The sequence below is a fragment of the Salmonella sp. SAL00653 genome, from assembly GCF_046552515.1.
Classification (GTDB): domain Bacteria; phylum Pseudomonadota; class Gammaproteobacteria; order Enterobacterales; family Enterobacteriaceae; genus Salmonella; species Salmonella enterica.
In genome coordinates, this window is record NZ_JBGDTY010000001.1 from 1 (window position 1) to 230,686 (window position 230,686).

213 protein-coding genes, 2 tRNA genes, 1 other RNA gene and 17 pseudogenes (1 of these 233 cut by a window edge) are annotated in these 230,686 nt (G+C 51.1%); 113 read left to right on the plus strand and 120 right to left on the minus strand.

The genetic code is table 11. The features are described 5' to 3' along the window. Positions 1-79 precede the first annotated feature (79 nt). Together rprA and ydiK are read right to left on the minus strand one after the other, a co-directional pair. An RNA gene (gene rprA, locus ACLJRU_RS00005) (antisense sRNA RprA) lies at positions 80-187 on the minus strand. A 182-nt stretch (positions 188-369) separates the two neighbouring features. Beyond that, entirely contained in the window at positions 370-1,488 is a 1,119-nt protein-coding gene (gene ydiK / locus ACLJRU_RS00010; protein WP_001539893.1) for an AI-2E family transporter YdiK, read from the minus strand. A gap of 264 nt (positions 1,489-1,752) precedes the next feature. On the opposite strand from ydiK, the gene ACLJRU_RS00015 reads away from it, so the two are divergent. The 3 genes from ACLJRU_RS00015 to ACLJRU_RS00025 all read left to right on the plus strand — a co-directional run bounded on the left by ACLJRU_RS00015 (position 1,753) and on the right by ACLJRU_RS00025 (position 5,503). After that, positions 1,753-4,809, plus strand: a complete 3,057-nt coding sequence (locus tag ACLJRU_RS00015; RefSeq protein ID WP_023234915.1) for an FAD-binding and (Fe-S)-binding domain-containing protein — start codon at positions 1,753-1,755, stop codon at positions 4,807-4,809. Continuing rightward, positions 4,806-5,216, plus strand: coding sequence for a 1,4-dihydroxy-2-naphthoyl-CoA hydrolase (menI, locus tag ACLJRU_RS00020; protein ID WP_001539895.1), 411 nt, complete (start codon positions 4,806-4,808; stop codon positions 5,214-5,216). The genes ACLJRU_RS00015 and menI overlap by 4 nt, the downstream gene beginning before the upstream one ends. A 98-nt stretch (positions 5,217-5,314) precedes the next feature. Next, positions 5,315-5,503: a YdiH family protein gene (locus ACLJRU_RS00025; protein WP_001537749.1), complete on the plus strand. Its 189-nt coding sequence runs from the start codon at positions 5,315-5,317 to the stop codon at positions 5,501-5,503. A 287-nt stretch (positions 5,504-5,790) separates the two neighbouring features. On the opposite strand, the gene ACLJRU_RS00030 is transcribed toward ACLJRU_RS00025, so the two are convergent. Then, on the minus strand, positions 5,791-7,137 hold the full coding sequence (locus tag ACLJRU_RS00030; RefSeq protein WP_001539896.1) for an L-cystine transporter: 1,347 nt from the start codon (positions 7,135-7,137) through the stop codon (positions 5,791-5,793). 425 nt (positions 7,138-7,562) lie between these two features. On the opposite strand from ACLJRU_RS00030, the gene sufA reads away from it, so the two are divergent. From sufA to ACLJRU_RS00065, 7 genes are all read left to right on the plus strand, one after another. Then, complete coding sequence (sufA, locus tag ACLJRU_RS00035) at positions 7,563-7,931, plus strand: Fe-S cluster assembly scaffold SufA (RefSeq protein ID WP_000418969.1); 369 nt, start codon at positions 7,563-7,565, stop codon at positions 7,929-7,931. 8 nt (positions 7,932-7,939) lie between these two features. Then, positions 7,940-9,427, plus strand: a complete 1,488-nt coding sequence (sufB, locus tag ACLJRU_RS00040; RefSeq protein ID WP_000089386.1) for a Fe-S cluster assembly protein SufB — start codon at positions 7,940-7,942, stop codon at positions 9,425-9,427. A gap of 16 nt (positions 9,428-9,443) precedes the next feature. Continuing rightward, positions 9,444-10,190, plus strand: a complete 747-nt coding sequence (gene sufC, locus ACLJRU_RS00045) for a Fe-S cluster assembly ATPase SufC (protein ID WP_000948902.1) — start codon at positions 9,444-9,446, stop codon at positions 10,188-10,190. Then, positions 10,165-11,436: a Fe-S cluster assembly protein SufD gene (gene sufD / locus ACLJRU_RS00050; protein WP_011264278.1), complete on the plus strand. Its 1,272-nt coding sequence runs from the start codon at positions 10,165-10,167 to the stop codon at positions 11,434-11,436. The genes sufC and sufD overlap by 26 nt, the downstream gene beginning before the upstream one ends. Then, positions 11,433-12,653, plus strand: coding sequence for a cysteine desulfurase SufS (sufS, locus tag ACLJRU_RS00055; protein ID WP_001539898.1), 1,221 nt, complete (start codon positions 11,433-11,435; stop codon positions 12,651-12,653). Before sufD ends, sufS begins: the two co-directional genes overlap by 4 nt. 12 nt (positions 12,654-12,665) lie before the next feature. Then, positions 12,666-13,082 (plus strand): cysteine desulfuration protein SufE, encoded by a 417-nt coding sequence (gene sufE / locus ACLJRU_RS00060; RefSeq protein ID WP_000279744.1) that lies wholly within the window; start codon positions 12,666-12,668, stop codon positions 13,080-13,082. A gap of 154 nt (positions 13,083-13,236) precedes the next feature. Further along, positions 13,237-14,238, plus strand: a complete 1,002-nt coding sequence (locus tag ACLJRU_RS00065; protein WP_001539899.1) for a L,D-transpeptidase family protein — start codon at positions 13,237-13,239, stop codon at positions 14,236-14,238. 65 nt (positions 14,239-14,303) lie between these two features. Here the strand turns inward: ACLJRU_RS00065 and ACLJRU_RS00070 are convergent, their stop codons facing one another. From ACLJRU_RS00070 to ttrB, 11 genes are all read right to left on the minus strand, one after another. Next, positions 14,304-14,543, minus strand: a complete 240-nt coding sequence (locus ACLJRU_RS00070; protein ID WP_000198781.1) for a major outer membrane lipoprotein — start codon at positions 14,541-14,543, stop codon at positions 14,304-14,306. 80 nt (positions 14,544-14,623) lie between these two features. Continuing rightward, positions 14,624-14,866, minus strand: coding sequence for a major outer membrane lipoprotein (locus ACLJRU_RS00075; protein ID WP_001521603.1), 243 nt, complete (start codon positions 14,864-14,866; stop codon positions 14,624-14,626). An 82-nt stretch (positions 14,867-14,948) separates the two neighbouring features. After that, complete coding sequence (gene lpp / locus ACLJRU_RS00080; RefSeq protein WP_001082307.1) at positions 14,949-15,185, minus strand: murein lipoprotein Lpp; 237 nt, start codon at positions 15,183-15,185, stop codon at positions 14,949-14,951. 310 nt (positions 15,186-15,495) lie between these two features. Continuing rightward, positions 15,496-16,908: a pyruvate kinase PykF gene (gene pykF / locus ACLJRU_RS00085; protein WP_000751447.1), complete on the minus strand. Its 1,413-nt coding sequence runs from the start codon at positions 16,906-16,908 to the stop codon at positions 15,496-15,498. Between the two features lie 401 nt (positions 16,909-17,309). Continuing rightward, the gene (locus ACLJRU_RS00090) at positions 17,310-18,653 is read right to left on the minus strand and encodes an APC family permease (RefSeq protein ID WP_023234916.1); all 1,344 of its coding nucleotides are present in this window, start codon (positions 18,651-18,653) and stop codon (positions 17,310-17,312) included. Positions 18,654-18,674: 21 nt separating this feature from the next. After that, the gene (locus ACLJRU_RS00095) at positions 18,675-19,568 is read right to left on the minus strand and encodes a proline iminopeptidase-family hydrolase (RefSeq protein WP_001539901.1); all 894 of its coding nucleotides are present in this window, start codon (positions 19,566-19,568) and stop codon (positions 18,675-18,677) included. Between the two features lie 58 nt (positions 19,569-19,626). Next, positions 19,627-20,364: a glutamine amidotransferase gene (locus ACLJRU_RS00100; RefSeq protein WP_000697187.1), complete on the minus strand. Its 738-nt coding sequence runs from the start codon at positions 20,362-20,364 to the stop codon at positions 19,627-19,629. A gap of 11 nt (positions 20,365-20,375) precedes the next feature. Next, positions 20,376-21,602 carry a PfkB family carbohydrate kinase gene (locus ACLJRU_RS00105; protein ID WP_000471815.1) on the minus strand — a complete coding sequence of 409 codons (1,227 nt, stop codon included), beginning with the start codon at positions 21,600-21,602 and terminating at the stop codon, positions 20,376-20,378. A gap of 322 nt (positions 21,603-21,924) precedes the next feature. Next, positions 21,925-24,987, minus strand: coding sequence for a tetrathionate reductase subunit TtrA (gene ttrA / locus ACLJRU_RS00110; protein ID WP_001539902.1), 3,063 nt, complete (start codon positions 24,985-24,987; stop codon positions 21,925-21,927). Then, the gene (gene ttrC, locus ACLJRU_RS00115; protein WP_000149757.1) at positions 24,980-26,002 is read right to left on the minus strand and encodes a tetrathionate reductase subunit TtrC; all 1,023 of its coding nucleotides are present in this window, start codon (positions 26,000-26,002) and stop codon (positions 24,980-24,982) included. The genes ttrA and ttrC overlap by 8 nt, the downstream gene beginning before the upstream one ends. After that, on the minus strand, positions 26,003-26,737 hold the full coding sequence (gene ttrB / locus ACLJRU_RS00120; protein WP_001523928.1) for a tetrathionate reductase subunit TtrB: 735 nt from the start codon (positions 26,735-26,737) through the stop codon (positions 26,003-26,005). A gap of 181 nt (positions 26,738-26,918) precedes the next feature. Here ttrB and ttrS point away from each other — a divergent pair, with 181 nt between their 5' ends. The 3 genes from ttrS to fumD all read left to right on the plus strand — a co-directional run bounded on the left by ttrS (position 26,919) and on the right by fumD (position 29,602). Beyond that, positions 26,919-28,697, plus strand: a complete 1,779-nt coding sequence (gene ttrS, locus ACLJRU_RS00125) for a tetrathionate respiration histidine kinase TtrS (RefSeq protein WP_077916181.1) — start codon at positions 26,919-26,921, stop codon at positions 28,695-28,697. Beyond that, positions 28,672-29,292: a tetrathionate respiration response regulator TtrR gene (ttrR, locus tag ACLJRU_RS00130; protein WP_187790626.1), complete on the plus strand. Its 621-nt coding sequence runs from the start codon at positions 28,672-28,674 to the stop codon at positions 29,290-29,292. The genes ttrS and ttrR overlap by 26 nt, the downstream gene beginning before the upstream one ends. Before the next feature lie 97 nt (positions 29,293-29,389). Beyond that, the gene (fumD, locus tag ACLJRU_RS00135; RefSeq protein ID WP_000165779.1) at positions 29,390-29,602 is read left to right on the plus strand and encodes a fumarate hydratase FumD; all 213 of its coding nucleotides are present in this window, start codon (positions 29,390-29,392) and stop codon (positions 29,600-29,602) included. Positions 29,603-29,697: 95 nt separating this feature from the next. On the opposite strand, the gene mlrB is transcribed toward fumD, so the two are convergent. The 4 genes from mlrB to ACLJRU_RS00155 all read right to left on the minus strand — a co-directional run bounded on the left by mlrB (position 29,698) and on the right by ACLJRU_RS00155 (position 35,167). Beyond that, positions 29,698-30,657 carry a transcriptional regulator MlrB gene (gene mlrB / locus ACLJRU_RS00140; protein ID WP_001539905.1) on the minus strand — a complete coding sequence of 320 codons (960 nt, stop codon included), beginning with the start codon at positions 30,655-30,657 and terminating at the stop codon, positions 29,698-29,700. A 171-nt stretch (positions 30,658-30,828) separates the two neighbouring features. Continuing rightward, on the minus strand, positions 30,829-31,557 hold the full coding sequence (locus ACLJRU_RS00145; RefSeq protein ID WP_001539907.1) for a MerR family transcriptional regulator: 729 nt from the start codon (positions 31,555-31,557) through the stop codon (positions 30,829-30,831). 178 nt (positions 31,558-31,735) lie between these two features. After that, entirely contained in the window at positions 31,736-32,374 is a 639-nt protein-coding gene (locus ACLJRU_RS00150; RefSeq protein WP_000666334.1) for a two component system response regulator, read from the minus strand. Between the two features lie 30 nt (positions 32,375-32,404). Then, positions 32,405-35,167, minus strand: coding sequence for a two component system sensor kinase (locus ACLJRU_RS00155; protein ID WP_023234919.1), 2,763 nt, complete (start codon positions 35,165-35,167; stop codon positions 32,405-32,407). Between the two features lie 400 nt (positions 35,168-35,567). Between ACLJRU_RS00155 and spiC the strand changes: the two genes are divergently transcribed. The 30 genes from spiC (at position 35,568) to ssaU (ending at position 57,003) form a co-directional block, all read left to right on the plus strand. Beyond that, complete coding sequence (gene spiC, locus ACLJRU_RS00160; RefSeq protein ID WP_001539910.1) at positions 35,568-35,969, plus strand: SPI-2 type III secretion system protein SpiC; 402 nt, start codon at positions 35,568-35,570, stop codon at positions 35,967-35,969. A gap of 1 nt (position 35,970) precedes the next feature. Beyond that, positions 35,971-37,464 (plus strand): SPI-2 type III secretion system protein SpiA, encoded by a 1,494-nt coding sequence (gene spiA / locus ACLJRU_RS00165; protein ID WP_000261292.1) that lies wholly within the window; start codon positions 35,971-35,973, stop codon positions 37,462-37,464. After that, on the plus strand, positions 37,445-38,656 hold the full coding sequence (gene ssaD / locus ACLJRU_RS00170; protein ID WP_000323784.1) for a SctD family type III secretion system inner membrane ring subunit SsaD: 1,212 nt from the start codon (positions 37,445-37,447) through the stop codon (positions 38,654-38,656). Before spiA ends, ssaD begins: the two co-directional genes overlap by 20 nt. Positions 38,657-38,663: 7 nt before the next feature. Beyond that, positions 38,664-38,906 carry a YscE family type III secretion system co-chaperone SsaE gene (gene ssaE / locus ACLJRU_RS00175; RefSeq protein WP_000210203.1) on the plus strand — a complete coding sequence of 81 codons (243 nt, stop codon included), beginning with the start codon at positions 38,664-38,666 and terminating at the stop codon, positions 38,904-38,906. Positions 38,907-39,114: 208 nt separating this feature from the next. Continuing rightward, positions 39,115-39,441: an SPI-2 type III secretion system chaperone SseA gene (gene sseA / locus ACLJRU_RS00180; RefSeq protein WP_000972855.1), complete on the plus strand. Its 327-nt coding sequence runs from the start codon at positions 39,115-39,117 to the stop codon at positions 39,439-39,441. 6 nt (positions 39,442-39,447) lie between these two features. Next, positions 39,448-40,038 carry an SPI-2 type III secretion system translocon protein SseB gene (gene sseB / locus ACLJRU_RS00185; RefSeq protein WP_001539912.1) on the plus strand — a complete coding sequence of 197 codons (591 nt, stop codon included), beginning with the start codon at positions 39,448-39,450 and terminating at the stop codon, positions 40,036-40,038. Beyond that, the gene (gene sscA, locus ACLJRU_RS00190; RefSeq protein WP_000711028.1) at positions 40,035-40,508 is read left to right on the plus strand and encodes a SycD/LcrH family type III secretion system chaperone SscA; all 474 of its coding nucleotides are present in this window, start codon (positions 40,035-40,037) and stop codon (positions 40,506-40,508) included. Before sseB ends, sscA begins: the two co-directional genes overlap by 4 nt. 2 nt (positions 40,509-40,510) lie before the next feature. After that, entirely contained in the window at positions 40,511-41,965 is a 1,455-nt protein-coding gene (sseC, locus tag ACLJRU_RS00195) for an SPI-2 type III secretion system translocon protein SseC (protein ID WP_001539913.1), read from the plus strand. 15 nt (positions 41,966-41,980) lie between these two features. Beyond that, complete coding sequence (sseD, locus tag ACLJRU_RS00200; protein ID WP_187790627.1) at positions 41,981-42,568, plus strand: SPI-2 type III secretion system translocon protein SseD; 588 nt, start codon at positions 41,981-41,983, stop codon at positions 42,566-42,568. Positions 42,569-42,570: 2 nt separating this feature from the next. Next, positions 42,571-42,987 (plus strand): LcrR family type III secretion system chaperone SseE, encoded by a 417-nt coding sequence (gene sseE / locus ACLJRU_RS00205; RefSeq protein ID WP_000249606.1) that lies wholly within the window; start codon positions 42,571-42,573, stop codon positions 42,985-42,987. A 51-nt stretch (positions 42,988-43,038) separates the two neighbouring features. After that, positions 43,039-43,473, plus strand: coding sequence for a SycD/LcrH family type III secretion system chaperone SscB (sscB, locus tag ACLJRU_RS00210; protein WP_023234921.1), 435 nt, complete (start codon positions 43,039-43,041; stop codon positions 43,471-43,473). A 15-nt stretch (positions 43,474-43,488) separates the two neighbouring features. Next, positions 43,489-44,271, plus strand: coding sequence for a type III secretion systems effector SseF (sseF, locus tag ACLJRU_RS00215; RefSeq protein ID WP_000690707.1), 783 nt, complete (start codon positions 43,489-43,491; stop codon positions 44,269-44,271). Next, positions 44,268-44,957, plus strand: a complete 690-nt coding sequence (gene sseG / locus ACLJRU_RS00220) for a pathogenicity island 2 effector protein SseG (RefSeq protein ID WP_000805835.1) — start codon at positions 44,268-44,270, stop codon at positions 44,955-44,957. Before sseF ends, sseG begins: the two co-directional genes overlap by 4 nt. A 93-nt stretch (positions 44,958-45,050) precedes the next feature. Next, the gene (gene ssaG / locus ACLJRU_RS00225; protein ID WP_000350226.1) at positions 45,051-45,266 is read left to right on the plus strand and encodes a type III secretion system needle filament protein SsaG; all 216 of its coding nucleotides are present in this window, start codon (positions 45,051-45,053) and stop codon (positions 45,264-45,266) included. Beyond that, the gene (locus ACLJRU_RS00230) at positions 45,244-45,534 is read left to right on the plus strand and encodes an EscG/YscG/SsaH family type III secretion system needle protein co-chaperone (protein WP_000444713.1); all 291 of its coding nucleotides are present in this window, start codon (positions 45,244-45,246) and stop codon (positions 45,532-45,534) included. The genes ssaG and ACLJRU_RS00230 overlap by 23 nt, the downstream gene beginning before the upstream one ends. Before the next feature lie 11 nt (positions 45,535-45,545). After that, on the plus strand, positions 45,546-45,794 hold the full coding sequence (gene ssaI / locus ACLJRU_RS00235; RefSeq protein ID WP_001539915.1) for a SctI family type III secretion system inner rod subunit SsaI: 249 nt from the start codon (positions 45,546-45,548) through the stop codon (positions 45,792-45,794). Then, entirely contained in the window at positions 45,791-46,540 is a 750-nt protein-coding gene (gene ssaJ / locus ACLJRU_RS00240) for an SPI-2 type III secretion system apparatus lipoprotein SsaJ (protein WP_000862878.1), read from the plus strand. The genes ssaI and ssaJ overlap by 4 nt, the downstream gene beginning before the upstream one ends. Positions 46,541-46,557: 17 nt before the next feature. Then, entirely contained in the window at positions 46,558-47,106 is a 549-nt protein-coding gene (locus ACLJRU_RS00245) for a type III secretion system domain-containing protein (RefSeq protein ID WP_001531605.1), read from the plus strand. Continuing rightward, the gene (ssaK, locus tag ACLJRU_RS00250) at positions 47,103-47,777 is read left to right on the plus strand and encodes an SPI-2 type III secretion system apparatus protein SsaK (RefSeq protein WP_000011194.1); all 675 of its coding nucleotides are present in this window, start codon (positions 47,103-47,105) and stop codon (positions 47,775-47,777) included. Before ACLJRU_RS00245 ends, ssaK begins: the two co-directional genes overlap by 4 nt. Continuing rightward, positions 47,743-48,759, plus strand: coding sequence for an SPI-2 type III secretion system apparatus protein SsaL (gene ssaL, locus ACLJRU_RS00255; protein ID WP_001539916.1), 1,017 nt, complete (start codon positions 47,743-47,745; stop codon positions 48,757-48,759). Before ssaK ends, ssaL begins: the two co-directional genes overlap by 35 nt. 57 nt (positions 48,760-48,816) lie before the next feature. Beyond that, positions 48,817-49,185, plus strand: coding sequence for an SPI-2 type III secretion system apparatus protein SsaM (gene ssaM, locus ACLJRU_RS00260; RefSeq protein ID WP_000383699.1), 369 nt, complete (start codon positions 48,817-48,819; stop codon positions 49,183-49,185). Continuing rightward, positions 49,170-51,215, plus strand: coding sequence for an SPI-2 type III secretion system apparatus protein SsaV (gene ssaV / locus ACLJRU_RS00265; protein ID WP_001258221.1), 2,046 nt, complete (start codon positions 49,170-49,172; stop codon positions 51,213-51,215). The genes ssaM and ssaV overlap by 16 nt, the downstream gene beginning before the upstream one ends. Next, a complete protein-coding gene (gene ssaN, locus ACLJRU_RS00270; RefSeq protein WP_001539917.1) occupies positions 51,205-52,506 on the plus strand; it encodes a SctN family type III secretion system ATPase SsaN in 1,302 nt (433 codons plus the stop codon). Before ssaV ends, ssaN begins: the two co-directional genes overlap by 11 nt. Positions 52,507-52,508: 2 nt before the next feature. Then, positions 52,509-52,886: an SPI-2 type III secretion system apparatus protein SsaO gene (gene ssaO / locus ACLJRU_RS00275; RefSeq protein ID WP_000449089.1), complete on the plus strand. Its 378-nt coding sequence runs from the start codon at positions 52,509-52,511 to the stop codon at positions 52,884-52,886. Next, positions 52,867-53,241, plus strand: coding sequence for an SPI-2 type III secretion system apparatus protein SsaP (ssaP, locus tag ACLJRU_RS00280; protein WP_001223307.1), 375 nt, complete (start codon positions 52,867-52,869; stop codon positions 53,239-53,241). The genes ssaO and ssaP overlap by 20 nt, the downstream gene beginning before the upstream one ends. Further along, a complete protein-coding gene (gene ssaQ / locus ACLJRU_RS00285) occupies positions 53,222-54,190 on the plus strand; it encodes an SPI-2 type III secretion system cytoplasmic ring protein SsaQ (protein WP_001539920.1) in 969 nt (322 codons plus the stop codon). Before ssaP ends, ssaQ begins: the two co-directional genes overlap by 20 nt. A 67-nt stretch (positions 54,191-54,257) precedes the next feature. Beyond that, positions 54,258-54,905, plus strand: a complete 648-nt coding sequence (ssaR, locus tag ACLJRU_RS00290; protein WP_000056367.1) for an SPI-2 type III secretion system export apparatus protein SsaR — start codon at positions 54,258-54,260, stop codon at positions 54,903-54,905. Beyond that, positions 54,902-55,168: an SPI-2 type III secretion system apparatus protein SsaS gene (gene ssas / locus ACLJRU_RS00295; protein ID WP_000999982.1), complete on the plus strand. Its 267-nt coding sequence runs from the start codon at positions 54,902-54,904 to the stop codon at positions 55,166-55,168. The genes ssaR and ssas overlap by 4 nt, the downstream gene beginning before the upstream one ends. Further along, positions 55,169-55,948: an SPI-2 type III secretion system apparatus protein SsaT gene (gene ssaT / locus ACLJRU_RS00300; protein WP_000068760.1), complete on the plus strand. Its 780-nt coding sequence runs from the start codon at positions 55,169-55,171 to the stop codon at positions 55,946-55,948. Then, positions 55,945-57,003, plus strand: a complete 1,059-nt coding sequence (ssaU, locus tag ACLJRU_RS00305) for an SPI-2 type III secretion system apparatus protein SsaU (RefSeq protein WP_001291714.1) — start codon at positions 55,945-55,947, stop codon at positions 57,001-57,003. Before ssaT ends, ssaU begins: the two co-directional genes overlap by 4 nt. A gap of 157 nt (positions 57,004-57,160) precedes the next feature. On the opposite strand, the gene ACLJRU_RS00310 is transcribed toward ssaU, so the two are convergent. From ACLJRU_RS00310 to mdtK, 3 genes are all read right to left on the minus strand, one after another. Next, positions 57,161-57,237: transfer RNA gene (locus ACLJRU_RS00310), tRNA-Val, on the minus strand. Positions 57,238-57,247: 10 nt separating this feature from the next. Next, positions 57,248-57,324: transfer RNA gene (locus ACLJRU_RS00315), tRNA-Val, on the minus strand. Between the two features lie 151 nt (positions 57,325-57,475). Next, on the minus strand, positions 57,476-58,849 hold the full coding sequence (gene mdtK, locus ACLJRU_RS00320) for a multidrug efflux MATE transporter MdtK (protein WP_001175077.1): 1,374 nt from the start codon (positions 58,847-58,849) through the stop codon (positions 57,476-57,478). A 216-nt stretch (positions 58,850-59,065) separates the two neighbouring features. Here mdtK and ACLJRU_RS00325 point away from each other — a divergent pair, with 216 nt between their 5' ends. After that, positions 59,066-59,707: a riboflavin synthase gene (locus ACLJRU_RS00325; protein WP_000493972.1), complete on the plus strand. Its 642-nt coding sequence runs from the start codon at positions 59,066-59,068 to the stop codon at positions 59,705-59,707. Positions 59,708-59,748: 41 nt separating this feature from the next. Here ACLJRU_RS00325 and cfa read toward each other — a convergent pair whose 3' ends face one another. Further along, the gene (cfa, locus tag ACLJRU_RS00330; protein WP_023234923.1) at positions 59,749-60,897 is read right to left on the minus strand and encodes a cyclopropane fatty acyl phospholipid synthase; all 1,149 of its coding nucleotides are present in this window, start codon (positions 60,895-60,897) and stop codon (positions 59,749-59,751) included. 289 nt (positions 60,898-61,186) lie between these two features. After that, positions 61,187-62,392, minus strand: a complete 1,206-nt coding sequence (punC, locus tag ACLJRU_RS00335; RefSeq protein WP_001539928.1) for a purine nucleoside transporter PunC — start codon at positions 62,390-62,392, stop codon at positions 61,187-61,189. Between the two features lie 112 nt (positions 62,393-62,504). Between punC and punR the strand changes: the two genes are divergently transcribed. Beyond that, positions 62,505-63,437 (plus strand): DNA-binding transcriptional activator PunR, encoded by a 933-nt coding sequence (punR, locus tag ACLJRU_RS00340; RefSeq protein ID WP_001539929.1) that lies wholly within the window; start codon positions 62,505-62,507, stop codon positions 63,435-63,437. Here punR and purR read toward each other — a convergent pair. After that, the gene (purR, locus tag ACLJRU_RS00345; protein ID WP_000190993.1) at positions 63,434-64,459 is read right to left on the minus strand and encodes an HTH-type transcriptional repressor PurR; all 1,026 of its coding nucleotides are present in this window, start codon (positions 64,457-64,459) and stop codon (positions 63,434-63,436) included. The genes punR and purR overlap by 4 nt on opposite strands. Positions 64,460-64,754: 295 nt before the next feature. Between purR and ACLJRU_RS00350 the strand changes: the two genes are divergently transcribed. Then, positions 64,755-64,844 (plus strand): YnhF family membrane protein, encoded by a 90-nt coding sequence (locus ACLJRU_RS00350; RefSeq protein ID WP_000102277.1) that lies wholly within the window; start codon positions 64,755-64,757, stop codon positions 64,842-64,844. A gap of 82 nt (positions 64,845-64,926) precedes the next feature. Here the strand turns inward: ACLJRU_RS00350 and sodB are convergent, their stop codons facing one another. After that, on the minus strand, positions 64,927-65,508 hold the full coding sequence (sodB, locus tag ACLJRU_RS00355) for a superoxide dismutase [Fe] (protein ID WP_038393983.1): 582 nt from the start codon (positions 65,506-65,508) through the stop codon (positions 64,927-64,929). A 126-nt stretch (positions 65,509-65,634) separates the two neighbouring features. Next, positions 65,635-66,456, minus strand: a complete 822-nt coding sequence (locus ACLJRU_RS00360; protein ID WP_024131296.1) for a C40 family peptidase — start codon at positions 66,454-66,456, stop codon at positions 65,635-65,637. Positions 66,457-66,790: 334 nt separating this feature from the next. Here ACLJRU_RS00360 and grxD point away from each other — a divergent pair, with 334 nt between their 5' ends. After that, positions 66,791-67,138 carry a monothiol glutaredoxin 4 gene (gene grxD / locus ACLJRU_RS00365; RefSeq protein WP_000108176.1) on the plus strand — a complete coding sequence of 116 codons (348 nt, stop codon included), beginning with the start codon at positions 66,791-66,793 and terminating at the stop codon, positions 67,136-67,138. 77 nt (positions 67,139-67,215) lie between these two features. On the opposite strand, the gene rnt is transcribed toward grxD, so the two are convergent. The 4 genes from rnt to ACLJRU_RS00385 all read right to left on the minus strand — a co-directional run bounded on the left by rnt (position 67,216) and on the right by ACLJRU_RS00385 (position 70,195). Then, on the minus strand, positions 67,216-67,863 hold the full coding sequence (gene rnt / locus ACLJRU_RS00370; RefSeq protein WP_001282272.1) for a ribonuclease T: 648 nt from the start codon (positions 67,861-67,863) through the stop codon (positions 67,216-67,218). Positions 67,864-67,963: 100 nt separating this feature from the next. Then, entirely contained in the window at positions 67,964-68,371 is a 408-nt protein-coding gene (gene gloA, locus ACLJRU_RS00375; RefSeq protein WP_001237787.1) for a lactoylglutathione lyase, read from the minus strand. A gap of 68 nt (positions 68,372-68,439) precedes the next feature. Then, positions 68,440-69,537: an alkene reductase gene (locus tag ACLJRU_RS00380; protein ID WP_000092933.1), complete on the minus strand. Its 1,098-nt coding sequence runs from the start codon at positions 69,535-69,537 to the stop codon at positions 68,440-68,442. A gap of 58 nt (positions 69,538-69,595) precedes the next feature. After that, positions 69,596-70,195 (minus strand): TetR/AcrR family transcriptional regulator, encoded by a 600-nt coding sequence (locus ACLJRU_RS00385; protein WP_001041823.1) that lies wholly within the window; start codon positions 70,193-70,195, stop codon positions 69,596-69,598. Positions 70,196-70,297: 102 nt separating this feature from the next. On the opposite strand from ACLJRU_RS00385, the gene ACLJRU_RS00390 reads away from it, so the two are divergent. The 3 genes from ACLJRU_RS00390 to sodC2 all read left to right on the plus strand — a co-directional run bounded on the left by ACLJRU_RS00390 (position 70,298) and on the right by sodC2 (position 72,085). Then, complete coding sequence (locus ACLJRU_RS00390; protein WP_001538148.1) at positions 70,298-70,537, plus strand: DUF1289 domain-containing protein; 240 nt, start codon at positions 70,298-70,300, stop codon at positions 70,535-70,537. Between the two features lie 50 nt (positions 70,538-70,587). Beyond that, positions 70,588-71,484: an aldo/keto reductase family oxidoreductase gene (locus ACLJRU_RS00395; protein ID WP_000250724.1), complete on the plus strand. Its 897-nt coding sequence runs from the start codon at positions 70,588-70,590 to the stop codon at positions 71,482-71,484. Between the two features lie 79 nt (positions 71,485-71,563). Next, positions 71,564-72,085, plus strand: a complete 522-nt coding sequence (gene sodC2, locus ACLJRU_RS00400) for a superoxide dismutase [Cu-Zn] SodC2 (protein ID WP_000826825.1) — start codon at positions 71,564-71,566, stop codon at positions 72,083-72,085. Here the strand turns inward: sodC2 and ACLJRU_RS00405 are convergent. The 3 genes and pseudogenes from ACLJRU_RS00405 to ACLJRU_RS00415 form a co-directional block, all read right to left on the minus strand. Next, positions 72,061-73,775, minus strand: a pseudogene (locus ACLJRU_RS00405) (FUSC family protein). The gene sodC2 and the pseudogene ACLJRU_RS00405 overlap by 25 nt on opposite strands. Further along, complete coding sequence (locus tag ACLJRU_RS00410; protein WP_023234927.1) at positions 73,775-74,635, minus strand: HlyD family secretion protein; 861 nt, start codon at positions 74,633-74,635, stop codon at positions 73,775-73,777. Before ACLJRU_RS00410 ends, ACLJRU_RS00405 begins: the two are co-directional and overlap by 1 nt. A gap of 2 nt (positions 74,636-74,637) precedes the next feature. Further along, positions 74,638-74,874 carry a DUF1656 domain-containing protein gene (locus ACLJRU_RS00415; protein WP_001539942.1) on the minus strand — a complete coding sequence of 79 codons (237 nt, stop codon included), beginning with the start codon at positions 74,872-74,874 and terminating at the stop codon, positions 74,638-74,640. A 200-nt stretch (positions 74,875-75,074) separates the two neighbouring features. Here ACLJRU_RS00415 and slyA point away from each other — a divergent pair, with 200 nt between their 5' ends. Further along, positions 75,075-75,509 (plus strand): transcriptional regulator SlyA, encoded by a 435-nt coding sequence (gene slyA, locus ACLJRU_RS00420; protein ID WP_000445639.1) that lies wholly within the window; start codon positions 75,075-75,077, stop codon positions 75,507-75,509. Between the two features lie 47 nt (positions 75,510-75,556). On the opposite strand, the gene slyB is transcribed toward slyA, so the two are convergent. Beyond that, a complete protein-coding gene (gene slyB, locus ACLJRU_RS00425; protein ID WP_000621211.1) occupies positions 75,557-76,024 on the minus strand; it encodes an outer membrane lipoprotein SlyB in 468 nt (155 codons plus the stop codon). Positions 76,025-76,295: 271 nt separating this feature from the next. Between slyB and anmK the strand changes: the two genes are divergently transcribed. The 5 genes from anmK to pdxY all read left to right on the plus strand — a co-directional run bounded on the left by anmK (position 76,296) and on the right by pdxY (position 80,870). After that, a complete protein-coding gene (anmK, locus tag ACLJRU_RS00430; RefSeq protein ID WP_038393985.1) occupies positions 76,296-77,417 on the plus strand; it encodes an anhydro-N-acetylmuramic acid kinase in 1,122 nt (373 codons plus the stop codon). 87 nt (positions 77,418-77,504) lie between these two features. Then, entirely contained in the window at positions 77,505-77,834 is a 330-nt protein-coding gene (mliC, locus tag ACLJRU_RS00435) for a C-type lysozyme inhibitor (RefSeq protein ID WP_001132086.1), read from the plus strand. Positions 77,835-77,892: 58 nt separating this feature from the next. Next, a complete protein-coding gene (gene pdxH / locus ACLJRU_RS00440; protein WP_001282334.1) occupies positions 77,893-78,549 on the plus strand; it encodes a pyridoxamine 5'-phosphate oxidase in 657 nt (218 codons plus the stop codon). A 126-nt stretch (positions 78,550-78,675) separates the two neighbouring features. Further along, entirely contained in the window at positions 78,676-79,950 is a 1,275-nt protein-coding gene (gene tyrS, locus ACLJRU_RS00445; RefSeq protein WP_000168626.1) for a tyrosine--tRNA ligase, read from the plus strand. Between the two features lie 59 nt (positions 79,951-80,009). Next, a complete protein-coding gene (gene pdxY / locus ACLJRU_RS00450; protein ID WP_000789732.1) occupies positions 80,010-80,870 on the plus strand; it encodes a pyridoxal kinase PdxY in 861 nt (286 codons plus the stop codon). 58 nt (positions 80,871-80,928) lie between these two features. Here pdxY and gstA read toward each other — a convergent pair whose 3' ends face one another. The 12 genes from gstA to blr all read right to left on the minus strand — a co-directional run bounded on the left by gstA (position 80,929) and on the right by blr (position 91,361). After that, a complete protein-coding gene (gstA, locus tag ACLJRU_RS00455; RefSeq protein ID WP_038393986.1) occupies positions 80,929-81,534 on the minus strand; it encodes a glutathione transferase GstA in 606 nt (201 codons plus the stop codon). A gap of 104 nt (positions 81,535-81,638) precedes the next feature. Next, a complete protein-coding gene (gene dtpA / locus ACLJRU_RS00460; protein WP_000100911.1) occupies positions 81,639-83,144 on the minus strand; it encodes a dipeptide/tripeptide permease DtpA in 1,506 nt (501 codons plus the stop codon). Between the two features lie 600 nt (positions 83,145-83,744). Then, a complete protein-coding gene (nth, locus tag ACLJRU_RS00465) occupies positions 83,745-84,380 on the minus strand; it encodes an endonuclease III (protein WP_001539952.1) in 636 nt (211 codons plus the stop codon). Continuing rightward, a complete protein-coding gene (locus tag ACLJRU_RS00470) occupies positions 84,380-85,072 on the minus strand; it encodes an electron transport complex subunit E (protein WP_001289628.1) in 693 nt (230 codons plus the stop codon). The genes nth and ACLJRU_RS00470 overlap by 1 nt, the downstream gene beginning before the upstream one ends. Before the next feature lie 2 nt (positions 85,073-85,074). Next, on the minus strand, positions 85,075-85,695 hold the full coding sequence (gene rsxG / locus ACLJRU_RS00475; RefSeq protein WP_000920822.1) for an electron transport complex subunit RsxG: 621 nt from the start codon (positions 85,693-85,695) through the stop codon (positions 85,075-85,077). Between the two features lie 3 nt (positions 85,696-85,698). Continuing rightward, positions 85,699-86,757 carry an electron transport complex subunit RsxD gene (gene rsxD / locus ACLJRU_RS00480; protein ID WP_000231891.1) on the minus strand — a complete coding sequence of 353 codons (1,059 nt, stop codon included), beginning with the start codon at positions 86,755-86,757 and terminating at the stop codon, positions 85,699-85,701. Beyond that, a complete protein-coding gene (rsxC, locus tag ACLJRU_RS00485) occupies positions 86,758-88,965 on the minus strand; it encodes an electron transport complex subunit RsxC (protein ID WP_080165415.1) in 2,208 nt (735 codons plus the stop codon). Further along, a complete protein-coding gene (gene rsxB, locus ACLJRU_RS00490; protein WP_001092600.1) occupies positions 88,958-89,536 on the minus strand; it encodes an electron transport complex subunit RsxB in 579 nt (192 codons plus the stop codon). Before rsxB ends, rsxC begins: the two co-directional genes overlap by 8 nt. Continuing rightward, positions 89,536-90,117 carry an electron transport complex subunit RsxA gene (gene rsxA, locus ACLJRU_RS00495; RefSeq protein WP_000133179.1) on the minus strand — a complete coding sequence of 194 codons (582 nt, stop codon included), beginning with the start codon at positions 90,115-90,117 and terminating at the stop codon, positions 89,536-89,538. Before rsxA ends, rsxB begins: the two co-directional genes overlap by 1 nt. A 76-nt stretch (positions 90,118-90,193) precedes the next feature. Beyond that, on the minus strand, positions 90,194-90,634 hold the full coding sequence (locus ACLJRU_RS00500; RefSeq protein WP_000214061.1) for a DUF2569 domain-containing protein: 441 nt from the start codon (positions 90,632-90,634) through the stop codon (positions 90,194-90,196). Between the two features lie 88 nt (positions 90,635-90,722). Further along, complete coding sequence (gene ydgT / locus ACLJRU_RS00505; protein WP_000217946.1) at positions 90,723-90,938, minus strand: transcription modulator YdgT; 216 nt, start codon at positions 90,936-90,938, stop codon at positions 90,723-90,725. Positions 90,939-91,235: 297 nt separating this feature from the next. Next, the gene (blr, locus tag ACLJRU_RS00510; protein WP_001708800.1) at positions 91,236-91,361 is read right to left on the minus strand and encodes a division septum protein Blr; all 126 of its coding nucleotides are present in this window, start codon (positions 91,359-91,361) and stop codon (positions 91,236-91,238) included. Between the two features lie 207 nt (positions 91,362-91,568). Here blr and ACLJRU_RS00515 point away from each other — a divergent pair, with 207 nt between their 5' ends. After that, complete coding sequence (locus tag ACLJRU_RS00515; RefSeq protein WP_000998242.1) at positions 91,569-92,609, plus strand: oxidoreductase; 1,041 nt, start codon at positions 91,569-91,571, stop codon at positions 92,607-92,609. A 74-nt stretch (positions 92,610-92,683) separates the two neighbouring features. On the opposite strand, the gene add is transcribed toward ACLJRU_RS00515, so the two are convergent. Then, positions 92,684-93,685 carry an adenosine deaminase gene (add, locus tag ACLJRU_RS00520; protein WP_000565555.1) on the minus strand — a complete coding sequence of 334 codons (1,002 nt, stop codon included), beginning with the start codon at positions 93,683-93,685 and terminating at the stop codon, positions 92,684-92,686. A gap of 216 nt (positions 93,686-93,901) precedes the next feature. Then, positions 93,902-94,276, minus strand: a pseudogene (locus ACLJRU_RS00525) (aminotransferase class I/II-fold pyridoxal phosphate-dependent enzyme); the annotation flags it as partial. An 18-nt stretch (positions 94,277-94,294) separates the two neighbouring features. On the opposite strand from ACLJRU_RS00525, the pseudogene malI reads away from it, so the two are divergent. After that, positions 94,295-94,897: pseudogene (gene malI, locus ACLJRU_RS00530) on the plus strand (Mal regulon transcriptional regulator MalI); the annotation flags it as partial. A gap of 57 nt (positions 94,898-94,954) precedes the next feature. Here malI and ACLJRU_RS00535 read toward each other — a convergent pair. Then, on the minus strand, positions 94,955-96,463 hold the full coding sequence (locus tag ACLJRU_RS00535; RefSeq protein ID WP_001539972.1) for a YdgA family protein: 1,509 nt from the start codon (positions 96,461-96,463) through the stop codon (positions 94,955-94,957). Positions 96,464-96,565: 102 nt separating this feature from the next. Beyond that, positions 96,566-97,741, minus strand: a complete 1,176-nt coding sequence (gene manA, locus ACLJRU_RS00540) for a mannose-6-phosphate isomerase (RefSeq protein WP_001170625.1) — start codon at positions 97,739-97,741, stop codon at positions 96,566-96,568. A 199-nt stretch (positions 97,742-97,940) separates the two neighbouring features. Between manA and fumB the strand changes: the two genes are divergently transcribed. Both fumB and fumC read left to right on the plus strand, forming a co-directional pair. Continuing rightward, positions 97,941-99,587 (plus strand): class I fumarate hydratase, encoded by a 1,647-nt coding sequence (gene fumB / locus ACLJRU_RS00545; RefSeq protein ID WP_000066610.1) that lies wholly within the window; start codon positions 97,941-97,943, stop codon positions 99,585-99,587. A 167-nt stretch (positions 99,588-99,754) separates the two neighbouring features. Continuing rightward, the gene (gene fumC, locus ACLJRU_RS00550; protein ID WP_000259121.1) at positions 99,755-101,158 is read left to right on the plus strand and encodes a class II fumarate hydratase; all 1,404 of its coding nucleotides are present in this window, start codon (positions 99,755-99,757) and stop codon (positions 101,156-101,158) included. Here fumC and tus read toward each other — a convergent pair. The 5 genes from tus to rstA form a co-directional block, all read right to left on the minus strand. After that, positions 101,155-102,084: a DNA replication terminus site-binding protein gene (tus, locus tag ACLJRU_RS00555; protein ID WP_000092493.1), complete on the minus strand. Its 930-nt coding sequence runs from the start codon at positions 102,082-102,084 to the stop codon at positions 101,155-101,157. The genes fumC and tus overlap by 4 nt on opposite strands. A gap of 75 nt (positions 102,085-102,159) precedes the next feature. Continuing rightward, a complete protein-coding gene (gene rstB / locus ACLJRU_RS00560) occupies positions 102,160-103,461 on the minus strand; it encodes a two-component system sensor histidine kinase RstB (RefSeq protein ID WP_000732957.1) in 1,302 nt (433 codons plus the stop codon). A gap of 111 nt (positions 103,462-103,572) precedes the next feature. Continuing rightward, on the minus strand, positions 103,573-105,279 hold the full coding sequence (locus tag ACLJRU_RS00565; RefSeq protein WP_077905889.1) for an amidohydrolase: 1,707 nt from the start codon (positions 105,277-105,279) through the stop codon (positions 103,573-103,575). A gap of 152 nt (positions 105,280-105,431) precedes the next feature. After that, positions 105,432-106,565 carry a porin OmpC gene (gene ompC / locus ACLJRU_RS00570; protein ID WP_000824309.1) on the minus strand — a complete coding sequence of 378 codons (1,134 nt, stop codon included), beginning with the start codon at positions 106,563-106,565 and terminating at the stop codon, positions 105,432-105,434. Positions 106,566-107,044: 479 nt separating this feature from the next. Beyond that, positions 107,045-107,776, minus strand: coding sequence for a two-component system response regulator RstA (gene rstA / locus ACLJRU_RS00575; protein WP_001080049.1), 732 nt, complete (start codon positions 107,774-107,776; stop codon positions 107,045-107,047). Between the two features lie 126 nt (positions 107,777-107,902). Here rstA and ACLJRU_RS00580 point away from each other — a divergent pair, with 126 nt between their 5' ends. Further along, positions 107,903-108,238: a GlpM family protein gene (locus ACLJRU_RS00580; protein WP_001539982.1), complete on the plus strand. Its 336-nt coding sequence runs from the start codon at positions 107,903-107,905 to the stop codon at positions 108,236-108,238. Positions 108,239-108,299: 61 nt separating this feature from the next. Here the strand turns inward: ACLJRU_RS00580 and ACLJRU_RS00585 are convergent, their stop codons facing one another. Together ACLJRU_RS00585 and ydgH are read right to left on the minus strand one after the other, a co-directional pair. Next, a complete protein-coding gene (locus ACLJRU_RS00585) occupies positions 108,300-109,682 on the minus strand; it encodes an amino acid permease (RefSeq protein WP_001539984.1) in 1,383 nt (460 codons plus the stop codon). A gap of 298 nt (positions 109,683-109,980) precedes the next feature. Further along, positions 109,981-110,925 (minus strand): DUF1471 family protein YdgH, encoded by a 945-nt coding sequence (ydgH, locus tag ACLJRU_RS00590; protein ID WP_000769300.1) that lies wholly within the window; start codon positions 110,923-110,925, stop codon positions 109,981-109,983. A gap of 526 nt (positions 110,926-111,451) precedes the next feature. Here ydgH and pntA point away from each other — a divergent pair. Both pntA and pntB read left to right on the plus strand, forming a co-directional pair. After that, the gene (pntA, locus tag ACLJRU_RS00595; protein ID WP_001219354.1) at positions 111,452-112,981 is read left to right on the plus strand and encodes a Re/Si-specific NAD(P)(+) transhydrogenase subunit alpha; all 1,530 of its coding nucleotides are present in this window, start codon (positions 111,452-111,454) and stop codon (positions 112,979-112,981) included. Positions 112,982-112,991: 10 nt separating this feature from the next. Beyond that, the gene (gene pntB, locus ACLJRU_RS00600; protein WP_001539985.1) at positions 112,992-114,380 is read left to right on the plus strand and encodes a Re/Si-specific NAD(P)(+) transhydrogenase subunit beta; all 1,389 of its coding nucleotides are present in this window, start codon (positions 112,992-112,994) and stop codon (positions 114,378-114,380) included. 174 nt (positions 114,381-114,554) lie between these two features. Here the strand turns inward: pntB and ACLJRU_RS00605 are convergent. Then, a pseudogene (locus ACLJRU_RS00605) lies at positions 114,555-115,588 on the minus strand (AI-2E family transporter). A gap of 417 nt (positions 115,589-116,005) precedes the next feature. Between ACLJRU_RS00605 and mdtJ the strand changes: the two are divergent. Both mdtJ and mdtI read left to right on the plus strand, forming a co-directional pair. After that, a complete protein-coding gene (gene mdtJ, locus ACLJRU_RS00610; RefSeq protein ID WP_023234931.1) occupies positions 116,006-116,368 on the plus strand; it encodes a multidrug/spermidine efflux SMR transporter subunit MdtJ in 363 nt (120 codons plus the stop codon). A 4-nt stretch (positions 116,369-116,372) separates the two neighbouring features. Beyond that, positions 116,373-116,684, plus strand: a complete 312-nt coding sequence (gene mdtI / locus ACLJRU_RS00615) for a multidrug/spermidine efflux SMR transporter subunit MdtI (RefSeq protein WP_031606589.1) — start codon at positions 116,373-116,375, stop codon at positions 116,682-116,684. 39 nt (positions 116,685-116,723) lie between these two features. Here the strand turns inward: mdtI and ACLJRU_RS00620 are convergent, their stop codons facing one another. Both ACLJRU_RS00620 and asr read right to left on the minus strand, forming a co-directional pair. After that, complete coding sequence (locus tag ACLJRU_RS00620; protein ID WP_000549649.1) at positions 116,724-117,545, minus strand: trypsin-like serine peptidase; 822 nt, start codon at positions 117,543-117,545, stop codon at positions 116,724-116,726. Between the two features lie 268 nt (positions 117,546-117,813). Continuing rightward, positions 117,814-118,062: an acid resistance repetitive basic protein Asr gene (gene asr, locus ACLJRU_RS00625; RefSeq protein ID WP_187790628.1), complete on the minus strand. Its 249-nt coding sequence runs from the start codon at positions 118,060-118,062 to the stop codon at positions 117,814-117,816. A gap of 235 nt (positions 118,063-118,297) precedes the next feature. Between asr and ACLJRU_RS00630 the strand changes: the two genes are divergently transcribed. Continuing rightward, positions 118,298-118,390 (plus strand): KPN_01571 family protein, encoded by a 93-nt coding sequence (locus ACLJRU_RS00630; protein ID WP_001068154.1) that lies wholly within the window; start codon positions 118,298-118,300, stop codon positions 118,388-118,390. A 66-nt stretch (positions 118,391-118,456) separates the two neighbouring features. On the opposite strand, the gene ACLJRU_RS00635 is transcribed toward ACLJRU_RS00630, so the two are convergent. Continuing rightward, the gene (locus ACLJRU_RS00635; RefSeq protein ID WP_000091787.1) at positions 118,457-119,710 is read right to left on the minus strand and encodes an MFS transporter; all 1,254 of its coding nucleotides are present in this window, start codon (positions 119,708-119,710) and stop codon (positions 118,457-118,459) included. Between the two features lie 119 nt (positions 119,711-119,829). On the opposite strand from ACLJRU_RS00635, the gene ACLJRU_RS00640 reads away from it, so the two are divergent. The 3 genes from ACLJRU_RS00640 (at position 119,830) to bioD (ending at position 122,897) form a co-directional block, all read left to right on the plus strand. Beyond that, positions 119,830-120,729: a LysR family transcriptional regulator gene (locus ACLJRU_RS00640; protein WP_001019577.1), complete on the plus strand. Its 900-nt coding sequence runs from the start codon at positions 119,830-119,832 to the stop codon at positions 120,727-120,729. Positions 120,730-120,856: 127 nt separating this feature from the next. Beyond that, the gene (gene mlc, locus ACLJRU_RS00645) at positions 120,857-122,077 is read left to right on the plus strand and encodes a sugar metabolism global transcriptional regulator Mlc (protein ID WP_000225087.1); all 1,221 of its coding nucleotides are present in this window, start codon (positions 120,857-120,859) and stop codon (positions 122,075-122,077) included. 124 nt (positions 122,078-122,201) lie between these two features. Next, entirely contained in the window at positions 122,202-122,897 is a 696-nt protein-coding gene (gene bioD / locus ACLJRU_RS00650; RefSeq protein WP_000919210.1) for a dethiobiotin synthase, read from the plus strand. Here the strand turns inward: bioD and clcB are convergent. The 11 genes and pseudogenes from clcB to ACLJRU_RS00705 all read right to left on the minus strand — a co-directional run bounded on the left by clcB (position 122,853) and on the right by ACLJRU_RS00705 (position 135,610). Continuing rightward, positions 122,853-124,142, minus strand: a pseudogene (gene clcB, locus ACLJRU_RS00655) (voltage-gated ClC-type chloride channel ClcB). The gene bioD and the pseudogene clcB overlap by 45 nt on opposite strands. A 135-nt stretch (positions 124,143-124,277) precedes the next feature. Beyond that, a complete protein-coding gene (osmV, locus tag ACLJRU_RS00660; RefSeq protein ID WP_023234933.1) occupies positions 124,278-125,426 on the minus strand; it encodes an osmoprotectant ABC transporter ATP-binding protein OsmV in 1,149 nt (382 codons plus the stop codon). After that, positions 125,426-126,073, minus strand: a complete 648-nt coding sequence (osmW, locus tag ACLJRU_RS00665; RefSeq protein ID WP_000379677.1) for an osmoprotectant ABC transporter permease OsmW — start codon at positions 126,071-126,073, stop codon at positions 125,426-125,428. The genes osmV and osmW overlap by 1 nt, the downstream gene beginning before the upstream one ends. A gap of 9 nt (positions 126,074-126,082) precedes the next feature. Beyond that, positions 126,083-126,985, minus strand: coding sequence for an osmoprotectant ABC transporter substrate-binding protein OsmX (gene osmX / locus ACLJRU_RS00670; protein ID WP_001211193.1), 903 nt, complete (start codon positions 126,983-126,985; stop codon positions 126,083-126,085). A gap of 28 nt (positions 126,986-127,013) precedes the next feature. After that, a complete protein-coding gene (gene osmY / locus ACLJRU_RS00675; RefSeq protein WP_000557304.1) occupies positions 127,014-127,724 on the minus strand; it encodes an osmoprotectant ABC transporter permease OsmY in 711 nt (236 codons plus the stop codon). A 304-nt stretch (positions 127,725-128,028) separates the two neighbouring features. Further along, on the minus strand, positions 128,029-128,643 hold the full coding sequence (gene dmsD / locus ACLJRU_RS00680; RefSeq protein WP_000206565.1) for a Tat proofreading chaperone DmsD: 615 nt from the start codon (positions 128,641-128,643) through the stop codon (positions 128,029-128,031). 42 nt (positions 128,644-128,685) lie between these two features. Next, positions 128,686-129,543: a dimethyl sulfoxide reductase anchor subunit family protein gene (locus tag ACLJRU_RS00685; protein WP_000534695.1), complete on the minus strand. Its 858-nt coding sequence runs from the start codon at positions 129,541-129,543 to the stop codon at positions 128,686-128,688. A 1-nt stretch (position 129,544) separates the two neighbouring features. Further along, positions 129,545-130,162 (minus strand): dimethylsulfoxide reductase iron-sulfur subunit DmsB, encoded by a 618-nt coding sequence (dmsB, locus tag ACLJRU_RS00690; RefSeq protein WP_023234934.1) that lies wholly within the window; start codon positions 130,160-130,162, stop codon positions 129,545-129,547. 10 nt (positions 130,163-130,172) lie between these two features. Further along, positions 130,173-132,608 carry a selenate/tellurate reductase subunit YnfF gene (ynfF, locus tag ACLJRU_RS00695; protein WP_023234935.1) on the minus strand — a complete coding sequence of 812 codons (2,436 nt, stop codon included), beginning with the start codon at positions 132,606-132,608 and terminating at the stop codon, positions 130,173-130,175. A 98-nt stretch (positions 132,609-132,706) separates the two neighbouring features. Continuing rightward, positions 132,707-135,145 (minus strand): selenate/tellurate reductase subunit YnfE, encoded by a 2,439-nt coding sequence (gene ynfE, locus ACLJRU_RS00700; protein WP_001117604.1) that lies wholly within the window; start codon positions 135,143-135,145, stop codon positions 132,707-132,709. Between the two features lie 156 nt (positions 135,146-135,301). Continuing rightward, positions 135,302-135,610, minus strand: a complete 309-nt coding sequence (locus tag ACLJRU_RS00705; RefSeq protein WP_000975518.1) for a DUF1161 domain-containing protein — start codon at positions 135,608-135,610, stop codon at positions 135,302-135,304. Between the two features lie 103 nt (positions 135,611-135,713). On the opposite strand from ACLJRU_RS00705, the gene ACLJRU_RS00710 reads away from it, so the two are divergent. Further along, entirely contained in the window at positions 135,714-136,424 is a 711-nt protein-coding gene (locus tag ACLJRU_RS00710) for a YnfC family lipoprotein (RefSeq protein ID WP_011264284.1), read from the plus strand. Between the two features lie 40 nt (positions 136,425-136,464). Here the strand turns inward: ACLJRU_RS00710 and speG are convergent, their stop codons facing one another. Then, entirely contained in the window at positions 136,465-137,025 is a 561-nt protein-coding gene (gene speG, locus ACLJRU_RS00715; protein WP_000199997.1) for a spermidine N1-acetyltransferase, read from the minus strand. 35 nt (positions 137,026-137,060) lie between these two features. Beyond that, positions 137,061-137,402, minus strand: coding sequence for a DUF1283 family protein (locus ACLJRU_RS00720; RefSeq protein WP_001066440.1), 342 nt, complete (start codon positions 137,400-137,402; stop codon positions 137,061-137,063). Between the two features lie 151 nt (positions 137,403-137,553). On the opposite strand from ACLJRU_RS00720, the gene ACLJRU_RS00725 reads away from it, so the two are divergent. The 5 genes from ACLJRU_RS00725 to ACLJRU_RS00745 all read left to right on the plus strand — a co-directional run bounded on the left by ACLJRU_RS00725 (position 137,554) and on the right by ACLJRU_RS00745 (position 143,288). Further along, a complete protein-coding gene (locus ACLJRU_RS00725; protein WP_000921389.1) occupies positions 137,554-137,880 on the plus strand; it encodes a YnfA family protein in 327 nt (108 codons plus the stop codon). Positions 137,881-138,001: 121 nt separating this feature from the next. Next, positions 138,002-139,216: a starvation-sensing protein RspA gene (rspA, locus tag ACLJRU_RS00730; RefSeq protein WP_001539998.1), complete on the plus strand. Its 1,215-nt coding sequence runs from the start codon at positions 138,002-138,004 to the stop codon at positions 139,214-139,216. A 10-nt stretch (positions 139,217-139,226) separates the two neighbouring features. Continuing rightward, on the plus strand, positions 139,227-140,246 hold the full coding sequence (locus ACLJRU_RS00735) for a Zn-dependent oxidoreductase (RefSeq protein ID WP_001539999.1): 1,020 nt from the start codon (positions 139,227-139,229) through the stop codon (positions 140,244-140,246). Positions 140,247-140,299: 53 nt separating this feature from the next. Next, complete coding sequence (locus tag ACLJRU_RS00740; RefSeq protein WP_038393990.1) at positions 140,300-141,811, plus strand: MFS transporter; 1,512 nt, start codon at positions 140,300-140,302, stop codon at positions 141,809-141,811. Positions 141,812-141,821: 10 nt separating this feature from the next. Continuing rightward, positions 141,822-143,288: a mannitol dehydrogenase family protein gene (locus ACLJRU_RS00745; protein WP_023202401.1), complete on the plus strand. Its 1,467-nt coding sequence runs from the start codon at positions 141,822-141,824 to the stop codon at positions 143,286-143,288. Between the two features lie 66 nt (positions 143,289-143,354). Here ACLJRU_RS00745 and ydfZ read toward each other — a convergent pair whose 3' ends face one another. The 3 genes from ydfZ to ydfG all read right to left on the minus strand — a co-directional run bounded on the left by ydfZ (position 143,355) and on the right by ydfG (position 145,301). Beyond that, a complete protein-coding gene (ydfZ, locus tag ACLJRU_RS00750; RefSeq protein WP_000989267.1) occupies positions 143,355-143,558 on the minus strand; it encodes a putative selenium delivery protein YdfZ in 204 nt (67 codons plus the stop codon). 180 nt (positions 143,559-143,738) lie between these two features. Beyond that, the gene (locus ACLJRU_RS00755; RefSeq protein ID WP_000215562.1) at positions 143,739-144,425 is read right to left on the minus strand and encodes a GntR family transcriptional regulator; all 687 of its coding nucleotides are present in this window, start codon (positions 144,423-144,425) and stop codon (positions 143,739-143,741) included. 129 nt (positions 144,426-144,554) lie between these two features. Further along, a complete protein-coding gene (gene ydfG, locus ACLJRU_RS00760) occupies positions 144,555-145,301 on the minus strand; it encodes a bifunctional NADP-dependent 3-hydroxy acid dehydrogenase/3-hydroxypropionate dehydrogenase YdfG (RefSeq protein WP_023234938.1) in 747 nt (248 codons plus the stop codon). Between the two features lie 138 nt (positions 145,302-145,439). On the opposite strand from ydfG, the gene dcp reads away from it, so the two are divergent. Together dcp and ACLJRU_RS00770 are read left to right on the plus strand one after the other, a co-directional pair. Continuing rightward, a complete protein-coding gene (gene dcp / locus ACLJRU_RS00765; RefSeq protein ID WP_001540005.1) occupies positions 145,440-147,482 on the plus strand; it encodes a peptidyl-dipeptidase Dcp in 2,043 nt (680 codons plus the stop codon). 343 nt (positions 147,483-147,825) lie between these two features. Then, a complete protein-coding gene (locus ACLJRU_RS00770; protein ID WP_000807642.1) occupies positions 147,826-148,008 on the plus strand; it encodes a general stress protein in 183 nt (60 codons plus the stop codon). 119 nt (positions 148,009-148,127) lie between these two features. Here the strand turns inward: ACLJRU_RS00770 and ACLJRU_RS00775 are convergent, their stop codons facing one another. Next, positions 148,128-148,655: a 2-oxo-tetronate isomerase gene (locus ACLJRU_RS00775; RefSeq protein ID WP_001235356.1), complete on the minus strand. Its 528-nt coding sequence runs from the start codon at positions 148,653-148,655 to the stop codon at positions 148,128-148,130. Positions 148,656-149,081: 426 nt separating this feature from the next. Here ACLJRU_RS00775 and ACLJRU_RS00780 point away from each other — a divergent pair, with 426 nt between their 5' ends. Further along, positions 149,082-149,474 carry a YdeI family stress tolerance OB fold protein gene (locus ACLJRU_RS00780; protein WP_000776346.1) on the plus strand — a complete coding sequence of 131 codons (393 nt, stop codon included), beginning with the start codon at positions 149,082-149,084 and terminating at the stop codon, positions 149,472-149,474. A gap of 347 nt (positions 149,475-149,821) precedes the next feature. Here the strand turns inward: ACLJRU_RS00780 and mgtS are convergent, their stop codons facing one another. Together mgtS and ydeE are read right to left on the minus strand one after the other, a co-directional pair. Beyond that, positions 149,822-149,917 (minus strand): protein MgtS, encoded by a 96-nt coding sequence (gene mgtS / locus ACLJRU_RS00785; protein WP_000901531.1) that lies wholly within the window; start codon positions 149,915-149,917, stop codon positions 149,822-149,824. Between the two features lie 230 nt (positions 149,918-150,147). After that, positions 150,148-151,344 carry an efflux MFS transporter YdeE gene (ydeE, locus tag ACLJRU_RS00790; protein WP_001540012.1) on the minus strand — a complete coding sequence of 399 codons (1,197 nt, stop codon included), beginning with the start codon at positions 151,342-151,344 and terminating at the stop codon, positions 150,148-150,150. Between the two features lie 227 nt (positions 151,345-151,571). Between ydeE and eamA the strand changes: the two genes are divergently transcribed. Beyond that, positions 151,572-152,474, plus strand: coding sequence for an O-acetylserine/cysteine exporter (gene eamA / locus ACLJRU_RS00795; RefSeq protein ID WP_000987750.1), 903 nt, complete (start codon positions 151,572-151,574; stop codon positions 152,472-152,474). Between the two features lie 118 nt (positions 152,475-152,592). Here eamA and marB read toward each other — a convergent pair whose 3' ends face one another. The 3 genes from marB to marR are packed head-to-tail and all read right to left on the minus strand — an operon-like array spanning position 152,593 to position 153,674. Continuing rightward, on the minus strand, positions 152,593-152,808 hold the full coding sequence (gene marB / locus ACLJRU_RS00800) for a multiple antibiotic resistance protein MarB (protein ID WP_000783049.1): 216 nt from the start codon (positions 152,806-152,808) through the stop codon (positions 152,593-152,595). Positions 152,809-152,836: 28 nt separating this feature from the next. Next, positions 152,837-153,220 (minus strand): MDR efflux pump AcrAB transcriptional activator MarA, encoded by a 384-nt coding sequence (gene marA / locus ACLJRU_RS00805; RefSeq protein WP_000091194.1) that lies wholly within the window; start codon positions 153,218-153,220, stop codon positions 152,837-152,839. A 19-nt stretch (positions 153,221-153,239) separates the two neighbouring features. Beyond that, positions 153,240-153,674, minus strand: a complete 435-nt coding sequence (gene marR / locus ACLJRU_RS00810; RefSeq protein WP_000843434.1) for a multiple antibiotic resistance transcriptional regulator MarR — start codon at positions 153,672-153,674, stop codon at positions 153,240-153,242. A gap of 258 nt (positions 153,675-153,932) precedes the next feature. On the opposite strand from marR, the gene ACLJRU_RS00815 reads away from it, so the two are divergent. Then, on the plus strand, positions 153,933-154,598 hold the full coding sequence (locus ACLJRU_RS00815) for a MarC family NAAT transporter (RefSeq protein WP_000968968.1): 666 nt from the start codon (positions 153,933-153,935) through the stop codon (positions 154,596-154,598). A 46-nt stretch (positions 154,599-154,644) separates the two neighbouring features. Here the strand turns inward: ACLJRU_RS00815 and ACLJRU_RS00820 are convergent, their stop codons facing one another. Together ACLJRU_RS00820 and ptrR are read right to left on the minus strand one after the other, a co-directional pair. Next, positions 154,645-155,835 carry a sugar transporter gene (locus ACLJRU_RS00820; protein ID WP_000154619.1) on the minus strand — a complete coding sequence of 397 codons (1,191 nt, stop codon included), beginning with the start codon at positions 155,833-155,835 and terminating at the stop codon, positions 154,645-154,647. 115 nt (positions 155,836-155,950) lie between these two features. After that, complete coding sequence (gene ptrR / locus ACLJRU_RS00825) at positions 155,951-156,823, minus strand: putrescine utilization regulator PtrR (protein ID WP_000366539.1); 873 nt, start codon at positions 156,821-156,823, stop codon at positions 155,951-155,953. Positions 156,824-156,925: 102 nt separating this feature from the next. On the opposite strand from ptrR, the gene sad reads away from it, so the two are divergent. From sad to ACLJRU_RS00845, 4 genes are all read left to right on the plus strand, one after another. Then, positions 156,926-158,314: a succinate-semialdehyde dehydrogenase gene (gene sad / locus ACLJRU_RS00830; RefSeq protein WP_023234939.1), complete on the plus strand. Its 1,389-nt coding sequence runs from the start codon at positions 156,926-156,928 to the stop codon at positions 158,312-158,314. Positions 158,315-158,386: 72 nt separating this feature from the next. Continuing rightward, entirely contained in the window at positions 158,387-159,313 is a 927-nt protein-coding gene (glsB, locus tag ACLJRU_RS00835; protein ID WP_000312240.1) for a glutaminase B, read from the plus strand. Next, the gene (locus tag ACLJRU_RS00840; RefSeq protein ID WP_000992451.1) at positions 159,313-159,672 is read left to right on the plus strand and encodes a DUF4186 domain-containing protein; all 360 of its coding nucleotides are present in this window, start codon (positions 159,313-159,315) and stop codon (positions 159,670-159,672) included. Before glsB ends, ACLJRU_RS00840 begins: the two co-directional genes overlap by 1 nt. 256 nt (positions 159,673-159,928) lie before the next feature. Next, entirely contained in the window at positions 159,929-160,843 is a 915-nt protein-coding gene (locus ACLJRU_RS00845) for a bestrophin family protein (RefSeq protein WP_023236672.1), read from the plus strand. Positions 160,844-160,898: 55 nt separating this feature from the next. On the opposite strand, the gene ACLJRU_RS00850 is transcribed toward ACLJRU_RS00845, so the two are convergent. Further along, the gene (locus tag ACLJRU_RS00850; RefSeq protein ID WP_000513122.1) at positions 160,899-161,441 is read right to left on the minus strand and encodes a YybH family protein; all 543 of its coding nucleotides are present in this window, start codon (positions 161,439-161,441) and stop codon (positions 160,899-160,901) included. 716 nt (positions 161,442-162,157) lie between these two features. Between ACLJRU_RS00850 and ompC (ACLJRU_RS00855) the strand changes: the two genes are divergently transcribed. Then, positions 162,158-163,276: a porin OmpC gene (gene ompC / locus ACLJRU_RS00855; RefSeq protein ID WP_000758335.1), complete on the plus strand. Its 1,119-nt coding sequence runs from the start codon at positions 162,158-162,160 to the stop codon at positions 163,274-163,276. 140 nt (positions 163,277-163,416) lie between these two features. Here ompC (ACLJRU_RS00855) and hypA read toward each other — a convergent pair whose 3' ends face one another. Genes hypA through ACLJRU_RS00900 form a run of 9 tightly spaced genes read right to left on the minus strand, consistent with a single transcriptional unit; the run spans position 163,417 to position 170,647 of the window. Further along, on the minus strand, positions 163,417-163,758 hold the full coding sequence (gene hypA / locus ACLJRU_RS00860) for a hydrogenase maturation nickel metallochaperone HypA (protein ID WP_000544772.1): 342 nt from the start codon (positions 163,756-163,758) through the stop codon (positions 163,417-163,419). A 12-nt stretch (positions 163,759-163,770) separates the two neighbouring features. Beyond that, on the minus strand, positions 163,771-164,658 hold the full coding sequence (locus tag ACLJRU_RS00865) for an ATP/GTP-binding protein (protein WP_001189401.1): 888 nt from the start codon (positions 164,656-164,658) through the stop codon (positions 163,771-163,773). Then, on the minus strand, positions 164,646-165,707 hold the full coding sequence (locus ACLJRU_RS00870) for a hydrogenase expression/formation C-terminal domain-containing protein (protein ID WP_001109927.1): 1,062 nt from the start codon (positions 165,705-165,707) through the stop codon (positions 164,646-164,648). Before ACLJRU_RS00870 ends, ACLJRU_RS00865 begins: the two co-directional genes overlap by 13 nt. A gap of 17 nt (positions 165,708-165,724) precedes the next feature. Further along, complete coding sequence (locus ACLJRU_RS00875; protein ID WP_000155985.1) at positions 165,725-166,135, minus strand: hydrogenase; 411 nt, start codon at positions 166,133-166,135, stop codon at positions 165,725-165,727. Further along, positions 166,132-166,431 (minus strand): HypC/HybG/HupF family hydrogenase formation chaperone, encoded by a 300-nt coding sequence (gene hypC, locus ACLJRU_RS00880; RefSeq protein ID WP_038393991.1) that lies wholly within the window; start codon positions 166,429-166,431, stop codon positions 166,132-166,134. Before hypC ends, ACLJRU_RS00875 begins: the two co-directional genes overlap by 4 nt. Further along, positions 166,431-167,039, minus strand: a complete 609-nt coding sequence (gene hybD / locus ACLJRU_RS00885) for a HyaD/HybD family hydrogenase maturation endopeptidase (RefSeq protein WP_000852664.1) — start codon at positions 167,037-167,039, stop codon at positions 166,431-166,433. The genes hypC and hybD overlap by 1 nt, the downstream gene beginning before the upstream one ends. A gap of 5 nt (positions 167,040-167,044) precedes the next feature. Beyond that, entirely contained in the window at positions 167,045-167,788 is a 744-nt protein-coding gene (gene cybH, locus ACLJRU_RS00890; protein ID WP_000924456.1) for a Ni/Fe-hydrogenase, b-type cytochrome subunit, read from the minus strand. Beyond that, positions 167,739-169,541: a nickel-dependent hydrogenase large subunit gene (locus ACLJRU_RS00895; RefSeq protein WP_000331200.1), complete on the minus strand. Its 1,803-nt coding sequence runs from the start codon at positions 169,539-169,541 to the stop codon at positions 167,739-167,741. The genes cybH and ACLJRU_RS00895 overlap by 50 nt, the downstream gene beginning before the upstream one ends. A 2-nt stretch (positions 169,542-169,543) precedes the next feature. Beyond that, on the minus strand, positions 169,544-170,647 hold the full coding sequence (locus tag ACLJRU_RS00900) for a hydrogenase small subunit (RefSeq protein WP_001194448.1): 1,104 nt from the start codon (positions 170,645-170,647) through the stop codon (positions 169,544-169,546). Positions 170,648-171,075: 428 nt separating this feature from the next. On the opposite strand from ACLJRU_RS00900, the pseudogene ACLJRU_RS00905 reads away from it, so the two are divergent. Further along, a pseudogene (locus ACLJRU_RS00905) lies at positions 171,076-172,166 on the plus strand (choloylglycine hydrolase family protein). 45 nt (positions 172,167-172,211) lie between these two features. Then, positions 172,212-172,559, plus strand: a pseudogene (locus ACLJRU_RS00910) (GntR family transcriptional regulator); the annotation flags it as partial. Here ACLJRU_RS00910 and ACLJRU_RS00915 read toward each other — a convergent pair. The 5 pseudogenes from ACLJRU_RS00915 to ACLJRU_RS00935 form a co-directional block, all read right to left on the minus strand. After that, positions 172,464-173,186 (minus strand): annotated as a pseudogene (locus ACLJRU_RS00915) (alcohol dehydrogenase catalytic domain-containing protein); the annotation flags it as partial. The pseudogenes ACLJRU_RS00910 and ACLJRU_RS00915 sit on opposite strands and share 96 nt — an antisense overlap. Then, positions 173,161-173,637: pseudogene (locus tag ACLJRU_RS00920) on the minus strand (MFS transporter); the annotation flags it as partial. The pseudogenes ACLJRU_RS00920 and ACLJRU_RS00915, both read right to left, overlap by 26 nt. Beyond that, positions 173,638-173,844: pseudogene (locus tag ACLJRU_RS00925) on the minus strand (PhoPQ-activated protein PqaA family protein); the annotation flags it as partial. 63 nt (positions 173,845-173,907) lie between these two features. Continuing rightward, positions 173,908-174,036, minus strand: a pseudogene (locus tag ACLJRU_RS00930) (MFS transporter); the annotation flags it as partial. Continuing rightward, positions 174,030-174,461: pseudogene (locus tag ACLJRU_RS00935) on the minus strand (hypothetical protein); the annotation flags it as partial. The pseudogenes ACLJRU_RS00935 and ACLJRU_RS00930, both read right to left, overlap by 7 nt. A gap of 1 nt (position 174,462) precedes the next feature. Here ACLJRU_RS00935 and ACLJRU_RS00940 point away from each other — a divergent pair. Beyond that, a pseudogene (locus ACLJRU_RS00940) lies at positions 174,463-174,609 on the plus strand (DUF1493 family protein); the annotation flags it as partial. Positions 174,610-174,877: 268 nt separating this feature from the next. Here ACLJRU_RS00940 and ACLJRU_RS00945 read toward each other — a convergent pair. Further along, positions 174,878-175,636: pseudogene (locus tag ACLJRU_RS00945) on the minus strand (hypothetical protein); the annotation flags it as partial. Positions 175,637-175,893: 257 nt separating this feature from the next. Between ACLJRU_RS00945 and ACLJRU_RS00950 the strand changes: the two are divergent. From ACLJRU_RS00950 to ACLJRU_RS00960, 3 genes and pseudogenes are all read left to right on the plus strand, one after another. Beyond that, positions 175,894-176,876, plus strand: a pseudogene (locus ACLJRU_RS00950) (substrate-binding domain-containing protein). A gap of 143 nt (positions 176,877-177,019) precedes the next feature. Continuing rightward, positions 177,020-178,471, plus strand: a complete 1,452-nt coding sequence (gene nhaC / locus ACLJRU_RS00955; RefSeq protein ID WP_038393994.1) for a Na+/H+ antiporter NhaC — start codon at positions 177,020-177,022, stop codon at positions 178,469-178,471. Between the two features lie 12 nt (positions 178,472-178,483). Next, positions 178,484-179,686 (plus strand): MalY/PatB family protein, encoded by a 1,203-nt coding sequence (locus ACLJRU_RS00960; RefSeq protein ID WP_023138153.1) that lies wholly within the window; start codon positions 178,484-178,486, stop codon positions 179,684-179,686. A gap of 112 nt (positions 179,687-179,798) precedes the next feature. On the opposite strand, the gene glgX is transcribed toward ACLJRU_RS00960, so the two are convergent. The 6 genes and pseudogenes from glgX to ACLJRU_RS00990 all read right to left on the minus strand — a co-directional run bounded on the left by glgX (position 179,799) and on the right by ACLJRU_RS00990 (position 188,406). Then, positions 179,799-181,874 (minus strand): glycogen debranching protein GlgX, encoded by a 2,076-nt coding sequence (glgX, locus tag ACLJRU_RS00965; RefSeq protein ID WP_038393995.1) that lies wholly within the window; start codon positions 181,872-181,874, stop codon positions 179,799-179,801. Between the two features lie 56 nt (positions 181,875-181,930). Beyond that, positions 181,931-184,458: pseudogene (gene treY, locus ACLJRU_RS00970) on the minus strand (malto-oligosyltrehalose synthase). Beyond that, the gene (gene treZ, locus ACLJRU_RS00975; protein WP_001540034.1) at positions 184,455-186,239 is read right to left on the minus strand and encodes a malto-oligosyltrehalose trehalohydrolase; all 1,785 of its coding nucleotides are present in this window, start codon (positions 186,237-186,239) and stop codon (positions 184,455-184,457) included. Before treZ ends, treY begins: the two are co-directional and overlap by 4 nt. Before the next feature lie 128 nt (positions 186,240-186,367). Beyond that, positions 186,368-187,153: an OBAP family protein gene (locus ACLJRU_RS00980; protein WP_000698598.1), complete on the minus strand. Its 786-nt coding sequence runs from the start codon at positions 187,151-187,153 to the stop codon at positions 186,368-186,370. A gap of 142 nt (positions 187,154-187,295) precedes the next feature. Continuing rightward, positions 187,296-187,625 (minus strand): acid-activated periplasmic chaperone HdeB, encoded by a 330-nt coding sequence (gene hdeB, locus ACLJRU_RS00985; protein WP_001032161.1) that lies wholly within the window; start codon positions 187,623-187,625, stop codon positions 187,296-187,298. A gap of 349 nt (positions 187,626-187,974) precedes the next feature. Beyond that, positions 187,975-188,406, minus strand: coding sequence for an OsmC family protein (locus tag ACLJRU_RS00990; RefSeq protein WP_000152297.1), 432 nt, complete (start codon positions 188,404-188,406; stop codon positions 187,975-187,977). 511 nt (positions 188,407-188,917) lie between these two features. Here ACLJRU_RS00990 and bdm point away from each other — a divergent pair. The 4 genes from bdm (at position 188,918) to adhP (ending at position 192,541) form a co-directional block, all read left to right on the plus strand. Then, entirely contained in the window at positions 188,918-189,133 is a 216-nt protein-coding gene (bdm, locus tag ACLJRU_RS00995) for a biofilm-dependent modulation protein (protein ID WP_000495700.1), read from the plus strand. A gap of 94 nt (positions 189,134-189,227) precedes the next feature. Then, complete coding sequence (sra, locus tag ACLJRU_RS01000; protein ID WP_000841559.1) at positions 189,228-189,371, plus strand: stationary-phase-induced ribosome-associated protein; 144 nt, start codon at positions 189,228-189,230, stop codon at positions 189,369-189,371. Between the two features lie 176 nt (positions 189,372-189,547). Continuing rightward, positions 189,548-191,245, plus strand: a complete 1,698-nt coding sequence (locus ACLJRU_RS01005) for an NAD-dependent malic enzyme (RefSeq protein ID WP_000450512.1) — start codon at positions 189,548-189,550, stop codon at positions 191,243-191,245. Between the two features lie 285 nt (positions 191,246-191,530). Next, positions 191,531-192,541: an alcohol dehydrogenase AdhP gene (gene adhP, locus ACLJRU_RS01010; protein ID WP_023234945.1), complete on the plus strand. Its 1,011-nt coding sequence runs from the start codon at positions 191,531-191,533 to the stop codon at positions 192,539-192,541. Between the two features lie 90 nt (positions 192,542-192,631). Here the strand turns inward: adhP and fdnI are convergent, their stop codons facing one another. Genes fdnI through fdnG form a run of 3 tightly spaced genes read right to left on the minus strand, consistent with a single transcriptional unit; the run spans position 192,632 to position 197,226 of the window. Further along, on the minus strand, positions 192,632-193,288 hold the full coding sequence (gene fdnI / locus ACLJRU_RS01015) for a formate dehydrogenase-N subunit gamma (protein WP_001540037.1): 657 nt from the start codon (positions 193,286-193,288) through the stop codon (positions 192,632-192,634). Next, positions 193,281-194,165, minus strand: a complete 885-nt coding sequence (fdxH, locus tag ACLJRU_RS01020) for a formate dehydrogenase subunit beta (RefSeq protein WP_000061599.1) — start codon at positions 194,163-194,165, stop codon at positions 193,281-193,283. Before fdxH ends, fdnI begins: the two co-directional genes overlap by 8 nt. A 13-nt stretch (positions 194,166-194,178) precedes the next feature. Next, positions 194,179-197,226 carry a formate dehydrogenase-N subunit alpha gene (gene fdnG / locus ACLJRU_RS01025; protein WP_077916183.1) on the minus strand — a complete coding sequence of 1,016 codons (3,048 nt, stop codon included), beginning with the start codon at positions 197,224-197,226 and terminating at the stop codon, positions 194,179-194,181. 277 nt (positions 197,227-197,503) lie between these two features. Between fdnG and yddG the strand changes: the two genes are divergently transcribed. The 3 genes from yddG to ACLJRU_RS01040 all read left to right on the plus strand — a co-directional run bounded on the left by yddG (position 197,504) and on the right by ACLJRU_RS01040 (position 200,520). Then, positions 197,504-198,385 carry an aromatic amino acid efflux DMT transporter YddG gene (gene yddG / locus ACLJRU_RS01030; RefSeq protein WP_000203790.1) on the plus strand — a complete coding sequence of 294 codons (882 nt, stop codon included), beginning with the start codon at positions 197,504-197,506 and terminating at the stop codon, positions 198,383-198,385. Positions 198,386-198,907: 522 nt separating this feature from the next. Further along, positions 198,908-199,996: a porin OmpD gene (gene ompD, locus ACLJRU_RS01035; RefSeq protein ID WP_000769035.1), complete on the plus strand. Its 1,089-nt coding sequence runs from the start codon at positions 198,908-198,910 to the stop codon at positions 199,994-199,996. A gap of 143 nt (positions 199,997-200,139) precedes the next feature. Then, complete coding sequence (locus ACLJRU_RS01040; protein ID WP_014343841.1) at positions 200,140-200,520, plus strand: GFA family protein; 381 nt, start codon at positions 200,140-200,142, stop codon at positions 200,518-200,520. 24 nt (positions 200,521-200,544) lie between these two features. On the opposite strand, the gene smvA is transcribed toward ACLJRU_RS01040, so the two are convergent. Next, positions 200,545-202,032: a methyl viologen efflux MFS transporter SmvA gene (gene smvA / locus ACLJRU_RS01045; protein ID WP_023234947.1), complete on the minus strand. Its 1,488-nt coding sequence runs from the start codon at positions 202,030-202,032 to the stop codon at positions 200,545-200,547. A 117-nt stretch (positions 202,033-202,149) separates the two neighbouring features. Between smvA and ACLJRU_RS01050 the strand changes: the two genes are divergently transcribed. From ACLJRU_RS01050 to ACLJRU_RS01080, 7 genes are all read left to right on the plus strand, one after another. Then, positions 202,150-202,728, plus strand: a complete 579-nt coding sequence (locus tag ACLJRU_RS01050; RefSeq protein WP_000121047.1) for a TetR family transcriptional regulator — start codon at positions 202,150-202,152, stop codon at positions 202,726-202,728. Positions 202,729-202,941: 213 nt separating this feature from the next. After that, positions 202,942-204,330 (plus strand): NarK family nitrate/nitrite MFS transporter, encoded by a 1,389-nt coding sequence (locus ACLJRU_RS01055; RefSeq protein WP_001540046.1) that lies wholly within the window; start codon positions 202,942-202,944, stop codon positions 204,328-204,330. 91 nt (positions 204,331-204,421) lie between these two features. Beyond that, the gene (locus ACLJRU_RS01060) at positions 204,422-208,162 is read left to right on the plus strand and encodes a nitrate reductase subunit alpha (protein ID WP_023234948.1); all 3,741 of its coding nucleotides are present in this window, start codon (positions 204,422-204,424) and stop codon (positions 208,160-208,162) included. Next, positions 208,159-209,703, plus strand: a complete 1,545-nt coding sequence (gene narH, locus ACLJRU_RS01065) for a nitrate reductase subunit beta (RefSeq protein ID WP_000702595.1) — start codon at positions 208,159-208,161, stop codon at positions 209,701-209,703. Before ACLJRU_RS01060 ends, narH begins: the two co-directional genes overlap by 4 nt. Further along, the gene (gene narW / locus ACLJRU_RS01070) at positions 209,703-210,398 is read left to right on the plus strand and encodes a nitrate reductase molybdenum cofactor assembly chaperone (protein ID WP_023234949.1); all 696 of its coding nucleotides are present in this window, start codon (positions 209,703-209,705) and stop codon (positions 210,396-210,398) included. The genes narH and narW overlap by 1 nt, the downstream gene beginning before the upstream one ends. Then, positions 210,395-211,075 carry a respiratory nitrate reductase subunit gamma gene (narI, locus tag ACLJRU_RS01075; RefSeq protein WP_000617106.1) on the plus strand — a complete coding sequence of 227 codons (681 nt, stop codon included), beginning with the start codon at positions 210,395-210,397 and terminating at the stop codon, positions 211,073-211,075. The genes narW and narI overlap by 4 nt, the downstream gene beginning before the upstream one ends. 104 nt (positions 211,076-211,179) lie before the next feature. After that, positions 211,180-212,073 (plus strand): PhzF family isomerase, encoded by an 894-nt coding sequence (locus ACLJRU_RS01080; RefSeq protein ID WP_001540048.1) that lies wholly within the window; start codon positions 211,180-211,182, stop codon positions 212,071-212,073. Between the two features lie 35 nt (positions 212,074-212,108). Here the strand turns inward: ACLJRU_RS01080 and nhoA are convergent, their stop codons facing one another. Then, positions 212,109-212,954 carry an N-hydroxyarylamine O-acetyltransferase gene (gene nhoA, locus ACLJRU_RS01085; protein ID WP_000200325.1) on the minus strand — a complete coding sequence of 282 codons (846 nt, stop codon included), beginning with the start codon at positions 212,952-212,954 and terminating at the stop codon, positions 212,109-212,111. Between the two features lie 284 nt (positions 212,955-213,238). After that, positions 213,239-213,871: a type III secretion system effector SteA gene (steA, locus tag ACLJRU_RS01090; protein ID WP_001147141.1), complete on the minus strand. Its 633-nt coding sequence runs from the start codon at positions 213,869-213,871 to the stop codon at positions 213,239-213,241. Positions 213,872-214,383: 512 nt separating this feature from the next. Here steA and ansP point away from each other — a divergent pair. Next, positions 214,384-215,877, plus strand: a complete 1,494-nt coding sequence (ansP, locus tag ACLJRU_RS01095; RefSeq protein WP_000857112.1) for an L-asparagine permease — start codon at positions 214,384-214,386, stop codon at positions 215,875-215,877. Between the two features lie 76 nt (positions 215,878-215,953). Here the strand turns inward: ansP and ACLJRU_RS01100 are convergent, their stop codons facing one another. Further along, a complete protein-coding gene (locus ACLJRU_RS01100) occupies positions 215,954-216,175 on the minus strand; it encodes a YgdI/YgdR family lipoprotein (RefSeq protein WP_000732362.1) in 222 nt (73 codons plus the stop codon). A 144-nt stretch (positions 216,176-216,319) separates the two neighbouring features. After that, positions 216,320-217,381 (minus strand): YncE family protein, encoded by a 1,062-nt coding sequence (locus ACLJRU_RS01105; protein WP_000550641.1) that lies wholly within the window; start codon positions 217,379-217,381, stop codon positions 216,320-216,322. A gap of 263 nt (positions 217,382-217,644) precedes the next feature. Between ACLJRU_RS01105 and pqqU the strand changes: the two genes are divergently transcribed. Then, complete coding sequence (gene pqqU / locus ACLJRU_RS01110) at positions 217,645-219,765, plus strand: TonB-dependent receptor PqqU (RefSeq protein ID WP_001540056.1); 2,121 nt, start codon at positions 217,645-217,647, stop codon at positions 219,763-219,765. Positions 219,766-219,820: 55 nt separating this feature from the next. Here the strand turns inward: pqqU and mcbR are convergent. Next, positions 219,821-220,486: pseudogene (gene mcbR / locus ACLJRU_RS01115) on the minus strand (colanic acid/biofilm transcriptional regulator McbR). 333 nt (positions 220,487-220,819) lie between these two features. Beyond that, a complete protein-coding gene (locus tag ACLJRU_RS01120) occupies positions 220,820-221,857 on the minus strand; it encodes an NADP-dependent oxidoreductase (RefSeq protein WP_001522633.1) in 1,038 nt (345 codons plus the stop codon). Positions 221,858-222,068: 211 nt separating this feature from the next. Between ACLJRU_RS01120 and mddA the strand changes: the two genes are divergently transcribed. Then, positions 222,069-222,584 carry an L-methionine sulfoximine/L-methionine sulfone acetyltransferase gene (gene mddA / locus ACLJRU_RS01125; protein ID WP_000155370.1) on the plus strand — a complete coding sequence of 172 codons (516 nt, stop codon included), beginning with the start codon at positions 222,069-222,071 and terminating at the stop codon, positions 222,582-222,584. Further along, positions 222,584-223,033, plus strand: a complete 450-nt coding sequence (locus ACLJRU_RS01130) for a DMT family transporter (RefSeq protein ID WP_001076571.1) — start codon at positions 222,584-222,586, stop codon at positions 223,031-223,033. Before mddA ends, ACLJRU_RS01130 begins: the two co-directional genes overlap by 1 nt. Positions 223,034-223,037: 4 nt before the next feature. Here the strand turns inward: ACLJRU_RS01130 and ACLJRU_RS01135 are convergent, their stop codons facing one another. Further along, on the minus strand, positions 223,038-223,271 hold the full coding sequence (locus ACLJRU_RS01135; RefSeq protein WP_000018720.1) for a YdcY family protein: 234 nt from the start codon (positions 223,269-223,271) through the stop codon (positions 223,038-223,040). 223 nt (positions 223,272-223,494) lie between these two features. On the opposite strand from ACLJRU_RS01135, the gene srfA reads away from it, so the two are divergent. Genes srfA through srfC form a run of 3 tightly spaced genes read left to right on the plus strand, consistent with a single transcriptional unit; the run spans position 223,495 to position 229,947 of the window. Continuing rightward, entirely contained in the window at positions 223,495-224,820 is a 1,326-nt protein-coding gene (gene srfA / locus ACLJRU_RS01140) for a virulence-associated effector SrfA (RefSeq protein WP_001129954.1), read from the plus strand. 4 nt (positions 224,821-224,824) lie between these two features. Continuing rightward, a complete protein-coding gene (locus tag ACLJRU_RS01145; RefSeq protein WP_187790629.1) occupies positions 224,825-227,806 on the plus strand; it encodes a virulence factor SrfB in 2,982 nt (993 codons plus the stop codon). Next, complete coding sequence (srfC, locus tag ACLJRU_RS01150; protein WP_023234952.1) at positions 227,803-229,947, plus strand: virulence-associated effector SrfC; 2,145 nt, start codon at positions 227,803-227,805, stop codon at positions 229,945-229,947. Before ACLJRU_RS01145 ends, srfC begins: the two co-directional genes overlap by 4 nt. A 44-nt stretch (positions 229,948-229,991) precedes the next feature. Here the strand turns inward: srfC and ACLJRU_RS01155 are convergent, their stop codons facing one another. Further along, the gene (locus tag ACLJRU_RS01155; protein ID WP_000171943.1) at positions 229,992-230,165 is read right to left on the minus strand and encodes a GhoT/OrtT family toxin; all 174 of its coding nucleotides are present in this window, start codon (positions 230,163-230,165) and stop codon (positions 229,992-229,994) included. A gap of 198 nt (positions 230,166-230,363) precedes the next feature. On the opposite strand from ACLJRU_RS01155, the gene yncL reads away from it, so the two are divergent. Continuing rightward, a complete protein-coding gene (yncL, locus tag ACLJRU_RS01160) occupies positions 230,364-230,459 on the plus strand; it encodes a stress response membrane protein YncL (protein WP_001103198.1) in 96 nt (31 codons plus the stop codon). 104 nt (positions 230,460-230,563) lie between these two features. On the opposite strand, the gene patD is transcribed toward yncL, so the two are convergent. Further along, positions 230,564-230,686 carry the 3' portion of an aminobutyraldehyde dehydrogenase gene (patD, locus tag ACLJRU_RS01165; protein ID WP_023234953.1) on the minus strand. The gene runs 1,323 nt beyond the window's last position, so the window shows 123 of its 1,446 coding nt (coding positions 1,324-1,446); its start codon lies beyond the right edge, outside the window; it ends in the stop codon at positions 230,564-230,566.

Consider the following 230,686-nt stretch of genomic DNA (forward strand, 5'->3'; position numbering starts at 1 on the left):
GGGCGTTTGAACTCAGTCATCATTACGTTCTCCGGATTTAAGTCTGGAACGTGTCAACGCTATTCAGGACGGGTCAAAGTTAAAAAAAAGCCCATCGTAGGAGACGGGCAAAGACTACACACAGCAATTCGTTGTTTCACTCAGGGGATTTCCATGCTTATAAATCAATGTGTTGATTTATAACCGTGTGCTAATAGTAGGCATGAGCACTTTTTGCGTCGATCAGATTCGTCTCAATAGTTTAAAAACTGTAACGGATTTGCGACAGAAATGAGATGCGGCGGGGAACAGACGGGCGAATCAAAATGGGGTGTGCGTTGAATTGATAAACGTCGCTAAAGCATCGGGCGGCAATGCCGCCCGACGGGATTATGACTGCTTGTTGGCTTCCTCGATATCATCCAGCTCTTCAAGGATCTCCTCTGGTTCATTCGTCGGCGCCGGAACTTCATGTACCCATGCGGAGAACAAACGCCAGGTCACGGCCAGAAGCACCGGTCCAATAAACAGACCAATCATACCGAATGCAATCAGGCCGCCGATTACCCCGGAAAGGATCAGAAGCAGCGGTAAATCGGCGCCCATGCGGATGAGTACCGGGCGAATCACGTTATCCAGAGTGCCGACGACGGCGCTCCAAACCAGCAGCACGGTGCCCCAGGTGGTGTCGCCTGTCCAGTAAAGCCAGATAATGGCTGGAATCAATACCGGCAACGGCCCCAACTGAACCAGACACGAAAGGATCATCACTACCGTCAACAGAGTAGCGTAAGGCACGCCGGAAATCGCCAGCCCGACGCCGCCAAGTACCGCCTGTACCAGCGCGGTGACCACCACGCCAAGCGCCACGGCGCGGATCGCCTGGGCAGCCAGCAGAACCGCCGCATCGCCGCGTTTAGCCGCGAGACGACAGGCAAAATGACGTATTCCCATCGCCACTTGTTCGCCGCGCCAGTAAAGCAGGGCGCTAAACAACAGCATCAGGGCGCAGTGCATCATAAAGCGTCCGATATGCGCCGCCTGACCGACAAACCAGGTCGTGGTTGTGCCGATATAAGGCCGCACTTTCGCCATAATAGCGCTACCGCCCATATCCAGCAGGCTATGCCATCCGGCATACAGTTTGGCGCCAACCAACGGAATATTATTTAACCATGCCAGATCGGGTAGCGTCATATCGCCGCCGGTCACTGCATGGATGAGCGGGCCGCTACCGTCGACAATGCTGTTCACCAGCAAGGCGACGGGAATAACGAAGAGCAGCACTAACAGCAGCGTCATGACCAGTACGGCAAGCGAGCGGCGGCCCCACAATATTTTTTGTAATTTCAGCAAAACGGGCCAGGTCGCGATAACAATCGTACCTGCCCATGCAAACCCCAAAATAAAAGGCTGTACTATCCACAAACAGGCCACAATTATGATGGCTAAAAACAGCACCGATAGCAGCACTTGCGCAATATCCCTGGGCTGACGAACATTTACCATAAATACTTTTCACCTTTGTCTTTGCGCCAGAACGTTGGCGCGACGTGAACATGCAAACCACACCCTATAATGATGAGCAATTTCAGCGGTTTTTAACAGGCCGATTCTGCATGTAATTCTGTTGGGCGCACAGGAAAAAAATGTGATACAACAAATAACGCAACACGCAAACGATTAAGCATCCCTTCCTGTGCGTAGACCGCTCGCGCTCGCCGGGTTGGGCGCCACCGTTCACAACATAGACCGCAGGAAAAGGTCAATATAATGATTCCACAAATTTCTCAGGCACCCGGCGTCGTTCAGCTGGTGCTCAATTTTTTGCAGGCGCTGGAGCAGCAAGGGTTTACGGGCGATACGGCAACCAGCTATGCCGACCGTCTGACAATGTCGACCGATAACAGTATCTACCAGCTTCTTCCCGATGCTGTTGTGTTTCCCCGTTCTACGGCGGATGTCGCGCTTCTTGCCCGTCTGGCGGCGGAGCCGCGCTTTATGTCGCTGATATTTACCCCGCGAGGCGGCGGTACTGGCACGAATGGCCAGGCGCTAAACCAGGGCATTATTGTTGATATGTCCCGCTATATGAACCGCATTATTGAAATTAATCCTGAAGAGGGATGGGTGCGGGTAGAGGCGGGGGTGATAAAAGATCAGCTTAATCAGGCGTTAAAGCCGTATGGCTATTTTTTTGCGCCGGAACTTTCCACCAGTAATCGCGCCACGCTTGGCGGTATGATTAATACCGATGCCTCCGGTCAGGGTTCGCTGGTCTATGGAAAAACGTCAGATCACGTCTTAGGCATACGGGCCGTATTGTTGGGGGGCGATATCCTTGACACGCAATCGATGCCCGTAGAGCTTGCCCGGACGCTGGGTGAAAACACGACGACGCCAGGCCGCATCTATCAGACCGTCTATCAGTCCTGCCTGGAAAACCGCCAACTTATCCTCGATAGCTTTCCAAAGCTCAATCGCTTCCTGACAGGCTACGATTTACGCCACGTCTTTAACGATGACATGACCCGCTTCGATCTTACCCGTATCTTAACGGGGTCGGAAGGGACGCTGGCGTTTATTACTGAAGCCCGGCTGGAGATTACCCCGATACCCAAAGTCCGCCGTCTGGTAAATGTAAAATACGACTCCTTTGATTCCGCGCTGCGTAACGCCCCTTTTATGGTTGATGCGCGCGCCTTATCCGTCGAGACGGTCGATTCCAAAGTCCTTAACCTCGCGCGGGAAGATATTGTCTGGCACTCCGTTAGCGAATTGATTACCGATGTGCCGGATAAAGAGATGCTTGGCCTGAATATCGTAGAATTCGCGGGTGACGATGAAGCGCTTATTGACGGACAGGTCGAGGCGCTGTGCCACCGGCTGGATGGCCTGATGGCACGTGCGGAAGCGGGCGTGATCGGCTGGCAACTTTGTACCGATTTGACGGGTATTGAGCGTATTTACGCGATGCGTAAAAAAGCGGTAGGGCTGCTGGGTAATGCGAAAGGCGCTGCCAAACCGATTCCTTTCGCGGAAGATACCTGCGTGCCGCCTGAACATCTGGCCGATTATATCGCCGAATTTCGCGCCCTGCTGGATGGTCATGGCTTAAGTTACGGCATGTTCGGCCACGTGGATGCCGGGGTGCTGCATGTGCGTCCGGCGCTGGATATGTGCGATCCGCAGCAGGAACTGTTGATGAAACAGATCTCCGATGAGGTCGTCGCGCTGACCGCCAGATACGGCGGGCTGTTGTGGGGCGAGCATGGAAAAGGTTTTCGTGCGGAATACAGCCCGGCCTTTTTCGGCGAAGTCCTGTATGGCGAGCTGCGCAAAATAAAAGCGGCTTTTGATCCGCATAATCGACTTAACCCGGGTAAAATCTGTCCGCCGCAGGGGATAGAGGCGCCGATGATGAAGGTGGATGCGGTAAAACGCGGCACCTGGGATCGGCAAATCCCGCTGGCGGTGCGGCAGACCTGGCGCGGCGCTATGGAGTGTAATGGTAACGGCCTGTGCTTTAATTTCGATGCGAAAAGCCCAATGTGCCCGTCGATGAAAATTAGCCTTAACCGGATCCACTCGCCGAAAGGGCGGGCGACGCTGGTGCGGGAATGGCTCCGTCTATTGGCCGATCGCGGCGTCGATCCGTTGAAGCTGGAAAAGGAGTTGCCAGAAAAACGCGCCAGCTTACGCACGCTGATTGCCCGCACCCGGAATAGTTGGCACAAACGCAAAGGCGAGTATGACTTTTCCCATGAAGTTAAAGAGGCCATGTCCGGCTGTCTGGCGTGTAAAGCCTGTACGACCCAGTGTCCGATTAAAATCGATGTTCCGGAGTTTCGTTCACGTTTCTTACAGCTTTACCATACGCGTTATCTGCGTCCGGTACGCGATCATCTGGTGGCGACGGTCGAGACCTACGCGCCGCTGATGGCGCGTGCGCCAAAGACCTTTAACTTTTTTATTAACCAACCGGTAGTTCGTAATCTGGCGAAAAAACATATCGGTATGGTGGATTTACCTCTGCTTTCTGCCCCTTCATTGCAACAGCAACTGGTGGGCCATCTGTCCGCTGATATGACGCTTGAGCAACTGGAGCGCATGAGCGCCGAGCAAAAAGCGAAAACGGTACTGGTGGTTCAGGATCCGTTTACCAGCTACTACGACGCCCGGGTCGTGGCGGACTTTATCCGCCTGGCGGAAAAACTGGGCAGGAGGCCGGTATTGTTACCGTTCTCGCCGAATGGTAAGGCGCAGCATATTAAAGGTTTTCTTAATCGCTTTGCGAAAACGGCGAAAAAAACCTCTGAGTTCCTTAATCGGATCGCCGCGTTGGGGATGCCGATGGTGGGCGTCGATCCGGCACTGGTGCTGTGTTATCGCGACGAATACAAACTGGCGCTGGGCGAACAGCGCGGCGATTTTCATGTGTTGCTGGTGAATGAATGGCTGGCGCAGGAAATAAATGCAAGACTGTCCGTCGAGGTGAGCGGCGAACCGTGGTACTTTTTTGGTCATTGTACGGAAGTCACGGCTTTACCCGGCGCGCCTGCGCAGTGGGCCGCCATCTTTGCCCATTTTGGCGCGAAGCTGGAAAATGTCAGCGTAGGCTGCTGCGGTATGGCGGGCACTTATGGACATGAACTCACCAATCATAAAAATTCGCTGGGAATTTATGAGCTATCCTGGCATCAGGCGATGCAACGTTTACCGCGAAACCGTTGCCTGGCAACCGGTTATTCCTGCCGAAGCCAGGTTAAACGCATTGAAGGTACGGGCGTGCGTCACCCGTTGCAGGCATTACTGGAGATTATAGGTTGATCTGGAAACGTGAAGTGACCCTCGATGCGCTTAATGCGATGGGGGAAGGGAATATGGTTGGCCTGCTTGATATCCGCTTTGAGCGTATTGGGGACGATACGCTGGAAGCGACAATGCCCGTCGATCATCGCACCAAACAGCCGTTCGGCTTGCTGCATGGCGGAGCGTCTGTGGTGCTGGCGGAAAGTATCGGCTCGGTCGCAGGTTATCTGTGTACGCAGGGGGAGCAAAAGGTGGTGGGGCTGGCGGTGAATGCCAACCATGTACGGTCGGCGCGTCAGGGGCGCGTACGAGGCGTCTGTAAAGCGTTGCATACCGGGGCTCGCCATCAGGTCTGGCAGATAGAGATCTTTGATGAACAGGGACGTCTGTGCTGTTCTTCGCGTCTTACTACAGCGATTGTGTGACGTTGTCACCATAAAAGTGTGATGCATATTGCTTTTGGTCAAAATGTGCGCAGAAAAAGGTGATATACTGTGCACGTTTACATATAAGCGAGGATGATATGTCTACTGATTTGGATCCAACCCAACTGGCGATTGAATTTTTACGCCGTGATAAAACCGAACTTTCTCCCGCGCAGTATTTGAAGCGTTTAAAACAGCTGGAGTTAGAGTTTGCCGATCTCCTCACCCTCTCTGCAACCGAACTGAAAGAAGAGATCTATTTCGCCTGGCGGTTGGGCGTGCATTAATAAAGTCTGTGTAGGCCGGATAAGGCGTTAGCCGCCATCCGGCTATGTTACCAGGCAATCTCACCAGACACTGTCCCCCGGTAATAGATAACCCCCTTGATTTTGTTTAAAAAAAATACAGATCGCCATTTGTGCTAAAAAGGCGCGCTCTCTTTATGAGATTATTCTTATGCCCCTTCAAGAGCTAAGCCATTAAGAGTGCCGGAGATAAGCGCCGGATGGGGCCGGAACCCTTAAGCCTGTATTGAACAGACTTAAGGGTTTTTCTTTTCCGGGCGCGTAAAAAACTAAGGTCTGTCAATAACCGCCGGCATGTCGTCAGCCGTATGATTATTCAAAATACGGTTAGCCAGCACACCTGACATCATCGATCCGTTAACGTTCAGTGCCGTGCGGGCCATATCAACGATAGGTTCGATGGCAATAAAAATACCGACCAGCGCAACGGGAAAATTCAACGTCGACAGGACAATCAGCGCCGCGAACGTACCACCGCCGCCGACGCCGGCTACGCCAATAGACCCTAGCGCAATGGCAGGCAACATCGCGGCCAGAAAATGCAGCGAGAGCGGATCGATGCCGATGGTGGGTGCAATCATCGCTACCATAATAGCCGGATAAATCCCGGCGCAGCCATTTTGCCCCATACTGGAGCCAAACGAGGCGGAAATATTGGCAATGGTGCTTTGTACGCCAAATTTTTCCTGGGCGGAAATGGCCAGCGGAATAGAGGCTGCGCTGCTGCGGGAAACAAACGCAAAGGTTAAGACGGGCCACACCATTCTGAAATAACGCGCTGGATTATTACCGCTGAGGATCAGCAAGATGGCGTGCACGATAAACATCATGAAAATCGCGATGTAACAGGCGCCGATAAAACCAAGTAAGCTGGCGAATTGTTCAAGGCGGTATGATGAAAATACGGTAGTCATTAATGCCATGACGCCATAGGGCGTTAATGCAATAACGATACGTACCATCTTCATGACCCAGATCTGAATAGCGTTAATGCCTGCGCTTAATTTCTGACCTTCTTCCGGCGCCTCTTTTTTGACCTTTAACAGAGCGATCCCCGCTATTAGCGTGAAGATAACGATGCCGATAACGGAAACACTTCTGGCTCCTGTAAGATCAAGAAAAATATTAGTCGGGATCAGCGATGTCACTAACTGGGGAATCGACACCGCGGCAGTCTTATTGACTTCTTCTGTAGTTAACATTGACGGCATGTGCACAAAAGCGCTGGCGTCAAGCCCCAGTATATGAGCGGTCAGTAATCCGATAAAACCGGCAACCATCACCAGACATAACATGCATCCGACGATCGTCAGCGACATTTTTCCGATGCCGGCGCTATTTTCCAGTTTATTGATGGCGGAAAGAATAGAAATAATAATTAGCGGTATAGCGACCAGTTTTAGCAGGTGGACGTAACCATTGCCGACGATGCTGTACCATTCGATAATAGTTTTAGTGTGATTTGCTGAAATAAAATGCAGGGATAAACCAATAACAGCCCCTAAAAAGATAGCGATAAAAACGCTTTTCGACAGGGAATCGCTTTTTTGATTAATTCTCAAGATGACCCACGAGAAAACCAAAAAAAGTGCGATATACGCGAGCGTAACAACCATATTTTAAGCCTCTTGCCTCATTCAGCACCTGAAATGCCGGAAAGAGTTTACATAAACCTATAGCTCAAACTGAGTTATAGAACCGCAGCGGATTATAAAGAGCGCAACGCCAGGTATCCATACAAAAATGGGGTTCTGACCTCGCCGCCCGGCAATGTCGACAGCCTATTAATTAAATAGTCATTTTCTATACATCTTTTCGTTTTTGACCGGCCAGAACGGTTAACATCTTATAAATTATTACTTATCAAAAGGTTAAGTGATTTTTTGTCTGTCGTATGACCTGGCGGACAGGGTCTATGCTTAATAAAAGGCGCTCAATATGACCATTTGTTGGAAAGCCCCTGCGGTTAAGGGGTTGAAGTGATAATCATTATCACTAACATGCTGTTATATCCTGGTGATTTAGAACGCGAGGTAACTCTATGGAATTGCATTCAGACACGTTTAACCCGGAGGACTTCCCCTGGCAAGGGCTGACGTTAACGCCTGCGGCGGCTGCGCACATACGTGAACTGGCAGCAAAGCAGCCGGGCATGTTGGGCGTGCGGTTAAGCGTAAAACAGACGGGATGTGCCGGATTTGGCTATGTTCTGGATACCGTTCGGGAGCCGGATAAAGACGATCTGGTTTTTGAAGCCGAAGGCGCAAAGCTTTTCGCACCGTTACAGGCGATGCCTTTTATTGACGGAACAGAAGTGGATTACGTACAGGAAGGGCTGAACCAGTTATTTAAATTTCATAACCCCAAAGCCCAGAATGAATGCGGCTGCGGCGAAAGTTTTGGGGTATAGGCGGTACTATGTCTCGTAATACTGAAGCAACGGAAGAGGTCGGCATCTGGACAGGCGGACGCCTTAATTACAAAGAAGGATTTTTCACGCAACTACCTACTGATGAACTGGCAAAAGGCATCAGCGAAGAGGTGGTGCGCGCGATTTCCGCAAAGCGTAACGAACCTGAGTGGATGCTGGAATTTCGTCTCAATGCCTATAGAGCCTGGCTGGACATGGATGAACCGCACTGGCTGAAGGCGCACTACGATAAACTGAACTATCAGGACTACAGCTATTACTCTGCGCCATCATGCGGAAACTGCGACGATAGCTGCGTTTCCCAGCCGGGAGCCGTACAGCAAACGGGCGCGAATACCTTTTTGAGTAAAGAGGTTGAAGACGCCTTCGAGCAACTTGGCGTTCCGGTTCGCGAAGGGAAAGAGGTCGCCGTCGATGCGATTTTTGACTCGGTCTCCGTAGCGACCACATACCGTGAAAAACTGGCGGAGCAGGGCATTATTTTCTGTTCTTTTGGCGAAGCGATACACGATCACCCTGACCTGGTCAGGAAATATCTTGGCACCGTCGTGCCGGGGAACGATAACTTTTTTGCCGCGCTGAATGCGGCAGTCGCTTCCGATGGGACATTTATCTATGTTCCCAAAGGCGTGCGTTGCCCGATGGAGTTATCCACCTATTTTCGCATTAACGCCGAGAAAACCGGTCAGTTTGAGCGCACGATTCTGGTGGCGGATGAAGGCAGCTATGTGAGTTATATCGAAGGCTGCTCCGCGCCCGTACGCGACAGTTATCAGCTCCACGCCGCGGTAGTGGAAGTCATCATCCATAAAGATGCTGAAGTAAAATATTCCACCGTACAAAACTGGTTCCCGGGCGACAACAACACGGGCGGCATTCTGAACTTTGTGACCAAGCGTGCGTTGTGCGAAGGGGAAAACAGCAAGATGTCGTGGACCCAGTCGGAAACCGGTTCGGCGATTACCTGGAAATACCCGAGCTGCATTCTGCGCGGTGATAATTCTATCGGCGAGTTCTATTCCGTTGCGCTGACCAGTGGACATCAGCAGGCTGACACCGGCACCAAAATGATCCATATCGGTAAAAACACGCGCTCAACCATTATCTCAAAAGGCATTTCTGCCGGCCACAGCCAGAACAGCTACCGTGGGCTGGTAAAAATTATGCCGACGGCAACCAACGCCCGAAATTTCACCCAATGCGACTCCATGTTGATTGGCGCGGACTGCAGCGCGCATACGTTCCCGTATGTTGAATGCCGCAATAACAGCGCGCAGCTGGAGCACGAGGCGACAACATCACGCATCGGTGAAGATCAGCTTTTCTATTGTCTGCAACGCGGCATCAGCGAAGAAGACGCTATTTCGATGATCGTCAACGGTTTCTGCAAAGACGTTTTCTCGGAACTACCGCTGGAGTTCGCCGTTGAAGCGCAAAAACTGCTGGCGATTAGCCTTGAGCACAGCGTCGGTTAATGATGAAGGAAAAACCATGTTAAGCATTAAAGATTTACAGGTCAGTGTGGAAGAAAAAGCGATTTTGCGTGGCCTGAATCTGGAGATTCGCCCCGGCGAAGTTCATGCCATTATGGGGCCGAACGGTTCCGGGAAAAGCACGCTCTCCGCCACTCTGGCGGGACGTGAAGATTATGAGGTCACCGGCGGCTCGGTTACGTTCAAAGGTAAAGATCTGCTTGAACTGTCGCCGGAGGAACGGGCGGGCGAAGGGATTTTTATGGCCTTCCAGTACCCGGTAGAAATCCCCGGCGTCAGTAACCAGTTTTTCCTGCAAACCGCGCTGAATGCCGTGCGCGCCTACCGCGGGCAGGCGTCGTTGGATCGCTTTGATTTTCAGGATCTGATGGAAGAGAAGATCGCATTGCTGAAAATGCCGGAAGATTTGCTGACCCGTTCGGTAAACGTCGGTTTTTCCGGCGGGGAGAAAAAGCGCAATGATATTTTGCAAATGGCGGTGCTGGAGCCGGAACTGTGCATCCTTGATGAGTCGGACTCCGGACTGGATATCGATGCGTTGAAAATTGTGGCGGAAGGCGTCAACGCGTTACGCGACGATAAACGCGCTTTTATTATCGTGACCCACTATCAGCGCATACTGGACTACATCAAGCCCGATTACGTCCACGTCCTCTATCAGGGGCGAATTGTCCGTTCCGGCGATTTTACTCTGGTCAAACAACTGGAGGAGCAGGGTTATGGCTGGCTTACCGAACAGCAGTAAAGCGCTACAGCAATGGCAACATCTCTTTGAAGAAAAAGGAAAAAGTCGAACTGAGCAGGCAAGACAACATTTACAACAGATGTTACGTCTGGGATTGCCGACGCGTAAACATGAAGACTGGAAATACACGCCGCTGGAGGGCTTAACCCATAGCCAGTTTATCCAGCAGTGTGCGACTATCAGCGCCGCACAGCGTGATGCGTTGGCGCTGCAAATCGATGCCGTGCGGCTGGTGTTTGTCGATGGTCGGTTTATGCCAGAGCTCAGTGATAGCACGCAAAACAGCGGATTTGACGTTAGCGTCAGGGATGAGCGCCAGACGCTTGCCGCGCCGGTACATCCCGAGGTTTTTCTGCATCTGACGGAAAGCCTGGCGCAATGTGTCACGTATATACAGGTACGGCGAAATCAGCGTCCGACCAGGCCGCTACTGTTAATGCATATCACGCAGGGCGTGGATGGCGACGAGCTGAACACCGCGCATTATCGCCACCATCTGGCGCTGGCGGAAGGCGCGGAAGCGACGGTTATTGAGCATTATGTCAGCCTTACAGCGGCAAAACATTTTACCGGCGCGCGTCTGACGATGAACGTTGCAGACAATGCGCAACTGCGTCATATCAAACTGGCGTTTGAAAATGCGTCCAGCTATCACTTTGCGCATAACGATCTTCTGCTGGCGACAGACGCCTCGGCGTTTAGCCACAGTTTTCTGCTGGGCGCCGCAGTACTACGTCACCACAGCAGCTCACAACTGAATGGTGAAAACGCGACGCTTCGACTGAATAGTCTGGCGATGCCGGTGAAAAATGAAGTCTGCGATACGCGGACATGGCTGGAACATAACAAAGGCTACTGTAACAGCCGCCAGTTGCACAAGACCATCGTCAGCGACAAAGGACGCGCGGTCTTTAATGGCCTGATTAACGTGGCGCAACACGCCATTAAAACCGACGGCCAGATGACCAATAATAACCTGTTGTTGGGGAAACTGGCCGAAGTCGATACCAAACCGCAATTAGAGATCTATGCCGATGACGTGAAGTGCAGCCACGGCGCGACGATCGGGCGTATTGACGATGAGCAGATGTTTTATCTGCAATCACGCGGCATCAGGCAGCAGGAGGCGCGGCACATGATTCTTTACGCGTTTGCCGCAGAGTTAACGGAAGCTATCTATGATAGCGCCCTTAAACAGCAGGTGCTGGCGCGAATCGGCCAGCGACTGCCCGGAGGCCTGGTATGACATTTCCTGTAGAAAAAGTACGGGCGGATTTTCCCATACTGCAGCGTGAAGTTAACGGCCTGCCGCTGGCTTACCTGGATAGCGCAGCCAGCGCTCAAAAACCTAATCAGGTGATTGATGCTGAATCTGCCTTCTACCGTCACGGCTATGCTGCGGTACATCGAGGTATCCATACGTTAAGCGCGCAGGCGACCGAAAGCATGGAGAATGTGCGTAAGCAGGCGTCGCGGTTTATTAACGCCCGTTCCGCAGAAGAACTGGTTTTCGTGCGCGGTACGACGGAGGGCATTAACCTTGTCGCCAACAGTTGGGGAACGGAAAATATTCGCGCCGGGGATAACATTATCATCAGCGAGATGGAGCATCACGCCAACATCGTTCCCTGGCAGATGCTGTGCGAGCGCAAAGGCGCTGAACTGCGCGTGATCCCATTGCATCCTGACGGTACGCTGCGGCTGGAGACCTTAGCTGCGCTGTTCGATGACCGGACCCGACTGCTGGCCATTACCCATGTTTCCAATGTGCTGGGGACGGAAAACCCACTGCCGGACATGATTGCGCTGGCGCGCCAGCATGGGGCGAAAGTGCTGGTGGATGGCGCCCAGGCCGTGATGCACCATGTTGTTGACGTCCAGGCGCTGGACTGCGATTTTTACGTTTTCTCCGGCCATAAACTTTACGGGCCGACCGGCATCGGCATTCTGTATGTTAAAGAGGCGTTGCTGCAAGAAATGCCGCCGTGGGAAGGGGGCGGGTCGATGATCTCGACCGTCAGCCTGACGCAGGGAACGACATGGGCGAAAGCGCCCTGGCGTTTTGAGGCGGGAACGCCGAATACTGGCGGCATCATCGGTCTCGGCGCGGCGATTGACTATGTGACGTCGCTGGGACTGGATAAGATTGGCGATTATGAGCAGATGCTGATGCGCTATGCGCTGGAGCAACTGGCGCAGGTGCCTGATATCACGCTGTATGGTCCGGCGCAGCGATTGGGCGTCATCGCGTTTAATCTGGGTAAACACCATGCTTACGACGTCGGCAGCTTTCTTGATAATTACGGTATCGCGGTACGAACGGGACATCACTGCGCAATGCCGCTCATGGCCTGGTATGGCGTGCCGGCAATGTGCCGGGCTTCGCTGGCGATGTATAACACCCATGAAGAAGTGGACCGACTGGTGGCAGGATTAACGCGTATCCACCGCTTATTGGGATAACAGTGAGGTTTTATGGCTGTGCTACCGGATAAAGAAAAACTGCTGCGTAACTTTACGCGTTGCGCTAATTGGGAAGAGAAATATTTATATATTATTGAGTTGGGGCAGCGCCTGGCGGAGTTAAATCCGCAGGATCGTAATCCGCAAAATACGATTCATGGCTGTCAGAGCCAGGTGTGGATCGTGATGCGGCGAAACGCCAACGGCATTATCGAATTGCAGGGCGACAGCGACGCGGCGATCGTTAAGGGCCTTATGGCGGTGGTATTTATTTTGTACCACCAAATGACGGCGCAGGATATTGTGCATTTTGATGTCCGGCCATGGTTCGAAAAAATGGCGCTTGCGCAGCACCTCACACCTTCTCGTTCTCAGGGGCTGGAAGCAATGATTCGCGCAATTCGCGCTAAGGCCGCCACTCTTAGCTAAACTGTACAGACAGCGTTCTACCTGATGTCAAATCCTTTGTCGGACGGCGACGTCGCTTTATCCAGAGTAGACAGAGCGTATATTTTGTTGTTCTGATAAGCGAAGCGCTACCAGTCGTCGCAGAGGGCATCACCAGGAATACAGGAGGTTTGGTATGAAACGTGCGTCTTTCATTACGCTAACTATTATCGGCGCGTATAGCGCGTTACAGGCAGCCTGGGCGGTTGATTATCCATTACCGCCCGAAGGCAGTCGTCTTATTGGTCAGAATCAAACCTATACCGTACAGGAAGGTGATAAAAACCTGCAGGCTATCGCCCGGCGTTTTGATACGGCGGCGATGCTCATTCTTGAAGCGAACAATACGATTGCGCTGGTGCCTAAGCCCGGTACGCTAATTACCATTCCCTCGCAGATGCTATTGCCGGATGCGCCCAGGGAAGGCGTTATCGTCAACCTCGCGGAGCTACGGTTGTATTATTACCCGCCGGGAGAAAACCGCGTTCAGGTGTATCCCATCGGCATCGGTTTGCAGGGGCTGGAAACTCCCGTCATGGACACCCGGATAGGGCAAAAGATCCCCAACCCGACGTGGACGCCGACGGCGGGCATACGCCAACGTTCGCTTGAGCGGGGGATCACGCTGCCACCGGTGATCCCTGCCGGGCCAAATAACCCGCTGGGACGCTATGCGCTGCGTCTGGCGCACGGTAATGGGGAATATCTCATTCATGGCACCAGCGCGCCGGATAGCGTGGGTCTGCGCGTGAGTTCCGGTTGCATTCGCATGAACGCGCCGGACATCAAGGCGTTATTTGCGCAGGTCAGAACGGGGACGCCGGTAAAAGTGATTAACCAGCCGGTGAAATTCTCTGTCGAGCCGAATGGCATTCGTTATGTAGAGGTACACAGGCCGCTATCGCCGGAAGAAGAGCAAAACGTGCAGACAATGCCCTATGTGTTGCCTGCGGAATTTACCGCGTTCAGAAACGCACAAGGGGTGGATAGTCGCCTGGTCGATAAGGCGCTATACCGGCGAGCCGGGTATCCAGTCAGCGTGAGCGCCGGGCAGACGCCAGCGGTAAATACGACCGCAGTCGAATCCGCTCAGAACGGTTTTGTCGGGGAAGAGGGGCAAACGCGCGCGACGCAGTAGCCTTCGCGCAAACGACGGACAAAAAAATGGCGCACGATGTGCGCCATTTTATATCGTGCGTCAAATTATTTACAGATGCGGAATACTTTGTTGTCCAGACGTTGGTTCGCGCGAGCAGCATCGTCTTTAGCAGCCTGAACGTCGGAACGCATTGCATTTACGTCATTACTCAGTTGCTCAACTTTAGCGCTCAGCGTCTGTACATCGGAAGACAACTGATCGATTTTAGCGTTGCTGGAACAACCTGTCAGTAACGTGGAACCCAGAACTGCTGCACCTAAGATCAGCTTGTTAGTACGGGTCATAATAATATCCTTATATTGTGCATGGTTATTCGGGTAAAGAAATGGCGCACGATGTGCGCCATTTTATATCGTGCGTCAAATTACTTACGGACGTGGGATACTACTTTGTTGTCCAGACGCTGGTTCGCGCGAGCTGCGTCGTCTTTAGCAGCCTGAACGTCGGAACGCATTGCATTTACGTCATTACTCAGTTGCTCAACTTTAGCGCTCAGCGTCTGTACATCGGAAGACAACTGATCGATTTTAGCGTTGCTTGAACAACCTGCCAGTAACGTGGAACCCAGAACTACTGCACCTAAGATCAGCTGGTTAGTACGGTTCATAACAATAACATTATACTTTGTGTGGTTATGTGGGTAAAAAAAATGGCGCACGATGTGCGCCATTTTTATTACGCAGGTACTATTACTTACGGTATTTAGTAGCCTGGTTGTCCAGACGCTGGTTAGCGCGAGCTGCGTCGTCTTTAGCAGCCTGAACGTCGGAACGCATTGCGTTCACGTCGTTGCTCAGCTGGTCAACTTTAGCGTTCAGAGTCTGAACGTCAGAAGACAGCTGATCGATTTTAGCGTTGCTGGAGCAACCAGCCAGCAGAGTAGAACCCAGGATTACCGCGCCCAGTACCAGTTTAGTACGATTCATTATTAATACCCTCTAGATTGAGTTAATCTCCATGTAGCGTTACAAGTATTACACAAACTTTTTTATGTTGAGAATATTTTTTTGATGGGAATGCACTTATTTTTGATCGTTCGCTCAAAGAAGCATCGAAATGCATGAAAGTCCCTAAAAAACCGAAAGAAAACAGGGGGCTTCCATCGGATTCTTCTTAGATAATCCGCAATTAGATAGTAAAATCCGATTTGATTTTTTTATTAATAGTGGCTATCGATTAAATAAAAAAAGCGCCGGAAGGGCGCTTTTTTAAACAAATTAATTCACACAACAATTATTACAGTACGTGAACAGAGGCGGTGTTAGTGGTGCCGCTTGGAACCAGCGCGCCGGAGACCATCACTACGACGTCGCCTTTCTGGGCGAGGCCGCTTTGCAGGGCGACATCTTTGCCCAGACGGTAGAAATCATCAGTAGAATTGATTTCTTTCACCAGCTGCGATACCACGCCTTTGCTCAGTACTAACTGACGGGCGGTCACTTCATTGGTGGTCAATGCCAGGATGGTGGCGTCCGGGAAGTATTTGCGCACGGCGCGAGCGGATTTACCGCCCTGGGTCGCTACTACGATCAGCGGCGCTTCCAGTTTTTCGGCGGTTTCTACCGCGCCGCGGCATACTGCTTCCGTAATGCGCAGTTTACGGCTGTCGTTGTTGTAGTCCAGACGGCTGTTCATGACGCGGTCGGTACGTTCGCAGATGGTCGCCATGATAGAAACGGCTTCCAGCGGGTATTTCCCTTTTGCGGATTCGCCGGACAGCATAACCGCATCCGTACCGTCGAGGATGGCGTTCGCAACGTCGCCTGCTTCTGCGCGGGTCGGACGCGGGTTTTTGATCATAGAATCCAGCATCTGAGTCGCGGTGATCACGACTTTACGTGCGCGGATACATTTTTCGATCATCATTTTCTGCGCAAAAATCACTTCTTCAACCGGGATTTCTACGCCCAGGTCGCCACGCGCAACCATGATGCCGTCGGAAGCTTCGAGAATTTCATCGAAGTTGTTCAGGCCTTCCTGGTTTTCGATCTTAGAGATAATCTGGATATTTTCACCGCCGTGAGCTTTCAGATGCTCGCGAATTTCGACAACGTCAGAACGTTTACGGATAAAGGACGCCGCAACAAAGTCAACGCCCTGTTCACAACCGAAGATCAGGTCCTGTTTGTCTTTTTCAGCCAGCGCCGGCAGAGCAATAGAAACGCCCGGCAGGTTAACGCCTTTGTTCTCGCCCAGATCGCCGTTGTTCAGCACCTTACAAATGACTTTATTGCCTTCGATGGCGGTCACTTCCATACCGATCAGACCATCGTCAACCAGGACTGTGTTGCCAACGCTCAGGTCGCTGGTGAAGCCTTCATAGGTGACGGCAACGATTTCATTATTACCGACCACGGATTTGTCGGTGGTAAAAGTGAAGGTTTGACCCGCTTTCAGCGAAACGTCGTTACCGCCTTCCAGTTTAATGGTGCGGATTTCTGGTCCTTTAGTATCAAGCAGAATAGCGGCTTTTTTACCGGTTTTGCTCATCACGTTGCGCAAGTTCTGGATACGCTGACCGTGTTCTGCATAATCGCCATGAGAGAAGTTCAGACGCATCACGTTCATGCCCGCGTCCAGCATTTTGCTTAACATCTCTTCGGATTCGGTTTTCGGACCGATAGTACAAACAATTTTCGTCTTTTTCATGACAGTCTTAGTCTTTAAGTTGAGGAGGATATGGAAATCTGGCTTCGGGCGCGCACGGCCCGGAAGCTAAGCCTGTGTTGCTAAAGTGATGATGCCTCGCTCTAAGGATAGGTGACATCGAAAGAGCGTGCAGAGGAATGTGTGCTCGCGTTTCAGCCCAACGGGAAGGGGATAATTTTAGTCGTTGAGTTTTACAGTCCAATGCGCTGAAACCATTCAAGAGACAATTGGCGCGCATTATACGCTGAAATTTACAAAAAAGGAAAATGAAAACCCTGTTTCAAAAGACATCTGTGCAGATCCACAACGGTTTGTTATTACGCTGTTTACGATGTCGCTGGCGATGACGCCGCCCGAACAGGGGCGGCGTTGCGCAACAGCGGGTGTTGTTGCGCATAATGTCAATCGAGCAACTTTTTGCCTTCCAGGTCGATGGCGATGTTTTGGTTGTGTGCTTTTCGATAGCACAGTATCGCTATCCCGATCGCCGCCCAGCTAATTCCGAGTATCAGAGCGTGAATGTTCATGTTTAAACAGACGTAGCCGATGACGATCATCCCCATGATCGGCGAAATGACATGGGCGAAAATGCGCCGCTGGGCTTTCATCCGGAAATTGAACAGGATAAACACACACAGGTTCACGACAAAAAAAGCGAAAAGCGCGCCAAAGTTCACCAGCGTGGAGATAGATTCAATCTTGCCGGAAAACAGGTAGCTGAGCAGCAGGGTGACGCCGCCGGTAAACAGAATGGCATAATCCGGCGTTTTACGCGTGGTATGGACGTGAGCGAGGAAGGCGGGCAACATTCGGTCGCGCCCCATTGAAAATAGCACTCTGGACACCGCCGTTTGCGCGGTAATAATGTTGCCGACGGCGCACACAAACGCCACAATGATGGAAAACGCCACTTTGAGCCAGATACCGCCAACGTTGCCGGCAATGGTGAAAAATGCTTCATTCGTCGCATTACCTTCCGCGAAGCGGTCGACGTTACCGGTGGCGAACGCCGCAAACGCCACAACGATAATAAACAGTACCGTCGCCAAAACTAACGCCAACAGCGTTTCTTTACTGACGGCGCGTCCCCCGCCTTCGCTTTCTTCACTTAATGTACTGATAGCGTCAAAGCCGAGAAAGTTCAGCGCAGCCACCGAAATCGCCGTCGCGATGAGCCCTGGGGTGAACCAATGTGAATCGAAAAAAGGCCGGAAGGAAAGCGTTATCTGACTACTGTCCAGCAGCATCAGACGGACAATGAGTAGCACGAAAATCGCCAGAATACCGAGTTGAATAAAGACCAGTAACTTATCGAATTTCGCCGTTTGCTGTATCCCGAGATAGTTGACTCCGGTGCCAATAGCCACATAAATCAACGGCCAGACCCAGACCGGGATTTGCGGTAAAATAGCGTGGACCGCGACGCCGCCCAGCACTGCCACGAGCGTAGGGAACAAAAGATAATCCAGCAGTAATATCCATCCGGTCAGAAACCCTACGGCGGGATTAATGCATACGCCAGCATACGCATAGGCCGAACCCGACGAGGAGATATGTTGCGATAAGGTAGAGTAGCTGTACGCGGTAAAAAACATCGCGATCGCGCCAATAATATAAACCAGCGCAACCATACCGTGCGAAAGATTATAAACGACGCCATAAAGAGAGACTGGCGCGATAGGCACCATAAACACCAGACCATAAAGCACTAAATCGGTAAGAGACAATTTTTTGACTTTTTTCATGATAAATACCTTAATGGCTTTTTATGCCAGATCGCGTAAAAACGCGCTTACCGCTGCGAGGCAGGGCGCGATATTTTCTTCATGCGGGTTATGGCTGCTGCCGGGAATAGTGACCGCGCGGCAGTCTGAAATGTGAGAGAGAAGCGGAGAGACGACGCGCTCGGTTGCCTGATCGTTTTCGCCGCGTAGTACCAGAACAGGACAGCGTATCTGGCACAAATGGGGCGTAATATCCCAGTCGGCAAGTTTGCCATTTGCCGCCAGTTCATTGGTTCCCCATAAAATGTGATAACCCGTAGGGTCGGCGGCGAACTGCGCATTAGAGCGCTGAACATGAACGGCTTCTTCCGCGAGGGTATAAACGTGTCTGGCATAATAAGCGACCAGCTGTTCCGGTGGGTTTTGATAAATGACGGCGGGCATAATGACGTTTTTGATATCGTCATCGGACATTGGCGTCAGAGCGTTAAAGAGCCGTATGGCTTCCTGTTGCCACAGGGCGATACTGGCCGGCGAACTGGCCAGTATCGTCCCGCGAAGCCCGGCAGGCTGTAAGCAGGCGTGCTCTGCGGCAAGCATTCCGCCCCAGGAATGTCCCAGTATCGAATACCCGTGTCCAATACCCAGGTGATGAATTAATTGGGTTAATTGACGGAGATAACGCGCAATAGTCCAGAAAGACGCGTCAGCATGAGGAAAATGCGTTGAACGACCGCAGCCATATTGATCGTAAAATATTACCATGCGCCCGTCATCAGCCAGACGGCGATAATTTAATAAATAATCAAAGCCGCCAGAAGGGCCGCCATGAAGGATAATGAGCGGCGTGAGTAATGATTTTCTGTCTCCATAAATCCGATAGCTTGTCAATATGTTTTCAGAAAACATTTTGCCATAGAGATAAGTATCATTCATATTCTTAATGACTCAGTGTGTGGCAGGGCAGGCGAAATTTATATTCGCCTGGGTAATATTATTTTTTTATTGTGTGTAAAACATTACACCAGAAGGTGGCGTAATGTTCCCATTGCAGAAACTGCGGGCTTCCCCAGTGCGGCGAACAATCACTGGCAAAGCAACATACTTTCCCTTTATGGTAAGTACCCATAACTAACAGTGGATCGCCATTAATTTCAGCAAGGACTTGACTATTTTCTTTGGCGATAAGCTTGTTATAGCCCAACAGCGGCGGCCATTCGCTAAATGGCTGGGTAATAACATGCTCTACCGCAGTATTTACTGCTTTACATCCTTGCGGTAGTTCTACGCGGTCATCTACATCCAGCATATCAACCGGCAATACCTCCGCCAGAACCGTATTTTTATAATTGGCTTTTGCTTCTATTCCCGTAAAGGATAAATACCCGCCGATCATCAACAGACCGCCGCCCTCAGCAACATAATCGGCGATAAGTTGTAATGCATCAGGAATAATGTCCATATTATAAAACGTTCTGTTTTGTAGCAGGAACGTATTGCTACCGATATCACTGATGACGATCGCATCATAGCAGGCTAATGCTTCGGCGGTTTGTGGAAAACGAGTTTGCACAATATGGGCAGGCATGTAGTCTACATCGATATTACCCTGGCGTAAGCAGGATAATAAATAGTCTGCGCCTTCTTCGTATTTGCTCGATGTAAAGCTATCAAAACCTTTAGAGTGAATCATATGAATGTGCCAGGATTCGCCAATAAATAAAATTTTCATTATGTCACCTGTTAATTAATGTGAATGACTTTATTAGATTGGGTACGCATTCGATGTAAAACCTGCAAGTGCTGAGGCATACTCGACGCACCGACTTGTTCCACCGCCAGAGAAGCGAAAGCGGAGGCATATTGAATGGCTGCGACCATGTCTGCTTGTCGCGCCAGCGCGGCGGCTAAGGCGCCATTAAAAGCGTCACCGGCCCCGGCGGCATCTTTTACCACGGCGCTCCACGCAGGAATATACAACGTGCGGGCGTGCTCACAGAGCAGAGATCCACGGGCGCCAAGGGTAATGATGACTTTTTTCACCCCGGATTGCAGAATAATATTTCCGGCTTTCTTCGCATCATTAATATCAGTAATGGTTACACCGGATAAAAAAGAGGCTTCAGTTTCATTCGGCGTGATGATGTCAATATCAGATAATAAATGCGTCACCTGTTTCGTATAGGGGGCAGGATTTAGCATGATCATTTTATTTTCTTGTTTTCCCAGGCGAATAAATTCAGTCAACGCTTCAATGTTCGTTTCGAGCTGCATTAACATAACGTCAGACTCGGCGATATAACGGTGTTGCTCGTTAATCTCTTGCGTGGTGAGCATCATATTGGCGCCAGGGTAGATGGCGATAATATTATCGCCATCCACGGCGGAGACATAGATCAATGCGCTACCGGTGGGCGCTTTATCTGTTTGATACGCGCTGTATGAGGCGATACCTGATTGAATAATATGATTCATAGCAAATGCGCTGAACTGATCTTTGCCCACTTTAAAAATAAAATGTGCCGCAGCGCCGGCATTGTTCGCCGCTAAAGCCTGGTTGGCTCCTTTACCGCCAGGATAGAATCCAAATTGACTGGCCAGAATGGATTCTCCGCTTTGTGGAAACCACGGCACGGTTGCTGAAACATCAATATTGAATGAGCCTAAAACACACACCTTGCCTGCTTTTTTTGTGTTTTCCCGGCGCAGTTTTGCATCCTGATGGATTGGCGTGGCGATAGTGCTGGAGATATCAATCTTATTTTCAGTGATAAGCTTACTCAGCGCGTCACGGTTTAAAATCCCTCCGCCATAGCAACGCTGAAGCATACCTGATTTCTGGAAATAGCGTAGATCGGAACGAATGGTCTCCTGGCTAACCTTATAAAGGTCTGAAAGTTTACTGACGCTAACACTATTATCCTTTATCAGTAAATTAATGATGGCATGACGTCTTTCTTCTTTAAACATATTGCCTCCGGGTAGTGAGTTGAATTGTATTTATGGCAATGTTGTCATGCGGTGAATTCAATCACAGATTATGCGGTCAACCGGAAGTACCCCCAAATGAATGTCAATAATCAGAAGCGCAGCCAATGTGTTAAATATTAATTGCTTACAGAAGGGGAAAATAGTTTTATGAGTGTTGTCATATATTTTCTATGTAATATGACAGGGTGAACGTAAAATAGTTGGGCTTGCACGATTCAGTGAGTATATGCAGCCGGACAGCGTTCGCTTATCAGTCGCTACCCTCGACGAAATGAGACGATATCGCTCTCCGGCCCTGGGGTTATATACGCTCGATTTTTGCCGGCAGCCCCTGACGTACTGCCGCACCGGAAACCCAGTCGAGCCAGGTGTTGGTAATGGTTCTTGTCGGATCGGCAAAGCCCAGATCGTTAAGATTTATGCCTGCCCTGATTTGTGGATCATACGGCATAGGCACGCCATCCAGAGAGTGCTGCGTTGCACCCATCTCGCGGTGACCATATCCGTGTTCGATGGCGATGACGCCAGGCATCACGCCATTTAACAAACTGATTTGCGCCACGACCTGACCGCCCGGCGTAATGATCCGTACCCGATCGCCATGTTGCAGTCCATAACGCTCGCCGTCTTGCGGATTCAGCGCCACCAGGTTTGCTGGCTTCACATGGTGTAAGCGCGGGATGACGGCTGTTGAGCTGGACATGGTATTTGATTTAAATGAAATCAGTTTCAGCGGCCATTGCCCAATGGGAAACTGGTCGTCAATCGCACGACCATCTGACAAACGCGCCGGATACCAGACCGGGCAACCGCTGAAACGCTCCCCGGTGATGGCGTGACGGTGGGCGGCGACATCTGCATTCCAGATCTGTAAGGGTTTTTTCCACGCGTTACCTAACCGTTGCTCCGTATAGCCGCTATCCTCGGGCGCAAACCGGCCGCCACGCGAGTAGATAAACGCCACGCGACCGACCTCATCAGCTTTAAGCGTGTGCTGAATTGCTGGCAGAATGCGGCTGACGCCGGTAAGCGAAATATCTTCCTGATTTGCCAGCGCGACCGGCGTCTTGCCCATAAAGGCGATATTAGCGGCTACGCGCAGATAGAAGTCTTCCGCCCGGTTCAGTGGAAAAGTATTGCCCTGCGGATCGGTTATCGCCCGGTCGCCGAAGCCGGGCAGATGGAGCCGTTTTGCTACCGCAATACAAAATGCTTCCATTGAGACAGGTTGCCCGTCCACCGTTCGGCGAGTGGCGGGGGCGACAACCGGCCAGCGGGCGGTAGTGGCTTTACTGGCTACGCCGCCCCAGGGCGCCGTAAAGCCCCAGCTCTCAAAATTGTGCGTATCCGGCACAATGTAATCCGCCAGCGCCGTCGTTTCATTCATAAAGGCGTCAATCGCGATAAAGAGCGGCAGTCGGCGAGGGTCTTTTAGCTTTTCTTCTGCCACGGCGCGTAGACCGGGAACACCGTAAAACGGGTTGCTCATATTGGAAATCCAGACTTTAAGCGGATAAGGATAGCCTTCGAGCGCGGAGGTCAACAGTTCGGTAAGCTGGCCTGCCACAAAGGGATACCACGGCGCTTTGGCTGGATAAGGGGATTGCCCGCCGGCAATTTTGTCGCGGTATTCTTCCGATGCTTCATAAGCGGTTTTGCTACGGGCAATACTTAACCCGGACGGTTTCACTTTTCCGGCAAAACTGTTCATGTTGTAGCGGGGGCCGTCGCTAACGCCGTTGAATTTGCCGCCGCCGACAAAGACGCCGCCGGACAAGCTGAGGTTGCCGATCAGCGCGTTAAGCATCATGACCGACCAGGCGTTATAAAACCCATTGCCGGCCATCATGCCGCCGTGACTGATGACCGCGGCTTTACGTCCGTGACTGGTAAAGGTTTCCGCCAGCGCGATAATTTGCGCTTCCGGTACGCCGCACTGTTCGCTGTATTGCGCCAACGAGAGCTTTTCTGCCGCCTCTTTCAGGCGTTGCAACCCGCTCTTCACCGTGACCCGTTGGCCGTCGGCGAGCGTAACGTACTGCGTCACGAAAAGCCGTGCCTGTCGGCAAGTGGACGCATCGACCAACTCGCCGTCGGTATTAAGTACGACGGGGGGCTCTTCGCCATCGGGCGTAAGATGGCGCAGCGTCAGGTGTTGTCCGGCAAGCGTCGGCAGTTCATCCGCAATGACTAGGTGCGTGGCGTTGGTCCAACTTTGCTCGCCGGCCTGCTGCATAGCCTGTACGCCGGGAATCGCCAGATAATCAGCATTATAACGTTCATTATCCATGATCCAGCGGATCATCCCCATTGCCAGCGCCGAATCGCTGCCGGGCATGACCGGTTGCCAGCGACCGCGAGGATCGGCGAGCACTGTTGATAAGGGGAGGGCGGGGGCGACCACGACGTATTGAAAATTCTCACGCAGTCGGGCGCTCGCCAACTGACGTGCCTGGCGTTTAAACGGATTGCCGGACTGTGCCGGGGAGGTGCCCATAAAGAGCGCAAACTCCACGTTTTCCCAGTCGGGTTTGACATGCGGGTTTTTATCCAGATCGCCCATCAATGCCCCGGAGCCGGCCCGGTAAGCCAGTCCACAGTAGGCGCCATGCGCGCCGAAATTCTTGCTGCCGAAGCTATTTAGCGCAAAACGACGCAGAAACGCATCGCGGCCTTCGTCGCTGGTATTCGTGACCAGTAACTGATTGGTTTTGGGCCCGAAACTGGGGTGCTTTGCGTCAATTGGCGTATCCGGCGCATGAATCGCGCGCAGTCCGTCCACATGACCTTCGCCAAACAGATCGCCGCCTTCCACGACTTCTTCAATAAGCTGCTCAAAGCTGATGCGCTGCCATTTCCCTTCGCCGCGTTTACCCACGCGTTTCATCGGTTCAAGCAGTCGCAGCGGACTGTACAGGCTTTCCAGCAGCGTGGCGCCGCGCGCGCAGGCGGTTGAGCGGGCGTCAAGGCCGCTTTCTCCCGCCAGTTGCTCCATGGCTTCGCTAAAAGGGACGGACGAGTCAATCGGGTGTTCCTGCGACAAGGGGTGATAGGGATTGCCGGCGATGCGTATCACTTTGCCATCGGCATTAACCCGGGCGCGGATACCGCACTGTGTCCAACAGCCGAAGCATTGCGTCATGGCGATGGTTTGTTGTGGATTTTGCTGCCAGTGTGTTTGCGCCTGCGCCTCCGGAATTAACGCGTTGCCAAAGATGCGGTCGCGCGTTACCTTGCCGGACGTCCCGTTTAACAGGCCATCAATTGCGCGTTTCGCCACATCACGGTAGCTCAGACCAAAAGTGACCATCCCACCGACGGCGAGACCGACTTTTAGCCACTGACGACGGGTTAAATTAGCCATGTTGTAATCTCCTGGTGAGTCCGTTCAGCGTTTCACGAATAATAATCAGTAGCGCTATCCACAGGCCGAAGGTGCCGAGAATAGCCAGCCAGCCATCCGTTCCGCCTGGTAACGAGTAAGGGTTAAATTGCGCGTTGAACTTGGGTACGGTTTGTACCTGAATCAACAATGTCCAGCGCATCAGCCAACATAGCGCCAGCGCGCTCAGAACCAGCAGGACGCGTCTTAGCTGCGATAACGGATGACGTAGCGCCAGGCTACAGAACAGCAGCGTGAATACCCACAGAGCTAGCCAGCCGACAGCGTAATATTTGGCTGACAGGGCGACGGTAATCCACTGACGGATTGCCGTGCCGGAAAGCGTATCGCCGCTAACCCACATAGCCACCACCAGACCCAGCGCCGCCAGCGTCCAGATTTGTCCCCACAATATTTTTGGCAGCCTTACCGAGTCGCGTCGGGCGGCGACAATCATCAGCGCGAAGAACGCCTGTAAGGCGCTAAGAAACATCGCCACGGGGAAGGCGTAGCTAAACCAGATTGGGCGCGCCAGCACAACGGAGACTTCGCGGCCGGTATAAATCAACAGGCCCACCGCGCAAAGCGCGCTGGCTAACGCCAACCATTTAGTTACGTTGTAACTTTTATTGAATAATCGTTTAATCTGCTGCGCCAGGAACCACAGAGCGAGAAATCCGGTAAACAGCGGCAGGAATAACGCTCCCCAGGGCATCCACGACCAGGGCGTCGGCCAGGCATAGAAATGCCAGACGCGGGCGGTCTGGTGCAGATCCGCCGTCAGCGCCAGCGGTGCGGTAATCGCACAGGTAATGGCAATCAGTAATGCCCGATTTTCTTCTGTTGCGGCGTCTTTTTTCCGCCAGTGAAGATAACAGGCAAACAGTGCGGCGCAGGCGGCAATGCCAATAAAAAAGAAATATTGTACCGCCCACGGCAGCCAGCTAATGTCCTGCGGGTGAGCCAGCACTTCTTCAATGATGAGTGAATGCGTCATTCAGACCTCCTGCCAAAGCGCGGGCTGCGCACGGCCCATTAATGGGGTGACAAAGGCGTCGTCCAGACCCAGGTAGAAAACATGGGGCGACGTGCCGTTTTCCGGCTTTAATACCTTGATAGCGTCGCGATGCTGATGAAGCATGGTGGCGATGCGGCTATGGGGATCTTTGATATCGCCAATAATACGCGCGCCGCCGACGCAGGACTCTACGCAAGCGGGTAACAGCCCGGCTTCCAGACGATGGACGCAAAACGTGCATTTATCGGCAGTTTGCGTTTCATGATTGATAAATCGGGCGTCGTAAGGACACGCCTGTACACAATAGGCGCAGCCGACGCAGCGTTTGTTATCCACCACCACAATGCCATCTTCCCGCTGAAAGGTGGCTTGTACCGGGCAGACCGGCACACAGGGGGGGTTATCGCAATGGTTGCACAGACGCGGCAACAGCACATTCGTGACTTCCTGACTACCTTCACGCTGGACCTGGTATTGGTTCACCGTCGTACGAAACGCGCCTTGCGGCGTTTGGTTTTCAATAGTGCAACTTACGGTACAGGACTGACAGCCGATACAACGCCGCAGGTCAATAAGCATGGCGTAACGGTGTCGGGGAGAGCCTTCATGCCGCTCCGGCGAAAAAGGAAATTTCGCTTCAGCCAGCGGAACCAGCGAGGCGCCAGCGGTCAGGACGCCAAGCTGCTGGAGAAATTGCCGTTTACTGCTGTCCATATTGACTCCCGTCCACATTGCCAACAATGAAACATTTGTCACGATGTTGGTTCATGTGTAATGAATAAAAAATGTCGATGATTTACAGTGTAAAAATCGAGGCGGGGTGCGCTCTATTGTGGTTAACCACATACCCGGCTTGTTGTTGATCTAAAACAACATAATTGACAGGGATATTAGGGTGAGAGGTAAAACCGTAAGGCGCCTGGCAGTGTTGGCGGCAGTAGGGCTACTTTGTCATGGCGCGTGGGCAGGGACGTGGAATATCGGTATTTTGGCCATGCGCGGCGAGGCGTCTACGCGTAGCCACTGGCAACCGTTGGCAAAGACATTAAGCCAACAGCTTCCAGGCGAAACCTTTCACATCCAGCCGCTGGATCTGCATCAAATGCAGGAGGCTGTTAACCAGGGAACCGTGCAGTTTGTGATAACCAACCCGGCGCAATTTGTCCAACTGAGCAGCCATGCGCCGCTGCGCTGGTTAGCCTCCCTGCGCTCCACGCGCGATGGGAAAGCAGTGAGTAATGTTATTGGCAGCGTGATTTTGACCCGACGCGATAGCGGCATCACCACGGCGCATGATCTCATCGGTAAGACCGTCGGCGCGATTGATGCTCAGGCGTTTGGCGGCTATTTATTAGGCTATAAAGCGCTCAGCGACGCGGGCTTACGCCCGGAGCGCGATTTTCATCTCCGTTTTACCGGATTTCCTGGCGATGCCTTAGTCTATATGCTGCGCGAAAAAGCGGTGCAGGCGGCAATTGTGCCAGTGTGCCTGTTAGAAAATATGGATCAGGAAGGATTGATTAATAAAAAGGACTTTATCGCGCTGCTTTCCCGACCGACGCCCCTGCCTTGCTTAACCAGTACGCCGTTATATCCTGACTGGTCGTTCGCGGCGCTACCTGCGGTAAGCGATGCGCTGGCGGATCGCGTAACGCGAGCGCTATTCAATGCGCCCGCCGCCGCGTCATTTCACTGGGGCGCGCCAGCGTCGACCAGTCAGGTGGAAGCGTTGCTGCGTGATGTTCGTCAGCACCCTCAGCAGCGTCGACTGTGGCTGGATGTCAAAAGTTGGTTAATCCAGCACCAGCTAATGGTCGGCGGCGTGATTTTGGCGTTCCTGTTGCTCACGCTCAATTATATTTGGGTCATGCTGCTGGTGCGTCGACGTGGAAAGCAACTGGAACGTAATAGCGTAGTCCTTCATCAGCATGAGCGGGCGCTGGAAACCGCCCGGCAAATGAGCGTGTTGGGTGAAATGACCTCCGGGTTTGCCCATGAGCTTAATCAGCCGCTTTCCGCGATTCGACATTACGCTCAGGGGTGCCTGATTCGACTGCGCGCTGCAGATGAACAGCATCCCTTGCTGCCGGCGCTGGAGCAGATTGACCAGCAGGCGCAGCGCGGTGCGGATACTCTGCGTAACCTGCGTCACTGGGTCAGCCAGGCGCAGGGCAACCCGGTGCTAACCGAAGCGTGGAAGGCCATAGCCATTCGCGAGGCGATTGATCATGTCTGGCAATTGTTGCGTATGGAGCAACAGTTTCCGACAGTGACTCTGCATACCGAGGTTAGCGCTGCGCTGCGCGTAACGCTGCCGTCAGTGCTGCTGGAACAGGTGCTGGCGAATATCATTCTTAATGCGGCTCAGGCGGGCGCCACCCATTTATGGATCGTTGCTGAACGCACTGAAAACGGCATCAGCATCGTTTTACAGGATAACGCCGGGGGAATCGACGAGGCGCTATTACGTCAGGCGTTTCAGCCGTTTATGACCACCCGCAAAGAGGGGATGGGCTTAGGGCTGGCGATTTGCCAGCGGCTGGTGCGGTATGGGCGGGGCGATATCAGTATCAGGAACCAGACCGCGCCGGACGGTCTGTCGGGAACGGTGGTCACGATACATTTCTTACATGAAAATGGGGGCAGGGATGGCGACAATTCATCTACTGGATGATGATACGGCGGTCACTAACGCGTGCGCGTTTTTACTGGAAAGTCTGGGATATGACGTAAAATGCTGGACGCAGGGGGCGGATTTTTTGGCGCAGGCTAGTCTGTATCAGGCCGGGGTCGTATTACTGGATATGCGAATGCCGGTACTGGATGGGCAGGGCGTTCATGATGCGTTGCGCCAGTGCGGAAGTACCCTGGCGGTTGTTTTTCTTACCGGGCATGGCGATGTACCGATGGCCGTGGAGCAGATGAAACGCGGCGCCGTCGATTTTCTGCAAAAACCGGTATCGGTAAAACCGCTACAGGCGGCGCTGGAGCGTGCGCTGACGGTTTCATCGGCAGCGGTGGCGCGCCGTGAGATTATACTGTGTTACCAGCAGTTGACGCCGAAAGAGCGTGAGCTGGCCAGCCTGGTGGCAAAAGGGTTTATGAACCGTGAAATTGCGGAAGCGATGAATATCGCGGTGCGTACCGTAGAGTTGCACCGCGCCAGAGTCATGGAAAAAATGCAGGCCGGTAGCCTGGCGGAACTGATTAGGCGTTTCGAAAAAATGGCCTCGCCAGAGACCAGAATACGAACAACGTATGAGCCATGAATAATAAACTGCGTTATTTCTTTGATTTGCATCAAATTTTGTTTAATTGAGAAGACTGTTATATTCTGTTGGTTTGAGCTGGCGACGAGTAAAACGTATGACAAAACCGACAAAAGATGACGAACTGTACCGCGAGATGTGCCGGGTGGTGGGCAAGGTCGTGCTGGAAATGCGCGATCTGGGGCAGGAGCCTAAATATATTGTTATTGCGGGCGTGTTAAGAACCGCGCTGGCGAATCAACGCATCCAACGTAGCGCGTTAGAAAAACAGGCTATGGAAACCGTGATTAACGCTCTGGCGCGGTCATAGCCGCTATCAGGGTGGCAATAACGAAATCGCCTTTGAATTGTCGCGATTGTCACCATGGCGGGCTGGTTACCCGCCGTTAGCGATGCGCAGGGTTATCAGGTGATAGCTAAGCGCAGCCCTAATGTATCAGGGTACGGCTCAAAATAATTCTGGCTGCGTAGATAGTCATCCGGATGTTCCGCCAGATAGTGCTTCAGCAGCGTTAACGGTGCCAGGATAGGTAGTCGGCCCGCCCGGTAGCCGAGAATCACCTCGCGTAATTCCGCGCGTTGCCTGCTGTTCAACGCGCGGTGAAAATAGCCCTGGATATGCATCAGCACATTGGTGTGATTTTTACGTGAAGCGGGGTGGCGCAGGATAGCCATCAGTTTTTCTCTGTATCGGACAAAGAAGGCATCCAGATCGTCCCACTCATGCAGACGCGCGACGAAAGGGCCAATTTCGCGGTAGCCGGCCTGGTGGTGGGCGAGAAGCTGAAGTTTGTATCGGCTATGAAACGCGAGCAAACTGTGACGACTCAAGCCCTGCGCGCGTAGCGCATTTAATTCATGTAGCGCGAAGATACGTGCGATGAAATTCTCGCGTAGTATCGGATCGTGCAGGCGACCATCTTCCTCTATCGGCAGCCAGGGATATTTGTCCATCATCGCGGCGGTAAACAGCCCCGTGCCAGCTTTGCGGCCCCTGTTACCCTTTTCATCATACAGGCGAACGCGCTCCATTCCGCAACTGGGCGATTTTGCACACACAATAAACCCCGCCAGTTCGCCTATTGTTGGCAGAAACCGATCGGCAAAGGCATTCATTCGCTCGGTGACGTCATCGTGCGGGGCATGGCTATAGCGCATCCGAATGTCGCCACAGGTCGTCTGGATAAGACGCAGCGCAGGGCGAGGCACGGGCAGGCCGATCGCCACCTCCGGGCAGATCGGTTTGTAGTCCACCCACGGCGCCAGAGAGTTCATGACAAAATCCATACGCTTATGTCCGCCATCAAAGCGTACCGTGGCGCCAGTCAGACATCCGCTAATGCCGACTACGGGTTTGTTATTCATGATTCCCCCTTATTGAAAGTACGACGACTGACGCCAATGGCGCAAAATGTTATCTCACGCTTATTTAAAACTTACACAACTTTGTTTTTTTGTCTAAGTTTTCGCGGAGATTTTTTTGACGTAATTAAATATCAATAAGATAGAATGAGGGGAAGAAATCTATTTCAGCGCTTATAGTGTGATAACCTCCAGCGAAGCGACCACGTTGCGCCACTGGGCAAGCTGTTTTTTCTGCCCGGCAGTGAGCTTGCCGGTGGTCACCAGGAACCATTTTCTCTGGGCGAACAGCTCGGGCGCCAGCACGGCTGGTGGAGAGGGAAGCACATTGAGCCGCAGCTTTTGTCCGGTACGAGTCAACGCTTCCAGCCAGATTTCACACTGATCCGAGAGATGCCATCCGCTAATAAAGGCATTGTTGCTAGGCGCTTTTCTGTCGCCTTCAAGGCAAAAAGAGGTGTAAGCAATAATGATGCCATCCAGTATTTCGCGCAGCGTCATCACGGCGGGAAGATGCGCTGACACTTTGCTGCGCAACGGACGCAATAAATGGGTCACCAGTTCTGCGCGGGGATATTCCCGGCCACAGTCATAAATCAACTGCCGCAGCGCGTCAATTCGCCCTTCGTGGAGATGTTGAAGCATCGTCTCCTGGATCGTTATCCAGTTATCGCCCAGGCGAATGACCGGACGCGACAGTAGGGGTTTGACCTGGCTTATCGGTACGCCTTTTCTCACCCAGTCGAGAATGCTAAGCGCTTGTCGAATATCGTCATCGCTGTATAAGCGATGTCCGCCATCAGTACGCTGCGGTTTCAATAAACCATAGCGTCGCTGCCATGCCCTTAGCGTGGCGGCATTGATACCGCATAGTCTGGCAAATTCGCCGATAGAATACGACATGGTAAAGCCCGTTAAATAAGGGGATTCTACTATATCATGATCAAATGAAGACTAAGGTAGTGATAAATGGTGCGGCATACCAGGGCATCCGTATGGATTTTGTCGATGATGAGCAATACTGCGTGGCGTAAGGCTCATCAAAATATGACCAATGCTTAATACCATCGGACGCCCCTGGTTAATACTCTATTAACCTCATTCTTCGGGCACAGTTAAGTAACTCTGTCACTTTATGAACCTGTAGCTTTCTCATCATATTCATCCGATGTGTTTCGACGGTTTTTATACTGATATGTAGCTTTTCGCTGATCCCATGATTGGTATACCCCTCGTCAATAAGTTTAAGAACCTGACGCTCGCGCAAAGTAAGCAGTTGATGATTGGTCGTGTCAGCCTTTAATTCAGCCAGGATAGCTTCCCGATTCAACGTCGGGTCAATGTAACGCTTGTTTACTGCTACTGTTTGCAATGCCGCTAACAGAACTTGCTGACTACTGCTTTTTAAAACATAGCCATTAGCACCTGCGGCTAAAGTTTTAATGGTCATATACTCTTGTTGGTATGCTGTGTAAACCAGAATATTCATTGCTGGCCAACGCTGATGTAATTGAGGAATGATATCCAGGCCATTGATGCCAGGTAAGCTAAGATCAAGGATAAGTATGTCAGGCTCGTATGCGCAACAGGCATTATAAACCTCAAGACCATTTTTAACATGCTCTACAATTTTAAAATGAGGCCAGGGTAATAAGGCATTCATAATGCCGTTAATGATGATTTCATGATCGTCTACTAATAAGATCTTATATTCTTTCATTTTGCTGCCCTCGCGAAAATTAAGATAATATTAAGTAATGGTGTAGTTTTTGAAGATCATACGTATTCTCTGGCGTAAGTCGGTTAGTTCCTCCAGCGCGATGATTTTCCCCATTTTTACGCGATTCTCAATGTCTATGACATAGCATACCAATTCAGTCTGCCCTATTTGACCTAAACAGCCTTTTAATGTGTGAATTAACTGATCGATTTTTTGTCCAGCCGATACGGCATTTTCAATATCAGCCAGCAAGAGGTCCAGTGATTGGAAAATCTTGCTATTAATGACCATATCATCTGTCGCCAGTAGCGCTGAGCAGCGACTCGGATCCTGCTCCTGTAGCTCTATATTTCGTAAAAGTTGGTATTCTGCGGCAATACTGATATAGCGAGCTAAGGTAGCCAATGTCACTGGTTTGGTAATGTAATGATGAATCCCATTTTTTTTACAACGATGAATATCTTCTGTCGCTACGCTAGCGGATAGCGCCACAAACATGCAGTCAGGATCTAAATTATTCGGCTCATCATGCCATAATTGTACACATTCAATACCATCTATTTCTGGCATTCTAATGTCAATCAGTACTAAATCGAATCGCTGCTGTTGTGATAAAGTCAGAGCCTCGTTACTACTGGCGGCAATAGTGACGTGTTGTCCCAGGCTGACAAGCATTTTGCTGATGATATCCCGATTAATATCGGCATCATCAACCAAAAGAATCTGCAACTGCCAGGGAGGTAACAAATTATTTATTACTGGTATATTTGGTGTACACAATATTAACTGTTGCGCCAGGTCGTAGAGTTTTCCGGGGAAATACAAAAGCTCTGCGTTGAGAAGCGCATTTTGCTGGTGCGGTGGTTCGCCGCGTATTCCCCAGCAAGCCAGTTGCCGATGCAGGCAGAACGGCGCTGATAGTGTCCCTTTAATTGGTTGAGGCGGCTGGTATTCTTGTAAGGGTAATACTAGCGAGACACAGGTTCCAACCCCGGGGACACTTTTTAGTGTCAGATTACCGCCCATCATTTTAGCCAGGCTTGACGCAATAGTCAGTCCAATTCCTGTACCTTGCGAATTTGTGTCTGCTTGATAAAAAGCAGTAAAGATTTGAGACTGCTGCTGTATTTCAATCCCTTTACCGCTATCGCTAACCAGAAATATTAATTGTTCCTCATGACGCTTGACCGTCAGACGTATCCCTCCGGTTTCGGTAAATTTTACCGCATTCCCGAGTAAATTAACCAAAATTTGCCGTAAACGGATACTGTCGGTATGAAAATAGAGAGGGACATGTTGACCGACAAAAGTACGTAATGACAGTTTTTTGCTTTGCGCTGGCCCCTGGATGGTTTGCATTGCCTGGTCCAGTAACGGTAGTAACGCTGTTTCTTCCATATGTAATGTGAAATGACCAGACTCGATGCGTGAAAAATCCAGCAGATTATTAATAATAGCTAACAAAGACAGTGTACAATTTCTGGCGGTATCAGCTAATCCTTGCTGCTCTATGTTTAAAGGGGTGGTTTGTAATAATTCAATCGCACCGAGTACGCCATTCATCGGAGTACGTAACTCATGACTTATTACCGTAAGATGAATGCTTTTACGTTTGTTAGCTCGCTCAGCGCGTTTTTTTGCTTCATTTAGCGCCTGGGTGCGCTCTGCGACTTTGTTTTCCAGATTGTCGTATTGGACTTGTAGAGTATCAAGCAGTTGATTAAAAGCACCGGCAATACTATCTAATTCATCCAGTCGTTGTGCTGGTAAACGTGTGCTCAGCGGTGCAGTTGCGGTTTTATTAATGACATCGACAAAACGCCATAACGGTTTGGCCAGTGAGCGATGTAGTAACCAGCAAAAAGCCGACGTCATCAACACCAATGCTGTTAATGTAAAGGGGATTTGTTGAAGGATAATTTTTAAGATGCGATTATGTAGATTACCGTATGGGTACAGCGTAACCAGACTCCATCCGGGGCCATGCAAGGTTGTGCGTAATATCAGAAATCCGGGAATTTGCTGCCATCCATCATGCAGCGTTACATTTTCTAACTGTGTACGTATTTTTTGCGGGATGTATGAAAACGGCAATAAGTGGTTGTTTTGATCCAGCCATACTCGAATACTATCATCTAATGGTAGGTGGCTCTTAGTAATGAGATCGGGAAGTTTAACCGTCACCCCAAAAAATACGCCTTGCTGATCGGCAACCGCAACGGAGGCGTGCCATCCTTTGCCGTTTATGTATTCTGGTTCACTCCAGTAAAACCCGGCATGGGTTGGGTATAAAGGAAAGCTTTTTCGCGTTAAAGGCTGTAGAGTTGAATAATCTGAAGGGTTATCAGTAGATAATAACGAAATCTCATTTTTATGATTAAGAATAAAACTATCGCGACGAAAGCTTTTTTCATCGATATCAGAGGACTGCAGAAAGAGACGGTGCTTCTCTCCGTTTAGCGTCGGCGTGCAATTTGAAGGACCGACAGATAGATGCCGGCTCACCTCAGGGAAAATATCGTTATGATGAATCTCAGTCGCTAATGAGCATTGATACATTAAATTTTTAGCGTCACGTTCAGCTTCTTCAAACCGTTGATTGCTTAGTACAATATTCATCTCGGATAGAACGGATAAATCCTCTATTATATGCTGCCGTTTCTGAACCATTGATATATAAGCTGCGGTAAGCACAGATAGCAGCCAAATAATTATTGTTGTTAATAAAAATAAATAAGTTAGCCTGATTACTAAAGATGTTTGCAGCGTATTCTTGAGATTGAGCAAATTCATAATGCTTCCCTCCAGTTGCCTGTTGCAAAATCTTTGGCACTTGATCACTATCGCAGTACATATAGTTTCATCAGAAGATTAATCGATAGTGTTATCATTAGGAAGATAAATTTCTTCATATATAACCCAGTCGATGACTACAATTACTTTTTAATAAGATAGCGATGTAAAAACATCGTAACAGTTTATTTAATAAATAATTTTTCAAATTGTAATTTTTTATGTCAATACTGAAAGTGTAATTGTGAATTTATCGGAAAATCCGAATGATAGAATCGCCTGTGACAAGGTATATGTAGACAGCATCCTGATATTGTACAAGAAGAGTATAGTCGAAATAAATGTGAATCAGGCTTTTTACGGATGTGGTTGTGAGCGAATTTGATAGAAACTCCCATTTATGTCTGAGGAGGGATTCATGCTGGCAGTTTTAAAAGGCATTCCATTAATTCAGGATATCAGGGCCGAAGGTAATAGCCGATCCTGGATAATGACTATTGATGGGCATCCTGCCAGAGGAGAAATTTTCTCAGAAGCATTTTCTATTTCTTTGTTCTTAAATGACCTGGAAAGCTTACCTAAGCCTTGTCTTGCCTATGTGACACTACTGCTTGCAGCACACCCGGACGTCCATGATTATGCTATACAGCTCACAGCGGATGGGGGATGGTTAAACGGTTATTATACCACAAGTAGTAGCTCTGAGCTTATTGCTATTGAGATAGAAAAACACCTGGCTTTAGCTTGCATTTTAAAAAATGTAATACGCAATCACCATAAACTTTATTCGGGTGGGGTATAAAATGGTAGTAAATAAACGTTTAATCTTAATTTTACTATTTATACTCAATACAGTAAAGAGTGATGAGTTATCATGGAAAGGTAATGACTTCACCCTTTATGCCAGACAAATGCCATTAGCAGAGGTTTTACATCTGCTCTCAGAGAACTATGATACAGCTATTACTATTAGCCCATTGATAACAGCTACATTTAGTGGAAAAATTCCGCCTGGACCACCGGTCGATATTTTGAATAACCTGGCAGCACAATATGATTTGCTAACCTGGTTTGATGGCAGCATGTTATATGTATATCCTGCATCGTTATTAAAACATCAGGTTATCACTTTCAATATTTTATCTACTGGACGGTTCATTCATTACTTACGCAGCCAGAATATCCTTTCATCACCGGGATGCGAGGTTAAAGAAATTACCGGTACCAGAGCTGTGGAGGTGAGCGGTGTTCCCAGCTGTCTGACTCGTATTAGTCAATTAGCTTCAGTGCTGGATAATGCGTTAATCAAACGAAAAGACAGTGCGGTGAGTGTAAGTATATACACGCTTAAGTATGCCACTGCGATGGATACCCAATACCAATATCGCGATCAGTCCGTCGTGGTTCCAGGGGTCGTGAGTGTATTGCGTGAGATGAGTAAAACCAGCGTACCGGCGTCATCGACGACCAATGGTTCACCCGCTACACAGGCATTGCCCATGTTTGCTGCCGACCCACGCCAGAATGCAGTGATCGTTCGTGATTATGCGGCCAATATGGCCGGGTATCGGAAACTCATCACAGAATTAGATCAACGCCAGCAGATGATAGAGATTTCGGTGAAAATTATCGATGTTAATGCTGGAGATATTAACCAGTTAGGCATCGACTGGGGAACGGCAGTGTCGCTGGGTGGCAAGAAAATTGCGTTCAATACAGGTTTGAATGACGGTGGTGCTAGCGGTTTTTCAACGGTAATCAGCGATACCTCAAACTTTATGGTGCGTTTGAATGCCCTGGAAAAAAGCTCTCAGGCTTATGTACTTTCCCAACCATCTGTGGTGACTTTAAATAATATCCAGGCTGTGCTGGATAAAAATATTACTTTCTATACCAAACTGCAGGGAGAAAAAGTGGCTAAACTTGAATCCATCACTACGGGTTCTTTGTTGCGCGTTACACCTCGCTTGTTAAATGACAATGGCACGCAAAAAATAATGCTTAATCTTAATATTCAGGATGGACAACAAAGTGATACGCAAAGCGAAACAGATCCGCTACCCGAAGTGCAAAATTCTGAAATTGCTTCGCAAGCCACATTATTGGCCGGACAAAGTCTATTGCTGGGAGGGTTTAAACAAGGTAAACAAATCCACTCGCAAAACAAAATCCCTTTATTGGGCGATATCCCTGTCGTAGGTCATTTGTTTCGCAATGATACGACTCAAGTACATAGTGTAATCAGGCTTTTTTTGATTAAAGCCTCAGTAGTAAATAATGGCATATCTCATGGTTAATCCAAAGAGTTCCTGGAAAATACGTTTTTTAGGTCACGTTTTACAAGGCCGGGAAGTATGGCTGAATGAAGGTAACCTGTCACTGGGGGAGAAGGGATGCGATATTTGTATTCCGCTGGCTATAAATGAAAAAATTATTCTGAGAGAACAGGCAGATAGTTTATTTGTTGATGCCGGGAAAGCCAGAGTTAGAGTTAATGGCCGCAGATTTAATCCAAATAAGCCGCTACCATCCAGTGGGGTTTTGCAGGTTGCGGGAGTGGCTATCGCGTTTGGTAAACAGGATTGTGAACTTGCTGATTATCAAATACCCGTTTCCAGATCAGGGTACTGGTGGTTGGCTGGCGTATTCTTGATTTTCATCGGTGGAATGGGTGTCCTGTTAAGTATTAGTGGTCAGCCTGAAACGGTAAATGACTTACCTTTGCGGGTTAAGTTTTTATTAGACAAAAGCAATATTCATTATGTGCGGGCGCAATGGAAAGAAGATGGAAGCCTGCAGTTGTCCGGTTATTGCTCGTCAAGCGAACAGATGCAAAAGGTGAGAGCGACTCTCGAATCATGGGGGGTCATGTATCGGGATGGTGTAATCTGTGATGACTTATTGATACGAGAAGTGCAGGATGTTTTGATAAAAATGGGTTACCCGCATGCTGAAGTATCCAGCGAAGGGCCGGGGAGCGTGTTAATTCATGATGATATACAAATGGATCAGCAATGGCGTAAGGTTCAACCATTACTTGCAGATATTCCCGGGTTATTGCACTGGCAGATTAGTCATTCTCATCAGTCTCAGGGGGATGATATTATTTCTGCGATAATAGAGAACGGTTTAGTGGGGCTTGTCAATGTTACGCCAATGCGGCGCTCTTTTGTTATCAGTGGTGTACTGGATGAATCTCATCAACGCATTTTGCAAGAAACGTTAGCAGCATTAAAGAAAAAGGACCCCGCTCTTTCTTTAATTTATCAGGATATTGCGCCTTCTCATGATGAAAGCAAGTATCTGCCTGCGCCAGTGGCTGGCTTTGTACAGAGTCGCCATGGTAATTACTTATTACTGACGAATAAAGAGCGTTTACGTGTAGGGGCATTGTTACCCAATGGGGGAGAAATTGTCCATCTGAGTGCCGATGTGGTAACGATTAAACATAATGATACTTTGATTAACTATCCATTAGATTTTAAGTGAGTGGAAAATGACAACTCTGACCCGGTTAGAAGATTTGCTGCTTCATTCGCGTGAAGAGGCCAAAGGCATAATTTTACAATTAAGGGCTGCCCGGAAACAGTTAGAAGAGAACAACGGTAGGTTACAGGATCCGCAGCAATATCAGCAAAACACCTTATTGCTTGAAGCGATCGAGCAGGCCGAAAATATCATCAAAATTATTTATTATCGTTACCATAACAGCGCACTTGTAGTGAGTGAGCAAGAGTAAAGTAAAAATATCTTAGAGCCTATCCCACCAGGCGTTAATTGGCGCAGCCAGCCTGGACACGGATAGCGCGCAAAAACCGGAGCGTACACGTAGTACGTGAGGATTTTGAGCATTGCCCAGGTCCAAAATGGCAAGTAAAATAGCCCTAATGGGATAGGCTCTTAGTTAGCACGTTAATTATCTATCGTGTATATGGAGGGGAATGATGATGATGATAAAGAAAAAGGCTGCGTTTAGTGAATATCGTGATTTAGAGCAAAGTTACATGCAGCTAAATCACTGTCTTAAAAAATTTCACCAAATCCGGGCTAAGGTGAGTCAACAGCTTGCTGAAAGGGCAGAGAGCCCCAAAAAGAGCAGAGAGACAGAGAGTATTCTTCATAACCTATTTCCACAAGGCGTTGCCGGGGTTAACCAGGAGGCCGAGAAGGATTTAAAGAAAATAGTAAGTTTGTTTAAACAACTTGAAGTACGACTGAAACAACTTAATGCTCAAGCCCCGGTGGAGATACCGTCAGGAAAAACAAAAAGGTAAAGCATAATGTCTTCAGGAAACATCTTATGGGGAAGTCAAAACCCTATTGTGTTTAAAAATAGCTTCGGCGTTAGCAACACTGATACCGGGGGGCAGGATGACTTATCCCAGCAAAATCCGTTTGCCGAAGGGTATGGTGTTTTGCTTATTCTCCTTATGGTTATTCAGGCTATTGCAAACGATAAATTTATTGAAGTCCAGAAGAACGCTGAACGTGCCAGAAATACCCAGGAAAAGTCAAATGAGATGGATGAGGTGATTGCTAAAGCAGCCAAAGGGGATGCTAAAACCAAAGAGGAGGTGCCTGATGACGTAATTAAATACATGCGCGATAATGGTATTCTCATCGATGGTATGACCATTGATGAATATATGGCTAAATATGGCGATCATGGGAAGCTGGATAAAGGTGGTCTACAGGCGGTCAAAGCGGCTTTGGATAATGACGCCAACCGGAATACCGATCTTATGAGTCAGGGGCAGATAACAATTCAAAAAATGTCTCAGGAGCTTAACGCTGTCCTTACCCAACTGACAGGGCTTATCAGTAAGTGGGGGGAAATTTCCAGTATGATAGCGCAGAAAACGTACTCATGAAAAAAGACCCGACCCTACAACAGGCACATGACACGATGCGATTTTTCCGGCGTGGCGGCTCGCTGCGTATGTTGTTGGATGACGATGTTACACAGCCGCTTAATACTCTGTATCGCTATGCCACGCAGCTTATGGAGGTAAAAGAATTCGCCGGCGCAGCGCGACTTTTTCAATTGCTGACGATATATGATGCCTGGTCATTTGACTACTGGTTTCGGTTAGGGGAATGCTGCCAGGCTCAAAAACATTGGGGGGAAGCGATATACGCTTATGGACGCGCGGCACAAATTAAGATTGATGCACCGCAGGCGCCATGGGCCGCAGCGGAATGCTATCTCGCGTGTGATAACGTCTGTTATGCAATCAAAGCGTTAAAGGCCGTGGTGCGTATTTGCGGCGAGGTCAGTGAACATCAAATTCTCAGACTGCGTGCAGAAAAGATGTTACAGCAACTTTCTGACAGGAGCTAAAAATGAATCGAATTCACAGTAATAGCGACAGCGCCGCAGGAGTAACCGCCTTAACACATCATCACTTAAGCAATGTCAGTTGCGTTTCCTCGGGTTCGCTGGGAAAGCGCCAGCATCGTGTGAATTCTACTTTTGGCGATGGCAACGCCGCGTGCCTGTTATCAGGGAAAATTAGTCTTCAGGAGGCAAGCAATGCGTTGAAGCAACTGCTTGATGCCGTACCCGGAAATCATAAGCGTCCATCATTGCCTGACTTTTTGCAGACCAATCCCGCGGTTTTATCAATGTTGATGACGACATTAATACTCAGCGTCTTTGGTAATAACGCTCAATCGTTATGCCAACAGCTTGAGCGGGCAACTGAGGTGCAAAATGCATTACGTGATAAGCAGGTAAAGGAGTATCAGGAGCAGATCCAGAAAGCGATAGAGCAGGAGGATAAAGCGCGTAAAGCGGGCATTTTTGGCGCTATTTTTGACTGGATTACCGGCATATTTGAAACTGTGATTGGCGCCTTAAAAGTTGTGGAGGGTTTTCTGTCCGGTAATCCCGCAGAAATGGCTAGCGGCGTAGCTTATATAGCCGCAGGTTGTGCAGGAATGGTTAAAGCCGGAGCCGAAACGGCAATGATGTGCGGTGCTGACCACGATACCTGTCAGGCAATTATTGACGTGACAAGTAAGATTCAATTTGGTTGTGAAGCCGTCGCGCTGGCACTGGATGTTTTCCAGATTGGCCGTGCTTTTATGGCGACGAGAGGTTTATCTGGCGCAGCTGCAAAAGTGCTTGACTCCGGTTTTGGCGAGGAAGTGGTTGAGCGTATGGTAGGCGCAGGGGAAGCAGAAATAGAGGAGTTGGCTGAAAAGTTTGGCGAAGAAGTGAGTGAAAGTTTTCTCAAACAATTTGAGCCGCTTGAACGTGAAATGGTTATAGCGAATGAGATGGCAGAGGAGTCTGCCGAATTTTCTCGTGAGGTAGAAAATAATATGACGCGAAGCGCGGGAAAAAGCTTTACGAAAGAGGGGGTGAAAGCCATGGCAAAAGAAGCGGCAAAAGAAGCCCTGGAAAAATATGCGCAAGAAGGGGAAAAATTTCTGTTAAAAAATTTTCGTAAGAAAGTTCTCTGGAATATGTTCAAAAAAATCCTGTATGCCTTACTGAGGGATTGTTCATTTAAAGGCTTACAGGCTATCAGATGTGCAACCGAGGGCGCCAGTCAGATGAATACTGGCATGGTTAACACAGAAAAAGCGAAGCTCGAAAAGAAAATAGAGCAATTAATAACTCAGCAACGGTTTCTGGATTTCATAATGCAACAAACGGAAGACCAAAAAAAGATAGAACAAAAACGCTTAGAGGAGCTTTATAAGAGTAGCGGTGCCGCGCTTAGAGATGTATTAGATACCATTGATCACTATAGTAGCGTTCAGGCGAGAATAGCTGGCTGTCGCGCTTAATCTGAGGATAAAAATATGGAAGCGAGTAACGTAGCACTGGTATTACCAGCACCTTCCTTGTTAACGCCTTCTTCCAGTCAAGCTCCCTCCGGGGAGGGAATGGGTACTGAATCAATGCTTCTGTTATTTGATGATATCTGGACGAAGCTAATGGAGCTTGCCAAAAAGTTGCGCGATATCATGCGCAGCTATAACGTAGTAAAACAACGGCTGGGCTGGGAACTGCAAGTCAATGTTTTACAGACGCAAATGAAAACAATTGATGAAGCGTTTAGAGCATCAATGATTACTGCGGGTGGCGCAATGTTGTCGGGTGTACTGACGATAGGATTAGGGGCCGTAGGCGGGGAAACCGGTCTTATAGCGGGTCAAGCCTTAGGCCACACAGCTGGGGGCGTCATGGGCCTGGGGGCTGGTGTAGCGCAACGTCAAAGTGATCAAAATAAAGCGATTGTCGACCTGAAACAAAATGGGGCCCAATCTTATAATAAATCCCTGACGGAAATTATGGAGAAAGCAACTGAAATTATGCAGCAAATCATCGGCGTGGGGTCGTCACTGGTCACGGTTCTTGCTGAAATACTCCGGGCATTAACGAGGTAAACATGGTGCAAGAAATAGAGCAATGGTTGCGTCGGCATCAGGTGTTTACTGAGCCTGCATATTTAGGGGAGACCGCCATATTACTTGGGCAGCAGTTTATATTATCGCCTTACCTGGTGATCTATCGTATTGAGGCAAAAGAAATGATTATTTGTGAGTTCAGGCGCCTGACGCCCGGGCAACCTCGACCACAGCAATTGTTTCACTTACTGGGACTTTTACGCGGGATATTTGTGCATCACCCGCAGTTAACATGTTTAAAGATGTTGATAATCACCGACGTTCTGGATGAAAAAAAAGCCATGCTACGCAGGAAATTATTGCGCATCCTGACAGTAATGGGAGCGACCTTTACACAGCTTGATGGCGATAACTGGACAGTTTTATCCGCCGAGCATCTTATCCAGCGACGTTTTTAAATGACCTTCCTGACGTAAATCATTATCACATGAAAATAACAATCAATAGGTATGATGATGAAAGAAGATCAGAAAAATAAAATACCCGAAGACATTCTGAAACAGCTATTATCCGTTGATCCGGAAACCGTTTATGCCAGTGGTTACGCCTTATGGCAGGAGGGGGATTATTCGCGCGCCGTAATCGATTTTAGTTGGCTGGTGATGGCCCAGCCATGGAGTTGGCGTGCCCATATTGCATTGGCTGGCACCTGGATGATGCTTAAAGAATACACGACGGCCATTAATTTCTATGGACATGCCTTGATGCTGGATGCCAGCCATCCAGAACCGGTTTACCAAACGGGCGTCTGTCTCAAAATGATGGGGGAACCCGGGTTGGCGAGAGAGGCTTTTCAAACCGCAATCAAGATGAGTTATGCGGATGCCTCATGGAGTGAGATTCGCCAGAATGCGCAAATAATGGTTGATACTCTTATTGCTTAAATAACAGAACGAAATATGAAAATTCATATTCCGTCAGCGGCAAGTAATATAGTCGATGGTAATAGTCCTCCTTCCGATATACAAGCGAAGGAGGCATCGTTTCCTCCCCCTGAAATTCCAGCCCCTGGCACCCCCGCAGCCCCAGTGCTGCTTACGCCTGAACAAATAAGGCAGCAGAAGGATTATGCGATACATTTTATGCAATACACTATTCGTGCGCTGGGTGCGACAGTCGTGTTTGGATTATCGGTTGCTGCAGCGGTAATTTCTGGCGGGGCAGGATTACCCATTGCTATTCTTGCGGGGGCGGCGCTCGTGATTGCTATTGGGGATGCTTGCTGTGCGTATCATAATTATCAATTGATATGTCAGCAAAAGGAGCCGTTACAAACCGCCAGTGATAGCGTTGCTCTTGTGGTCAGTGCGCTGGCCTTAAAATGTGGGGCAAGTCTTAACTGCGCTAACACCCTTGCTAATTGTCTTTCTTCATTAATACGTTCAGGAATCGCTATTTCTTCGTTGGTTATACAACTACAGTTTCCACTGCCCGCCGCTGAAAATATAGCGGCCTCTTTGGACATGGGGAGTGTAATTACCTCCGTTAGCCTGACGGCGATAGGTGCGGTACTGGATTATTGCCTTGCCCGCCCCTCTGGCGACGATCAGGAAAATTCTGTTGATGAACTTTATGCCGATCCCAGTGCGTTATTGGCGGAACAAATGGCATCGCTCTGCCAATCTGCTACTACACCTGCATTAATGGACAGTTCTGGTCATACATCTCGGGGAGAACCATGAAACCTGTTAGCCCAAATGCTCAGGTAGCAGGGCAACGTCCTGTTAACGCGCCTGAGGAATCACCTCCATGTCCCTCATTGCCACATCCGGAAACCAATATGGAGAGTGGTAGAATAGGTCCTCAACAAGGAAAAGAGCGGTTATTGGCCGGACTTGCGAAACGAGTGATAGAGTGTTTTCCAAAAGAAATTTTTAGTTGGCAAACGGTCATTTTGGGCGGACAGATTTTATGCTGTTCCGCTGGAATAGCATTAACTGTGCTAAGTGGTGGAGGCGCGCCGCTCGTAGCCCTGGCAGGGATTGGCCTTGCTATTGCCATCGCGGATGTCGCCTGTCTTATCTACCATCATAAACATCATTTGCCTATGGCTCACGACAGTATAGGCAATGCCGTTTTTTATATTGCTAATTGTTTCGCCAATCAACGCAAAAGTATGGCGATTGCTAAAGCCGTCTCCCTGGGCGGTAGATTAGCCTTAACCGCGACGGTAATGACTCATTCATACTGGAGTGGTAGTTTGGGACTACAGCCTCATTTATTAGAGCGTCTTAATGATATTACCTATGGACTAATGAGTTTTACTCGCTTCGGTATGGATGGGATGGCAATGACCGGTATGCAGGTCAGCAGCCCATTATATCGTTTGCTGGCTCAGGTAACGCCAGAACAACGTGCGCCGGAGTAATCGTTTTCAGGTATATACCGGATGTTCATTGCTTTCTAAATTTTGCTATGTTGCCAGTATCCTTACGATGTATTTATTTTAAGGAAAAGCATTATGGATATTGCACAATTAGTGGATATGCTCTCCCACATGGCGCACCAGGCAGGCCAGGCCATTAATGACAAAATGAATGGTAATGATTTGCTCAACCCAGAATCGATGATTAAAGCGCAATTTGCCTTACAGCAGTATTCTACATTTATTAATTACGAAAGTTCACTGATCAAAATGATCAAGGATATGCTTAGTGGAATCATTGCTAAAATCTGAAGTTATTAGCGACGATGTTCGACGGTTGCTGCTGGAAATCATGTTTGCGGGCGTTAACCATAGCCTGATTTCCCAGGTACATGCGATGTTACCAGCGCTAACGGTTATTGTTCCGGATAAAAAATTACAGTTGGTATGTCTGGCATTATTGTTGGCGGGTTTAAATGAGCCGCTAAAAGCCGCGAAAATTTTATCGGATATAGATTTGCCAGAGGCTATGGCGCTGCGTCTGTTATTTCCTGCACCAAATGAGGGGTTTGAAAATTGAATATTTCTGATATGAGCGTAGTGCCTGTAAGCACTCAATCTTATGTAAAGTCCTCTGCAGAACCGAGCCAGGAGCAAATTAATTTTTTTGAACAATTGCTGAAAGATGAAGCATCCACCAGTAACTCCAGTGCTTTATTACCGCAGGTTATGTTGACCAGACAAATGGATTATATGCAGTTAACGGTAGACGTCGATTATCTTGCCAGAATATCAGGCGCAGTATCGCAAGCGCTTAATAAGCTGGATAACATGGCATGAAGGTTCATCGTATAGTATTTCTTACTGTCCTTACGTTCTTTCTTACGGCATGTGATGTGGATCTTTATCGCTCATTGCCAGAAGATGAGGCGAATCAAATGCTGGCATTACTTATGCAGCATCATATTGATGCGGAAAAAAAACAGGAAGAGGATGGTGTAACCTTACGTGTCGAGCAGTCGCAGTTTATTAATGCGGTTGAGCTACTTAGACTTAACGGTTATCCGCATAGGCAGTTTACAACGGCGGATAAGATGTTTCCGGCTAATCAGTTAGTGGTATCACCCCAGGAAGAACAGCAGAAGATTAATTTTTTAAAAGAACAAAGAATTGAAGGAATGCTGAGTCAGATGGAGGGCGTGATTAATGCAAAAGTGACCATTGCGCTACCGACTTATGATGAGGGAAGTAACGCTTCTCCGAGCTCAGTTGCCGTATTTATAAAATATTCACCTCAGGTCAATATGGAGGCCTTTCGGGTAAAAATTAAAGATTTAATAGAGATGTCAATCCCTGGGTTGCAATACAGTAAGATTAGTATCTTGATGCAGCCTGCTGAATTCAGAATGGTACCTGATGTACCCGCGAGACAAACATTCTGGATTATGGACGTGATCAACGCCAATAAAGGGAAGGTGGAGAAGTGGTTGATGAAATACCCTTATCAGTTGATGTTATCGTTGACAGGACTGTTATTAGGAGTGGGCATCCTGATCGGCTATTTTTGCCTGAGACGCCGTTTTTGAGCCGACCTGATCCCGAGGTGTTGCAACTTTATCGTTATTTCTGGCAACCTGCTCGTTACGCTGTACCGGAATGGCTGGATAAGCTGGGTTTTCATCCTTCAAACTGCTGGCGTTATGGCGATCGGCCCGAGTTGGATCGTCTTCTTGACAGAGCGTTAAATAGACTAAGAGGAAGCTCTGTTATTCCAGCCTGTTTAAATGACAGGCAAAAACGGCAGGTTCGTCTTGCGCCGCGTATATCGGCATTTGCCTTTGGGCTGGGATTATTCAAACTCAGGTGTAGTGACTATTTTATGCTACCAGAGTATCGGCAATTGCTTCTACAGTGGTTTAGCGAGGATGAGATCTGGCAGCTATATGGTTGGTTGGGGCAAAGAGATGGCAAATTACTTCCTCCGCAAGTGATGCAACAAACTGCATTGCAGATCGGTACCGCCATTCTTAATCGGGAAGCGCATGACGATGCGGTTTTACATGCGCTATTAGTATTATTACCCCCTCCGCAGCGTATACTTTGGCCGAAGACTTCTCTTACCGAGATTATCTTCATGGAGCATTTGCTATGAGTTTTACTTCACTTCCTCTGACGGAAATTAACCATAAGCTACCCGCTCGAAATATTATTGAGTCACCGTGGATAACATTACAATTAACTTTATTTGCACAAGAACAACAAGCTAAGAGCGTTTCACATGCTATTGTGAGCTCCGCTTACCGTAAGGCTGAAAAAATCATCCGAGACGCCTATCGTTATCAGCGTGAACAGAAAGTTGAGCAGCAACAAGAACTAGCGTGGTTGCGTAAAAATACGCTGGAAAAAATGGAAGTGGAATGGCTGGAACAGCATGTAAAACACTTACAAGACGATGAAAATCAATTTCGTTCATTGGTCGATCAAGCAGCGCATCATATTAAAAATAGTATAGAACAGGTTCTGTTGGCCTGGTTCGACCAACAGTCGGTAGACAGTGTTATGTGCCATCGTCTGGCACGCCAGGCCACGGCTATGGCGGAAGAGGGAGCGCTTTATTTGCGTATTCATCCTGAAAAAGAGGCATTGATGCGTGAAACTTTTGGCAAGCGGTTTACGTTGATTATCGAGCCTGGTTTCTCTCCCGATCAGGCTGAACTTTCCTCAACACGATATGCCGTTGAATTTTCACTTTCTCGTCATTTCAACGCGTTACTGAAATGGTTACGTAATGGTGAAGATAAAAGAGGTAGCGATGAATATTAAAATTAATGAGATAAAAATGACGCCCCCTACAGCATTTACCCCTGGTCAGGTTATAGAGGAACAAGAGGTTATTTCGCCTTCAATGTTAGCTCTCCAGGAGTTACAGGAAACGACGGGGGCAGCGCTCTATGAGACGATGGAAGAAATAGGAATGGCGCTGAGTGGTAAACTGCGCGAAAGTTATAAATTCACGGATGCTGAGAAACTGGAGCGCAGACAGCAGGCTTTGCTGCGTTTGATAAAACAAATACAGGAGGATAATGGGGCAACGTTGCGTCCGCTTACCGAAGAGAATAGTGATCCTGATTTACAGAATGCGTATCAAATTATCGCTCTTGCAATGGCGCTTACTGCCGGCGGGTTGTCAAAAAAGAAAAAACGCGATTTGCAATTGCAACTGGATACGCTTACAGCGGAGGAGGGATGGGAACTTGCCGTTTTTAGTTTACTGGAACTTGGCGAAGTGGATACCGCTACGCTGTCCTCGCTGAAGCGTTTTATGCAACAGGCGATAGACAACGATGAAATGCCCTTATCGCAGTGGTTCAGACGCGTGGCAGACTGGCCGGATCGCTGTGAACGGGTCCGTATTTTGCTAAGAGCAATAGCCTTTGAACTTAGCATATGCATCGAACCCTCGGAGCAAAGTCGTTTGGCCGCAGCATTAGTACGTTTGCGTCGTTTGTTGTTATTCCTTGGCCTTGAAAAAGAGTGCCAGCGTGAGGAGTGGATTTGCCAGTTGCCGCCTAATACATTACTGCCGCTACTACTCGATATCATTTGTGAGCGTTGGCTTTTCAGTGATTGGTTGCTTGATAGACTTACCGCTATAGTTTCTTCATCGAAGATGTTCAATCGGTTACTCCAACAACTTGATGCGCAGTTTATGCTGATACCCGATAACTGTTTTAACGACGAAGATCAACGTGAACAAATTCTCGAAACGCTTCGTGAAGTAAAGGTAAATCAGGTTTTATTCTGATACCTGGCTTTCAATATTTAGGTAAATTGGCGTTCTGGCTCATCATGAGGCGGCAGGATGGATTGGGATCTCATTACTGAACGTAATATTCAGCTTTTTATTCAATTAGCAGGATTAGCTGAACGGCCTTTAGCAACCAATATGTTCTGGCGGCAAGGACAATATGAAACCTATCTAAACTATCATAACGGTCGTATTCACTTATGTCAGATACTCAAGCAAACCTTCTTAGACGAAGATCTGCTTTTTAAAGCCTTAACTCACTGGAAACCTGCAGCGTTCCAGGGTATTCCTCAGCGATTATTTTTGTTGCGCGATGGGCTTGCAATGAGCTGTTCTCCTCCTCTTTCCAGCTCCGCCGAGATCTGGTTACGATTACATCATCGACAAATAAAATTTCTGGAGTCGCAATGCGTTCATGGTTAGGTGAGGGAATCAGGGCGCAACAGTGGCTCAGTGTATGCGCGGGTCGGCAGGATATGGTTCTGGCGACGGTGTTATTAATCGCTATTGTGATGATGCTGTTACCTTTACCGACCTGGATGGTTGATATCCTGATTACTATCAACCTTATGTTTTCAGTGATCCTGCTCTTAATTGCTATTTATCTTAGTGACCCTCTCGATTTATCGGTATTTCCGTCTTTATTACTTATTACTACATTATATCGTTTGTCACTCACAATCAGCACATCACGGCTGGTACTGTTACAACATAATGCCGGTAATATTGTGGATGCTTTCGGTAAGTTTGTCGTAGGAGGAAATCTCACCGTTGGGTTGGTCGTATTTACCATCATTACTATCGTGCAGTTTATTGTCATTACAAAAGGTATCGAGAGGGTGGCGGAAGTTAGCGCACGTTTCTCGCTTGATGGGATGCCAGGCAAACAAATGAGTATCGATGGCGATTTGCGTGCCGGAGTTATCGATGCAGACCATGCCCGTACATTAAGACAGCACGTCCAGCAGGAAAGCCGCTTTCTCGGTGCGATGGACGGTGCGATGAAATTTGTTAAAGGCGATACGATTGCCGGTATTATTGTTGTTCTGGTGAACATTATCGGCGGTATCATTATCGCTATCGTGCAATATGATATGTCGATGAGTGAGGCTGTTCACACTTATAGCGTACTGTCAATCGGAGATGGTTTATGTGGGCAAATTCCATCGCTGCTGATTTCCCTTAGCGCGGGAATTATTGTCACCCGTGTTCCGGGTGAGAAACGCCAGAACCTGGCGACAGAGTTGAGTTCTCAAATTGCCAGACAACCTCAGTCGCTCATATTAACCGCTGTGGTTTTAATGCTCCTCGCTTTAATTCCTGGCTTTCCTTTTATCACTCTCGCTTTCTTTTCAGCGTTGTTAGCATTGCCAATTATCCTCATTCGCCGCAAAAAGTCTGTGGTTTCCGCAAATGGCGTCGAAGCACCGGAAAAAGATAGTATGGTTCCCGGCGCATGTCCTCTAATCTTACGTCTTACCCCGACGTTACATTCTGCCGACCTGATTCGTGATATTGACGCCATGAGATGGTTTTTATTTGAGGATACCGGCGTTCCTCTCCCTGAGGTGAACATTGAGGTTTTGCCTGAACCCACCGAAAAATTGACGGTACTGCTATATCAGGAACCCGTATTTAGTTTATCTATTCCCGCCCAGGCGGATTATTTATTGATAGGCGCGGACGCTAGTGTGGTGGGTGACAGCCAGACGTTACCGAACGGGATGGGGCAGATCTGTTGGCTTACAAAAGACATGGCCCATAAGGCGCAAGGTTTTGGACTGGACGTTTTCGCGGGCAGCCAACGTATCTCTGCCTTATTAAAATGTGTCCTGCTTCGCCATATGGGAGAGTTTATTGGTGTTCAGGAAACGCGTTATCTAATGAATGCGATGGAAAAAAACTACTCTGAGCTGGTGAAAGAGCTTCAGCGCCAGTTACCCATTAATAAAATCGCTGAAACTTTGCAACGGCTTGTATCAGAGCGGGTTTCTATTAGAGATTTACGTCTTATTTTCGGCACCTTAATTGATTGGGCGCCACGTGAAAAAGATGTCCTGATGTTGACAGAATATGTCCGTATCGCGCTTCGCCGTCATATTCTGCGTCGTCTTAATCCGGAAGGAAAACCGCTGCCGATTTTGCGGATCGGCGAAGGTATTGAGAACCTCGTGCGTGAATCCATTCGCCAGACGGCAATGGGGACCTATACTGCGCTGTCGTCTCGTCATAAGACGCAGATCCTGCAACTTATCGAGCAGGCGCTGAAGCAGTCAGCCAAATTATTCATTGTCACTTCTGTCGACACCCGACGTTTCTTGCGAAAAATTACAGAAGCCACCTTGTTCGACGTACCGATTTTGTCATGGCAGGAATTAGGAGAGGAGAGCCTTATACAAGTGGTAGAAAGTATTGACCTTAGCGAAGAGGAGTTGGCGGACAATGAAGAATGAATTGATGCAACGTCTGAGGCTGAAATATCCGCCCCCCGATGGTTATTGTCGATGGGGGCGAATTCAGGATGTCAGCGCAACGTTGTTAAATGCGTGGTTGCCTGGGGTATTTATGGGTGAGTTGTGCTGTATAAAGCCTGGAGAAGAACTTGCTGAAGTCGTGGGGATTAATGGCAGCAAAGCTTTGCTATCTCCTTTTACGAGTACAGCCGGACTTCACTGCGGGCAGCAAGTGATGGCCTTAAGGCGACGCCATCAGGTTCCCGTGGGCGAAGCGTTATTAGGGCGAGTCATTGATGGTTTTGGTCGTCCCCTTGATGGCCGCGAACTGCCAGAAGTCTGCTGGAAAGACTATGATGCAATGCCTCCTCCCGCAATGGTTCGACAGCCTATCACTCAACCATTAATGACGGGGATTCGCGCTATTGATAGCGTTGCGACCTGTGGCGAAGGGCAACGAGTGGGTATTTTTTCTGCTCCTGGCGTGGGGAAAAGCACGCTTCTGGCGATGCTGTGTAATGCGCCAGACGCAGACAGCAATGTTCTGGTGTTAATTGGTGAACGTGGACGAGAAGTCCGCGAATTCATCGATTTTACACTGTCTGAAGAGACCCGAAAACGTTGTGTCATTGTTGTCGCAACCTCTGACAGACCCGCCTTAGAGCGCGTGAGGGCGCTGTTTGTGGCTACCACGATAGCAGAATTTTTTCGCGATAATGGAAAGCGAGTCGTCTTGCTTGCCGACTCACTGACGCGTTATGCCAGGGCCGCACGAGAAATCGCTCTGGCCGCCGGAGAGACCGCAGTTTCTGGAGAATATCCGCCAGGCGTATTTAGTGCATTGCCACGACTTTTAGAACGTACAGGAATGGGGGAAAAAGGCAGTATTACCGCATTTTATACGGTACTGGTGGAAGGCGATGATATGAATGAGCCGTTGGCGGATGAAGTCCGTTCACTACTTGATGGACATATTGTGCTATCCCGGCGGCTTGCAGAGAGGGGGCATTATCCTGCCATTGACGTGCTGGCAACGCTCAGCCGCGTTTTTCCAGTCGTTACCAGCCATGAGCATCGTCAACTGGCGGCGATATTGAGGCGGCGCCTGGCGCTTTACCAGGAGGTTGAACTGTTAATACGCATTGGGGAATACCAGCGAGGAGTTGATACTGATACTGACAAAGCCATTGATACCTATCCGGATATTTGCACATTTTTGCGACAAAGTAAGGATGAAGTATGCGGACCCGAGCTACTTATAGAAAAATTACACCAAATACTCACCGAGTGATCATGGAAACTTTGCTGGAGATAATCGCGCGGCGTGAAAAGCAATTACGCGGCAAGCTTACCGTACTTGATCAGCAGCAACAGGCGATTATTACGGAACAGCAGATTTGCCAGACGCGCGCTTTAGCAGTGTCTACCAGACTGAAAGAATTAATGGGCTGGCAAGGTACGTTATCTTGTCATTTATTGTTGGATAAGAAACAACAAATGGCCGGGTTATTCACTCAGGCGCAGAGCTTTTTGACGCAACGGCAGCAGTTAGAGAATCAGTATCAGCAGCTTGTCTCCCGGCGAAGCGAATTACAGAAGAATTTTAATGCGCTTATGAAAAAGAAAGAAAAAATTACTATGGTATTAAGCGATGCGTATTACCAAAGTTGAGGGAAGTCTTGGGTTGCCATGCCAGTCTTATCAGGATGATAACGAGGCGGAGGCGGAACGTATGGACTTTGAACAACTCATGCACCAGGCATTACCCATTGGTGAGAATAATTCTCCTGCAGCATTGAATAAGAACGTGGTTTTCACGCAGCGTTATCGTGTTAGTGGCGGTTATCTTGACGGTGTAGAGTGTGAAGTATGTGAATCAGGGGGGCTAATCCAGCTAAAAATCAATGTCCCTCATCATGAAATTTACCGTTCGATGAAAGCGCTAAAGCAGTGGCTGGAGTCTCAGTTGCTGCATATGGGGTATATAATTTCCCTGGAGATATTCTATGTTAAGAATAGCGAATGAAGAGCGTCCGTGGGTGGAGATACTTCCAACGCAAGGCGCTACCATTGGTGAGCTGACATTGAGTATGCAACAATATCCAGTACAGCAAGGGACATTATTTACCATAAATTATCATAATGAGCTGGGTAGGGTGTGGATTGCAGAACAATGCTGGCAGCGCTGGTGTGAAGGGCTAATTGGCACCGCTAATCGATCGGCTATCGATCCTGAATTGCTATATGGAATAGCTGAATGGGGGCTGGCGCCGTTATTGCAAGCCAGTGATGCCACCCTCTGTCAGAACGAACCGCCAACATCCTGCAGTAATCTACCACATCAGCTAGCGTTGCATATTAAATGGACAGTTGAAGAACATGAGTTCCATAGCATTATTTTTACATGGCCAACGGGTTTTTTGCGCAATATAGTCGGAGAGCTTTCTGCTGAGCGACAACAGATTTATCCTGCTCCTCCTGTAGTAGTCCCTGTATATTTAGGCTGGTGCCAGCTTACGTTAATTGAACTTGAGTCTATCGAAATCGGCATGGGCGTTCGGATTCATTGCTTTGGCGACATCAGACTCGGTTTTTTTGCTATTCAACTACCTGGGGGGATCTACTCGAGGGTGTTGCTGACAGAGGATAACACGATGAAATTTGATGAATTAGTCCAGGATATCGAAACGCTACTTGCGTCAGGGAGTCCAATGTCAAAGAGTGACGGAACATCTTCAGTAGAACTTGAGCAGATACCACAACAGGTGCTCTTTGAGATCGGACGTGCGAGTCTGGAAATTGGACAATTACGACAACTTAAAACGGGGGACGTTTTGCCTGTAGGTGGATGTTTTGCGCCAGAGGTGACGATAAGAGTAAATGACCGTATTATTGGGCAAGGTGAGTTGATTGCCTGTGGCAATGAATTTATGGTGCGTATTACACGTTGGTATCTTTGCAAAAATACAGCGTAAACCTGATAAGAAAAATAATATGCGAACAATATAATAGCGTTCCAGGTCGTGTCATGAGAGATACAGTATGTCTTTACCCGATTCGCCTTTGCAACTGATTGGTATATTGTTTCTGCTTTCAATACTGCCTCTCATTATCGTCATGGGAACCTCTTTCCTTAAACTGGCGGTGGTATTTTCGATTTTACGAAATGCTCTGGGTATTCAACAAGTTCCCCCCAATATCGCACTGTATGGCCTCGCGCTTGTACTTTCCTTATTCATTATGGGGCCGACGCTATTAGCTGTAAAAGAGCGCTGGCATCCGGTTCAGGTCGCTGGCGCTCCTTTCTGGACGTCTGAGTGGGACAGTAAAGCATTAGCGCCTTATCGACAGTTTTTGCAAAAAAACTCTGAAGAGAAGGAAGCCAATTATTTTCGGAATTTGATAAAACGAACCTGGCCTGAAGACATAAAAAGAAAGATAAAACCTGATTCTTTGCTCATATTAATTCCGGCATTTACGGTGAGTCAGTTAACGCAGGCATTTCGGATTGGATTACTTATTTACCTTCCCTTTCTGGCTATTGACCTGCTTATTTCAAATATACTGCTGGCTATGGGAATGATGATGGTGTCGCCAATGACCATTTCATTACCGTTTAAGCTGCTAATATTTTTACTGGCAGGCGGTTGGGATCTGACACTGGCGCAATTGGTACAGAGCTTTTCATGAATGATTCTGAATTGACGCAATTTGTAACGCAACTTTTATGGATCGTCCTTTTTACGTCTATGCCGGTGGTGTTGGTGGCATCGGTAGTTGGGGTCATCGTAAGCCTTGTTCAGGCCTTGACTCAAATACAGGACCAAACGCTACAGTTCATGATTAAATTATTGGCAATTGCAATAACCTTAATGGTCAGCTACCCATGGCTTAGCGGTATCCTGTTGAATTATACCCGGCAGATAATGTTACGAATTGGAGAGCATGGTTGAATGGCACAACAGGTAAATGAGTGGCTTATTGCATTGGCTGTGGCTTTTATTCGACCATTAAGCCTTTCTTTATTACTTCCCCTATTAAAAAGTGGCAGTTTAGGGGCCGCTCTTTTACGTAATGGCGTGCTTATGTCACTTACCTTTCCCATATTACCAATCATTTACCAGCAGAAGATTATGATGCATATTGGTAAAGATTACAGTTGGTTAGGGTTAGTCACCGGAGAGGTTATTATTGGTTTTTTAATTGGGTTTTGTGCGGCGGTTCCCTTTTGGGCCGTTGATATGGCGGGGTTTCTGCTTGATACTTTACGTGGCGCGACAATGGGTACGATATTCAATTCTACAATAGAAGCTGAAACCTCACTTTTTGGCTTGCTTTTCAGCCAGTTCTTGTGTGTTATTTTCTTTATAAGCGGCGGCATGGAGTTTATATTAAACATTCTGTATGAGTCATATCAATATTTACCACCAGGGCGTACTTTATTATTTGACCAGCAATTTTTAAAATATATCCAGGCAGAGTGGAGAACGCTTTATCAATTATGTATCAGCTTCTCTCTTCCTGCCATAATATGTATGGTATTAGCCGATCTGGCTTTAGGTCTTTTAAATCGGTCGGCACAACAATTGAATGTGTTTTTCTTCTCAATGCCGCTCAAAAGTATATTGGTTCTACTGACGCTCCTGATCTCATTCCCTTATGCTCTTCATCACTATTTGGTTGAAAGCGATAAATTTTATATTTATCTAAAAGACTGGTTTCCATCTGTATGAGCGAGAAAACAGAACAGCCTACAGAAAAGAAATTACGTGATGGCCGTAAGGAAGGGCAGGTTGTCAAAAGTATTGAAATAACATCATTATTTCAGCTGATTGCGCTTTATTTGTATTTTCATTTCTTTACTGAAAAGATGATTTTGATACTGATTGAGTCAATAACTTTCACATTACAATTAGTAAATAAACCATTTTCTTATGCATTAACGCAATTGAGTCATGCTTTAATAGAGTCACTGACTTCTGCACTGCTGTTTCTGGGCGCTGGGGTAATAGTTGCTACTGTGGGTAGCGTGTTTCTTCAGGTGGGGGTGGTTATTGCCAGCAAGGCCATAGGTTTTAAAAGCGAGCATATAAATCCGGTAAGTAATTTTAAGCAGATATTCTCTTTACATAGCGTAGTAGAATTATGTAAATCCAGCCTGAAAGTTATCATGCTATCTCTTATCTTTGCTTTTTTCTTTTATTATTATGCCAGTACTTTTCGGGCGCTACCGTACTGTGGGTTAGCCTGTGGCCTGCTTGTGGTTTCTTCTTTAATAAAATGGTTATGGGTTGGGGTGATGGCTTTTTATATCGTCGTTGGCATACTGGACTATTCTTTTCAATATTATAAGATTAGAAAAGATCTAAAAATGAGTAAAGATGACGTAAAACAGGAGCATAAAGATCTGGAGGGCGATCCTCAAATGAAGACACGGCGTCGGGAAATGCAGAGTGAAATACAAAGTGGGAGTTTAGCTCAATCTGTTAAACAATCTGTTGCGGTAGTGCGTAATCCAACGCATATTGCGGTTTGTCTTGGCTATCATCCCACCGATATGCCAATACCACGCGTCCTGGAAAAAGGCAGTGATGCTCAAGCTAACTATATTGTTAACATCGCTGAACGCAACTGCATCCCCGTTGTTGAAAATGTTGAGCTGGCCCGCTCATTATTTTTTGAAGTGGAACGCGGAGATAAAATTCCTGAAACGTTATTTGAACCCGTTGCAGCCTTGTTACGTATGGTGATGAAGATAGATTATGCGCATTCTACCGAAACACCATAAATGCTTTTGGTATGCTTCTTCAGGCCACTGCGAAGGTTAAGAGGGTAATAGCGTATAGAGCAGTGCTTGACGATAAAGGTGAGAGACTGAAAATAATCGCTTTTAGCCTGGCACAAGCACCAGATAGCGTATTTTAAAATTAAACAAGATAATGGATTGGTGCGTCTGAATGGACTCGAACCATCGACCCCCACCATGTCAAGGTGGTGCTCTAACCAACTGAGCTACAGACGCATTAAAATGATGGTGCGTTCAATTGGACTCGAACCAACGACCCCCACCATGTCAAGGTGGTGCTCTAACCAACTGAGCTATGAACGCAACGTTGTAGGTGATAACGGGGACGAATATTAGCGTCACAACCGCAATGAGGCAAGAGGGAAATCGCAATTTTCTTCCTGAAATCACCTGATTGCGGTGGAAATATGCAACATGTCGAGAAAATAGCCGCCATGCGACGGCTATCGTCGTATTATCGCGCAGCGCGCTGCAAAATGATGGCGGACGGCTGACGTTGTAGATAGCGCATCCGTAGCATCATTAACACCGCCGCCGAGGTCAGGCCGATGATGAACCCCATCCAGAAGCCCGCCGGTCCCATACGATCCACCACCAGATCCGTTAACGCCAGGATATAACCGCTGGGTAAACCTAACACCCAGTAGGCGGTAAAGGTGATAAAAAAGATGGAACGCGTATCTTTATAACCGCGCAGAATACCGCTGCCGATAACCTGTATAGAGTCGGAAATCTGGTAAACCGCAGCGAGCAGCATTAATTGTGCGGCAAGCGCCACGACCTCGGGGTTGTCATTGTAGAGCAAAGCAATATGCTTACGCAGAGTAACGGTAAAGATCGCGGTAACCACAGCCATACAAATGCCGACGCCTAAACCGGTACGCGCTGCGGTTTGCGCATCCAGCGTTGAGCCCTGGCCCAGACGATAACCCACTCGAATTGTTACCGCCGCAGCCAGCGACATCGGCAGTACGAACATCAGCGAGCTAAAGTTAAGTGCAATCTGATGACCGGCGACATCCACAATACCTAATGGCGAAACCAGCAGCGCAACGACCGCAAATAACGTCACTTCAAAGAACAGCGCCAGCGCAATCGGCAACCCCAGTTGAATCAGGCGCTTCATGACGACGCTATCAGGTTTGCCAAAGCCTTTTTCATTACGAATATCACGCATTGAACGCGCGTGTTTAATGTAAGAAAGCATGGCGATAAACATCACCCAATAGACCGCCGCAGTCGCAACGCCGCAGCCGATACCGCCGAGTTCCGGCATACCAAAATGACCATAGATAAAAATATAGTTCACCGGAATATTCACCAGCAGGCCCAAAAATCCCATCACCATACCCGGTTTGGTTTTGGCCAGACCTTCGCACTGGTTTCGCGCTACCTGAAAGAAAAGGTATCCTGGCGCGCCCCACAGCAGCGCGCGAAGATAACCCACGGCTTTATCGGCCAGCGCCGGATCAATATTATGCATAGAGCGGATAATGTATCCGGCATTCCACAGGACGATCATCACCAGCACGGAGACAAAGCCCGCCAGCCAGAACCCTTGTCGAACCTGATGCGCGATACGCTCACGACGGCCGGAGCCATTGAGTTGCGCAATCACCGGCGTCAAGGCCAGCAGTAAGCCGTGACCAAACAAAATGGCGGGAAGCCAGATAGAGGTGCCGATAGCGACGGCAGCCATGTCCGTAGCGCTATAGCCTCCTGCCATGACGGTATCGACGAATCCCATTGCGGTCTGTGCCACTTGCGCAAGGATCACCGGTATCGCTAACGCTAATAACTGACGCGCTTCACTGGTATACTTCTGCACGTATTCACCTTTTATTTTGTTGTTATATGAAAGACTAAAAAGCCGCCGTAGTGGCAGCCAAAAGAAATAGCAGGGGAAATTTCAGTCTATTGTAGCGGGGTATTACTATTTCTCCAGTGAAAAAACAGTTGTTAACGGCGCATTGCTGGCAAGCTGTTTTTCCACCTGCTATTGTGCTGAACAGTTCTGCTTTTATTTATTTCAGGAGTTGAAGATATGTTTACGGGGATCGTACAGGGTACCGCGAAACTGGTATCGATTGATGAAAAACCCAACTTTCGCACCCATGTGGTGACGTTACCGGACTACATGCTGGAGGGACTGGAGACGGGGGCGTCGGTAGCGCATAACGGATGCTGTTTGACGGTGACTGAAATAAACGGTAACCAGATAAGTTTTGATCTGATGAAAGAAACGTTGCGCATCACCAATCTGGGCGCGTTGAGGGTAGGTGATGAGGTCAACGTAGAGCGCGCCGCCAAATTCAGCGATGAAATCGGTGGTCATCTGATGTCGGGGCATATTATTACGACGGCGGAGATCGCGAAAATCCTGACCTCCGAAAATAACCATCAGGTGTGGTTTAAAGTGCAGGATGCGTCCCTGATGAAGTATATCCTGTACAAAGGCTTTATCGGCGTTGACGGTATCAGTTTGACCGTCGGCGAGGTAACGCCAACGCGCTTCTGCGTGCATCTCATTCCGGAAACGCTGGAACGTACTACGCTTGGCAGAAAAAAACTGGGTGAGCGTGTGAATATCGAGATCGATCCGCAAACGCAGGCGGTTGTCGATACCGTAGAACGCGTACTGGCTACGCGAGAAAATGCGGTCAGAAATCAGGCCGACATTGGCTAACGGAAAATAAGATTCCCCCGCATGAAATGCGGGGGAGATGATTAGCGAGGAACGCGCAGACCGTTTTCAACGCCGCGCGTAAATACCACCTGCCAAAGCTGAATATCACGCGCGCGAAACGCACCCGCGCAGGCGTTGAGATAATAGCTGAACATACGTTTAAAGCGCTCGTTATAATTGCCCGCAATCTCTGGCCAGGCATTGATAAAGCGCTCGTGCCACGCCATCAGAGTCGTGTCATAGTCGGCGCCAAAGTTATGCCAGTCTTCCATTACAAAGTGTGATTCGCTGGCCTCGGCGATTTGACGAACAGACGGTAAGCAACCGTTGGGGAAAATATACTTATTGATCCACGGATCGACATTATGATCGGTTTTTTTAGAACCAATAGTATGGAGCAGGAAAAGACCATCCGGTTTTAAATTCCTGTCAACAACTTCAAAATAGGTGTTGTAGTTTTTTGGCCCGACATGTTCGAACATGCCGACGGAGACGATTCGGTCAAACTGATCGTTAAAGTCGCGATAATCTTCCAGGAGAATGGAGACATCCAGACCTTCGCAACGCGTCTGCGCTATTTTTTGTTGTTCAGCGGAGATCGTTACGCCCACCACGCTAACGCCATAATGGGTCGCCATATATTGCGACAGACCGCCCCAGCCGCAGCCGATATCCAGCACACGCATCCCCGGTTGTAGCTGTAGCTTTTCGCAAATTAATTTCAGCTTGGCTTGCTGTGCCGCTTCCAGCGTATCGGCATCTTTCCAGTAGGCGCAAGAATATTGCATATAGGGATCGAGCATACGGGAAAAAAGGTCATTACCAAGATCGTAATGTTCCTTGCCGACAATCCAGGCGCGTTTTTTACTTTGTAGATTAATCAGACGCGCGCCGAGGATACGGAGCGTATCTTTAACATGGTGGGGGAGTTGATTTTCAAGACCGGCACGTAAGACTTTGCTGAAGAAAATATCCAGACGCTCGCATTCCCACCAGCCATCCATGTAACTCTCACCTAACCCCAACGATCCTTCCTGAAGGACGCGTTTAAAAAAATCGGGATTCTTAACACGAATGTCAGACGGGGCGGAACCATTAATTGTAATATCCGCGCGACTTAACAATTCGTTGGCGATTCGGTACCAGTTATCATCCGGTACGCTGACTTCTTCTATACACGATGAACTCATAGTTTCTCCATCACTGGACGGTGATCAGAACCTTAAAACAGCGTAGACGCTTTTTTGGCTTTGTGAGAAATCCCACGGACAATTCCGTGAGCCAGTTATCCGACGTAGAACAGAGGAAGGGAGGAGCCCTTGCCGAAAAGGCCATCCATGGTGAATCGGGAACGCTCCGGTTCCCGTTAATGCCTAATAATTATCGTAATATAAACAACCGGGAATCAGTATAGGCCGCAATTTTTGATGATTCAACCGAAAATTGTTATCGTGCTAATTATAAGCGGTTAACAAGTCTTTAGTGAGACTTGTCGTGGGCGACATTGGCATGGGGAAATCCGGTCTCAGCGCAATCTGCATGAGACTGCATTTTGTAACCTAACGCCGCCAGAACAACGGTAGAGAGCATTACGCTGGTGGTGGTCAGCAGCGGCGTGCTGATGAGCCATGAAACCACCAGGCTTGCCAGGAAACATAACCCCAGTTGCAGCGTATTTTGTAGCGCCGCAGCGCGCCCCGTGGCTTGAGGGAAAGGGCGTAACGCTTGCGCGACGACGATAGGGTAGATGGCGCCATTAGCAATCGCCATTACGCAGAAAGGAATCAGGATCTCCACCAGTGAGGCATTATTCAGAAGGCCCGCACCCCAGGTGGCGATAACGCTCAGCGCATACAGCCCTAACAGCCACGGAAGCAATTGGTAGCCCTGCCATTTTTGTAGCGCCGCGCGGCAACCATATCCGCCAATCAGAAAAGCGATGGTTTGCGGAACATAGCTCAGGCCAATCACTGCCGGGCTGTAACCCATCGCGCTGAGAATAAATGGGGACCCTGTTAGCCACGCAAAAAAGCTGGCGGAACAGGCGGCATAAATCAGCACATTACCGCGATAGGTTTTAGAGCGTAACAACGTCGCGAAAGTGAGTTTATCCTGTCCTTCGGTACGCGCTTTTCCCGATGGTTTTAAGCGCAGCGCCGGCAACATCAGCAACAACGTAATCACGAACAGAGTGGCGAAAATCGCCTGCCATGAGAAATGCGTCAGTATCCAGCTTCCCAGTAAGGGCGCAAGCGCCGGGGATAAGCCCACCAGTGGCATGATAGTGGCGAAGATACGATTAATTTTTTGCGAAGGATAATAATCGGTCACCAGCGCTTGCCAGATTACCGTTGCCGCGCAAACGCCGACGGCCTGCACGAAGCGCAGCGTCAGCAGTGCTGCCGCGCTTTCTACCCACAGCATCCCCAGACTTCCGAGCGCAAAGATAGATAACCCCAGCAGTAAAATCGGTTTACGGCCATAACGATCCGATAGCGGTCCCCAAAGTAGTTGCGCGACGGCAAAGCCAGCTAAAAACAGGCTGAGGCTGGCGCTGACCGCGGCGGCAGGCGTTTGTAAATCCGCCCGTATGGCGGCAAACGCGGGCAGGTACATGTCCGTAGCCAGAAATCCCAGCATGCTAAGGCCGGCTAACCAGACTAAAAAACCTTTTCCAGGTTGCATATTTGTTTCTCTTTCTTATCAGACAGACATTGTCGCAGAGTGTAGGGAGTGAAATTACGGTTGTGAAACGTTAATATTTGTCCAGTGAATTCAAAATTTTTGTAGGCAAATTATGTGGTCGGAATACTCGCTTGAAGTGGTTGACGCCGTGGCGCGCAATGGCAGTTTTAGCGCGGCGGCGCAAGAACTGCACCGAGTGCCTTCAGCAGTCAGTTACACCGTTCGTCAGCTAGAGGAGTGGCTGGCCGTACCGCTTTTTGTACGACGTCACCGTGATGTTGAACTGACGCCTGCTGGCGTCTGGTTTTTAAAAGAAGGGCGTTCTGTTATCAAAAAAATGCAGATCACTCGCCAGCAGTGTCAGCAAATTGCTAATGGTTGGCGCGGGCAGTTAGCTATTGCGGTGGACAATATCGTCAGACCAGAACGTACCCGGCAGATGATCGTCGATTTTTATCGTCATTTTGACGATGTGGAACTGCTGGTTTTTCAGGAGGTGTTTAACGGCGTCTGGGACGCGCTCTCCGACGGGCGTGTCGAACTGGCGATTGGGGCGACGCAGGCGATTCCGGTAGGGGGGCGTTACGCTTTTCGGGATATGGGGACCCTGAGCTGGAGCTGCGTAGTGGCAAGCGATCACCCGCTGGCGTCGATGCCTAGGCCGTTAAGCGATGATACCCTGCGCAACTGGCCGTCGCTGGTCAGGGAAGACACTTCGCGAACCTTACCGAAACGGATTACCTGGCTGCTGGATAACCAAAAAAGGGTCGTCGTACCGGACTGGGAGTCATCGGCAACCTGCCTGTCGGCAGGACTATGCGTGGGAATGGTGCCGACGCATTTTGCCCGACAGTGGATAGACAGCGGAAAATGGGTGGCGCTGACGTTAGAGAATCCGTTTCCCGATGCGGCCTGTTGCGTGACGTGGCAGCAAAACGAAGCCTCGCCCGCGCTGGCATGGCTGCTGGACTATTTGGGCGATAGCGAAACGTTGAATCGGGAGTGGCTGCGGGAGCCAGAAGAGGCTCCCGACAGCGGGGATTAACGCCGATAGTCGCGGAACGGGCCGTCAGCGACCGAGCGACGCTCAACCAGGCGTGGATGAACTTCAATAGACTGTGACTCTTCACGCTTATTGACGATGCGATCCAGTAGCATATTAAATGCGGTTTCGCCTAAAGAGTCTTTGGGCTGGTGAATCGTCGTCAGCGCCGGGGTAAAGTAACGGGCGTTACGCACATTGTCATAACCGATCACCGAAACGTCCTGCGGTACGCGAAGCCCCATTTCGTCAGCCGCGCAAAGCGCGCCCATCGCCATAATATCGCCGCCGCAGAAAACGGCGGTAGGGCGATGTGACTGCGATAAGATTTGCTGCATCGCGTGGTAACCGGATTCCGGCTCGAAGTCGCCCTGAACAATCCAGTTGTCCGGCACGTTGATCAGCGCCTCCTCCATGGCTTTCATAAAGCCTGCCAGCCGGCCCGCGCCGGTGTTGCGCTCCAGCGGGCCGGGAATAACGCCGATATCCCGGTGGCCGCGCTCAACCAGATAACGACCCGCCATATAGCCGCCTGCAAAGGCGTTATCAATCACCGTGTCGGTAAAATCGGCCTTCGCCTCACCCCAGTCCATCACCACCATCGGAATATGGCGATACTCTTCCAGCATGGAAAGCAGAGGTTCTGGATACTCAGAACACATCACCAGCAGGCCATCCACGCGCTTTTGCGCCATCATGGACAGGTAGGCGCGCTGTTTTTCCAGGTTATTCCAGGCGTTGCCTAAAATCAGCGTATAGCCTTTCTGGAAACAGTTTTTTTCAACCGCCTCGATAATTTCGGCAAAATAGGCCGCTTCGCTGCTGGTCGCCAGTAAGCCTATCGACTTGGTATGGTTAACCTTCAGGCTACGCGCGACGGCGCTGGGAGAGTAGTGCAGCTCTTTAATTGCCGCCCAGACCGCGTTACGCGTTTCTTCAGCGACAAAACGCGTTTTGTTGATTACGTGTGATACAGTTGTAGTGGAAACGTTTGCTCGTTTCGCTACATCTTTAATTGTTGCCATTACATTTCACTCCAGACCCTCGCTAAGCTCCTGAGAAACGCCAGGTAAACGTTTGCCTACACACACCCTAATCGCAACGTCAGGGTTGCGGCACGCCGGAAAAACGACACGGAACGTCAGGAAGGGGTCAATGGCCGTTACGCTAATTTAGTAAGCTTGGAATTTTGTCTGATCTTGAGGAAAAGGGGAAGCGTTAAAAACAGTTATCAATATAAAACATGAGAGATTTTTGTGCGGGAATGTGCAAAAATGCGCTATATCACTTTTTGTGTGGGAATAAAAAGGAGAAAACTTGATGAGTACCGACCTGAAATTTTCGTTGATTACTACGCTGATTGTTCTGGGCGTGATTGTCGCAGGTGGATTAACGGCCGCTCTGCACTGATTTCCTCTCTTCTGAGGGTGGGCGTCTCCTCTATTCTATCCCTCTCTAAAACGCAGAAGGCGTACCTTCTGCGTACTCAGACTTATGCGGCGAGATTTTTCGCAACAAATTCCCAGTTAACCAGCGCCCAGAAATGCTCCAGATAGTTTGGACGGGCGTTGTGGTAGTCGATGTAATACGCGTGTTCCCACACATCAACCGTCAGCAACGGCGTTGCATCCGTAGTCAGCGGCGTACCGGCATTTGAGGTAGAAACGATAGCCAGTTTGCCATCAGCGCTTTTTACCAGCCATGTCCATCCGGAACCAAAGTTTTTGATAGCGGCATCGGTGAACTGCGCTTTAAATTCCGCGAAGCTGCCAAAAGATGCCGCGATAGCATCAGCCAGTTTCCCGGTCGGTTCGCCACCGGCGTTTGGCGCCAGGCAGTTCCAGTAGAAGGTGTGGTTCCATACCTGAGCGGCGTTATTAAAGATACCGCCTTCGGAGGCGCGCACGATCTCTTCCAGCGATTTGCCTTCAAACGCCGTGCCTTTGATCAAATTGTTAAGATTGGTCACGTAAGTCTGATGATGTTTGCCATAGTGATATTCCAGCGTCTCAGCAGAAATATGCGGCGCCAGAGCATCTTTGGCATACGGTAATGCAGGTAATTCGAACGACATTGCTTCTCTCCTTATTATTAATATTGCGCACGCACAATACCCCTGGTGCGCGTAAGGATAGGGTAGCAAATTGAGAGGTGGCGCAAAAGAAGAAGTTATCCTGTCGTTAAACGACAGGATAAAATATTAGCGAATTGTTTTAGGCGTCATCACCCGGCGGGCGCCGACATAATGACGTTGCCAGTACTCTTCGTTCAGTGAGGTGATCTTAATTTCCTGGCCGCTGCGCGGAGACTGGATAAACTTACCGTTGCCGACATAGACGCCAACGTGATCGGCGGTGCCGCGTCCCTGCGTACGAAAGAACACCAGATCGCCGTTTTTCAACTCGCTACGCTCAATAGGCGCCGCGTCACGCAGGTGATACATCTCATTCGCCGTTCGGGGGATACGGATCTTCACTAAATCTTTATAGGCATAATAAACCAGACCGCTGCAATCAAAACCGGTGCGCGGCGACGCACCTCCCCAGTGATACGGTTTACCAATCTGACTCATGAGTTTGGACATCGCGGTTTTCGTCGCTTTTTGTACTTTTGCACGATGCGCATCGGCAATAGAGACCGGCAATGTTCCTTTCCCCTTCACGCAGTGCGGCTTACGGCCTTTACGCGTCGTGCATTTTTCCGTCACGTCGAGGGCGGCGATTGACGTGGGCGCGGTTCTGTTACGACGATGTGTGGTATGACGAGATTTCGTGGCGGCGGTGGTACGTTTTGGCGTAGAAGCGGAAGAAGAACGGCTGGTTTTTGAGGTTTTTTTTACGTTTTTTTTGCTGGTCTTACTGATCTTTTTCGTTGTGCTTTTCTTTTTATCTGCCGTTTTCGTGACATGAGAAACAGCAGGCGTCGCTTTGGCTTGCCTGGAAGCATGGGCCATTGGCGTAAAAGGGAGAGTAGTAAAAAGTAAAGCACAGAGCGTGATCGAGATTTTGTTTATCCGCGCCACTGAGCAATCCTCTGTTAAAGGCAGGCGATTCATGCCTGCGTATGATTTACAAAACCTGATAATTCTAATCTACAAAAGCACAGATTGGTAATTGCTTTTGGTTTCTGAAGCTGTGTTTCGTTAACAGATGTAAAAAAATAGCAATTAATGCTAAACACGAACGCGTTATCGACGAATCACTGCGCGGTAACCCGCTTAAAAGATATTTTGTATACAACTTATTCCCGCAGACGGTAAAATAATAAGGCATGATGAAAATGTTATTTTCCGTTGCCAGCCTGACCCGTTACAATGACAGGCTTCAGTCGTAAAAGTAGTTTAAGGAAGCGAGACAATGAGCACCACTATCGAAAAAATTCAGCGCCAGATCGCTGAAAACCCGATTCTCCTGTATATGAAAGGCTCACCGAAACTGCCAAGCTGTGGTTTCTCTGCGCAGGCCGTTCAGGCGCTTTCAGCCTGCGGGGAACGTTTTGCCTATGTTGATATCCTGCAAAACCCGGATATTCGCGCTGAATTACCGAAATACGCCAACTGGCCGACATTCCCACAACTGTGGGTGGACGGCGAGCTGGTCGGCGGGTGTGATATTGTGATTGAAATGTATCAGCGTGGCGAGCTGCAGCAGCTTATTAAAGAAACTGCGGCAAAATATAAAACTCAGGAGCCGGACGCAGAGTAATCTGTGCAAGGGGAAAGCGACCTGTAAAGGTCGCTTTTTTACCGTCATCGTGAGCAAAAGCGGTGTCGTTAGCCACGTTATTTGTCCGTCGGCAAAGGTAACGGCCAGCCGCCCAGGCGCTTCCAGCGATTGACGATTTCACAAAACAGCACCGCTGTCCGCTCGGTATCATACAAAGCGGAATGGGCCTTTTCACCATCAAACTCCATACCTGCCGCCAGGCACGCTTTTGATAACACCGTTTGCCCCAGCGCCAGTCCGCTCAATGCCGCGGTATCAAAGGTGACGAACGGATGAAACGGGTTACGTTTCAGCGAGGCGCGCTCTGCGGCGGCCATCATAAAACTGTGATCAAAAGTGGCGTTATGCGCGACCATAATGGCGCGGCTACAACCGCTGTCTTTGATACCTTTACGCACCATTTTGAAAATAGCGTGTAGCGCCTCATATTCACTCACCGCGCCGCGTAGCGGGTTAGAGGGATCGATACCGTTAAACGCAAGCGCTTCCGGCTGTAAGTTGGCTCCAGCGAACGGCTCCACATGGAAATGCAGCGTCGTGTCCGGCATCAGCCAGCCTTGTTCATCCATTTTCAGCGTGATGGCGGCGATTTCGAGCAGCGCATCGGTTTTAGCGTTAAATCCTGCAGTTTCAACATCGATGACGACAGGATAAAAACCACGAAAACGGTCGCACAGACCGGAAAGTTGAGCGTTATCGGACATCTGAGTCTCTTAATACGAAAAAATGCAGCGCGTATTATGGCAAATTTTACGCCGGGATGCAGTAAAACAACGGGCGCAGTGACCTGCGCCCGGCGGGGGATCAGTTACCCAGACCGCGGCCTGCGTCTTTAGCTTCAATCAATTCGATTTTATAGCCATCCGGATCTTCAACGAAGGCGATGATGGTCGAACCGCCTTTTACCGGCCCCGCTTCACGGGTCACGTTACCGCCGTTCTGACGAATGCGTTCACAGGCTTCAGCAGCATTGTCAACGCTCAGCGCGATATGCCCATACGCATTGCCCATGTCGTAGCTCTCAACGCCCCAGTTATAGGTTAGTTCGATGACCGCTTCTTCCGTTTCCGGACCATATCCCACAAAGGCCAGCGAGTATTTGTATTCCGGATTCTCACTGGTACGCAGCAATTTCATGCCCAGAACGTTGGTGTAAAAAGCGATGGAACGCTGCAAATCGCCGACGCGCAGCATAGTATGCAATAAACGCATTTTCGTTGTCCTTAAAATAGTCAAGATATTCAAAGTATAGCGGCGATGTGCGGCCGCTATCAATGAAATTACAGAGTAGGGTAGTCAGTGTAGCCTTCCGCGCCGCCGCCATAAAAACTTTCGGGACGCTGTGGATTAAGTTCCGCTTTACGTTGCAGACGCGCCACCAGATCCGGGTTAGCGATGTAATCGCGACCAAACGCCACGGCGTCAATCAGCCCTTTTTCGATCAGATCTTCCGCTTTTTCTGGCGTATAGGCGCCAGCGCCGATGATGGGGCCGTGGAAACACGCGCGCACTTTTTCACGGAATGCGTCGCTGTACGGTTCTCCGCCCGCCCAGTCTGGTTCAGACATATGCAGATAAGCAATGCCGCGTTTGCCTAACGCTTCAATCAGATAAAGGGCGTCAGCTTCTTCATTCGGGCCGTTATCGACATTCTGGAAAGTGCCGACAGGAGAAAGGCGAATGCCGATACGGTCGGCGCCCCATTCCTTAATGCCGGCATCAACCACCTCCAGCACCAGACGGGCGCGATTCTCTACGCTGCCGCCGTACCGATCGGTACGGTGATTAGAAGACGGAGAGAGGAACTGGTGCAGCAGATAACCGTGCGCGGAGTGCAGCTCCACCAGGTCGAAGCCTGCCTCTCGGGCATTGGCGATAGCCTGGCGGAAATCGTTGACGATCCCGGGGATCTCGTGAGTATCCAGCGCGCGCGGCGTGGAAGTTTCTACGCGGATGGCCTGGCCGTTTTCGTCACGCAAAGAAGTGCGAGTTCCCGCATTGATAGCGGATGGCGCAACGGGCGCTTGTCCGCCTGGTTGCAGGCTGGCGTGTGAAATACGGCCCGTATGCCACAGTTGCACCGCCATATGGCCGCCCTGAGCATGAACTCCCTGAGTGATTTTTTTCCAGGCGGCGATCTGCTCATCGCTGTGTAATCCCGGTGCGCCGGCATAGCCTTTCGCCTGTGCGGAGATTTGTGTGGCTTCGCTGATGATCAATCCGGCGCTGGCGCGTTGACGGTAATATTCCGCCATTAACGGCGTAGGAATGTCGCCCGGTTCAATACTCCGCAAACGCGTCAAAGGCGCCATAAATACGCGATTTGTCGCCGTGATGGCACCCACCTTGAGGGGGGTAAACAGTTTTGCTGATGACATAGTGGCTCCTGATATAAGTAGACCGGTCGTCTTGTAATAAAGGAAATAAAAACGCCTGTTACTGCTCAGGCGTTGCAATGATGGTCTTAACATGCGCCAACGCATTTTCCAGCGGCGCGGCGCTACGGGATATTTTGGCCTGCAAATTGGCGCCCAGCCACAGGGCATAAAGTACCTGCGCCTGTGGCAACGGCTGGCCGGTGAAATGTAAACAGTGGCTATTACGGCCATCTTCCAGCGCGCGTGCAAGCAGTGCCATGATCTCCTGCGCCCCTTTATCCATCGTAGAGCGCATATCCTCCGACAGATCGCAGACCTCCGCTGACAGTTTCACCGTCAGGCAACCGCTGATGGCGCCTTGCTGGCAAAACTGCTTTAACGTTTCCTGATACCAGGCGAGAAGGCGATCGCGATGATTACCGGGACCGGAGGTGAAGTGCGCCGTAAGACGCTGATGATAGCAGGCGTAATGTCGCTCAAGCATGGCGACGCCGAAGGCTTCTTTCGAGCGAAAGTAGTGATAAAACGACCCTTTAGGCACCTGGGCGGTTTTGAGCAATTCGCTAAGCCCCATGCCGGTAAAACCCCGTTGCATACAAAGCTGCTCGCCGGTGGCCAGCAGATGTTCGCGGGTATCATGTTCGGTTTGCTTATTCATAGCAGGCAGTATAGTAGACCAGTCGGTCTACTGCAAGCAGAGTTGCCATAATGTCAGTTAGCGTCTTCAATAGTCATAAGCGCCAAACGTTGAGGAGGGGATGTGGCCGAGCAGTTGGAGTTTTTTCCTGTAGCAAGCCCATGTCGCGGTATCTGCCAGTCTGATGAGCGTGGCTTTTGTCGGGGCTGTATGCGCAGCCGCGACGAACGGTTTAACTGGCAAAAAATGAGCGATGCCGAGAAACAAAATGTACTGCGGCTTTGTCGCCAGCGTTTCTTGCGTAAAATACGCGCAAACAAGCCTCTCCCATCGGAAGATCCTCAACAACCTTCACTCTTTTAAACGCGGAATTGCGTATACTCAACCTCATTATTCTCTATGAGGAATCTGTTATGGTTCAGCGTGTCACCATCGCTCCACAAGGCCCGGAGTTTTCGCGTTTTGTCATGGGTTACTGGCGTTTGATGGACTGGAATATGTCCGCGCGTCAGTTAGTGAGTTTTATCGAAGAACATCTGGATTTGGGCGTCACTACCGTTGACCATGCGGACATTTATGGCGGTTATCAGTGCGAAGCGGCATTTGGCGAGGCGCTAACGCTGGCGCCGCATTTGCGGGAAAGACTGCAAATCGTCACCAAATGCGGTATTGCCACCACTGCCAGAGCGGAAAATAAGCTCGGTCATTATATTACCGATCGCCGCCATATTATTCTGAGCGCCGAACAGTCATTAAAAAATCTGGCGACAGATTATCTGGATATGTTGTTAATTCACCGTCCCGATCCGTTAATGGATGCGGATGACGTCGCCGAGGCGTTTCAACATCTGCACCAAAGCGGCAAAGTGCGCCATTTTGGCGTTTCTAATTTTACGCCAGCGCAATTTACGTTGCTGCAATCGCGCCTGCCTTTCACCCTGGCGACCAACCAGGTGGAGATCTCGCCGGTTCACCAGCCTTTGTTGCTGGACGGCACATTAGATCAATTACAGCAACTGCGTATTCGTCCGATGGCCTGGTCATGTCTTGGCGGCGGTCGGCTGTTTAATGATGAGGCTTATCAGCCGTTGCGCCAGGAACTTTCCGTTATCGCGCAAGAACTCAACGCCAGTTCTATTGAACAGGTGGTCTATGCCTGGATTTTACGTTTGCCGTCGCAGCCGCTGCCGATTATTGGCTCGGGTAAAATCGAACGCGTACGTGCCGCACTAGAAGCGGAAACGCTGTCATTGTCGCGTCAACAGTGGTTCCGAATCCGCAAGGCGGCACTGGGTTATGACGTGCCGTAATCGCCAACTCGTTGACTTTCCGTACATGTTTTCGCCAGTGGTTTACACTTAACAGGCGACCACATGTAACGGAGGTTTTATGAAGCGATTAAGTTTAGCGATGGTGACGCTGCTGGCCTGTGCGGGTGCGCAGGCTGCCAGCGAGAAAGTAGAGATGAATCTGGTGACGGCGCAAGGCGTAGGACAGTCTATCGGCACCGTCGTCATCGATGAAACCGAAGGCGGCTTAAAATTTACCCCACACCTTAAAGCGTTGCCGCCGGGCGAGCATGGTTTTCACATTCATGCCAACGGTAGCTGCCAGCCAGCGATTAAAGACGGCCAAGCGGTTGCCGCAGAAGCCGCTGGTGGTCATCTGGACCCACAAAATACCGGCAAGCATGAAGGACCGGAAGGCCAGGGGCATCTGGGTGACCTCCCGGTGTTAGTCGTTAATAATGATGGTATCGCCACCGAACCGGTTACTGCGCCGCGTCTGAAGTCTCTTGATGAAGTGAAAGATAAAGCGCTCATGATCCATGTGGGCGGCGATAACATGTCCGATCAGCCGAAACCGCTCGGCGGCGGCGGAACGCGTTACGCCTGCGGCGTCATTAAATAACCCGGAGACAGTGTTCCCTGCGCGGAGCCTGTTCCAGCTGCGACAGCGAACAGTGTAAACGCCAGATAATCGCCGCCAGTTCATGCGCGGCGGGTTGATGATGATGTGCGAGCGTGTCGCAGATACGCTGTAGTTCCTGTAGCGTAACGGCAAGCGGGCGTTGCTGTACGCCGCGCTCGCTCATCACATCGCGCAGCAGGGATATACAAATATCCCGCACCCGGGAAAGCGGATCGGAACGCGACTCCCAGGCGCGCAGCTGCCACACCACATGCGAGCAGTTCAGCAGTACCACTCCCCAACGTAATAACCACCGGCGCGCCAGCGCATCCTGGCTATTGCTGAGCTGACTGACGTGATGATAGGTCAGCGATTCAAACTCGCTTTCGTTATGGGAAGGGTGACGGCTAAGCTGATCGACGAAATCGCGGCGTAGCGCGCGGATATGGCGGCGGCTTTTTACGGCATCGGAACCGGGGCGCAAAATCGCAAACGCCAGCCAGGAAATCGCGACGCCGACGATCTTGGCGGTATTATCGTTAAGGAAGTCGGCGAAGTCGTACACCGGTGGATTGGTCACGGCGATGAATGAGCCCATAAAAACGATAAGCTGCCCCCACAGTCCCGCCAGCTTAGGCATCTGCAGTTTAAGCAGTTGCATCGTGACGAACAGCGGAAAAAGGAAAAGCAAGAATTGCCACAGATCGGTGATTTGCACCATCAGGCCAAATTTCACCACGAAGCTGAATAAGGACAGCAGCACTAAAGTACGCATCAATAAGGAAAGCGACTTAAACGGCGTGGCGACGATGGAGTAGAGGACGCAACTGATCGCCGCCAGGGTTAATGCGCCGGGCCCGGATTCCCATTGCGCGCCAATACTCCAGGCGCCAATTACCGTGAGCGTGCAAAAGGTACGCACGCCGCTCCAGATGGCCTCTGCGTTATCCGTATGCCGCGCAAGGCCGGGAGTGCGGCGGATATGGATTTGATCTACCGGCGCGCCGCTTTCGATCAGATATAACTGACGGCTGCTGCGCAGATATAGCTGGCAAAAATAGCGTAATCGCTGCCAGAACGCGAGGTGACGATAATCCTGTTCATCCTGCGGGCGTAGCGGCGCAATAATCCGCGCCACGGTGTAGCTGTCCGCGCGGGCGGTACCATCCGATGTGCTGGGTAGGATCATCATCATCATGCCGCCACAGAGGATGCCGACGATAACTTCACATACACGTGCCTGGGCGATATCCCACAACTGCGTGATTTCTACAATATTAACCATCGGGAACGCGATGATCGCCGCCGTGTAGCCGGACAACTGGAAAGCATAAGCGGCATTATTGGTAAAATGCGCGCAGGCCCAGGTACAAAAACCGATCCAGGCGGCCATGCTAAATAAGAACAACCAGGGTTCATTCAGCGTATGGCCAGCAATAATTAACGCGGCGGTCGCGCCGAGTAAACTCCCGGCAATACGCCCCAGACTTTTACTGATTACGCCGCCTACGGTCGGAAAGCTCACCACTGCGGCCGAAGTCATCGCCCAGTAGGGCTCATCCAGATTGAGATAATAAGCGAATGTCAGCGCGAGACACATGGCAATGGTATTGCGCAACGCGTAACGCCACTGGCCGGAGGTCGCTTTAAACCAGGGCGTATTTCGCAGGGCCGGCAGGGAGAGTTTCATTACCGCTGTCCAATGGCTACGCTGCAGGTAGTGCCGGAGACGAGCGTGATATCCTGCGGTAAAGCGTCAAATTCGATACGTACCGGTACGCGTTGCGCCAGACGTACCCACGGTACGTTGGGTTTGATATCGGGCACTAAACCGGAGTCACTTTCCACGCTTTGGTCGTAAATAGCGCGCCCGATACTGCCAACGTGACCCTGTAACTTAACATTGCCACTATACAGTGTTATTAATGCAGGCTCACCTTCGCGGATGTGGCTTAGTTTGGTTTCTTCGAAATATCCCATTACATAAAATGAGTGGCTATCTACCAGGGCGAAAAGTGGCTTACCGGTGCTGGCATAATCACCGGTACGCGTGGAAAGGTTGGTCACCCAGCCGGATACCGGCGCTTTTACTTCCGTCTGGCTAAGCTGCCACTGCGCCTGTTTTAACGTTGCCAGTGCGACATCTACGTTGGCCTGCATCGCTTTAACATTCAGATTGGCGCTATCCAGATCTTCAGCAGAGATGTAGTTACGCGATAAATGTCGACGTCGATCGGCTTCATTATTCGCTTTTGCCAGATCGGACTGCGCTTTGGCCAACTGCGCCTGCGCGTTAAGTTCTGCAATATGGAAGGGCGTTTTATCAATGACAAAGAGAACGTCCCCGGCGTTGACGAACTGATTATCTTTGATATTGAGTTGGGTAATGCTGCCAGAAACCTGTGGCGTTACGCTGACCTGTTCCGCGCGGATTTTACCATCGCGCGTCCACGGTGACTGCATATAGTAATTCCATAACCACCACGCGGCCAGAACGGCGACGACGGCGACAATGAGAGTAGAAAAATATTTTATTGTTTTTAACGACATATTTACCACGCGATCAGTAAAACGAGGCCCAGACATACGCACAGCGTAAAGAGGGAGAGATCCATTAACAGGGGATGCCAGATTTCATCAGAGTATATCCGGTCACGCAGGAGTCGGTGAATAAACAACCAGATAACGAACCCAGGCGCAAAGGCTTTAAAGAATGGCGGAAAGTAAACAGATGCTCCCAACATGAGATCTTGTAAGGGCAATCCTGTGGCGTTGAGTATACACTTCACAAGCAATGTTCCTTTGCGTCAGACATCGATGCTTTAGTTTTAGCCAAAACTGAAGCTACAGGTGCCAGGTGCGCACTATGTCTGAAAAAATGTCTATTGGTAAGCAAATTTAGCAATACATTTGTTTTGAGAATACAAATACTGCACACTATTCTAAAATCAGCATAATAGCTTAGTAAGCTAATTATAAGGAGACGAAATTGGAATCGCCACTAGGTTCTGATCTGGCACGGTTGGTGCGCATTTGGCGTGCTCTGATTGACCATCGCCTCAAGCCTCTGGAATTGACGCAGACACATTGGGTCACGTTGCACAATATTCATCAATTGCCGCCTGACCAGTCGCAGATTCAATTGGCTAAAGCGATAGGCATTGAGCAGCCATCGCTGGTACGCACGTTGGATCAACTTGAAGATAAGGGGCTAATTTCGCGGCAAACCTGCGCCAGCGATCGTCGCGCTAAGCGGATTAAACTGACCGAAAAAGCGGAGCCGCTGATCGCTGAGATGGAAGAGGTCATTCATAAAACGCGCGGTGAAATTTTGGCTGGGATTTCTTCAGAGGAGATTGAGCTTCTGATTAAACTTGTCGCTAAACTTGAACACAACATTATGGAATTGCATTCTCACGATTGAGGTGCAGGGGCATACGTGTGGCCATGTGACCACACGTAAAGCCTGGTTTAGCGTGGAGAGACAGTAACCTGGCTGCCGTTGCTGGCCAGCACGACACGCTGACCTGCCGAGAAACGCGTATTTCCTTGTTTCTGCACAACCATAATGGTGTTGCCATCGTCTTTACGAATTTCCAGTTCCACACCCTGGGTTTTATTCATTGCGCTCTGGACGCCCTGGCCCGCTACGCCACCAGCCACCGCGCCTGCCGCGGTCGCCAGTGAACGACCCGTACCGCCGCCGATAGTGTTGCCGAGGAATCCGCCCAACACCGCGCCGCCGATAGCGCCAATCACGTTAGAATCATCACCGCCCTGAATTTGAACCGGACGAACGTTAACGATAGTACCGTACGTTACATTCTGAACTTGTTTAGCCTCGGATGCGGTATAAACATCACCCGAAAGGCTATCATTGTTAACACACCCCGCTAGGGATAACCCCATCAGTGAAACGGCCAGTACACGTCTAATCATTTACCCATCTCCTGTTCTTCACGAAACGCTATTTCAGCATCCCTATAGCTAAATTATATGGCATTTATGCAGTTAAGGTCATATCTTCTGCCGAAAAAATGTAAAAATCATAATCAGAAGTTAATTAACTAATCTTAAACGAAGTCGGAAGCAAGAAAAGATAGGTCATTGATATACGTGGACGACACGGCAAAAAACGTGACGTGGGCATAGCATTACAAAATACGTTATGCCGAGTGTTAAGGCTTAACCCAGCTTAAAAGGAAGAGGTATGAAATCGGGCCGTTTTATTGGCGTTATGTCCGGAACCAGCCTTGATGGCTTGGATGTTGTATTGGCGGCAATTGATGAAACCATGGTTGCGCAACAGGCAAGTCTCACCTGGCCCATTCCCGTTCATCTGAAAAAAGGCATTCTCGATATTTGCCAGGGACAGCCGCTTACGCTCTCGCAACTCGGCCAGCTTGATACCCAGTTAGGCCGGCTTTTTGCACAGGCGGTTAATGCGCTGTTAGCGCAACAACGTTTGCAGCCGCGGGATATCGTCGCCATTGGTTGTCATGGGCAAACGGTCTGGCATGAACCGACCGGCGAGGCCCCGCATACGCTGCAAATTGGCGATAATAATCACATCGTCGCCCATACGGGGATTACAGTGGTCGGCGATTTTCGGCGGCGGGATATTGCGCTGGGCGGACAAGGCGCGCCGTTGGTGCCTGCTTTCCATCACGCGCTGTTGGGACATCCGACGGAAAAACGTATGGTCCTGAATATCGGCGGCATCGCCAATTTATCTCTGCTTTTCCCCGGACAGGCGGTGCGCGGGTACGACACGGGGCCGGGTAATATGTTGATGGATGCGTGGATTTGGCGACAATGCGCGCAGCCCTACGACAAAGACGCGGCATGGGCGAAAGAAGGTCAGGTTATTCTTCCATTGCTGCAAAAGATGTTGCGCGATCCGTACTTTGCTGCGTCGGCACCCAAAAGTACAGGACGCGAATATTTCAACTATGGCTGGTTAGAGCGTCATCTTACGGCTTTCCCTGGCGCAGACGCGCGCGATGTACAGGCCACGTTGGCGGAGCTGACGGCGGTCTCCATCGCCCAACAGGTGCTGCTCAATGGCGGCTGCGAGCGGCTGATGGTCTGTGGCGGCGGAAGCCGGAATCCGTTAGTGATGGCCCGTCTGGCGGCGCTGTTGCCCGGTATCGAGGTTTCGACCACCGATAAGGCGGGGATCAGCGGCGATGATATGGAAGCGCTGGCCTTTGCATGGCTTGCCTGGCGAACGCTCGCGGGCCTGCCGGGAAATTTGCCTTCCGTGACGGGTGCTACAGAAGCCAGTGTTTTAGGCGCTATTTACCCGGCTAACCCAATAACTCAGAGTTAACTGAATTTTTCCCGGCCCCTATATCGGTAAACTGGCAAGGTCAGGAAGGGGCGTTTGCCCTTCCAGAAGCAGGAGAGCTTTCGGGATATGCCTATGAAAAAGATCGCAATAATGTGTTTACCTGTGCTGCTGACCGGCTGTAGCGTTTATCAACAATTTGTTGAACGTATGCAAACGGATACGCTGGAATATCAGTGTGATGAGAAGCCGCTTACCGTTAAAGTCAATAACCCGCGTGAAGAGGTCAGTTTTGTTTATGACAATAAGCTGCTGACCCTGAAGCAAGGAATCTCGGCCTCGGGCGCGCGTTATACCGACGGGATTTATGTTTTCTGGTCGCAAGGCGAGAGCGCCACGGTCTATAAACGAGACAGAATTGTGCTTAATAACTGTCAGTTACAAAATCCGAAGCGTTGAGATTTTCAGTATGGGGGCGCACAATAGCGCCACCCACTGATTATTTCTGATCAACGCCATGTCTGATAACGACCAATTGCAGCAGATCGCGCATCTGCGCCGTGAATACACGAAAGGCGGCTTGCGTCGCCGCGATTTACCCGCTGAACCGTTAACCTTATTTGAGCGCTGGCTTGGGCAAGCGTGCGACGCCAGACTGGCCGATCCAACGGCAATGGTCGTGGCGACCGTAGATGACAAGGGTCAACCGTACCAGCGTATTGTGTTGCTCAAGCATTATGATGAAAAAGGCCTAGTCTTTTATACCAACCTGGGAAGCCGCAAGGCGCATCAAATTGAGCACAATCCGCGTATCAGCCTGTTATTTCCCTGGCATATGCTTGAACGCCAGGTGATGGTGACAGGCAAAGCCGAGCGTCTCTCCACACTTGAGGTGGTGAGGTATTTCCACAGCCGTCCGCGCGACAGCCAGATCGGCGCATGGGTCTCTAAACAATCCAGCCGGATTTCCGCGCGCGGTATCCTCGAAAGCAAATTCCTGGAGCTCAAGCAGAAGTTTCAACAGGGCGAAGTGCCGCTACCCAGCTTCTGGGGCGGTTTTCGCGTGAGTATTGAACAGATGGAGTTCTGGCAGGGCGGCGAACATCGTCTGCACGATCGCTTTTTATACCAACGCGACGACGGCGCATGGAAAATCGACCGTCTTGCGCCCTAAAGATGCAAAAATCTTGTTTTAAGCACTGGTGCGGATGAATCCGCCGTTTTATGCTATGTCTCTTTCGCGTCTGGCGAAAAGTCGTGTACCGGCAAAGGTGCAGTCGTTTTATACATGGAGATTTTGATGGCAAGCAGTAACTTGATTAAACAATTGCAAGAGCGGGGGCTGGTAGCCCAGGTGACGGACGAAGACGCGTTGGCAGAGCGACTGGCGCAAGGCCCGATCGCGCTCTATTGCGGCTTCGATCCTACCGCTGACAGCTTGCATTTGGGGCATCTGGTTCCATTGTTATGCCTGAAACGCTTCCAGCAGGCAGGGCACAAACCTGTTGCGCTGGTAGGCGGCGCGACCGGTCTGATTGGCGACCCGAGCTTCAAAGCCGCCGAGCGTAAACTGAACACTGAAGAGACCGTTCAGGAGTGGGTGGCGAAAATTCGTAAACAGGTTGCCCCATTCCTGGACTTTGATTGCGGCGAAAACTCCGCCATCGCGGCCAATAACTATGACTGGTTCGGCAGCATGAATGTGCTGACTTTCCTGCGCGATATCGGTAAACATTTTTCCGTTAATCAGATGATCAACAAAGAAGCGGTGAAGCAGCGTCTGAACCGTGACGATCAGGGTATCTCTTTCACGGAGTTCTCTTATAACCTGCTACAGGGGTACGACTTCGCTTGTCTGAATAAACTGCACGGCGTTGCCTTACAGATTGGCGGTTCTGACCAGTGGGGGAACATCACTTCCGGTATCGACCTGACCCGTCGCCTGCACCAGAATCAGGTATTTGGTTTGACCGTTCCGCTGATCACCAAAGCTGACGGCACGAAATTCGGTAAAACCGAAGGCGGCGCTGTCTGGCTGGATCCGAAGAAAACCAGTCCGTACAAATTCTACCAGTTCTGGATTAACACCGCAGATGCCGATGTTTATCGCTTCCTGAAATTCTTCACTTTTATGGACATTGAAGAGATCAATGCCCTGGAAGAAGAAGATAAAAACAGCGGTAAAGCGCCGCGCGCGCAGTATGTGCTGGCCGAGCAGGTGACGCGCCTGGTTCATGGCGAGGAGGGGCTGGTCGCGGCGAAACGGATCACTGAATGCCTGTTCAGCGGTTCACTGAGCGCGCTGAGCGAAGCTGACTTTGAGCAGTTGGCGCAGGACGGCGTACCGATGGTTGAAATGGAAAAAGGCGCCGACCTGATGCAGGCGCTGGTAGACGCCGAACTCCAGCCGTCGCGTGGTCAGGCGCGTAAGACTATCGCCTCCAACGCTGTCACTATCAATGGTGAAAAACAATCCGATCCTGAATACATCTTTAACGATGAGGACCGTCTGTTTGGCCGCTATACCTTATTACGTCGCGGCAAAAAGAACTATTGTCTGATTTGCTGGAAATAAGGCATTAAGTAACAGGGAGTGAGAAATCACTCCCTTATTTTTGATGTTCAGGTAAAAAAATGAAGAATATCCTCGCTATCCAGTCCCATGTTGTTTTCGGACATGCGGGCAACAGCGCCGCCGAATTTCCCATGCGCCGTCTTGGCGCGAATGTTTGGCCTCTGAATACCGTTCAGTTTTCTAACCACACGCAATATGGTAAATGGACCGGCTGTGTCATGCCGCCCAGCCATCTGACTGAGATTGTCCAGGGGATTGCGGACATTGGCCAGTTAGCGCACTGCGACGCCGTACTTAGCGGTTACCTAGGATCTGCCGAGCAGGGAGAACACATTCTCGGTATTGTGCGCCAGGTTAAAGCGGCAAATCCGCAGGCAAAATATTTCTGCGATCCCGTGATGGGGCATCCGGAAAAGGGCTGTATCGTGGCGCCTGGCGTCGCAGAGTTCCATGTGCGTTATGCGCTACCCGCCAGCGATATTATCGCGCCTAACCTGATTGAACTGGAAATTCTCAGCAAACATAGCGTGAATAATGTGGATGACGCCGTGCAGGCGGCGCGTGAACTGATTGCTCAGGGGCCAGAAATTGTACTGGTAAAACATCTCGCCCGCGCCGGTTACAGTTCAGAACGCTTTGAAATGCTGCTGGTGACAGCGCAGGAAGCCTGGCATATTAGCCGTCCGCTGGTGGATTTCGGTTCACGTCAGCCGGTTGGCGTTGGCGATGTCACCAGTGGTTTATTGCTGGTCAAACTTTTGCAGGGCGCGACGTTGCAGCAGGCGCTGGAGCACGTTACGGCGGCAGTCTATGAGATTATGATCGCCACCAAAACGATGCAGGAGTACGAACTGCAGGTCGTGGCGGCCCAGGACAGGATCGCTAACCCTGAACATTACTTCAGCGCAACGCGGCTGTAATTATTGCTGCTAAAAAGAGGCCGGATGGCGGTACAGCGAGCTATCCGGCAACATGACATTAATTCAGTCCTTCCGCTTTAAGCGCTGCCGCAACGGTCGGTCTTTTTGCGACACGCTGCATATAACTTTCAATATGCGTTAACCCGTCCATATTCAGTTTTACGCCATAGGCCCAACGCAATACGGTAAACAGATAAGCGTCTGCAATGGTAAAACGCTGGCCGCAAATCCACTGGTCGTCTGAAAGCGACTCATCCACATACTGCAATTTCTTTTCCAGACCGGCGCGAACGGCGGGTTTGAGTGTTTCCGGCGTGTCAGGGCGGAACAGCGGGGTAAAGCCTTTATGCAGTTCCGTTGCAATATAGTTGAGCCATTCCAGCGTATGATAGCGAGCAAGTCTACTTACCGGCGCCAGAAGCTGGCGGTCGGGAACGCTGTCGGCGAGGTACTGCATAATGGCGACGCCTTCAGTCAACAGTGTACCGTCATCCAGCAGCAGAGCCGGAACCTGTCCTTTAGGGTTGACTGCCAGGTAATCATCACCGTTTTCCAGGCGTTTTTTTGCGAGATCGACGCCATCAAGCGTAAAGTCTTTGCCAATTTCGCGCAGGGTAATATGGGAAGCAAGAGAGCAGGCACCCGGTTTGTAGAACAGTTTCACCGGTAACTCCTTTTTGCTGAGGTTTAAAGTATGGTAGTGCGGGGACGAGCAAAAAAAAAGCCGCTAACGTACAGTTAGCGGCCTGAATGTTGTTTCCCGGAAAATTAAACTGTAGCGGCTTTAGAGCCTTTTTCAGCGGTATCATCGTCCTGGGTCATACGGTTCAGCTTAGGCGCTGTCAGCAGCATCAGGACGGCGATAACGGCGGTTGCTATGCCAATCTGCATAAATACGCGACCATAGACTTCCAGGGACATCAGTGGGTCAGTCACGTCGCTCGGCACAGCCATCAGGTTGGCGACATAGCCGCCGATGATGTTAGCGCCTGCCGTTGTCAGGAACCAGCTGCCCATGATGAAGCCCATCAGACGCTGCGGAACCAACTGTGCGACCATTGCCAGTCCCAGACCGGAGATCATCAGCTCACCGATACTTTGCAGGCCGTAGCTTGCGATCAGCCAGTTTACGGATACGATGCCGGCATCGTTCGCAAATTTGGCGCCCAGCGGCAGAATCAGGAACGCGCCGGAACACAGCACCATACCAATGGCGAATTTCATCGGCATCGGCAGCGTATCGCCCATCCTGTTATAGATAGCGGCCAGAATCGGGCTGCCGATAATGATCCAGAATGGGTTCAGCGCCTGATACTGTTCCGGTTCGAACGCGATACCGAGAATAGAGTGCTCGACGTTACGAATGGCAAAGAAGTTCAGCGACGTCGGCATCTGGCTGTACAGTACGAAGAAGATAATCGCCTGCAGCATCAAAATAAAGGCGACGATCATTTTACGGCGAGCCGCGCCGTGCATGGAAAACGCTTCTTTACCGAAGATAATGACGATGCCAAGAGCGATTACGCCCAGCACCATACGCGCGATATCCTGGTTGTGCAGCAGCCAGGTGGCGACCGCAATCAGAACGACAATACCCACGATTGTCAGCAGCAGATTACGGAAGTTGATCGGTTCAAAGTCGGGTTTGGAACCGTAGCTTTTCACCCAGCGCTGGCAGAAAGCAAAGTTAACGACGGTTATCAGCATACCGACGACGCTAAGCGCAAACGCGGTGCTCCAGCCATAACGCGCCGCCAGCCACGGCGTCGCCAGCATAGAGAAGAAGGAGCCGATGTTGACGGACATATAATACATCGTAAATGCGCCGTCGAGACGCGGATCGTCCTTCGCGTAACAGGTAGACAGCAGGGAAGACGGGTTAGCTTTAAACAGACCGTTACCCACAGCGATAGCCGCCATGCCCATATAGACGATGCCAGCGTCATGACCAGACCATGCGACCAGCGCATAACCGATAGCCAGCACCACGGCACCCAGCATAATAACGCGTTTGGTGCCCAGAATTTTATCACCTAACCAACCGCCAATGGCGACCAGGCCGTACACCAGCGCACTGAAGGAAGAGAAAAGGGTGATGGAATCCGCTTCTGACATACCCAGTTGTTTTACCAGGTAGACGGCCATAATGCCTTGCAGGCCGTAATAACCAAAACGCTCCCATAACTCTATCGAGAAGATGAGATAGAACGCCTTCGGTTGTTTGAAAGCGTTCAAACTGACGCTTTCAGTTGGTTTTTTGTTTGCAGTAGACACTTTTACCTCTTTTTTACGCCCCGTATTAACAGGGATTGTCTGGCGCGTGATGAGTCAGACTCATCCGTCCGATTGTTATATTGGAGGGGAAACGGCAGGTAATGTTCACTATCTTTCCTCTCCAGACAAGAGCTTTGTAATAATCTGTTACATATAACTCTTCTGGTTGAATCGTCCGATGTCAGAAATGTTATCCAGCGTTAAATTTCTTCATTTGAAGAATGGCAGATTTTTACACTGCAAAAAGGCCATTAGTTTGGGTGAAAGGCGATATCTTCTGCTATTTAAGGTGAAAGGCAGTGATATAGGCCATTATCTGAAAAAATGGCAGAGTAATGTTTTGTAGTGAAAACGGGGCGTCAGTCTATCCGGTTGTAAATGTAACCTTAGATGTCATTAAATTTCACATGAAGTTATCAAAGTGATCCTGATCACGGATAGATAGAATTTTTTGCGATTAAAAAATGATTAACCTGACGTGGAGTGAAAACGAAAGCACATTACATCAGAAAAAGGACAGAGACTGGAATGATTGATGGCTAAAATAGATCCAGGCCGAAGGTGGGAGCGCGCTGGCGTGACGGACGCACTCCGACCATATCAAATATCGACTTTTTCTTTGTATTCGCAAAGATCTTCAATGAGGCAGGAGCCGCAGCGGGGTTTTTGGGCGATACAGGTATAGCGGCCATGCAAAATTAACCAGTGATGGCAGTCCACTTTGAACTCATTCGGCACCACTTTCAGCAACTTCTCTTCTACCTGCTCGACATTTTTACCCGGCGCGAATTGTGTTCGGTTGCATACACGAAATATATGCGTATCAACGGCGATGGTCGGCCAGCCGAAGGCGGTATTTAGCACCACGTTAGCGGTTTTACGCCCCACGCCGGGAAGCGCTTCCAGCGCCGCCCGATCCTCCGGCACTTCGCCATTATGCTTGTCCAGTAAAATACGGCAGGTCTTAATCACGTTTTCCGCTTTACTGTTAAATAAACCGATGGTTTTGATATAGGATTTCACGCCTTCTACGCCCAGTTCCAGCATCGCGGCTGGTGTATTGGCGACCGGGTAAAGTTTGGCGGTAGCCTTGTTCACGCTGACGTCGGTTGCCTGCGCGGAAAGCAACACGGCAATCAGCAACTCAAATGGCGACGTGAAATTGAGTTCCGTTGTGGGGTGCGGGTTGCTGTCGCGCAGGCGCGTCAGAATTTCCAGCCTTTTTGCTTTGTTCATCAGACTTTCCCTGTTTCACCTGCCGGAACTGCGGAAGGCGCGGTTTCGGCGCGGCGTTTCTTCATTTTTTCATCAATAAGATATTTTACCGCCAGCATGAGTCCCAGACCGATAAACGCGCCTGGCGGCAGCATCGCCAGCAGGAAAGGCGAGTCGGTGTGAAATATCTCGACCCGTAATACTTTTGCCCAGCCTCCCAGCAGGCTATCCGCGCCATCGAAAAGCGTACCATTCCCGAGGATCTCGCGCAGTGAGCCCAGCACGAACATCGCGCCTGTCGCGCCCATGCCGATAGAAAAACCGTCCAACGCGGAAAGCCACGGTCCTTTTTTCGCGGCAAACGCTTCGGCGCGACCAACAACAATGCAGTTCGTTACAATCAGCGGAATAAAAATCCCTAAAGACTGATACAAACCGAACGCATACGCATTGATCAGCATCTGTACTGCGCTTACCACCGAGGCAATGATCATAACGTAAATCGGGATACGGATTTCTGCCGGCGTCCAGCGACGTAGTGCGGACACCGTAAGGTTGGTCAGCGTTAATACCAGCGTTGTGGCCAGACCCAGCCCCAGAGCGTTGGTTGCCGTAGACGTCACCGCCAGTAGAGGGCACAGGCCAAGTAGCTGCACCAGAGCAGAGTTATTTTTCCATAACCCCTGAACAACAATGTCTTTTATTTCGCTCATGGCTATTCTCCACAGGCGGTTAAATGGGGGAGCTGAGCGGGCAGTGATTCGGCGTACAGCCCGGCGCGTTTAACCGCATTCACTACGGCGCGCGGCGTTATTGTCGCCCCGGTAAATTGATCAAAATCACCGCCATCTTTTTTCACCGCCCAGTGCGTATCATTTTCACCACTGATGGTTTTACCGCTAAAGTGGGTAATCCAGTCAGACAAACGGCGCTCAATTTTATCACCTAACCCTGGCGTCTCATGATGTTCCGTCACACGCGTCCCCAGGACGGTACCGTTGAAATCTGCGCCAACAATAAGCTGGATAGCGCCGGAATAGCCATCTGGCGCGGTAGCCTCAATGATGGCCGCTACGGGTTTATCATCCTTGCGAGCGATAAAAACACGGTGTGTGCCTTTGCCGAGGGCGGGCGCATCGACCAGATAACAGCTCTCTTGCAGATTATTATTGTAACGATCTGGCGGCAATACCTGATCGAACAGGGCATGTTGTTGTTGCAGCGCTTGTTCGTGGATGGTTGATTTTGTCATCTGATTAATCACCGCGGTCAATCCCGTAGAGCCTGCGGCAAAAAGCGCCAGCGTAATACCGTGTTTACGAATCGTTTTCAGCATGGTTTATCCTTTGCGATGTCCATAGACGCGGGGGCGCGTGTAGTAGTCGATCAGAGGAACCGTGATATTCGCCAACAGGACAGCAAAAGCAACGCCGTCCGGATAGCCGCCGAAGCTACGAATCAGCCACACTAATACCCCAGCCAGCGCGCCGAAAATTAAACGTCCACGGTTGGTCGTGGAGGCGGTAACCGGATCCGTTAAGATAAAAAATGCGCCCAGCATGGTGGCGCCTGACAGCAGATGAAGCTGCGGCGAGGCCAGCGTAGCGGGCGAGAAAAGCCAACCTAACGCGGCGCATAGCGCCAGCGTGAGCAGAAAACTGACCGGGATATGCCAGCGGATAGCTTTTTGCCACAGCAGGAATACGCCGCCGACAAGCCAGGCGAGGTTAACCCACTGCCAGCCCACGCCAGCCAGCGCGCCGCTGTATATCGGGTACTGCATGATTTGCTCAACGGAGTGCCCGGCGCGCAAGGACGTTTTAAACGTATCCAGCGGCGTCGCCTGGCTGATACCGTCAATACCGATACGTAGCAGCGTCATATCGCCGCCGCTGGCGGTATGCCCGGTAAAAATCATCCGCAACGTGTCCAGCATATCGGGCGTTGTTGCGGCTATTTCATAAGGCGGCAACCAGCTTGTCATTTGCACCGGAAAGGAAATTAATAGCACTACGTAACCGATCATGGCCGGATTAAAGGGGTTTTGTCCCAGCCCGCCATATAACTGTTTAGCGATAATAATGGCGAATCCGGTTCCCAGCACGACCATCCACCAAGGCGCAAGCGGAGGGATGCTGACCGCCAGCAAAAGCCCCGTCAATAACGCGGAATAATCCTGCAGGTGACTGGCGACCGATTGTTTGCGCAGCCTGAGGACAATGGCTTCCGCGACGAGCGCTGTGATAGCAGCCAGAACGATCTGGAAAAGAGTTCCCCAACCAAAAAACCACGTCTGCGCGGCAATCCCCGGCAGAGCGGCGATTAATACCAGCAACATGATTCGCGATGTCTGGCGCTGGTTATGGGTATAAGGCGAGCTTGCGATTCTGAATACCATTTAATCCTCGTTAACAACCTGCTGCTGTGCTGCTTTTTTTGCCTGAACGCGGGCGATAGCCGCAGCAACCGCGGCTTTACGCGGGTCGGCCGGTTCGGCAGGTTCGCTTCCGGCCTGCTGCTCCTGCTTACGGGCTTTGGCGCGAGCGATGGCCGCTTCCACTGCGGCTTTGCGCGGATCGATCGGTTCGGCAGGTTCGCTTCCGGTCTGCTGCTCCTGCTTGCGGGCTTTGGCGCGGGCGATAGCCGCTTCCACCGCGGCTTTGCGCGGATCGATCGGTTCGGCAGGTTCGCTTCCGGTCTGCTGCTCCTGCTTACGGGCTTTGGCGCGGGCGATAGCCGCTTCCACCGCGGCTTTACGCGGATCGACCGCTTCGACCGGTTCGCTTCCGGCCTGCTGCTCCTGCTTACGGGCTTTGGCGCGGGCGATGGCTGCCTCCACCGCGGCTTTACGCGGATCGACCGGTTCGGCAGGTTCGCTTCCGGCCTGCTGCTCCTGCTTACGGGCTTTGGCGCGGGCGATGGCTGCCTCCACTGCAGCTTTACTCGGGTCGTCGCCGGGTATCGCGCTGTCAGCCATCGGATGAGCGGCTTGTTTAGCGCGCGCTTGCGCTTTACGCGCTTCACGGGCCGCGATGACGGCGCTATTGTCTGGCTGACTACCCGCCTGAATAACCACCGGTTGCGTGGCCTGCGCCTGTTTCTCTTTTACCCGCGCCAGCGCAGCGGCAATGGCATCCTGATCTTTTGCCGCTGGTTGTACCGCTGCGCTCTTATGACGTGCAAGGCGGGCGGCTTTTTCGCGCTCCAGTCTTGCCTGACGAGCCTCAAAACGCGCTTTGGCTTCGGCGGCGCGTTTTTCTTCAAGCCTGATCGCATTAATCTCCGCTTTTTCCTGACGGAAATATTGGACGAGCGGAATATTACTCGGGCAGACCCAGGCGCAGGCGCCGCATTCTATACAATCAGCAATATGGTGAGCGGTAGCCTTGTCATGCTGCTGCCCTTTGCTGAACCAATAAAGCTGCTGCGGTAAAAGGTCGGCAGGGCAGGCGTCAGCGCAAGCGCTGCAACGAATACAGCTTTTCTCTTCCTGAGGCGCCCCCATTTCAGCCACGGATGGCGCCAGCAGGCAGTTGGTGATTTTTACGACCGGTACGTCAAGCCAGGGAAGGGTGAATCCCATCAACGGGCCGCCCATGATGACCATCTGGTCAGCAGAAGGGCAGAACCCGGCATCGTTAAGCAAATGACGAACGGGAGTGCCGAGCCGTGCCCAGACGTTACCCGGTCGGCTTACCGCTTCACCCGTTAAGGTGACAACGCGTTCTGTGATCGGTTCGCCGTCAACCACGGCGCGTTTCACGGCATAAGCCGTACCGACGTTTTGCATCAGCACGCCAATATCAGAGGAGCGCCCGCCGTGGGGAACCTGTTTTTCCGTCAATATTTGGGTAAGCTGTTTTGCGCCGCCGGAAGGGTATTTGGTTGGGATAACACGTAACGAAATGTCGTGAGCGTCAGCCAGTACGGCGCGCAGCATGGAAATAGCCTGCGGTTTATTATCTTCAATGCCGATTAATACCTCACGCGGTTGCAGAATATGCGCCAGGATGCGAATACCTTCCACAATCTGCGCGGCGCAGTCCTGCATCAGACGATCGTCCGCCGTAATGTAAGGTTCGCACTCTGCGGCATTGATAATAAGCGTGGTGATTTTATCGCCGCCGCCCTGCAATTTAACGCCGGTGGGAAACCCTGCGCCGCCAAGCCCGGCAACGCCATACTGATGAATGCGTTCAATGAGCGCTTCACGGCTGTGGGCGCGGTAATCAGACCAGCCCTCGCGTTCAATCCAGCGGTCCTCGCCGTCGGCATCAATGATGACGCTTAACTCCGCCAGCGCCGAAGGATGTGCCGTCGAGTGGGGGGCAATAGCGATAACCGTCCCGGAGGTGGGCGCGTGTACCGGCAGCATTCTCCCACGTCCACGGGTAAGCGCCTGGCCGCGTAGCACGCGATCGCCGACGCTAACGCACAGCTCGCCCTCAGCGCCAATGTGCTGTTTTAAGGGGATAACGAAGCGCGGCGCTAAAGGCACCTGGCGCAGCGGCGTGCCGTTTGACTGGGTCTTCATTTCGGGCGGATGAATACCACCGTCGAAATCCCAGATTTTATCTTTTCTGAAAGCGGAAAATAGTTTAAGCATGTTGTTCCACGGGAATGATGCGAACGGGAATGGTGTTCAAATCCCATTTCCAACTGTCGGGCGTCTCATTCACCGGACGTAATTCGATGCAGTGCGTCGGACACGGATCGACGCACAGATTACAGCCAGTACAGAGATCGCTCATGACCGTGTGCATGGCGCGCGTTGCGCCAACGATGGCGTCAACCGGGCAGGCCTGAATACATTTTGTGCAGCCAATGCAGTTATTTTCATCAATAACTGCCAGCATACGTACTGGCGCGGCCTGCTGTTCTTCACCATCGCATGGCTGCGGCTCTACGTTTAGCAGCTCTGCCATTTTCAGCATGACGGCTTCGCCGCCGGGCGCGCAACGATTGATTTTCTCGCCCTGGAGACCCACGGCTTCAGCGTAGGGGCGACAGCCGGGATAGCCGCACTGACCACACTGGCTCTGCGGCAAAATCGCATCGATTTTTTCAACAACCGGATCATCTTCAACCGCGAATCGGCGGGAGGCATAACCCAGAATGGCGCCGAACACCAGGCCCAGAAGGGTCAGGGCGCCAACGGCAATCCAGATAGTATTCATTACAACTTCACCAAACCACTAAAGCCCATAAAGGCCAAAGACATTAATCCTGCGGTAATCAATGCTATCGCGTTACCACGAAAAGGGGCGGGCACATCCGCCACGGCAAGGCGTTCGCGGATGGCGGCGAACAGAACCATCACTAATGAAAAACCGACGGCGGCGGAAAATCCGTACAGCGCCGACTGAAGAAAGTGATGACCGAGATTAATATTCAGTAACGCTACGCCCAGAACCGCACAGTTAGTGGTAATCAGTGGTAAGAAGATGCCTAACAAGCGGTATAACGCCGGGCTGGTTTTCCGCACAACCATTTCGGTAAATTGCACGACCACAGCAATGACGAGGATAAAGGCCAGCGTCCGCAGATAAATCAGATCCAGCGGAATAAGTATCCAGGTGTCGATAAGCCAGGCGCATATCGACGCCAGCGTCATGACAAAGGTCGTCGCGAGACCCATCCCCATGGCGGTTTCCAGTTTTTTGGATACGCCCATAAAGGGACAAAGGCCCAGGAATTTGACCAGTACAAAGTTATTGACCAGTACAGTTCCGACAAAGAGCAGCAGGTAATCAGTCATGTTTCGGCCTGAAATAAAAAAGCCGCCTATTATCTGTCAAACTACCACAGGCGACAACAGGTTAACTGTAGGGTTATTACGGATTAACAAACGTTGTTTTGACGCGTGCTGAACGTTTGAGATAAGGCACAATGAGCGCCGTCGCCAACAGTGGGAAGAGTAACTGACGCACGGCAAAGGCATCTGAGACGGGCGAAAAGGCAAATGCTTTAACCGCCAGTAACACCGACACCAGCAGCCAGATAATGTAATGCTTCGGCACGCAGCGTCTGCGCTTGAAGAATGCGATCGTCAACCACAGGGTATAGTACCACATGGCGATAGCGGTAATAAATGAAATGCCCCATAGCAGTAAATTACCGGTTTCCTGTCCGCTAAGCGTCTTGAACGTTTGCGGTGTGGCAAGCGCCATAACGTAGAGTAATAACGCCAGCGAGGCGCTCAACAACGCGACTAACAGCCAGGCTAACGGGCCAAGAAGCCAGCCTCCAATTCGTTGTGGCGGTGTTGTAGTCATATCTTCTCCGGGGTTACGCGCATTAACGGTCATGCCGCTCATTTTGGGGCAAATATTATAAGGTTTTTGATGTTAAACGCTACTTTCTTTATTGCACATAGCGCCAGACGGATTGCGGAACCTGACCTACATCAAACAGGCGTCCTCCGGAAACCAGTTCGGCACGGCGGTGATCTGCAGCGCGATACATATTAACAATGTCCATGTCATCAGTAAGGGTATAGTTAAGGTGGTCGAACAGTTTTTCCAGACTTTCGAGCGAACTAATTTTGCGGAATTTTAATAGATAATCCTGAACAGTCATATAAAGTTGATCCATATTAAATATAATGCCAACGGAGTAGTCACTGATAAAAAATAAACAAAACCGCACCAGTGAGAGGTCAGGGGTGCAGGTAAAAAGGAAATATTCTTACCGGTAAAGAGTCAGGCGCCACATGGCGCCTAGGGCGAAAGGTTAACGCGCTTTCCTACAACAGGCAATAAACGTCAGACCAGATAGGACATATTTCGTTTTTTTTGCCGGTTTTTGACTTTTCTTTGCACCCCCCGGGGCGCCGCTTACCGTACCACGCGAAAATGCCTTTACATTATCTGACGCTTACTTCTTCTGGACGGAAGCCGTGGGCTCTGGTGGTTGGTAATTGTCAATATGGTTGGCAATACCTAAAAGAATGACTGAGATAACGAGAACTATCCACCCAGTTAATTCAATAAGACGATTCATTATTGACGACATTTGCTTTGATTTATCCATAAACACAGGGGGTAAATGTTACTTTCCTGGCGAACGGTCGGCAAGAGGGAGGGAAACGATTTCAGCCTCTGTTCTGTAACAAGTTAATCATTTGATGCTACGTTGATGGTCAGGACGCTATTGCGGCTAATCGCACGATGGTGTGGAATAGCGATATCTAAAACCGGAGGCAGTGAGATGAATGACAAAATCCGCGTTGGGTTAATCGGTTATGGCTACGCCAGTAAAACCTTTCATGCGCCCTTAATTATGGGAACGCCAGGGCTAGAGCTTGCGGCGGTATCCAGCAGCGATGAAACAAAAGTGAAAGCAGATTGGCCGGCGGTTTCCGTGGTCTCTGAGCCCCGACATTTATTTAACGATCCGCATATCGACCTTATCGTGATCCCGACGCCCAACGATACCCATTTCCCGCTGGCGAAAGCTGCGCTGGAAGCCGGTAAACATGTGGTGGTTGATAAACCCTTTACCGTGACACTGTCACAGGCGCGAGAATTGGATGCGCTTGCGCGGAGCACTGGCCGGGTACTTTCCGTCTTCCACAACCGACGCTGGGACAGCGATTTTTTGACGCTGAAAGCCTTGCTGGCGGATGGCGTGCTCGGCGAGGTGTCCTTGTTTGAATCCCACTTTGATCGCTTCCGTCCCCAGGTGCGCGACCGCTGGCGCGAGCAAGGCGGGCCGGGAAGTGGTATCTGGTACGATCTGGCGCCGCACTTGTTGGATCAGGCCATTCAGCTTTTTGGCCTGCCGGTCAGCATGACGGTGGATTTAGCGCAACTGCGTCCGGGCGCGCAATCTACAGATTATTTCCACGCGATTTTATCCTACCCCCAGCGCCGCGTGATTTTGCACGGTACGATGCTGGCCGCGGCGGAATCCGCGCGATACATCGTTCATGGTTCGCGCGGTAGCTATGTAAAATATGGCCTCGATCCCCAGGAAGAACGGTTAAAAAACGGCGAGCGTTTACCGCAGGAAGACTGGGGATATGACATGCGTGACGGTGTATTGACCCTGGTTGAGGGAGAGACGCGCAAAGAAGAGAACTGGCTTACGTTGCCGGGTAACTATCCGGCATATTATGCCGCCATCCGCGATGCGTTAAACGGTAACGGTGAAAATCCCGTGCCGGCAAGCCAGGCGATTCAAATTATGGAGTTGATTGAACTGGGCATGGAATCGGCAAAACATCGCGCGACGCTGTGTCTTGCCTGAGATGTCGCATTTCTCCGCCTGGGATAGCATTAAACCGCAGGCGGAGAGAGGGCGTTAGCATCAATAAAGCAATTTTACGCCGCGGCCACTTTTTCGCGCAGCGCACGTTTTTCGCCATCGCTCAGAAAGGCGATTTCCAGACCGTTAATCTGCGCCTGGCGAATCTGTTCGCGGCTCAATCCTGCCGCTGGCGCGGCGACGTGATATTCATGGATAATATCTACGCCCTGAACAGCCGGATCGTCCGTATTAAGACTGGCGAGAACGCCATGCTCAAGGAAGGTTTTGAGCGGATGATCTGCCAGCGATGCGACGGTACTGGTCTGAATATTCGAGGTCAGACAGGATTCAATACCGATACGCTGCTGTGCAAGAAAATCCATTAACGCGCGATCTTCGACAGCTTTTACGCCATGTCCGATACGTTCGGCCCCCAGTTCGCGAATCGCCTGCCAGATACTTTCCGGCCCTGCGGCTTCGCCTGCGTGAACGGTAATATGCCAGCCCGCATCGCGCGCCCGATTAAAGTGTGACAAAAACAGACTGCCGGGAAAGCCCAGCTCATCACCGGCTAAATCCAGCGCGGTGATTTTCTCTCTGTGCGCCAGCAGCGCATCAAGCTCCTGTAAACATGCCGCCTCGCCGAAGGTACGGCTCATAATGCCAATGAGTCGCGCCTCGACGCCAAACGTGTTACAGCCGTCGCGTACGCCGTCGATAACGGCTTCAACCACGCCTGCGATCGGTAACTGATGCGCCATCGCCATATAGCCGGGCGAAAAGCGAAGCTCGACGTAATGCAGGCCGTTACGTGCGGCATCTTCAATATTTTCAAAGGCCACACGGCGGCAGGCGTCAAGCGATGCCAGGACTTTTACCCCCCAATCGAGCTTAGTGAGAAAGCTCACTAAATCGGGTTCGGTTGAGGTGACTTGGACATGCGGAATCAGCGCTTCCAGCGTTTTGGCGGGAAGGGCGATGTTGAACTGCCGACCAAGATCCAGAATTGTTTGGGCGCGAATGTTGCCATCAAGGTGGCGGTGGATGTCAGTCAAAGGAAGCGTAATATCAATCATGGGCGCACTCAATTTTTAATAAAAGTGCGCACCATTATACTACAGATTGATAATGCTCTGGAAATTTTGCAAAAACGGAGTCATTACGTTGCAACTTCGCGAGAGCGCGGGAGAAATTTTGTATCATTCTCTTTAACGCGCCCCCGGTCAGCTCACGGGGGCGTCTCTGTTATCGCCTCTCAGGATAAAGGGTCAACCCCCCGCCTGTAGACAGTATCAGCGAACGGTGCGGATAGCGTTAATCAATCCGTTGACGCCTTTTTCAAGTTTCAGGCGAGGGCATCCGGCATTCAGACGCACAAATCCCCGGCCTTCGGCGCCATAGGTATCGCCGGGCATAATGGCGACTTTCTCCTGATGAATGAGCGTGTGCTGTAATTTTTGATCGTCAATGCCGAGTGGACGGAGATCAATCCATGCCAGATAGGTCGATGGCGGCGCTTGCCAGTTCAACGTCGGAAAGGCGCCATTCAGCGCCTGCTCAATATAGCGCATATTAGCCGCCAGCGAGGCGCGTAACGCATCCAGCCACGGCGCGCCGTGCTGATACGCGGCAATATGCGCCGTGAGTGAGAGCACCGCTGGCGAAGAAGAGCGCAGGCCGACGCACAAGGTATTCCGGTGGTGTTTGCGTCACGCGCCAGCTATCTTGATGATGCGGATACCGTTCGGCCTGACAACATGCAGGCGGCGCAGCTCCTGACGGAGTACCTTATTCGTCAGGGCCATCAGCGCATCGCCTGGCTGGGAGGACAAAGCGCATCTTTAACCCGCGCGGAGCGCGTGGGCGGCTATTGCGCGACGTTGTTAAAATACGGTCTACCGTTTCACAGCGAGTGGGTCGTGGAATGCGCTTCCAGTCAGAAACAGGCAGCAGAAAGCATTACCGCGCTGTTGCGATACAATCCGACCATTAGCGCTGTCGTTTGTTACAACGAAACCATTGCGATGGGGGCGTGGTTTGGACTGCTGAGAGCCGGACGACAGAGTGGCGAGAGCGGTGTCGATCGTTATTTCGAGCTGCAGGTGTCGCTGGCGGCGTTTGCTGATGTGGCGGAGAACGCCCTCGACGACCTGCCGATTATCTGGGCCAGTACGCCGGCGCGAGAAATAGGCTATACCCTGGCCGAACGAATATTGCAGCGTATTGCTCACGACGAGCACCATGTGCGGAGTCAAACGATAGCCGCTCGCCTGGTAACGCAAAAGTAGAGGCTGCGCGTCGTTCGGCGCAGACCGGGTGCAGCGTCGCGACACCCGGCAAGGCGATTATTGTTGAGGCAGCGCCGGAACGTCCGGTACGGAAAGCGCCGGCATTCCAAACAGGCCGACAAAGTCTTCCAACGGCATTTTTTGTCCGTTGAGCGTGATCTGGCCATTGGTGTACTGCAAACTGGAGGCGATAGTATTATCCTTCAGCGTTGTCAGTCGGAACATCTGACCCATTGCGGACAGCCCCTGCACCTGCTGTTTTGCCAGTTTTTCCGCATCATCCTGCTGATAGCCTTCCAGTTTTGCTATCTGCGTCATAAACTCGACCGCCATGTCCATTGGAATTGCCAGTTTCGCATCCAGCGATTTCACGGAGCGGTCGACTTCCTGCGCCAGCGTTTGCGGTTGTGCCGTTGTGGTTGCCGGATCTTTGAGGAACAGCGACAGATTCAGCGTGGTTTCCCCTTTGGCGTTTTTCCAGCTAAGCGGCGCTAGGGTCAGAACCGGATCGCCTTTTAACAGCACGGGGAGAGCGCTAAAGAACGCTTCAGTGACTTTTTGCTGATAAAGCTCAGGATTCTGCGCCACGTCCGGCTGATTCAGCAGCGCCTGCGTTTGCGCATGATATTGCTGACTAAACTGGTGCCAGGCTTCGCCGTCGATTTGACCGACTTTCAGCGTTAATTTACCGCTGCCTAAATCCTGATTCTGCACTTTCAGGCTGTTAAGCGAGTAATCCAACTGGCTGTTAATGGTTTTTCCGTCGTTGACGAGATCGGACTTGCCGGCAATTTCCATCCCTTCCAGCACCGCCATCTCTGTACCCTCAATGGCGATGGACAGTTTATCCAGCGTTAACTTTTGGTCGCCCACACGTTCGCCAAAGCTTGCCAGTTTACTGGTACCGTCGGTTTTCAAATTATTAAAGGTGAGTTGGACCTTCTGATTATATTCGTTAACGGCATCGACCAGGCCGCTCTGCGCTTCGCCCGACAGCGAAACCACATTACCGTCTTTATCGGCGTTAAGCTGGAACTCGCCGCCGCTAAAGGCGACCTTTTCACCGGCATTCTCGTAGTTTAACGGCTTGAGAGAGATATCGGAGCGGGTATCGCCGCCATAACCAATGCGGGTATTGATAACAAAGGGCGTGTCGCCTTTCGCGATATCAAAGAGGGGTTTTGCCGCATCGTTATTCACCAGCGTGGTTTTTACCGACGCCATAGAAGGGATCAGATTGAGCGTTTTGAGCTGGGCGAGCGGGAAGGGGCCATGTGAAACGGACTCGTCCAGCACAATGCTTTGCCCGGGCTTCAACCAGGTATTGTCTGCGCCTGCAACCGGTTTGACAACCAGTTGCAGATGGCTACTGAACACGCCACGCTGGTAGTTTTGATAACTTAATTCGACACCGGCCTCCGGCGCAGTACGCTTGAGCTGTTCATTGGCCTGAGTCACCATTTCTGCAAGATGGTTCTCCAGCTTTTTCCCCGTATACCAGGCGCCGCCTGTCCAGACGATGCCAAGTGCAATTACTATACCTGCAGCTACCAGTGTTTTTTTCATATCAATTGTCCATAAAAATGAAACCAGGCGGATTAAACCGCCTGGAGGAGTTTTACGTCTGTTATAAGCTTAGCAAGAGTTGTTAAAAAATTCAGTACGTTGCTACAGCTTGTTATAAACACGCGCTAAACGGCCCGTGCCGCTGGCGTTAACCGGAGACTCATCCGCGCCGATAAAGGCAGATTCACCCGGCTTCAGTACCAGACGCTGTTCATCTTTACGTAACACCGCCTCACCCTCAACGCAGAACAGAATCGCGGCGCTGTGTTGGCCGATGCTCGTCTCCTGAAGCGCCAGGTCGTGCAGTGAAAAAGCAAAATCGTCAACCGGAATTGGGAAGTCCAGCTCCGCGCCGCTTTTCACCGGGGCAGTCAGCAACTCGCTGGCAGGTTTAGGTTCGAACTTCACGTTCGCGACCAGCTCAGGAATGTCGATATATTTGGGTGTAAGGCCAGCGCGTAGAACGTTATCGGAGTTCGCCATGACTTCCAGCGCAACGCCCTGCAGATAAGCATGAGGCGTTTCGGCAAACAGGAACATCGCCTCGCCGGGATTCAGTTTGACCACATTCAGCAACAAAGGAGAGAAAAGCCCGCTGTCGTCAGGATAATACTCTGAAATCACGCGGATCGTTTGCCACGGTTCGCCTTGCTGGCTGTTAAGCGCCGCTTTGAGTACGGCTAACGCGCGGGATTTTTCTTCGCCTTGCATATTCAACAGGCTGGCGAAAAGCTGGCTCAGACGTTCAGCGTTCGGCGCCTGCAAAAAGTGGGCGATAGCGGAATGCGCGCCGGCGACAGGTTGCAGTAAAGAGACAATGTCAGAAAATTCGCGGAACGCGTTCATCGCCAGGAAAGGCGTCAGGGCAAAAACCAGCTCTGGTTTATGGTTAGGATCTTTATAGTTCCGCTCTGCGGCATCCATGGGGATACCCGCCGCATTTTCTTTCGCGAAACCGATTTCGGAGTTGCGTTTATTCGGGTGCACCTGAATAGAGAGCGGCTGCGCGGCGCACAGTACTTTAAACAGAAACGGCAGTTCGCCGAAACGGTTGGCTACCGCTTCGCCCAGCATGGCGGTTTTATTCTTTTCGATGGCGTCACGCAGGGAGACGGTTTCGCCGTTGGCGGTGGTGATTCGCGAGCTGCTTTTGGGATGCGCGCCCATCCAGAGTTCAGCCATTGGCTGCTGCTGCGGATTGGCGATGCCATAAAGTTCCGTTAACGCAGTTTTACTTCCCCAGGCATAGTTTTGCACTGAGTTAATGAGTTTTTGCATTATCAAGCCCTGTTTCAATGTGGAGATCAATGGGAGGTATTAAACCAAGAAACCCGCATGAAGTAACCTCCGGGCGTAAAAAGTCGTACTTGTCTCAGTTTTTGTTAAAAAATTGTGTAGGATAGTGTTACTCGCTTTGAGTCGGGCAATGGAACACCTGCCCAGAGAATAACCATACCGAGCGGTAAGTGAGAGCACAATGTCAAACAAACCCTTCTTTTATCAAGACCCTTTTCCCCTCAAAAAGGACGATACCGAGTACTACTTGTTGACCAGCGAACATGTTTCCGTCGCCGAATTTGAAGGACAAGAGATCCTGAAAGTCGCGCCGGAAGCGCTAACGCTGTTGGCGCGTCAGGCCTTCCACGATGCGTCTTTTATGCTACGTCCCGCGCATCAGCAGCAGGTGGCGGATATTCTGCGCGATCCGCAGGCCAGTGAAAACGACAAATATGTCGCGCTGCAATTCCTGCGAAACTCCGATATCGCGGCCAAGGGCGTGTTGCCCACCTGCCAGGATACCGGTACGGCCATTATTGTCGGCAAAAAAGGCCAACGCGTCTGGACTGGTGGAGGTGATGAAGCGGCGCTGGCTCGCGGCGTATATAACACCTATATCGAAGATAACCTGCGCTATTCGCAAAACGCGGCGCTGGATATGTACAAAGAGGTCAATACCGGTACTAACCTGCCGGCGCAGATCGATCTCTACAGCGTCGATGGCGATGAATATAAATTCCTCTGTATCGCTAAAGGCGGCGGATCGGCGAATAAAACCTACCTCTATCAGGAGACAAAAGCGCTTCTGACGCCGGGTAAGCTCAAAAATTATCTCGTCGATAAGATGCGTACGCTGGGCACCGCCGCCTGTCCGCCGTATCACATTGCGTTTGTCATTGGCGGCACCTCGGCGGAAGCGAACCTGAAGACCGTTAAGCTGGCCTCGGCAAAATACTATGATGCGCTACCAACCGAAGGCAATGAACACGGGCAGGCCTTCCGCGATATTGAGCTGGAAAAAGAATTGTTGCTTGAGGCGCAAAATCTTGGCTTAGGCGCGCAGTTCGGCGGCAAATATTTCGCTCACGATATTCGTGTCATCCGATTGCCGCGCCACGGGGCATCGTGTCCGGTAGGTATGGGCGTGTCCTGCTCCGCGGATCGAAACATTAAAGCGAAGATCAACCGGGAAGGGATCTGGATCGAGAAGCTGGAGCGCAATCCCGGTAAATATATTCCAGAGGCGCTGCGCCAGGCGGGAGAGGGCGAGGCGGTGCGCGTTGATCTTAACCGTCCCATGAGCGAGATACTGCAACAACTGTCGCAGTATCCGGTATCAACGCGCCTGTCGCTGAACGGCACGATTATTGTGGGCCGCGACATCGCGCACGCTAAACTGAAAGAACGGATGGACAGAGGCGAAGGTTTGCCGCAGTACATCAAAAATCATCCTATCTATTATGCGGGGCCGGCAAAAACGCCGGAAGGGTATGCCTCCGGGTCGCTTGGGCCGACTACCGCAGGACGAATGGACTCTTATGTTGATCAGCTCCAGTCGCAGGGCGGCAGTATGATCATGCTGGCGAAAGGCAACCGCAGCCAGCAGGTGACCGATGCCTGTAAGAAACATGGCGGCTTCTACCTGGGCAGTATCGGCGGCCCGGCAGCCGTTCTGGCGCAGGGTAGTATCAAGCGCCTGGAGTGCGTGGAATATCCTGAACTGGGTATGGAGGCTATCTGGAAAATTGAAGTGGAGGATTTTCCGGCCTTCATTCTGGTGGATGATAAAGGCAACGATTTCTTCCAGCAGATTCAGTCATCGCAGTGCGCACGCTGCGTTAAGTAATGTCGCCGCCCTGCGGGGCGGTAACATGATTCGCTATTTTGCCGGAGAACGGCGCAAGCGCCTTATCCGGTCTACACCGTTGTGTTGTTATCGTTAATACTCATAAGACCGCAAACATGTGAGCAATGTCGACACATGATCTCATCAACTTGAGTAAGGAGCAGGTAATGGTAACGGTACGCCGCGAGAAAGATTCAATGGGCGCGATTGAAGTCCCGGCAGATAAACTGTGGGGGGCGCAGACTCAACGTTCGCTGGAGCATTTTCGGATTTCCACGGAGAAAATGCCCGTCTCGCTCATTCACGCTCTGGCGTTGACCAAGCGCGCCGCTGCGAAGGTCAACCAGGACTTAGGGTTGTTGGCGGCGGAAAAAGCCAGCGCGATTATCCAGGCGGCTGATGAAGTGCTGGCGGGAAAACATGCTGATGAGTTTCCGCTGGCGATTTGGCAGACCGGGTCCGGTACGCAAAGCAACATGAATATGAATGAAGTGTTAGCGAACCGCGCCAGTGAAATTTTGGGCGGCGTTCGCGGTATGGAACGCAAGGTGCATCCCAATGATGACGTCAATAAGAGTCAAAGCTCAAACGATGTTTTCCCAACCGCCATGCACGTGGCGGCGTTACTGGCGTTACGCGAACACCTTATCCCGCAATTATCCGCATTAACGGATACGCTTCGCGATAAATCCCACGCTTTCGCCGATATTGTCAAAATTGGCCGTACTCACCTGCAGGACGCGACGCCGCTCACCTTAGGCCAGGAGATTTCCGGTTGGGTAGCCATGCTGGAACATAACCTCAGACACATTGAGCACAGTTTACCGCACGTCGCGGAACTGGCGCTCGGCGGAACCGCAGTAGGGACAGGGCTTAATACCCATCCGGAATATGCCCGGCGCGTGGCCGAGGAACTGGCGACGATTACCGCGGCGCCGTTTGTTACCGCCCCCAATAAATTCGAAGCGCTGGCGACCTGTGACGCGTTGGTACAGGCGCATGGCGCATTAAAAGGACTGGCGGCCTCGCTGATGAAAATCGCCAACGATGTTCGCTGGCTGGCGTCCGGCCCGCGCTGCGGCATTGGCGAGATTGCTATCCCGGAGAATGAGCCAGGCAGTTCCATTATGCCTGGTAAAGTGAATCCGACCCAGTGTGAAGCGGTAACGATGCTATGTTGCCAGGTGATGGGTAACGATGTGGCCATTAATATGGGGGGCGCATCGGGCAACTTTGAGCTCAACGTCTATCGTCCGATGGTTATTCATAATTTTCTGCAAACGGTGCGCCTGCTGGCCGATGGCATGGAGAGTTTTAATAAACACTGTGCGTCAGGAATCGAGCCAAACCGCGAGCGTATTACGCAGTTGCTGAATGAGTCGCTGATGCTGGTCACTGCGCTCAATACGCACATCGGTTACGATAAAGCGGCGGAGATTGCGAAGAAGGCGCATAAAGAAGGGCTGACGCTAAAAGCCTCAGCCGTGGCATTAGGATACCTTAGCGACGAGGAGTTCGACGCCTGGGTACGTCCGGAGTTGATGGTTGGCAGTATGACGCCGGGACGTTAATCCGCCACATACAGGTGCAGTCGCGGAATAATCAGTCGCAGCGGCTGCGCCTGTGGTTTAAAACGGTGCTGAATATTATCGGCGTCATAGTTTTCCAGCCCACCAATATCCGGCACGCCAGCGCCGTTGTCCGTGTTGATTAATGCGATAATCGGCGTGGGGCAGGCGTGTTGCACCTGTTTCTGCTGGCCTTTATACCAGATGCGGGCGATCGGCTGTACTTTAACCGGACGCTTAATCTTGAGTCGGGCCTGCTGCGGTAAGGCAGCGATATCCTGATATTCCCGTTCCAGCTTGAATTGCCATTGTTCGCGCGTCCACGGCGGGACGCTGCGCGGCGACGCGAGGCTTTTTTTCAACTGGCTCAGAACCTCATCCCGGCTTAAATTTTTAATAATATGTTTATTTGCCCAGCCGAAACGTATGGTGGCGGGGTTATTGATAAGCGTCAGCGTGCGGTAAGCGTTCAGCGTAATTAAGCCGGGTAGATGCCGATGCACCCACTCAAAACGTGCCGCTGAGGGAAGACCGGACTCTACCGTAACCATCTGCTCGAAGGTGGTTTTCAACTGGTTAATGCGCTGTATCTGATTTTCCAGATCTAACTGTATCGCATTATCCACTTGATAGCATAAGACGCCAGGCAGGCGGACGGCGGCTTTACTGCTGCGGTTTTCGGACTGCTGTTGAATAAACAAATGGCGATAGTGACGTAGCGCCAGCGTTTCGGCCTCTTTCCCCAGATGTTGCGTTACCTCGATAGTATCCAGCGGCGCATGTTCCGCCTCTTTGGTCACCTGCGGCAGTGAAAAGACACGGGCGATAAGTAGCGAATGCTGCTGTAGATTATCCGTCAGCGCCGCCAGGTGTTGTTCTATCTGGCGAAAAGTGCCATTCAGGCGTTCAACGAGATCGTAGCGGGACATGGTATCACTCACTTTAGTTACAACATACTATCTGTATAGCACAGTTCCCGCCGCTCAACCAGCGTGCAAAATACGTCAGGCAGCGGTCACGTTGGACATCGCGTGCCAGACCGGCCAGTGAAAGCTAAATTTTGCGCCGCCCAGTTCGCTCTCGTCACAGACGACGCTACCGCCCATCGCCAGGGCGATAGAGTGTACGATGGCGAGTCCAAGCCCGCAGCCGCCTGTCGCCCGGTCTCTACTGGGGTCGAGTCTGACAAAAGGTTCAAATACGCGCTCACGCGCATCCGCTTCAATGCCGGGGCCGTCATCTTCAACTATCAGCGTTGCCTGACTGCCGTCGAGTAACAGGCTGACTTGAACGGTGGTACGACTGTAGCGCAACGCATTATTCAGCAGGTTATCCAGCACTCGCGACATTAACCGCATATCAAGCGCGCCATAATCGCCGACTACACATGTGACAAGGTTTACGGCGCGTTCCGGGGTCACGCTTTGCACATCCTGCAAATGCGCGAGCAACCAGGCGGGGAGGTCGGGTTCGGTCAACATCAGTTCATTTTGCGGTCGGTCAAGGCGCGCATAGGTGAGCAGTTCTTCAATCAGCGCTTCCAGTTGACCAATATCGCGATTGAGCGCCTGTGATTCCGGCGGTGTCAGATTTTCACTCATTTCAAGCCGATAGCGTAAACGTACCAGCGGCGTGCGAAGCTCATGGGCGATACCGTCAATCAGCTGTTTTTTACTGGCGATCAGGGCATTAATGTTATCCGCCATCTGGTTGAACGCGACGCCCAGACGTTCGAAACTGGAACCATTATCGAAATGCAGGCGTTCAGTCAAATGACCCTCGCCAAAGCGCTGCGCGGCGGATTCGAGCCTGAGCATTTCTTGCCAGTGCGGGCGCATCCAGATAAACACAGGAAAGGCGAGAGAAAAGGCAATGAGCGCCATTAAGGCGATATCCAGCAGTCGCATTTGATGCAGGAAATAGAGATAGGGAACCGGGCCAACCGCCAGGACGTAATGGCTGCGCGGGATACGCTGAATAAAGGTGTATTGATCGTCAAGCGCGACGATATCGCCTTCACGCAGTCGCTGCGTGGTGGCGGCATCAAGCTTATAGTGATTTAACGGTTCAACGCGTAAATCGAAAGAGAGGTTCAGGTCCATCTCTTTTAACGTTTTTCCCCATTCACGCGGCGGAATTTCCCGCAGTTCGCTGCGCATCAGATAGAGCGAACTTTTCATCAGATCGTCGAGCGATTGCCTGCCCGCGCGTTCGGCAGTGAATTTGTACACCAGTCCGACCAATAAGGTCATGACCAGAAAACAGACGAACAGCAAAAGGTAAAACTGCACAAACAGCTTTTTCATCAACGCCCACCGGATCTCAATACATTAACTCTATCGCGGCGCTGACGGAAAAGATTTCCCGTCAGCGCCGCTGGTGGGTTATAAAAGCAGGCTTTGCGTCAACTGACAACCTCATTGTCCGGCGTTAAGGTCCGGACTTTCGTGAACAATGCGTCCATCGACAAGTGTCAAAACAGCGCGAATGGTATCAATTCTGTCTTCCGGCATCGTCATAAATGGCTGATTGAGTACCGCCAGATCGGCCTGTTTTCCGACGCTAAGCTGGCCCCGGTGTTGTTCGGCAAAGGCGAGCCAGGCGGCATGACGTGTATATAACGCTAGCGCTTCCAGACGCGTGAGCCGCTCGCTGGCGGGTTTACGCACGGAACCGCCTGACGCTATACCGGTGATATGATATTCGATAGCGTGCCAGACACCGGCAATGCCAATACGCGTCGAATCGGTGCCGCCAGCTACGACAAGCCCTTTATCCAGCGCCAGTCGAACCGGCGGCGAATTGTCCGCCGCGCCAGGTGGATTGGCGTCACGGATGGCAAGCCCCTCAAAGTAAGGCCCCATTTGCACAGTGTATGCCAGACCCAGCTTACGCATTCGCTCAAGCGTCTGTGGCGAACCGGTATTCAGATGCGCAATAGACCAGCGGAGAGGGCGCAGATCGTACTGCTGCGCTACCTGCTCAAAAATCGTCAATATCGCGTCGGCGCTGTCATCGGTATAGGCATGGATCTCAAGCGGTATTCCCCGTTTTGCCGCAAACGTCGCGACCTGGCGAAGCGCGGTTTTGTCCTGCTCTGAGGAAGAAAACCCTGGGGCCATCCGCACGCCGTCATTCATTCCGGCCACCAGGCTTTCCCCCAGGCCAAGAAAAGCCAGTTGCCCGTCATCGGCACGCGCCGGGCGAAAGGCCATCAGGTTGCTGAACCACTGCGCTTCATGACCTTTCGCTTCCGGCTGTACCGGAATGCGATACCCCACGCGCAGCGGTAAATCCCCCTGGTTTCGCATTGCAAATAAAGGCTCATAAGCGGCGGCAGGCCCGGCAGAGGGGTCAATGATGCCGGTCACGCCGCGAGCGTTCATATCAGCTAAAAATTGCCGCAGACCACCCTCGCGATCGGCGTTACGACTTATGCTGGCAAAAAGCTGGTTAAACGCGGCGATGTCACCAAATAATTTCCCCGTGGCGCTACCTTTTGCGTCGCGCTCTACGCGGATTCCCGCTAAATCAGGAGGAGGGGTGTCGTTAAGGCCAAGTACGTCTATACCGCGCTGATTCACTAACGCATAGTCGTAAAGATACTGAATATAAGCTGGATGATCGGGAGGGGCGTGGCTCAGTTCGGCTACCGTCGGCGCCCGGTTTTCTGCAAATTGCGCCGGTATCCACGATCCCACTACGGCTACCCATTGATCGTGGGGACGACGGTTAGCGTCGGCGCGTAATTTATCCAGCGCGTCTTTAAGCGAAGGGCTGTCGTACCAGTAGGTTTCGAATGTCCAGGTTTGTCCGCCGCGAATGGCATGAATGTGGGTATCGGTCAGGCCGGGTATCACGGTTTTACCCTGTAAATCGATGGTACGGGTATGGTTGCCGCGCCATTCATTTGTCGCCGTATCATCGCCAATCGCCACAATCCGCGAGCCGGAAATCGCCAGCGCGCTGGCCTGCGGCTGGGCATCATTCAGAGTGATGATATTACCGTTATGCAAAATAATATCCGCTGTCGGGCGGGCGGCGGTGGCTGCGCCTGTGGCCGTGAGCAGAAAGAAAAGCGCGGTTCTGGAAAGCAGAGACGGGACGAGACTGATCATTAGCATGTTCCTTTTGTCGGGCGATAAGCAAACCATAGAGAGCGAACAAGAATTGTTCAATCTGTGCCCAGGGAACAGTGCGTTCTGTTTTTAGAACGGTGGTGATGAAAAAAGAAAAGCCCGCCGAAACGGCGGGCTTGAGAAGAATTAATGAATAATTAGAACTGGTAAACCATACCCAGCGCGACGATATCATCAGTGCTGATACCGGCATCTTTATAGAACTGGTCGTCATCATCCAGCAGGTTGATTTTATAATCAACATAGGTGGAGAAGTTTTTGTTGAAATAGTAGGTAGCACCTACATCAGCATATTTAACCAGGTCTTTATCATCGCCATTAACGTTGTTATAGGTCAAATCTTTACCTTTAGACATCAGGAAAGAAACCGCCGGGCGCAGACCGAAATCAAATTGATATTGGGCTGTAACTTCGAAGTTTTGAGTTTTGTTTGCTACGCATGAGCGACAATCGTCATTGCCGTAAGGCGTCATATTACGGGTTTCTGAATACATTGTGGCCAGATAGATATTATTAGCATCATATTTAGCGCCAACAGTCCATGCATCCGCTTTATCACCGCCAGCGGTAGAGTAATTAACCTGACCATTAGTACGATCGGAAGTGGTATATGCCGCGCCGAAACTTACGCCCATACCCAGATCATAAGTTGATGAGATACCGAAGCCGTCACCGTTAGCGTTCTTCACGTTACGATCGCCGCCGTTATTAGTGCCTTCCTGCTCATGAGAAACCTGGTTTTCATTGGCACCCTGATATTGCAACGCGAAGTTCAGACCGTCTACCAGACCGAAGAAATCAGTGTTACGGTAGGTGGCCACGCCGTTAGCACGACCGGTCATGAAGTTGTCAGCGTAAGTGTAGGAGTCGCCGCCGAACTCAGGCAGCATATCGGTCCAGCCTTCTACGTCGTACAGGACGCCGTAGTTACGACCATAGTCGAATGAGCCGTAGTCGCCGAATTTCAGGCCGGCGAATGCCAGACGAGTCCAGGAGTTAGCACCTTCGCCTTCGGTAGTGTTAGCCTGAACGTTATATTCCCACTGGCCGTAACCGGTCAGTTGGTCGTTAATCTGCGTTTCGCCTTTAAAGCCGACACGCATATAGGTCTGATCGCCATCTTTAGAAGAGTCATCAGAGAAATAGTGCAGGCCGTCTACTTTCCCGTAAAGGTCCAGTTTGTTGCCGTCTTTGTTATAAATTTCAGCGGCGTGTGCTGCGCCAGCAGCCAGCAGAGCCGGGATGACAAGTGCCAATACTTTTCTTTTCATTTTTTTATCCTTAAAAACTTAACTTATTTGCAAAAGATTGAACTTCTACAGATTCGTTGAATCAAAGGCATCCTAATCTGAATAATATTATTTCAGCAAATGCTAACTTTTCTTATATGTTATTAATTAATACAAAAGTTACTATCGGAAACGCATATATTTATGGTGAATATATTTGTTATTATGTATTCATGGCTGTGATTTGTTTTATTTCACAATTTGCGAAAAAAGATGGCAATATAGCGGCGGGCAGACATTCTGTTATCAATTTTGTGAACTGGCTTCGAGTTTTTTTAATTTAACTTTCTTGAGCGAAAAAGACGTAATCATGAACCACAACGCAGAGAAAACGGTAATAAAGGGGCCGTTTCGACTAATAAAAATAGCATTCATGTATACAATGTCTGTTTTTTGAACAGTGGCGGTGATGAGCATCGCCACTATGACTTGATAAAGGCAGGTAAAATTTGTCGGCTAACTTATCCCGTCGTTTCGTCCCAGGCATGAGGGGCAAAAAGATAGCCTTTATTGCGAATGGTCTTTATACGATAGGGCTCAGCAGCGCTATCCAGCAGTTTCTTACGCAGGCGGGAAATCGCCACATCCACGCTGCGATCCAGACCATCATAATTGACGCCGCGCAGCGTTTTTAGCAACGCCTCGCGATCCATAATTTGTCCGGCGTGTGTCGCCAGTTCCCAGAGCAATTCAAAATCGGCGGTGGAGAGCGATATGAAATCGCCATTGAGCTGGACCGCCCGGTTAAGGGGATCGATGGTTAACGCGCCAAAACGCAGCGCTTTATGCGGCGTAAGCGCGCTCTCCTGAAGACTTTTTGCCTGTTGCGTTTGTTCGCTTTGCCGCAGGTGTAAGCGCAGACGCGCCAGCAAAACGGCCGGAGGCGTGGTTTTGAGGATGTAGTCGCAGGCGCCCATCTCCAGCGCCAGAATATGATTCATATCACTGTCCAGCGAGGTGAGCAGGACAATCGGGCCTTGCCAGCGGTGGCGTAAATCGCGACATATCGTCATGCCATCTTTACCTGGAAGCATAATATCCAGTAAAACCAGATCGGGCTGAGTGGTGAGGATAAGATCCTCCGCCCGGTCACCACGCGGCTCAACAATGACATCAATATCATGTTTCGCCAGATAAGCGGCAATGAGAGAACCCACTTCAGCGTCGTCTTCAACAAATACAATGCGGTTCATATTATAAATGGAGAATAGAAAACGCCAACATACACCGCCTCTGTTTTCCCTTCCATAAATCTTTTCTAAACGAGAGCGGTTCCGTTATGCTACATGCTGTTGTTATTAGCATGTTAAGGCAAGGTAATGGGACTCGTGATTAAAGCTGCCCTGGGGGCGCTGGTCGTCGTATTGATTGGTCTGCTGTCAAAAACAAAAAATTATTATATCGCCGGATTAATTCCTATGTTTCCAACGTTTGCGCTTATCGCGCACTATATCGTGGCCAGCGAGCGGGGCATCGACGCGATGCGTACCACCATCGTCTTTAGCATGTGGTCGATCATTCCTTATTTCATTTATCTTGCAACGCTATGGTATTTCAGCGGCGTGATGCGCCTGCCCGTCGCGCTTGGCGGTGCGGTGGTCTGCTGGGGGCTAAGCTCGTGGCTGCTGATTTTTTGCTGGATTAAATGGCATTAATATTGGCAAAGACCGTGGTTTCCCCATCGTAATACAGACGGATATTACGATGGGGAGGTTGTCAACCCACCAGCATCCACGTAGCCGGAACCGCCGCGACCAGCAATAAACCAATCAGCACGACTTCCTGACGATTTAATACATTGTCATGCTTGTGCGTCCGACGCGCATACAGGAAAACCAGTAATCCAGGCGCGTACAGTACGACGGACAGCAGCAGGTGCATAGGGCCCGACGCATATAATAACCATAAGCCATAAATACAGGCTCCGATACCGACCGCCCGATGGAGGGGACGCGTTGCAATCTTCAGCAGAAATGCGCCGACCAGAAAATAGGGCACCAGAATCATTTCTGACGCAATCGTCAATAGCGTGTTGTAGTCCGAACCGGTCAGCCAGATCAGCACCAGACAGATTTGTACACAGATATTGGTGAGCCATAACGATGCAGAAGGCGCGCCTTGCGCATTTTGTCGCGCGAAGATGCCCGGGAAGGATTTATAGGCTGCCGCCAGAAATGGCACCTCCGCCGCCATGATAGTCCAGCTTAGATAAGCCCCGCAGACAGACACAATCAGTCCCGCTGCAATAATAATTTCTCCCCACGGCCCCATCATTTTCACCATCAGACCGGCCATCGACGGGTTGCGCATCTCCGCCAGTTCCGGACGCGCAAGAACGCCAAGAGAAAGCAGCGTGACCAGGAGATATATTCCCAGCGCTGCGAGTACTGCCAGTAGCGTTGCGCGGCCTACATCGCGTTTATTTTTCGCTCGGGCCGAGACGACGACGGCGCCTTCAACGCCAATAAACACCCACAGCGTAATAAGCATGGTGTTCTTAACCTGTTCCCATACGGGAATACCGAGTTCAACACCAGTGAAGTCCAGTGTGAAGGTATCCAGTTTGAACATCATGATAGCCAGCACAATAAACGCGCCGAGCGGCAACAGTTTCGCCAGAGTCGCGACCAGATTGATGCTGGCTGCCGTTTGTACGCCGCGCAGGATGAGGAAATGGACAATCCAGAGCAAGACTGAAGCGCCGACAATAGCCTGCCAGGTATTACCGTCGCCAAACAGACGCAGGGCAGGCGTATCGGTAAAGAAACTCAGCGCTGAAAAAACGATAACCAAATAGGATACGTTGGCGATGACCGCGCACAGCCAATAGCCCCAGGCAGAACAAAAGCCAATCAGTTCGCCGAAGCCTTCGCGGGCGTAAGTAAAGATACCGCCGTCAAGCTCGGAGCGAATGCGCGTGAGGATTAACATGGCGAATGCCAGTAAGAGTATCCCCACGCCGGTAATGGCCCAGCCAATTAACAACGCAGCCGGACTGGCAACAACGGCCATATTCTGGGGCAGGCTGAAAACACCTGCGCCAAGCATTGAGCTTAAAACCAGCGCGGTCAGCGCGCTCAGTCCCAGTTTTTTTTCCATTGGTATCCAGCTATAAAAATGAAATTGGAAGAATAATTATTATGGCAAAACGCATAAAAATGGTGAAAGCCACTAAGGCGCGGGATTTTACGGAGAGAAGGGACCGCATGCAACGGCCTGGATAAGATTTATCGCCAAAAAAGCGAAAAGTGAGATTCATCGCGATATTTGACGGAACTGGCATCCCGCGAGAAAGTGCCGGATGGCGGCTTATCAGGCCTACCGTTGAACGATCGTGTAGGCCTGATAAGGCAGGTATGCCGCCATCCGGCGAGAAAGCCTGATGGCGACGCGCGCCTTATTTATAGAGGTCGGCGCTGATGGTGATGTTATTGCCGCGCTCCTGCCACTGACGCGTAATATGATAATACTTAGCGCCTTTCTTCGCCGCGCGTTTGGCGACCTGATAGGAGATTTCTGTCATATTGCCGTAGTTGCCGGTGAACTTAACGCTGTCGAAAGGCACCATCATCGCAGCCGTCGCTTTATTCAGCTCCTCAACTTTTGTGCCATCCGGAAGTGTGACAGTGTAACGTCCGCCTTTGGAGGATTGCGTTTCGAAGAAACGGCCTACTTCGGCGCTCGGCGAGGCTGACGTGGCGACGCCTGGAATTTCGACTTTCTTCGCAGCTTCGCCGCCCTGAGCCAGCGCGGCGCGGCCAGCTTCAGAGTCTGCCGGAATAGCGTCCGGGCTCTGGACGATGCGTTTTTTCGCATCTTGTTTATAGATAAATGCAGTGATGCGCTGGTTTCCGCCCTGATTCGCATCTATCTGACGAACAATATAGAAAGCGTATGCGCTTTTTTGTTTCGCCGCTTTCGTAATGGCATCGTTAACTTCCGGCTGGCTACGGTAGAAGCCCTGAACGGTGACGGTGTCATACGGTTCTAATTGTACGGCCTGGTCTTTCGGTAATTCCACGATGCCATTAATGACACGATTTTTGGGCGCGTCGGCTTTCGGCGCGTCGGCTTTATACACGTCCGCCACAACACGCCAGTTACCACTGTTGCCGAACTCCGAGGTGTCGACAACATAGAAGGAGGCTGCGCCTTCTTTATCTGCGCGGCGGGACACGGCGGAGACCGCATCGCCAATAGCATTAAAACGACCGGTAATAACGATGCGGTCATAAGGTTTTAGTGCAGCCGCTTGCTCCGGCGTCAGTTCTGTTGCTGCATGGACAGAAAAAGCAGCCGCAGAAAGCAGAGCCGACGCCAGGAGAGTGTTCTTAAGCTTCATAAAAATAATCCTTCGCCTTGCGCAAACCAGGTACTGGTATTGTTATTGACTAGAAACGTGGCTGATTATTGCATTTAAACCATATGGATGTCTGCGGGATTTTTCACGCATCGTGTCATGTATCCTATCTTTGATGATAACATTTGCCGATATGTCGAAAAAAACGGCGTCCGGGCGGCTAAGCTAATGAAGCGCATAAATTTAATAAGTTAATTTAATGTTAATTTCTTGATCCCGGCAGAGGTTTAATGATGTTTTGCTGTCAAATTTGAGCGAATTATCAGCCCTCGCAGGCCATTTTCAAGGCATTATGGCTGCTTAGCGGCTGAATCGTTCATGTTTTGCAAATTTGATAAAAAATTCTGTTTTTTGGCGCTAGATCACAGGCGTTATTTTCAGTAGGTTATAGAGAGTTTGTAACGGTTTTATTCTGCTGGGGTAACATTTACCTCAAACGCGGGCAGGCGTACGCTTCTCGCGCTTACTGACAAACCATCATCAAAAATACCGATGGAAGGGAACATTTATGCGAATTGGCATACCAAAAGAGCGGTTACCCAATGAAACCCGTGTCGCTGCGACGCCGAAAACGGTAGAGCAGCTACTGAAGCTGGGGTTTAGCGTCGCTATCGAAAGCGGGGCGGGTCAACTGGCAAGTTTTGACGACAAAGCGTTTGCGCAGGCTGGCGCGGATATTGTAGACGGCAATGCTATCTGGCAGTCGGAAATTATTCTCAAGGTTAATGCGCCTGAAGAAGATGAAATCGCTTTACTGAACCCCGGGACTACGCTGGTCAGTTTTATATGGCCTGCGCAAAATCCTGGGTTAATGGAGAAACTTGCCGAACGTAAGGTCACGGTGATGGCGATGGACTCCGTGCCGCGTATTTCCCGCGCGCAGTCGCTCGACGCGTTAAGCTCAATGGCGAATATCGCGGGTTATCGCGCCATTGTAGAGGCCGCGCATGAATTTGGGCGCTTCTTTACCGGCCAAATCACTGCCGCCGGGAAAGTGCCGCCGGCGAAGGTGATGGTGATTGGCGCGGGCGTAGCCGGTCTTGCGGCTATCGGCGCGGCAAACAGCCTGGGGGCGATTGTCCGCGCGTTTGACACTCGTCCTGAAGTCAAAGAGCAGGTCCAGAGTATGGGGGCTGAGTTCCTCGAACTGGATTTTAAAGAGGAAGCCGGTAGCGGCGATGGTTACGCCAAAGTGATGTCCGAGGCGTTTATCAAAGCGGAAATGGCGCTCTTTGCTGCCCAGGCCAAAGAGGTCGACATCATTGTGACCACTGCATTGATTCCGGGTAAACCAGCGCCGAAGCTGATTACCCGCGATATGGTCGATTCTATGAAGGCCGGCAGCGTGATTGTCGACCTGGCCGCGCAGAATGGCGGTAACTGCGAATATACCGTCGCCAATCAGGTTGTGACGACGGACAATGGCGTAAAAGTGATTGGCTACACCGATCTACCGGGGCGTTTGCCGACGCAGTCATCCCAGCTTTATGGCACCAACCTGGTTAACCTGCTGAAGCTGCTGTGCAAAGAGAAAGACGGCAATATTGACGTGGATTTTGACGATGTCGTGATCCGTGGCGTGACGGTGATTCGCGACGGCGACATTACCTGGCCTGCGCCGCCAATCCAGGTTTCCGCGCAGCCACAAGCCGCGCCTAAAGCAGCACCTGCGCCAAAAGAGCCGGAAAAGCCCGCTTCACCCTGGCGGAAGTATGCGTTAATGGCGCTGGCGATCATTCTTTTTGGTTGGCTGGCCGATGTCGCGCCAAAAGAGTTCCTCGGCCATTTTACCGTGTTTGCGCTCGCCTGCGTGGTTGGTTATTACGTGGTGTGGAACGTGTCTCATGCGCTTCATACGCCATTAATGTCGGTGACCAACGCAATTTCAGGGATTATTGTTGTCGGGGCATTATTGCAAATTGGTCAGGGCGGCTGGGTCAGCTTCCTGAGCTTTATCGCGGTGCTTATCGCCAGCATTAATATTTTCGGTGGCTTCACCGTGACTCAGCGTATGCTGAAAATGTTCCGGAAAAACTAAGGGGTAACACATGTCTGGAGGATTAGTTACAGCTGCATACATTGTTGCCGCGATCCTGTTTATTTTCAGTCTTGCCGGGCTTTCAAAGCATGAAACGTCCCGCCAGGGGAATAACTTCGGTATTGCCGGGATGGCGATCGCGTTGCTGGCGACCATTTTCGGGCCGGATACCGGCAACGTGGCATGGATTCTGGTCGCCATGATTATTGGCGGCGCGATTGGCATCCGCATGGCGAAAAAAGTTGAGATGACCGAGATGCCGGAGCTGGTCGCGATTCTGCACAGTTTCGTGGGCCTGGCGGCGGTACTGGTTGGCTTTAACAGCTATCTGTACCATGACGCCAGTCTGGTGCCGGTGCTGGTGAATATTCATCTGACCGAAGTCTTCCTCGGTATCTTTATTGGCGCAGTCACTTTCACTGGATCGATCGTAGCGTTTGGTAAACTGCGCGGCAAAATCTCTTCTAAGCCGTTGATGTTGCCTAACCGTCACAAAATGAACCTGGCGGCGCTGGTTGTTTCTTTCCTGTTGCTGCTGGTTTTTGTCCGCACCGAAAGCGTGGGTCTACAGGTTCTGGCGCTGCTGCTGATGACCATTATCGCGCTGGCGTTTGGTTGGCATCTGGTCGCCTCTATCGGCGGGGCGGACATGCCGGTGGTTGTTTCAATGCTGAACTCCTATTCCGGTTGGGCTGCCGCGGCGGCTGGCTTCATGTTGAGCAACGATTTGCTGATTGTGACCGGCGCGCTGGTCGGTTCGTCAGGCGCGATCCTGTCTTACATTATGTGTAAAGCGATGAACCGCTCTTTCATCAGCGTTATTGCTGGTGGGTTCGGTACTGACGGCTCCTCAACGGGCGACGATCAGGAAGCTGGCGAACATCGCGAAATCACGGCGGAAGAGACCGCTGAGATGCTGAAAAACTCCCACTCCGTCATTATTACGCCGGGGTACGGGATGGCGGTGGCGCAGGCGCAGTATCCGGTTGCGGAAATCACCGAAAAACTGCGTGCGCGCGGTATCAACGTGCGTTTCGGCATTCATCCGGTGGCGGGTCGCCTGCCGGGGCATATGAACGTGCTGTTGGCAGAGGCGAAAGTGCCTTATGACATCGTGCTGGAAATGGACGAAATCAATGATGATTTCGCCGATACCGATACCGTGCTGGTGATTGGCGCGAACGATACGGTGAACCCGGCGGCGCAAGACGATCCCCGCAGCCCGATCGCCGGTATGCCGGTTCTCGAAGTGTGGAAAGCACAGAATGTCGTGGTCTTTAAGCGTTCAATGAATACTGGTTATGCTGGTGTGCAGAACCCGCTGTTCTTTAAAGAGAATACGCAAATGCTGTTTGGCGATGCCAAAGCCAGCGTGGATGCAATTCTGAAAGCGCTTTAATCTTTTAAACGTGCGGCGGCCTCTTCGGAGGCCGTTTTTATAAACTTCATCCTTTAAGCTGCCTCTTTGTTGGCTGCGCTCAGAAACCCCGGTCACATCGTTATCTATGCTCCCGGGGATTTCTTCCCTTGCCGCCGCGAGGCATCTTGAATGATTTTGTGTATGTATTGCATTTTATCTTTTGTTTAAATCGCTAAGCAGAACGGCGATACTCTGCCCGCCGGTGGTCTGTTCGAGGGCGATTTTGACAATGATGGTTAACGGAACGGAGAGCAACATGCCCACCGGACCTAATAGCCAGCCCCAGAAAATTAACGACAAAAATACCACTAAGGTTGAAAGGCCTAAACCACGTCCCATGATTCGTGGCTCAAGGATATTGCCGAAGACCAGATTAATCAGCAGATAGCCTGCCAGCACCAGCAGCGCATCATAAAACCCGTTAAATACCAGCACCTGAATAATGGGTGGCAGGGCAGCGAGCACCGATCCAATATTAGGAATATAGTTCAGCGCGAAGGCCAGTAGACCCCAGACAAAGGCGAAGCGGACATCCAGCACGGCCAGCATTCCCCATGCGACCAGCCCCGTCACGATACTGATCGCTGTTTTTAGCACCAGATAATGGGAAACGCTATCAAGCGCGCGTTGAATTGCCGCCATGCCCTCCACCGGACGGCTCATCATCTGCTGCAGTTTTTCAGGCAGTTGTGGAACCTCCAGCAGCATAAATACCACGGTCAATAACAATAAAAAGATGGACGACATGGCATTGGACAGTTGGGTGAGCAGGTTGTTACCAGAGTCATGGCGGCGTTTGGATCGATATATTTCGCCAGCTCATCAACCGACACGCCAATGCCTGCTCGCTGTAACCACGGTTCAATACGTTGCAACGGTATCACCAATGAGGAGCGATACTGCGGTAGGGTACGAGCCAGTTCATTTAATGATGTTCCCAAATAGGCCAGTAGCAGTACCATTAACATAACAATAATCACAATGAGCAATGATACTGCGATAACGCGCGGAATTCGGCATCGGGTCATCCGTTGCACAACGGGATTGAGAACGACTGCAATAAATAACGCCAAAATAAAGGGAACAATGATATCTGCGGCGAAGCGGATACCGCTCAGAATAACTACCAGCATTCCCAGCATAATGACGATTTTTAGACCATTGAGCGTGATGATCGGTTTTGCCATATCAGTCCCTGTTTTCTGATGCCGACACGAATAATAATGTGATGTCGGTCGACCTGTTCTGGTTAAAATCAAACACTTCAGGTAAAGAAGTGAAAATATTTTGAGTTAATTCCTGGCTTATGATACAAATCAGGCGTGTTCAACTACCGAGGACAATTATCATCCACGATGACGAGAAGCAACACTGCGGATAATTGTAATATTATGGACAATATGTTCAGCGCTTTTTTCTCCACGCAAACGCATCTTCACTCTACCTCCTTTTTCCTGCTTATCGGCGAGCAGCACTGGCGTAACGCACTTTAGTCTCTCACTTCTGCCTGAGCTGGCGCAATGCGCTGTGCTAACTGATTTTATTTTTTAGTTTGCTGCGTGCAGCAGACTCGAAAGAGTATATTCTCATGCAGGAGAAGTGTCATGTTTTACTGGATTTTATTAGCTCTGGCTATCGCGACTGAAATTACCGGCACGCTCTCAATGAAATGGGCTAGCGTGGGTAATGGCAATGCGGGTTTTATTTTAATGCTGGTGATGATCACGCTGTCATATATATTTCTTTCTTTTGCGGTAAAAAAGATTGCCCTGGGTGTAGCGTATGCCTTATGGGAAGGGATCGGCATTTTATTTATTACCATTTTTAGCGTGCTGCTATTTGATGAAGCATTATCAACCATGAAGATTGCCGGCTTGCTGACGCTGGTCGCCGGCATAGTATTGATCAAATCAGGGACGCGTAAACCCGGCAAACCGGTGAAGGAGGCGACTCGTACAACAATTTGAATGGATACACGGCGCCTGGCTTGGGCTGGCAATAATGCTGGAAATCGCGGCTAACGTACTGTTGAAATTTTCGGACGGCTTTCGCCGTAAATGCTATGGCATCTTATCGCTTGCCGCTGTTCTGGCCGCCTTCAGCGCGCTTTCCCAGGCGGTAAAAGGGATAGACCTGTCGGTGGCGTATGCGTTATGGGGCGGTTTTGGTATTGCCGCCACGCTGGCGGCGGGCTGGGTGCTCTTCGGCCAGCGCTTAAACCCCAAAGGCTGGGTTGGCGTGATATTGCTGCTCGCCGGAATGGTCATGATCAAATTTGCCTGAGACGATCGCTGTCTGTCGGTTCAGGCAGCGATTCCCGCATTAATCCTGCGCCAGAGCTTTCAGCTTATCGCGAAAGCCGGTGACGGATATAGCGCGGTTATCGGCGCGCCAGCGATCTTTAGCCGCAGGGGCGGAGCTTTGTACGCCAATGAGCTGCCATCCGCTATCCGTGTGCAATAAGAGCGGCGAGCCGCTGTCGCCAGGTAACGTGTCGCACTGGTGTGAGAGTACGGCATTCTGCGCCCAGCCGGTCACGACGCAATCCTGATGGGAATAGAGCGCATTCAGATGATCTTCCGGATAACCGGACTGCGTGACTTTTCGGTCTGCGGCTTTCAACGCCGCAGTGAGCGCCGCTTTATCGCCGGTAAATAAAGGCACTGGCGTGATACCGGAAGGTGGGTAGCGCAATATTACCAGACCAAAATCCCAGCTTGCCGCGGCAGGCGGCACAATCCAGCCATCGCCATCCGCTTTCAGGCGTCGGCCCAGCGACGGTTCAACGCGGCCTTCAATGCCGTGGATTTCATAGCGCCATACTCCTTTTCGCGCCACAAAACGCAGCGCAACCGCCTTGTCTGGTTTTCCTTTCGGTGGCGTTAGCAGGCAGTGACCTGCTGTCAGGGCGATATGCGGGGAGATAAGCGTTGCCGTACACAAATTACCGCTGGCGGTCTCTAGTTGCCCGATGGCATCCCACGGCGATTGGGTAGGATCGGCGACGGGCACCCGATCATCATGGTTAAAAAAAAGCGTTTTGACGTCGCTGGCATCCGTGGCGTCTGTTTCAGCCCCCCTGGCTTTCGCCATAACCGGTAAAAAACACACTATGCCCAGTAATACAGCAATGGTTTTATGCATATCACACTCTGGTAGGTAATTATGATTATTAACAACAAACCCTCAGTACTACTATAGACGTGACGGTAAGAAAGTGGGAGTAAAATCAGATAACTACACTCAGGAAAGATAGAAATGCGTGGTAATAACGGCGCATAAAATAAGCACGATAAGAATGAGCTCAAAGCGGTAGCGAGACACTTTTTTGCCCTCCCGGAAGGCGGCGCTAAACCAGAACAATTTAGCGCCGTAAAAACGGGCGCGGGGGCGCGCCGCAGCATGTTACGATTTACGCAGCCGGTTGAGTAGTTGGTTTTGACGTGGTTTTGGCTGGCGCTTTACCACCTTTTTTCTGGTGCTTTTTAGCCGCCTGCGCTTTTTGCTCAACGGTTTTTTTATGCTGTTTTTTGTGGTGCTGGGTGGTCTGGGTTGTTTTGGCAGGCGCTGCGGTTTTCGCAGGCGTTGCAGTCTCAGCCGCGAATGCTGCGGAAGAGAGACCCATTGCAGCGGCAATAACCAGAGCTAATACTTTTTTCATTTTGATACCCTCGATTTGGTTTTCATTCAACCCCACTGCGGGGCCGGTGAAATGACTATATCGCTGTTATCAAAAGGCTTCCGTGAGTGATTGGTTTCGGCATGTAACGTTATGTACAATCCCCCGGTAACGCGATGTCAGCCCCCACCATAATAGGTAGCTTTACGTTACCGGCCGTTATTTTTGGCCGCAGAGTCGGTAATATCCGCCCTCCAGAATAACAAGCACACCGTATATGAATCCGATAATCTGGGTGGTATTTACGCTTCTGGCGCTGGATGCAATTAGAGAAGTTATGGGCGTATCAAGCCTGACAGGTCTATGGTGAACAGTGAGTCGTGGCGTGAAACCAGCCCGGCGATAGCGCATGTTGCTATCGCCGGATTATTTCTTTTCAGGCGTGAAGACGATGATGTAACCGCGTCCCGACCAGGATGGCCAGCACCAGCATTAGCGCGATAAAACCACCTACGCCGTTCCAGCCGTAACTATGCCAGAATACGCCGCCTAGCGTCCCGGCGATACTGGACCCCAGATAATAGCTGAAAAGATAAAGTGACGAGGCCTGTCCCTTCGCCCGGCGCGCACGCGGGCCAATCCAACTACTGGCCACGGAGTGCGCGGCGAAAAAGCCGGCGGAAAAAAGCAGCATCCCGGCAAAAATCAGCCAAAGCGAGGTAAAAAGCGTCAGTAAAAGCCCACCCAGCATTACTGCGGTAGAGAACAGCATCACTGGCCCCCGGCCATAGCGTGAGGTCATTGCGCCAGCTTTCGGCGAACTCCATGTGCCGGTGAGATAGGCTACGGATAACAGTCCGACCACGGCCTGGCTTAATTCCCAGGGGGAGAGCATCAGGCGATAGCCAATGTAGTTAAATAGGGTGACGAACGCGCCCATCAGTAAAAAACCTTCCGCAAACAGCAGAGGCAACCCCCGATCGCGCCAGTGGAGACGGAAATTAATAAATAGCGTTTTAGGCCGTAGTGACGTGGGACGAAAATGTTGCGAGGCGGGTAAAATCTTCCAGAACATCAGCGCGGACGCCAGCGCAAAGCATCCGATGGCCGCCAGCGCGATGCGCCAGTTAAAAAAGTCGGTCATGACGCCGCTTAATAAACGCCCGCTCATCCCGCCGATGGAATTACCGCTAATATAGAGCCCCATGGAGAAAGCGACAAAGCTGGGATGGATTTCTTCACTCAGGTAGGTCATTCCCACCGCGGCGACGCCGCTTAACGACAGACCGATCAGCGCACGCATAATCAGAATACCATGCCAGCTGGTCATCATGGTTGATAACAATGTGCAGCAGGAGGCTAATAACAAGGCGGTGACCATCACCGGTTTACGGCCTATCGCATCAGAAAGCGGGCCGGTAAAAAGTAAGCCGATAGCCAGCATGGCGGTAGAAATAGAAAGTGAAACGCTGCTGCTGGCGGGGGAGACGCCAAACTCCTGGGAAAGTACCGGTAGTATAGGCTGAACGCAATAAAGGAGCGCGAAAGTCGCCAGGCCCGCGGAAAAAAGGGCCAGCGTGACGCGCATGAAAGGCGCTGTACCGCGTTTAATAAATTGAACCGGCTGAGAATGGCATTGTTCATCGATATCGCTCGCCGTGGCGTCATCGAGAATAGTTGTACGACTCACGTTAAATCCTTGCTTTACATCTCCGTCAACAGGAGACGGGTATAACCGACATGTAAAGCATAGAAAAAGCAAAATATTCTGTCTAATATATTAATTGTCTCAAATAAGACGTTAAAAATATGAATATCGAATTACGTCATTTACGTTACTTTGTGGCGGTAGCAGAAGAGCTGCATTTTGGTCGCGCCGCCGCGCGCCTCAATATCTCGCAGCCGCCGCTCAGTCAGCAGATACAAATTCTGGAGCAGCAGGTCGGCGCGCGATTACTGGCGCGGACCAACCGCAGCGTAGCGTTAACGGCCGCCGGGCGACAGTTTCTGGTGGACAGCCGACACATCCTGAGTCTGGTAAACGACGCCGCCGCTCGCGCCGAGCGGCTGCATCAGGGCGAAGCGGGAGAAATCCGTATTGGCTTTACGTCTTCAGCGCCTTTTATTCGGGCGGTATCGCATACCTTTTCGCTGTTCCGCCAGTCCTATCCGGGGGTGCATATGCAAACGCGTGAAATGAATACGCGTGAGCAAATCGCGCCGCTCAACGAAGGCGTACTGGATATTGGCTTGCTGCGGAATACGCCGCTGCCCGACACACTTAATCGCGAGGTGATTTTGCATGAGCCGCTTATGGCCATGATCCCGCGCGAACATCGGCTGGCGCAAAAGCCGGTCGTCAGTCTGACAGAACTGGCGGAAGAACCTTTCGTCTTTTTCGATCCGCATGTCGGGACGGGCCTCTACGACGATATTCTCGGCTTGATGCGGCGCTATAACCTGTCGCCGACCATCACGCAGGAGGTTGGCGAGGCAATGACCATTATCGGTCTGGTGGCGGCGGGACTGGGTGTCTCGATTCTGCCGGCATCCTTTAAGCGTGTACAGATGAGCGAGATGCGCTGGGTTCCCCTGGCGGAAGAGGACGCCGTATCTGAAATGTGGCTGGTATGGCCAAAGCATCATGAACAGAGTCATGCCGTACAGCGGTTTTGCCAACTGCTATTACTGGCTGCCCGACGGGATTAATTACGCTTAAAAAGGGTGAAAATGTGCAGTTAATCACACGGCTAAGCAAAAAGTTGACGGCGAGTATTGAAGTGTTTCACCATAGCACACAGATTATTTCGGAGCGCGAAAATAAAGGGAGTGAGCGGTGGTTGCTGATAGTCAGCCTGGGCATATCGATCAAATTAAGCAGACCAATGCTGGCGCAGTGTATCGCCTGATTGATCAGCTCGGACCGGTATCGCGAATTGACCTGTCTCGTCTGGCGCAGTTGGCGCCTGCCAGTATTACGAAAATTGTTCGCGAAATGCTGGAAGCGCATTTGGTTCAGGAGCTTGAAATTAAAGAGGCGGGCAGTCGTGGACGTCCCGCCGTCGGGCTGATGGTGGAAACGGAAGCCTGGCACTATTTATCTATTCGTATTAGCCGTGGCGAAATTTTCCTTGCACTGCGCGATCTTAGCAGCAAACTGGTGGTAGAAGAGTGTCTGGCGCTGCCGTTAAACGAAGCTACGCCGTTGCTTGAGCGAATTATTACGCACGTTGATCGGTTTTTTACCCGCCATCAGCAGAAACTGGAGCGTCTGACCTCCATTGCCATTACGTTACCGGGCATTATCGATACCGAAAACGGCGTTGTGCACCGGATGCCGTATTACGAAGATGTCAAAGAGATGCCTTTGGGAGATGCGCTGGAGCGGCACACCGGCGTACCGGTTTACATTCAGCATGATATTAGCGCCTGGACGATGGCAGAGGCGCTTTTTGGCGCCTCACGCGGCGCGCGCGACGTTATCCAGGTGGTGATTGATCATAATGTGGGGGCGGGCGTTATCACCGACGGTCATTTGCTTCATGCGGGTAGTAGCAGTCTGGTAGAGATTGGGCATACCCAGGTCGATCCTTATGGTAAGCGCTGTTATTGCGGTAATCATGGCTGTCTGGAGACCATCGCCAGCGTCGATAGCGTGCTGGAACTTACGCAGCTTCGGCTTAATCAGTCAATGAGTTCAATGTTGCACGGCCAGCCGTTAACGGTAGATTCACTGTGTCAGGCGGCGATGCAGGGAGATCTATTAGCAAAAGATATTATTAGCGGCGTTGGCGCGCATGTCGGACGCATTCTGGCTATCATGGTGAATTTATTTAATCCGCAAAAAATTCTTATTGGTTCGCCGCTAAGTAAAGCGGCTGATATCCTTTTTCCGGCCATTGCTGACAGTATCCGTCAGCAGGCGCTGCCCGCCTACAGTAGGAATACGGTAGTGGAAAGCACGCAGTTTACCAACCAGGGCACGATGGCCGGGGCGGCGTTGGTAAAAGACGCGATGTATAACGGCTCTTTGTTGATTCGTCTATTACAGGGTTAACATTTTTAACTGTTGTACAAAAATTTGCGCTAACTCAAGCTGATTGCCCTTGCCATATCTTAGACTTTCTCCACTGTATTATTTTCCTGGCTTATATTTTCGAAGCATAACGGTGGAGTTAGTGATGCTGAAGCGTTTCTTTATTACAGGTACAGACACTTCTGTTGGGAAGACGGTGGTTTCCCGCGCATTACTACAAGCGTTAGCGTCGGGTGGTAAGAGCGTTGCAGGGTATAAACCTGTCGCTAAAGGGAGCAAAGAGACTCCAGAAGGGATGCGCAACAAAGACGCGCTGGTATTGCAAAGCGTCTCTTCGCTGGAGTTGCCGTATGAGGCGATTAATCCGATCGCGTTAAGCGAAGAAGAAAGCAGCGTCGCGCATAGCTGTCCTATAAATTACACCTTGCTGTCCAACGGTCTGGCGAGCCTGAGCGATAAAGTGGACCACGTGGTTGTGGAGGGTACTGGCGGCTGGCGTAGTTTGATGAATGATTTACGTCCATTGTCTGAATGGGTGGTACAGGAACAGTTACCGGTATTGATGGTGGTAGGGATTCAGGAGGGGTGCATTAATCATGCGCTACTGACTGCGCAAGCTGTCGCTAATGATGGACTGCCCTTAATTGGCTGGGTGGCGAATCGTATCAATCCTGGCCTGGCGCATTATGCTGAAATTATTGATGTGCTTGGGAAAAAACTGCCAGCGCCGCTGATTGGCGAGCTACCGTACCTGCCGCGCGCCGAGCAGCGTGAGCTGGGGCAGTATATTCGTTTGTCAATGCTCGGCAGCGTGCTGGCGGTAGATAGAATCATGGCGTAACGTTCGCGAGAGCACTGACGCGACTACACAGGCAATCAGCAGACCGGGGAGTAACTGATACTCGCCGGTCATTTCACAAATCATCAGGGTGGACATTATCGGCGCATGGGTTGTCGCCGCCAGTAGCGTCGCCATACCCGCCAGCCCCAATAAAATTGCTATTTCATCCGAGCCTGGCAGCCAGAATCCCCATATCCGACCCAGAGACATTCCAATGGATAATCCGACAAATAATGTTGGCGTAAAGACGCCGCCCGGCGCGCCAGACCCGCTGCTGGCGAGCACCGCCAGGATTTTGCACACAAAAATTCCGCCAATCAGCGAGAATAGCGGCGGGGAGAGCAAAAATGATTGTACGACGCTATAGCCGTTTCCCCATACCGTGGGCGTGAGTAACGACAGTAATCCGACAATAAGCCCGCCCAACGCCAGTTGCTAGGGCGGGGACAGTTTTAAACGTAAGAAACTATTATGGCTGGCCGTCATCAGCCACATCAGCAATGGGCCGCACAGACCGGCGACCAGGCCGGTACTGACTATCATGACGTACTCCCGCGCGTGGAGATCAACGGTCAGATGCACGGTATAGAGTAGTGAATCGCTACCGTTTAATACATGGGTGGTTAGCAGGGCGACGACGGCGGAAACGACAACCGGGCCGAGGGAAGCCAGCATTAAGGTACCGAACAGGATTTCCGCGATAAACAGGCTGCCCGCCAGCGGCGCATGGTAAGCGCCCGCCATGCCCGCAGCGGCGCCGCTGGCGATCCATAATTTCCATTCCTCACGCGGCGTGAAGCGTCGGGCAAAGCTGGATGCCGCCAGCGCGGCGAGGAGGATCATTGCGCCTTCGCGACCAATTGCGCTGCCGCTGACCACGACCAGCAGCGAGGCCAGCGATTTCACCAGACTGGCGCCAACGTCAAATTGCCCGTCGGTTTGCAATGCTTCCATATAGTCAGTGGGCGCATGGGGGCGCTGTTGGTTCATTTTTTGCCACCCCCATAGTAACAGACCAGCGGCCAGGCCGCCAAGCGCTGGCGTAATCAGCCGTCGCCAGGGCGAAAGCCCCTCAGCCGCATTCACCAGACTGCCGGTGTCATTACTCAGGAAAATCCACTCCAGCAATTGCATCGCATGACGGAAGGCGGCGACAGCCAGCGCCGCGAGAATACCGATGAGCGTAGCGATCAGCAGGCGACGAAACATCGCGCGCAGATCCGGGTAAGCGTGTAAACGATGCATGAGCGGGTAAACAGGGAGTTTCAGGATAGCCTATTCTGCGGGGAAATGGCGTCAGACGCAAAAGCACTATGTGCGATATAATATTGCGTACAATAATGATATTGCCGGATAGCGAGAGGCCATCCGGCGGCAGCGTTAGCTGTTTTCGTGAATATTTAGCGCCCGACGCGTGCGGCCTGAGCTGAGATAATCGGCGATGTAATCCTGAGAGATTTCACCGTTATAGCGTCCGTCTTCATCAACGATCGGCATCCAGCTAGTATTACTTTCGTACAATCTGGACAGCACAATACGCAGGTTATCTTCCGCTTTGCCCGTAATACGGAAAGGATGGGTGATATCGGCGCAGATTCCGCTGGCGTTCCGCGCTTCCCGGCGCTTCACAAATCCCAGTGGCTTACCGTCGTTGTCAATGACGGTAATGGCGCGAATATCGTGATCATCCATAATGCCGAACGCCTCGCTTAACGGCATGGAAGGCCGCGCGGTAATGGTTGGCTGTTGGTCGGTCACATCGCCTGCGGAGACCAGTAGCAAACGCTTTAACGTTCTGTCCTGACCGACAAACGACCCGACAAACTCGTTAGCCGGTTTGGCCAGCAGTTCATCAGGACTGGCGCACTGTACAATTCGCCCCTGACGGAACACGGCGATACGGTCGCCGAGTTTTAGCGCTTCGTCGATATCATGGCTGACCAGCATCACGGTCTTTTTTAGCTTACGCTGCATATCCAGAAACTGGTTCTGGATCACTTCGCGGTTAATGGGGTCCACCGCGCCGAAGGGCTCATCCATCAGCAGTACCGGCGGATCGGCGGCCAGAGCGCGGATCACGCCAATACGCTGTTGCTGTCCCCCGGACATCTCCTTTGGATAGCGATGCAGAAATTTTCTGGCATCCAGCGCCACTATGTCCATCAACTCTTCGGCGCGTTGCTTGCAGCGCGCTTTGTCCCAACCCAACATGCGCGGCACAACGGTAATATTTTCTTCAATCGTCATATTAGGAAACAGGCCGATTTGTTGGATAACATACCCAATATTGCGGCGTAGCGTTACCGTATCCATATCGTTGGTATTCTCGCCGTTGATAAGAATATTACCGCTGCTGGGCGCGATCAGCCGGTTGATCATCTTTAACGTGGTGGTTTTGCCGCAGCCGGAGGGACCGAGTAAGACGCACATTTCGCCTTCCGGCACGTTCAGGTTGACGTTGTCGACGGCTTTTAGCGGCTGACCCTTTTTCTGTACAAATTGTTTGGTGAGATTTTCCAGTTTTATCATTATCGTATCCCCTTAGGTGTCAGTACGACTTGCAGACGATGCAACAGCCAGTCAAGCACAATCGCCAGTAGACAGATCATCAGCGCGCCGGCAATTAACATGCGAATATCGCTGCCGCTAATGCCGTTTAACAGTAGCAGCCCCAGACCGCCAGCGCCGATAACCGCGGCAATCGCCATCACGCCGATATTCATCACTACCGCGGTGCGGATACCCCCGAAAATAACCGGTAGGGCCATTGGGATTTCGACCCAGCGCAGCCGTTGCCAGAAAGTCATACCGATGCCGCGTCCCGCTTCACGCAGACCGGGCGGCAAACTATCAAGCGCAGTATGGGTATTACGCACAATCGGCAGTAAAGAGTAGAGAAAAACGGCCGTCACGGCGGGCAGAACGCCAATACCATGCCCGATCAGCGAAAAGAGCGGGATCATTAATCCAAACAGCGCGATAGACGGAATGGTAAGAAGTAGCGTGGCGGCGCCCAGTACCGGCGTTGCCAGCCATTTGTGGCGTACAATCAAAACGCCTAACGGTACGCCGATGATAATCGCCAGACCGACGGCCAGCGCGACCAGCCAGAGATGCTGAAAGGTAAGGCTGGCGAGATAGCCTGCGTTATCCAGCATATAATGTATCGTATCCATAGGCGCTCCTTACAGCAGACCTTTGTCCTGCAAAAATTGATGGGCTACCTGTTGCGGCGTGCGATGCTCGATATCGACCTGGGCGTTTAGGGTCGATATCACATCGTTATTGAGCAGGCCGGAAAGGGTGTTTAAGGCGTCATCAAGGCCAGGATTGGCCTCCAGCACCTCTTTACGCACCACGGGCGTGACAGCGTAACTTGGAAAGAAGCCTTTATCATCTTCCAGCACTTTCAGATCAAACCCTTTCACCCGTCCGTCGGTGGTATAGACCAGCCCGGCGTCAACCAGTCCATCCCGAACGGCGTTATAGACCAGCCCTGGGTCCATCTGTCGTATTTGCGGGCGATCAAGCTGCATTTGGTAGGCTTGCTGAAGGGGCTTCATCCCATCGCTGCGCCCGGCAAATTCCAGATCGAGACCGAGCATCCAGTTGTGGTCAGGATCGTTCTGCCGGACCTGTTCGATTTTTGCCACCATTTGCGAGATGGTGGTGATATTTTCCGACTCGGCGCGTTTGCGCTGCATCGCGAACGCGTAAGTATTGTTCATGTCAGCCGGTTTGAGCCATACCAGGCCCAGCTTCGCATCTAGGCGTTTTACCGTGTCGTAGGTTTCCTGTGGACTCATGCGCTTATCGATACGGTTGAAAATAATCAGCGATGTACCGGTGTATTCCCAGGTAATATCAATTTGTTTATTCACCATCGCATTACGTGAAATCACCGCGGCGATATTGGTTTGCGGCTGAACCTGAAAGCCTTTCTTCTGCAAATACTGAACGGTCATAGCGGAAAGAATATGCTGCTCGGTAAAGCTTTTGGTGGCGAGAACCAGCGGCGCGGCCTGCGTCTGGCTACTGAACAACAGCGTTGCGGCAAGCCATCCCAACAGGTGTTTTTTGAATCTCATTTAACGCTCCTTATTGTTATTTATGCGTTCAGACGGTATGAGGGCTAAGGCGTCGCCCAAACCAGGCAAGCAGAGTGTCAAGAATCAGCGCGAATAACGCCGTGGCCGTTGCGCCGAGGATCAACGTCGGAAAATCGTTGAGATAAATTCCCGGGAAAATCAGCTCGCCGTAGCTGCTGGCGCCAATCAGAAAGGCCAGCGGCGCGGTGCCGACATTGATGGCGGTCGCGATGCGAATACCGGACAGCATCACTGGCCACGCATTAGGTAGCTCTACCTGGCGAAGCCGCTGCCATTTTGTCATCCCAATCCCGTTCGCCGCTTCAATCAGTGAGGCGGGAACGGAACAGAGGCCCGCATAGGTATTGCGGACGATAGGCAGAAGAGAAGCCAGAAATAGCGCGACAATGGCGGGCGTATCGCCGATCCCGATAATCACCATCGCTAAGGCCAGAACGGCCAGCGGCGGCAAGGTATTACCAACATTAAAGATTTGCATGACATATTCAGCAAATCCTTTTGCCGCAGGTCGGCTGAGTAAAATCCCGCTCGGGATACCGACCAGTAAAGCAAAAAACATGGACGTAAAGACCAGCATCAAATGCCGTTGCCCGAGATACAGCAGATCGACCTGACGCGCTTTCAGCGTCTCCAGACCGATTCCCCAGATAAACAGCGCCAGTAACAGCAAAATGACGATAGTGAACCCAAGTACACGTTTTAGGGTGAGGGTGTGCATTGCGGTGTGTCTCCCTGTTTGCATGTGTTATGGCGACGTTAAGAGTCGCGTGTTGTTATGCCATGTTCCGGCTGGGTACTTTGAGCTATAGCAACAGGTTGGGAAGGATTCCAGCGAAGCGTGATGTTTAACACTATTAAACATCTATTAACAATTATGCTTTGCCCTTATGCGGCTTAGCGTAAACATTCACGATAAAGAATTATCTTAAAAACAGAAACGTAGTGTGACGTTGTCACTTTTTGTAGATAAAAATAGGCCGCAATGGGAGAAAAGGCAGGTAAAATCCTGCCTTTTGTGGGGATTAACGGAATAACGGTTTTACAGCGACGGGAATAATAAGTTGAGCTTGCCATTGCGCCAGAGTCAGACGCGCCAGTTGCCCCAACGCCTGATAAAACGGATGCCCGGCATGATCGATAAATACGTCCAGAAAGCGGGACGACCACGGAAACAGATGCCAGGCCAGGAGTTGTTCGCATTCATGATGACGATCATTCTCGGCAAGCCAGGCCGCCAGCAGCAACAGCGACCCAAAATGATCTTCTGGCTCGTTTTGTTGCATTTCAAACTGAATCCCGTTTTCGCGCATCCACTGACGTAGCGCCAGCGTAGAATCGCCAAATAATACGCTCTCACGATCCAGCCAGACGGAACCCCACGGCGGAGACGGCAGAGCGTAAGGGCCGATAAACAGACGCTGCCAGGCCTGTGGCAACGACTCTTCGCTGTGGGTCTTAAACATAGCCGCCACAGGCGCAAGCGCCTCGGCATCAAGCGGCCACTGCGCCTGCCAGTCGTCGGTTAATAGCGCCTGAACCAGAGGAGCGGTTTCGTGGCTTTCCGGCGAATAATAAAACAACGCGCCAAGAACACGCGCCGTTACTGCAAAATCATCACGTTGTAAAAAAGTGGTCATTCAAACAATCCCGAAAGGTGCGGGTCGCCCCGCACGCATAAATTAACCTGCGACGGCCATACCTACGGTCATATGCAGGCCATAAAAAAGTCCGCGGCCAATAATTTCGCCTGCCAGCACCAGCACGACACCGAGCAGCAAACCAACGGTATGCGGTTCGCGGCGACGGATTAGCGGACATAGCCAGCAGCCTAATCCGGCAGCAAGCAAGACAATGCGCCAGACCTGTAGCATACCGTAATCCGGTGCGAGATGGCTGGCCTGTTGCACGGAACTGTGAATGGTTGAGAGAGACAGTCCTTGTAGTACGATGACCGCCACGCACACCACCAATGCCAGGCCGCTAATACTGGCAAACGTCACGCTGCAAAATGGGACGCGCGCGATGCGTAGCAGTAGCGCCGCAAACACCGGGCCGCACAGGAATGCCGTGAGGAAAAAGGCCAGCGTGGTGTAGCCATTATACCAGGTTGGCACGGTATCTATCTGATAAACGAGCGTCATTGCCCAGATGAATGCAATGCCGAGCGCCATACTGACCAGCAGCCACACTTTACCCAGCGCCGGGGGCATTTTACCGAGTACCGCCACCAGCCACCAGATGCCGCCTACGGCAAAGAACACCGATCCTGCGGCGATTTCATTACTCAGTGCGGAAGCGCCTACGCGGTTAAGCGAGTTAAACGCGCGCATCGGCGAGCCGAGATGCATAATCGACGCGAGGAATCCCAGTCCCATCACCAGCCACAGAAAAAACATGCTACGCACGATGCGCTGACGGGCGATGGTATCGTCTTTTGCCGTCAGCCAGCCCAGTCCGCTAACGATTAACGCGCCGACCACGCACTGACCAAAGACCGTGAAGATCATCAACGGCCATTCATGCCATCCACTTCCCATCTTATACCTCCTTCGGATTGGCCAGATAACCGGTAGTGTCCCCGGTCGGGCGGCTGTTGGCGTTGGGTTTAATCACAATATTCGGCTTCGTGAAATGCGCGCGCGGCAGCGGCGCGACGGCAGCCAGCTCACAGTGTTTTTTACGCAGTTCGTCTATCGGGCCGAAATCCAGCGCCCGCAGCGGGCAGGATTCGACGCAAATCGGCTTTTTGCCTTCCGCCACCCGGTCATAACAGCCGTCGCACTTGGTCATATGACCTTTGGCGGCGTTGTATTGCGGCGCGCCGTACGGGCAGGCCATGTGGCAGTAGCGGCAGCCGATACAGACCTCTTCGTTCACCACCACAAAACCGTCATCGCGCTTGTGCATCGCGCCGCTCGGGCAGACTTTGGTACAGGCCGGGTCTTCGCAGTGGTTGCATGAAATGGAGAGATAATAGGCAAACACGTTCTGGTGCCAGACACCGTTATCCTCCTGCCAGTCACCGCCCGCATACTCATAAATGCGGCGGAAGCTGACATCCGGGGTCAAATCTTTGTAGTCCTTGCAGGCCAGTTCGCAGGTTTTGCAACCGGTGCAACGACTGGAATCAATAAAAAATCCATACTGGGTTGTCATCGGTTACTCCTTACGCCTTTTCAACCTGAACAAGATTACTGTGTGACGGATTACCTTTCGCCAGTGGGGAAGGCCGGTGCGACGTCAGAATGTTAATGGAGCCGCCGCGATCGATTTTGTCGCCAAACATATCGGCATTTAACCAGGCGCCCTGGCCGATAGCGGTGACGCCAGGCAATATGCGCGGCGTGACTTTTGCCAGAATGAGCATCTCTCCATTCTGGTTAAAGACCCGCACGGTGTCGCCATGCTGAATGCCGCGCGCTTGCGAATCAATCGGGTTGATCCAGATCTCCTGCGGACACGCCTGTTGCAGGATGTCGATATTGCCGTAGCTGGAGTGGGTACGCGCTTTATAGTGGAAGCCGGTTAGCTGTAGCGGGTAGCGCTGACGAAGCGGATCGTCCCAACCGTCAAAGCCTGGCGTATAGGCGGGTAAAGGATGGATAATCTCATCTTTCTTCAGCTCCCACGTGTTGGCGAGGGTTGCCAGACGCTCGGAATAGATTTCGATTTTACCGGACGGCGTTTTCAGTGGGTTGGCGGCAGGGTCTTCGCGGAATGAGCGGAAAGCGACGTAGTGCTCCTCCGGGCATTTTTTTTTGAAAATCCCTGTCTGTTTCATCTCTTCGTAATCCGGCATTTCCGGGTTACGCGCTTTGGTTTTTGCGTGCAGGTATTTGACCCACTCATGCTGCGTGCGGCCTTCTGTGAAGGTCTGGTATACTTCCGGACCAAGCCGTTTAGCCACTTCACTGAGCGTCCAGTAAATGGGCTTTCTTTCAAATTTCGGCGAGGTGGCGGGCTGACCAAGAATGACATAGCCCATATTGCCTGCGGATTCGTGGGAAATCAGATCTTCCTGCTCGGTCGGCATTAAATCAGGCAGCAGAATGTCGCAATATTTTGCCGACGCGGTCATAAAGTGCTCGATGCCGACGATCATTTCACATTTACTGTCGTCCTGAAGCACCTCGTGGGTGTGGGCGATGTCGCCATGCTGATTGATCAGCGTATTACTGGCGTAGCACCACAAAAATTTGATCGGCACGTCGAGCTTGTCTTTTCCCCGCACGCCGTCGCGTGTGGCGGTCATTTCCGCGCCATGATCGATAGCGTCGGTCCAGGTAAAGACCGAAATCTGGGTTTTTACCGGGTTCTCCAGCATAGAAAACCATTCGACGCCCAGATCCCAGGTGCCTTCGCGCACGCCGGAATTACCGCCATTTATGCCGACGTTACCGGTGAGTACAGACAGCATGGCGATTGCGCGTGCGGTCTGCTCCCCGTTAGAGTGGCGTTGCGGTCCCCAGCCCTGGCAAATGTAAGCCGGTTTCGCCGAGCCGATTTCCCGCGCCAGTTGAATGATTTTTTCCGCCGGAATACTGGTAATCTGCGCGGCCCATTGCGGCGTTTTAGCAATACCGTCGTCGCCCTGACCCAAAATATAGGCTTTATAGTGCGCGTTACGCGGGGCCGAGGCGGGCAGAGTGGTTTCGTTGTAGCCGATGCAGTATTTATCCAGAAACGGTTTATCAATAAGATCTTCGGTAATCAGCACCCAGGCGATTGCCGCCGCCAGCGCGCCATCGGTACCAGGGCGAATCGGCAGCCACTCGTCTTCGCGGCCGGCGGCAGTGTCGTTATAACGCGGGTCAATCACGATCATCCGGGCGTTGGAGCGCTCGCGCGCTTGTTCGACATAGTATGTCACGCCGCCGCCGCTCATACGTGTTTCCGCGGGGTTATTGCCAAACATCACCACCAGTTTTGTATTGGCGATATCATCCGGACTGTTGCCGTCGTTGCCGCCGAACATATAGCTCATGGCCGCGCTGATTTGGGCGGTGCTGTAGCTACCGTAACGGCTGAGATAGCCGCCGCAGGCGTTCATCAGGCGATACGGTACGTTAGAATTGGTAATATTGCCGCCGTCCACGCCGGTACCGTAAAGGACATGTACCGCTTCGTTGCCGTAGTCCTTGAGGATACGTTTCAGGTTATCGCCGATGGTATCCAACGCTTCATCCCAACTGATACGTTCGAATTTGCCTTCTCCTCGTTTACCAACGCGTTTCATCGGATATTTCAGGCGATCGGGATGATTCATCCGGCGACGAATAGAACGGCCGCGCAGGCAGGCGCGTACCTGATGGTTGCCATATTCATCGTTGCCCGTGGTATCTGATTCAACCCAATATACGGTGTCATCTTTTACGTGTAGGCGCAGCAGGCAGCGGCTGCCGCAGTTAACGATACATGAACTCCAGACCGCTTTTTCTGCCACATTGCCGGATGCGAGGTCTGCTGCGGCGTGTGCGATGCGGGAGAACGGAAGGGTGAAAGCGCTACTGGCAAGCGCAAGGCTACCGATAGCGGAGGTTTTCACCAGGCTTCGTCGGCTGATACTGGCCGCCATTAATGCCTCAGGGTTGGTGATTTTCATAACAGCTCACTATGCTCATCCAAAAAAGAGTTTTAAATGTCGTTGTGTTCGCAAAACGGGGAGCTCCGGGCGCGTAAAAACGTCCCGGAGCAGGCGGCTTAGATTTTTTCGATTTCCACCAGATTTGTATGTTGAGGATTCCCTTTTGCCAGGGGGGAAGGACGTAGCGTCGTGAGCGTATTGATGCAGGCGCCGTGGTCAATTTTATCGCCAGCCATATCCGCATTATGCCATGCGCCCTGACCCATCGCGCTGACGCCCGGCAGAATACGCGGCGTGACTTTGGCGGGTAGACGCACCTCTCCACGATCGTTAAAGACGCGAACCTTATCGCCATTCGCGATACCGCGTTTTTGCGCATCGAGCGGATTTATCCACACCTCCTGGCGACAGGCGGCCTGCAGAACATCAATATTGCCGTAGCTTGAATGGGTACGGGATTTATAGTGAAAGCCAAACAGCTGTAGCGGGAAGGTGCTCCGCTTCGGATCGTCCCATCCTTCAAAAGTAGGGGTATAAATCGGCAGTGGGCTTATCACGTCGCCTTCCGCCAGCTCCCAGGTACTGGCGATGTGAGCGAGTTTGCTTGAGTAGATTTCGATTTTACCGGACGGCGTTTTTAACGGATTGGCCTGCGGATCTTCACGAAATTTTTTATAGGCGACAAAGTGGCCGTTGGGATCTTTGCGTTTATAGATGCCCATTTTTTTCAGATCGTCATACGCGGGCAATGCCGGATCTCTTGCCTGCATTTTGGCGTACAGATATTGCAGCCATTGCGCCTGTGTACGGCCTTCGGTAAACCGCTGATACACATCGTCGCCGAGGCGTCTGGCGATTTCGCTGAGTACCCAGTAGATGGGCTTGCGCTCGAACTTAGGCGTCGTCGCCGGTTGGATAAAAATCAGATATCCCATATTGCCGGCGTAATCATTGGGGATGATATCCTCCTGTTCGACGGTCATGAGATCCGGCAGTAAAATATCAGCGTACTTCGCGGAAGAGGTCATAAAGTTGTCGATGACCACAATCATTTCGCATTTCGCTTCATCCTGAAGAATTTCATGGGTTTTATTAATATCCGAATGCTGATTAATCAGGGTGTTGCCAGCGTAGTTCCATAGAAATTTGATCGGGACATCCAGCTTATCTTTGCCGCGTACGCCGTCGCGCAGGGCGGTCATTTCCGGGCCGCGCGCAATGGCGTCCGTCCAGCTAAAGCAGGAGATGGCGGTTTTAACGGGATTCTCCAGGACCGGCAGACGTTCAATGGTAATGGTGTAAGTGGATTCGCGTGCGCCGCTATTACCGCCATGAATGCCGACGTTGCCGGTCAGAATCGGTAACATGGCGATGGCGCGAGCGGTTTGTTCGCCGTTCGCCTGACGCTGCGGGCCCCAACCCTGACAGATGTAGGCCGGCTTGACGCTGCCTATCTCGCGCGCCAGTTTGATAATCCGATCGGCGGGGATGCCGGTAATATGCGATGCCCACTGCGGCGTTTTGGCGATACCGTCCTCGCCCTGGCCCAAAATATAAGCCTTATAATGGCCATTGGGGGGCGCGTCAGCCGGAAGGGTCTTTTCATCGTAGCCGATGCAATAGTTATCGAGAAAAGGCTGGTCAACGAGATTTTCGTTAATCAATACCCAGGCAATTCCCGCCACCAGCGCGGCATCGGTGCCGGGGCGAATCGGTATCCACTCGTCTTCACGTCCGGCAGCGGTATCGGTATAGCGCGGATCTATTACGATCATGCGCGCATTTGAGCGTTCACGCGCTTGCTCCAGAAACCAGGTAATGCCGCCGCCGCTCATGCGTGTTTCAGCCGGATTATTGCCGAACATGACCACCAGTTTACTGTTTTCGATATCAGATGTGCTGTTGCCGTCGTTGGAACCATAGGTGTAGGGCATGGCGCAAGAAATTTGCGCGGTACTGTATGAGCCGTATTGATTCAACGAACCGCCGTAGCAGTTCATCAAACGCTTCACCGGCGAGGCGGCAGGCGACGAGCGGGTTATGTTGCCGCCTACGATGCCGGATGAATAGTGGATATAAACGGCTTCATTGCCGTAGGTCTCTACGGTCTTTTTCAGGCTGGCGCTAATGGTGTCCAGTGCTTCCTGCCAGCTAATGCGTTCAAATTTGCCTTCGCCGCGGCGGCCAACGCGTTTCATGGGATAGTTAAGGCGATCCGGATGGTTAATACGCCGACGGATTGAACGGCCCCGCAGGCAGGCGCGAACCTGATGATTGCCGTAGACATCGTCGCCAGTGTTATCAGTTTCAACCCACCAGACTTCATTATCTTTTACATGCAGACGCAGGGCGCAGCGACTGCCGCAGTTGACCGAACAGGCGCCCCAGACGATTTTATCTTCTTCGTTGCGCATAGCCTGCTGCACCGCCGCGGCCGCGGTACGCATCCCAAACGGTAAAGATACGCCTCCGGCAGCCAGCGCCAGTGAGCCAAGCGCCGCTGATTTCACTAACGTCCTGCGGCTAACGCCTGTTTGTTGCTTTTCTCCGGGCATCACTCACTCCATTGTCGTTATTATTTCGCTATATATTGATAACCATAACGAAATTATTAACATGCTAATGATGTAATGAGTTTACCCCTTTGGGAGTAAGGATTATTAATCCATGTCAAAGAGCGTTACCCTCCGGACCCGGAGGGCAGGAGGAGGTTATTGCGGTTCGGCGGATGAACCGTCCTGAGCGGGAGAGGTATTGGCTGGCGCATTGCCGCTGCTGGTGCGGGTATAAAGAATTTTATGCGTGTCGTTCGCGCAATGGCCCACCACCTGTGAGCCCGGCTGATCGGCCTGGTCGTTAGGAACGATAGTGAGCGTAAAATTATCCGCCGGCACGCCGTTATTGATGATACGTTGTTCAATATCGCTTTTTACTCTCTCGCACGATCCCGGTGCCGCCATCACCAGCGAGGGGGCGCTAACTAACGCCAGAGCGGCTATTGCAGTTGCGATTTTCATCATGAACTCCTGTGATTAGTGACGATGTTCTAAGCTTAGCATTTTTCGTGTAAATAACTGTATTTGCTAATATGATGATAAATATCTTTTCATCCTGGTGACACGTGTGAAGAAACCTCTTTTACTGACGTTATTGTGCATGATACTGGCAGGTTGTGATAACCCGAAATCCCTTGAGTCTTTTACGCCGGAAATGGCCAGTTTTTCGAACGAATTTGATTTTGATCCATTACGTGGTCCGGTAAAGGATTTCAGCCAGACATTGATGAGTGAGAATGGCGAAGTGGCGAAGCAGGTCACCGGTACGCTTTCACAAGAAGGCTGTTTTGATACGCTTGAGTTACACGATCTGGAGAATAATACGGAGCTGGCGCTCGTGCTGGATGCCAATTATTACCGGGATGCTCAGACGCTGGAAAAAAAGGTGCAGTTACAGGGGAAGTGCCAGCTGGCGGCGTTGCCTTCGGCGGGCGTGACCTGGGAAACGGACGACAACGGTTTTGTGGTATCGGCGACGGGCAAAGAGATGAAAGTCGAGTATCGCTATGATAGCGAAGGCTATCCGCTAGGTAAGACAACCATAAACTCGCAGAATACGCTCTCTGTGACGGCAAAACCCTCCGCAGACCCGCGTAAAAAGCTGGATTACACGGCAGTCAGCCGGGTGGATGATCGACAGGTCGGCAACGTCACACAGAGCTGCGAATATGATGCGTACGCGAACCCTGTTGACTGCCGGCTTGTTATCGTCGATGAGAGCGTTAAGCCGGCAGTGTCCCACCATTACACCATTAAAAATCGTATCGATTACTACTAAACCGGGCGCGGTGCGACTCTCCGTGACTACCGCGCCGCGCTTACTGCGCGGTGGGTTTCAGGAGTGTAGAACCGGACGTTTTATGTTCATCCAGATACTGCTGCTGGAAGATACACATGCGGATGGTGTTACGGTATTCGCCGTTAATGAAGAACTCATGAATCAGCTCGCCTTCTACTCTAAACCCGAGTTTACGGTAGATGTGAATCGCTTTTTCATTCTCTTTATCGACGATCAAATACAATTTATAGAGATTGAGTACGGTAAATCCGTAATCCATCGCCAGTTTGGCCGCGCGTGACGCCAGGCCTTTTCCCTGGTACTCCGGCGAGATAATAATCTGAAATTCCGCCCGCCGATGCACATGGTTAATTTCCACCAGTTCTACCAGCCCGGCGTTTTCACCGTCGCATTCGACGACAAAGCGCCGTTCGCTTTGGTCGTGGATGTGTTTGTCGTAGAGATCCGACAGTTCGACAAAAGCCTCATACGGCTCTTCAAACCAGTAACGCATAACGCTGGCATTATTATCAAGCTGGTGGACAAATCGTAAATCTTCACGCTCAAGCGGGCGCAGTCTGACCTTGTAGTCACTTGTCATACTGTATCCTTACACTTCCTTTTAGTTATCCTGCATCAGGGCGTAATAACGCGACCTGTACGACGATCCAGACACCGCAGCGTATTGGGCTCCCAATAGGCGTTGATGTTGGCGCTTTGCTCGCATTTATCGCGGTTATCAAAGGCGGCATCGGCTTTGTCCCACTCTTTTTCTGCGCGGGTATTCACTTTCTGGCGCAGACTGCGAGTGTCGTTCCATTGTTCCTTTTCCATCGCCGCTTCCTGACGACTTTGTGCGCTATCTCCCGATTCAATCACCAGTTTACTGGTTTCAGCGAATGCGGAAGTAGTATATACAACGGCCGCCAACGTAAGCATTGCCGTCAGGCACAGGCGTTTGCTCAGCGTATTGTTCATCACAACATCCTTTCATTAGAGGGGAAAAGCGGTAAACCACCTGTAAATTCTACACCAATCCTTATGCCTGGCATATACACAAGAATGGCCGGATAACCGTAACGATATTCTGTTGTATTATCACTTATCATTTCGTAACCAAATGAATCTCATGCTAAAGACGACTCTGCTTTTCTTTGTCACCGCCCTCTGTGAAATCATTGGATGTTTTCTTCCCTGGCTATGGCTTAAGCGCGGCGCCAGCGTGTGGTGGCTTCTGCCCGCCGCCGCGTCACTCGCGTTATTCGTCTGGCTTTTGACCTTGCATCCGGCGGCGAGTGGGCGGGTTTATGCGGCTTACGGTGGGGTATATGTCTGTACTGCGCTCCTGTGGTTACGTGTTGTCGATGGCGTCCGGCTCACGGTTTATGACTGGTGCGGCGCGCTGATCGCGCTGTGTGGAATGCTGATTATCGTCGTCGGATGGGGACGTACGTAACATTGCCGCGCGACCAGAACATTTTGTGATCTGGCAGCGCTTTTTACATCAATATACTTGTATGGTAGTGGCTCAGTTGGGTAAATTTCCTGCATCCCATAATGCGATGTAAGGAATAAAAATGAAGATTGTAGGGGCTGAAGTTTTTGTTACGTGTCCAGGGCGTAACTTCGTCACCTTAAAGATAACCACGGAAGACGGGATCACCGGTCTGGGGGATGCCACCCTGAACGGACGCGAGCTCCCGGTGGCCTCGTACCTTACCGATCACCTGTGCCCACAGCTCATCGGGCGGGATGCTCGCCGCATCGAAGATATTTGGCAGTTCTTCTACAAAGGCGCGTATTGGCGCCGTGGTCCTGTCACCATGTCCGCCATTTCCGCGGTTGATATGGCGCTATGGGATATTAAAGCCAAAGCCGCCAATATGCCGTTGTATCAGTTACTCGGCGGCGCTTCGCGTGAAGGCGTCATGGTGTATTGCCATACCACAGGCCACACCATCGACGATGTGCTGGAAGACTACGCGCGTCATAAAGAGCAAGGGTTCAAAGCAATCCGCGTGCAGTGCGGCGTTCCGGGGATGAAAACCACCTACGGCATGGCGAAAGGCAAGGGGCTGGCCTATGAGCCCGCGACAAAAGGCCAGTGGCCGGAAGAACAATTGTGGTCAACGGAAAAGTATCTCGATTTTACGCCAAAGCTGTTTGACGCCGTGCGTAATACGTTCGGGTTTAATGAACATCTTCTGCACGATATGCATCACCGACTGACGCCTATTGAGGCTGCCCGCTTTGGCAAAAGTATTGAAGACTATCGTTTGTTCTGGATGGAAGACCCGACGCCGGCTGAAAATCAGGCGTGCTTCCGCCTCATCCGCCAGCATACGGTCACGCCGATTGCCGTAGGCGAAGTCTTTAACAGTATCTGGGATTGCAAACAGCTCATTGAAGAGCAATTGATTGACTATATCCGCACCACGCTTACCCATGCCGGTGGTATTACCGGGATGCGCCGCATTGCTGATTTTGCCTCGCTCTACCAGGTGCGTACCGGTTCGCATGGGCCGTCCGATCTGTCGCCGGTTTGTATGGCCGCTGCATTACATTTCGACCTGTGGGTGCCTAACTTTGGTGTGCAGGAGTTTATGGGCTACTCCGAACAGATGCTGGAGGTTTTCCCGCATAACTGGACGTTCGAGGGCGGCTATAGGCATCCGGGCGACAAGCCAGGATTGGGCATTGAGTTCGATGAAAAACTGGCGGCGAAATATCCGTACGATCCAGCCTATTTGCCGGTGGCCCGCCTGGAAGACGGCACACTGTGGAACTGGTAAGGAGCGAAAAATGAAAAGCATCGTAATCGAAAAACCGAATACATTAACTATCGAAACGCGCGCGCTTCCACAGCCTGCGCCGGGCGAAGTTCGCATTAAAGTGAAACTGGCGGGTATCTGCGGTTCCGACAGTCATATTTATCGGGGACATAATCCCTTTGCAAAATATCCCCGTGTCATAGGCCATGAATTTTTCGGTGTCATCGACGCGGTAGGCGACAACGTCAATCACGACCGGATAGGAGAACGGGTATCCGTCGATCCGGTGATCAGTTGCGGGCATTGTTACCCTTGTTCAGTCGGTAAACCCAATGTGTGTACCTCGCTGGTGGTGCTGGGCGTGCATCGTGACGGCGGTTTCAGCGAGTATGCGGTGGCGCCGGCCCGTAATGCTCATCGCATACCGGACAACATCGCAGATCATCATGCCGTCATGGTTGAGCCGTTTACCATTGCGGCAAATGTGACGGGACAAGTGAATCCGACCGAGCAGGACGTGGCGCTTATCTATGGCGCAGGCCCGATGGGACTGACGACCGTACAGGCGCTGAAGGGGGTTTATCAGGTTAAAACGGTCATAGTCGTTGATCGCATTGAAGAGCGTTTAGCGATGGCGAAGCAGAGCGGCGCTGACTGGACCCTCAATAATGGTCAACATTCACTGGCGGAATTTCTACAGCAGAAGGCGCTAAAGCCGACCTTGATTGTCGATGCCGCCTGTCATCCCGCGATCCTGCAAGAGGCGATTACACTTGCATCGTCTGCGGCACGCATTGTCCTGATGAGATTTTCCAGCGACCCGTGTGAGATTGTACAGCAGGATATTACCGGAAAAGAGCTGGCTATTTATTCATCGCGTCTTAATGCCAATAAATTCCCGGTCGTGATTGACTGGCTGAATAAAGGGCTTATTGATCCGGATAAGCTGATAACGCATACATTTGATTATCAACATGTCACCGACGCGATTGAGCTTTTCGAGAAAGACCAGCGTCAATGCTGCAAAGTCTTACTCACGTTTGCGAAATAATATAAATAATTGCGAGTAAGTGGTACGCATCTTACCTCTTAGAGATTGCCTATATGACACAAATAAAGCATGAACGATCGACTCAGGATTTAGTGCGCGCTGCCGTATCTGGCTGGTTAGGCACCGCGCTTGAATTTATGGATTTTCAGTTATATTCACTAGGCGCGGCTCTGGTCTTCCATGAGATATTTTTCCCGGAACAGTCTGCCGCGATGGCGCTTATTCTGGCAATGGGCACCTATGGTGCAGGTTATATAGCCAGAATTATCGGCGCCTTTGTTTTTGGTAAAATGGGCGACCGCATCGGACGAAAAAAAGTATTGTTTATTACTATCACCATGATGGGGATCTGCACCACGCTGATTGGCGTACTGCCGACGTATGCGCAAATCGGCATTTTTGCGCCAGTATTACTGGTAACATTGCGAATTATACAGGGGCTGGGCGCCGGGGCGGAAATTTCCGGCGCGGGTACCATGCTGGCCGAGTATGCGCCGAAAGGAAAGCGTGGCATCATTTCCTCGCTGGTCGCGATGGGCACCAATTGCGGTACGTTGAGCGCGACGGCGATCTGGGCGGTGATGTTCTTTGCGCTTGAACGCGAACAACTGATCGCCTGGGGATGGCGTATTCCTTTCCTGGCGAGCGTCGTTGTTATGATATTCGCGATCTGGCTGCGAATGAATCTGAAAGAAAGTCCGGTATTCGAAAAAGTAAGCGAAGGTGAAAAATCGCCAGCGTTAACGCCTGCGTCAGAAAATACATTGGGCGCGATGTTTACCAGCAAATCTTTCTGGCTGGCCACAGGTTTACGTTTTGGACAAGCGGGGAATTCCGGACTTATTCAAACCTTCCTTGCCGGATATTTAGTTCAGACGTTATTATTTAACAAATCTATCCCAACCGATGCGTTAATGATAAGTTCCGTAATTGGTTTTATCACTATCCCACTATTAGGGTGGTTGTCCGATAAATACGGCCGTCGGCTGCCGTATATAATATTGAATATCTCCGCGATTATTCTCGCCTGGCCGATGCTGTCTATTGTGGTAGATAAAACGTATAGCCCTGGCGTTATTATGGCAGCGCTCATTGTTATTCATAACTTTGCCGTGCTGGGATTATTTGCGCTGGAAAACATCACCATGGCGGAAATTTTCGGATCGCGTAATCGCTTCACCCGGATGGCGATTTCAAAAGAGGCTGGGGGGCTGGTGGCGGTTGGCTTTGGCCCCGTCCTCGCAGGGATCTTTTGTAACATGACCGATTCCTGGCTGCCCATCTTAATTATGCTGGTGCTCTACTCGTGTATTGGTCTGATTTCTGCGCTGTTGATGCCGGAGGTCAGAGATCGCGACCTGAGTCTGCCTGAGGATGCGGCGGAAGCGACAGCGGCAAGAAGTTACGCCACTCCGCAACCCAGACGAGTTAAATCGTGTCGACGGTATGGCCGGAACGCTAATGCGGTTTCGGCCATGCTGTCCGGTCACTTTTGTTTAATCAGTGTAAATCCAAATGCACCAGGGCAGGCGTTACTCTGCGACTTCTCCGCTTTCAGAATATAGAGGTTATAAAATGCAAAACAGGCTTTTATCGGCAAAGGCGACGCTTCCTGATTACGATCGCGCGGCGCTGGCGGCGCGGATGGTCCATCTCGGTTTTGGCGCGTTTCATCGCGCGCATCAGGGGGTTTACACAGATATTCTGGCTGCGGAGCAGCATAGCGACTGGGGCTATTATGAGGTTAATCTTATTGGCGGCGAACAGCAGATTGCCGATCTAAAGCAGCAGGATAACCTCTATACCGTGGCGGAGATGTCGGCGGAAGCCTGGACGGCGCGTGTGGTGGGCGTCGTCAAAGCGGCGTTGCATGTCCAGGTTGATGGTCTGGAACGTGTGCTGGCGGCGATGTGCGAACCGCAAATAGCGATTGTGTCTCTGACCATTACCGAGAAAGGGTATTGTCATTCGCCAGCCACGGGCCAACTTCTGCTGGAACATCCCATGATTGCCGCCGACCTGCAAAATCCGCATCAACCGCTAACGGCACCGGGTATTATTGTCGAAGCGTTAGCGCGTCGTAAAGCCGCAGGCTTACCGGCATTTACCGTGATGTCCTGCGACAACATGCCGGAAAATGGGCATGTGACGCGTCAGGTTGTGACGGCTTATGCCCGGGAGGTGGATGCGGAACTGGCGATATGGATCGAGCAAAACGTGACATTTCCGTCAACCATGGTTGATCGGATTGTCCCTGCGGTCACGCCGGAGACGCTGGATAAAATCGAACAACTGACCGGCGTGCGCGATCCGGCGGGCGTCGCCTGCGAACCGTTTCGTCAGTGGGTGATAGAAGATACGTTTGTGGCGGGGCGTCCGCAGTGGGAAAACGCGGGCGCGACGTTGGTCGCCGACGTGGTTCCGTTTGAAGAGATGAAACTGCGAATGCTTAACGGCAGTCATTCATTCCTGGCTTATCTGGGGTATCTTGCCGGCTATCAGCATATTAATGACTGCATGGCTGACGACAACTATCGTCTGACCGCGCAGGCGTTAATGTTACGCGAGCAGGCGCCAACGCTGAAAGTCCAGGGGGTAGATTTACAGCGTTATGCCGATCAGTTGATTGCGCGTTACTGTAATCCGGCGCTGCGTCATCGTACCTGGCAGATTGCGATGGATGGTAGCCAGAAACTTCCGCAGCGTATGCTGGACTCCGTTCGCTGGCATCTTGCTAATCATAGCGATTTTGATTTGCTGGCGCTGGGCGTGGCGGGGTGGATGCGTTACGTTGGCGGCGTGGATGAACAGGGCAAGGCGATCGACATTAGCGATCCGCTATTGCCGGTTATTCAGCGCGCCGTGGCAAACAGTGAAGAAGGCGCCAGTCGTGTTAAGGCGCTGCTGGGAATGGCTGAAATTTTCGGCAACGATTTGCCGCAGGTGGCGCGGTTTACGCAAAAAGTGCAAGAAGCCTATGACAGTTTACTGACATATGGCGCGAAAGCGAGCGTGGCGAAATATGCCGAGCGGTTGAAATAGCGTAACAGAGACCCGGTAGCATTATGCTACCGGGAAGGCCGGAGCGGTTCTTAGCGGCCAGTGGTATCAGTTCATGCCAAGACGAATCAGTTCGACCGGCGCGAATTTACCTTCACAACCTTCGACAATCACCGTTTTGCCGCGGCGAATTTGACCTGCATCCAGACCTTCGCTCTCAATGGCTTTGATAATCCCGGTATGACCCGTGCCGCTTATCATGACCCGGCTACCGGTAGTGATTGCGTTACGGTTACGATCGTATGTCATCATGGTGTTTTCTCCTTTCAAACTTACAGCCAAAGCCCGCAGGTTTCCCCGCATGACGGGCGACATATAAATACGCTTATCGTTGCGAATTTTTTTTGTTTTTGATCAAGCTCACGGCTTTTTAGGCGGGAATGTGCAGGGTGAGAAAGCGGAGAAGGCGTCTCACCCCGACGTTAAAGGGGGTTAGTCTTCGCTAAACCAGCCGCTGTTTTCCTGACGGATAAGCTGAACGGATTCGCTAATTTCCTGCAAATGCTGGGTCATTGCGCTCTCAACCGCATTGCCGTCACGATTTTCCAGCGCGGAGAAAATATCATGGTGCTGGCGCAACAACATCTCCGGCGGAGAAACATGATCCAGACTCATATAGCGAACCCGGTCGATTGTCGCTTTGATATTTTCAATGGTATCCCACGCTAACTGGCAATCGGCGATCTGCGCCAGTTTTTGGTGGAAATCGTCATCAAGCTGGAAAAAATCATCAATCTGTTTGCGCTCGATGGCAATATGTTGCAGGTGCAGGTTTTGCGCCAGTTGATAGCACTGGTTGTCGGTGATCATCGCCGCCGCACGGCGGACCACCGCGCATTCGATCGCCTGCCGAACAAAGCAGCCATTCTGTACCTGAGAAAGCGAAATCTTATTCACATAACTACCGCGCTGAGGGCGGATCTGAATCAACCCATTTTCCGCCAGCTTTATAAAAGCCTCGCGCACCGGTTGACGCGAAACGTTAAAACGGGTTGAGACCTCTTTTTCTGATAGCGGCGTGCCAGGCGGGATAAGACAATGCACGATATCACGCCGAAGAATACGGTAAATTTGCTGGTTGACAGGCTGTGTAGGGTTAAGCTGCGTTTCGACGGTCATTCATTCTTACTTTTTAGGCGGTTGACCCGGATACTCTACCACTTTTCCGTGGCGGTCTATACCGATCATGTTTCTGGTTGCAGATACGTTTGCCAGGGATTACCCGGCCCGCAGACCGGGTATAACCCCTTAGCTACGGTGGACGCTGAGCCCTGCGAAGGATTGGGTAACAGGCATCATTTCAACGGTATTAATATTCACATGCGCGGGGAGTGTGGCCACCCACCATACCGCTTCGGTAATGTCTTCTGGCGTGAGCGCGGTGGTATTTTCGTAGGTTTTACCCGCTTTCTCATCGTCGCCTTTGAAACGGACGCTGGAAAACTCGGTACCGCCAACCAGACCCGGTTCAATGTCGGTCACGCGAACCGCCGTGCCGTGTAAATCCGTGCGCAAATTCAGGCTAAACTGGCGCACAAAGGCTTTCGTCGCGCCATAGACGTTGCCACCAGCATAAGGCCAACTGCCGGCGGTTGAACCGATGTTAATGATATGACAGCGATTACGTTCGACCATTCCTGGCAACACGGCGCGGGTCATATAAATTAAGCCTTTATTATTAGTATCGATCATAGTTTCCCAGTCTTCTACGCTGGCTTTATGCGCCGGTTCAAGACCCAGCGCCAGACCGGCGTTATTGACCAGCACATCAATATCGCGCCACTGCGCAGGCAGAGAGGTCATCATCTCTTCGATGGCCGCGCGGTTGCGCACGTCCAGTTGGGCGGTCAATACGTTCTCGCCAAGCTCATCTTTTAACGCTTGCAGGCGTTCATGACGACGTCCCGTGGCAATGACTTTATGTCCATTCTCAACAAAACGGCGTGCAATGCACTCGCCAAACCCTGCGGTTGCTCCAGTTACTAAAACGATCATCACACAGTTCCTCAACGCTTTTTGTGTTGTATTACCATAGCACGCGGCGTTTATGAAAGGGTAATCCTGGTTAACACGGTTGCGGTCAGCATAGGGGGAAGCTTACTCTTATGATCAACCTATTTTCAGGAGTGAAAAATGTCGACGAATCCTTTGTTAGACCAGAGTATGTTGCCCTATCAGGCACCGCGTTTTGATCGGATCAAAGATTGCCATTATCGTCCTGCTTTTGATGAGGGCGTGCGGCAAAAACGCGTGGAAATCGAGGCCATCGTCAATCATCCGGCGGCCCCTGACTTTACGAATACGCTTCTGGCGCTGGAGCAAAGCGGGGCGCTTCTGTCACGCGTCACCAGCATTTTTTTCGCGATGACGGCCGCGCACACTAACGATGAACTCCAGCGGTTGGATGAGGCCTTTTCTGCCGAGCTGGCGGCGCTCTCCAACGATATTTATCTGAATAGCGCGTTATTCGCTCGCGTGGATGCCGTCTGGCAACAGCGTCACTCACTGGGGCTGGATGATGAGTCGCTACGGTTGGTCGATGTGATCCATCAGCGTTTTGTGTTGGCAGGCGCGCAGCTTGCCGAAGAGGATAAAGCGCGACTGAAGGTATTGAATACTGAATCCGCGACCTTAATGAGTCAGTTTAATCAGCGTCTGCTGGCGGCAAGTAAAGCGGGCGGGCTGGCGGTAGATGACGCGCATTGCCTGGCAGGATTAAGCCCGGAAGAAATGACCGTCGCTGCTGAAGCGGCGCGTGAAAAAGGCCTGGAGGAGCGCTGGTTCATTCCGCTCCTTAATACGACGCAACAGCCTGCGCTTGCTACACTGTGCGATCGCCAGACTCGCGAAAATTTATTCGCAGCGTCATGGACTCGGGCGGAAAAAGGAGATGTCCACGATACCCGCGCTATCGTTCAGCGTCTGGTAGAGATTCGTCGCTGTCAGGCAAAACTGCTGGGTTTCCCCAATTATGCCGCATGGAAAATGGCCGATCAGATGGCGAAAACGCCGCAAGCCGCACTGAGCTTTATGCGTGGCATTGTGCCGCCAGCGCGTCAGCGTGTACTCAATGAACAGGCGGAAATTCAGAACGTCATTGATGGTGAGCAGGGCGGCTACACCGTTCAGGCCTGGGACTGGATGTTCTATGCCGAACAGGTACGGCGGGAAAAATATGCGTTAGATGAAGCGCAACTGAAGCCCTATTTTGCCTTAAATACGGTGTTGCAAGAGGGGGTTTTCTGGACCGCCAACCAGCTATTCGGCATCACCTTCGTCGAGCGTTTTGACATTCCGGTGTATCACCCTGATGTTCGGGTGTGGGAGATTTTCGATTCCGATGGTGTCGGCATGGCGTTATTTTATGGCGACTTCTTCGCGCGGGACTCGAAAAGCGGCGGCGCGTGGATGGGGAATTTTGTCGAGCAATCCACACTCAATGAAACCCGGCCCGTTATATACAATGTATGTAACTATCAGAAACCGGTTGATGGGCAGCCTGCATTACTGCTTTGGGACGACGTTATTACGCTCTTCCATGAGTTTGGTCATACGTTACATGGTTTGTTTGCCGTTCAGCGCTATGCCACGCTTTCAGGTACCAATACGCCCCGCGACTTTGTCGAGTTTCCCTCCCAGATTAATGAGCATTGGGCGAGCCATCCACGCGTGTTCGAACGCTACGCGCGTCATGTCGACAGCGGTGAAAAAATGCCCGCTGATTTACAGGAAAAAATGCGCAAGGCGAGTTTATTTAATAAAGGTTACGATATGACTGAATTGCTCGGCGCCGCATTGCTGGATATGCGCTGGCATATGCTGGAGGAGAGCGTAGCAGAGCAGTCTGTCGCTGAGTTCAAGCAGCAGGCGCTGGCCGCCGAGCATCTTGATTTACCGGCAGTGCCGCCCCGCTATCGCAGCAGTTATTTTGCCCATATCTTCGGCGGCGGCTACGCAGCGGGATACTACGCCTACCTGTGGACGCAAATGTTAGCGGATGACGGTTATCAATGGTTTGTAGAGCAGGGCGGCCTGACGCGTGAAAACGGGCAGCGTTTTCGTGATGCTACCCTTTCCCGGGGGAATAGTACTGATTTAGAAACGCTTTATTCAGCCTGGCGTGGACATGAACCGCATATTGACCCCATGTTGCAATATCGTGGGCTCGATCGCTAAGCTGATACGGTTGTTCGGCATTGTCGAACAACCGCCTGAAAATGAATCCTGCACTTCTGATGACAGCCAGTTAAATTTATGGGGTTAAGTTGTCTGAATATAACGAGGGCGTGCATTCGGATTTTTCTACTTATTTTCCCGTGGTGGCTTGATTGCCAATGATTTATTACCGCTTCGCTGTTGACGTTTTCGAAAATATATTTTTCGCTATGTGGCGGTATTATGTAAATAATGCAGAAATGAATTTGACACTGCGCACAGGGCGACTAGATTTAGAACTGTATCACATGATATGAGAAGACATATCATATTTAAAACGCAACATCATCATGAGGATTATATTATGGCAGAACATCGCGGCGGTTCCGGTAATTTTGCAGAAGATAAAGAGAAAGCCTCAGAAGCAGGTCGTAAAGGCGGCCAGCATAGCGGTGGGAACTTTAAAAACGACCCACAACGTGCATCTGAAGCGGGTAAAAAAGGCGGCCAGAATAGCCACAGTGGCGGACGGAAATCCGGCAATTAATTTTACTCCTGATATTTCGTAAATATATTCTGAAATATTGCACATACGATGCGGGCCATAGGCTCGCATTTTTTTATTCTGACCGGGAGTTGTTCTGACCGGTCAGATGAAATTATTGTTTATGCTTTCTTCATTAACAGAAAAAGCAATTCAGCGAGGGCGAAGCGTACGCATTTTTCTAATACTTCCTGACAATCTCCGTTGAAATGTTGTCGGCTTGTAAAAGTTGTATTGTTAATATTCCAGGCAAACCAAACGGTGCCCGCCGGCGTGCCATCTTCGCCGCCTTCCGGACCGCCATAGCCGCTGATCGCTATGCTGATATTGACCTCAGCCTGATCCTTAGCGCCCTGTGCCATTTCAGTAACAACCGCTTCGCTGACGGCGGTATGTTCGGCAAGACTGTGGCGTTGTACGCGTAAGATTTTTGCTTTGGCTTCATCAGTAAAGGTGACATACCCCACACCGTAAAATGAGGGCGTATCTTCTGCTGCGCACAATGCTGAAGCCAGTTTCCCGCCAGTGCAGGATTCTGCAGTGGTCAGACGGAGTTTCTGGTTAACCAGTAAATCACCAAGTTTTTTTGTCAGGCTATCGACGGATTCGGCTTCATCAAGGGTGACAATATCGTGCTGTTCTAATCTCATCGTTTATTTTTCCGTTACAGAGACAAATGAAATCTGTTCGTTCTTCTCAAGTATGGCATATTTATTTTATGACATTGTCAGTGAATGATTATTTTATCCAGTTACCAACAAACCCGCTGTTGCATAACTTGCTTACTTTCTTACGGCGATGACTGTCATTGATTATGCATAAGGCCATTATCCTCAAAAAATAAAGCCGATTATTCTGAACTGCTGTCCAGACGTTGATGCATATGACTTCAGCTATGTGGCAAGTTCTCTATTACGCCGTTACGCTTTCGCGCTCACCGGCGCTGATATCGGTTGCATATTAATCCGGATGGGTTGATTTTATTGCTTAATATTCTGCGGATAAATTCATGTTTGTAAAAACTAAAAATAGCGGCCAGACTTAATACGTCAAATAGACGTTATTAAGGAGAGAGCATGAAACTACAGGTGGCTGCATTTTTAAGTTTTCTGATAATGCCTTACGCGCTAGCGGATGATCAAGGGGGATTAAAAAAAGACGTGGCACCGCCGCCGCCTCATGCTATTGAGGATGGTTATCGTGGTACGGATGATGCAGAAAAAATGACCATCGAACAGGCAAAAACCCTGCATGATGGCGCGACCGTTTCGCTGCGCGGCAACCTTATTGATCATAAAGGCGACGATCGCTATGTATTTCGTGATAAATCCGGCGAGATTAACGTGATAATTCCTTCCGCCGTATTTGATGAGCGGGAAGTTCAGCCGGATCAAATGATCAACATTAACGGTAGTCTGGACAAGAAAGCGAAGGAACCGCTTGTTCGCGTGAACCGACTGCAAAAATAACGCGCGCTAACCGGCAATCTCCAGGTCAGCCATACGGGGCATGCGGCTGGCCTGATACCATGGGTCTTGTAAAAGCGCCTGGGGGACAAAAGGTCCCATAATGTCTTATTCAGGTCTGGTTGCGTATCGTTTAAGCTTCATTGATATTGACGGTGCTACAGTCGTTAGCGATCCGTTATCCTCGCAAGAATTTGCCCGGTAGCGTATAAGCAAAACACAAATCTATCCATGCAAGCATTTACCGCTGGTGAACCGGCGGTTTTTTTTTGCCTGCCATCCAGACAAAAGCGGCCCCTTGCGCAACGATGCAGCAAGGGGCCGGCTCTGCGAGGGATTATCTCCGTTCATTAATCATCCCATTTGTGACTGAACCAGGCGGCCAGAAATCCGGAAAATAAAATAATTCCTAATACAACGATAAAAAGGTTAATACTGCCTAACATCTCGTTTCTCCTTATTTTAGCGTGCATCCTCTTTTTTAAAAAACCTCGTACAGACTATAGTACTAATTTATACTTAAGCAAAGTCTGAATTGTATATTTATTTTACTGGAAGGGTAAAGCATTACAATATTTTCGTCAGCGCCCAGGAATATTCCTGAATTATCGCAGTGACAGAAGATAATTAGCCTGCAATATATAAGGTTAACCCAGTGCGCCAGAAACAGCGCACATCACTGGCTGCAGATAATGATAGCCTGTTGCGTAGGGGTAATCCGCATTCCTTTTAACATCAGTGCCCAGGCGAACACAATGGCGATTATCAGGACAACGAAAAGCGACCAGGCAGGAGGCGTCGTCAGGATGACGCCGCTGGCCAGCGGGTTTACCGCCGCACCCAGCCAGCCCAGCGATTGCGCTGAAAAATAGCTGGCTTTCATCCCGGCAGGCGCAATGTTGTCAATTAACATATATTCGCCGGGGGCATAAATAATTTCGCCAATCGTGAATACTGCCGCCGAAAGCCCCCAAAAAAACAGATTGTCGCCTGAAAAAATAAATCCGATGAGCCCGGCGATAAAAAAGACGGTGCCGGTCGTCATCATTGGTCGAATATTGATGGCGGTAAGTCGACGGCCCACGGCGTATTGCAAACTGACCACAATAACCGCATTAACCGGCAGGACTACGGCTACCACTTTTTCCGCGAAGCCGCTATCGGCAACGACCATAACGTACTGTGAAATACAGGACGCAAAGGCGCCCCCCACAAAGGATGCCAGAAATGCCGAAAGCGTAAACCACAATAATGCTTTGTCGCGCAGCAGAACGGAGGGAGACCAGATAGCGGCATTTTTCCCCTCGCTGGCGGCAACCGAACGTGTCACCCATACCTGAATAAAGACCAGCGGGAATGCGGAACAGATGGCGGCAAGCCAGAAGGGTAAATTGATGCTTTGCATCACCAGCAGCGTGCCGAGCGGCGGGCCAACCGTCCAGCCGATGTTGAGTACAGTATAGTTGAGTGAAAAAATCCGTGTTTTTGTTGTCGCGGTGAGGTTATCGGCGAACCAGGCCTTCAGTACGGTAGAAAAAACCGAATAGGCGCAGTTAATAAGCGCAAAAAGCAGGACAACCAGTACGACATTATGCACCATTGGGATGGCGATAAATCCGCAGGCGAAGGCGATAATTGCGAGTAACATGTAGCGCTTTTTATCAAACTTGTCCACCAGAATTCCAAAGCCAAGACTAAAGACGACGCCGATTGTTAACGCGCTGGTCAGCGCGTTAACAATCAGATCCACGCCTAAACCGTACTGACGGTTAAGATAGATGGTCATAAAGGGGAGCGTGGCGCCGCGTCCAATTGTCAATAACAGCGATGAGGCGAGTAGAGCCAACGTCGAACGTCTCAATCCTGGATTCATTTTTCCTGCCTGAAATGGAGGTTACGTATCGGGACGTTTTAATCTACCGTGCCCGCAAAAGCATGATGTCTATACGCTATAGCGTAGTCTTAACATACTATAACGCAGGATTTTGCCCATCGTGTGTTGTTCAATGCCATGCTCACGGTAAAAAGAAAAGTCCTGTTATGGCGCACTGATTTCCGATAACTTACCTTTTTACAAAATTTTAATAATGACAGGGGCCGATGATGTCGCGTAAAGACGGTTTTTTGGCGTTACTGGTGGTTGTCGTATGGGGGCTCAATTTTGTTGTCATCAAAGTAGGCCTGCACCATATGCCGCCATTATTGCTGGCAGGATTACGATTTTTACTGGTGGCGTTTCCGGCAATTTTCTTTGTCGCCCGGCCTAAAGTCCCGCTTACGCTGTTGCTGGGCTATGGGCTGACGATAAGCTTTGGGCAGTTCGCCTTTCTCTTTTGCGCGATAAAGTTTGGTATGCCCGCAGGACTGGCGTCGTTGGTATTACAGGCGCAGGCCTTTTTTACCATGGCATTGGGGGCGTTTGTTTTTAGCGAGCGGTTACAACGTAAGCAGTTGGCGGGGATCGCCCTGGCGATTATAGGTGTACTGGTATTGATTGAAGCCAGTCTCAACGGACAGCATATAGCGATGTCGGGATTTATGCTGACTCTGGCGGCGGCATTTAGCTGGGCCTGCGGCAATATCTTTAATAAAAAAATTATGCAACATAGTCCGCGCCCGGCGGTGATGTCGCTGGTGGTCTGGAGCGCGCTGATCCCGATCCTGCCGTTCCTGCTGTCATCGCTGCTACTGGAGGGGGCGGATCACATTACGCAAAGCCTTATTACCATAGATATGACGACGATATTGTCGCTGCTTTATCTGGCTTTTGTCGCCACTATACTTGGCTACGGCATCTGGGGCGCGTTACTGGGGCGTTATGAGACCTGGCGCGTGGCGCCGTTATCATTGCTGGTGCCGGTAGTCGGGCTGGCGAGCGCCGCGGTGTTACTCGGGGAAACGTTGACCGGGATGCAGCTTGCGGGCGCAGTACTGATTATGGCTGGACTCTATATCAATGTATTTGGATTTCGTGTGCGCCGTACTGCGCGCGTCAGGGGATGAGGCATTATGTTACTAAGAAGACAAACGCTAATTTCAGACCATGCCGCGGGGTAATAGCGGCGGACTTGTCATAGCCAGACGGTACTAAAAAAATGCCCCGCAAAACGGGGCAAAGAGGTTAAAGGTGTTGGTCGTTATAATAGGGCACGCCTAATTCATCTGACTTATCGCTGTTCACGCTCACGGGGTGAAGGTCATTTGGCGGATCGCCTACACAGGGCAGCAGCATCACATCGCGGCTATTTTGCGCCACAGGTAACAAAGTTTGTTCTGCAATGCCATATCCGGAGGCGATAAGTAACAGACCCGGCAGGGCGGGAAACAGCATTTTCATAGTGCTCTTCGCGTGGCGCATAAACAAACTAGTAGTTGCCATGGTTCAGCGGCAGCATATACCGTGATTCGCCATGCATATTGGTGATCCGGTATTTGTGTGGCGGCACATCAAAATAGTTTTTGAACGTCCGGGTCAATGTTTGCTGTGACTCAAAGCCATAGCGTTCCGCCAGATAGAGAATGGGCTCGTTGCTCTCTTTTAATTTTTGCGCGATTTCCGTCATTTTACGGCTGCGGATGTATTGGCCTAATGAATGACCGGTCTCTTTTTTAAACATCCGTTGCAGGTGCCATTTGGAATATCCTGAACGCTCAGACACTTTTTCCAGTGAGAGCGGCGACTCCAGGTTATCCTCGATCCAGTCCAAAATGCTATGAATAGTAATAGCGTCAGTGTTGCGTCTGGACATCGTCATACCTCTTTTTTGTCTACGGCAGAATTTTCTTGAGCAAATACTCAAGCGTTGCCACTTCGTCCGCCGTTAAGTTTTTTGTTAATTCCTGATGCAGGTCTTGCCCTGGTCGTTGATGACATTGCTCACAAATTGCCGCGCCGTCCGGCGTTAGCTTCACCAGTACGCCGCGTTTGTCATTAGGATTCGGCAGTCTTTCGATCCAGCCTTTGCACAGCAGGCGGTCGAGCATCCGCGTCAATGCGCCGAGATCAACAGACAGCACTTTTTTAAGTTCAACCGGGGTAATACATCCCGCGCAGCGTATCGAGCACAGCACTTTAAACTGTGTTGCGGTGATATCCAGCGGGGATAAATAGTTATTTAACAGGCGATCTTTTTTTTGATTTACCATGTAGATCAAGCGACCCAGCGGAATGATTTCATTGAACAGATCACTGGTGCTTTTCAAAATGGTTGCCCCGGCAAGTAATTAATTTCGTCAGATACTATTGCCAAGGCAAGTATAAGTCAACTAAATGAATTGGCCGATGCCACGATTTGCTAAAAGGCGTCCGGGGTATTGTGCTGTGATAACTTGTAACCAATTGATAATTACAGGTTATAGGTTGTAGAGGATATTAACTTGCACACTGGCGAAATGGCGCGCCTGGGCAATTTCACTTTATACTTCCGGTTCATGAAACGCTGATGGGTAAGAGATAGTATTATGATGGATTTGTTTAAAGCGATTGGATTGGGGCTGGTCGTACTGCTCCCGTTAGCCAATCCGCTAACCACCGTGGCGCTGTTTCTTGGCCTTGCGGGCAATATGAATAGTGCGGAACGCAACCGGCAGTCCTATATGGCTTCGGTTTATGTCTTCGCTATTATGATGGTGGCGTACTATGCCGGGCAGTTAGTCATGAACACCTTCGGTATTTCGATTCCAGGGCTACGGATCGCCGGGGGGTTAATCGTGGCGTTTATCGGCTTCAGAATGCTTTTCCCGCAGCAGAAGGCGCATGAGTCGCCGGAAGCGAAAAGCAAATCGGAGGAGCTGGCAGACGAACCGACGGCCAATATTGCGTTTGTTCCACTGGCGATGCCAAGCACCGCAGGACCGGGGACCATCGCAATGATCATCAGTTCCGCTTCCACGGTGCGTCATGGCGGCGAGTTTCCCGACTGGGTCATTATGGTCGCGCCGCCGATTATTTTTCTTGCCGTGGCGGTGATCCTGTGGGGATGCTTACGCAGTTCTGGCGCTATTATGCGGCTGGTGGGTAAAGGGGGGATTGAAGCGATCTCCCGCTTAATGGGATTCCTACTGGTGTGTATGGGCGTGCAATTTATTATCAACGGCGTGTTGGAAATTATTAAAACGTACCACTAAGGCGCATTTTCATCTGCCGGAAACCTGTTCCCGGCAGACGAATGTCTTAATGCGGTTGTTCTTCCAGCGTCACTGGCCATTTGCGGAATATGAGCACAGCCCATACCAGCGCGGCACAGGCGGGTATGTCGCCAATATAGCCGATGGCCGACATTGACCAGTGCAAACTCACCTGATTGCCTACCAGCGCGCCAGCGCCAATACCAATATTAAAGATGCCTGAAAATAGCGCCATTGCGACATCGGTCGCGTCCGGGGCCAGCGCCAGTACTTTCACCTGCATACCGAGCCCTATCACCATAATCGCGATGCCCCAGAAAATGCTCAGTATGGCCAGATGCGCTTCGCTATCCGCCGCAGGCAGCAGCAGAAGCAGACAGACAACCAGCAGGGCAATAGCGATACTGACGAGCGACGAGGCATGACGATTACCCAGTTTACCAAACACAAGGCTGCCGATGATCCCGGCGCCGCCGAGGATCAGTAACAGGACGGTAGCAAAATTCGCACTGAGCCCAGCGACATTCTGAACGAACGGCTCAATATAGCTATAAGCTGTGTAATGCGCAGTCACCACAACGACGGTCAGTACATAGAGGCTCATCAGCGCCGGGCGTCGGAATAGCAAAGGTAAACTTTTTAGTGAGCCGGAATGCTCGCTCGGCAATTTCGGTAGAAGCTTAATCAGACATAGCAGCGTAATTAATGCGCCCATGCCGATGGCAAAAAAGGTGGTGCGCCAGCCAAAATACTGACCAACAACGCGACCTATCGGCAGCCCAAGCACCATGGCCAACGCGGTGCCGGTCGCTATCAGACTTAATGCCTGTGCGCGTTTCCCGGCAGGGGCCAGGCGGATCGCCAGCGAGGCGGTTATCGACCAGAAAATAGCGTGGGCGAAAGCGATACCAATACGGCTAATGACCAGCACGGTAAAGTTCCATGCCAGAAAGGAGAGCACATGGCTGGCAATAAACAAAACAAACAGACAAATGAGTAGCTTACGGCGCTCCATTTGACTGGTAAGAAGCATAAAAGGCAGCGACATGACGGCAACTACCCAGGCGTAAATGGTTAGCATGATGCCGACCTGCGCGGTTTGCATATGAAAGCTTTCAGCAATGTCTGATAGCAAACCAACCGGCACAAATTCTGTGGTATTGAAAATAAAAGCGGCAATAGCAAGCGTAACTACCCGTAGCCACGCGACCTTGCGGGAAACTGGATTGATTGTCATAAAAATATTTCGGGTTAGTTGCGAGAAGGTGAGGCCGCGATCTTAAAACGTTTACTGGCGAAAAGACAATCATTTTGTGACCTGCTTCTCATTTACTTCGCAGGCCGTTTCTTCTTCAGTCGACGCTCGCCAGTTGGGCGTTAAGTAACTCGATAAAGGCCTCAAGCTGGCGCGTCATCGCCCCGCGCCGCCACATTAGCCATGTGTTAAGCCAGCGCCACTTCTCCGCCAACGGCCAGGCCTCCACCTGATGATGTCCTGGCATACTGTTGAGCATACTTGCTGGCATCAGCGCAATACCTGCGCCGGCAATTACGCATGCCAACATTCCATGATATGACTCCATTTCGTGAATCGTACCGGGGGTCGCGCCATCGGCATGAAACCAGCTTTCGAAATGCCGTCGGTAAGAACAGTTGGCGCGAAAAGCATAGATGTTATAACCATTCACCTCGCTGGCCCGCGAAACGACGGAATGGCCGTGTGGCGCGACGATCATCATCTCTTCCTGGTAAGCCGGTATACCTTCCAGCCCCGGATGCATTAGCGGGCCATCAATAAAGGCGGCGTTCAGCTTTCCTTCGAGCACGCCATCCAGCATGGCGCCGGAAGGACCGGTCGTTAACGCGAACTGAATTTTAGGGTAACGCTGGTTATAACCCGCCAGCAGCGCGGGGATACGTACGGCGGCAGTACTTTCTAACGCGCCGAGTGAAAACAGTCCTTGCGGTTCCTCTCCGGCAACCACCATGCGGGCTTCATCGACCAGCGCCAGGATCTGCTGGCTGTAACGTAAAAAGTTATGCCCGGCTGGTGACAGCCTGAGTCGCTGGTTTTCGCGAATAAACAGAGAGACGCCCAGGTCGGCTTCAAGCTGGCGGATACGCGTGGTCAGGTTGGACGGAACGCGGTGCACTTTTGCCGCCGCCTGCGTAATGCTGCCCGTGAGAGCGACAGCGTTAAACATTTCCAGTTGCGTCAGGTCCATGGTTTTCTCAATTCGTGAATAGTCTGGTTAATATTATTCATTTTTCAGAAAGGGTAAAGGGCGTCATGATGGTATAACTCCCCTGATAACGAGAGAAAGAACATGACCATGATGACTGCAACACAGGCGTTATCCGTGAATCCTGCGACCGGCCAGACGCTGGCGGCAATGCCCTGGGCTAACGCGCAAGAGATTGAACATGCGCTGAGTCTGGCTGCGAGCGGTTTCAAAAAGTGGAAAATGACATCGGTAGCGCAACGGGCGCAAACATTACGTGATATTGGTCAGGCGCTTCGCGCTCATGCAGAAGAGATGGCGCAATGTATTACGCGTGAAATGGGTAAACCCATAAAGCAGGCGCGTGCGGAAGTGACGAAATCCGCCGCGTTATGCGACTGGTATGCGGAACATGGCCCGGCAATGCTGAATCCTGAGCCTACGCTGGTAGAAAATCAGCAGGCGGTGATTGAATACCGTTCGCTGGGCGTCATCCTGGCGATAATGCCGTGGAATTTTCCTTTATGGCAGGTGTTACGCGGGGCAGTGCCGATACTGCTGGCGGGGAATAGCTACTTGTTAAAACATGCGCCCAATGTCACGGGTTGCGCGCAGATGATAGCCCGAATCTTGACGGAAGCCGGTACTCCCGCTGGCGTCTATGGATGGGTGAACGCTAATAATGAGGGCGTGAGTCAGATGATTAACGATCCGCGAATCGCGGCGGTGACGGTGACCGGTAGCGTGCGCGCCGGCGCGGCGATTGGTGCTCAGGCTGGGGCGGCGCTGAAAAAGTGCGTACTGGAACTGGGGGGCTCGGATCCGTTTATTGTACTCAATGATGCCGATCTTGAGCTGGCGGTAAAAGCTGCGGTTGCAGGACGCTATCAAAACACCGGACAAGTCTGCGCCGCCGCCAAACGTTTCATTGTCGAAGAGGGCATTGCGCAGGCGTTTACCGATCGCTTTGTAGCGGCTGCCGCAGCATTAAAGATGGGTGATCCTCTGGTTGAAGAGAATGACCTGGGGCCGATGGCGAGTTTTGATCTGCGTGATGAACTCCATCAACAGGTGCAGGCTTCCGTCGCCGAAGGCGCACGGCTACTGTTGGGCGGAGAGAAAATCGCCGGGGAGGGCAACTATTATGCCGCGACCGTTCTGGCGGATGTCACACCTGACATGACTGCATTTCGTCAGGAGCTTTTTGGGCCTGTTGCCGCCATTACCGTTGCAAAAGATGCGGCGCACGCCCTCGTGCTGGCGAATGACAGTGAGTTTGGCCTGTCGGCGACGATCTTTACCGCCGACGATACGCTGGCCGCGGAGATGGCGGCGCGTCTTGAGTGCGGCGGGGTATTCATTAATGGGTACAGCGCCAGCGATGCGCGTGTGGCATTCGGCGGGGTGAAGAAAAGCGGCTTCGGTCGCGAGCTTTCGCACTTTGGTTTACACGAATTTTGTAATGTGCAGACCGTCTGGAAGAACCGCGTCTAATCGCCCTGACGTCGCGTGGCGCCCTCTGCTATACTCGCAGGCTTTTTCAGACCTGCGAGCAAGGAGCATGTTGTGGCCTGGGCCATGGATAATGCAATTTTAGAGACGATTTTACAGCGCGTTCGCCCCCTCATTGGCCAGGGCAAAGTCGCTGACTATATTCCGGCATTAGCGTCCGTCGAGGGTTCAAAGCTGGGGATAGCGATTTGTACCGTGGACGGGCAGCATTATCAGGCGGGCGATGCGCACGAACGCTTCTCTATTCAGTCTATTTCGAAAGTGCTTAGTCTGGTGGTGGCGATGCGTCATTATCCGGAAGAGGAGATCTGGCAGCGCGTCGGAAAAGATCCTTCCGGCTCGCCGTTCAATTCGTTGGTTCAGTTAGAGATGGAACAAGGCATCCCGCGTAATCCATTTATTAATGCGGGCGCGCTGGTGGTATGCGACATGTTGCAAGGCCGGCTTAGCGCGCCGCGTCAGCGGATGCTGGAAGTTGTGCGCGCGCTTTGCGGCGTATCGGATATTACGTATGACGCTACGGTCGCGCGCTCTGAATTTGAGCATTCCGCCCGTAACGCCGCTATTGCCTGGCTGATGAAATCATTCGGTAATTTTCATCATGATGTGCCTACCGTGTTGCAAAATTACTTCCACTATTGTGCGTTGAAAATGAGTTGCATGGAACTGGCGAGGACGTTTGTCTTTCTGGCGAATCAGGGCGAGGCGTTTCATCTCGACGAGCCGGTAGTGACCCCCATGCAGGCCCGGCAGATTAATGCGCTAATGGCGACCAGCGGGATGTATCAGAATGCCGGAGAGTTTGCCTGGCGGGTGGGATTGCCAGCTAAATCCGGCGTGGGCGGCGGTATTGTCGCCATAGTGCCGCATGAAATGGCGATTGCCGTCTGGAGTCCGGAGCTGGATCCTGCGGGAAACTCTCTGGCAGGTATCGCCGCGCTTGAGCAATTAACACAAACGTTAGGACGTTCGGTATACTGATGAATGCGCTTGAACCGCTCTTTGCCCGCCTGGCGCGATCGACATTTCGTTCGCGTTTTCGTCTCGGGATAAAAGAAAGACAATATTGCTGGGATAAAGGCGCGGAGGTGATTGATAAACACGCCGCCGATTTTATCGCCCAGCGACTGGCGCCAGCTCACCCGGCGAATGATGGTAAGCAAACGCCGATGCGGGGCCATCCGGTATTTATCGCGCAACATGCGACGGCAACCTGCTGTCGCGGGTGCCTGGCGAAGTGGCACCAGATACCTCAGGGAGAACCGCTGAGTAAAGCGCAGCAACAGTATATTGTCAGCGTTATCCATTACTGGCTGGTCATACAAATGAATCAGCGGTAGAGCAGCGCGTCATTGCTGACGCTTTCCCTGATAAATTACCCTCATACCACTGATAGCAGCCGTTGACCGTCATATATCTCATGCGCTGAAGCGCATATTTAGTTACAACATACAGTTAGTTGTTTTTTTTCAACGCCTGTCAGCACTGTGCAAAAAAATGTTCTACAGGGCAGGGAACCCGTGTATCGCCAGAAGCTTGCAACCTTGATCTGGATCACGTTTAATGACAGTGCTTTTTCACCTGCTGAAGATAATCATGATCGTTAGACCACAACAGCACTGGATTCGCCTGATATTTGTCTGGCATGGTTCCGTGTTATCTAAAATCTTTTCACGACTGCTCCTTAACTTTCTTCTTTCTATCGCCGTTATTATCATGCTGCCCTGGTACACAATGCTGGGTATTAAGTTTACCCTTGCGCCGTTTAGCATACTGGGCGTCGCTATCGCCATTTTTCTGGGGTTTCGCAATAATGCCTGTTATGCGCGTTACGTCGAAGCCCGACATTTGTGGGGGCAGTTGATGATCGCTTCACGCTCAATACTGCGTGAGGTGAAAACAACCTTGCCTGATGAACGCGGTATCGAGGATTTTGTTCGGTTACAAATCGCTTTTGCCCACTGTTTGCGTATGACATTGCGTCGACAGCCTCAAACGCAAGTTCTGGGCAACTATCTTGACCAGGAGGCGTTACAGAAAGTTGTCGCTTCCCATTCCCCCGCTAACCGTATCTTATTGCTGATGGGAGAGTGGCTGGCGATTCGCCGCCGCAGCGGAAAGCTTTCCGATATTTTATTTCATAGTCTCAACAACCGTTTAAATGATATGTCGTCAGTGTTGGCCGGCAGTGAACGCATCGCCAATACGCCGGTGCCTTTTGCCTATACGTTAATTTTGCATCGTACGGTTTATCTTTTCTGCATTATGTTGCCATTTGCACTGGTGGTTGATCTGCACTATATGACACCGTTTATTTCGGTGCTTATTTCTTATACGTTTATCGCGCTGGATGCGTTAGCAGAAGAGTTGGAAGATCCGTTCGGTACTGAAAATAATGATTTACCGCTGGATGCGATATGCAATGCGATAGAAATCGATTTACTGCAAATGAATGATGAAAGGGATATTCCGGAAAAACGGATACCGGATAAGCACTATCAACTGACCTGAGCTCGTCTTAACTGGCGCAGAATGTTCATCTGCGCCATAACCTGAAGAGCAAAGCTTAATAGCCTTCTCCAACGCCGGTTTTGGCTGGACCGGAGTAGTGGACATGAACGATTCGCCATCCTGTGTTTGGTATCTTCGCCCACACCTGGCTTTCGCGGCCTGTCGTGTGTTGAGTCTGCCCATTATCACGGCGTACCGCGGTAAAATGCCAGTCGAACTCTGCAACGGCGGCATTGCCATACACATGAATAGCAGGGGGAGCGTCCAGTTTTAATGTGCGTTTGCTGAAGGTTTTACCCATAGTGGTGCCATAAAAATTTTCAGCGATCTGCGACCATCCGCGTTCGTGACCGCGTGGATGAATAAAACTGGTTTCCGGTGAAACATAAAAGAGCTGCTTGCCTAACGTTGGGTCTGCCTTATCTATTGAATAAAGGTAACGGTTAATGCCTTCTGTAATTTCTTGTTTAACGGTCGACGTAGCTTCATTTTGTGCGGCGGTTGGCGTTGCCGCTGATGCCGATGACGCCATCAGAGTTAACGTTATCGCGGCGGCCGAAAACAATAGTGACGTTTTTTGCATAATAGTTATACCCATATGGTCTGTTTTTGAGACGCTTTATCTTTCCTGTTACGTTCACCTTTATACTAAAGGAGCATGGCTCACGAACAATAAAAAACATCCTTCTATAAAACTACCCCGAAAAGGGAGTAGTGCAATTAAGAATATCGTATTTGTTTGTAACGGCATGACTCAAAATATCAACATTTAGAGTTTCAGTATTGTTGTTGTCCATTGACTTACTTTTATTTTTATTACCACTGGTAAATAGTTAATCTTATGAATAGTGATACACAAATGACCGTTTGCGCTATGTGATAATTAACCATAGTAAAAATACACGAAGCGAAGAAGTGCTATTTCAGTAGTACTGATATTTTCATAACGCTAATTTAAAAATAAATGTAAACGTAACAAATTATACACAAAAATAAGAAGGGCTGTGGCCTCAACTGACTGGATTATGATTCCGTCTTACCGAATGTCAGCCGAATGTTCAGTGCCATTCTCGCCCTGGCATCCCCGACCGTAAGCCTGTTCTCTACTGGTAACCCCCTTGTTATTACAGCAGAAAACAGGGCATATCATTGATGTAGTCATGCTTAACTTGCATTTTAACATCACTAATACATAGCAAGCTAATATTACACTTTGAAACTTAACGCACGGTAATTGTTAGTGATATTGTCCTGGACAGTTCCGCGAGCAGGCTTTGCGGAAAGTCCAAAAATAAGACAAATAAGGCATATAAAATGAAAAAAGTAGTGGTGTTATCTGCGGTAGCCGCAGCCGTAATGATGGCTGGAGCCGCCAACGCAGCAGAAATCTATAACAAGGATGGCAATAAACTGGATTTGTATGGCAAGGTCGACGGCCTGCATTATTTTTCCAGTAATCATAGTACGGATGGCGATCAATCTTATATCCGTATGGGTATTAAAGGCGAGACTCAAATTACCGATCAACTAACCGGTTTTGGACAGTGGGAGTATCAGGTCAACGCCAATCGTCCGGAAGATGGTGACTCCAGCGGTTCCCCGCAAAGCTGGACGCGTCTCGGTTTTGCTGGTTTGGCATTTGCCGATATGGGGTCTGTTGATTATGGTCGTAACTATGGCGTGTTATACGACATTGGTTCATGGACTGACGTACTGCCTGAATTTGGTAATGATTCGTATGAAGCTTCCGATAATTTTATGACCGGACGCGCGAATGGCGTTCTGACTTATCGCAATAATGATTTCTTTGGTCTGGTTGATGGTCTGAATATTGCGTTGCAGTATCAGGGTAAAAATGACGGCCTGTCGAAAGAAGGCGATCCTTTAAGTAATAATGCCAGAAAAAGTATCGCGTACCAGAATGGCGATGGTTTCGGGGCATCAGCTACATATGATTTGGGCATGGGGGTGAGCCTGGGGGCAGCCTATACCAGTTCCAAACGCACGCTTGATCAGATGACGCAAGATAAATACGACAATGGCGACCGCGCTGAAGCCTGGACTGGCGGCGTGAAGTATGATGCCAATAATATTTACCTGGCGGCAAACTATACCCGCACTTATGATATGACCTATATGGGCGATACATTGGGCGGCTTTGCACATAAAACCGATAACTGGGAAATGGTAGGGCAATATCAATTTGATAATGGCTTACGCCCGTCACTGGCATTCCTGCAATCCAGAGCCAATGATGTTGATGGACTGGGTTCGTTCGACCTTGTGAAATATATTGATGTGGGTTCCTATTACTACTTCAATAAAAATATGTCCGCGTATGTTGACTACAAAATCAATCTGCTAAAAGATGGCAACCCATCGAATCCTAATACAGACAACACCGTGGCGCTCGGCTTAGTCTACGAGTTTTGATAAAACTTGCTGATTAAGACAGTTTAGGGATACCCTCCTTTTCCCAAAACTGGGTCACTGCTTAACCTTTATTATTGTTAATTTATTCTTTTATTATTTCAGGACGCTTCTGGCGTCCTTTTTTATTGCCTATTCGTTGACTATTCGACTTCGATCTCGCGAATGCGCATTCTGCTACTGTCATCTATCTGCACTTTGCCTGAATGACAAAAGGGACAACAGAGTGTGGATGTTTGAGAGGTGAAGGGTTGATTACAGGACAGACACCAACCTTGCGCCGGTGCGATAGTAATGTGGAAACGCGCATTGTCAGCAAGGGTATGACGAGCGGCGACGTCCAGGCCAAAATGCAGCGCCGGCACCTCAACACAGGCCATAACGCCAATCTCCAGCCAGACTTGCTTTACCTTGCTGAACTGGTGATTTACTGCCTGTTCCTCCAGCAATTCGATAATATTTTGCGCCAGGGCTAATTCATGCATGGGCCAGCTCCTTCATTCAACAATATTTACGGCGACACAAGGATCAATTACCTGTAACTGTTGCGACCACAATGAGAGTGGAATAGTGGCCAGTTCGCGAGCAATGACGCCGTCAGGTTGGGCGTGACGTGTGGTAGGCGAGATAATACGGTAATCAAGAATATTGCCTGACGTCGTCAGTCTGGCCTGATGAACTAACCATCCTCGCGCGGTTTCCACTACCGCTATTTTCCATTCGCCATCATCAAAACGATTCCAGCGCAGGGTGGGAAGGGCGCTCAAACTTCGGGCGAGCGTAATGCAGCGGGCCAGCAGACGTAGCGCAGTCGTTTTACCGCTAAGACAACAGGCTGACAGCAGCGGATATTCGATAGCCAGAGGCGAGACATCCAGGGGACCATGGGTTATTAACGTATGGTCCGGGGACGATGCCATCGGTAGTGTAGGTGTAATGATATTCTGTACTGCCGCCAGCCAGCGGGCGGTTTCAGAACGCTCTTGCAAAAACCAGGCTTCCCAGCCCTTTACGCCAGCGGCAAGCCAGGTCTGAGGATCATCGTCAAAAAAGATTGTGCTTGCCAGCGGGGATAACTCTCCGCGACGTAACAACGCCCATTCTTCAGCGGTTGCCTGTCGGTGGCTAAACAGGGGGAGCCAGTCTGTCAACGCGCGACGGAGCGTTTCTCGCGCCAGCTCTTGTTGTGCGGCCTGCATATCTGGCTTCTTTTCAGGAAACAACAGTAAAGCCGCCGCCGCGCTGTGCGCCTGAGCGCACAACGTAAACAAACGTGAAATAAGCGTTTTTGCGTATACCGGCGTTGCGCCCTGTAACAAACGACCGATCGGCGCCTCCTGCCAGATAATCCGTAGCGGGTGAGAATAGACGGTCAATCTTTGCACGAACTATTACCTTCATCGATCACCATAAACCCGGACTTACTGGTTTCGCAAACCGGACAGCACCAGTAATCAGGTAACTGGCTGAAGGGCACACCGGGTGGAATTTGCCATACGTCATCGCCCAGCGCAGGGTCGTAAACCCACCAACATACTTTGCACTCCATGCGCACCACTGGCTCATTTTCTGTAACCGGGTATTCTTTCAACCATTCCAACGTATTTTTTAGCCCCGCGTAGGCATCTTCGATATCATCGATGCCTGCAACGGCGATATCAGGAATGTCCGCTATCTCAATCATATCTTGCAGTAATGTGTTCATATCATTGAAATAATTGACCCGCCATACGCCGGGAAAATGCGTGCTTACAATCCGGCATTTACCATATCCGCGTGAAAAAATAGCGCTACAACCTTCGCCTAAAAAATGATCCAGATACTCGCGATCGGCATCGTTTACTGGCAACAGCGTTAAGTTAATGATATGCGGCTCTTTTACCGGCTGTTTTACGCGCTCGGCTATTTCATGCGCGATAAAGGCACCATTCATCAATCCCGCCGGTTGTGGCGGCAATTCTGGCGTAATCGGCGGCTGCGGATGCGTCTGCCAGATGCTCTCTGGGATCGGGCCAATGATAATTTCATCGGCAACCCGTTGCTGGTCAGCGTTATATTCACGCACACGCCAGACGCCCGTAAAAACCGTCTCCTGAATACGCTGTTCTTTTCCATCGGATAATAGTACCCGGGCGGAGATTTCACCTTCGCCGAGCAGTTGATCCAATAAACCGCTATTCTGTTGCTCAGTGGCATTCAGCTTATAGCTCAGAGGAAAGGGGAGCGTTGCCACTGGGTTATCCATATCGCGAATAAGCGTAGTCAGGATGTGTCTGGCAACACGGAGCTCAGCGGGCAGCGCCTGTTCCGGTAAAACCGGCGTCAGCGGGAGATTAATGCCGGCGGGGATAGGAAGAAAGTTAAAGTCTTCCTCTTCTGGCTGCGAGCCTGGTCCGGCAATATTAACGACTGGAATAGTTCTGGAATAATTCACGTGTGTTACCTTTCATTCTATTGCGTGATAACGGGAATATCCTGACGATAGCCCGGTGTGGTCAGCAATGCGGCCACCCGCTGAGAGTATTCTTGCCAGCTATATAATCCCGCCAGACTGCCGACAAAACGGTGCTGGCGAAAGAAAAGCAGCGCCGGATATTTCAGAATGCGATACTCCCGGGCGATCAGTTCACTCTGTTCGCTATCCGCAAATGCCGCGGTATAAGACGTCGCCGGAAATTGCTTGAGGATCTCCGGGATGATGACCCAACTGTCGGCGACTTCCGGATGTTTGTTGGGGTCGCTTTGCAGCAAAACCAGCACAGTCGGATGCGCATTAATCAACGACGGGAGCGTTTGCGCATCGGTAACCAGAAAGCCTTTATCCGCCAGTGGACAAACAGGATTTTGGGGTGAGATAGTCATTTTTTTAAATGCTCCGGTAATTCAGGCGTGCGAGACAATAAATCGGCAAAACCGGTCAGCGGATCGCTTTGCGTGAGCATGGCCTGTTCCAGTGAGTCCAGCGCCGCCAGTACCTCAGCGGCTTCCGCTTCGTCCATTTCTCGTCGTGCTGCGCCGCCAAATGTCAGCAGCCATGCGCCTGCTAAGGGGGGAGCCACAAGCCGAATATCAACGTTGATAAGCTCGCCGTGTCGGTCGCGGCATTTGGCGAACCACTGACCGGGTGAAATAACCTGCACAGGAACGCCGATACACATTATGATTTCTCTCTCTGTAGCACCCGAATATCGCCGACCCGGCAAGCGCTTTGCGCATCTGGGCGTTCATCTTCGTAGCGTTCCATACACAGGCTGTAATGATTGAGTCTTTCAGTGGGCAAGGCCGCTGAAGAGGCGGTGATACCCCATTGCGCCAGCACTTCCTGCGCGAGATAGACCGCAGGCATCAGTTGCGCCTTTACCTGCGGCGTAAGACTCCCGCCATAGTCATCCAGACATTCTGGCTGCACGCCAATCAGCACAATCTCCGATAACTGGCCGCCGGTTAATTGCAGCAATGCCAGCACTTCAGAAAAACTGGTCTGATGTAAACTGAGTTTTTTCGCCGTCAGATAGGCGGGAACCTGTTCATCACGAAACATCGCCAGCGAACCTGGCGCCATACCAAAATCGATAGCATCCATGATTAACAGTTTTTCGGTCTGTTGCAGCCAGGGCAGCAGCGCCAGCCCCTGCGTACCGCCATCAACAACGTCAACTTTCTCGTTATCGGCATACTGTTCAAACAGCTTTTCCGCCGCTCTGACGCCGAACCCTTCATCTGCCCAAAGCAGGTTGCCAAGCCCTAAGATTGTTACTTCTGCCATTGTTATCACCTGAACCAGCGCCAGCCGCTTATCATGACGGAAATCACGCTTTGTCGGCTCATAATGTCTTCGCGGATAGCGGTATAAACATGCGCAATGACGAAGGCGATAATGAACCACATGCCCAGCCGGTGCCAGAAATGCAGCGCGAGGCTATCGTTGCCAGTCAGGCGAATCATCCAGCCAAACCATTGATACGCCCAACTGTCTGTTCCAAGTCCTTCGCCATAGAGCGCAAAGCCGCTACACACCATCAGTACGGACATCCAGAAATAGAACATTACCGCCAGTCCCGCTACCGGATTATGTCCATAGTAACGATGGGCCTCTTTTTCGAGGAAAAAATACCAGCGGATTTCGCTGATAACGCCTTTGCGCCAGGCGCGGCGCCAGAACGGAACCAGAAACATCTCCCTGGCGTACTCATTGCCGACACATGCCCAGTAAATACGAAACAGCAGCGCGACAGTAAAAATATACGCCGTGGTAAAATGGATCAGTCGTATCCAGCCCATCCAAAACATAAAGGTCGCTTCACCTTGAATCGATGGCAGGGGGCGGCCAATGAAATATCCTGTAACAGCCAGGACGACAATGGATAACGCCGTGATCCAGTGCCATAAACGGACCGGAGCTTCATAGATATAGTACCCCTGGCTGGTTATTTCTTTGAGATGCATTGAGACCTCCGAATCGTCGTCATCGTACCTGAACCCTGACCAGCTCCCCTCCATGATTATCAATAACATGGGTGGAGCAGGCCAGGCAGGGATCGAAGCTGTGCAGAGTACGTAAAATCTCCAATGGTTGATCGGGAACGGCGAGTTTAGTCCCCATTAACGCCGCTTCGTACGCGCCAATTTGACCTTTATCGTCACGTGGCCCGGCATTCCAGGTTGTCGGTACCACACACTGATAGCTGTCGATTTTCTGATTTTCAATTTTTATCCAGTGCCCCAGCGCGCCACGCGGCGCCTCGCTGAAACCAACGCCTTTTGCCGATGTAGGCCAGGTATCGGGTTCCCAGAGCGTGACGTTTGCCGTCGCCGTATCGCCGGACTTGAGGTTACGCATCAGACGATCGAAGAAATATTGCAGCGTATTGCCTGCCCATACGGATTCCAGCGCACGCGCGGCAGTACGTCCTAATGTAGAAAAGAGCGCTTCTTTAGGCAGCTTTAATACACTCAGCAGTTGATCCACGGGCTCTTTAAATTCCGGTTTATTTTGATGATATCCAATCAGATAACGCGCCAGCGGACCTACCTCCATCGCATGTCCCTTCCAGCGCGGCGATTTAATCCATGAATATTTAGCGGACTCATCCACCTGTTCGATAAAAGTTTTTGTGCCTTTATAGTGTTCGCCCATGACCAGTTGCGGTTCGGTCAGACCATCCCAGGGATGCAGGCCCTTATCGTTATTGCCGTTACCATAGGTATACCAGGAGTGAGTGACAAACTCCTGAATCTCATCGGGGGCGGTTAAATCGACAGGATGAATTTCGTCGAAACGACCGTTAATGATAGCCCCACGCGGAAGCAGAAGATTACTGGCGGAATAATCGTTAGGGTTATCCGGAAACTCGCCATAAGCCAGCAGGTTCATGCTCGATAACCCGCCGCCGATTTTTGCCCAGTCTTTGTAATAACTGGCAATCAGCAAGACGTCCGGAAGATAAACCTGTTCGCAGAACTGGCGAGCTTTTTGGATGATGGAACTGACAAGGTTCAGGCGTTCCATATTCACTGCGCCGACCGCGCCCGTTTCGTCAAGGTTGATGGCGCAAGGAACGCCGCCCACCAGCCAGTTAGGATGCGGGTTTTTACCACCGAAAACGGTGTGAATTTTTACGATCTCTTTTTGAAAATCGAGCGCTTCAAGATAGTGGGCGACCGCCAGCAAATTGGCTTCCGGCGGAAGTTTCATCGCCGGATGTCCCCAGTAGCCATTACGGAAAGGGCCAAGTTGACCGGACTCGATAAACCGCTTCAGTCGATTTTGCAAATCGCGGAAATATCCCGGCGAGGATAGCGGCCATGCGGAAAGGCTTTGCGCGATGGCGGAGGTCTGATGCGGGTCGGCTTTCAGGGCGGCAACCACATCAACCCAGTCCAGCGCGTGCAGATGATAAAAATGCACCAGGTGATCGTGAACGTGTAGCGTAGCCTGCATCATATTACGGATACAGTTTGCGTTGTCCGGAATCGCGATTCCCAGCGCATTTTCTACGGCACGGATTGAGGTCAGAGCGTGTGTACCGGTGCAGACGCCGCAAATGCGTTCAACAAATGCCCAGGCGTCTCGCGGATCGCGACCTTTCAGGATAACCTCCAGGCCGCGCCACATGGTGCCGGTCGACACGGCGTTAGTAATGACATTATTACTGTCGATATTCACTTCGCAACGCATATGCCCTTCGATGCGAGTAACCGGATCGACCACAATTCGCCGTCCGCTATTGTCCAGCGTAAAACCCTGAGTCTGATAAGGATATGCCATAATTATTTTTTCTCTTCCGGAGCGTTTTCTGATGACGTGTTGTTTTTATTGCGGGCGTGTTTTATGGCGCTCACCGTGGCGTGAGCGATGGCGGCAGCGCCCGCGACGCCGGCAACGCCCAGTCCGATTTTATCGGCGGTAGCTTCAATGCCGGTTTGCGGAATGCCCGTTGCCCGGCTGTAAAAAGAACCGTAATCCCAGAATCCATCTTCCGAACATCCGAGGCATCCATGACCCGACTGGATAGGAAAAGACACGCCATCATTCCAGCGAACGGTTGAACAGGCGTTATAGGTGGTCGGGCCTTTACAGCCCATCTTGTACAGGCAATACCCTTTTCTGGCGCCTTCGTCATCCCACGCTTCCACAAACTGACCGGCATCGAAATGCGCGCGTCGGTAACATTTGTCATGAATTCGCTGGCCATAAAACATTTTTGGTCGTCCAAGACGATCAAGGGGAGGGATGCGATCAAATGCCAGCATATAGGTGATAACGGCGGACATCACTTCAGGTATAGGCGGGCAGCCTGGCACTTTAATAATGGGTTTATCGGTAATTAATTTGTGAACCGGCGTGGCTTTAGTTGGGTTGGGACGGGCTGCCTGCACGCAGCCCCATGATGCGCAGGACCCCCAGGCGATAATCGCTTTAGCATCCGCGCTGACGCGTTTTAACTTCTCCAGGAACGGCTCGCCAGCCAGTATGCAAAACATCCCATCTTCATTCAGCGGCGCGTTACCTTCCACGGCAACGATATAATTTCCTTTGTACTCACGCATCACATCCGCCAACGCCTGCTCGGCTTGTTGCCCTGCGGCGGCCATAATGGTGTCGTCATAATCCAGGGAAATGAGCGACAAAATGGCATCTTTTGCCAACGGGTGCGCAGAGCGAATGAAAGATTCGGTACAGCAGGTACATTCAAGACCATGCAGCCATATCACTGGCGTACGCGGTTTATTCTCCAGGGCATAAGCTATTTGAGGAATCATCGAACTGCTCAGGCCTAAAGACGTTGCGGTAAGGCTGCAAAACTTGAGGAAGCTACGCCTTGTCACGCCGTGTCTACGCATAACTTGATAAAATGTATCTTGTGTTTGCATAACGTTTATCCCAAACCACTATAGTTAGTGTGGGCATCATATGTTGCATTTCTTGTCTTTCTCAACGTGTTTTAGTAGCAATTATGTTTCTAATTCGTAACAACTGATTACATGTGTGCTACTCACATTACTCAAAAACATAAATTAATTTAATGTTATTGGTGATGTTGAGTAAATATAGCGTTGTGATGGCATCTCTTAATGTTGATAAGAAACCGTGTTTTTTATTTATAACATGATGGGATTTTTTTAAATGGTCACACGGATAACGCGTTTTCATGTTAGCTCGCTCTGTTTAACTCTCCTTTAAACCCGTCAGTTAAATTTATTAGCTTGTAAAATAAGATCACAATTAATTACGTGCCGCATAACCATTGATAGGTTTAATTTAATATATTCGTCCAATCCATTTTACAAACAAGGAGAGCATGATGAACAAAAGTAAAACAATGTTATTTATCGCTCCGGCGCTGTTTTCATACGCCCTGGCTGCACAGGCCTGCACAACCCTTGCTATTCAGGATAAACAAGGCGATATTTTTCATGGGCGTACGCTGGAGTATATGCAGGATTTACCCTCGTGGTTAACGTATTACCCGGCGGGAACACAGTTTGATAAAAAAACGCCGGATGGCAGCCAGGGGATAAGCTATCAGGCGAAGTATCCGATACTGGCCATTACTTCCACCATTACTGATGGCGATAGCAGAGACATACTTGAAGGCATGAATAGCGCGGGATTGTCATTTAGTGAAAACATGATCATGAATGCGCAGTTGCCGCCATTGCCTGCGAGTGAATATAAACAGGCAATTCCTGTCACCTCGTTGGGAGAATGGGCGCTGGCCCGTTTTGCTACTGTCGGCGAGGTAAAACAGGCAATAAAAGAGGGCAAATTCTGGTCACCGGAACTGCATCGGTTTGGCGATCTGAAATCGCCATTTCATTACGCGTTTTACGACAAGAAAGGAGGGAGCATTGTCGTTGAAGTGGAAAATGGCAAATTCCATGTCTATGACAATCCCACTCGCGTGATGACAAATGGTCCCGCATTCCCCTGGCATCTGACAAATCTGAATAATTATACGCAATTAACCAATGTGGACCGCTCTTCAGGCACATTGGGCGGGATAAAGTGATGCAGCCTGATAGCGGGATTGCTATTGCAGACTTGCCATCGTCCGATACGTCGGTTTCCCGTTTTATACGCGGCGTTTATTACACCACATATGCGCCGCAAGCGACATCCGCCCACGACGCAATGAATACGCTTGCACATATTATGAGCCGTTTCGATCGTCCGAAAAATATTACGGTTGACTATATGGGGAGTGAAGGGGAAGGCAACGCCACCCGCAAACCGGTCTCAGAATATACGGTCTGGACAACGCTGTCTGACTTAACGCACGGTGAGATGATGGTGCGCGGCTACAATGATATCAACTATAAAACCTGGTCTCTTTCTCAGTTTAAGAACGCGACAGCGCCCGTGTTCGAGAAAATCAACGTCAAAGGATAAATCGCTCGTCTCGGTTTAGTTTCCCCGGTAGTCTCGGCGAAGGTAATGGAGACTACCGGCGGTTGCTTCTCTTTATCATGCACGGTAATTAATTATCACGATCACCAGCGCCAGGATGGTATGCTAAATCCATTCAAAATCCCCTGGATATGGATTGGAGGGCGCATGGTTATACCTGAGGTCAGGCAGGAGAGGCTCTATCAGAAGATAGCCAACCTCATCATTAAGCTGATCAATGATAATATTTTTCCCCTGGGAACTTTTTTACCGCCAGAACGCGAACTGGCAAAACAGCTTGGCGTGAGCCGCGCCTATCACGACCTGCGCCATGGTGCCGTGGGTGATATTTTTAATAGCGTCGATAACCTGATCGTCAGCGGCGTTCAGCACATAAGGAACGCCAAGCTTTTGCGCATAGCGTAGCCTTTCTTCCACAATATCGATCAGAATAGGCGTTGCCTTGTAATGACGCGCGCTTAATGCCGCCATAAGACCAATGGCCCCCGCGCCGATGATGGCAACATATTCCCCGGCCTTAACGTTTGCCCGGTGCAGCGCGTGCAGTGCGATGGTCAGCGGTTCTGCCAGCGGCGCCATTTCAGAAGGTACATTATCTGGTATTTTATGAATTAAATGTGCGGGATGAGTAACCACCTCCTGCATTGCGCCATCGACATGCACGCCAATGACGTTTAAATTTTCACAACAGTTAGTTCTGCCGACAGAGCAAGGGTAGCAGTGACCACAATAAATATAAGGGTCAACAATCACGCGGTCGCCTTTTTTAATATTGTCTGGCATTCCGGCGCCTTCCTGAAGAACAATTCCGGTCACTTCATGCCCAATAATTCTTGGGTAAGTAACCAGTGGGTTCGTTCCACGAAAAGCCCCGATATCCGATCCGCAAATGCCTGCAGCATCAACCTTAATTAATACTTCATTTTCTTTCTTATGGGGATAATCCACCCAGCGGGTTTCAACTTCACCAGGCTTATTAATGAACACAGCTTTGACTTTCATTGGCTTTGAATCCTTTACTTTTTACAAACACGAAGACCAACAGGCTTGAAACGATAGCGATAGCACCAGCCAGATAGAACGCATAGTCATATTTACCGCTAAATTGAACGATAAAACCGGTGACAAGCGGACCGATAATGCCGGATATATTAGCCAGGCCATGCATGGCTCCGCCGACGCTCTCTACCTTATCTTTATGAACAACATCCTGAATAACCGCCCAATAAATTGGGCCCGTTAAATAGAGCAGGAAGAGTGAAACTGACATGAGCGTAATTGCGCTACCAATAGTGCTAACGGTACCGGAAACGGCAACACATACCGCCGCGCCTGCCAGACATACGCCCAGAATAAGTCGACGTGAGAGCAGAGCATTACCGGTAATCCGATAAATTACATCAGAACAGACGCCGCCGAGCACCATACCAATGGCGCCGATGACCCAGGGAATATTAATAATATATTTCGGTATTGCAAGGCGGGGTTGATAAATAGTATTGAGATATCTTAACGGATCTATTATTTGCCTTAGTTGGGTAAATGTGGGGGATTTTATTTTCTCATCTATGCCTTGCTGGTAGTAGGGGTAGAATGTAATGGGCCAATTTCCACCGTATGATTGATAAATATGCTCAAGTGAAGCATCAATATCAAGTACAAAGAAGGGCGAAGATGAGGATAATTAGCTTTCGCTCCGAAAAATATTGGCTCACCCAACCTAACTAATGCCAAAAAGCGTGCGGGCGAGCAGGATAAATAGGATACATTGCGCGTTGGCGAGTAATAGTAAACTTATCGCCGCAATAGCCAGCGTGACAATCAGTATTCGCTTGCGGCCAACGCGATCAGCACGCATTGACCCAGGGCCAGATGATAGGACTCCCGGAAGTGCCCCAGGGTATCGATGAGCTCGTCCTGCTCGCCAATGTGATGAATACGCAGGCCTCGCCGCGCATCGATGACCTTACCGTGGGTTTCGTAGGCCAACAGATTCCAGTCCGGACCCTGGAGTAACTGAAATAATCGTAATGATTGGCCGCCGGCGCCCAAAAGAGGAGCATCCGGAGCTCTTTCTCCCGCTTGTAACCCATGCTGACGTTCGGGCAACGTGTGGGCTAAGGGGGAGTTGGTATACTGGATGTCAAGTTGTTGAACGTCGCGTTCTCGTTTGATGCCACCCTGTTTTTGAGAGTCAAGTAATCGGGTAGAAAGGTGGAGCAGTGATTCGGCTACCGGGCGGCGTTCCTGTTCATAGCTATCGAGAAGTTCTTCTCCTTTCTCGATCACAACATACTATCCGCCAGAACCACCGCTAAAGCATTTGCTTAATCCGTTTCGCAAAAACGATATTCCTCAGGTGCCGGATTTCACTATAGGTATGCTCATTGCGTCTGCCAGGGCTGGTCGCTGGTTGTATGACTGATTCACGCTGGGGGGCTGCTTTTCGCCTTCCGCTATTATGGTGCATATAATGTATATTATGTTAAATTCACCAGAATATTTAAAAGACATGTTAAAGCGGCTGGATTCGTGTATGTCAAAAAACTTCTGGCCCATAAGTTTGATCCCTTCCCTGCCGTGACGCTGCGCGAATTCTGTTGATTTGCACCCGCTTATCCTGCACACGATTTCACGCAGCACACGCCACGCAGGCATAAAAAAACCGGCCACTGTGACCGGTTCGTCGCGCAGGTTTTACTCTTTAAATCTGTATCGTAAACCCAGACTTCTTTTTCGATGTTATTGAAATTATTAAGCAATTTTTTTAATAATTCTTTATTTATTAGGATCTTCTGGAATGTTTCTTCATTTCTCCCAAAGTGCTCAAGAAACGCTAAATAAGTAGCGTAATCTATTTTTCTATCTTTAAAAAAGAGCTGACTTAGAAAAGCGGCAGATTGTTCATGATTGCGTTCTTTATCAAAATCCAGTAATTCAGGAACGATTAGAAAAATTGGATAATCATCATCAATAGTCATAAATGGGATGGCGCGAAATAGATTGGAAACATGTTCAAGTAATACCAATCTGCGCATGCGGACATAACTATTATCTGGTGGCAATGACAAAAATGAATGCAGAGAGCTAAGAGAAGGAAAGTGTAATGGATCAACCATTATGATGCTATCAAAATAAATCCCCAGCGATCTAAGATGATTAGATATGTTATAACCAAATCGTTGAATTGGAAGTAATAATCGATAGCTTTTAGACGCCCGCACTTCTGTTATAAGCGCCGCGGCGTGAGTATCCCAAAATTTATTTAGCAACACCATTAGGTTTGTAAGTTGATTATCTAACTCGGGAGAGCTAATTAGCTCTTTCAGGATGAATCTACGTAATTCTTTCAGTTCTAAATTTCTAAATGCATATTTATATTTTTCAGAAAAAGCGTTTTCCATCAATAAAACATATTCATTCTGTATGCTTTTTGTAATACTACTCATCATCTATCTCCGAACCACCACGCAACGATTTCCCAGTGTAGTGGTTCTTATCATGTGTATATTGTTAGTCATGTTATCGTAGAAAATTCAGTGGTCAATAACTCATTGAGGTAGCTACTAAAATTTGCAGTTACCAGGATTTAGGATGATTTTAAAAATGTTTATAAATTCAGGCTGCGCCGCAGTGATTGCACTGATTTCCACGTAACATGATAATCAATGGCTTTGATACCCTTTAAACGAACAAATATGAGCTTAACATGGCGACAATAAAGGATGTTGCATCCATGGCCGGTGTATCAACCGCGACTGTATCACGCGTCATTAACCAGACCGCGTGGGTTGAACCCGTCACGCGCGAACGTGTAGAGAAAGCAATGCCGCCGCTATCGCGCTGGCGAAACGTAGCGGCGATATGCTCGGATTGTTAACCGGCAATCTGGCTGATCCTTTTTTTGCCCGCCTTGCTCGCGGCGTAGAAGATGTTTCTCGTAAGCAGCAGTATCGCTTGATGGTATGTAGCGGCGGCCACGACGAAGAAATGGAAAAAGCGGGACTGGATTTTCTGGTTAATCAAGGTTGTGAGGCTATTGTTGTACACGCCAGCCGATTACCGGATAAAGAGCTGCTGCGCTACGCAGCCCACTTTCCAGCGCTGGTTGTTGTGAATCGTTATATAGCCGGTATGGCCAACCGGTGTATCTGGCTGGAAAATCGCAGCGCCGCCAGGGAAGCGACCCGATATCTCCTGGCGAACGGGCATCGGCGCATTGCCTGTGTGACATCTGACTTGCCAATTATCGATCGTCAGGAACGCCTTGATGGTTACCGTGAAGCGCTGGAAGAATATGGTATTTCTCCAGACCCTCGCTGGGTGATTAGCGTTCCGTTTAACGAAGAAGGCGGCGAGCGGGCCGCGCATCAACTTATTAATAGCGGGCTTCCCCTTACGGCAGCGGTCACGTTTAACGATGTGATGGCCGCTGGCATTATGCGTATTCTTCATCAACGCGGCGTTCAGCTTCCGCAACAGCTCTCTATTGTCGGCTTTGATGATGTGGTGCTGGCCCGGTATCTTTATCCGGCGTTAACAACAATGCATTATCCGGTCGAACAAATGGCGCGTTGTGCCGCGCAACTGGCGATACAGTTATACCAGGGCATTACGCCGCCGCCCAGCAGCAATCATTTCAATGCCGAACTGGTGATCCGCGATTCTGTCGCGCCCTATTTTTCACGGTGAATGCGTCGTCAACAGTAAAAACTGTGATGGCTATCAAATTAACCCTTCTCATGTAATCGGTTACATGGACGAAAGTAATGGATCACAGTAGTGGGAAGCGTATCCCCCTACCCTTGAGCTACCTTACTGACCGGAGCTCCATTATGAGTGCATCACAAAACAAGAAGAAAACGCTGTCATTGGGTTTAGCGCTAATCCCAGTCATCTCCATGTTGTTATTGTTGATTATCGGTTACGGCATCATGGGGCTACGTATCAAACCGCTCCTTCTGTGCTCTGCGGCGGTAGCGGCAGGCATTGCATGGTGGCAAGGATACTGTTGGGAAGACATCATCAACTCAGTGGTGGATAAGCTGGCTAAAGCAATGCCGGTTATCATGATCCTGATCTGCGTGGGCGGTTTGATTGGCACCTGGATGTTTAGTGGCACCATTCCCTACATGGTGTACTGGGGGCTAAAACTCATAAGCCCGGAATATATTTTGATTGCAGCCTTCTTTTTAACCAGCGTGGTCTCCGTCTGTACCGGTACATCGTGGGGGTCCGCCGGGACGGTTGGCGTTGCGTTAATGGGGGTTGCCGCCGGGCTGGACGTGTCTCTTGCAGCAGCAGCTGGCGCCGTCGTTTCTGGCGCTTATTTCGGCGACAAAATCTCACCGTTGTCCGACTCGACTAACTTTGCCGCGATTGTCGCAGACACTACTCTGTTTGAGCATATTCAGCATTTACTTTGGACGACCCTGCCAAGTTTCCTGCTTGCCGCCGTGGTTTATCTTATCGCCGGACACAGTAATATGCTGGGCGAGGTGGCCACGCCGCAGCGCGTTACGGACATCATCCACTCGCTGGAGTCGCTATACCATTTTAATATTGTTCTTATTTTGCCGCCGGTGATCGTACTGTGGGGCGCAATTCGCAAAAAGCCTGTCATCCCATTAATGTTAAGCGCCTGCGTACTTGCCTTGTTCCTCGGCGTCATCATGCAGGGACTGAGCATCAAACAGGGACTGGACGCTTTCATTGATGGATTTGATATCGCCATGTTCCCACAAGGCGCAGAAGGTGTCGTGGCCGATGTTCCGCGACTGCTAAACCGGGGCGGAATGTTCTCGATGATGGGAACAATACTGTTAGTTTTCTGCGCTTTTTCATTTGCCGGAGCGCTAACGTTAACCGGCGCGTTAACGATCATCATTAACCGACTGCTGACCATTATTCATAGCGTTGGTCAACTCATTGCCGCCACTATCGGCACCACAATTTTGGTCACAGGAGCGACCAGCGACGGTAAACTGGCATTGTTAGTTCCCGCCGAACTGTTTAAAGATGCCTATCGTCGTATGGGGCTGGATACTAAAAACCTTTCACGGACGATAGAAGATGCCGGTACCGTTATCGAACCTCTCCTGCCGTGGACCTCGGCTGGCGTCTACATGGCAACCACGCTGGGCGTTAGCACGCTTGATCTTCTGCCCTGGGCTATCCAATGCTATGCGGCAATCTTCTTCGCATTAATTTATGGTTTTAGCGGAATTGGTATTGCCAGAACTGCCTCCGCCTCAGAAAAGTCGCCGCAATCGTCAGTGACGGAATAATAAGGAAACAAGATGGATTTTAACCAGATTATCAATCGCAACAATACTGGTTCGGTAAAGTGGGATTTTATTGAGCGTCACTTTGGCGACGGCGCTGGGAAACTGCTGCCAATGTGGGTTTCTGATTTCGATTTTGCCTGCCCGCCTGAGGTTCAGGCGGCATTGCATCAGCGAATCGAGCACGGCGTATTTGGCTATAGCGAACGTGATGAGGCCTATTTTAACGCCCTGCTTCACTGGTTTTCGTCACGCCACCAGCTTACGTTAAAACAGGAATGGGTATGCAGCGTGGAAGGCGTCGTACCAGGGTTGGCGCTCTTGGTGCAAATGTTGACGCATTCAGGCGACGGCGTAGTGGTACAGGGACCATACTATGGCTCCTTCGCCAAAATAATCACGCTTAATGGTAGAAAACTGCTGGAGAATCCTCTTAGCGAGTCGCCGGACGACGGCTACCAGATGGATTTTTGCCAACTGGAAAGGCTGTTTCGCCATGAGCGCCCTCCGCTGATGATTTTGTGTAATCCACATAATCCAACCGGGCGTTGCTGGTCGGCCAACGAGCTGGAGCAACTGCTTTTATTATGTGAAGCTTATGATGTCACTCTCATCTCGGATGAAATATGGGCCGATCTATTGCTGCCCGGCGAAACCTTTACCTCGGTACTGCATTTAGGGGAGCGCTGGCATAAACGGGTCATCTCCGCCACTGCGGCCAGCAAAACGTTTGGCTTATCGTCGTTGCGAATTTCTAATTTTCTCATTCCCGATCCTACGCTTCGCCAGCGATTCCTGTCTCGTCTGGACGCTCATGGGCTGGACGTCTTTAACGCCCTCTCCGTTCAGGCGGCGACTACCGCATGGAATGAAAGCAGACAGTGGCTGGATTCGCTACTGGATTACCTGGCGGAAAACCGCCGCTGGTTTGTTGAACAGGCGACAGAGCACCTTCCCTGGGCAAGAATTGTCCCGGCGCAGGGAACCTATTTATTATGGATGGATTGTAAAAAACTGGGACTGGATGACGAACAGCTAAAATGGGTAATGGCGGATGTCGCGGGTATTGCTCCTTCAATGGGCAGCGGCTTTGGCCCGGCGGGCAGCGGATTTATCCGTTTAAATCTGGGATGTCCACGTACCTACCTTGAAATGGCAATAGACGGCCTGAAGCGAATATCGGTGAAGACAATCAAAGGAATACCAACAGGCGGATGAATTTTTCGGGCGGTAAACTAACACCGGTGTTATTTCTGCGGCATGATATCGCCTGAGCGCCAGTAAAAAACCGGCCATCAAGGCCGGTTGGGTCCGGAGCGCGGTTTTACTATCAGGGGCGTCTGAATAACACGATACTGCGCCCGGCCAGATCGAAATCCATTTCTTCGGTAATCCGCATTCCCTGCTGCGCGTTATCGGCAGTCGTCAGTTCAAGTACCCAGCCGCCTTCTCCCCACATCGGAATACGGAACGGTACGCTGCCTTCAAACGGATTGAAAAGCAGTAAGGCGTCATGCCAGATCCCCGCTTCCGGCTGAAGATCGGGACGACTAATACATACGCCTATGGTCGATCCCTCATCCCATTGTTCGGATTGCTGCGCCCCTCCGCCGGCGTTAAACCAGCGGATCTCCAGACCGTCACGCCAGCTCTCCCGGCGCAGCAACGGTTGCGTGGCGCGCAGTTGAATCAGATGACGGGTAAACTCCCGTAGCGCATTGGCGGTTTCCGGCAAATTATCCCAGTGGACCCACGATATTTCACTGTCCTGACAGTAGCCATTGTTATTGCCCATCTGACTGCGGCCAAACTCATCGCCCGCTAATAACATCGGCGTGCCGTGCGAGAAAAGCAAGGTGGTCAGGAAATTACGTTTCTGTCGCTCGCGTATCGCATTGATGCCCTCGCCGTCGGTTGGCCCTTCTGCGCCATAGTTACAGGAGCGGTTATCATTATGCCCGTCATTATTATCTTCGCCATTGGCTTCATTATGTTTGTCGTTATAAGACACCAGATCGTTCAGCGTGAAGCCGTCATGGGCAGTAATAAAGTTAACGCTTGACCAGGGGCGACGGCCGCGCAAATCATAGAGATCGCCGGAACCCAGCAGGCGTGCGGCGAAATCATTTGTGACGTTGTCACCTTTCCAATATTCGCGTACCGTATCGCGGTATTTATCATTCCATTCGCCCCACCCTGGTGGAAAGCCGCCAACCTGATAGCCGCCCGGTCCGATATCCCAGGGTTCGCCAATCAGTTTCAGTTTTGCCAGCACCGGGTCTTGCGTTACCGCATCAAAAAAACCGCCTCTCTGATCAAAGCCTTCCGGCTCACGACCAAGAATGGTGCCCAAATCAAAACGAAAGCCGTCGACATGCATTGACTCCGCCCAATAGCGAAGGGAATCCATCACCATTTGCAGTACCCGTGGATGAGAGGTATTGACGGTATTACCTGTCCCTGTATCGTTAATGTAATAGCGATGCTGATCGGGCATGGTGCGATAGTAAGAGAAGTTATCGATACCTTTAAATGACAGCGTGGGGCCAAGCTCATTCCCTTCTGCCGTATGGTTATAGACCACGTCCAGTATCACTTCGACGCCGGCATCATGGAAAGCGCGCACCATATCGCGGAATCCCTGAATACCTTTTGGACCATAGTAGCGCGTCGCCGGCGCAAAAAAGCCCAGCGAGTGGTATCCCCAGAAATTTTTCAGTCCTTTATCGAGCAGATGCTGATCGTCCGGGAACCAGTGAACGGGTAAAAGCTCGACGGAGGTAATACCCAGACTTTTAATGTAATCCACGCTGGCTTTATGTCCCATGCCCTCAAACGTACCGCGTAGAGGCTCAGGGATCGCGGAATTAAGCTGGGTAAAGCCTTTTACATGCGTTTCATAAATAATGGCGTTCGACCACGGTATGGAAGGCCGTTGTCTATCCTCCCAATTCGCCTCAGCCGGATCAATCACCCGGCATTTAGGCGTAAATGGCGCGCTATCCTGGTCATCAAAGGTCAAATCTTTATCGTCATGAAGTAATTGATACGCGAAATGCGCATCGTCCCACTGAATATCGCCCACCAGCTCACGGGCATAAGGGTCAATAAGCAGCTTGTTGGGGTTAAAACGATGACCATTTTCCGGGTCATAAGGACCGTAAACGCGGTACCCATACAGCGCGCCGGGCTGCAACTTCGGGACATAGCCGTGCCATATTTCGTCGGTATATTCCGGTAACTCCAGACGAGCGATTTCATGCTCCCCGCTCGGATCGTAAAGGCAAAGCTCGACGCGTTCCGCATGGGCGGAAAAAATAGCGAAATTCACGCCTTCGCCGTCATAATTTGCGCCAAGCGTATGGCTGTATCCTGATCTGATTTCAAAAGCCCTGTTTGTTGTCATTCTCTTTCTCCACCCACGGTAAACGTTGTCCTGTCACGGCACATCAACACATAAACTCAGTCGCTCATTAAAACCAGTACGCCGCCCTGGTGTGAGGCCAACGACAGGCGTTCACCAGGCATTAACCTCTCCTGGGTAAGCACATTGCGATAACGATGCTGATTAAGCTGTCCGGGTATAATAATGTCGGTTCCTGACCAGAAACCGCTATGCGATTGTGACAATAAGCCGTCACATTCGGCGAACACCAGTCGGGGCGCAACAACAATCAGCGCATCATCATGATTGACTCTGGCGTAAGCGATGACCTTGTCGGCACGCTGACCAACAGCCCGCAGCGGTATATAGTCGCCAAAACGGAAGAGCTCATGATTCTGCTGACGCAAACGCAGTAAGGCGGCGGTGGCATACTGATTCACCTGCCCGTCCAGCCAACTCTCTTCGCGCGAGAAAACTCCCGGCGTCAGTTGGTCTAACTGCTGCGCCAGCGTGGCGAAATCTGGTTCGCGGCGGTTGTCGGGATCGACAAGGCTAAAATTCAGCGCCTCGCTCCCCTGATAGATATCAGGTACTCCCGGCGCGGTTAATTTGATAACGGTCTGCGTCAGGCTGTTAACCAGTCCTGCGCGGATGAAGGGTTGCAAGGAACGATAAAAATCCTGCAAAAATGTCTGATTACCCGGCGCCAGTAAATAACGGGCGTAATCAAGCATTGCCGTTTCGTAAGCCTCATTACTGTCCACCCAATCGGTACGTAGCTTCGCTTCGCGTAGCGCTTTCTCCACAAAGGCTTCAAAGCGTATTTTCAGCGCGTTTAAACCTGTTTCGTCCTGTGGTTGTAGCATCGGGGGCCAGACGCCGGTCAGCGCCTGATATAGCATCCACGTATCCGCCGATTTTGGCGCAGTGCCATCATTCAAAAATTTGACATGGGTCTGGTTCATCTGCCGCCAGCGGGCAAGGCATTCGCTCCACTGCTCCGGCGCTTCGGTAAGCGTATACAGCCGTGCTCGCGCATCCTCGCCTCGCTTGGTATCGTGGGTCGACGTACCGGATAGCGCATCAGGCTGTCGCGCCTGTCGGGTTTTCATCTCATGGTGAAAGCGTTCGATGGAGAAGTGATGCGTGACGGGCTCGGCGCCGACTTCATTTAACGCCAGTCCCATGTTTTGACGAAAGAAAAGCGTATCCTCTACCGATTTCGCCATCAGCGGACCGGTGAGTTGCTGGAACCGAACGCGAAACTGTGTCGCCTCCTCCTGGCTGGAGGCGGGAACATCGCCGGTAAGAAGACGGCTCAGAAATGTAAGCGCTTCTGGCTGCGGAGGGGTTTCAAGCGTCTTTACCCGTTCCACAATACGGTGTAACAGGCAAATATCGGTCGGCGGTAGCCCTTCTGCCGTGCCGTAAGTGCGATATACGGGAAAGGCAATTAATAACTCGCGTAACGCCTGCCGAACGACGCTCTCTTCCTGTGCGATCTGTAGCTCGCTGGCAATCGACAGCGCAAGCGCGAGCAGCCGGGTAAATTCCCCCTCGAAATTGCGATCGACCATCAGCAATTTAGCCGCCCGTAATTCCGCCCGCATATCCACTGGCGCGCCTTTTACGGTCTCGTAAGCCTGGCGCAGATTGTCTATCTGCTCATCGTCAACCAGCACCTCCGCCAGCGAGGCGATAAATTCATAGCCTGTGGTGCCGGAAACCGGCCAGTCCTCAGGAAGTTGCTCGCCTTTAGCGAGAATTTTTTCCACGGTGATATAGCACGCCGGCCCCACTTCCTGACGTAAACGCGCAAGATAGGCTTTCGGATCGGCAAGGCCGTCGATATGATCGATACGTAAACCGTCAACCGTCCCCATTCTGACCAGCTCCAGAATCAGCCGATGTGTATCGTCGAAGACGGTTTTATCTTCCACCCGCATTCCTACCAGCCCTGTGACCTCAAAGAAACGCCGATATGAAAGCGAGCGAGCGGCATCGCGCCAGGACATTAATTTCCACGGCTGGCGCTCATGCAAATCAGCAATAGCGGCTTTATCGGTAAGCGCCAGTATTTCGGCCTCGCGCCCCTGCCACGTCGCCGGCGCAAGCGGATAATAGTTATCATAATAGGCGAACGTGGGTTTACCCGTAGCGGGATCGGGCTTGATCGCAATTTCTCCGTTTTCCAGCACGGCGTCAAACGTGTCGCCTAAAAAAGGCAGCGTCAGTCGGCGCGACCAGTCAATATCGAAATGGCGCGCGTAACGGCTCTCCTTGCCATATTCAAGCACGTCACGCCACCAGGCGTTTTCCAGCGAGCTGGCCATGTGATTAGGCACAATATCGATGATCAATCCCAGACCTTGCGCTTTAAGTTCAGCCACCAGTCTTTCAAATCCTTCGCGCCCGCCAATAGAAGGCTCAATCTCATTCGCATCGGTGACATCATAACCATGCGTTGACGCTTTGGTGGCGGTAAAGACGGGTGAGGCATAAAGATGGCTGATACCCAGATTTTAAGGTAAGGCACCAGCGCCGCAGCGCGGTCGAAGGTCATGCCATTGCGAAACTGAAGACGATACGTTGCAGTTGGGATCATGATGCAGACTCTCCCTGGGCTAAGCGGACAATAAGAGAATGTTGGGAAAGCGACCCGGTGGATTCATTCGGCCAGGCGAAGAGAGTCTTACCCGGTAAATCGGGCAGCAATACCGTCGTGGCGCTAATATTCAGCGCCAGTGACAGTGTTCCTCCCGGAAAACGCCAGCTAACGGCAATAAACCCGGGCGCGGTTTGCAATACCGTTCCTGAGCTCTCACGGGCAGCGGACAACAGCGGCACGATATGCTTCTGGCGCAAAAGCAGTAGTTCGCGGGTAAACGCCAGCCACGCTTTACCCTCTTCACTGTGCTGTTGCTTCCAGTTAAGTTTTGAGCGTTGAAAGGTCTCTGGTGCATTCGGGTCCGGAACATTCTCCCCTGCATGATCGGCAAACTCTTTTGCGCGACCTTCACGAACGGCGCGGGCTAAATCCCCATGGAAATCGGTAAAAAAAAGAAAAGGACGGCTTTCGCCATACTCTTCGCCCATAAAAAGCAGCGGAATATGCGGTGAAAGCAGCAACGTGGCGAGCAATACTTTTGTTCGTTCAGCACCCGCCAGGGTTATCAGTCTGTCGCCCTGGGCGCGGTTACCGACCTGATCGTGATTCTGAATAAAATCCACAAAGGCGACCGGGGGTTGTCCGGTACTTTTTACGCCGCGAGGTTCGCCGGTTTGTGGTGAAATTTCTCCCTGATAAGCGAATCCTTCGGCCAGCGCTCTTGCGAGGTGTTTTTCCGGGGCATCAGCAAAATCATTGTAGTAGGACTGGGTCTCTCCGGTCGCAAAAACGTGGACGGCATTATGAAAATCGTCATTCCATTCGGCGGTAAACAGCGGCGCATTGCCATCCTGATCACGGGGATGCAGAGAAATAATATTGCGGCTATCTTCGGTAGTCAGATGAATGGGTCTGTCGGTAATGTCTTCCCGAATACGTTGTGCGATTTCAACCAGCACATGCTTTGCGCTACTGTCCTCAATCTGATCGATAGCGTCAAAGCGTAAGCCGTCGAGATGGTATTCTGTCAGCCAGTATAACGGCGCCTCGATGATATAGCGCCGCACGGCGTCGACATCATAGGCGATACCATTTCCCCACGGCGTCATGCGCTCTTTGTGGAAAAACGCCGGCGCCAATAGCGGTAAATAATTTCCTTCCGGGCCGAAATGGTTCAGCACAATATCCAGGACGACGGAAAGACCATACCCATGCGCGGCGTCAATAAACGCCTTGAAATCATCCGGCGTCCCATAGTCAGAATGCGGCGCGTAAAGCAGTACGCCGTCATAGCCCCAGCCGCGCTCGCCGCCAAATTGCGCAACGGGCATCACTTCAATAACGGTAACGCCGAGTTCAGCGAGATAAGGCAGCTTCGCTATTGCGGCGCGGAAAGTGCCTTCCGGAGTGAACGTGCCTGTATGCATCTCGTACACCACGGCCTGCTCCCAACGGCTACCTTTCCACCCGGTGTTGCGCCACGCGTAGCTGCCTGGATCAACCACATATGACGGACCGTTGACGTCAGTTTTTTGGGCGCGGGAAGCCGGATCGGGGACCACCATGCCATCGCTGAGTACAAAGTTATACTCCGTACCTGGCGTCACCCCGGAGACGTCCAGCGTAAACCAGCCGTCACCGTTCGCCTGCATTTCCTGATCTTTACCCGCAAGCCTGAGCATAACCTTTTGCTGACCGGTGGCCCAAAGACGAAAGCGGACAACATCAGCGGCGATATATTCAGCCCCCCAGCTTTTGCAAAAAATTTTTGAACTCATTTGTCGCTCCGTTTAACCCATAACTTCTACAACATCCGAAGAACAAGCATAGACTATGGGGCTAATCTTTACGTGACACCGTCACTTAACAGGCATTCTTTTTCGTATCTGCGTGTAAAACCGTGGAATTATTGTCGGGATTGCTCAGATGTACCGAAGTGCGCGGTATCGCCTCGCCCGTGTTCGCCAGAGCCCTGAACACGCTGTAGCTGGATAACCTCCCCCTGCTCCCAGGCGTTAGCCCCCTTAACAACGGGATGTTCAGGCAGATCCTGCCGCTCGCGTTTAATGGCCTGGGTATCAATTCCCAGACGGCGATCCCGATCGGCCAGCAGCGCGGGGTCAAGCTGCCCGTCGCCAGTAAAGCCCATCATCAGCGCAGGGATACCCATTGGCAGGGTTTTATCCCGGTCGGTATGCCAGGTGTGCCAGGTCTTGCCATAAGTATTAACAATCTTACTCATCAACGCCTTATCAGCGACCTGCGGTAAGCCAGGCGCCACCAGGCTACCGGATTTCACCTCGTACTGGTGGCTGTGCCACAGTTTTTTCTCCTCGGGAGGAAGCGTTTTAAATAAACGTTCGCTGATAATGTACTCCACCCCCATCAGGCGCGCGTTTTTCGTGTTGCCGTCGTAAATCACCGCCTGCATGACATCTTCGTTCAGGACGGTAACGTAATGGTGCGCTTCCATCTGTCCGTTTTTATCACCGCTATAAAAATGGAACCCGTCAAGGTAGGTACTGATGGCATCGACAGGTGGTCTGGATTGAATAGCCGCCGCGCCTGTTTCCAGGGTACGTAATTTGGCAGATGTTTTTTCCCCGGGAATAGGTGTTTGCGGCGGCGTATTATTGGCGCCGCATCCGGCCAGAAAAGGAATGATAAAGAGTGCCAGCGGTAAAATTTTCATTAGGTCTCCATATAGTGAAAGGGCTCTAATGAAAATAGTGCAATACCACGTGATTGGTAGAAGAAATGGAAGATGTTATTTGTGACGGTGTCACAAATAGTAAAACCCGACACACAGGCCGGGTTTTGATATCAGTTTACTCTTATTTTGAGAGTTCTTTCTTGATTTCGTCTTTTATTTTGCTTAATTCACTCTGCGGGTTTTTCTTACAAAGCTCAACGGCTAGCGGCACTGCTGTCGTCTCAGTTTCCTGGAAATCTACGTAGTCCCCGCCTTTAAAATCTTCATCTTCATTCAGCACCCAGAAAGCGACTGGCGCCATCGTCTGCGGATTGAGGTCAACAAACTCCTGGCAGCTCATACCTTTAGGCGTAACGTTTGTTTTAGTAGTATCTGTTGCCGCATTCACGCTAACACTGGTTACCAGCGCTGCCACGATAATACCTGCTGTAGCAAGGGAGAATTTATTCATTGTTGTTGCTCCAATAATTATATAAATAACCTCTACATCTGCGCGTTAACCCGTTAATGTAGAACACAGAAAATAATACCCCTCCTCTCTCAGGAATAAAGATCACCCTCCGTGATATGGCTATTATTGATATTTACGTTGACTGATTTTGATGTTTGATGAATAAAGCAACATGGCGAGCAGATTTTAAGGCGAAAAAGTAGACCACGACAATAGCCACTGATGTGGTCTACGGCGCGTTGAGGTGATAGAAATGCGGCAGGCATTCAGATAGACCGGGAGCGAGCCCTCCGTCTGAATGTATATTCATCAGCCCGATCAACCCATCGTTACCGGGCTGGAGAGGTTATCAGGCGTTAAGCTGGTAGTCGAGGGTGATTTCCGCATTCAGAACCTGCGATACCGGGCACCCGGCTTTTGCTTTCTGGATGATTTGATCGAAAGTTGAAGCATCAATATCTGCTACCGCGACTTTGCTTTGTAGCGCAATTTTGGTAATGGCGAAGCCCGCCTCCACCTTATCAAGCGATACGTCAGCGGTGGTGTCAATGGATGTCGGCGTAAATCCAGCCTCTCCCAGCATGAGTGATAGCGCCATGGAGAAACAGGCCGCATGTGCAGCGCCGATTAACTCTTCCGGGTTGGTTCCCTGCGCGCCTTCGAACCGGGTATTGAATCCATACGGTTGTTGATTAAGCACGCCGCTTTCTGTTGATACAGTGCCTTTACCCCGTTTGATGTCGCCTTCCCAGTGTGCCTGACCTTTCTTATGGATTGTCATTTTTGCTCTCCTGTTGGCTCAAAAAATAAAGTATAGACCATGCTGCTAATCTGCGTTGTCCATGCCGATGGAGGTAGCATGTTGTCGATTACCCGCACTTCAGATATAGAAAATAGTTATATGTTTTTTCAGTGATGAATATTAAACCAACAGGCCTCCCTTTCTTTAAAGAATATATCCCTCCTTTTATCCTTACTTTTTCTTCCGGAAGCGTATTCCATTATGTATATTTTCATTCAAATTAAGATTTGTCTTATCTCGTTGTAATAAAGGATAAAAATCGCAATAAGTAGCCTTTTAAATGTATATTTATTGTCCACTACTAGTATGAGGATATGTAATTGGCAAACGTAATATATTTTCTTCTGGGGTAAACAATTAGAGTTCCGCCTTGCGTTAAAATAACTCTAGGACTAATCTTAACCACAGCCGCAAAAATATTTGCCATGCTGAATACGAATTAATTTTCTGCGAGCCGTACTAAATAAATACATGTTCACGGAGGCATTATATGTTTACTTATCACTCAGCAAATACCTCAGCAGCACAACCGGCCCTGGTCAACGCGATTGAACAAGGATTACGCGCGGAGTTAGGCGTTGTCACCGAAGATGATATTTTAATGGAGCTGACCAAATGGGTTGAGGCTTCCGACAATGACATCCTCAGTGACATCTACCAGCAGACCATCAACTATGTGGTAAGCGGGCAGCACCCGACTCTGTAAAACCTGCTATGCTGTATCGGCAACCTTAGGGGTTACGTTTCTTTCGCGTAAGCGAATTTGTCCTTAAAACTAGCAACAGGATTGAGGAGTTAACATGAAATCGAACCGTCAGGCTCGTCATATACTTGGACTGGATTACAGAATTTCCAACCAGCGTAAGGTTGTTACTGAAGGCGACACCAGCAGCGTGGTGAATAACCCAACCGGCAGAAAGCGCCGCGCCGATAGCCAAAAGTAATCGTACAGTCCTGAAATGACGTTAAACACCATTGCATCTGCAATGGTGTTTTTGTTTATAGGAATGACCTTAACGTCTCACAATGCTTTATACTCAGGGTCGGTTCCCTGGTGGAAGGCAATATATGATGATAAACGACGGTGCCAGGGACAGTTATTCGAAAAAGAGTGAGTAACATGGAAACTACAACCAAGAAAGCACGTTCCCTTTATATCCCTTACGCTGGCCCTGTATTGCTGGAATTCCCCCTGTTAAACAAAGGCAGCGCTTTTAGCGTAGAAGAGCGCCGCAACTTCAATTTGTCAGGGCTGCTGCCAGAGGTCGTCGAGTCGATTGAAGAACAGGCCGAACGCGCCTGGCTCCAGTATCAGGGGTTTAAAACAGAAATCGATAAGCATATTTACCTGCGTAACATCCAGGATACCAACGAAACGCTCTTTTATCGACTGGTGCAAAACCATCTTGAAGAGATGATGCCGGTTATCTATACCCCGACCGTGGGCGCGGCCTGTGAGCGCTTCTCTGAGATTTATCGCCGGGCGCGCGGCGTATTTATCTCTTATCCGAACCGTCACAATATGGACGACATTTTGCAGAATGTGCCTAACCACAACATTAAAGTTATTGTGGTGACGGATGGCGAGCGGATCCTGGGGCTTGGCGATCAGGGCATCGGCGGGATGGGGATCCCTATCGGTAAGCTGTCATTATACACCGCCTGCGGCGGCATTAGTCCGGCCTATACCCTTCCCGTTGTGCTGGATGTCGGCACCAACAATCAACAGTTACTCAACGATCCGCTTTACATGGGCTGGCGTCATCCGCGCATTACCGACGATGAGTATTATGCGTTTGTCGATGAGTTTATTCAGGCCGTTAAGCAGCGCTGGCCAGATATCCTGCTACAGTTCGAAGATTTCGCGCAGAAAAACGCAATGCCGCTGTTGACGCGCTATCGTGATGAGATTTGCTCTTTTAACGATGATATTCAGGGCACCGCAGCCGTGACCGTCGGTACGTTGATCGCCGCCAGCCGCGCTGCCGGCAGTCAGCTTAGCGAGCAGAAAATCGTTTTCCTCGGCGCGGGTTCCGCCGGATGTGGGATTGCTGAACAAATCATCGCGCAGACTCAGCGTGAAGGTTTAAGCGAAGATGCCGCTCGACAGAACGTTTTTATGGTCGATCGCTTCGGCCTGTTGACGGACCGGATGCCTAATTTATTGCCGTTCCAGGCAAAACTGGTGCAGAAATGCGACAATCTCCAGCACTGGGATACCGAAAATGACGTGCTGTCGCTGCTGGATGTGGTGCGTAACGTGAAGCCGGATATTCTGATCGGGGTTTCCGGCCAGACCGGGCTCTTTACTGAAGAGATCATCCGCGAGATGCATAAGCATTGCCCTCGCCCGATCGTCATGCCGCTCTCTAATCCCACCTCTCGCGTGGAGGCCACGCCACAGGACATTATCGTTTGGACGGAAGGCAACGCGCTGGTGGCAACCGGTAGCCCATTCTCGCCGGTCATCTGGAAAGATAAGGTTTATCCGATCGCACAATGTAATAACGCCTATATTTTCCCCGGCATCGGACTTGGGGTTATCGCTTCCGGCGCATCGCGCATTACTGATGAAATGCTGATGTCAGCCAGTGAGACGCTGGCGAAACATTCTCCGCTGGTGAATAACGGCGAAGGATTAGTGTTGCCAGCGCTTAAAGACATCCAGGTCGTGTCGCGCGCTATCGCTTTTGCCGTAGGTAAAATGGCGCAGCAACAAGGCGTAGCGGTGAAAACCTCTGCGGAAGCGCTGCAACAGGCGATTGACGATAACTTCTGGAAACCGGAATACCGCGACTACCGTCGGACTTCCATTTAATACGTACCCGGCGGTGAATGCCGCCGGATATCACTTTCTTCTTTAGTTTTGGTGAGTCTGTCGACACACCTGAATTCCTTTCCCTGCTTATTTGTCAAGCTACTAATATTAGCCACCTTTATGTATTGAACGGGGATTTATCAGGATAATCCTGGCTAAACTATTACATTGTATTTCTGCCGCCTTGCATAACTCATCAGAAATATTAATCCTAAAGAGGTAATAGCGCCTTACCTGCTATTACTTACCTGCTATGCAGTTCACTATTAATAAAAGGAGAAGGTTATGAAAGCTGCTGTTGTCACACAAGATCATCAGGTTGATGTTACTGAGAAAACGCTGCGTCCCCTTCGCCACGGTGAAGCTTTGCTAAAAATGGAGTGCTGCGGCGTATGCCATACCGATCTACACGTGAAAAACGGCGATTTCGGTGACAAAACCGGCGTCATTCTGGGACACGAAGGCATTGGCGTCGTGGCGGAAGTCGGTCCCGGTGTCACCTCGCTGAGACCCGGCGATCGCGCGAGTGTCGCGTGGTTTTATGAAGGATGCGGACACTGTGAGTATTGCAATACGGGCAATGAAACCTTATGCCGCAACGTGAAAAATGCCGGTTACACGGTAGATGGCGGCATGGCCGAAGAGTGTATTGTCGTCGCGGATTATGCGGTGAAAGTACCGGAAGGTCTGGACTCTGCAGCGGCAAGTAGTATTACCTGCGCGGGCGTTACCACCTATAAAGCGGTGAAGATTTCTCATATTAAACCTGGCCAGTGGATTGCCATCTACGGTCTGGGCGGTCTGGGTAATCTGGCCTTGCAGTACGCGAAAAACGTTTTCAATGCGAAAGTGATCGCCATTGATGTCAATGATGGACAACTGAAACTGGCCGAGGAAATGGGCGCAGATCTGACCATTAATTCACGTACGGAAGATGCGGCTAAAATTGTGCAGGAAAAAACCGGTGGCGCGCACGCAGCGGTGGTTACCGCGGTCGCTAAGGCGGCGTTTAATTCCGCAGTAGATGCCGTTCGCGCCGGAGGCCGCGTGGTGGCAGTCGGGTTGCCGCCAGAAGCCATGAACCTTGATATCCCTCGCCTGGTGCTGGATGGCATTCAGGTTGTCGGTTCGTTGGTGGGGACACGCCAGGATCTGACCGAAGCCTTCCAGTTCGCGGCGGAAGGAAAAGTCGTGCCAAAAGTCGCTTTACGTCCGCTTGAAGATATCAACGTTATTTTTAAAGAGATGGAACAGGGACAAATTCGTGGCCGTATGGTCATCGATTTCCGCCGTTAAACGATTTGCTGTGGTCGTCTGAGTATACAGACAGCAGATGAAAACAAGGCGCTACGAGGATAGCGCCTTGTTTATCAGATCGCGAAAGAATTACTGAATACCTTCTTCGGTCTCTTTTTTTGCTTCCGCCTTCTCGATTTCACGATACCAGCGTGGATGATGTTTCTTCGCCCAGCGACGGCTGACCTTCCCTTCGATCATGCCTTTAATCGAGCCTTTCACCCAAAACGCCATATAGATATGGATGAGGATCGCGTGCATTAAAATAATGCCCGCCGCCGCATGAATTAACAGGCTATAACGCACCACCTGCATGGGGAAATACTGCGCGAAATACGGACGCCAGATAATCACGCCAGTCACCAGCAGCACAAAAATCATGCTCATAATGGACCAGAACATCATCTTCTGTCCGGCATTGTATTTACCGACATCCGCCACCTTATGCTCATTGCCTTTCAATACTTCGACAATATTTTTCAGCCACGGAATATCTTTTTTATCCGGGATGTTGTGGTGGACGAAACGCACGAACATAAACATCAGCGCGATGAAAATGGCAATACCGAAGAACGGGTGCAAAATACGTCCCATCTGCGGCGTGCCGAAGGTTTGCGTCAGCCATTGTAGCGTCGGGAAGAAAAACGAAATCCCCGACAGCGCTACCAGGAAGAAGCAGATCACCACCGTCCAGTGACAGGCGCGGTCGACAAATTTCGTGCGCACAATCATTTTCGACTTACTCATGATGATCCTCCTCATCGTCGTCCGTTTCTTTATTCGGGCCAATACCGATGTAGTGGTAAATCAGACCGGCGAAAGTGGCGATAAAGCCCGCTGCGGCCAGCGGTTTTAGTGCCCCTTTCCACAGATTGATTGAGGTATCGATCTGCGGATCTTTCGGCAAGCCGTGGTACAACTCCGGCTGATTGGCATGGTGCAGCACATACATGACGTGCGTGCCGCCGACGCCCTGCGGGTTGTAGATACCGGCATGTTCAAAGCCGCGCGCTTTTAACTTCTCCACGCGTTGCTCACCCAGTTCCAGCATCTCTTTTTTGGTGCCGAAGTGAATCGCCCCGGTCGGACAAGTTTTGACGCAGGCCGGTTCCTGGCCCACGCTGACGCGATCGACGCAGAGCGTACATTTATAAACGCGGTTGTCCTCTTTGTTGAGGCGCGGAATATTAAACGGACACCCGGCGATACAGTAACCACAGCCGATACAGTGTTCAGATTGAAAATCAACAATCCCGTTCGCGTACTGGATGATAGCCCCGGCAGATGGACAGGCTTTAAGACAGCCTGGATCTTCACAGTGCATACAACCATCTTTACGAATCAGCCACTCCAGCTTGCCGTTCTGCTCGGTTTCGGTAAAGCGCATCACCGTCCAGGACTTGGCGCTGAGATCGGCAGGGTTATCGTACACCCCGACACAATGGCCAACGTTATCGCGAATATCGTTCCATTCAGAACAGGCTACCTGGCAGGCTTTACAGCCGACACAGGAGGAGACGTCGATCAGTTTCGCGACTTCGGCTTTGTAATCACGCGCCTGCGGAGGCGGCGTGATGGCGTTTGTTGCGGACCGTTTAATAATGTCCTGCGTTTCCATAGACATATGTTCGCCTCCCTTACGCCTTCTCGATGTTAACTAAAAACGCTTTGTATTCCGGCGTTTGCGAGTTGGCATCACCGACATTTGGCGTCAGAGTATTGGCGATATAGCCTTTGCGCGCGACACCCTCAAAGCCCCAGTGAATCGGGATCCCCACCGTTTCAACCTGCTGACCGTTGACATGCAGGGTGCGAAGACGACGAGTTACCACCGCGACCGCGCGAATAAACCCGCGTTTACTGCTCACCTTCACATAGTCGCCGTTAGCAATACCTTTCGCTGCCGCCAGCGTCTCACTGATCTCCACAAACTGTTCCGGCTGAGCGATAGCGTTAAGTAGCGCATGTTTGGTCCAGGTATGGAAATGCTCTGTGAGGCGGTAAGTCGTGCCTACGTACGGAAACTGCTCCTTCTTACCCATGCGCAGCGCATCTTCTTCATACAGACGCGCAGCCGGGTTCGAGACCACATTCGGGTGCAGCGGGTTAGTGCCCAGCGGCGTTTCCATCGGCTCGTAATGCTCAGGGAACGGTCCTTCCGCCATTTTATCAATAGCAAACAGACGTCCCAGCCCTTCCGGCTGCATGATAAATGGATTGGTCCCGCTCCCCGGCGCCGCGTTGTTAAAGTCCGGAATATCGTTCCCTGTCCACTTCGCGCCGTTCCACTGGATCAGCATCCGTTTTGGATCCCACGGTTTACCCTGCGGGTCCGCCGAAGCGCGGTTATACAATACGCGACGGTTTAGCGGCCACGCCCACGCCCAACCCAGTGTATTGCCAAGCCCTGACGGGTCGGCGTTATCACGTCTGGACATCTGGTTGCCCTGCTCCGTCCAGCTACCGGTATAAATCCAGCAGGAGGAGGATGTCGTACCGTCATCGCGCAGTAATGCAAAGCTGCTCAACAACTGGCCTTTCCTGGCAAGCAGTGTACCGTTGGCGTCACAGAGATCTTCCAGCGCATAGCCGTTGTTCTCTTTCGCCACTTCTTCCGAATGCGGTTCATCCGGCTGCTTGTAATTCCAGCTCATCTTCAATAGTGGTTCGGCGCCTTTACCGCCTTCTGCGCGATACATTTCACGCAGACGATGGTAAATACCGGCCAGAATCTCGCCGTCGTTACGCGCTTCGCCCGGCGCGTCCTGACCTTTCCAGTGCCACTGTAACCAGCGACCGGAGTTAGCGATAGAGCCATCCTCTTCCGCAAAACAGGTAGACGGCAGACGGAAGACTTCGGTCTGGATCGTTGTCGGATCGACATCATTAGATTCGCCGTGGTTCTGCCAGAACGTTGACGTTTCAGTCACCAGCGGATCGATAACGACCAGATACTTCAGTTTGCTTAAGCTTTGCACCACTTTGTTTTTGTCCGGGAAGGACGCCACCGGGTTAAAGCCCTGACAGAAATAGCCGGTGACTTTCCCGCTATCCATCATGTTGAAATATTTGATCACGTCATAGGACTGATCCCACTTAGGCAGCCAGGCAAAGCCCCAGTCATTCTCTTTCTGCGCCGCATCGCCATAGAAAGATTTCATCAGGCTGACGAAGAACTTAGGATAATTACCCCAGTAGTTGACCTGATCGGCCAGCGTCGCTTTGGGGGTATTCGCGGCCAGATAAGTTTGCAGATCGGCCTGTTTTTCCGATGGCAGCGTCAGGTAGCCCGGCAGGCTGGTGGAGAGCAGTCCTAAATCCGTTAAGCCCTGAATATTAGAGTGGCCGCGCAAGGCGTTCACACCGCCGCCAGCCATCCCCATATTGCCGAGCAGCAACTGGATCATCGCCATAGTACGGATGTTCTGCGCCCCGACGGTATGTTGCGTCCAGCCCAGCGCATACAGGAAGGTGGTAGTGCGATCCGGCGCGCTGGTAGAGGCCAACACCTCACACACCTTCAGGAAGTCCGCTTTCGGCGTACCGCAGATGTTTTCCACGACGTCCGGCGTATAGCGCGAAACGTGCTGCTTCAGCAGATTCCACACACAGCGTGGGTGCGTCAACGTTTCATCACGTTTGGCATAGCCGTTTTCATCGAACTGGTAGTTCCAGGAGGATTTATCGTACTGACGCTTTTGGGCGTCATAGCCGCTGAAAAGACCGTCTTCGAACGTAAAGTCTTCCCGCACCAGCAGGCTGGCGTTGGTGTAATGCTTAACGTATTCAGCGTTGATTTTGTTATTTTCGATCAGGTACAGCAAAACGCCGGACAGAAAGGTAATGTCTGTACCGGAACGTATTGGCGCATAGATATCCGCCACCGACGCCGTACGCGTAAAGCGTGGATCAACGACGATCAGCGTCGCATCGTTGTTGTTTTTCGCTTCCATCGCCCAGCGGAAACCCACCGGATGCGCTTCTGCGGCATTGCCGCCCATCACCATCACGACGTTGGCGTTTTTAATATCCACCCAGTGGTTGGTCATCGCACCGCGACCAAATGTTGGAGCAAGACTTGCTACCGTTGGTCCGTGTCAGACGCGCGCCTGGTTATCTACCGCCAGCATACCGAGAGAACGCGCAAACTTCTGCGTCAGCATACCCGTTTCATTGCTGGCCGCCGAGGCGCACAGCATCCCGGTAGAGAGCCAGCGGTTAACCGTGACGCCCTGCTCATTCTTTTCAATAAAGTTGGCGTCGCGGTCGGCTTTCATTAATTTAGCAATACGAGTGAAAGCGTCATCCCAGCTAATGCGCTGCCACTTGTCGGAACCCGGCGCGCGGTATTCCGGATAGCGTAGGCGATCTTCACTGTGAACATAGTCCAGCAAACCGGCCCCTTTCGGGCACAGCGCGCCACGGCTTACCGGATGATCCGGGTCGCCTTCAATATGGTAAATCGCTTCTTTCGCGTTTTTTGCCCCATCTCCCAGGCTATACATTAATAGCCCGCAACCTACGGAACAGTATGTGCAGGAGTTACGGATCTCTTTTGCGCGCAACAGTTTATAGTTTCGCGCCTGAGCCAGGGCCATTTTAGGGGTAAAACCCAGTGCGGCCACCGTTGTTCCCGCCATACCGCCCGCGCAGATTTTAAAAAATTGTCTGCGGCTGACGTCCATTGCTTTCCTCTTTTTTCCACGGATGCACGCCTCCTTCGAACTGCAGCAAAACCTCAGCCCAGGATGCGTGTATAACTTCGCGAGGAAACTAACAGCAAAATCGATAACTTTTTTGCGTCAAATCAATATTGAAACGGTTCCGCTATTAAATAGCCCTATTTTTAAACCGCAATAACTCCAGGGAGGTACTAAAAAATGACACTGCATGGCATCGCCCTCGGAAAAAGTGCTATAAGTGGCAGTTTATTTTGCGCGGTATTCAGGACAGTCACAAAGCATGACATCACAAAAAGCAACGCTAATAGGGCTTGTTGCCATCGTTCTGTGGAGCACGATGGTTGGGTTAATTCGCGGCGTCAGCGAAGGTCTTGGACCGGTAGGCGGCGCAGCCATGATCTATTCATTAAGCGGCCTGCTGCTGATTTTTACCGTCGGATTACCTGATATCCGCCGTTTCCCGGGGCGATACCTCATCGCAGGCAGCGTACTGTTTGTCAGTTATGAAATATGCCTGGCGCTTTCTCTCGGTTATGCCGCCACTCGCCATCAGGCTATCGAAGTCGGCATGGTTAACTATTTATGGCCCAGCCTGACCATTCTGTTTGCCATTCTTTTTAATGGGCAAAAAACTAACTGGCTTATTGTTCCTGGATTGCTTATTGCACTTACTGGCGTTTGCTGGGTTCTGGGGGGCGAGAATGGTCTTAATCCAGAAGAAATTATCAGCAATGTCGCCACCAGTCCGCTAAGTTATTTACTGGCATTTCTTGGGGCGTTTATATGGGCGACGTACTGCACCGTCACAAATAAATATGCGCGTGGTTTTAACGGTATCACAGTCTTTGTGTTACTCACCGCCGTGGCGCTGTGGTTCCACTATTTTCTTACGCCGCAACCTGCCATGATATTTAGCCTACCGGTGATTGCTAAACTTTTTACCGCGGCATTAACGTTAGGGTTTGCCTACGCCGCATGGAATGTGGGCATACTTCATGGCAATGTGACTATCATGGCCGTAGGGTCTTATTTTACCCCCGTCATGTCCTCTGCTCTGGCCGCGCTGTTACTCAGCTCACCACTGTCATTCTCCTTCTGGCAAGGCGCAGTCATGGTTTGCGTAGGTTCGCTACTTTGTTGGCTGGCAACGCGGCGGCGCTAAGCGACGGGCGGGCCGATATTGATATTAAATCGACCCGCTGTACCTTGACACTCTTCATAACACAACTACGCTTTTATCTATTGCCTGTGCGTATTTGACGATTTTCCATTTTCACGTGCTCCTCCTGCGCCATACCAGGATTGCGCTGGTAAAAATGAATTTTATAAAATCGTTAAACATGTTAATGTAATGATATAATTATATTAACAAATATATAATTAACGTTAGCTCGCAACTGTTATTAGTGCATATAATAATCAATCGTTACTACCAAAAATAAAATCATAAACAGCCCAATAGTCCCCTCCGAAAATATATTTTATTAGACAGTCCCTAATTGAATTAATACTCTCAAATGTATTAAGGAGATCTCGATCACACAAATTAAAATAATTTGTAATCTTATGAAACTTATTATTGAACTTATGCCACTCCGTCATTTAAAAATAGTCTGCCATTGACAAACGCCTCGTTTAACAATGGTTGAGGAAACACGCTAAGAAAATTATAAGGATTATTAAAATGAAACTTAAGTTAGTGGCAGTGGCAGTGACTTCCCTGTTGGCAGCAGGCGTTGTAAATGCAGCCGAGGTATATAACAAAGACGGCAATAAACTGGATCTGTACGGTAAAGTTCACGCTCAGCATTATTTCTCTGATGATAACGGAAGTGATGGTGACAAAACTTACGCGCGTCTGGGCTTCAAAGGCGAAACGCAGATCAACGATCAGTTAACCGGTTTTGGCCAGTGGGAATATGAATTCAAAGGCAACCGTACTGAAAGCCAGGGCGCTGACAAAGACAAAACCCGTCTGGCGTTTGCTGGTCTGAAATTCGCTGACTACGGTTCTTTCGACTACGGTCGTAACTACGGCGTTGCTTACGACATCGGCGCATGGACCGACGTTCTGCCAGAGTTTGGTGGCGATACCTGGACTCAGACTGACGTCTTCATGACTGGCCGTACTACTGGTGTTGCCACCTACCGTAACACTGACTTCTTTGGCCTGGTTGAAGGTCTGAACTTCGCCGCGCAGTACCAGGGCAAAAACGACCGTGACGGCGCGTACGAGTCTAACGGCGACGGTTTCGGTCTGTCCGCAACGTATGAGTACGAAGGTTTTGGCGTAGGTGCGGCCTATGCGAAGTCTGACCGTACTAACAACCAGGTGAAAGCAGCGAGCAACCTGAATGCTGCGGGTAAAAACGCTGAAGTCTGGGCTGCTGGTCTGAAATATGATGCGAACAACATCTACCTGGCGACCACCTACTCCGAAACGCTGAACATGACCACCTTTGGTGAAGATGCAGCGGGTGATGCGTTTATCGCGAATAAAACCCAGAACTTCGAAGCGGTTGCTCAGTATCAGTTCGACTTCGGTCTGCGTCCGTCCATCGCTTACCTGAAATCCAAAGGTAAAAACCTGGGTACTTACGGCGACCAGGATCTGGTTGAGTACATCGATGTTGGCGCAACCTACTACTTCAACAAAAACATGTCCACCTTCGTTGATTACAAAATCAACCTGCTGGACGACAGCGACTTCACCAAAGCGGCTAAAGTGTCTACCGACAACATCGTTGCTGTTGGTCTGAACTACCAGTTCTAATTTTGTTGTAGTCTGAATACAAAGCCAGTCCTTTCAGGGCTGGCTTTTTCTCTTGATGTAGACTCGGTCATAAGGAGTATGCCGTGCAGACGTTCACTGGTCGTTGTCTTTGCGGACAGAGCCATTTTACCGTTGACATCGAAATGCTGGATGTCTATGCCTGCCATTGTACGCTGTGTCAAAAATGGTCGGGTGGAATAGCCATGTATCTGGAAGCCTGCGGGCAACCACAGCTAGCCCCCCTTTCCCCGGAACCGCCATACTTTTCATCCTCTTCGCGCGGCGAACGCTACTTCTGTTCCGGCTGCGGGTGTCCGCTGTGGTTCCGGCTTACCGATACCGATCGCTATTTTATTCCCTGGACCTTACTGGAACTGAACGAAGTTGATCGCCGTCGGCTGATTCTGGCTGCGGAAATTTATACCGAAACCCAGCCTGCCTTCTGGAGACTGACGGGGCAATACGCACGCCTCAGCGGTAAAGAGGTTGAGGAAATGGACTCCCCCTGCCAGCTAGCGCATTAAGCGCTTATCTCACCAGGCGTTATGTTATCGGCGTTGGGCTTTTGCCAGGCTGAACCACATCCCTACCGCCAGCAAAAGAAGCATACTCCCGGCGCTGCTTAACGCCACGCTATGCGACCAGATAAAGGCATGTCTGGCGGCGTCCAGTATTGCCTGCCCCTGCGTGGGCGGTAGGCTATTCGCCAACTGCACGGCTTCTCCCATTGAAGATGACGCTCTGGCAATCTCTTGCGCCTCAAGCCCGGCAGGCAGACGGATAGACGCGGAGAAGCTACGGCTTAACAACAGGCCGAAAATGGCGATGCCCAGTCCCGCGCCCAGTTCATAAGCCATCGTTTCTATCGCGCCGGCCGCCGCCGCTTTTTCTGCCGGCGCAGCGGCCATAATTGCCGACGTGGAAGCCAGCAATGCGCTGGCTGCGCTAAATCCCAGCAGCGCCATCAGCCCCCAGGCCTGCCATTGTTGGGTGCTGAAATCCGTCATCGCCAGGCCATAAAAACTCAGCGCGCTTAACGCCATGCCGCCCGTCGCGACCAGCCGTAACCCCAGACGCGAGACCAGCGCGCCCGCAATCGGCCCGCTGAATCCACTGGCGACCATCACCGGCAGCATAAATACCCCGGCCTCATAAGGCGATAGCCCGTGAACAAACTGTAGCTCTTGCGCCATCAGCAGCTCAAAACCCACCAGAGTGATCATCGCGGTCATCGCCATCACGACGCCGCTCAGGATAATGCGATGGGTAAATAGTCGCATATCAATCATCGGACGCGATGTCGCAAGCTGTGTGCGGATAAAGAGTCCCAGGAGCAGCGTGCCGGTAAGCAGGGTAAGCGAGATGGCCCACAGCGACAAATTCCCTTTCAGCGCGGTTTTAGCGCTATAGACCAACAGCAAAATGGCAATAATCAGCATCACCGCATGGCCAAGATTGAGCGGTTGATCGCGACGGCCCGCCTGGCGAGGAACATAGCGGGCGGTTAAGCCCATGACGACCAGCACAATCGGCACGTTGATCAGGAAAACCGATCCCCAGTAAAAATGCTCTAATAATATGCCGCCGATGAGCGGCCCAAACGCCGCTCCGCCCGAACCTACCGCTGCCCAGACGCCCAGCGCCATGTTGCGATGCTTCTCTTCACAAAAGGTAGCGCGTATTCCGGCCAGCGTCGCCGGTACAATCATCGCCGCGCCAATAGCCAGTAATACCCTGGTGGCGATAAGCCAACTGGCGGTATACGAAAACGCTGCCGCCAATGACGCCAGGCCAAAGAGCGTCCCGCCCAGCATCAGCAGGCGTTTAAAACCGATACGATCGCCAAGCGCGCCCATCGGCAACACCATGCCAGCCATGACCAAAGAATAAATATCAATGATCCACAGCAGCTCGTTGCCGCTAGCCCCCAGTGTCATACTCAGTGTCGGCGCGGCAACATGCAAGACCGTGGCATCAATGGCGACAGGAATATAGACCAGCACAATAATGACTAACGTTAACCACTGACGAAACATAACTCTCCCTTCAAAAACTCAAATTTGGACGCTTGTCCAGTTTCAGGATCCTACGGTAAGTTGAACGAATGTCCAGCTTTTTGTTACACTGCGCGCATTGGCTAATGTGGGGAAAATATGAGTTACCTTAACCGGGATGAACGCCGCGAAGTGATCCTGCAAGCGGCGATGCGCGTGGCGCTGGCAGAGGGGTTTACCGCCATGACGGTGCGACGAATCGCATCAGAAGCCGATGTCGCCGCCGGCCAGGTGCATCACCACTTCAGCTCGGCGGGCGAGCTCAAAGCGCTGGCCTTTGTCCATTTGATCCGCACCCTGCTTGATGCCGGGCAAGTTCCGCCGCCCGCCACCTGGCGTGCACGGCTTCACGCTATGTTGGGTAGCGAAGACGGCGGCTTTGAGCCTTACATAAAATTGTGGCGAGAGGCGCAAATTCTGGCCGATCGGGATCCGCACATCAAAGATGCTTATCTCCTCACGATGCAGATGTGGCATGAGGAAACGGTCACAATTATCGAGCAGGGCAAACAGGCAGGAGAATTTACGTTTACTGCTAACGCCACGGATATCGCCTGGCGGCTTATCGCACTGGTGTGCGGGCTAGACGGTATGTATGTGCTGGGTATTCCGGAAATGGCCGATCCCGCGTTTAAATACCATCTGGATCGTATGATTACGCTTGAACTCTTTGCGTAAAGTTACAAATAATTTAATAAAAATCACTTTTAGTTTACAAATGGTAACAATTAAGAAACATCATATCTCCTCTTCGCGCCGTGCTGGCCTGGTTTTTTATCTATTCTTTCACTCAATATTCTAAAAAAACTTCAATAAGTTCTCAAAAGAGCGCGTGACGCTCTGTCTCTTTTTTGTGTTTTTTTCAAATAATATGCGCATGTGAGGGGTAAAATGACACGACAAAACGAGAATTATAACCGTTATCTCTTGAGTGACTGGCGACCCGAAAATCCAGCCTTCTGGAAGAATAAAGGGAAAGGCATCGCCAGAAGAAACTTATGTATTTCAGTAAGTTGTTTGCTCCTTGCATTTTGCGTCTGGATGTTGTTTAGCGCTGTTGCCGTCAACCTCAATAAAATTGGATTTAATTTTACCACCGACCAACTCTTTTTATTAACCGCACTACCTTCTCTTTCCGGCGCAATATTACGCGTTCCCTACTCCTTTATGGTACCACTGTTTGGTGGCCGTAAATGGACCGTATTAAGTACCGTAATATTGATTATTCCCTGCGCCTGGCTGGGATTCGCCGTGCAAAATCCTGCCACCCCTTTCGGGGTATTTATGCTCATCGCTCTGTTGTGCGGTTTTGCGGGGGCAAACTTCGCGTCCAGTATGGGCAACATCAGTTTTTTCTTTCCAAAAGCCAGACAAGGTAGCGCGTTGGGTATTAACGGCGGACTGGGAAATCTTGGCGTCAGTGTGATGCAGTTGATTGCGCCGCTGGTTATTTTTCTGCCGATATTTACTTTTTTAGGCGTCCGGAGCGTGCCGCAACCTGATGGCTCCCTGCTCGCCCTCACTAACGCAGCCTGGATCTGGGTGCCGTTACTGGCTGTCGCGACGCTTGCCGCCTGGTTTGGTATGAACGATATCGGCAGTTCAAAAGCGTCTGTCGCCTCGCAATTGCCGGTGCTAAAACGTCTGCACCTGTGGCTGCTTAGCCTGTTGTACCTGGCGACATTCGGGTCATTCATCGGCTTTTCCGCAGGTTTCGCCATGCTCGCCAAAACGCAATTTCCCGACGTAAACATTCTGCAACTGGCGTTCTTTGGCCCCTTTATCGGCGCGCTGGCGCGATCGGCAGGCGGCGTGATCTCCGATAAATTCGGCGGCGTTCGCGTCACGCTCATTAATTTTATTTTTATGGCGCTGTTTACCGCCCTGCTATTCCTCACGCTGCCAGGCTCCGGCGCAGGCAGCTTTAGCGCGTTCTATCTTGTTTTTATGGGCCTGTTTTTGACAGCGGGTCTCGGCAGCGGTTCTACCTTCCAGATGATTGCGGTGATCTTCCGGCAGATCACGCTCTACAACGTCAAACTGCGCGGCGGGAGCGATGAGCAGGCGCAGCGCGAAGCGGTGACGGATACCGCCGCCGCGCTCGGTTTTATCTCCGCTATTGGCGCTGTGGGCGGCTTCTTTATTCCAAAAGCGTTTGGCACCTCTTTGGCCTTGACCGGCTCGCCGGTGGGCGCCATGAAAATCTTTTTGCTGTTTTACATCGCTTGCGTCCTGCTGACCTGGCTGGTCTACGGGCGTCGTAAGCCTAAACAACAATAACAACATACGCACCTGTAGGACGGCCATCCGGCAATGGTTTAACGCCAAATCGACAGGATGGCGGAAAATTTATCGAAGCAGGAGAAATGTCATGAGTAAACTGTTGGATCGCTTTCGTTACTTTAAACAAAAAGGCGATACCTTTGCCGACGGCCATGGTCAGGTGATGCATACCAACCGCGACTGGGAAGACAGTTATCGCCAGCGCTGGCAGTTTGATAAGATCGTGCGCTCAACCCACGGCGTCAACTGCACGGGCTCCTGTAGTTGGAAAATTTATGTCAAAAACGGTCTGGTGACGTGGGAAACCCAGCAAACCGACTACCCGCGCACGCGTCCCGATTTACCGAACCATGAACCGCGCGGCTGCCCGCGCGGCGCCAGCTACTCCTGGTATCTCTATAGCGCCAATCGTTTGAAATACCCTCTGGTACGTAAGCGGCTGATAGAACTGTGGCGCGAGGCCCTTTCCCGGCACAGCGATCCGGTGCTGGCATGGGAATCTATAATGAACGACCCGCAAAAATGCCAAAGTTACAAACAGGTGCGCGGACATGGCGGCTTTATTCGTTCGAACTGGAAAGAGCTGAATCAGCTCATTGCCGCCGCTAACGTCTGGACAATCAAAACCTATGGTCCGGATCGTGTGGCGGGATTTTCACCTATTCCGGCAATGTCGATGGTTTCTTACGCCGCCGGAACACGTTATCTGTCATTGCTTGGCGGTACTTGTCTGAGCTTCTATGACTGGTATTGCGATCTTCCGCCCGCGTCGCCAATGACCTGGGGCGAGCAGACTGACGTGCCGGAGTCCGCCGACTGGTATAACTCAGCCTACATTATTGCCTGGGGCTCTAACGTGCCGCAGACGCGTACCCCGGACGCCCACTTCTTTACCGAAGTGCGCTACAAAGGCACCAAGACTATCGCCATCACCCCGGACTATTCCGAAGTCGCTAAACTGTGCGATCAGTGGCTGGCGCCAAAGCAAGGTACCGACAGCGCGCTGGCGATGGCTATGGGTCACGTTATTTTAAAAGAGTTTCATCTCGATAATCCCAGCGACTATTTTCTTAACTATTGCCGCCGTTATACCGACATGCCAATGCTGGTCCTGTTGGATGAGCGCGCAGACGGCAGTTATGTACCGGGGCGTATGATGCGCGCGTCGGATCTGGTGGATGGACTGGGAGAAGCCAATAATCCGGAATGGAAAACCGTCGCGCTCAACAGTACGGGCGAACTGGTCGCGCCCAACGGTTCTATCGGTTTTCGCTGGGGTGAAAAGGGGAAATGGAACCTGGAACCGGTGGCGGCGGGCGTCGAAACTGAACTGTCGCTCTCTTTACTCGGCCAGCATGATGATGTGGCGGGTGTCGCCTTCCCCTATTTTGGCGGTAACGAAAACCCACATTTCCGCAGCGTGCGGCAGGAACCGGTGCTGGTACGTCAGTTACCGGTGAAACGCCTGGCTCTGGCGGACGGTAGCGAGCGGATGGTCGTCAGCGTTTACGATCTGGTGCTGGCTAATTATGGGCTGGATCGTGGTCTGGATGACTGCCATAGCGCCAATAATTATAACGACGTAAAAGCCTACACGCCGGCCTGGGGAGAACAGATTACCGGCGTGCCGCGTCGACATATCGAAACTATTGCACGTGAATTTGCCGAGACCGCCCATAAAACTCACGGTCGTTCGATGATCATCCTCGGCGCGGGAGTGAATCACTGGTATCACATGGATATGAATTACCGTGGGATGATTAACATGCTGGTGTTCTGCGGCTGTGTTGGACAAACCGGCGGCGGCTGGGCGCACTATGTCGGCCAGGAAAAGCTGCGGCCGCAAACCGGCTGGCTGCCGCTGGCCTTCGCGCTGGACTGGAATCGCCCGCCGCGTCAGATGAACAGTACCTCGTTTTTCTACAACCATGCCAGCCAGTGGCGCTATGAAAAACTGACTGCGCAAGAGTTGCTGTCGCCGCTGGCCGATCCGGCTAAATTTTCCGGACACCTGATCGATTTCAACGTGCGCGCGGAACGTATGGGCTGGCTACCCTCGGCGCCGCAGCTTAATCTTAACCCGCTCAGCGTGAAAGCGAGCGCCGATAAAGCCGGGCTGTCTGCGGCGGATTATACCGTGCAGGCGTTGAAATCAGGCGCTATCCGTTTTGCCTGCGAACAGCCTGACAGTGGTCATAATCACCCGCGAAATTTATTTGTCTGGCGCTCTAACCTGCTCGGCTCCTCCGGGAAAGGTCATGAGTACATGCTCAAATATCTGCTGGGCACAGACAGCGGTATCCAGGGCGAAGCGCTGGGCTCCAGCGAAGGAATTAAGCCTGAAGAGGTAGAATGGCAGTCCGCCGCGATTGAGGGCAAGCTCGATCTGTTGGTCACGCTTGATTTCCGTATGTCCAGTACCTGTCTGTTTTCCGATATCGTTTTGCCGACCGCCACCTGGTATGAAAAAGACGATATGAATACCTCGGATATGCATCCGTTTATCCACCCCCTTTCCGCCGCGGTCGATCCTGCCTGGGAATCCAAAAGCGACTGGGAGATCTACAAAGGTATCGCCAGCGTCTTTTCTGAGGTGTGTGTCGGACATCTCGGACAGGAAACCGATGTGGTGTTACACCCGCTCCAGCATGATTCCCCGGCGGAACTGGCGCAGCCATTTGATATTCTCGACTGGCGTAAAGGCGAGTGCGAACTTATTCCGGGCAAAACCGCCCCCAATATCGTCGTGATTGAACGCGATTATCCGGCCACCTATGAACGGTTTACCTCGCTGGGTCCCCTGCTGGATAAATTAGGCAACGGCGGTAAGGGTATTGCCTGGAATACGCAAGATGAAGTCGATTTCCTCGGTAAGCTCAATTACACCAAACACGATGGTCCGGCGAAAGGACGTCCGCGAATAGACACCGCGCTGGATGCTTCGGAAGTGATTCTTGCCTTAGCGCCGGAAACCAACGGCCAGGTGGCGGTGAAAGCCTGGCAGGCGTTGGGCGAGATGACCGGGCGCGAGCACACCCATCTGGCCATCAATAAAGAAGATGAGAAAATTCGCTTTCGTGATATCCAGGCGCAACCGCGCAAAATTATCTCCAGCCCGACCTGGTCAGGGCTGGAAAGCGAGCATGTCTCTTATAACGCCGGCTATACCAACGTACATGAACTGATCCCGTGGCGCACGTTGTCGGGGCGGCAACAACTCTATCAGGATCATGCGTGGATGCGCGCTTTTGGTGAAAGCCTGGTGGCATATCGTCCGCCGATTGATACCCGCAGCGTCAGCGAAATGCGAGAAATTCCGCCCAACGGTTTCCCGGAAAAAGCGCTTAACTTCCTGACGCCGCACCAGAAATGGGGAATTCACTCCACCTACAGCGAAAACCTGCTGATGCTGACCTTGTCGCGCGGCGGGCCGATTGTCTGGATCAGCGAAGCCGATGCCCGTGAACTGGGTATTGAAGATAACGACTGGATTGAAGCCTTCAACGCTAATGGCGCCCTTACCGCTCGTGCGGTGGTCAGCCAGCGCGTCCCGCCGGGTATGACCATGATGTACCACGCCCAGGAGCGGATTATGAACATTCCGGGTTCGGAAGTCACCGGGATGCGCGGCGGGATCCATAACTCCGTGACCCGGGTCTGTCCAAAACCGACGCATATGATCGGCGGCTATGCGCAACTGGCTTACGGCTTCAACTATTACGGAACCGTGGGTTCGAATCGCGATGAATTCATCATGATCAGGAAGATAAAAAACATTAACTGGCTGGATGATGAGGGCCGGGATCAGGTACAGGAGGCGAAAAAATGAAAATACGCTCACAGGTTGGGATGGTACTGAATCTCGATAAATGTATTGGCTGTCACACCTGCTCCGTCACCTGTAAAAACGTCTGGACCGGACGTGAAGGGATGGAATACGCATGGTTCAATAACGTCGAAACTAAACCGGGTATCGGCTATCCCAAAAACTGGGAAGACCAGCAGGAGTGGCAAGGCGGTTGGGTTCGTGATGTTAATGGCAAGATAAGGCCCCGTCTGGGCGGCAAAATGGGGGTAATTAGCAAAATTTTCGCCAACCCGGTGATTCCACAAATCGATGATTACTATGAACCCTTTACCTTCGATTATCAGCATTTACATAATGCGCCGGAGAGTAAGCATCAGCCCACTGCCCGTCCTCGTTCACTGATTGACGGAAAACGGATGGACAAGGTGATCTGGGGGCCAAACTGGGAAGAGCTGCTCGGCGGCGAGTTTGAAAAACGCGCCCGCGACCGCAACTTCGACAACATACAAAAAGAGATGTACGGTCAGTTCGAAAACACCTTCATGATGTACCTGCCGCGCCTGTGCGAACACTGCCTGAACCCCAGTTGTGTCGCCACCTGCCCAAGTGGCGCTATTTATAAGCGTGAAGAAGACGGCATCGTGCTAATCGACCAGGATAAATGCCGGGGCTGGCGTTTGTGTATCAGCGGCTGCCCGTACAAAAAAATCTACTTTAACTGGAAGAGCGGCAAGTCTGAGAAGTGCATATTCTGCTATCCGCGTATTGAATCCGGTCAGCCGACCGTTTGTTCGGAAACCTGCGTCGGGCGCATCCGTTATCTTGGCGTTCTGCTCTATGACGCCGACAGGATTGAAGAAGCGGCCAGTACCGAACACGAGACAGATTTGTATGAACGTCAGTGCGATGTGTTTCTCAATCCGCACGATCCGGCGGTCATCGAAGAGGCGCTTAAACAAGGCATCCCGCAAAACGTCATCGACGCCGCCCAACGGTCGCCGGTGTACAAAATGGCGATGGACTGGAAGCTGGCGCTTCCGCTGCACCCGGAATACCGTACCCTGCCGATGGTCTGGTACGTACCGCCGCTATCGCCCATCCAGTCATACGCTGACGCGGGCGGGTTGCCGCACAATGGCAATATTCTGCCGGCGGTGGAAACGCTGCGTATTCCAGTCCAGTACCTGGCCAATATGCTCAGCGCGGGCGATACCGGCCCGGTCATTCGGGCTCTAAAGCGGATGATGGCGATGCGCCACTACATGCGCTCGCAGACGGTTGAAGGCGTGACGGATACCCGCGCGATTGACGAAGTGGGTCTGAGCGTACAACAGGTTGAAGAGATGTATCGCTACCTGGCGATTGCCAATTATGAAGATCGTTTTGTCATTCCCACCAGCCACCGGGAAATGGCGCGCGACGCCTTTCCGGAGCGCAACGGCTGCGGCTTTACTTTTGGCGACGGTTGTCACGGCTCGGATACCAAATTCAACCTGTTCAACAGTAGCCGTATTGATGCCATCAATATCACCGAAGTACGTGATAAAGCGGAGGGGGAATAATGCAAATCCTCAAAGCGATTGGCCTGTTGATGGAGTATCCGGACGACGAGTTGTGGGAATGTCGGGATGAAGCGCTCACCCTTATCCAACACGATGCGCCAATGCTGGCCGACCTCACTCGCGAGCTGCTTTATGCGCCGTTACTGGATAAACAAGCAGAATGGTGTGAAGTGTTTGACCGCGGGCGCGCCACTTCATTGCTGTTATTCGAGCATGTTCATGCGGAGTCCCGCGATCGCGGCCAGGCGATGGTCGATTTGTTAAGCCAGTATGAAACCGTGGGCCTGCAGCTCAACTGCCGCGAACTGCCGGATCATCTGCCGCTCTATCTGGAGTACTTAAGCGTGTTGCCGGAAGCGGAAGCGCGCGAGGGATTACAGAATATTGCCCCTATTCTGGCGCTACTGGGCGGTCGTCTGAAACAGCGAGGAACGCCGTGGTATCAACTGTTTGACGCCCTGTTGAAGCTGGCGGGCAGTTCGTTGACAAGTGACAGTGTCACCAAACAGATTATTCAGGAATCGCGGGATGATACCCGTCAGGCACTGGATGCCGTCTGGGAAGAAGAACAGGTGAAGTTTATCGAAGATAACGCCACGACCTGTGACAGTTCACCGTTACACCATTATCAACGACGCTTTAGCCAGGACGCGGCGCCGCAGTACGTCGACGTCAGCGCGGGAGGCCCGAAATGATACAGTACCTGAACGTCTTTTTTTACGACATCTACCCCTATATTTGCGCCACGGTATTCTTCCTCGGCAGTTGGCTGCGCTATGACTACGGACAATATACCTGGCGCGCGTCGTCCAGCCAGATGCTGGATAAGCGCGGGATGGTGATATGGTCGAATCTGTTCCATATTGGCATTCTGGGGATCTTTTTTGGCCATCTGTTTGGAATGCTGACGCCACACTGGATGTATGCCTGGTTCCTGCCGATTGCGGTAAAACAGCAGATGGCGATGATCCTCGGCGGCGTGTGCGGCGTATTAACGTTGATCGGCGGCGCGGGATTACTGTGGCGTCGTCTGACCAATCAGCGTGTGCGGGCGACATCCACTACACCTGATATTATCATCATGAGCATTTTGCTGATTCAGTGCCTGCTTGGCCTGAGCACCATTCCGTTTTCGGCGCAATATCCGGATGGCAGCGAAATGATGAAGTTGGTGGGCTGGGCGCAAAGTATTGTCACCTTCCGCGGCGGGTCTTCGGAAATGCTGAGCGGTGTGGCGTTTGTTTTCCGCGTTCATCTGGTGCTGGGAATGACTATTTTCCTGCTCTTCCCGTTCACCCGCCTGGTTCATGTCTGGAGCGCGCCGTTTGAGTATTTCACCCGTCGCTACCAGATTGTTCGTACCCGCCGCTAATTCTCTTTGCCCGGGGGTACGCTTACCGGGCAAAGAAAACACATGGGCGTCGTCATTCGGCAACGCACAGGCTATGATGATTCTTCAGTCAAAGGAGAACATCAATGAAACCGCAGATTTACCATGTTGACGCCTTCACCAGCGAACCCTTTCGCGGCAACTCTGCTGGCGTTGTCTTACATGCGGATACGCTAAGCGACGCGCAGATGCAGCTGATTGCCCATGAACTTCGTCACTCGGAAACCGCCTTTTTGCTAAAAAGCGAAGAGAGTGATGTGCGCATACGCTATTTTACACCGACAGTGGAAGTCCCCATCTGTGGTCATGCCACCGTGGCCGCGCATTATGTTCGGGCAACGGTACTGGGGTTGGGAAACACCACCGTCTGGCAAACCTCGTTAGCAGGCCGTCATCGCGTTGAAATTCATGCCGAACACAACGACTATCGCATCACGCTGGAACAAGGTCAGCCCTCTTTTGAACCACCGCTAGTCGGAGAAATTCGGGCTGCCATCATCACCGCGCTGAACCTGACTGAAGATGATATCGTGCCGGGAGCGCCAATTCAGGTGGCTTCAACAGGACATGCAAAAGTGATGATCCTGCTCAAACCAGACGTTGATATTGATGCCCTTTCTCCGAATCTGGCAGCCCTGACGGCAATCAGCCAGCAAATTGGCTGTAACGGCTTTTTTCCTTTCCAGATTCGTCCGGGAAAAAACGAAACCGATGGGCGAATGTTTTCCCCGGCGATAGGGATTGTGGAAGATCCGGTAACGGGAAACGCCAATGGCCCGATGGGTGCATGGCTCGTCCATCATGGCCTGATGGCGCATGACGGTAAAACGCTGCAGATTCAAGGCCATCAGGGGCGCGCTTTAGGCAAAGAGGGTACTGTTGATGTTACCGTCACCATTCGCGATAACCAGCCGGAAAACGTCACCATCTCCGGCCAGGCGGTCATTCTGTTTCATGCCGAATGGGCCATTACTTTTTAATCTTTGTCAGGCCCGCAAACCCTCGCGGCAAAAAATTATTTTCCCGCCTCCGGATGGGTATCAAATGCAGCCATTACCGCGGCCAGCTCCGCCTCGGTAAAACCGTGCTTTACATCATTTACGCCGAGACCAAACTGCTGCTGAAGTAACTGATACAACGACGGTACATCCGGTACATTGACCTGGTCAACGGCATGTCCCTGGTGGTAACGTGTGAAGTGGAAATTCGTTAATGTCAGCTTACCGCCATCAGGCAAATGGCGGCACATCAACAAATGATGACGAAAATGGGATTGCGGCCAGTGAGCCGACCAGAAATTGCCCATCACATGATCGCTCTGCTGCTGCCCCCCCAGATCAAAACAATACATCGACTGCCAGTGCTCATGGTGGCGGAATTGTAAAATCCATGTGCTCCCCTCCTGCATCAGGCGGTATTCGCCATGCGGCGTTTGCTGAGCAATTTCAGCCTGCAGACGAAGCGGCGCGGTTAGCGTTTGGCCGCCAAACCCCACGTCCGCGATCCACTGCTCATCCTCAACATCAACCAGCAGCAAACGGTGCGTGCGTGGCGGTAAACTGGCGGGATGAGACAGAATGACCCGCCCCAATAAGCTTCGGACGTTAAAACCGATGTCGCGTAACGCGCGTTCAAACAGGCCATTCAGTTCAAAACAGTATCCACCGCGTCGGGCATAAAGCAGTTTCTCCTCTAATGCCGTCTCATCGAGCTGTATTTCACGAGGCAGTAGCACATCCAGATTTTCAAAAGGAATCGCGCAGTTGTGCGCTAAGTGAAGCGTTCTGAGCGCTTCAACCGTAGGAACCCCCAACGGCTGACAATGTAATCGCGTAAAATAAGCATGTAAAAAAGAGGTCATCTGAGGCTTCCATTAACATTAATACTTGCGTTCGGCACACAGGCTGAGGCGGATATCGCTGCGCAACAGGATACCCTATCCGTGGAATAGCGTTGGATACTTTTGAAAAAAATAAGACAGGCCGGCTACAGCCGCCGGAGGTACGTGGGATTTTGGCGTACAAACGGAAATCGGGTTCTGAGAATCTCTTTGCGACACGCCGCCAAAATAGCGGCGTGTTAAAATTTTTAACGCCAGCTCAGCGAGTCTGATTTCTAACAAAACTGGCTAAACATAAGCGCTTTTTAATACTTGTCTAAATAGTTATGGTAACGATCTTTTATGTCGGCCGCCCGTTGCGCTTCCGCCTCGCCCATGCTGTTGGCCCGAGCGATATAATGTTCTAAACTCGGAATGGCACCTAATGCCTGAGGTAAGGCATTATATTCTGCTATTCGCTCTCTGACGGTTTTATATTTTTCATCAATATCATAATTATAGTACGCTGGCGCCTCAAAAAAGCCCTCTTCCAGTCTCATACAGATATCTTCAAAGGACCCCTTAACCTCAACGGTATGTTCGCCATCCGATATCCTGACGATTGGCTCACGTCCAGCCATCAGCGAGAGTTGTTCGAATGTTAACATCCGACCATCAGAAAGCTCGACATCTATAATAAATTGTTCATCACGTACAGCATCTGCAAGGTGATTATGGATATTCCCTGCATTGGCACAGAACTCATCAACTTTAGGCGTAACATTGCAATAATGTTCAATTACTCGCGTAAATCCGTAGGCCAGTCCTGCGGTAAGCACATACAAGATGCCTTTCATGATTTTTGTTGATAATTTATTTTCATAATCTCCTGCAGCAACATGAGGTAGCTTATTTCCTGATAAAGCTCTGGCATAGGTAGAAACTGATGTATATGGCATATCCTGCTCCTTCAAATTTTGCTCAATAGCTTTATATGTCCTACTCCTCTCTCATTATGACGATATGTCAATCAACAAAATTTCTCAAAGGCATACATTTTCAGGAGAAAATGAGAATAACAGGCGCAACGGTCTGATCTTATGCTGCTTCAATATCGTCAGGTGGTTTATCGTTCGAGGTCATATCTATGACCATAAATCCCTGCAGGGATTAACCCTGATTAATTATTGCGCAACGCAATCACTGCGGATTTGTGCTGAAAGCTTATCTGGCTGAATCGTGACCACACCGCACCACATCTGACCGCACAAATAAACACGACATCCTCATTTTCTTCTTTCCGTATGTTTTGCGTCATTTAACAATTGCAGGTAGGATGCTCCGCCGGCGGTTTTATCCCTGTCACAGAATCAGGGAAAAGCGGCATTCGCCATTGCAGGCAATCGATTGGTGAGCGCCCGTCGCGGCATAAGGAATTTTTCTGTCAGGACAGGCTATAACAGGTAACGTAATGAAAACACAGACTACGCACGCCGCAGAACAACATGCGGCGAAACGACGCTGGCTGAACGCCCATGAAGAGGGGTATCACAAAGCGATGGGGAATCGTCAGGTTCAGATGATTGCTATCGGCGGCGCGATTGGCACCGGTTTATTTTTAGGTGCAGGCGCCCGATTGCAAATGGCCGGACCGGCACTGGCGCTGGTCTATCTGATATGCGGCATTTTTTCTTTTTTCATTTTACGCGCTCTGGGCGAACTGGTATTGCATCGCCCTTCCAGCGGGAGTTTCGTCTCCTACGCCCGTGAGTTTTTGGGTGAAAAAGCGGCCTACGTCGCAGGCTGGATGTACTTTATTAACTGGGCGATGACCGGGATCGTCGATATCACCGCAGTGGCGTTATATATGCACTACTGGGGTGCATTTGGCGACGTTCCGCAATGGGTGTTTGCGCTCGGCGCGTTAACCATTGTCGGTACCATGAACATGATCGGCGTAAAATGGTTTGCCGAAATGGAGTTCTGGTTCGCGCTGATAAAAGTACTCGCCATTGTTATCTTCCTGGTGGTAGGCACGATTTTTCTCGGTACCGGTCAACCGCTTGAGGGTAATGCCACCGGTTTTCACCTGATTACAGATAATGGCGGCTTTTTCCCGCACGGCCTGTTGCCCGCGCTGGTACTGATTCAGGGCGTGGTGTTCGCTTTTGCGTCGATTGAACTGGTCGGTACCGCCGCTGGGGAGTGCAAAGATCCACAGACGATGGTGCCAAAAGCCATCAATAGCGTGATCTGGCGTATTGGTCTTTTCTATGTAGGATCGGTCGTATTGCTGGTTTTGCTGCTGCCGTGGAACGCCTATCAGGCGGGGCAAAGTCCGTTTGTCACCTTCTTTTCTAAACTTGGCGTGCCTTATATCGGCAGTATTATGAATATCGTGGTGTTAACCGCCGCGCTTTCCAGCCTGAACTCCGGGCTTTACTGTACGGGGAGAATTTTACGTTCAATGTCGATGGGGGGTTCCGCGCCGAAATTCATGGCGAAAATGAGCCGCCAGCATGTGCCCTATGCGGGTATTCTGGCGACTCTGGTGGTTTACGTGGTCGGCGTGTTCCTGAATTACCTGGTCCCCTCCCGCGTGTTCGAGATCGTTCTTAATTTTGCCTCGCTCGGCATTATCGCGTCGTGGGCGTTTATCATGGTGTGCCAGATGCGTTTACGCCAGGCGATAAAAGAAGGCAAAGCCGCAGACGTCAGTTTTAAACTGCCCGGCGCGCCTTTTACCTCCTGGCTAACACTGCTGTTTTTACTAAGCGTGCTGGTACTCATGGCGTTTGACTACCCGAATGGAACTTACACTATCGCCTCGTTGCCGCTGATCGCTATTCTGCTGGTCGCCGGCTGGTTTGGCGTGCGACGTCGCGTGGCGGAGATCCATCGCACTGCGCCAGTGACGGCGGATTCGACAGAGAGTGTCGTATTGAAAGAAGAAGCAGCGACATAACATTACCCTTCCCCGGCAGCCCCAGGCCTGCCGGGTTTAATGCGCGTTGCCGCCAACACCGCATCGCGCCCAATGCTTAGTCAGCCTTAATCAACTGCGCCACATCATTGCTGTTAATTTCCCGCTGGTTGCCTTCCTGATCGGTATAACTGGTCATCCCCGTCTCTTTATCTAACTGCGGCTTACCCTGAGTTACGATCGTTTGCCCATTTTTCGTCGTCATCACATAGTTGGTTGTGCAACCCGCAAGCATAAAAAACATCATGCCCAAACCTGAGCATATAAATAACTTTTTCATATTTTCCTCGTGAATATAATGAGTTAACTACAGCAAAAAGGCAGTGTAATTCTCACAGAATCATCAGGCTATCGGCGGGGTGTAACGAGGCGTATCGGTGCGTTTAAAGAGATGACTGGAGGGGGTTCCCCCTCCATACCCTATTTACAGAGCAATGCGAATAACATCATCCGGCTGCGTCGCTTCCTGTTCACGTGTCGATTTCTGCTTCACGCTGACGTAGAGCGTTTTACCGTCTGCCGATAGCGCCAGGCTATTCGGGTACGTCGGCGTATCGAACGTTTTAACAACGTTATAGGTCTTCGCATCGATCACGCTGACCTGACCTGCCTGACGATGTGTCACATACGCCTCGTTACGTGTCGGGTTAAACAGGACGGCCAAAGAAGCAGGCGCCGCGATTTTGGCAAGAATATTGCCATTACGGGTATCGACAACCAGGACTTCAGTCGCCTTCGAGTCGGTGATAAACGCGCGATGACCTGCGGTATCGAGACTCAGGTTAATAAAGAAGTGTTCTTTACCGTCATCCAGCAACTTCTTACGACTGAGAATTTTATTGCTGGCGGTATCGATGGTGATAAATTCGCCATCCGCATTGGTGGTGTACAGGCGTTGCGCTTTACTGTCGAGCGCCAGACCCGTACTCATTTTGCCGGTATTTTCGATCGTCGTTTTCAGTTTGATGGTTTCGCCATCCACTACCCAAATAGCACTCTCTTTACCAACACCGCTAATGTAGATCGTGTTGGTAGACGCATCGGCAACCAGCTCACGGGGCTGTAACGGACGAACCTCTTCAGTACGTTTGCGCGCATCAAGTACCAGACGACCTTTTACATCACCCGTTTTGGCATCAATCGCGGTAACAGCGCTGTTAATGGTATTGCCAAACCACAGCGTTTGGGTCGCGGCATTGATGGTGGCGCCGAACGGCTTGAGATCGTTATGAATCGCTTGCGTGATTTCCAGCGTCACCGGGTCGAGACGATAAACTACGCCGCCTTTATCCAGTTTACGGCTTTGCGATGTAGCCAGCCAGAGCGCGTTTTCTTGCTGACTCCAGGCCATCTCATAAGCGCCTTTGCCTACCGCTTTACGCAGCATGTCTTCCGCCGCCAGCGTGCTAAATGAGGATGCGACGAGGAGCGAACCTAACAATAAAGAACCACGCAGGCGCGGCGAAAAAAGATGACGTAAGTGCATGACGACTCCCTTTGATCAAAACGTGTATAGCTGCTTCACACTACTTCACTGCGCGGGATCTTCGTTCCGCACTTATTATAAGTTGAGAATAATAATCATTATTTATCAGAAAGTGGAGCTTTTCCTCGCCTGCGAATGTCATGGCTCTTAAATACCGCACATTTTCTTAACTTAATGTGCGATTAAAATTTCAAAACTTTACATATTGACTACCCTTAATGTCACGTTTTCCGTTGATACGCTTACATTTATCCGGCATTTTCATGAAAATTATTTCCGTTAGACAGCGACTTTATCCCGCCCTCTTATTGCCTCTGACCTTCTCCCCGGTCCTTCAGGCCGCCAGCGCGCCCAATGAACAAACCATGATAGTCACCGCAACGCCGCAAACCGTATCCGAACTGGATACACCTGCCGCCGTTAGCGTCATTGAGGGAGAAGACATGCGTCTGGCGACGCCGCGCGTTAATTTATCTGAGACTTTAACCAGCGTCCCGGGATTGCAGGTGCAGAACCGGCAGAACTACGCGCAGGATCTGCAAATCTCTATCCGTGGATTTGGCTCGCGTTCCGCCTTTGGCGTGCGCGGCATTCGTCTGTATGTTGATGGCATTCCCGCCACCATGCCGGATGGACAAGGCCAGATTTCGAATATTGATATTAACAGCATACAAAACGTTGAAGTGTTACGCGGCCCCTTCTCAGCGCTATACGGCAATGCTTCCGGCGGCGTGATAAATGTCACCACCGAAACCGGGAGACAGCCGCCCACCCTTGAGGCCAGCAGCTACTACGGCAGTTATGGAAGCTGGCGCTATGGGTTAAAAGCCACGGGCGCGATGGGGGACGGCACACAGCCTGGCGACGTGGATTACACGGTATCGACTACCCGTTTCACCACCCACGGCTACCGCGATCACAGCGGCGCGCGAAAAAATCTGGCTAATGCCAAACTGGGCGTGCGCCTTGACGATGTCAGTGAACTTTCGCTGATTTTTAATAGTGTGGACATTAAGGCGGACGATCCCGGCGGACTTACCGAATCTGAATGGAAAGCCGATCCGCAACAGGCGCCGCGCGCTGAACAGTACAATACGCGTAAAACCATCAAACAAACTCAGGCAGGATTGCGTTATGAACGTCAGCTCAGCGCGCAGGATGATATCAGCGTGATGGCCTACGCCGGAGAGCGGGAAACCACGCAATACCAGTCTATTCCCCTGGTGGCACAGCTAAAACCAGCCCAGGCTGGCGGCGTAATTACACTGCAACGCCACTATCAGGGAATTGATTCCCGCTGGACTCACCGGGGAGAATTAGGTGTGCCGGTCACCTTCACTGGCGGAGTAAATTATGAAAATATGAGCGAAAACCGCAAGGGTTACAATAATTTCCGTCTCAACAACGGCACCCCTGAGTTCGGGCATAAAGGCGATTTACGGCGGGATGAGCGTAACCTGATGTGGAATGTCGATCCTTATCTGCAAACCCAGTGGCAGCTTACGCAAAAACTCTCGCTGGATGCTGGCGTGCGCTACAGTTCCGTGTGGTTCGATTCTAACGATCACTATATCGCGCCCGGCAATGGCGATGACAGCGGCGACGCCAGCTATCACCACTGGCTACCCGCCGGATCGCTAAAATATGCGTTAACTGACGCCTGGAATCTCTATCTTGCTGCCGGTCGCGGATTTGAAACTCCCACTATCAATGAGCTTTCTTATCGCGCTGACGGCCAAAGCGGGTTCAACTTTGACCTCAAACCGTCGACCAATGATACGGTGGAAGTCGGCAGTAAAACGCGGATTGGCAACGGCTTGTTGACCGCCGCGTTATTTCAAACCGATACCGATGATGAAATTGTCGTCGCCAGCAGTATGGGAGGACGCACTACCTACAAAAACGCGGGCAAAACGCGCCGCCAGGGCGCAGAACTTGCGTTGGACCAGCGCTTCGCCGGCGACTGGCGGGTGAAAGCATCATGGACCTGGCTGGATGCGACCTATCGCAGTAACGTTTGTCAGGGGCAAAACTGTGATGGAAACCGAATGCCCGGCATCGCCCGTAATATGGGATTCGCCTCATTAGGTTTTATCCCGGATGAGGGGTGGTACGCCGGAACAGACGTTCGGTATATGGGCGATATCATGGCCAATGATGAAAATACCGCCAAAGCGCCTTCGTATACCGTTGTTGGACTAAATACAGGGTATAAATTTAATTACAGTCAGCTTACCGTCGATATTTTTGGGCGGGTAGATAATCTATTTGATAAAGAATATATCGGTTCGGTGATCGTTAATGAATCTAATGGCCGATATTATGAGCCAGCGCCAGGACGTAACTATGGCGTGGGGATTAATCTGGCATGGCAATTTGAATAAATATCCGGCAATAGCGGGGAACCCCCGCTATTGATAAGTCATAGTTGCATGAAGGTTACATGAAGTACTGATTTTTAATCGTCGCTACGTTTTGTTGCAAAACGTTCTGTAGGCAGTGGCGACTGGCTTCTTTATCACCTGTCACTAACGCATTAAGCAATTTTCTGTACAGATTAACGCCGTTTTGATAATCATCAAGTTTAAAATTATCATATAAAAAATGCAGGCTTGGCCCCAGGCGTACCCATAATTACTCGATCATGGCATACAGCGTTGGCATATCCGCGTAGTGGTAGATCTCAAAGCGGAATGCGCGGTTGGCCAAAAGAATTTTCTCCATAACGCCACTTTCCAGCGCCTGTTGAAATTCATCTAATAGCGCATTCAGCGTCTGCTCGCGATCCGGGGTAATCTTACCCGCAGCGGCGACCACCGCCATCTCCTCCAGGGCAGTACGAATCGTATTAATTTCCAGCAAACTTTCCAGCGAGATCTCCGGCACCATAAACGCCTGTGCTGGCGCCACCGCCAAAGCACTGGAAGAGACCAGCCTTAACAGGGCCTCACGCACTGGCGTAATACTGACGCCTAACTCTTGAGCGATATTTTTAGTGATAAGCCTTGCGCCTGGTTTTAATGCGCCAATAGACAATTGATGCTTTAACCGATTTTCAACCTGTGTGGTCAGGCTTATATGTTGTGTTTTTTCCGTACCCGGCATTTTCCTTCCTTCACCTCTTGGCAGAACAACATCGCAATCGAGTCCCGAAGAAGTTTCGGAACTTAATTGTAAAAAAGATAATCCAGGCCCGAACGGCCAAATAAATAAAAGTGATAATTTACTTGCGTGATATTCTCATCTTTTACAACAATACAGGTTTCTTTATGGCAACCGTTTTATCTCCGTCATTCCTTCATGTATCGAGATTTTTGACCGGTTCAGGCCGCTGAGGAAGATAAGCTGCCCCACCGCGATCTGAATGATGAATATAAGTAAAGCCGCAATTTTAAAATTTGCACATTTTTATGGCGACATAATGCCGCCATTTTTTCTTTACGCATCGTCCGCTAAACGTATCACGACTTTGCCAAAGTTCTTCCCCGCCAGCAGCCCCATAAACGCTTCTGGCGCATTTTCCAGCCCATCAGTAATCTGCTCCCGGTAATGTATTTTCCCTTCTTTGATCCAACGCCCCATTTCTTGCTGAAACTCATGTATCCGGTGACCATAGTCCTGGTTGATGATAAAACCTTGCAGGCGAATACGCTTTTTAAGTAATGTCGCCATCAGTAGAGGCAGTCTGTCTGGACCGTCCGGCAACGCTGTCGCATTGTAGCCGCTGACCAGACCGCAGAGCGGAATCCGCGCCGACGTATTCAGTAGCGGTAAGACGGCGTCAAAGACTTTACCACCGACATTCTCATAATAGATATCGATACCCTGCGGGCAGGCCTGCGCAAGCTGTTGTGGGAAATTATCAGCGTGATGATCAAGGCACAGATCAAATCCCAAAACGTCTGTCGCATGACGGCATTTTTCCGCGCCGCCAGCAATACCCACGACCCGGCAGCCCTTCAGCTTGCCAATTTGCCCAACCGTTGCGCCTACGGGGCCGGTGGCGGCGGCGACAACCAGCGTTTCGCCCTCTTTCGGCTGACCGATATCCAGTAACCCCATATAGGCGGTAAACCCCGGCATCCCTAAAACTCCCAACGACCAGGAAGGATGTTGCGGATTATCACCCAGCTTTACCAACCCTTCGCCATCTGAAATGTCATAATCCTGCCAGCCATTGTAACTTAACACCCATTCGTCTGGTCGGTAATCAGGATGGTTCGACGCGACAACGCGACTGACCGTACCGCCAACCATAACGCAGCCAGGTTCCACAGGCGGCGCATAAGAGGGTTCATCGCTCATGCGGCCACGCATATAAGGGTCGAGTGATAAAAAAACGGTACGCAATAGCACCTGCCCTTCACCGGGCGTCGCGACGTCATCTTCTTCGAGGCGGAAGTTATCCATCTGCGGCGCGCCGTGGGGACGCGAGGCCAAAACCCAACGACGATTTCGGTTGGTCTGTTGCTTCATTCTATTCTCCTCATGCCTAGCATAATCCATCAATAATAGTCGAACATTAGCTTTCTGAGGGAGTTAAACACTCTCAGATATCAGGCTGTGCGCTTTTATGAACGACTTTCTTTCCCCTCTCGCTAAATATGAATTCTTGCGCTAATTCGTTGATTTATGCCGCCTTCAATAGTATTTCTAACACTATCGTAAACATTCCCTGGGGTTCCCTATGACGATTCGCTTTGCCGATAAAGCAGACTGCGCCGCGATTACCGAAATCTATAACCATGCGGTATTACATACTGCGGCCATCTGGAACGATCGGACGGTCGATACGGATAATCGCCTTGCCTGGTATGAGGCCCGTCAATTACTGGGCTATCCGGTGCTGGTAAGCGAAGAAAATGGCGTGGTGGCTGGCTATGCATCATTTGGCGACTGGCGCAGTTTCGACGGTTTTCGCTATACCGTCGAGCACTCGGTTTATGTTCATCCGGCGCACCAGGGGAAAGGACTGGGGCGAAAACTGCTCAGCAGACTGATCGACGAAGCCCGACGCTGCGGCAAGCATGTGATGGTGGCCGGTATTGAGTCACAGAATGCCGCCTCGATACGCCTGCATCATTCGCTGGGATTTACCGTCACCGCGCAAATGCCGCAGGTCGGCGTAAAATTTGGCCGTTGGTTAGATCTTACGTTTATGCAGCTCCAGCTTGATGAACACGCCGCGCCGGACGCCTGCTGATGAACCAGTCGCTGACGCTTATCTTTTTGATCGCCGCCGGCGTCGGGCTGGTGGTACAAAACAGTATTATGGTGCGTATTACGCAGACATCATCGACGATTCTGATCGCTATGCTGTTGAACTCGCTGGTAGGGATCGTTTTATTTGTGACGATATTGTGGTTTAAGCAAGGCGCTACGGGCTTCGGCGAGCTGGTCGCCAGCGTTCGCTGGTGGACATTGATCCCCGGTTTGCTGGGGTCATTTTTTGTATTTGCCAGCATTAGCGGGTATCAGAACGTTGGTGCCGCGACGACTATCGCGGTACTGGTCGCCAGCCAGTTAATCGGCGGACTGGCGCTGGATATCGCGCGTAGCCACGGCGTCACGTTACGCGCAATGGTCGGGCCGGCGTTTGGCGCGCTGTTGCTGGTCATTGGCGCATGGCTGATTGCGAAGCGCCAGTTTTAATGGGTTACAGGATCGTGCCGCCTTTGGTGAGCTGTTCGCGGCGCGCGTCCCGATCTTCTTGATATTGCCTGCCGTGATGCGCGATAGCCGTGCGTAAACGCTGCTGCTGCACATAACGATCTTCGCGACGTAATTCAGCGTCATCGCTCAAGGCAATCAGCAATTCATTCATATGGGCAATTACGCTCTCCGCGATGGCGGCATCCACGCGGGCGCTCACTTCCTCCAGGTGCGACATAAGCTCTCCTACTCTTTATTCTGTAATAGCATGATTCGCCTATTATACGCGTTATTGTCGCCCGATGCGGTCATTCGCCGCCGCCACTCTGATTTAACTTACGTCAAGTGAAAACACGGGGCTTAATAGACCGAGAATTCGCGCCTTTTTGCCTTTCTTCCGCCGTTTGCTTGCGTATAGACCCCGTAAAGTAGACGCGTGAAGAAGTCTAAGGGATAACAACGTGGCAAAATCTCTCTTGCGCAGCGGCAATCTGGATGATTATCAGGCCGTGGGCGGCGGCGGTCAGGCCGTATTTGAATCAGCATTGCAAATTCGCGAAACGCTTCGTCTGCGTAAACAGCAGGCGATGGTTGACTGTCTGGCGATTCCGCAACTTAACGATAATGGCGATCGGGTTGACTGGTATTCGCCGATTGAAGGTCAGGCGATAGCGTGGAAAGCGGCTGACGAAGAGACACGTTCTCGGGCTTTACGTTATTTAGCCAGCACTTTTGAAAGCGCGGCTGCACTCAGTCGCAAAAGTCTGCAATCCGGTAAAACAGCGCTCCAGCTATTTGGTTCGCTACTTGAGAAGGCGACGCAATTTCCCGGCGAAAATCATGTTTTCCTGGTTAACGGCAAACCGGTTATCACCTTCTGGGGATTCGTTAATCTCAACGAAAATACACGCGATGATGTGCTGGACTGCCTGCGGGTAACCGAGGCAATCCCCGACATCCCTCTGGTCGAGCCGGAGCCGGAGCCCGAAGAAAAGCCGCTGGTAGAGGCGGCGTTTAGTCAGGCGGATGAACCTTTGTTAACGTCTGTCATTGAGCCGCCGAAAATGCCGGAGGAACCTGCTGCGCCGCCCGTTATCGTTAGCGAGCCGAAGCCTGCCGCACCTATCCCGGTTGCTGAGGCGAAAAGAGCTCGCCGTCTACCGCTGTGGAGCTTACCTGTCGCTGCCGTGGTTATCGCCGCCGTCGCCACGCCTTTTTTCTGGCCATCTTCATCCGTTGATGGGGCCTCTCCTGTTCGCGCCGCGCCTGTCGCTACCGCGAAAACTGACGTTACCCCCTTGCCTGAACTCACCGCGCATTTGCCGCTGCATCGCGCTGAGGTGACGCCCGCCCCCAAAGCGGCGCCGCTGCCGGAAGCGCCTGTTATCATTGCCGCTATCCCCAAAGACGCGCTGGTAATGGACAGTACGCAGATGAAGCTTGGAACCACGCGCTTTTTAAACGGTAGCTGGCGCGTCAGTGTGGATGTCAAAGATCCGATTACCGGCAAGCCGCCCTCTCTGCGTTATCAGATCCAAAATAACAAAGGCATCGCGCGCGTAGTACATGGCGATAACGTGGTTTGTCGGGCGGAAATTTTCTCTGGTCTGCATCAAACGGGCGAGCTGATGATTAAAAGTCGCGGCAATGCGCGCTGCACCGACGGTTCACGTTATCCGATGCCGGAAATTACCTGTAAAGCAGGCGTCAATGACGTCGCAACCTGTACCGCCCGTTATGGCGACCACGCGGCAATTCCGTTGACGTTTAAAAAGATAGGTGCCTGATTTTATGTTGGTCAATCTGTGTGATTACAAACAGAGCGTCACGCTCATTGCAAACAGCGGCGTCCAGTTTCTTGATTTTGGCTTAACGCCGCAAGAGTCGGCCCACTACGGACGTTTTGTGCGCAAAACGGCAAACGGCCCGCTACTGCGCCTCGATTTTGATCTGACCAGCGGGCGCTACACGTTGCCAGGACGTGCTGGCGGTCAACCCGAAGTCGTGAAACCGGAAAGCACTCAGACGCTGCACTATTCTCTGGATGTACTCGACGGAATCTGGCTCCCCCTGCCGTTCCTGCGTTTTAATCCGCCGCGTACCTTTATTGACGGGCCGGATAACTGGGCGCGCATTCAGGTACGTAAACTCAGCGAGCCAGATAGCGCCGGAAACACACACCGCATCACCCTCGCCTTCGACAGTCAACTGGCAAAAAATATGCCTGCGGCGTTGGCGCCTTGCGAAAACGATCTGCTCAATGGCACACGTTTTGCGCTCGCCTGGCGCGATGAAGAAGTTGCCGATTTTCTTGACCAGACATGGATTGACGGCTGGCTGCGCGAGTCGTTTCTTCAGTATGCCTCACAGGTGGAAAACCGTTCGGAACAGGCCATACAACAAGCGCTGCGTAGCTTTGAGTATCAGGCGCACTGGTTGAATTTACTGACGCTGTTAGGCGAACAGCTTACGGTGCCGGAAGTAAAGTTTGTGACACATACGTTAAGCACGCCCGCAATCCCGGTCGATCTGATTCTGGATGTCGGCAATACGCATACCTGTGGCGTATTGATCGAGGATCATGGCGATGCGAATGACGGGTTACGCCAGACGGCAGAGCTTCAGGTGCGTTCTTTAAGCGAGCCGCAGTATCTGAACGAGCCTTTATTTACCAGCCGGGTAGAATTCTCGGAAGCACGCTTTGGCAAGCAACACTTTTCTGTCGAAAGCGGACGAGACGACGCCTTTGTCTGGCCTTCCATTGTGCGTGTGGGCGACGAGGCTCGCGCCCTTGCTATGCAGCGTGTGGGCACCGAAGGCAGCAGCGGAATCTCCAGCCCACATCGCTACCTGTGGGATGAAACCCCCACCTTGCAGGACTGGCGTTTTAGCCAGATCCACGGTAAAACGCAGCGCGAACCGCTTGCCACCGCGTTTCCGCTGATGAATCTGATGAACGATGACGGACAGCCGTTATTCCGCCTGCCGCATGAAGAAAGGCTACCGGTTTTTTCGCCGCAATACAGCCGTAGCACCTTGATGACGCATATGTTGTGCGAAATTCTGGCTCAGGCGCTGGGGCAAATTAACAGCGTCGCCACCCGGCTGCGGCTCGGCTTTCCCGCCTCGCCGCGCCAGCTACGTACCCTGATTTTAACGCTGCCTTCCGCCATGCCGAAACAGGAGCGAGAAATTTTCCGCCAGCGAATGTTTGAAGCACTGGCGCTGGTCTGGAAAGCCATGGGCTGGCATCCGCAGGATGAGGATTTCACCACGCCTAAGCAGCGTGAAAAAAGCGTGGTGCCGGTACCAGAAATACAGATGGAATGGGACGAAGCAAGTTGTGGCCAACTGGTATGGCTTTATAACGAAGCCATTTCGCATTACGCCGGGCGTACCGAATCCTTTTTTAATGCGCTGGCCAGACCGGATCGCCAGCCTGAACCCGGCGTCGTCCCCGGACGCGCGTTGCGCGTGGCATCGATTGATATCGGTGGCGGCACGACGGATATGGCGATCGTTCACTATCAGTTAGATGACGGCGTGGGGGCCAATGTAAAAATTACGCCTCATCTCCTGTTTCGCGAAGGTTTTAAAGTCGCCGGGGACGATCTGCTATTGGATATCATTCAGCGCTGCGTACTCCCTTCCCTGCAAACGGCGTTGCAACGGGCAGGCGTTACGGATGCCGCCGCCCTGCTGGCGACCTTATTTGGCGATTCGGGACGAATTGATACTCAGGCCATTTTGCGTCAGCAAACGGCGCTGCAATTATTTATGCCGCTGAGCCATGCGGTACTTTCCGCCTGGGAGCAAAGCGACATTAACGATCCGTTTGCCGGTTTACACGCGACATTTGGCGATCTGCTGATCCGCCGCCCAACGAGCAACGTGATGAACTATATCCAGCAGGCGATCGATCATGCCTTACCGTCTGGTTCGCCGACATTTGATATATTCAATGTGCCGTTGCAAATCCAGTTTAGCCAGCTTCAGGAGGCTCTGCTGGCCGGTCAGTTTACGCTAACAACGCCGCTTCATGCGGTTTGCGAAGCGATCTCCCACTATCACTGCGATATCTTGCTGGTGACGGGGAGACCGACCTGCTTACCCGGCGTACAGGCGCTCATCCGGCACTTACAACCGGTGCCGGTTAATCGCATTGTGTGGATGGATAAGTATCAGGTACATGAATGGTATCCCTTCAGTCAGCAAGGGCGTATCGGTAACCCAAAATCCACTGCCGCGGTGGGCGCGATGTTATGCAGCCTGGCGCTGGACTTACGTCTGCCGCGTTTCAATTTTAAAGCGGCTGATATCGGCGCGTATTCGACTGTGCGTTATCTTGGCGTACTGGATAATACCGTTAATACTCTTCGCGATGAAAACATCTGGTATCACGAGATCGATTTGGATAAACCCGGCGCGACGCTGGACGCTCGCCTGCATTTTCCGCTACGCGGCAACGTGACGTTGGGCTTTCGTCAACTGGCGAATAGTCGCTGGCCGGCAACCCCACTCTATTGCCTGAGCATTAATTCCGCCGAACTGGCGAAAACCATCGCTGGCGACGGCGTACTGAATGTGCGACTGAAATTACGCGGCAGTAGCAAAGATAGCGCCCCGGAATCGTTCATATTAAGTGATGCCTGGCTCCAGGACGGGACGCCGGTTGCCGCCGATGCGCTGACATTAAAATTGAATACGCTGGCTGACCGTCGCCACAGCGGCAGCCACTACTGGATAGATAGCGGGAGTGTATACCTGAAATGACAAAACCGTTAAACGCCACCCAGGCTGTTATCGAGTGGGTTAACAACACGCGCCGTTACGCAACGCGGCTGGATGATGAAGCCGACGCTCTGCTGGCGCAACTTACGCTTGCCGCAGCGGATGAGTCAGCGCTCAACGCCGCCTGCGCATCACATGGCTGCGTCGGTCTGTACGGGTATGCGCAATCCGCAAAAGCGCATCTGTTAACGACGCTATGCGGTAACGAGAATGGCAAGCTGGAAATTATCACGCTGGACCGTGACTATGATTATTTCAGCCACATCAATCCGGGTCATGCGCCAGCGAATATGGCAATTCGCTTTACGCGCGACATTTTTTCAAACGAGAACGGCTGGCCGTTGCGCCTGCGCTTGATCAGTGAAGCTGAACTGGTGCAGATCTTTATTGCCTGGACCAGCTCGTCCCCCGTTTGTCGCCAGGTCGAAAAATCCATTATCACATCACGCCTGGAGAAATGGCAATCGCTTCGCCAACCGCAGCCCGTCCCCGGCGTTACCGCTGAAGAGGTAGCGACCATCGCGAGTTTCTGGCGCTCTTGCCTGCCGTCCGCCAGACAACATATTGATGATGCGACATGGCAACACTTTGCCTCGCTCTTGCCTGCGCTGGATCTCACGACACGGGCGCACGCCTGGGCATTACTGTGGGGAGAGCAGCCGGAGATCACCCAGCAATGGCTGGCGCTGGCGCATATGTTGCAACAAACCGGCCATGCCGGGGAACTGGCGGCGCCGCTCAGCCTGCTGGTCGATCATTTTGGCTTACCGGCGGAAAACTTCCTGACGCAAATGGCGCTAACCGCCAGCGATACGCAAAGCGATGTGGTGGTGCATCCGGTTAAGGAAGGCCGACTGCTCAATGCGGTCAGCCTTTCGCTTGATTCTCTGGCGCTGCTTACCCGCGAACTGGTGCTAACCGTTGAAAACAGCGTACTGGATAACGTTGATTTACTGGATATTCCGGTCGCGCCAGACAGTCATCCTCATCCGTTATGGCGGGCGAAATTAGGCTGGATGCTGGCCCATTACCGTCAGCAGATACAGCCCGATGTTCTGGTGATTTGCAATGCTCTGGCATCTCGCTCACAAACGTCCACCGCCGCCCGTCACTTACTGGAGTGGGTTAACGCCACGCAGCCGCAGCATGAATCAGCGTTACCCGGCGTCGTCTGGGCTATTACTCCACAGGATGCCCGTTTTGCCACCCAGCAAAATCTGGATGAAGCCGTCCAGCAGTTGATGGGTAAACCTGGCGTGCACTGGGGAACGTTGCAGGCGCTGGATAAACACAGTATGCAGCGTTTGGTGGAGTGGTTATCGCAGGCGACATCGGCACCACAGCGACAGGCACGCTTACAGGCGTTACGCGAACAACTGCGAGGCCGCGTGCGCGATCTGTTACCGATGTTTGATGACGCGCGGCTACCGGTTGAAACCGTGATCCGGCGTCTTCAGGCCCAGGCCGCCAGACATGGCGATCTGCTGGCCGGGCTGTTACCGCCGGTACAGAACTTCGAAGCGTTGCTGCGCACCCGACAGTCGCGAGAAGAACAGGTCAGCGGTTTATTTAATGACGCGATCGATCTCTTTGCCGACGAACCAACGCGCGCTTCAGCGTCAGAAGGTCACGAAACAGGCTACCAGACGCACAAAATGTGGATCAATCATCTGCGCCAGTGGGCCCACTGCCGGGATAATGCGCAGCGTCTGGGACTGGAACCGCAGATGCTCAACGCCGTGGCGGAGATTTTAATTACCGCCAGCTATCGCCTCGGTTTACCTCAGCAGTTACAGAAAACCATGCAGCGCGAGGAGGTGAGCGGCGCGCAGCTTCATGCCATCATTGGTAACTTCATCGCCTGGCTCGGCTACGCAAATATCGAGGAGGCCCAACGCCCGGCCAGCCGCGTTCAGAAAGGCGCAGCCATTTTCGCCGCAACACCACGTTCGACAATGTTGCGTCTAACAAAGCTTGACGAACAGCCCGTTCACGCCGCCAGCCGCTATGTCTATGACTGGCTTGTTGCGCTGTATACCCTGGCCAATGAGAACGCAGGATATCGGCATCCGCAGGACGTTACCGACGTAGACAGAGCGCAATTAATTGCCCTGATAGCCTGACCTGGCGGAAAAACCATGCCCGGTAACCTGTATCGGGCTTGAGGTCAGAAAAGCGAAAACAGCAATGCGACGGGGAAACTTATCGGCCATGTCGCGCCGACCAAAAAAGCGCTCAGGAAACGAATTCGTTTTTTGTCATGAGTCAAAAACCAGGTGATCAGGGATGATATCACCGCCATGACGGCGTAAAAAATTAATATCTTTTGAAAGAGGGTCATATCAGGCATCCGCGCCAACCAGAGGAAAAAACGCGCGCAATATGCTCTTTTTATTTGACACACATCAAGGTTTATCAGCCTTAACAGCAAAACGTTCTCAATGCACGGCTCCGCTCACAGAATATCCTGTTTACGTATTATTGCGGATCTCGCCAACCCGTACTATACCCATAGGGGTTATGATGAAAGGTGGCGAAAATGAATGTTTCCAGTAAAACCGTCGTGCTGATTAATGTCTTTGCTGCTGCAGGACTTTTGGGTCTGATCTCGTTGAGATTCGGCTGGTTTGCTTGAGGTGTTCAACCTTTGAGTACTTGCTGCGCATGTTGGCGGGGAGGTCCCCCTCTCCGCCGACACCCGCCTATTTTTTCACGATTTTTCTGAACAGTAAATGATCCTTAATGCTTAACCATGATGTGACGGACAAGGGTGTAGTCTTCCAGACCATACAATGACATATCTTTGCCGTATCCCGACTGTTTTTGCCCTCCATGCGGCATCTCGCTAACCAACATGAAATG

What these genes read in the sequence shown, in the direction of transcription:
- ACLJRU_RS00325 (WP_000493972.1), top strand. Translation starts at nt 59,066, where the DNA reads ATGTTTACGGGGATCGTACAGGGTACCGCGAAACTGGTATCGATTGAT.
- osmY (WP_000557304.1), bottom strand. Translation starts at nt 127,724, where the DNA reads ATGCACACCCTCACCCTAAAACGTGTACTTGGGTTCACTATCGTCATT.
- pdxH (WP_001282334.1), top strand. Translation starts at nt 77,893, where the DNA reads ATGTCTGATAACGACCAATTGCAGCAGATCGCGCATCTGCGCCGTGAA.
- sseF (WP_000690707.1), top strand. Translation starts at nt 43,489, where the DNA reads ATGAAAATTCATATTCCGTCAGCGGCAAGTAATATAGTCGATGGTAAT.
- mliC (WP_001132086.1), top strand. Translation starts at nt 77,505, where the DNA reads ATGCCTATGAAAAAGATCGCAATAATGTGTTTACCTGTGCTGCTGACC.
- hybD (WP_000852664.1), bottom strand. Translation starts at nt 167,039, where the DNA reads ATGGCAGAAGTAACAATCTTAGGGCTTGGCAACCTGCTTTGGGCAGAT.
- ACLJRU_RS00770 (WP_000807642.1), top strand. Translation starts at nt 147,826, where the DNA reads ATGGCAGAACATCGCGGCGGTTCCGGTAATTTTGCAGAAGATAAAGAG.
- yncL (WP_001103198.1), top strand. Translation starts at nt 230,364, where the DNA reads ATGAATGTTTCCAGTAAAACCGTCGTGCTGATTAATGTCTTTGCTGCT.
- osmW (WP_000379677.1), bottom strand. Translation starts at nt 126,073, where the DNA reads ATGGATACGATACATTATATGCTGGATAACGCAGGCTATCTCGCCAGC.
- ACLJRU_RS01055 (WP_001540046.1), top strand. Translation starts at nt 202,942, where the DNA reads ATGACACGACAAAACGAGAATTATAACCGTTATCTCTTGAGTGACTGG.
- gloA (WP_001237787.1), bottom strand. Translation starts at nt 68,371, where the DNA reads ATGCGTTTATTGCATACTATGCTGCGCGTCGGCGATTTGCAGCGTTCC.
- ACLJRU_RS00735 (WP_001539999.1), top strand. Translation starts at nt 139,227, where the DNA reads ATGAAAAGCATCGTAATCGAAAAACCGAATACATTAACTATCGAAACG.
- fumB (WP_000066610.1), top strand. Translation starts at nt 97,941, where the DNA reads ATGTCAAACAAACCCTTCTTTTATCAAGACCCTTTTCCCCTCAAAAAG.
- ACLJRU_RS01040 (WP_014343841.1), top strand. Translation starts at nt 200,140, where the DNA reads ATGCTGGATGTCTATGCCTGCCATTGTACGCTGTGTCAAAAATGGTCG.
- sufE (WP_000279744.1), top strand. Translation starts at nt 12,666, where the DNA reads ATGGCTGTGCTACCGGATAAAGAAAAACTGCTGCGTAACTTTACGCGT.
- ssaV (WP_001258221.1), top strand. Translation starts at nt 49,170, where the DNA reads ATGCGTTCATGGTTAGGTGAGGGAATCAGGGCGCAACAGTGGCTCAGT.
- ACLJRU_RS00500 (WP_000214061.1), bottom strand. Translation starts at nt 90,634, where the DNA reads ATGACTACAACACCGCCACAACGAATTGGAGGCTGGCTTCTTGGCCCG.
- ACLJRU_RS01145 (WP_187790629.1), top strand. Translation starts at nt 224,825, where the DNA reads ATGTTGGTCAATCTGTGTGATTACAAACAGAGCGTCACGCTCATTGCA.
- purR (WP_000190993.1), bottom strand. Translation starts at nt 64,459, where the DNA reads ATGGCAACAATTAAAGATGTAGCGAAACGAGCAAACGTTTCCACTACA.
- ssaN (WP_001539917.1), top strand. Translation starts at nt 51,205, where the DNA reads ATGAAGAATGAATTGATGCAACGTCTGAGGCTGAAATATCCGCCCCCC.
- eamA (WP_000987750.1), top strand. Translation starts at nt 151,572, where the DNA reads ATGATGTCGCGTAAAGACGGTTTTTTGGCGTTACTGGTGGTTGTCGTA.
- sscA (WP_000711028.1), top strand. Translation starts at nt 40,035, where the DNA reads ATGAAAAAAGACCCGACCCTACAACAGGCACATGACACGATGCGATTT.
- spiA (WP_000261292.1), top strand. Translation starts at nt 35,971, where the DNA reads ATGGTAGTAAATAAACGTTTAATCTTAATTTTACTATTTATACTCAAT.
- sra (WP_000841559.1), top strand. Translation starts at nt 189,228, where the DNA reads ATGAAATCGAACCGTCAGGCTCGTCATATACTTGGACTGGATTACAGA.
- ssaP (WP_001223307.1), top strand. Translation starts at nt 52,867, where the DNA reads ATGCGTATTACCAAAGTTGAGGGAAGTCTTGGGTTGCCATGCCAGTCT.
- ACLJRU_RS01060 (WP_023234948.1), top strand. Translation starts at nt 204,422, where the DNA reads ATGAGTAAACTGTTGGATCGCTTTCGTTACTTTAAACAAAAAGGCGAT.
- ACLJRU_RS00410 (WP_023234927.1), bottom strand. Translation starts at nt 74,635, where the DNA reads ATGTCGTTAAAAACAATAAAATATTTTTCTACTCTCATTGTCGCCGTC.
- ACLJRU_RS00740 (WP_038393990.1), top strand. Translation starts at nt 140,300, where the DNA reads ATGACACAAATAAAGCATGAACGATCGACTCAGGATTTAGTGCGCGCT.
- sufA (WP_000418969.1), top strand. Translation starts at nt 7,563, where the DNA reads ATGGAATTGCATTCAGACACGTTTAACCCGGAGGACTTCCCCTGGCAA.
- ssaE (WP_000210203.1), top strand. Translation starts at nt 38,664, where the DNA reads ATGACAACTCTGACCCGGTTAGAAGATTTGCTGCTTCATTCGCGTGAA.
- punC (WP_001539928.1), bottom strand. Translation starts at nt 62,392, where the DNA reads ATGCAACCTGGAAAAGGTTTTTTAGTCTGGTTAGCCGGCCTTAGCATG.
- sodB (WP_038393983.1), bottom strand. Translation starts at nt 65,508, where the DNA reads ATGTCGTTCGAATTACCTGCATTACCGTATGCCAAAGATGCTCTGGCG.
- lpp (WP_001082307.1), bottom strand. Translation starts at nt 15,185, where the DNA reads ATGAATCGTACTAAACTGGTACTGGGCGCGGTAATCCTGGGTTCTACT.
- ACLJRU_RS00725 (WP_000921389.1), top strand. Translation starts at nt 137,554, where the DNA reads ATGCTAAAGACGACTCTGCTTTTCTTTGTCACCGCCCTCTGTGAAATC.
- sseD (WP_187790627.1), top strand. Translation starts at nt 41,981, where the DNA reads ATGGAAGCGAGTAACGTAGCACTGGTATTACCAGCACCTTCCTTGTTA.
- ACLJRU_RS00145 (WP_001539907.1), bottom strand. Translation starts at nt 31,557, where the DNA reads ATGTCGTATTCTATCGGCGAATTTGCCAGACTATGCGGTATCAATGCC.
- ACLJRU_RS00845 (WP_023236672.1), top strand. Translation starts at nt 159,929, where the DNA reads ATGATCGTTAGACCACAACAGCACTGGATTCGCCTGATATTTGTCTGG.
- ACLJRU_RS01050 (WP_000121047.1), top strand. Translation starts at nt 202,150, where the DNA reads ATGAGTTACCTTAACCGGGATGAACGCCGCGAAGTGATCCTGCAAGCG.
- ACLJRU_RS00895 (WP_000331200.1), bottom strand. Translation starts at nt 169,541, where the DNA reads ATGGCATATCCTTATCAGACTCAGGGTTTTACGCTGGACAATAGCGGA.
- ynfE (WP_001117604.1), bottom strand. Translation starts at nt 135,145, where the DNA reads ATGCCCGGAGAAAAGCAACAAACAGGCGTTAGCCGCAGGACGTTAGTG.
- ssaR (WP_000056367.1), top strand. Translation starts at nt 54,258, where the DNA reads ATGTCTTTACCCGATTCGCCTTTGCAACTGATTGGTATATTGTTTCTG.
- spiC (WP_001539910.1), top strand. Translation starts at nt 35,568, where the DNA reads ATGTCTGAGGAGGGATTCATGCTGGCAGTTTTAAAAGGCATTCCATTA.
- ssaU (WP_001291714.1), top strand. Translation starts at nt 55,945, where the DNA reads ATGAGCGAGAAAACAGAACAGCCTACAGAAAAGAAATTACGTGATGGC.
- speG (WP_000199997.1), bottom strand. Translation starts at nt 137,025, where the DNA reads ATGACAAGTGACTACAAGGTCAGACTGCGCCCGCTTGAGCGTGAAGAT.
- ydfZ (WP_000989267.1), bottom strand. Translation starts at nt 143,558, where the DNA reads ATGATGACATACGATCGTAACCGTAACGCAATCACTACCGGTAGCCGG.
- ansP (WP_000857112.1), top strand. Translation starts at nt 214,384, where the DNA reads ATGAAAACACAGACTACGCACGCCGCAGAACAACATGCGGCGAAACGA.
- rnt (WP_001282272.1), bottom strand. Translation starts at nt 67,863, where the DNA reads ATGTCCGATAACGCTCAACTTTCCGGTCTGTGCGACCGTTTTCGTGGT.
- ssaJ (WP_000862878.1), top strand. Translation starts at nt 45,791, where the DNA reads ATGAAGGTTCATCGTATAGTATTTCTTACTGTCCTTACGTTCTTTCTT.
- ACLJRU_RS00620 (WP_000549649.1), bottom strand. Translation starts at nt 117,545, where the DNA reads ATGCATAAAACCATTGCTGTATTACTGGGCATAGTGTGTTTTTTACCG.
- rsxD (WP_000231891.1), bottom strand. Translation starts at nt 86,757, where the DNA reads ATGGTATTCAGAATCGCAAGCTCGCCTTATACCCATAACCAGCGCCAG.
- nth (WP_001539952.1), bottom strand. Translation starts at nt 84,380, where the DNA reads ATGAACAAAGCAAAAAGGCTGGAAATTCTGACGCGCCTGCGCGACAGC.
- blr (WP_001708800.1), bottom strand. Translation starts at nt 91,361, where the DNA reads ATGAATCGTCTTATTGAATTAACTGGGTGGATAGTTCTCGTTATCTCA.
- ydiK (WP_001539893.1), bottom strand. Translation starts at nt 1,488, where the DNA reads ATGGTAAATGTTCGTCAGCCCAGGGATATTGCGCAAGTGCTGCTATCG.
- sufB (WP_000089386.1), top strand. Translation starts at nt 7,940, where the DNA reads ATGTCTCGTAATACTGAAGCAACGGAAGAGGTCGGCATCTGGACAGGC.
- ttrC (WP_000149757.1), bottom strand. Translation starts at nt 26,002, where the DNA reads ATGACGCATTCACTCATCATTGAAGAAGTGCTGGCTCACCCGCAGGAC.
- ACLJRU_RS00960 (WP_023138153.1), top strand. Translation starts at nt 178,484, where the DNA reads ATGGATTTTAACCAGATTATCAATCGCAACAATACTGGTTCGGTAAAG.
- rsxA (WP_000133179.1), bottom strand. Translation starts at nt 90,117, where the DNA reads ATGACTGATTACCTGCTGCTCTTTGTCGGAACTGTACTGGTCAATAAC.
- grxD (WP_000108176.1), top strand. Translation starts at nt 66,791, where the DNA reads ATGAGCACCACTATCGAAAAAATTCAGCGCCAGATCGCTGAAAACCCG.
- sscB (WP_023234921.1), top strand. Translation starts at nt 43,039, where the DNA reads ATGATGATGAAAGAAGATCAGAAAAATAAAATACCCGAAGACATTCTG.
- ynfF (WP_023234935.1), bottom strand. Translation starts at nt 132,608, where the DNA reads ATGAAAATCACCAACCCTGAGGCATTAATGGCGGCCAGTATCAGCCGA.
- narH (WP_000702595.1), top strand. Translation starts at nt 208,159, where the DNA reads ATGAAAATACGCTCACAGGTTGGGATGGTACTGAATCTCGATAAATGT.
- manA (WP_001170625.1), bottom strand. Translation starts at nt 97,741, where the DNA reads ATGCAAAAACTCATTAACTCAGTGCAAAACTATGCCTGGGGAAGTAAA.
- ssaT (WP_000068760.1), top strand. Translation starts at nt 55,169, where the DNA reads ATGGCACAACAGGTAAATGAGTGGCTTATTGCATTGGCTGTGGCTTTT.
- ACLJRU_RS00850 (WP_000513122.1), bottom strand. Translation starts at nt 161,441, where the DNA reads ATGGGTATAACTATTATGCAAAAAACGTCACTATTGTTTTCGGCCGCC.
- ACLJRU_RS00065 (WP_001539899.1), top strand. Translation starts at nt 13,237, where the DNA reads ATGAAACGTGCGTCTTTCATTACGCTAACTATTATCGGCGCGTATAGC.
- sufS (WP_001539898.1), top strand. Translation starts at nt 11,433, where the DNA reads ATGACATTTCCTGTAGAAAAAGTACGGGCGGATTTTCCCATACTGCAG.
- ACLJRU_RS00095 (WP_001539901.1), bottom strand. Translation starts at nt 19,568, where the DNA reads ATGAATGATACTTATCTCTATGGCAAAATGTTTTCTGAAAACATATTG.
- sseG (WP_000805835.1), top strand. Translation starts at nt 44,268, where the DNA reads ATGAAACCTGTTAGCCCAAATGCTCAGGTAGCAGGGCAACGTCCTGTT.
- ssas (WP_000999982.1), top strand. Translation starts at nt 54,902, where the DNA reads ATGAATGATTCTGAATTGACGCAATTTGTAACGCAACTTTTATGGATC.
- osmV (WP_023234933.1), bottom strand. Translation starts at nt 125,426, where the DNA reads ATGATAAAACTGGAAAATCTCACCAAACAATTTGTACAGAAAAAGGGT.
- treZ (WP_001540034.1), bottom strand. Translation starts at nt 186,239, where the DNA reads ATGAGTTCAAAAATTTTTTGCAAAAGCTGGGGGGCTGAATATATCGCC.
- mgtS (WP_000901531.1), bottom strand. Translation starts at nt 149,917, where the DNA reads ATGTTAGGCAGTATTAACCTTTTTATCGTTGTATTAGGAATTATTTTA.
- pqqU (WP_001540056.1), top strand. Translation starts at nt 217,645, where the DNA reads ATGAAAATTATTTCCGTTAGACAGCGACTTTATCCCGCCCTCTTATTG.
- nhoA (WP_000200325.1), bottom strand. Translation starts at nt 212,954, where the DNA reads ATGACCTCTTTTTTACATGCTTATTTTACGCGATTACATTGTCAGCCG.
- narW (WP_023234949.1), top strand. Translation starts at nt 209,703, where the DNA reads ATGCAAATCCTCAAAGCGATTGGCCTGTTGATGGAGTATCCGGACGAC.
- sseA (WP_000972855.1), top strand. Translation starts at nt 39,115, where the DNA reads ATGATGATAAAGAAAAAGGCTGCGTTTAGTGAATATCGTGATTTAGAG.
- ttrA (WP_001539902.1), bottom strand. Translation starts at nt 24,987, where the DNA reads ATGGCTAATTTAACCCGTCGTCAGTGGCTAAAAGTCGGTCTCGCCGTC.
- hypA (WP_000544772.1), bottom strand. Translation starts at nt 163,758, where the DNA reads ATGCATGAATTAGCCCTGGCGCAAAATATTATCGAATTGCTGGAGGAA.
- dcp (WP_001540005.1), top strand. Translation starts at nt 145,440, where the DNA reads ATGTCGACGAATCCTTTGTTAGACCAGAGTATGTTGCCCTATCAGGCA.
- ACLJRU_RS00815 (WP_000968968.1), top strand. Translation starts at nt 153,933, where the DNA reads ATGATGGATTTGTTTAAAGCGATTGGATTGGGGCTGGTCGTACTGCTC.
- ACLJRU_RS00155 (WP_023234919.1), bottom strand. Translation starts at nt 35,167, where the DNA reads ATGAATTTGCTCAATCTCAAGAATACGCTGCAAACATCTTTAGTAATC.
- ACLJRU_RS00150 (WP_000666334.1), bottom strand. Translation starts at nt 32,374, where the DNA reads ATGAAAGAATATAAGATCTTATTAGTAGACGATCATGAAATCATCATT.
- ydfG (WP_023234938.1), bottom strand. Translation starts at nt 145,301, where the DNA reads ATGATCGTTTTAGTAACTGGAGCAACCGCAGGGTTTGGCGAGTGCATT.
- marA (WP_000091194.1), bottom strand. Translation starts at nt 153,220, where the DNA reads ATGTCCAGACGCAACACTGACGCTATTACTATTCATAGCATTTTGGAC.
- ACLJRU_RS01130 (WP_001076571.1), top strand. Translation starts at nt 222,584, where the DNA reads ATGAACCAGTCGCTGACGCTTATCTTTTTGATCGCCGCCGGCGTCGGG.
- yddG (WP_000203790.1), top strand. Translation starts at nt 197,504, where the DNA reads ATGACATCACAAAAAGCAACGCTAATAGGGCTTGTTGCCATCGTTCTG.
- ydeE (WP_001540012.1), bottom strand. Translation starts at nt 151,344, where the DNA reads ATGAATCCAGGATTGAGACGTTCGACGTTGGCTCTACTCGCCTCATCG.
- ssaQ (WP_001539920.1), top strand. Translation starts at nt 53,222, where the DNA reads ATGTTAAGAATAGCGAATGAAGAGCGTCCGTGGGTGGAGATACTTCCA.
- nhaC (WP_038393994.1), top strand. Translation starts at nt 177,020, where the DNA reads ATGAGTGCATCACAAAACAAGAAGAAAACGCTGTCATTGGGTTTAGCG.
- ompD (WP_000769035.1), top strand. Translation starts at nt 198,908, where the DNA reads ATGAAACTTAAGTTAGTGGCAGTGGCAGTGACTTCCCTGTTGGCAGCA.
- ACLJRU_RS00990 (WP_000152297.1), bottom strand. Translation starts at nt 188,406, where the DNA reads ATGACAATCCATAAGAAAGGTCAGGCACACTGGGAAGGCGACATCAAA.
- sseE (WP_000249606.1), top strand. Translation starts at nt 42,571, where the DNA reads ATGGTGCAAGAAATAGAGCAATGGTTGCGTCGGCATCAGGTGTTTACT.
- ACLJRU_RS01105 (WP_000550641.1), bottom strand. Translation starts at nt 217,381, where the DNA reads ATGCACTTACGTCATCTTTTTTCGCCGCGCCTGCGTGGTTCTTTATTG.
- ssaO (WP_000449089.1), top strand. Translation starts at nt 52,509, where the DNA reads ATGGAAACTTTGCTGGAGATAATCGCGCGGCGTGAAAAGCAATTACGC.
- ACLJRU_RS01135 (WP_000018720.1), bottom strand. Translation starts at nt 223,271, where the DNA reads ATGTCGCACCTGGAGGAAGTGAGCGCCCGCGTGGATGCCGCCATCGCG.
- ACLJRU_RS00640 (WP_001019577.1), top strand. Translation starts at nt 119,830, where the DNA reads ATGAATATCGAATTACGTCATTTACGTTACTTTGTGGCGGTAGCAGAA.
- fdnI (WP_001540037.1), bottom strand. Translation starts at nt 193,288, where the DNA reads ATGAGTAAGTCGAAAATGATTGTGCGCACGAAATTTGTCGACCGCGCC.
- smvA (WP_023234947.1), bottom strand. Translation starts at nt 202,032, where the DNA reads ATGTTTCGTCAGTGGTTAACGTTAGTCATTATTGTGCTGGTCTATATT.
- ACLJRU_RS00780 (WP_000776346.1), top strand. Translation starts at nt 149,082, where the DNA reads ATGAAACTACAGGTGGCTGCATTTTTAAGTTTTCTGATAATGCCTTAC.
- fumC (WP_000259121.1), top strand. Translation starts at nt 99,755, where the DNA reads ATGGTAACGGTACGCCGCGAGAAAGATTCAATGGGCGCGATTGAAGTC.
- ACLJRU_RS00385 (WP_001041823.1), bottom strand. Translation starts at nt 70,195, where the DNA reads ATGAATAAGCAAACCGAACATGATACCCGCGAACATCTGCTGGCCACC.
- ompC (WP_000824309.1), bottom strand. Translation starts at nt 106,565, where the DNA reads ATGAAAAGAAAAGTATTGGCACTTGTCATCCCGGCTCTGCTGGCTGCT.
- ACLJRU_RS00755 (WP_000215562.1), bottom strand. Translation starts at nt 144,425, where the DNA reads ATGACCGTCGAAACGCAGCTTAACCCTACACAGCCTGTCAACCAGCAA.
- ACLJRU_RS00565 (WP_077905889.1), bottom strand. Translation starts at nt 105,279, where the DNA reads ATGCTAATGATCAGTCTCGTCCCGTCTCTGCTTTCCAGAACCGCGCTT.
- ACLJRU_RS00090 (WP_023234916.1), bottom strand. Translation starts at nt 18,653, where the DNA reads ATGAAAAAAGTCAAAAAATTGTCTCTTACCGATTTAGTGCTTTATGGT.
- ACLJRU_RS00720 (WP_001066440.1), bottom strand. Translation starts at nt 137,402, where the DNA reads ATGAACAATACGCTGAGCAAACGCCTGTGCCTGACGGCAATGCTTACG.
- sufC (WP_000948902.1), top strand. Translation starts at nt 9,444, where the DNA reads ATGTTAAGCATTAAAGATTTACAGGTCAGTGTGGAAGAAAAAGCGATT.
- cfa (WP_023234923.1), bottom strand. Translation starts at nt 60,897, where the DNA reads ATGAGTTCATCGTGTATAGAAGAAGTCAGCGTACCGGATGATAACTGG.
- rstA (WP_001080049.1), bottom strand. Translation starts at nt 107,776, where the DNA reads ATGAACCGCATTGTATTTGTTGAAGACGACGCTGAAGTGGGTTCTCTC.
- rsxG (WP_000920822.1), bottom strand. Translation starts at nt 85,695, where the DNA reads ATGCTGAAAACGATTCGTAAACACGGTATTACGCTGGCGCTTTTTGCC.
- srfC (WP_023234952.1), top strand. Translation starts at nt 227,803, where the DNA reads ATGACAAAACCGTTAAACGCCACCCAGGCTGTTATCGAGTGGGTTAAC.
- ssaK (WP_000011194.1), top strand. Translation starts at nt 47,103, where the DNA reads ATGAGTTTTACTTCACTTCCTCTGACGGAAATTAACCATAAGCTACCC.
- ACLJRU_RS00030 (WP_001539896.1), bottom strand. Translation starts at nt 7,137, where the DNA reads ATGGTTGTTACGCTCGCGTATATCGCACTTTTTTTGGTTTTCTCGTGG.
- hdeB (WP_001032161.1), bottom strand. Translation starts at nt 187,625, where the DNA reads ATGAATAAATTCTCCCTTGCTACAGCAGGTATTATCGTGGCAGCGCTG.
- ssaL (WP_001539916.1), top strand. Translation starts at nt 47,743, where the DNA reads ATGGTGAAGATAAAAGAGGTAGCGATGAATATTAAAATTAATGAGATA.
- ACLJRU_RS01080 (WP_001540048.1), top strand. Translation starts at nt 211,180, where the DNA reads ATGAAACCGCAGATTTACCATGTTGACGCCTTCACCAGCGAACCCTTT.
- ACLJRU_RS01005 (WP_000450512.1), top strand. Translation starts at nt 189,548, where the DNA reads ATGGAAACTACAACCAAGAAAGCACGTTCCCTTTATATCCCTTACGCT.
- ACLJRU_RS00585 (WP_001539984.1), bottom strand. Translation starts at nt 109,682, where the DNA reads ATGGAAAAAAAACTGGGACTGAGCGCGCTGACCGCGCTGGTTTTAAGC.
- ACLJRU_RS00395 (WP_000250724.1), top strand. Translation starts at nt 70,588, where the DNA reads ATGGTTCAGCGTGTCACCATCGCTCCACAAGGCCCGGAGTTTTCGCGT.
- sseB (WP_001539912.1), top strand. Translation starts at nt 39,448, where the DNA reads ATGTCTTCAGGAAACATCTTATGGGGAAGTCAAAACCCTATTGTGTTT.
- rstB (WP_000732957.1), bottom strand. Translation starts at nt 103,461, where the DNA reads ATGAAAAAGCTGTTTGTGCAGTTTTACCTTTTGCTGTTCGTCTGTTTT.
- bioD (WP_000919210.1), top strand. Translation starts at nt 122,202, where the DNA reads ATGCTGAAGCGTTTCTTTATTACAGGTACAGACACTTCTGTTGGGAAG.
- anmK (WP_038393985.1), top strand. Translation starts at nt 76,296, where the DNA reads ATGAAATCGGGCCGTTTTATTGGCGTTATGTCCGGAACCAGCCTTGAT.
- pdxY (WP_000789732.1), top strand. Translation starts at nt 80,010, where the DNA reads ATGAAGAATATCCTCGCTATCCAGTCCCATGTTGTTTTCGGACATGCG.
- sodC2 (WP_000826825.1), top strand. Translation starts at nt 71,564, where the DNA reads ATGAAGCGATTAAGTTTAGCGATGGTGACGCTGCTGGCCTGTGCGGGT.
- sseC (WP_001539913.1), top strand. Translation starts at nt 40,511, where the DNA reads ATGAATCGAATTCACAGTAATAGCGACAGCGCCGCAGGAGTAACCGCC.
- pykF (WP_000751447.1), bottom strand. Translation starts at nt 16,908, where the DNA reads ATGAAAAAGACGAAAATTGTTTGTACTATCGGTCCGAAAACCGAATCC.
- ACLJRU_RS00840 (WP_000992451.1), top strand. Translation starts at nt 159,313, where the DNA reads ATGAATGCGCTTGAACCGCTCTTTGCCCGCCTGGCGCGATCGACATTT.
- dmsD (WP_000206565.1), bottom strand. Translation starts at nt 128,643, where the DNA reads ATGACCACTTTTTTACAACGTGATGATTTTGCAGTAACGGCGCGTGTT.
- bdm (WP_000495700.1), top strand. Translation starts at nt 188,918, where the DNA reads ATGTTTACTTATCACTCAGCAAATACCTCAGCAGCACAACCGGCCCTG.
- hypC (WP_038393991.1), bottom strand. Translation starts at nt 166,431, where the DNA reads ATGTGTATCGGCGTTCCTGTGCAGGTTATTTCACCCGGTCAGTGGTTC.
- ptrR (WP_000366539.1), bottom strand. Translation starts at nt 156,823, where the DNA reads ATGGACCTGACGCAACTGGAAATGTTTAACGCTGTCGCTCTCACGGGC.
- sad (WP_023234939.1), top strand. Translation starts at nt 156,926, where the DNA reads ATGACCATGATGACTGCAACACAGGCGTTATCCGTGAATCCTGCGACC.
- ACLJRU_RS01155 (WP_000171943.1), bottom strand. Translation starts at nt 230,165, where the DNA reads ATGACCCTCTTTCAAAAGATATTAATTTTTTACGCCGTCATGGCGGTG.
- ttrB (WP_001523928.1), bottom strand. Translation starts at nt 26,737, where the DNA reads ATGGACAGCAGTAAACGGCAATTTCTCCAGCAGCTTGGCGTCCTGACC.
- ACLJRU_RS00470 (WP_001289628.1), bottom strand. Translation starts at nt 85,072, where the DNA reads ATGAGCGAAATAAAAGACATTGTTGTTCAGGGGTTATGGAAAAATAAC.
- ydgH (WP_000769300.1), bottom strand. Translation starts at nt 110,925, where the DNA reads ATGAAGCTTAAGAACACTCTCCTGGCGTCGGCTCTGCTTTCTGCGGCT.
- ssaD (WP_000323784.1), top strand. Translation starts at nt 37,445, where the DNA reads ATGGCATATCTCATGGTTAATCCAAAGAGTTCCTGGAAAATACGTTTT.
- pntA (WP_001219354.1), top strand. Translation starts at nt 111,452, where the DNA reads ATGCGAATTGGCATACCAAAAGAGCGGTTACCCAATGAAACCCGTGTC.
- ACLJRU_RS00820 (WP_000154619.1), bottom strand. Translation starts at nt 155,835, where the DNA reads ATGACAATCAATCCAGTTTCCCGCAAGGTCGCGTGGCTACGGGTAGTT.
- mlrB (WP_001539905.1), bottom strand. Translation starts at nt 30,657, where the DNA reads ATGAATAACAAACCCGTAGTCGGCATTAGCGGATGTCTGACTGGCGCC.
- add (WP_000565555.1), bottom strand. Translation starts at nt 93,685, where the DNA reads ATGATTGATATTACGCTTCCTTTGACTGACATCCACCGCCACCTTGAT.
- ACLJRU_RS00980 (WP_000698598.1), bottom strand. Translation starts at nt 187,153, where the DNA reads ATGAAAATTTTACCGCTGGCACTCTTTATCATTCCTTTTCTGGCCGGA.
- rspA (WP_001539998.1), top strand. Translation starts at nt 138,002, where the DNA reads ATGAAGATTGTAGGGGCTGAAGTTTTTGTTACGTGTCCAGGGCGTAAC.
- dmsB (WP_023234934.1), bottom strand. Translation starts at nt 130,162, where the DNA reads ATGACAACCCAGTATGGATTTTTTATTGATTCCAGTCGTTGCACCGGT.
- ACLJRU_RS00580 (WP_001539982.1), top strand. Translation starts at nt 107,903, where the DNA reads ATGGGACTCGTGATTAAAGCTGCCCTGGGGGCGCTGGTCGTCGTATTG.
- mdtJ (WP_023234931.1), top strand. Translation starts at nt 116,006, where the DNA reads ATGTTTTACTGGATTTTATTAGCTCTGGCTATCGCGACTGAAATTACC.
- tus (WP_000092493.1), bottom strand. Translation starts at nt 102,084, where the DNA reads ATGTCCCGCTACGATCTCGTTGAACGCCTGAATGGCACTTTTCGCCAG.
- ACLJRU_RS00705 (WP_000975518.1), bottom strand. Translation starts at nt 135,610, where the DNA reads ATGATGAAAATCGCAACTGCAATAGCCGCTCTGGCGTTAGTTAGCGCC.
- ACLJRU_RS00105 (WP_000471815.1), bottom strand. Translation starts at nt 21,602, where the DNA reads ATGTTTAAAGAAGAAAGACGTCATGCCATCATTAATTTACTGATAAAG.
- tyrS (WP_000168626.1), top strand. Translation starts at nt 78,676, where the DNA reads ATGGCAAGCAGTAACTTGATTAAACAATTGCAAGAGCGGGGGCTGGTA.
- ssaG (WP_000350226.1), top strand. Translation starts at nt 45,051, where the DNA reads ATGGATATTGCACAATTAGTGGATATGCTCTCCCACATGGCGCACCAG.
- fumD (WP_000165779.1), top strand. Translation starts at nt 29,390, where the DNA reads ATGACAAAACCGACAAAAGATGACGAACTGTACCGCGAGATGTGCCGG.
- asr (WP_187790628.1), bottom strand. Translation starts at nt 118,062, where the DNA reads ATGAAAAAAGTATTAGCTCTGGTTATTGCCGCTGCAATGGGTCTCTCT.
- ttrR (WP_187790626.1), top strand. Translation starts at nt 28,672, where the DNA reads ATGGCGACAATTCATCTACTGGATGATGATACGGCGGTCACTAACGCG.
- ACLJRU_RS01100 (WP_000732362.1), bottom strand. Translation starts at nt 216,175, where the DNA reads ATGAAAAAGTTATTTATATGCTCAGGTTTGGGCATGATGTTTTTTATG.
- fdxH (WP_000061599.1), bottom strand. Translation starts at nt 194,165, where the DNA reads ATGTCTATGGAAACGCAGGACATTATTAAACGGTCCGCAACAAACGCC.
- ACLJRU_RS00075 (WP_001521603.1), bottom strand. Translation starts at nt 14,866, where the DNA reads ATGAACCGTACTAACCAGCTGATCTTAGGTGCAGTAGTTCTGGGTTCC.
- steA (WP_001147141.1), bottom strand. Translation starts at nt 213,871, where the DNA reads ATGCCATATACATCAGTTTCTACCTATGCCAGAGCTTTATCAGGAAAT.
- adhP (WP_023234945.1), top strand. Translation starts at nt 191,531, where the DNA reads ATGAAAGCTGCTGTTGTCACACAAGATCATCAGGTTGATGTTACTGAG.
- ACLJRU_RS00015 (WP_023234915.1), top strand. Translation starts at nt 1,753, where the DNA reads ATGATTCCACAAATTTCTCAGGCACCCGGCGTCGTTCAGCTGGTGCTC.
- rsxB (WP_001092600.1), bottom strand. Translation starts at nt 89,536, where the DNA reads ATGAATACTATCTGGATTGCCGTTGGCGCCCTGACCCTTCTGGGCCTG.
- ACLJRU_RS00380 (WP_000092933.1), bottom strand. Translation starts at nt 69,537, where the DNA reads ATGTCATCAGCAAAACTGTTTACCCCCCTCAAGGTGGGTGCCATCACG.
- glgX (WP_038393995.1), bottom strand. Translation starts at nt 181,874, where the DNA reads ATGACAACAAACAGGGCTTTTGAAATCAGATCAGGATACAGCCATACG.
- ACLJRU_RS00900 (WP_001194448.1), bottom strand. Translation starts at nt 170,647, where the DNA reads ATGCAAACACAAGATACATTTTATCAAGTTATGCGTAGACACGGCGTG.
- cybH (WP_000924456.1), bottom strand. Translation starts at nt 167,788, where the DNA reads ATGTTATTGATAATCATGGAGGGGAGCTGGTCAGGGTTCAGGTACGAT.
- ssaI (WP_001539915.1), top strand. Translation starts at nt 45,546, where the DNA reads ATGAGCGTAGTGCCTGTAAGCACTCAATCTTATGTAAAGTCCTCTGCA.
- ACLJRU_RS01120 (WP_001522633.1), bottom strand. Translation starts at nt 221,857, where the DNA reads ATGAAGCAACAGACCAACCGAAATCGTCGTTGGGTTTTGGCCTCGCGT.
- ompC (WP_000758335.1), top strand. Translation starts at nt 162,158, where the DNA reads ATGAAAAAAGTAGTGGTGTTATCTGCGGTAGCCGCAGCCGTAATGATG.
- ACLJRU_RS00100 (WP_000697187.1), bottom strand. Translation starts at nt 20,364, where the DNA reads ATGAAAATTTTATTTATTGGCGAATCCTGGCACATTCATATGATTCAC.
- slyB (WP_000621211.1), bottom strand. Translation starts at nt 76,024, where the DNA reads ATGATTAGACGTGTACTGGCCGTTTCACTGATGGGGTTATCCCTAGCG.
- ACLJRU_RS00745 (WP_023202401.1), top strand. Translation starts at nt 141,822, where the DNA reads ATGCAAAACAGGCTTTTATCGGCAAAGGCGACGCTTCCTGATTACGAT.
- narI (WP_000617106.1), top strand. Translation starts at nt 210,395, where the DNA reads ATGATACAGTACCTGAACGTCTTTTTTTACGACATCTACCCCTATATT.
- ACLJRU_RS00535 (WP_001539972.1), bottom strand. Translation starts at nt 96,463, where the DNA reads ATGAAAAAAACACTGGTAGCTGCAGGTATAGTAATTGCACTTGGCATC.
- ACLJRU_RS00350 (WP_000102277.1), top strand. Translation starts at nt 64,755, where the DNA reads ATGAGTACCGACCTGAAATTTTCGTTGATTACTACGCTGATTGTTCTG.
- ACLJRU_RS00875 (WP_000155985.1), bottom strand. Translation starts at nt 166,135, where the DNA reads ATGACTATCTCACCCCAAAATCCTGTTTGTCCACTGGCGGATAAAGGC.
- osmX (WP_001211193.1), bottom strand. Translation starts at nt 126,985, where the DNA reads ATGAGATTCAAAAAACACCTGTTGGGATGGCTTGCCGCAACGCTGTTG.
- ACLJRU_RS00515 (WP_000998242.1), top strand. Translation starts at nt 91,569, where the DNA reads ATGAATGACAAAATCCGCGTTGGGTTAATCGGTTATGGCTACGCCAGT.
- mddA (WP_000155370.1), top strand. Translation starts at nt 222,069, where the DNA reads ATGACGATTCGCTTTGCCGATAAAGCAGACTGCGCCGCGATTACCGAA.
- ACLJRU_RS00025 (WP_001537749.1), top strand. Translation starts at nt 5,315, where the DNA reads ATGTCTACTGATTTGGATCCAACCCAACTGGCGATTGAATTTTTACGC.
- pntB (WP_001539985.1), top strand. Translation starts at nt 112,992, where the DNA reads ATGTCTGGAGGATTAGTTACAGCTGCATACATTGTTGCCGCGATCCTG.
- ssaM (WP_000383699.1), top strand. Translation starts at nt 48,817, where the DNA reads ATGGATTGGGATCTCATTACTGAACGTAATATTCAGCTTTTTATTCAA.
- ACLJRU_RS00630 (WP_001068154.1), top strand. Translation starts at nt 118,298, where the DNA reads ATGAATCCGATAATCTGGGTGGTATTTACGCTTCTGGCGCTGGATGCA.
- rsxC (WP_080165415.1), bottom strand. Translation starts at nt 88,965, where the DNA reads ATGCTTAAACTATTTTCCGCTTTCAGAAAAGATAAAATCTGGGATTTC.
- ACLJRU_RS00775 (WP_001235356.1), bottom strand. Translation starts at nt 148,655, where the DNA reads ATGAGATTAGAACAGCACGATATTGTCACCCTTGATGAAGCCGAATCC.
- ACLJRU_RS00685 (WP_000534695.1), bottom strand. Translation starts at nt 129,543, where the DNA reads ATGGGAAGTGGATGGCATGAATGGCCGTTGATGATCTTCACGGTCTTT.
- sufD (WP_011264278.1), top strand. Translation starts at nt 10,165, where the DNA reads ATGGCTGGCTTACCGAACAGCAGTAAAGCGCTACAGCAATGGCAACAT.
- ACLJRU_RS00070 (WP_000198781.1), bottom strand. Translation starts at nt 14,543, where the DNA reads ATGACCCGTACTAACAAGCTGATCTTAGGTGCAGCAGTTCTGGGTTCC.
- marB (WP_000783049.1), bottom strand. Translation starts at nt 152,808, where the DNA reads ATGAAAATGCTGTTTCCCGCCCTGCCGGGTCTGTTACTTATCGCCTCC.
- punR (WP_001539929.1), top strand. Translation starts at nt 62,505, where the DNA reads ATGTGGTCGGAATACTCGCTTGAAGTGGTTGACGCCGTGGCGCGCAAT.
- ydgT (WP_000217946.1), bottom strand. Translation starts at nt 90,938, where the DNA reads ATGACTGTTCAGGATTATCTATTAAAATTCCGCAAAATTAGTTCGCTC.